Source organism: Paenibacillus sp. B46(2026), assembly GCF_056786355.1.
Genome location: NZ_CM165907.1, coordinates 2,076,174 through 2,306,859 on the forward strand (window position 1 = coordinate 2,076,174; position 230,686 = coordinate 2,306,859).

Sequence of the window (230,686 nt, forward strand, 5' to 3'; positions counted from 1 at the left end):
AAAGGGATTGACGAAGAGAACAAAGTACAATAACGATAGGGAGGTAGAGCAAGATGGCTAAAAAAGCACCAGAAATGGAAGAGTACAAATATGGTTTTCGCGATGAGCACAAATCCATCTTTCAAACCGGTAAAGGTCTGACTGCAGAAGTGGTTACCGAGATTTCCAAGATTAAGAATGAACCGGAATGGATGTTGGAATTCCGTTTGAAATCCTTGAAACAATTCGAAAAGATGCCAATGCCGAAATGGGGCGGAGATCTCGACGGATTGGATTTCAATGAAATTCAATACTACGTTCGTGCTTCGGAGAAGCAAGGTAAAACATGGGAGGAAGTTCCTTCCGAAATCAAGGAAACCTTTGATAAACTGGGTATCCCTGAAGCAGAGCAGAAGTTCCTTGCAGGTGTATCGGCTCAGTATGAGTCCGAGGTTGTATACCACAACATGCAAAAGGAATTGGAAGACCAGGGTGTAATCTTCATGGATACGGATACGGCTCTCAGAGAGCATCCGGAAATCCTGCGTGAATATTTTGCAACGGTTATTCCGCCAGCAGATAACAAATTTGCTGCATTGAATAGTGCGGTATGGTCCGGAGGAAGCTTCATCTACGTGCCTAAGGGCGTTAAATGTGAAGTGCCTCTGCAAGCCTACTTCCGGATCAACTCCGAGAATATGGGACAATTCGAGCGTACACTCATCATTGCCGACGAAGACAGCTTCGTTCACTATGTAGAGGGATGTACAGCTCCAATCTACAGCACGAACTCACTGCACAGTGCGGTCGTTGAGATCATTTGTAAGAAAAATGCCCGTGTTCGTTACACAACGATCCAAAACTGGGCACCAAACATCTACAACCTCGTTACGAAACGTGCGGTTGCAGAAGAAAATGCAACGATGGAATGGGTCGATGGTAACATCGGTTCCAAACTGACGATGAAATATCCAGCGGTTGTACTGAAAGGCCGTGGAGCTAAAGGTTCCGTACTCTCCATCGCTGTAGCTGGTAAAAACCAGCATCAGGATGCAGGTGCGAAAATGATTCACTTGGCTCCGGATACAACATCTACGATTGTATCCAAGTCGATTAGTAAACATGGTGGTAAAGTAACGTACCGTGGTTTGGCTTCCTTTGGACGTCAAGCGGAGGGCGCGAAATCCAATATCAAGTGTGATACACTCATTCTCGATAATGAGTCCACATCGGATACGATTCCTTACAATGAAATCATGAATGATAACATCATGCTGGAGCATGAAGCTACAGTGTCCAAAGTGTCCGAGGATCAGCTCTTCTACCTGATGAGCCGTGGTCTGACTGATGCAGAAGCTACACAGATGATCATCATGGGCTTCATTGAGCCATTCACGAAGGAATTGCCAATGGAATACGCCGTTGAGATGAATAGATTGATCAAATTCGAAATGGAAGGCTCTATTGGTTAATCCTTTTAATACAAGGATTATCTAGTATTAGGGGACGCACGTGTCCTGAGTCCGACCTGAATTAATTCATGCAACGCTGATGAAGATCGAGGGGAGTTCCCTTCGGTCTTTTTCTTTTTTTTGTGTTAAACGGAGTTTCCTTTAAGATATGTAATTAGGGGATAACAGCAATAGTCCTATTTATACAAATGAAGCGAGCGCATTTATTCTTCTGATAACGAATGTTACATATATTTGAATAGATTCAAATATGAGGAGGGATATGATGCGAAGAAGTATAGTTAAAAAGGGAGCAGCCTTGGTATTGTCAGCTGTAGTTGCCTTTACGAGCTCTCCGTTATTTTCACCAACGGCTAGTGCAGCAGTAGGTGGGAGAGTAACCGGTACATTCAACGTACTTAGTTACAATGTTGGTGGCCTTCCGGATCTGGTATCCAGTTCCAACCCCAAGGAGTACACCGTTCAGATTTCCCCAAAATTAAATGACTATGACATCATTAATGTGCAAGAGGATTTTAATTATCATAATGAGCTGATATCCCAAGTCACTCTGCCGTATTTGACGACAACAAGTGGAGTAGCAGGTTTTGGCAGTGGGTTGAACAGTTTATCCAGATATCCATTCCGTGACTTGAAGCGCATTACCTGGGATAAGAGATCCGGTCTTTTTGACAATGGTAGTGATGAACTGACTCCAAAGGGATTTACAGCAGCTACTTATGAAATTGCACCCCAGGTGAAAGTGGACGTATACAATTTGCACGCAGATGCAGGTAGCGACGATAAATCGCTTGAGGCCAGGCGAGATAATATCCAACAACTCTCCAACTACATAAAGGAGCACTCGGACGGTAACGCGGTTATCGTATTGGGAGATACCAATACACGGTATACCCGTGCGGCTGACAATATAGAGTTGCTCATGTCTGAAAATGGTTTAAGAGATCCGTGGATCGATTTGATTCGAGGTGGGAATATTCCTGCTGATGGAGATGCCCTTATGGACGCAACCAACTTAAATGGACCGAACTATGAGATAGTGGATAAGATTTTGTATCGCGGAAGCAAGGCGTTATCCCTAAATGCACAGAGCTATCGTTTGGAAAATCAGACGTTTGTTGATCCGACTGGCAAACAACTTTCTGATCATTATCCAATTACAGCGGAATTCGTGTATAGTACATCTCCTCAGTACCAACTTAGTTCATCGATTGGTGGGTCCGGAGGGATCGGTTTTAATGATCTGAATCATATTCCGGAAGCCAGACCCAGCTCTTTTGTACTCAATTCGGGTAACCGTGTGGACAGCATTTCAACATTGTACATGGATGGAACGAACCTGACACATGGCGGCCAATCGAATAAAACCACACTGAACCTGGAAGACGGAGAGTACTTCACCCAGGCGACAATTGGTCAAGGGACAAGGAATGGAGATAAACGGATCTTTTACGTGGAGTTGTCTACCAATCTTGGAAATAAAATCGAAGGCGGACAAAAAACATCGGACCAACTCAATCTTGAGGCACCAGCAGGGTGGTATATAGCCGGATTTTATGGAAGAGCAGGACAGGAGTTGGATCAGCTAGGTGTCATATACAGACCTCTGAATTAAGTGTGTGTATTCCTTGAAATGAAATAATAATATGTACATCTCATAGAGTGTTTATAACGACATGGCTGCGCCGCTTGGAGTATATGTTGGAGAGACCGGAAGGTTTTTCCAATCATATTCTGAGCGGTATTTTTGTGGAATAAAATAAGACCAATAGCACAAGCCATTTCATAGATTTAAGCATTTAATGATAGAAAAGGATGTGAGTGTATGAGCGTTAACCCTTTCGAGGGATATCGAATTACAAGTTCATTCGGCTATCGAATTCATCCCATTCATGGTGGACAGACGTTTCATCGCGGAGTTGATCTCGTGACAGAGCCCTGGAATGGCCCCGTTTATGCCTTTATGGAGGGGAGGGTACGTTTTGCTTCCGAGGGAGTTACAGGCTCCGGATTCGGCGGTTACGGGCTTACAGTAGCACTTCAGGATCATCGAGGTTATTTGCATTGTTATGCGCACCTTTCACATATTGCTGTAAGCGTTGGACAGCGGGTGAAGCGAGGCCAGCTTATTGGTAATCAGGGGAGCACAGGTCAGAGTACTGGTCCGCATGTACATTATGAGATCCGTAAAACAAGCGCGCCATCTTACGGATATACTGCCAGCGAAGATGGTGTGACAGAACCGGGAGCATACCTGCAGTCTGAATACGGAACTGCTTCCCAGGAAGAGGAGGCCCAGCCGATGACCACGGAGCAGAAGAGAGTGTTTGAAGCCATGCAGAAAACGCTGGAAATTCAGGGAGAATGGATTCAGCAACAGAAGCATTTTTCCGATATGGATTGTCCTGCATGGGCGCAGCAAGCGTTAGACTATTATCGACCGTTTATTATGAACGATACAGGCAGTTATGAATTTTGGCGATTACTTGTCATCATGTACCGCAAGGAAAACGGTATCCAGGTTCATTCCGATCCTGATATATAAAACATTACAGTGAAGAGCGATTAGGAAGAGATCGAATCTTCAGGCAGGATGCGGGACCAGACAGACAACTATTTATCGAATGTTGCTCTTTCGCCCGGTTCATCTGGCGTGGAGTGTCATATGTTAGGGTATACCTGATGAAGAGGAGGCAATCACATGAGCGAAGTAGGATATGGCTGTGGAGGCAACGTAGGCGGCGTAGGTGGATACAATCCATTCACATCGACTGGTGCAATCTTGGTACTGTTTATTCTGTTGGTTATCATCACCAAAGCATTCTGCGTATAATCCAACATAAACGAATCGAAATAGACAAAAGGGAAGCCGATTACGGCTTCCCTTTTGATACTTATGCTTACTGTACATAGATTTCAACGATAGCAATATCTCTTTCCTTTGCTAAATCAATAAAGGCCGTAGAGGTCTGAACGAGCGGCCGGAAATAATCTGCAGGATTATTCATGACAATGAGTCCCGTTTGACCCGTCGTGAGCAGCACTCGTTTACCGATAAAATTCGGCAGCATGTGCTTGATCAGTTCTTGCGTTGCTTCACCATTTAGCTGACCGAAGCTTAGGCTGTACAGTTCGCACAGAACAGAGATAAGCTCCTGTTTGGTCTGGTACACCCGATTCGTCGTCATCGCGCTGTAGACGTCAGCTACAGCCGTTATACGGGAATATGGATGGATCTCGTCACCTCGAAGTCCATGAGGATAACCACTTCCATCCTCGCGCTCATGATGCTGAAGGGCAACGGTTGCCAGAATTTCATCTTGCGTTGATTCTTTAATAATATCGTACCCATAGAACGTGTGTTTCTTCATTTCATCGAACTCTTCCGTGGTCAGTTTACCAGGTTTATGTAACATTTCAGAAGGAATCTTGGACTTGCCGATATCATGGAGATATCCTGCTTTCGCTACCGTTAGACATTCCTCGGGGTTGTAGCCCATCCAGCCGGCGATATAAAAAGCGAGCATTCCGACTTGCAATGAATGGTTGTAGGTATAGTCACTATCCCCGTCAAGCATGAGCAACAAGGAGACTACATCTTTCTGTTTTTCCAGCTGTCCCGTTAGGGTAATCAAAATCTCATCGACCTGTGTCTCATCAATAAAACCCTTCTCCATCGCTTGTTGAAACAGAGATTCAGTACCTTTGATCGTATCGTTAAACAGATTAGTTAACAGACGGGTTTGATCGGAAGGTATGGTTTGTGCATCAGAGTGTAGGTCGGATGTTGTATGTTCTACATCTGCGTAATCGATTCCATGTTGCAGCAGCTTGGACAGGTCATCTTCACTGAGGGTGGAACCTTTCATCAGCATGTGGAGACCCGAACTGTTGTATACATCATTTTTTAACAGGTCGCCAGGTTTAAGATCAGTAACATGCACTCTCACGTATAAACCACCTTTTCCTCGACTAATATCGACACATATCATTATAATAACAAGAAAAAAATGGGTTGACAACGACTTATTTACTATTAACCCACTCCATCAAAAAGGTGTAATGACTCATGGTTAGTTCTCCATGGGGTTCCAGGGTCCTAGTTGATGTCCCTTCCATTCAGAGCCATCTTCCCAGATTTCCTTTTTCCAGATCGGGACCGTCTGTTTGAGTCTTTCAATGGCGTAGCGGCTTGCATCATAACAGTCATTGCGGTGAGGCGAGGAAACGGCAATGACTACACTAATCTCTGCCACATCCACTTTGCCGATGCGGTGACTGATCGCACACAGTACACCAGGCCAGCGATCGGAGATTTCCGTTCCAATGGCTGCCATCTGAGAAAGGGCCATCGGTACATAGGCCTCGTATTCCAGATGCACGGTACGCTGTTCACCGGTCATTTCACGAGTCGTACCTACAAAAGTAAGCGCTGCGCCGTGATTTGCGGTAATGACTAGCGCCGTTGTAGCTTCCACAGACAAGACGGACTCGGTAATCAGAAATAAGCCATCTTCCGTGCGATGTTCAGGAGAGGTGGAGGCAGCATGCTTTTCATCAGGCAGATCCGTACCATCACCTCCGGAGACAGGAGGGATTAAGGCAAGTTCGTCTTCTGACTTAAGTATAGTATCGGCAGGAGCGTACTGCTGGTTAACTGCGAGAAAGGATGTTCGTATCTGAGAAGCTGCCTCTGGGTAGGCCAGACTCAGTTTTTCTTTTACATCGGCAGCAGTCGGAGCGTCTCCAATGTACTCAAACTCCAGAAGGGATGTATTTAAACGTTCTGCAATGCCTGCAAATAGTTGAATTGTCAATTTCATAGATATGACTCACCTCTTTTTGATCTCTAAACCCTTTAAATATATCATAACGACGCGGAAAATGTTATGCTTATCTATTAGAAGAATGAACGTTTATTGAAGAGTGGGGGAGGCGGTGTGATGAGCACCAGAGAGAAGCAAATGTTAACGATTCTGCACACCAATGACATCCACAGTCACTTCGGCTCCATGAGCACCATCGCCGCTATGATCAATGAGGAACGTGAACAAGATGGGAACCTCCTTGTACTGGATATCGGCGATCATATGGACCGTATGGCCGTTGAGACAGAAGGTACGCTGGGCACGGCTAACGTTGATGTGATCAATCTGACTGGATATGATGCCATCACCATAGGAAACAACGAAGGACTGACCTTTACGCCTGATCAGCTCGCACAGTCCTACGCTGGACTTCTGTGTCCTGTGGTATGTGGCAATGTCGTTGAACAAGCCACCGGTCTCCCGCCTGTGTGGATGAAACCTTCCCTCGTCGTGGAGAAAGGTCCATTTTGCATTGGTCTGCTGGGGGCTACTGCGCCATTCACCACGTTCTACGAACTGCTGGGTTGGGATGTTCTGGACCCGTTGGAGACACTAAGAGTTCAGGTTGAAGCAGTACGCTCTGAAGTGGATGTGGTGATTATTCTCTCGCATCTGGGACTTTCCACAGATCGGAGACTGGCGGAACAGATTGCTGGAATTGATGTTATTCTCGGTGGGCATACCCATCATGTTCTGGAAGAACCAGTAGTCATTGGTCAGACCGTGCTGGGCGCAGCTGGTAAATTTGGCCAGTGGCTTGGGAAAGTGGTTCTGGAACGAACCAGTTTGGGAGAACCTCTCCAACTGGTAAGTAGCGGATGTGTTAGTACCGAGAGTATACTACTGGATGATCAGGTCACGCTGGCAATCGCCACGAATCGTACGGAAGCCGAAAGGGCACTGGATCAGACAGCAGTGATCACGGACCGGTTGTTGCCCGTCCAATATGACCAGGAATCTCCTTTTGCATCACTGCTTGCACAAGCTGTCCGTCAATTCACAGGAGCTCAGCTGTCTCTGGTGAATGCGGGTCAGCTTCTTGGAGACCTTCCACAAGGCAAAATTACGAAAGGAATGTTGCATTCCCTATGTCCATCTCCTATAAATGCTTGTACAATATGCTTGAGTGGAAGTCATATTCGTGAAGCGCTTGAGCAGTCCTTGTTGGATGAGTTCTCAGGTAAACCCATTGTAGGATTTGGTTTTCGTGGTCAAATTCTCGGTACGTTATGTATGGATGGAATGGAAGTTCAATACAATCCAACTGCGCCAGCTTATCAGAAAATCCAATCTATTTCCATCAATGGGGAGCCTATGGACGATCAAGGTGAGTATGTCGTTGGAACGCTGGACATGTTTACATTTAACGTAGGGTATCCTTCTTTGGCTCATGGAACCAACACGCTCTATCATCTTCCGGAATTCATACGCGATTTGCTGGAACTGGAATTAAAACGACCAGGGGCGCTGGACGACAGCCTGCGAGCCCGTTGGCGTGAAACTGAATAAAGGACTTGCCTTCTGCTGAAGCGGCGGCTAGTGGTAATTACATCTACGGAGCGGGAGAGGATAGGCTGTGCGTTTAGTACATATAAACTTATTGCAGCCTGGCATGAAGCTGGGGAAACGTATTTATAGTGAAGAGGGCCTGGTATTGCTTAGTGAGGATGTAGAGCTAACAAACCGACTGATTGGGCGTCTCAAAGATCTCGGGGTTGGTTATGTTTATATCAGAGATGCCGCGACCGAAGATATCATTGTTCCGGATATGTTGCGGGAAGAGACCAGGAGGAAAGCGCTGGTAGAAATCAAACAGCAATTCCAGAGTATGTCAGGACTGAAAACGAAGAACCGGATTCCTCATTTCGGTAAAGCGCTTAGTGGTGTGATGAATACCATTCTGGAAGACATCGGAAGTCAAAAGGAAGCCATGATTATGCTGATGGACATGAACTCCAGTGATTTTGACCTGTATAATCATTCTCTGAATGTATGTGTGTACTCACTGGTTCTTGGCGTCGCTGCGGGTTACACACGCCAGCAATTAATGGAGATTGGTCTGGGTGCCTTGTTGCATGACATTGGCAAGACTCAGATTGCATCGGAAATACTTCATAAGCCCTCCAGATTGAGTGACGAGGAATTTAAAATCATTCAGCAGCACACTACATATGGACATCGTATTCTCAAAGACGAACCAGGTATACCGCTTCTATCTGCACATTGTGCATTGCAGCATCATGAACGAATTGATGGCAGTGGATATCCACTTGGCCTGAAGGACAAAGAGATTCATGAATATGCCAAATGGATTGCGCTTGCTGATTCATATGATGCCATGACAACGAATCGGGTGTACAAGCAAGCCTTGCTGCCGCATCAGGCAGTAGAGGTGTTATATACGGGTTCAGGCACGCTTTACGAACAGCGGATGCTGGAGAGATTCAGGGATTGTGTAGCGATCTACCCCGTGGGTCTTTCCGTCACGCTTAGTACAGGAGAAGTTGGGGTGGTCGCAGGAATCCATCCACGTGTTCCCCAGCGTCCCCTCATCCGAGTCCTTAAGGATGCGGATGGTCAGACGTTATCTTCGCCTTACGAAATTAACCTGTCGACAGCATTGTCTGTCATGATTACAGGTGTGGAAGGTGTGGAGGATGCACCTTCATCCGCCCAAAGTGAACGGTTGGAAAGCTGAACAAGCTTGGAAGATGATTAGCGCTCATGTCGTAATATCGGGGCCGTTTCGTGATTCGGCCCGGAGTTGCTTGAGCGTTTTTTGTCATGTAATGGACAGGGTCCACGTATGCCGGAGCATTCAAAATTGTGCTATGATAAAAGATAACTCCAAAAAGAGAAACACAAGGTATGATGTAAATAAAACTTTTTAGGTTAATAAAAGGAATAAGGTGAAGAACAATGACCATGCTAAACTCAGGATCGGTACAACCGATGCCTTTATCGCCGACGAATGATCCGTGGGATCCGATCGGCTCTCTGCATACATATGGACGCCATGTGCTGACCAGTGTAGAAATGACGGTTACACATCTGTGCAACATGAGGTGTGAGCACTGCGCTGTGGGAGATATGCTTACGATGCGTGAAGCGCCAGCTCTTCCGTTACCGCTGATGCTGAAACGATTGGATGAAGTCGAGCATCTGCAGACGATTAGTCTGACGGGTGGCGAGCCAAGCTTTAGCCAGAAAACAGTGGATGAGATGATTATCCCACTGCTTAAATATGCCAAGGAACGTGGCATACGTTCCCAGATCAATTCGAACTTAACACTGGATATTAGCCGGTATGAGCAACTTTTACCGTATCTGGACGTTATGCATATCTCATTCAATTATCTGAATGCAGATGATTTCCATCACGTTGGATTTGCGAACAGTGGCAGACCTGTGAAACGTGAAGTAGCGGTGAAGATGTATGAGAAAATGATTGAAAATTCGCGCAAATTGAGTGAAGCAGGCATGTTTATCTCTGCCGAGTCTATGATTAACTTCCGTACGCACGACAAACTGGATGGTATTCACCAATTGATTCGTGAGATGGGCTGTGTCCGTCATGAAGTGCATCCGATGTATAACTCGAACTTTGCTTCGTCGTTGCCCGTGTTATCACTGGACCATATGAGAGCAGCGATTCATCGTTTGCTTGATGTGCGTGACAAGGATATGTGGATGCTTTTCGGTACACTGCCATTCTTCGCGTGTAGTGCAGCAGAGCAGGATCGGGAACTGATCAACCGACTATACAGCGAGCCCAATGTGACGGTACGCAATGATCCGGATGGACGCAACCGCGTTAACGTGAACATGTTCACGGGTAATGTGTATGTGACGGATTTTGCGGACATCCCGGCATTTGGCAATATTCGAGATCGTAAGCTGGATGATGTATTCCATGAGTGGTCAGCAGAACATCCGTTGAATCAGACGGTTAACTGCCATTGCGATATCGCTTCCTGTTGCGGGCCAAACCTGCTGGTGGCAGATATGTACTACAAAGGTGTGGATTTCAAATCGAGAAAGGCAATCACACGTTGATATTCCAGATGTATTCCTGAAATAGATAGAAAAGGGGAGTTTCAACTTGGATATTCATACCGAATTTCATCTTGGACAGCTGGTATTTAATCTGGTCTGTGTCTTTTTGCTCGTATTTTTGAATGGCGTATTTGTTGCAGCGGAATTTTCCCTTGTGAAAGTAAGGCAAACACGCTTAACTCAATTGCAGAGTGAAGGAAACCGTATGGCTGGTTACGCACTGAAGGTGAATAGTAAACTGGATTCCTATCTATCGGCAACTCAGTTCGGGATTACGCTGACATCACTTGGACTTGGGTGGCTGGGAGAACCGGCAATCTCCGAATTGCTCGTTGAGCCACTCATGTTTAAGCTCGGTGTAGGAGATACAGGCCTTATATCAACCGTGTCCGTCATTATCGGTTTCTGTATCATTACGTTTCTGCATATTGTGCTGGGTGAACTTGCGCCTAAGTCTTTGGCTATTCAAAAAACAGACGGAGTTGCATTGTTCTTATCTGCACCTTTGCTGTTGTTCTATAAAATCTTCTTCCCGTTCATCTGGGTACTGAATGTATCGGCTAATGCATTGCTGCGATTGGCGGGTATCGAACCTGCCAGTGAAGGAGAAGCTCACTCGGAAGATGAACTTCGTATTCTGATGAAGCAGAGTGCCAAGAGTGGTGTCATCGATAAGGATGAGATCAAACTGATGGACAACATCTTTGATTTCTCCGATATGCTGGCACGTGAAGTGATGCTGCCACGTACAGACATGAATTGTCTTTACACCCATATGTCTTTGGAAGAGAACCTGGAGATTATTAATGCAACCAAACATTCCCGGTATCCTGTCGCAGTAGAAGACAAGGATGAGATTATCGGATTTATCCACATTACTGATCTGTTGTTGGCTGAACCCGAGCAACAACATGATCTGGCTTCACTTGTCCGTCCAATCTTGAACGTGCCTGAATCGATGGAAATCAGCCATGTGCTGCGTTTGATGCAGAAGAAACATTCCCAGATGACGCTGGTAGTGGATGAATATGGTGGTACAGCTGGGCTACTGACTGCCGAAGAGATTCTGGAAGAGATCGTTGGGGACTTGTATGACGAGTTTGAGGATGAGCGTCCGCATATGGAACGCATGGGTGATTCGTTTTCCATTGACGGTCGATCTCTTATTGAAGAAGTTCATAAGTGGACTGGAGCCATCATTGAGGATGAAGAAGTGGATACCATTGGTGGATGGCTGTTTAAAGAGCTTGGAGGTAGTCCCGCCAAGGGCAAAACTCAGGAACTGAACGGATACGTCTTTGAAGTGGAAGAATCCACCCGTTTGCGAATTACTCGGGTTCGAGTGTACAAGCAATCGGTTTCTCAAGACATGAATTCGGAAGAAAAGCCTGCAGAATAGATTTGTTGTAGACCTTTGGAAGTGCCGTAAGAGGTGCTTCCTAGGGTCTTTTTTTGGTTGAGAGTGAAGTAGGCATGAGAAATTCCTTTACGAAGTTTTGGATAAATGGGGATTAACCTGTAGAACTGAAACATATGCATATAGAGACGGGAAGCAATGGTTTGAATTGTATGGGGGATGTTTGTAAATATCGTTAAAGGAGGCGTTTCGAGTGAAGGATCCACAGCTTCGGGCCTATGCTCCTTTTGTAGGGCCGTTTGATCCTTGTAAACCGATGGAAATCCGCACGTATCTTGTTCCGCCGCAGTTGTTTATACCTTTCCAGCCTATGGGTTGGCCGCAATACAGTCCGGCAGAAGCGCTTAGACTGGGAACATTATGGCCTGCATTATATAGCCCTTACACATCTAAGAAATCAAAGGAGAGGAAGGTGGAAGCAGATGGAACCTGAAGCACCGAAAGCCTGTGATGCAAAATACTACGAGTTGCTGGAAGAACTTCAGGCGCTGGACTTCGTGTTAGTGGAACTGAATCTGTATCTGGATACCCATCCGGGTGACTTCCAAAGCATTGAGCAGTACAACAAGTTCAGCCAGGAGCGAATGCGGGTAGCTCATGAGTTTCAACAGCTGTATGGACCGCTGATGAATTTTGGTCATGCCTTCTCGAAATATCCCTGGGAGTGGTCCCAGACACCTTGGCCTTGGCAGGTATAAAAGTTAAAGGAGGAGTCGTGGAATGTGGGTCTACGAGAAAAAACTGCAATATCCCGTTCGCGTGAGCAAATGTGACCCTTATATGGCCAAATTACTGATGGAACAGTATGGCGGAGCAGATGGTGAATTGGCGGCAGCCTTGCGGTATCTGAATCAACGTTATACTATTCCAGACAAGATTATTGGTCTGTTGAATGATATCGGCACAGAAGAATTTGCTCATTTAGAGATGATTGCAACCATGATCTATAAGCTCACCAAAGATGCTACAGTGGAACAGCTGGAGCAAGCCGGGCTGGCTGCTCACTACGTTAATCATGATAAGGCCCTTTTTTACAGTAATGCAGCAGGCGTACCGTTTACCGCTACGTATATTCAAGCCAAGGGTGATCCGATTGCGGATCTGTACGAGGACATTGCAGCGGAAGAAAAGGCCCGGGCTACATACCAATGGTTGATCGACATGACGGATGACGTGGATCTGCAGGACAGCCTGAAATTTCTGAGGGAACGGGAGATTGTACATTCTTTGCGTTTTCGTGAGGCTGTAGAGATTCTGAAGGACGATCGGGAGACAAAGAAGATTTTCTGACAAGGTAGAAAAGGCGAGTGTTTGGCAGTCCGGTGAGGACTGCTTTTTGCTTTGAGTTCATACGTGGTGAAATGAGAATTGCATTCAAATAAAAAGACGATCCTTTTGAATTGAAATAAAAGGGATCGTCCTGGTTATTATTATGGTGAATAAAGGTTAGCCTAGTATTCAACCACCATGGCAACATTTTGCCACCCGGCTCCAACCGTCCAGAACAACACTTTGTCACCACGCTGAATCTGACCACTTGTAACCGCCCGATGCAATGCGATGAATGGACTGCTGGTTGAGGTATATCCGAATTCGTCTCCGATGTAGACGGCAATATCATGACCGATGCCGATATTCTCGGATACAGCGCGAATGTTACCAATGGAAAGTTGAGAGAAGCAGGCGGCTTTGATCTCGCCTGGTGCAATCTCGTTGCGTGTTAACAGAGTGCGAATGGACTCCGAAGCGGCATCCACGCAGATGGAATCATCGAATGGTATGAATTTCACATGAAAAGCACCTGAATCTACACCCGTTTTGCCCAGTTTCGCTAGGCCTTCTGCCGGGAAGAGCGAATTACCATACACACAGGTATCCGTCTGATAGATAGAATCAATGAAACCGACAGCATGTTCATCTCGCTCCACAATAACCGCCGCTGCTGCATCACCGAAATTGGCGAAGTATACGGGATCATCGGGACTGGCGTGAGGAGCCACGTAATCGGAGCCGATGATTAATGCCCTGCGAATTCGAGGATTGCCCAGCATCTGCCGGCTAACCTGTTCGAAAGCAGCGGTCATGCCTGCACAGTTCGCGTTACTGTCAATGCAGATCGTGTGAGAAGCCCCGTTAATCAGGCGATGAATCATCAGGGAATTCGTAGGAAAGATGTATTCTGGCGTTTGGCTTGCATAAGCAATCAGATCAATATCTGCACCGGTGAGTCCGGTTTTCTCCAGTAGGTTACTGGCTGCCTCAAAGGCCATGCTTAGTGAATTTTCGTCATCGTTGTCAATTTTATAACGTGTATCACGACCAAGTGCCTGTAACAATCCACGAATATCTACACCTCTTGCATCAAAATGTTCAATATAAAAATCATTGTGCACCTTGGTTGCTGGATGATAGATATCGATATCTACAATACGAATTCCGGTCATCTTCATTCTCCTCTTGAGCGGAAGGGGGAATTCACAGCTTGTCCGCCTGGTTTATTAAGTGGTAACGGTAGATATGATTTCGAGATTGTTCAGGCCGACAGACCGGCCGAGCCGGGACAGTTGCATTTTTAGAATCGCATTGTTTTCGAGGGTCAACACGACTTTTTTGAATTCGTCTTTTTTGAACATTTGAAGGCAGCCCTCCAGAAGAGGAACAATTTCGGGAGCAGTAACATTCAACTTTTTGCAATCGATGTTCAGGTGATACTCCTTGGTATTGATAGAAGCGATCGTATCCTGATAGGCCGAGATGGAACGCAAACCGTCTTCTTGAGAGAAAGAACCCTCCAGTTCAATGTTTAACACCTTGTTTGGAACGTCAGTCTTAAGAATGAAATTTCCCATGTTTGATCTCTCTCCTTATAAATGAGTTAAGGCTATCCTGCTAATGGATACACAGCCCCATAGGGCCTCTGCTGAAAGCTTCTAAGATGAGAGCTGGTTCGAAGGATAATTTAACCATATTATAAAGGTAGGAATGTAAAAAGATCAATAAAAAAGTCGAATCATGTATAAAAATGTAGAAAAGTGAATTACTGTATTTCATCCAGAGTGGCAAGCAATATATTAAAGGCACTTATAATGCGTGGAGCACCCACACACGGCGCAAGGTGTAGTAATATTCCCTTGAGCTGATCCACTGTCACCCCGACACTCAGAGCCATCGTGTAATGTACCCCCAATTGTTCATACTGTCCTTGGGTGATCAACGAAGAGATGATAGCAACTTCCTTCCATTGATCCGTAATCGTGGTACGCTGAAAAATATCCCCATATGCCGTCCCCATAATAAATTCGGATAATTCGGGAAAATGCTCTTTAATGGGTGCGAGGGCTTTGGCGCCGTACTCACCAGAAAGTTTCGTAAAACGGTCCAGTCCCTGAGCTACATGTTCACTCATGATATGCTCCTCCTAATTCAAAGTTACGGTGCGGTGAGCCGTAGGCGGAATCTCGTCGCGATCCGTCAGAAGTTCAATAACAGTCACCTGATTCAATGTCTGTGCTGTGTTCAGTGCAGATGAGAATTCGGTAAGGGTTTCTGCTCGAAACGCAACCGCACCCAGAGATTCGGCAAATTTGGCTGCATCCATAGGAACTTCATATAATGTGCCATCGATTCTGCCTGTTGTTTTTTCCATTCCTTTGAGTGCCATATCCAGTTGTTTGTTGTTGACGACAATGAAAATGACATTCAGATTGTTGCAGACTGCGGTATTAATCTCCGTCCCAAGCATCATGAAACATCCATCTCCGGTGATGCATACGACGGTCTCTTCAGGTGAAGCGGCCTTTGCGCCTATCGCCATACCGATGGCATTACCCATGCAGGCAAAGTACGCATCAAATACAAAGCTGCCTGGTTTCTTGACTTTATATCGCTGAACCGCATGGAATCCATGGCTGCCATCATCGACAAACAGCTTATGATCGTACGGAAGCAGCTCACTCATCTCGTTCAGCACAGAAGCCAGAGACAGGTGGGGCAGATCCGGTAAAGGGACAGTGTAATCTATAGGTGGCGTGATTCTCTTTGGAGCAGAATGGTCTACGAGTGTGCCTAGCAAATATTGCATGTTGTCCTTCAAATCACCCGTGATATGTAAGGTTTGAGCGCTCAGAATCTTACCTACAAACGTAGGATCAGCATCAAATTGAATGAGGTGTGCCGGGTGGTTCTCAGGCTTCAGGTTGCAGATGGTCATATCACTCAGACGTGAACCGAGTACGATATAGACATCACTTTGATTCAGCATGTCGTCTGCATGCGGGAAACCTCCAACACCACAAGGGCCATGATACAGGGGGTGGTCCCATGCAATCGCTCCTTTTCCACCAGGAGTGGTAATGACGGGAATGTTGAATGTTTCAGCCAAATGAAGCAATTCATCATGAGCTCTGGCGCGACTAACACCTTTACCAGCAATAATTAAGGGACGGTTGGATTGTTGAATGAGAGGAAGAATGCGATTCAGGTTAGATACGCTAAGAAGAGGTTCCGGTTCGGGAATGACAATGCGGCATTGAGATAACAGTTCAGTCTGTACGTCAAAAGGAAGACAGAGGTGAACAGGGCCTTTATTGGGGCCGAGTGCAATGGATAGGGCATGATTCAGCAGGGTGCCAAAATGATCTCCACGCTCAACCAGTTTGCTAAAAAGTGTGGCGGGCCTGAACATCTCGGCCAGATCAGCCAGATAGGAAGAGGAATCCTGGCACTGAGGTAACCCCAGTTCCTGGATGGATTGGTGACCCGTAATAAATAGAACGGGCAGATTGTTGGCCTTTGCATGAGCTGCAGCAGTCAGTAGATTGGTTCCGCCGGGCCCAGATGTGGCAAAGGCAACGCCGAGCTTTCCCGTCTGTAGTGCATAACCGGATGCGGCAAAGCCTGAGCTGGATTCATGACGGCCTGGAATGAATTCTAATCCGTAATCTACCATCTTCAGGACAGCAGGACATATCGATTTGCCAATAATTCCAAAGACATGAGTAACGCCTAGATTACGTAGAGTTTCTGCCAAATAGTCCGCAACTGTTCTCATGCTGGACACCTCGCTTCATGAAATAGGTTATTTGAACCATACGCATATTCCATTTGTTGAATGCAAGTCGTTGTCTAAGGTTGTAGAGGAAATATTCATTGTTATTAGGAAGAGTATCTTTTTTTGTGGTTTTTTGTCAACCTATTCAATAAGTCGAATTTCCTGATTCTTAAGTTGGTAACGCTTAAAGTGTTGCTGGGTAAAGCAAAAATAAATGGTTATATATTCCTGAAACAAATTACCCATCCGAGAACAAGATACAAATATTGTAAAATAATGACTGAAAATGGTGAATTCCAGCTTGCAAGATGACATGGCACTTGAGTTACCTCTTTCTTTCGCATTAGTGTATGCCTTTGGCAACACTTTGCTTTCTGCTATACTGGAAATGGATTGGGGTGAATGGAATGGCAGTGATAAAAATGGCTCTGATTGGGCTGGGTAAAATGGGATTACATATGGTTCATCAAATCGAGAATACAAAGATGGACACGAAGATTGAGATTGTTGCAGTGTGTGATGCGAATGAGGAAAATTTGGCGGCTTTTGCAGCTTCCCATGCGGGGATTAGGACGTATACGGATTACAAGCAACTCATGGACGAACATCAGATTGATCTGCTGTATATTGCAGTTCCGCCGAAATTTCATTATCCGGTTGTCATGGAAGCGCTGGAGCGCAAAATTCATGTATTCTGTGAGAAACCACTTGCCAATAGTGTAGTAGAAGCTAAAGAGATGCTGGATGCAGCAGAGCAGGCGGGCGTCGTTCATGCCATCCATTTCTCTATGCCGCATGAACCTTCAGTGCTGAAGTTGCAAGAGATGATCGAGCAGGGTACTGTGGGTGCGATTCGCAAAATAGACCTGATTCTGCAATTTCCGCAGTGGCCACGATCATGGCAACAGAATGCATGGATTACAAGCCGGGAACAGGGTGGATTTATTCTTGAAGTGGGGATTCACTGGATTCATATGATTCAAAAGGTGTTTGGTGCAATCCGGGTAGTGAGCACTCAGGTTCAATATCCCGAGAATGGAGACTGTGAACTTGAAGTACAGGCTGCTCTGAAGTTGGAAGACGGAACCCGAATTCAGCTAAACGGCATCTCTCAATTTGCGGGGGAAGAACGTGTATCCATGGTGGTGTACGGCACGAAAGGCACGATTGCCCTGGAAAATTGGGAAGAATTGAAGACTGGCCTGGTGGGGCAGCCACTATCTCCAGTGGAAGTGCTTGAATCCGCCAGTGAACTGCCGGTTCTTAAACATGTCATTGCCCGTATACAAGGCAACCCAGCTAAAATATATGACTTTAACGATGGGTATCAGGCACAATTGGTACTGGAAGCGTTGCGAAGTACGGAACAATCAGGATAAAAAAAAGGAGTGTCAGGTTTTTTCATTTCGAAGTGCCTGCTGTAGCTCTTCTTGGATCAGCTCTTCTTAACACCAAGAAGCATCGCAGAGGCTCATGTGAGCCCGCCTGCGATGCTTCTTTCCTTTGATATATGGACAGGATATATAGACATTTTATCAGTATGTTGATTCAGGTCACGCCAGCTTGAATCGCTTAACCAGCTGATCAAGTGCATCGGACATTTCATTCAACTGCTTGGACGTGTCAGACATTTCCTGTAGAGAAGCAAGTTGTTCCTCCGTCATCGCAGATACTTCTTCCGTGGCTGAAGCAGTATCCTCCACAACAGCCGATACTTCGCTGATGGATTTCATCACGGTTTCGCTGCCGGAAGTTAGCTCTTCTACAACAGCGGATACCTCCAGAACTTCACCACTGAGGTTATGAATATGCTGAGTAATGGTAGAAAAAGCATTACCAGCATCCTCGATGGTTCGCAATCCCTCATTCACATGAAGGGTGCTCTCATCAACCACCTGAACCGTACTTTGAACACCTGTTACCACGGTTTCCAATATACTTGTGATCTCTTTGGCTGATGTTGCACTCTGGTCTGCGAGATTACGTATTTCCGAGGCAACGACGGCAAATCCGCGTCCATTTTCCCCAGCACGAGCAGCTTCGATACCGGCGTTAAGTGCGAGCAAATTGGTTTGTCTCGCGATACCTGACATTGAATCTGCAATGTTGATCACTTGATCAGACATCTTCGAAATTTCATTAATGGCTCCCTGTACAGAGAGGAAAGATTGCTCAATGGAACTCATTTTGCCCACAGCATTATCGATGCGCTGTTGCCCATCCACGGCAATGGATTCGGTACGGACGGCACGTTCAGCCACGTCAGCAGCAGAGGAGGCGACACGATTAAGTCCAGTGAGAGATTGCTGCATTGCAGCTACCATCGTTTGAGTTAGAGATACCTGTTCATCAGCGCCTTCAGCGACGCGTTCCATGGCAGTGGCAACCTCTTTTCCAGCAAGATGGCTATCGGAGACCCCTTTATCCAATCGATCCGAAGCAGTGCTTAGAATCATGGCATTGCTCTGAACGTCCAGCATCATTTGCTGCAAACCAGCGAGCATCGTATTGGCTGACTCCGCGAGTTCACGGGTTTCGTCTTTCATTGGCGTAGCAATTCTCAGCGTCAGGTCACCATTGGAAGAAGCGATGTCATTCAGGGCCTGCTTCACGGTACGGATGTTTCTAACAATGGCACGGGACAGGACTAACGCAGTGATGAACGAGATGATGGCGACCACGATAAGTGCCCCATAGAGTTCCAAGTTCAGTATTGTGTTTTTCCGCTTAAGCGCTTCTGTACGGGTATCGGTCAACGTAAGTTCGTTGGTACGAAACGTATCCAGGGAGGCGCGAATCTGGTCCATGTCTCGTTTACCAGGATCATCGGCAAAGAAATCTCGAATGGCTTGCGTATTATTCGCTTGACGAAGGGCGACCACAGGTTCACCAGCGATCTGTATCCAGTTCTCCATGTTACTATGTATGTCTTCCAAAAGTGCAGTTTGGGCCGGGTTGTTCAAAATTAATACAGCAAGTTCATCTTTGAGAGTAATCAGTTGTTCTTTTCCTTTGATGTAGGGATCGAGGTAATTGTCCTCACCAGTGATGATGTAACCACGTTGTCCCGTCTCCATATCTACCATGTTTCTTTCGAGTTCATAGGTTAGCGCGTGTACTCTCATATCGTGATCAACCAGAAAATCAAGCTCTCGTTGAAGCTGACTTGTGCTGTTCTGAATTAGCAGGATGCAACCAGCCAGTACAGCCAGTACGAGTAAATATCCTAATCCGATCTTATAAAAAATCTTGAAGGTCCTACGCTTATTCATGTTTGTTATTCCTCTCTATGGGGTATATGTAGTTGTCGAAAAAAACCGAAAATGTGATAAATGTAGGTCTTTAGATTAGGTGTCTAAAGCACTATTTTTTAGTATTATACGTAAAGAAACTTCTTTTGTATATAGTTTGTTTAATCACAATATAATGTTTGGTTGATTCTGTATAAGGTTGGGGTTGATGATGTTTTACAATCGTTGGTTTACACGTTCAAACGTTATGTTTATCATGGGAAGGGAACGATTCCAATTACATATACAATATCCCAATCCGAAAGGAACATTGGACATGAATAAAGAGAAGCTATTGCTCAAACCGGAAGCGATGATTTTTGACATGGATGGTACGCTGTTCCAGACAGAGACCCTGTTGTTGCCAGCTTACCAGCAACTATTTGATACATTGCGTGCCGAAGGGCATTTTGAAGGAGAAACTCCACCCGAGGAACGGATGCTGGGAAGTTTGGGCATGTTGCTCGAAGATATATGGAAAGTGGTTATGCCTGAGGCTTCGGAAGCGGCACATCGCCGTGCAGACGAACTGCTGCTTCAGCTGGAGATTGAGGGGCTTGATCAAGGCAGCTCCCAATTGTATCCTGGGGTGAAAGAAACGCTGCAGGCATTAAAACAACAAGGAGTGCGTCTTTTTGTCGCAAGTAATGGGCTGGAGGACTATGTGAAGGGTGTGGCGTTTGCACACGAGATTATGCCTTTCTTTGAAGGGGTATACAGTGCAGGTCAGTACAAGACTCCCTCCAAGATTAATCTGGTGCAGATCCTGCTTGAGAAACATCGTATTCAGGATGCCTGGATGGTAGGAGATCGCTCTTCCGATGTGGAAGCTGGTAAAATGAACGGTCAGGCGGTCATCGGCTGTGCCTATGCCGGGTTCGGCCGTGATGAGGAGCTTGCGGGCTCAGATGTGCTCATCTCTGATTTTACAGAACTGCTTCGTCTGTATGATGAAGCGGAGTAGCCTATACGCTGCATACGTATATTGAGATTTATGATTACGAACCGCATGATATGAACCTGTAGACTCAACGGAAATTTGTTGAATACAGGTTTTTTTTGTTTGGTCATGCAGTCACATTCTCCCCTGTAGAAAGTTGATTTCCCTATCCCGCTTTCCTTCCTATTCCCTCTATACTTCATTCAAAAGCTATAGGGGGTCCGATTCTGGTGAAGCCATCCAAAATGCATGCCTATATGTTCATCTTTCCAAGTCTTTTTCTAACTCTTGTATTCGGGATCTATCCTCTGTTATGGGCGCTGCGTTACATGTTCTATGATTATCAAGGTATCGGGACGCCTGTCTTCATCGGGCTTGAAAATTTTGCACGCATTTTGCGCGACGGGCAATTCTGGGACTCTGTAGGCAACACGGGTGTGTATGCCCTGGGTAAACTCGTCGTTACGATTCCACTGTCGTTAACTTTGGCGATTATTCTGAATCGCAAATGGAGAGGGCGATCCCTGTTTAGGGCGATCTATTATCTTCCCACTATTTTTAGCGCTTCGGTCATGGCGATTGTATTCTTTATTATTTTCAACTCCTATAACGGAATATTGAACCAATTGCTGCTCAAGTATCATGTGATCTCCGAATCCATTAGCTGGCTGGGGGCTGAACATGCCATGCTAACAACCATCATCATCGCCATCTGGGGGGCCGTGGGCAACTATATGTTGTTGTTCATTGCGGGTCTTCAGAGCATCCCTGAAGAGCTTTATGAGGCGGCATCGCTGGATGGAGCGAGTGAGTTTCAGAAACTGCGTAATGTAACGATTCCGTTGCTGGGTCCTGTCTTGCAGATGATCATCATGCTGGCGATTACCACGGCACTGAAAGGTTACGAGAGTATTATGGTGCTGACCGAAGGGGGGCCGTATGGCAAAACAGAGGTGATGTATCTGTACTTGTTCAAACTGTTGTTTCCCGTCTCGGCTGACACACAATCACTCCAGCAACTCGGTTATGGCAGTGCAGTCGGTTTCACAACGGCTCTCATCGTAGGGGTTGTGACGCTCATTTATTTCCGTATATCCAAAAAGCTCAATGATGTCTATTAAACTGAAAAACAGACTTTTTGAACACGTACTTAAAATTAATCAGGAGGAAACGATGATGACTCAAAACGTGCTTGCGCCCTCAGGGTCTCCCCAACTCATTCGCTGGACCAAACGAACGGTACTTTGGCTGTTTTTGATCGCAATCGCTCTGCTGTCGCTGTTCCCCATCATACTTGTATTGCTCGGTTCCTTCAAAACGAACCAGGAATTGACAGGAGGAGCTACCATCTGGCCGAAGATTTGGCAGTTCTCCAACTACGCTCAGGCTTGGAAAACCGCCAATTTTTCGGGTTTTACGATTAACAGCGTGTTTGTTAGCATCAGTACAACAGTTGGCACGTTGCTGGTAGCTTCGATGTCAGCCTACGCTGTGGATCGAGTGAATTTCAAAGGGAAAAAGGGGTACACCCTGCTCATGGCATCCACTCTGTTTATTTCCATAGGCGCGGTTGTGCTGCGTCCGCAATTTGACCTCATGGTCAAGCTGGGGCTGAATACCACGTTGTGGGGCGTTATTATTATACTGATCAGCGCACACGCTGCCACATACTTTATTCTGATTGGTTTCTTCAAGAGCATCCCGCGCGAACTGGATGAAGCGGCGATGATTGATGGCTGTAATTTCTTCACCACATACTGGCGAATTATTCTTCCGCTCCTGCGCCCTGGACTTGCCGTTGCAGGTCTGGGTGTATTCCAGAGTTCATGGAATGAATATATTCTTCCTTTTGTGTTCACTATGAGCAATCCGGACTTGCAGACTTTGCCGGTTGGGCTGGCTAATCTGCGATATGGCATCGGAGCTGCGGCTGAGGTCCAACTGATGATGGCCGGAGCCTGTCTGTCCATTTTGCCGCTGCTCATCGTTTATATTTTTGCCAACAAATCATTCATGCAGGTGACCTTGGGAGCTGTGAAAGGGTAGGCGTGAGCACAATCATGGAAACGGTTTTACGGGTAATTCCACTGTGCTATACTCATTTTAATTCACAGCGGACGGGCCAAGCCGTGTTCAAGGAGCGAGCGCCGATGATATTCGACTTTTATAAAATGTCCCTGAAAAAAAGAATACAGCTACTGTACATTTTTCTCGTTGTCCTGTGTATCAGTGTGACCGGGATATGCTCTTATCTCTTTGCTGCACGAAGCATTGAGCAGAATGCACTTGAACTGAAACAAAGCATTCTGAACAAATCCGTGCAGGTTATGGATGAACATCTAAGGCACATTGTTGTATCCTCTTTTTCTTTTATGCTCAATGAAACGTTCACCCAGGTCATGAAGGACGTGGGAAAAAATAACACATCTCATTATTATCAGAATCTCTCGCTGCTGCAAACATCGTTTGCTCAATTGAAGCTCGTAGAGCCACTGATTGATACGGCATATCTGACAACACCCATCGGTGATTTTTTCTCGACCAAAGATTTTCCGAATCGCAATAACTCGTTCGACAGGGAATACGGACGCTACGTCAAGCTGCAAGGCTGGAATACGATGTGGTTTGGTTCACATCAGAGTCAATTATTCCAATCCCAAGGAAATGTGTTATCTCTGTTGCTCAAACCCATTGTGATCGATAATCATACCTATTCGAATGTATATATGGTCGTCAATATGAAGGAAGAGGCGATGCGAGACATTCTCACACAGGATCTCATGAATAACCAGATTCAACTGTTTTTGCTGCATAAAAACGGAAATGAAGTCATTCGGCCCAGGTCCCGAAATTACGATTTCATTAAGGAGCCTGACTTTACCCAACAGTTTAGCCGTGGCGATGCTGGGGATTTTACCTACAGGAACGATCAGGGGGAGGACATGCTTGTTAACTATTCGGCATTGTCGATGAACGAGGATTGGGTCATGGTAAGTGTACAGTCCAAGGCTGACTTGTTGTCCCCTCTCCAAAAGATACGCTGGCTGATCATCCTGATCATGTTGTTTTGCATTTTGCTCGCACTCGGGTTGTCCAGCCTGCTGGCCTCCGCTCTGCTGAAGCCACTGAACAAACTGCGACGCCTGATGGTTGAGGTGGAGTCCAATGATCTGGATGTACGGTTTCGCAGCAAATATGACGATGAAGTCAGCGCTGTAGGGCATCGTTTCAATCGGATGTTGGACCAGATTCAGATTCTGTTTGAAGAAGTACGGACAACGGAGCAAGACAAACGGCGGTTTGAGGTCAAGGCGCTTCAGGCGCAGGTTGATCCCCATTTCCTGTACAATACGCTCAATACAATGTTCTGGAAAAGTGAGAGCGGAGAGAAGAAGGATGTAAGTGAGATGATCGTCTCCTTATCCTTGTTATTCCGTCTGGGACTGAATGATGGGAAAGACATCACCAGTGTGGAGCAGGAGATCAAACATGTCGAACAATACATGCAGCTTCAGCAAAAATGTTATGAGGATCTGTTCGTTTATCGGATTGAGGTGGGGGACCCCTCCTGTTACGCTGTTGAAATTTTGAAAATATTGCTTCAGCCCTTGGTCGAGAATTCCATCCTGCATGGATTCAATGACAAAGAAGATTTGGGTGTTATCCTGATCCGCATTGATCGTCAGGGTGACACACTACGGCTGGAGGTGGCTGACAATGGATGTGGGATGGATGTAGCCAGCATCGATGCCGAGGATGCTCTTGACGGGGGACGCAAAGGTTATGCCCTATCCAATCTCCATGGCAGATTAAGCCTGCACTACGGGGATGTGGCCTCGATTGTGTTTCATAGCAGTACAGATATGGGAACAACGGTTGTTATCACAATTCCGATCACCTGAGGAGGGGCAGTATGGGCCAATTGACGATGTGTGTTATGGATGATATCCAGGCGGTTGTAAAGGGCATATCTTCAACTATTCCGTGGGAAGATCATCAGGTTCGGATTGTAGGCACGGCGAGCAATGGAGAGCGCGGTTGGTCCTTGTTGCTGGAGCAGCAACCAGACATCGTGATTAGTGATATCAGGATGCCCAAGTTGAGCGGGCTGGAGCTAATGAAGCGGGCATTAGATGCCGGACTGCGAGCCAAATTTATTTTCATCAGTGGTTATTCGGATTTTCAATATGCACAGGAGGCCATCAAGCTGGGGGCATCCGATTATTTGCTCAAGCCGTTTACCCCTGAAGAAATACTCGGTGCGGTGTTGAAGGTAAGACAGGTGATTAAGGAAGAACAGGCACAGTGCAAACAGTTGGAACAGTTGGAGCAGAAGGTGGAGAGCAGCAGTCAGTATGAGCGTCACAGCTATCTACTGGGCTTGTTGCGTCATGAAATCGGGGGATTCCTGAATGAAAGTCGCTGGAACGAGCTGCATATTGATCTCGATTCCTCCAATCTTCTCGTCATGGTCATCGAGGTGGATGGTTATACGCGATATGGATACACGATGCATCTGGATGCCGAAATCGTTCCTTTTGTGGTCCAAAATATTGTGGGAGAAACCTTAAACCGCTATACCAAGGGCGTTGTTTTACGGGAAAACCGATACCGGCTTGCAGCCATATTTAACACACCAAGCCAGATCGACGTCTCCGAACTGCTGGAGCAATGCCGCCAAAATGTGGAGCGATTCAGTAAAAAAACAGTCTCGATTGGTGTCGGTACGATTGCCCGCAGACCGCAGGAAATCTGGACGTCCTACGCACATGCAGATCAGGCGATATCCTATCGTTTTTACAGTGAAGGAAATTGCATCCTCCAGTATGCTGAACTGGCGAATCAGGCATGTGTGGCTCCCGTATATCCGTTGGAGAAGGAGAAAGAGCTTTTTTATGCACTGAAATGTGGTAATGAGAGCACCTGTCACCGCATCATTGATGAAATTCTCGAAGAATGGCAGGTTTCCGAAGGTTTTCCCGAGCCGCTCACGATGATTCGTTTGCTGTCTGGACTGGCTTTTGCCATCTACCGTGCCTTTTGTGATGAGATTACAGAAGAGGAACGCTTGCGTCTGGAGGCAGACCTGACAGTGCTTGAGGCGATGCGCTCCTTGACGTTTGATGGCTGGAGGGGATATATCAAACATTTTAGCAGTATGGGTTGCGAGATCATGGACAAAAAACGACTCACCGATGTCAAGCAGGCGATTAGCAAGGCGCAGGAATATATCAGTCTGAATCTGGCAGAAAATCTGACGCTGCATGCCTGTGCCCAATCCGTGCATTTAAGTCCGAGTTACTTTGCCAATGCCTTCAAAAAGGAAACGGGCATAACGCCGATTCAATATATTACTAAGATGAGGATGGAAAAGGCGAAAGAGTTGCTGGTTGCAGGTGTACAGGTGCAAGAGATCTGCCAGAGGCTAGGTTATGAGGACAGGCCTTATTTCAGCGGCTTGTTCAAGAAATACTGCGGCATGACGCCAACCCGCTTCCGGCAAATGTATGAGAATTGAAAAAGATACGGATCGTCATTTTTCCCACCATGCAAAGTCAGAATGTCCCTCACCTCCACGAAAGCGGAGCGATTATCATTACCTTAACGGATAACCCAATCGGTTGTCCAACAAGCATAAGGGGGCATATCAATGGTTAAAAAGTGGATGGTGACTACGCTAAGTGCATTGCTGGCGCTAAGTTTGGCAGGTTGTTCTGCTGACAGTGGTACTTCGGCAAATAGCGAATCGGGGACCAGCGTGGAGAATGCCGGAGGGAAAACCAAAATCATATATTGGACACCGGACCGCCATGATGCTGATTTTATGAAATCCAAGATTGATGAGTTCAACCAGACGAACAAGGACAACATTGAAGTGGAAATGACCGTGATGGGGGACAATTATCCACAGGCGGTCGATATTGCCTTTGCCAGTAAGCAGGCACCCGATGTGCTGCAAGTTAATGATTTTCAGACGTATTATCAGAAGGGGTATCTCGCCCCGATCGATGGATACATGAGTGATGAGATGAAGGCCATGTTTAAAGACAGCATGATTGAAAATAAAAACACGATTGATGGAAAAATATATTCCCTCCCCAATACAGGGCAGGTCTGGCGGCTTGTGTATAATAAGGATATTTTCAAAAAGGCAGGGATCGAAAGTCCGCCAAAAACGTTGGCTGAGATGGTTGCGGATGCCAAAAAAATTACCGAAGTTGGTAAAAGTGAAGGCATCTATGGCTTTGCCAGCCCGTTCAAGAGCAGCAGCGGCTTCTGGAGAGCAGCCAATACGATTGCAGGTGCAAGCAATAATGTTGGCATTGATGGTTACAACTACAAGACAGGCCAATTTGATTTTGGGATGTACAAGGATATCGCAGTGGCACTTCGTCAAATGAATCAGGATGGCAGCATGCTGCCAGGGGTAGAAAGTTTGGACATCGATCCGCTCAGAGCCCAGTTTGCTCAAGGCAAAATTGGAATGTACATTAACCACTCCGGTGAACCAGGTGTATATAAAGATCAGTTTCCTACAAAAGAAAATTGGGCAGCGGCTCCTGTGCCAACAAATGATGGAACGATCAAGGGCGCTTCGCAAGTCATCGGGGGCTCCTACATCGGCATCAATGCAGATTCTGCCAACAAGGAAGCGGCATGGAAGTTTATGGAGTATGTGTACAGCACAGATCTTCAGAGTGAGTATTACGAAAAAGGATACGGAATCTCACTGATTCCTGCTGTACTAAGCTCTGACAAAAAACCAAGCATTCCGGGCATTGAAGGTTTCCTGCCCAAACGATATGATGCCATTTTCCCGGCAAATCCAAGTGTGGTAACCGAGAGTTCACTGGAAGGTACCAAATGGAGTGAGGCTTTTTCGATCTTTGTATTCACGGGTGGCGATCTCGATGCTGTGATCAAGGATCTGGATACGCGATACAATGCAGCTCTGGAGAAAACCAAAGCGGCAGGGCTGACCAACATAACTGCTGATCCATCGTTTGATTCTTCCAAGCTTCAGGGTAAATTGTCCACAGAAGACTAATAAACGTTCAAAGCGGCCGTGGTTTAACCACTTCGGTCGCTTATTCACAAGGAAAGGGGAAAAGCAAAATGATCATTAATCATGCGTCGAGTGATGCATATATCATAAACGAAACGAGTTCCCGCAAGATTTTGGGCATGGGCGGTACATTGATGATGGTGGAGGTTACTTTCGCCAAAGGTGGGATCGGGGAGGTTCACTCGCATGATGCTCATGAACAGGTCAGTTATATCGTCAAAGGCAGCTTTGAGGTTCAGGTCGGTGAAGAAACTCGCATCTTAAAAGCAGGGGACAGCTTCTATGCCGGGTTTAACGTCCCGCATGGCGTCAAGGCACTGGAGGACTCCGTCATTCTGGATGTCTTTACCCCTTTCCGTCAGGATTTTCTTGAGGCGTCCCAATGAGTGATTTTTACCTTTCAGCAACGGATCTGCAACGGGCTGCCCAATATTATGAAAAACATTTTCCGGAGGAAGCCCGAAATTCGCTCACGATTGCCAACCGTGCCATCCTGAATGAATTTATCGTTCCTTATACCAACGATCTGAATCGCTGGATTCCGATGGGGACACCCGTCGACTGGCTTCACAATCCGACCAATGATCTGGAGTTCACATGGGGCATCAATCGTCACTGGCATATGCTCGATCTGGGCAAGGCGTATCTGATGAAGGGCAATCCGCTTTATGTAACAGCATTCATTGACCACTTCCGTAGCTGGAGACAGCAGAACCCGGTACCTGTAAATGTGGTTTACGACGAGGCCGTATTCTTTCAAAAACCCGGTCCGTGGCGTCTGCTGGAGACGGGACTACGTGTGCAGTCCTGGATATCGGCATATAAATATATGGAAGCGAGTCCGCTGCTGAACGAAGGCTTTCAGGCGGAGTTTCGACAAGGTCTGGACGAGCACGCCGAGTTTTTGACCCGTTACCTCGGCAGCACGGAAATCAATCATGCCATTATGCATATGCAAGGTTTGTTCATGATCGCTACGTTCTACCACCAGCACCCGCGAAGTCCATACTGGCGTCAAGTGGCGATGGAACGTCTTGAGCTGTGTTTGTTGCATCAGTTGGGTGAAGAAGGGATACAGGTTGAACTGACAACCCATTACCACAATGCCAGCATCGAAATGTTTGGCACGCCTTATCGGTTGGGTGAGATTTCAGGACATCCTTTCTCGGCATGGTATGCCCGCTGTCTACGCCAAATGGCTGCATTTACTGAGGCGCTGATCCGACCAGATCATCAGTCTACCGGTATTGGTGATTCGGATTGGGTTGGCGATGGACGGCAACGACTGACCCTGCTTGGAGCGATCCTGGACGATGATGATTTGATAGCTCGCGGAACGGATAGCTCGGAGTGTCTCTGGTTGCTGGGTGTGGAGAAATATGAGCGATGCCTCAGACTACAGGCTTCTTCTTCTCCGGCTTTGTCGAGTCGGGCTTTTCCGCAGACAGGATATTATGTCATGAGGGACAAGTGTCAATATCTTTTTTTTGATGCGGCTGCCATGGGCGGAGCGCACGGACATGCGGACGCGCTGAATGTGGAGTGGATGTGGAAGAACCAGCTATTCTTCACGGACACCGGACGTTACACGTATGAAGAAGGGGAATGGCGGCGGTATTTCAAAAGTACGCGGGCGCACAATACCGTCACGGTGGATGGTCTGGATCAGACACCTTATCTCTCCACACAGCAATGGGGTGAACCGGAGGCTCAGGCCACAACGCTTCGTTGGGAGAGCAATGACAGCTATCACTTCATTGATGCTTCGCAGGATGGATATATGCATTTGCCTGATCCAGTTATACATCGTCGGTGGATGCTGGCAGGGGTGGAAATCCCTATACTACTAATTGTGGATTGGCTGGAGGCCGAAGCAGAGCATACTCTGGAGCAACGTTTTCACCTGCTTCCGCAAGCGGATATTGCGTTGAGAATAAATGAAGCTGGAGAAATGACGGCGGATATGAGCTATGAGGCATCTTCCATAACGCTGACGATGCAATGGGTTACGGCAGGCATCGGGAAGGGAACCTTCAAGTTGACGGAGCAGCCCGGGTGGGTATCTGAGGTATATGGTTCCAAATCGGAAACATCGGTCATCCAGGGCAAGACTGATTTCTCGGGTAAAGTGGGTATTCTGACGTTGTGCCTGCCCGCGGATCACACAGACCAGGTTACACGTGTTACCACATGCCAACTAGAACCTGACCTGATGAGATTGGCATTATCTTATGTGCAAGGTGAGGAACAAGGGTATATTGTGATTGACAACGACACGCTGCAATGGACGAAAGAACAGAAATAAAAAACAGTGAAGCAGGAGCAGATGCTCGCACTTGGCGAACATACACTCCTGCTTTTCTAATCCACTCACTTGACTTTCCTTTTTCTTTTTACTCTGGCGGATTTTTGCGAAACGGGCCCGGGAATGGCTGGCTTTCTGGACATTCCGGAAGGTCTGTTGCGATATACCCATAAGGCGTACTCCAGCGGTTGAGTGATGGCCTTATAATAGATATCCCGCTCACCGATGCGAGCGAATACTTCACGTGCAGGCTTGGGATTAACTTCAAGCAGGTAGATCCGTCCGCTCTTGTCAATCGCCAAATCCAGTGCCAACTCGCATAAGTCCCCATACGTATCTTCCAGAAACGAAGCAACATCAATGCCAAATTTCTCTGCAGTCGTGATAATTTCTGCTCGGAGCTCTTCGTCAGCAATCCATTGCTTCATGAGTCGATTCATCGCTACAGCCTGACCGCCACCATGCAGATTGGAAGTTACACTTTTCTCTGCACCCATGCGTCCTGCACATCCGGTAAGTTCCCATTGTCCTTCACCGTTCTTCTGAACGAGCATGCGGTAATCATGCACCCGTCCATTCGGAAGCTGAAGTTGTATGCCCTTCTGCACAAGATATTTGTCTTTCATATTCCAGTGCTGGAGCAGTGCCCCGAGACGTGATAAATGGACTTTGCGTGGCGTGATAATACGACGTTTCTGATCCCGCCCCTGAACAAGCACCGTATTAGCCTCGCTACTGCTGCGTTCAATGCGCAGAATACCACGTCCGCCTGTTCCATTAATGGGTTTAAGATAGACCAGAGAAGAAACTTTGAGCATCCGGTTTACATCGGACATATCCTGAAATAGAGCGGTTTCCGGCAGGTGTTCACGAAAATTGGCTTTTTGCAAAAGGGTCTGATGGATGGTCCATTTATTACGCAGGGGTCTATTCAGAAAGAGCAGATGCCCATATTTCTCCCGAAAAGCAAGCAGCTGCTGGAATCTGCGGTTACGCTGAATCCGGCAGCGATCAAAAATCAGGTCCGGGAATGATCGCCACTCCCTGGACCAGCCTTTTCCCTCATGAAAAACCATGGCTTCAATCTGTTTGCCGCCGGGGTGTACGTCGGCTGGTGTGAACACATAGATATCGAGTCCCCGCTTGCGCCCTTCAAGAATCATTCTGCGATAGATGGTGCGTTCTTCAAGAGCGCGATGTTCATTTAAGTACAACGTCATAATGCCCAGAACAGGTGAGGACACAAACAATCACCTTCTTTTTGCAGTATTCCTGTCTATCATCGTTTGGACTGACGGGCAAGATAAGCGCTGTAGTGAAATATACGTTCCAATGACCGCCGTCTGATCTGTGGTTCATCGAACTTCATGGGCTTTGCATTGGCTTCGAAGAACCAGAGTTCCCCCAGGTCATCAATGCCCAGATCCATGGACATTTCTCCGAGCGTGTAACCCGATCCCCGTTCTACCTGTCTTGCGATCATTAATGAAGTGGATTTCACACGTTTCATCAGGGTCGTTGTCATTTCTTCGCCAAAAAGCTCGGTCAGCAGCTTCTCGGGATCTTCTACACTCCCGCCGCGCGGCACATGAGTTGTAATGCTGCGGGAGCCAGCGAGTCTGGCACCTACACCGGTTACGCTCCATTGTCCCTTGCTGTTCTTTTGTACAAGAACACGCAAATCGAAGGGACGTTTACGAGAGGAAGCCAGTTCGATGCCTTGTTGCATGATATAGGGCGTATGTCCGGTTTCTTTGCGAATCCGTGCCCATAACTTGGCAAGTGTAGCCGTCTTATAAGTCGTGCTTTTACGTGTGGTCTGTATTTTAAGTCGGTAAGGAAGCCTCTCTTTTTCCTGGAACTTAAGCATCATGATTCCTTTGCCAGCTTTGCCACTCTCGGGCTTGAGGTACAGATAGGGATGCGTGCGCAGAACGGCACCCAGAGAAGAAGCACTGCGCATCCGCCGGGTATGGGGAATTAATTGCTGAGTCGATTTGGATTTCTTGAGCCATTCGAACAGATTCCATTTATTGAAGAAGAATGGATTATACAGTTCGATTCCCGATTGCATGCATTCGTCAATTTTGCGCTGAACGGAAGGTTTTCTTTCGTCTTCCCGGTTGGGAATACGATTGTAGAGAACATGGGGAAGGGGGAAAGGCTGTGAAACCCACTTTCCACTCCCCTTGTTGTACGTATATCCTTTCACAGTGGGACCACTCACGTTCAGATCCCGAACAGTTACAATGTACACCACATATCCCATGCTCTCGCCTGTCTGCAGTATATCCTGAAAATTTTGATGATTCCCCCTAAACATCCGCTGATTATCATGCATGGTCAAAACAGCAATGACAGGTTTGAAATCATCATGAAGGCTCATCAAATGCCTTCCTTCTTCCGGAACTTGCTCAAATACAGGCAGTGTTCCAAAATGTGCTCCACTGACGATTTTCCCTCCACCCGGAGTGAAGGGTGACGGAAAATGGAGCGCCCGGGTTTGGCGTTCGCTTCGAACATCCATACATGTTCCTCCTGATCAATGCCCAGATCAAAGCCAATCTCACCAATCAGATGCTGGTGCTGGGTTTCAATCGCCTGGGCCAGTGTAATAGCGACGGATTTGGCCTGCTGAAGAACTTCTCCCGCACGGTCGCCGAAGTTGCGACTGAGCGCCTGCTCAGGGGTCATTAGGGAACCGCCATTTTTGATGTGTGTTGTGACGCTGCCACGCCCTGCTTTTTTGGCACCAATCCCGACAACAACCCATTGATTATTGCCATTTTTGTGCATATGAAAGCGAAAATCAATTGGACATTCATCAATCTCAATCAGACGTATTCCCTGTTGAACGACATATCCGCGAAGTTGTTTGCCATGTCTTCCCTGGAGCATGCGCATCAGACTGTTGAAAGATCCAAAGCGCAGGAGTGCATTCCCACCTTTTTTGCGATAACGTGCGAAATATCCACGTTTGGGCGAGTAGGTCAGGCGATAGATCCCGTTCCCCAGACTTCCGGCAGTAGGCTTATAGTAGACAAACTGATGGCGCTCCAGCATTTCCTTCATCCGTTCCACCGACGGATTGGTAATGGATTCAGGGATATACCGTCCTGCTGTCGGTTCATTCTCCAGCAACGTATAGATATCCGATTTGTTGAAGAAGCTCCAGTTGAAGAACGGGATTTTCCGGCGAATGAATCGTTCCCGCAGTTGATTGATTGCTGGTGAGAAGTCTGAACGGCGGCTTGGTAACCGGTTATAGACGACATCAGGCAGAGGTACCGTTTTACGGGTGAAGCTTCCGTTATCATTCAGAAAAAATCCGGATACCGTCTCATTTTGCCAATTAATATCCCGAGGAGTAAAGGCATAAATATAGGATTTACGGCTGCCTTCACGGAGTAACTGTTTGATGAAACCTGTACGGGAACCGAAAGGGTTCGTGCTCGTCGAAGGCCCATCTGAGAGTACGCCGATCAGTGGCCCTAACTGGACTTCATCATTTTGCAAGTTCCTGAGATAAATGCTGCCCCGTTTGGGAACGTTCATCAGATTACGGATACCTGAGGCGAGATAGAGATGTTTGCCTGCTTTTTTGATGGGTTTGATCGTTGCGGGTACCCGGTCACGCCCGAAGCGAAGGTGCACCGTTTTTTTGCCGGACAGGTTGAGGCTCTTCATTAAAGCGTTGGATACATAAACCACTTTATCCGGTTGCTTGGTAAAATGCAGGTTGCAAAAGGTCAAACTCATGATTTATCCTCCTATCCTGAAAAGATCCTTGTGCTCCATGGCAAGCGGGCGCTGCGGGCCTCAGCCGCCGTGAATCGGGATGGGTTTCAGGCCAGCTTTGCTGGATGTATTCGGCAATTTCATTGGACGAATGACGTCCGTGAGAACATGTTGTTGCAACAGATAACGGGCATAGGCAAGCGGCCGGGTATAAGTCAGGGCATGCATGCGTCGGTCGCCTGCTTCTGCGAATGAGGTGCGGCCTGGTTTGGAGTTGACTTCGATCAGCCAGAGTTTGCCCTCTGCATCTGCTCCGAAATCAAGCCCCAATTCGGCTAGCCTGCCGAAACGGCGCTCCAGCAGGGTGGGGATAAGAGCGGCAGTCTGCCGGAGGCGCTCCAGCAGTGCTTCTGTGCGGACCGTTCCATATCGCTGGAGTAGATATGCATGGGCAGGATAGGCACTACCCCCTCCGTGAAGATTGGACGTAAGCGAACCCTCGGGTCCTTCTCGCACCATGCATCCGGTAAGTGTCCAGCGACCTTGCCCATTCTTTTGCATTAGAGCCCGTATATCGAACGCTCTTCCGTGATGGCTGAGCTCCAGGTAGGGCTGCACGATCATTCTGCGCTCGGCCTGGTGTAATGCCAGCCAGGAAGAGATGGCCTGGGTGTGATTAAATGTAAGACAAAAGTGTTCATTGTCCGCGTTACGACCCTCCACGATCCATGTTGATGGAGTCTCTCCCCGAGACAGGCGAAAGGTATTCTTTCCATGAGTCCCTGATACAGGTTTGAAGAAGAGTCCCTTAGGCCAACGTTCCAGCCATGTTTCCCAGGGGATATGCAATCCTAACCGGGTTGTGGGCGCAAGCTGTGCCCGCAATTCAGCATTCCGGGACAACACACGATGTACCTCCCACTTACCTGGCAGGGAAGCAGACCAATAACGGTACTGATCTGTGCCATTGGTGGATAACTGTTTCTCAATCTGCTGTCTGACGTTCCTGGGGAGAGGGCGAAGACAACGGTCCATTATAAGGTCGAGTGCAGGAATAGGGACCGCCTTCCACTTCCCTTGATGATAGACATATCCCGATTGAAGAGGGGAACGAGCTGCTTCAACCGATATCGGGATTACAATAACCTGAAGGGCATATCGCATACTCCCCACACTGAGACGGCGGCAGAAAAGTTCATCGGTGAAGGGAGGTGAGCCTTCGGTTGCACGTACCAGAATGGCCAGTGTCTTGGTCTGAGATGATGAAAACATTACGATGCACCTCTCCTCCATGGAATGACTTTTCAAAATCCGGCCAAGTACGTAGAATATTCGAGCATGGCTTTGACGGAAGGACGGATTTTGCTCTCACTCAGTGGTGTATTGTCGTTCTTGGATGGTTTGGAATTGACTTCGAGCAGCCATACGCGTCCAGAGGAGTCCAGGGCCAGATCAATACCAAGTTCTCCAAAATGAGCAGGGATGGCACTCTCGATCCCTTTTGCAATATCCAGTGCTGCGGTGTGCAATCCTGCATATGCGGAAGCTTTGGCTGATCCGGACAGCTGCGTTTTGGCAACAGCTTCCTTGACGGTGCTGAGACTTCCACCCCGTGCCAGATTGGATACATAGTGACTCCCGCCCGCAATCCGGGCTACGATGGAGGTTACACTCCATTTTCCTGTACGGTTTTTTTGCACGAGCGCACGGAAATCCACGGGTCTGCCACTGTGATCAATGAGAGTCAGCCCTTGCTGGATCTGGTATCGCGTTGTTTTCATTTTCCCAGACATACTGGCATACAGTTTATCCAGAGAGGCATACGTTTGTTTCCGGGTACCTCCGACGCCAGTCGCCAGAGTGAGGAAACTTCCGTCCGTTTGACGTGAGACCCGGATGATGCCTTTGCCCAAAGAACCGCGTACGGGCTTCAGAAATACAACCGGATGTCGGTTGCACATCGTCTTTAGCATGGTGGATGTCTTGAGCAAATGGGACTCGGGAAGAACTCGTTTAAGCGTTGAAATGGACTTGAGTGCATCAAATACTTCATTTTTGTCCAGAAACTTTTCATTGAAGGTTTGCGTGCCGTAGAGCGATTTTACTTCTTTCATAAAATGCTGTACGCTAGGTTTGTTCTCAAGCTTGCGGGACGTTAGCCGGTTATTGACGACGTCTGCTACAGGCAGAACAGTCTTTTTCCAGCCGTCATCATATACCCAGCCTTTCATATAACCTGTTACCGCTCCAATATCCTCCGGTGTGAAAAAGGATACATAGGCGCCTTGCTTACGGCAGGCGTTCACCAGTTCTTGACAGAACATCGTGATGGAGCCAAAGGGCCGATCGGGCTGATCGGGATAATCCTGGCTAATCAGTACACTGATGTAGGGGCCAAGACGAAGCGTACGGCTGGCTGAACGATAGGATACTCTCAGGACCGAACGTGGAACTAGACCGGTCTTGCTGGCAACCGTCTGATTGATGCGCAGCCCGTCATACCTTGGTACCGGAATGACAGTGACTTCTCGACGGAAAGAGCCAAATTGCAGCTGAAGCGGCCTTCCTGAAGGGATTTTAAGTGCCTTGAGCACCCCTTCGCCCAGCATGATGACGTCGTCCTGCAGGATGCCCGAGCCGGTAACCTGAATCGTTACTTTTTTAGTGGACATCACAGATCTCCTTCCGGGCGGCAACTTGATGTCTGATCTCGAAGTTGAACGGCATCTGAACATGGCATGTGCTTCATCATATGAGGACATATAACCCTTGGTGATTGACCCATATGGATTAAATGCATTTGATTTGGGGCAGGTTAGCGATGGCCTGTTTCAGACGCCCTTGTTTGACAGCGGAGAAAAGCGTGTATTAACACGGATGAACAAACCAATCTGAGGAGGAATAATAGTGAACATTTATGACAAAGCCAATGATTTGGCCAAAGCACTGAGAGAAAGCAGCGAGGTGGAAGAGATTACTTCCGCGATGAAGCTGATTGAAGCTGATCCGGATGCAAAAGCAATGCTGGATAACTTCCGTGATCAACAAATGGAATTGCAACAACGCATGATGAGCGGGGATATGCCAGCTCCGGATGAGATGGAGAAAATGGAGAAATTGTTTGAAGTGCTGAGCTTGAATCTGAACATCCGTCGTTTGTTTGATGCGGAGCGTCGTCTCAGTGTCATCATTGAAGACGTGAACAAAATTATTGCTGATAGCCTGGGTCATCTGTACGGTGGCGCTGAAGCGTAAAAAGGTAGTTCAAAAAGTCCACTTTTGATTACGAAGGATGCCTAGCGGCATCATCAGCATCGAATATGAAATTCAGCCGAAATGTCCGTTGCTCACGTAGTTGTCCTACGCTCCGCTACTCCATTTCTAGCTTCATTCCATCTTCTCGGTACTGAAAACTGATCTTTTTGAACACGTACTAAAAGGTTGTCTTGTTTTTTTACCTGAACCTTTCATATTGGCTCCTTATCGTTCATAGACTAGACATATAGAGTCGATCAAGAACGAAGGAGCTGTGGATGGTGAAGAGGTTGAAAAAAGCAAAACATGTGATCTATCTGCTTATCGCGTTGTCGATGCTGGTTATTGCACTGCCGAGGATTTCTTTTGCCGGAGGAATGGACTGGGTTAATATTTTTGGCATCGTATGGGTGCTGTTCTCTTTATTAATCGTTGGTGCACATCTACATTTTATTCTCGGTGTGGATGAAGAGAAGAAACGTGCACTGGAAGCCGTTCGCCGGGCGAAGCTGCGTCAGTGGGAGATGAAACTGTTGGATAAGCAGGAGCGGAGCGAGTCTGTATAAAGGATAGAATTACATTCAGTATGCCAGGGCAGGGCCAACAGAGTTGGTTCTGCCTCTGGAATAAGACCGGATTTCCCTTCACATAAGGGGGTCCGGTCTTTTTTGGTACATATAGGATTAGAGGTTCATCGGATGATTAAATTCAGATGGCGAACCTTCCTATGGGAATGGGATAGGGGTGGGGTTATTTTCCTAAAGCCGTGTTATAATAGATACAGTATAGTACAGATGCATCTTCGGGGGTGGTACAGTTGGACGGACAGGAAGAGAACGTAACGAAGCATGAACAGTTACTTCAACATATTGAACAACTGAAGGTTGGCAGTAAAATATCAGTACGTGGACTTGCGCGGGAGCTGGGTGTAAGTGAAGGGACAGCGTATCGTGCGGTGAAAGAGGCGGAGAACTTCGGGCTGGTCGTGACCAAGGAACGAATTGGAACGGTGCGGATCGAGAAGAGACCTCGGGGCATGTCGGAACAGTTAACCTTTGCTGATGTCGTTACCATTGTGGAGGGCCATGTGCTGGGTGGTAACGAAGGCCTCGCCAAACCGCTGCACAAGTATGTGATCGGTGCGATGAAAGAGCAGGCGATGGCCCGTTATATTGATGCTGGAAGTTTGCTGATTGTGGGTAACCGGGAAGATGCTCACTCGCTTGCCCTCGAACAGGGAGCTGGCGTGTTGATTACAGGTGGCTTTGGGACAAGCCGTGAAGTAAGAATCATGGCTGACGAGCTTGGGCTACCGATTATTTCATCCAGACATGATACATTCACGGTGGCATCAATGATTAACCGTGCGATCTTCGACCGGCTGATTAAGAAAAAAATTATGCTTGTTGAGGATATCATTGGTCAGAAACCTCGCCTGCAGGTGCTAAAGGTCACCAGTTCAGCCGCAGATTTTCACATGCTGGTGTCGGAGACGGGGGAACACCGCTTCCCGGTCGTGGATGAATGGAACCGGGTCATCGGGATTGTGAGTCTGAAGGATGTCAGTGAGCTTACGGCAGATCAGAGTATTGAGAAATGCGTGATACGCCGCCCGATTACGGCCTCACTGCAGACCTCTCTCGCTTCTGCTGCCCAGATCATGACGTGGGAAGGCATCGACTTTCTGCCCATCGTGGATCGGAACCGCAAACTGATTGCGTCCGTCACACGCAAGGAAGTGCTTCAGGCCATGCGGGATGCACAGAAGCAGCCACAACTGGGAGAGACGTTTGATCATCTGATTTGGAATGGGTTTGCCGAGGAGCGCGGTGATCAGAACGAACTGTTATTTCACGGATTCATCATTCCTCAGATGGCGACGGATCTGGGTACGATCTCCGAAGGTGTTCTGTTGAATGTGATGACACAGGCTGGCCGGCGGGCAGCCTGGGATGTTACAGGGAACGACCATGTGGTGGATAATGTAACGACTTATTTTGTTCGACCGGTACAGATCGAGGATCAGATTCTGGTTCGACCGGTTATTCTGGAAACCAGCCGTCGCACGTGCAAGATGGACATTGTGGTTACCCGCGAAGGCAGTGTTGTATGTAAAGCGGTCATGACATTGCAATCCATTGACCATGCCTAACAGGGGGAATTACCCCGGGCATAGACCAAGAGAGTACCCCCTAACCCGAGAAGATATGCTGAATTCCGCATAAGTGCGTGTCAGTCTTCGTCTGGTGTAGGGAAGTACTCTCTTTTTTTACACAACGATAGGGTTCTAGTGAATCATGCAGACTGTCCTGAGGTTTTGCTCGTTCCATTCTGCGAACGTTGTTGAAGCCGGGCATAATAACTGCGGTTGCGTATTCCAGCGAATACATTGTATGCCCCCATAATTAGAAATAGCGCTTCCACAATGACAGATACGGTAGAACCCGTGAAGACAAACATCAGGATCAGGGCAAGGACAACAAGCATGCCTCCCATCCAGATATTCGTCCAAGAGCGGTAAAGACCAGCGCTGGCAGCATCCGAGGTTCTGCGCGAACGAATGCTGTTCAGTGCGGCAAAGACCATGGCAACAGCAAAGATGGCGATTAGAGCATATTTGAGTACATCAATGAACACCAAGACGCAGCTCCTTTTCTGGAAAGCATTTAATGCCCTTATTGTACCATGCAGTGATGATGACAAGGGCAGTTATTTTTTGCTGTGAGTGCGTTGTTACGCAGGAACGTGCATGCGAATCTCTACCCAAACTTGCAGTACGCCTTCCATAACCAGCATCGTTTTGACCTGAACGGTGTACTCCTTTTCCCTGACCGAATACACTTTCTGATTCAGCATGATTCGCGTCATTTTGCTATACTCGTCGATGTTGAATACATCTCTGCCCCGAAGGACCTCAAGCTCGTCTCCGAGCTTCTGTAACATCACTTTCAGAGAAGCCTCGTCCGGCCCCTTATCCGATTCTTCTGCACGGACCTTGATTTCCTTGATAACGGTTTGGCGTTTACTGTATTTTTTCAGCGTTTTGATATCCTCCTCATTCTGATGCAGCTGAAGCTGCAGCTCCTGATTGTTCAGCCACAACGCATTGTAACTTAGATGAAATACACCATTGTAGACGACACATCCAGCGATCATTCCCAGAACAAATACAGCGGTCATTCGCATCAGCGGGCGGTAACGGGAGAATGGCGGAATCCTCATGAACGCTGTTCCTGTCTCATATTAACTCCGGCCTCCGCCGCACACCCATTTCACGAGCTCGGTTCCCATATGCGCGCCCATAAAAGCAGAGATCAGATACAGGATTTGTTTGACCGCGGGAGACAGGTTGCCATCCAGGAAATTGCTCTCGATGACACGCATGGGATCGATGGTGCCGCCGACAGCAGCTGCGAGTGCCCATATCTTTATTTTCCCGGAAATATCGAGCATCGTCTGTGTCGGAGGCTGAAGAGAGATCACTGCTCCAATACCTCCGATCATCGCGCCGCCCAGCACGATTCCAAACGCAATAAAGAAATCAAGAATGGCTTTGGACAAAAATGTGCTCACTGGCAACACCCCTTTCAGACCTAGCAGCACACCTCCTGTCTTCGGTCTGTAACAGGGGGAGCAGCTTGTACTTCTATTGTATGGGCGTGCCCCCGAACGTTATGATAAAATGTCGATAAAAATGTATAGCGCGATGCAGCAGTTACTCACAGTGTGGTAGGGGAGATGAAGATATGAACTTGGAGACGAAACACGGGTTGTTATTCAGAGACTGGACCATGGTGCTGAAGGATGCCGTGCAGGTCAGCTTGCTGGCAGATGAGAGGTATGACTTCGGCACAGGTGTATCTGTGAGGTCTGCTGCCGTGTCTGGCGTGCAGTTTGTCCTTGGAGTTAGTGGTGAGGGAGAGGTTGGACTGGAACAGGGTATCTGCTCAATTCGTCCACATGACCTGCTTCTAATCGAAGAAGGGCAGTTCCCATTTCTGGTCAACCGGGGTTCAACTCCATTGGTCTGTTATATCATTCAATGTCATAGGGTCCGTTTGACGCAGGAGCTGGCGCCCGAGGAAGATCAACGGGACAAGCAAAATGATGGGGACGAGCACGGGCTTGAGCAGAGTAGCTTCGTTACCCTTCAACATGCTGCTGTGGAGGATGTTAAGCAGATCGTGGAGGCATTTCAACATACTGACTCGCATGATCCAATGTGGCGTCATCTTCTTTTTCAACAATGGATATGTACAGTGGTCGAGCAATTGAAAAGAAAAATCGAACCACAACAGCCCGATCAGGCTGTACAAAGAACGATTGACTACCTCGATGAACATTATGACGACCCTGTTTCGGTCCAGCAACTGGCGCAGATGGCCAATGTCAGTCGCAAATGGTACACCGTAAGGTTCAGGGAAATAACGAATCAAAATCCAAGTGATTATATCACCGAATTACGTATCAAACGGGCCAAGGAGCTATTGAACCTTACTGGAGACAGTGTCTATGAGATTGCCCGTAAAGTCGGTTATGAAGATGAGCATTATTTTAGCCGGAGATTTAAGCAAAAAGTAGGTTATTCCCCTCGTCTGTATCTGCATAATCGCCGATATTTGGGAACGACGATGACTGCGCCAGAACTGCTCTATACACTTGGAATGACTCCAATTGCTGCTCAGGCTCCGTTTTTCGAATTTCCGCACTACCTGAAAGAATCGTTCAAACAAGTTCGCAAGTGGGAGGGAAGTCATTCACTCAACCTGGAAGAGATTCGGAGGATGAAGCCCGATCTGATCCTTGCGTCTGCTTGGCAGGACAGTATGAATTATGAGCAACTTAACCGCATTGCAACAACCGTGCTTCTGCCTGAGCGCAGCAACTGGAAAGAGGAACTAAGGGATATGGGAGAATTATTAGGCAGAAGCAGGCAGGCTCAGCAAGTGATCAGCAATTTTGACGCGGGTCTGGACCAGGCAAGAGAACAGTTACACACGCTTATTCCTGAGGAGACTATCGTATACATTCGTCTGACCAGTGAGGGAATGACGTTATATGGGGCAAAGTCTTCAAGGGGGAGTATGCTGTACCGGGAGCTAGCGTTGAAAATGCCCAAGGCATCTCTTTTTTCTGAAGAGGGAACGCTGGTTTCCGTTGAGCATCTAGCTGAAATTCAGCCTGATCATATCCTGCTTCAGATGGAGGGGGATGCAGATGCCCGGCTTCATCTGTATAACCACCCGGTGTGGAATCGGCTTCTAGCAGTGCAGAAACAACAGGTGTATGTTCTAAGCAATACGGAGTGGTATAATTTCTCGTTCTCCCCACTTGCAACGCAATATGCTATTCATGAGATGTTAGATCTGCTGAAGAAGAAGCGATTGATGAGGCGTATGAATTGAACTACCGACTTCGCAAAAATCCAAATGGGGAATCCCAAATATCCATTCATTAATATCCGGGTGTGTATATAATGAGAATGAGAATCGTTATTACTTAAACGCCGAAGGGGATAAACAGATGAAACATTTGAACAAATGGTTTGGATTAGGAATGATCCTGACTTTGATACTGGCTACAGCTTGCGCGGGGACGAGTGGAGAGAAAGCGGAGCCAATTGCGGAAGCCGAACCTCAGACACAAGAACAGCGTGTGGTTGCCACTTCGGTGACTTACCCTGATTTTTTGTATGTTCTTGGTGTGACTCCTGTGGCTGCAGAGAATTATCATTCGGATTATCCGGATTATTTTGAAGGAAAATTCGACAGCGTGCCCAAGCTGGGTGATGGTTCCAACTTTGAGGGCATTCTTGCAACCGATCCGGATATTATTATTGCGCCAAAATGGCGCGATGAGAAAATATATGACCAGTACGCCAAGATTGCCAAAACAGTTCTTCTTCCCGACAGGGATAACTGGCGGGATGAATTGAAGGATATGGGCGAGGCACTGGGCAAGCAGAAGGAAGCAGAGCAGGCTATTCAGGATTATGATAAGAGAATTGCGACTGCTCGCGATGAGCTAAAAGCTCTTGTCGGAGACGAGACGTTTATTTATTTAAGAGTCATGCCCAAAGAAAGCTATGTTATGGGTGAACTGTCCAGTAGAGGTATGGTCATTCATAAAGAGCTTGGATTGAAAACAGTAGCGGCCTACCCTGAAAATGAAGGGAGTGTGCCGGTCTCGCTTGAATTGCTTACTGAATACCAGGCTGATCACATCATTCTCCAAATTGATGGTGGCGATGACAACACAAATGCCCAGAAACTATTTGATGAAATGAAAGAAAGCAACATCTGGAAAGGAATGAAGGCAGTCAAGGAAGATCAAGTATATCTGGTAGGTGACAAGGAGTGGATGAACTTCGGGTTCTCTTCCGTTGCTACTTTGAATGCAGTGGATGACATTGTATCTGTAATCAGGGAGAGAAATCACTAAGATGAAGAATATGCATTCGGGTCCAGTGGAGCGCGTTATTCGTGAAAGAAGGACAGTCAGGTCATTCAGCACCAGGTCCGTTTCTGAGGATAAGCTGCTTGAATTGCTTGAGGCTGCGGTGTGGGCTCCGTATCATTCCAAACAAGAGCCATGGCGCTTTATCGTTTTCATGAATGAGGGTCGCAAAATGTTCAGTAATGCTGTGCTCTCGACGTATACATCCCAAGAACTCGAACAGTTTGGCCAGAGGGCAACGAAGGACTATTGTGAAGACACACCGGTGCATGTGTGCGTTGTGGTTCGACAGGGCACAGATCGTTGGAGAAATGAAGAGGCTTTGCTTGCAGCAGCTGGGCTGATTCAGAATTTGCAATTGCTCGCCTGGGAAGAAGGCATCGGACTGGTGTGGAAAACGAACGAATACAACCGGGAAGATACGTTTGCCGCGAGAATAGGGGTTAATCCCGGCGAACGGTTGGTGGGAACACTTCATCTTGGTTATCTTCGAGATGATGCTGTTTCACGACCTGTAAGCAGAAAACCGGCAGAGCAACTCATAACCTGGATTCGTCATGAACAGGGATAGGAAGGTTACACAGACTTGTAAAAAGAGATGTACAGATATTATGATATATCTGTTACCTCTCTTTTTTTTGTTCCCAGTCACACGTTTTGCAATGTTTAGCATACGTCTTTTATTTATAGATTTTTAATGGAATGTCTTTAGCGGGGAAAGGAAGAAAAAACATGAGTTCTTTTGTGCATTTGCACGTTCACAGCGAATACAGTTTGCTGGACGGCGCTGCGCGTATTCCGGATCTCGTGGACAAAGCCGCAGATCTTGGAATGACGACACTTGCGCTGACCGACCATGGCGTGATGTATGGTGCAATTCCTTTTTATAAAGCATGTATGGAGCGAGGCATCAAGCCGATTATAGGTTGCGAGGCATACATGACAGCAGGGTCCCGCAAAGAGCGGGGAAGCCGCAAGGATCAGCCGATTCATCATTTGATTTTGCTGGCCAAAAACATGACAGGTTACCGTAATCTGATGAAATTGTGCTCGATTGGACATCTCGAAGGTTTTCATTACAAACCACGTATCGATATGGAAAGTCTGGCCGCTCATCACGAAGGCATTATCTGTCTAAGTGCTTGTCTGGGTGGAGAAGTACCACAGCATCTGCTGCATGGGCGGGAAGAAGAGGCGAGGCGTGCGGCGTTACGCTACAAAAATATCTTTGGTGCCGACTTCTATCTGGAACTTCAGGATCATGGGCTTTCGGAGCAAAAAAGGGTAAATCCTCAGCTTATTCGGCTGGCTGCCGAGCTTGAAATTCCGCTTGTAGCCACCAATGATGCGCATTACCTGTCGGAAGAGGATGCGGAGCTTCAGGATGTATTAATCTGTATCGGAACAGGCAAGACTGTTGATGACGAGACTCGGCTTCGGATTGGAACCAATCAGCTCTATCTGAAAAGTGAAGAAGAGATGGCTCGTTTGTTTCCTCATGTACCCGAAGCTCTGGCCAACACCGTCCGCATTGCGGAGTCTTGTGAATTGGAGCTGGAATTCGGCAAATCGATTTTGCCTGAGTATAGACCTCTTCCCGATGGACTCAGTCCTTCGGCGTATCTGCGTCAGCTGTGCGAAGAAGGAATGGAGGAGCGTTACGCGCAGTCCACACGTTGGACAGACGTGGAGCTTCGATCTGAACTCGAACAGCGACTGGCGTATGAACTCGGTGTGATCGACAGCATGGGATTTTCGGATTATTTCCTGATTGTCTGGGATTTTATTGCCTATGCGCATAAGCAAGGGATTGTTACTGGACCAGGCCGGGGCTCCTCGGCAGGAAGTCTGGTAGCGTACACGTTGCACATCACCGATGTTGATCCGATGAAATACAACCTGCTCTTCGAGCGGTTCCTGAATCCCGAGCGGATCTCCATGCCGGATATTGATATTGACTTCAGTGATGAGCGGCGGGATGAGGTCATTGATTATGTCGCGCATAAATATGGCAAAGCCCATGTCGCCCAGATCATCACGTTTGGAACGATGGCTGCAAGGGCAGCCGTGCGTGATGTCGGGCGGGCACTGAATGTGCCTTATGGTGAAGTGGACAAGGCTGCGAAGCTGATTCCAGCGCAGCTAGGCATTAATATCGAGCGGGCCATGGAGGCTACACCTGAACTGAAGGCGCTATATGAAACCAAGTCAAAGACTCGTGAGCTGCTGGATATGGCCATGAAGGTCGAGGGCATGCCACGTCATGCTTCGACGCATGCAGCGGGAGTGGTCATCTCACGTGATCCACTGACCGATGCGGTGCCGCTTCAGGAGGGCAGTGAAGGAACGGCGTTAACCCAGTATTCCATGGAAAACCTGGAGTCGATTGGGTTGCTTAAGATGGATTTTCTTGGTCTGCGTACCCTCTCGATCATTGAGCGTTGTGTACGCTGGATTGGGGAACATGGAGAAATTCCGGACTTCCGTCTCATCCCGGATGATGATGCGTTAACGTATGAGATGCTTGGGCGAGGTGATACGATGGGCATATTCCAACTGGAATCTGCCGGGGTGCGCCGTGTGCTGAAAGAATTGAAGCCCAGCGTATTTGAAGATGTGATCTCCGTGTTGGCCTTGTACCGTCCGGGTCCGATGGAGTTCATATCCAAATACATTCAGGGCAAGCATGGACAGATCGAAATCGATTACCCTCATGTGGATCTGGAGCCTATCCTGAAAGATACGTATGGCATCATTGTATATCAGGAACAGATCATGCAGATTGCTTCACGGATGGCTGGTTTCTCGCTGGGTGAAGCGGATTTGCTTCGCAGAGCGGTCTCCAAGAAGAAACGGGAAGTACTGGATCTGGAGCGAGGACACTTTGTACAGGGCAGTCTGAAACAAGGGTATAGCGAAGAAGAGGCAGACCTGGTCTATGATATGATCGTCAAGTTTGCCAACTATGGCTTCCCGCGTGCCCATGCTGCGGCGTATGGCGTACTCGCGTTCCAGACGGCTTATCTGAAGGCGCACTATCCTGTTCATTTTATGGCATCCATGCTGACAGCTGTAATGGGCAGTCATCGTAAAGTGGCAGAGTACGTGGTGGAATGTCGTCGTATGGATATGGAGGTACTTCCACCAGATGTGAATGAGAGCGGTATTCTGTTTACGCCTGTCTTTGTGCCGACCTGCAACACAGGAGCCGGGAATCAGACTGCATCGACGCGAATGACGGGAGCGGATGCAGAGAGTGATACCGGAAGCTCTGCCGAAGAATATACCGGGAACGACAACGGGAGTTCTTTCGGGGAGCATTCCGACCATGAGGAAGATGCTTATTCGGGACAGGCCGAATATGGTGAAGCACCTCTGCCGGATGATCCGGGTCCTGGGCCGGAAGAGGACAGTGGCGGATATGAGTGGCAGGCAGCGACATCCATGCCTGAGGCATCCGACAACCGGAAGGAACCGGGCTTGGTGATGGCTGCTTCAACGGAAAATGGTAATGACCAAGGACAAGAGGCGTCTTCTTCGCACACGGAGCAAGGTGAACTGTCCTCTGCGGAGAAGAACGATGCAGTGTTTAATGAGAATTCAGATAAGGAAAAATTAACGGGTGCAATACGATTCGGGTTGGCTGCTGTGAAAAATGTCGGTACCCAGGCAATGGAAAGCATCATGATCGTAAGGCAGGAGAGACCGTTCGACAGTCTGCTCGATTTTTGTCGTCGTGTGGATCTGCGTGTATGCAACAAACGTGTGATTGAATCGCTGATCCAGGCAGGAGCCTTTGACACGTTGCCTGGACACCGGGCCCAATTGCTGGCGATGCTGGATGAGACTGTTGAGGCGGCGTTGAAATGGCGCAAGGAACGGGAGGATCTGCAGATTCAATTGTTCGACTTTGTTGAGACGCCAAACTGGGAGATTGAATACCCGGAAATTCCTCCTTATTCCTCAGGACAGCAACTGGAGCTAGAGCGTGAGTTGTTAGGCTTGTATCTCTCCGGGCATCCGCTGGATGACTATGAAGATGTGCTGGAATCGAGTGGGGCTGACCGGATCATGGAGCTGACCGAGGCGGCTGACGACACGATGACCGTCGCCGCGGGAATGGTTGTGTCTGTGAAGTCGATTACGACGAAACAGGGCAAGGCTATGGCGTTCATGGAGCTGGAAGACCAGATTGAACGCTGTGAAGTGGTTCTCTTTCCCGAGGTATGGCGGCGTAGCCAGCAGTATGTCGGGAAAGGTGAACTGCTCGTCGTGCGTGCCAAAGTGCAGCAGCAGGACGAAGGGTTTAAGCTGCTGGCTGAGGAGGTGGCGCCGCTATCACCGGCGGCACTGGAGCAGCAGCTGCGCAGCCGTGACCGGCGCGGCAAGCCCGGCAGCGGCAGCTCTTCGCGCCCGGCGCAGGCGGCTTCGCAGCGGCGGCCAGCGGGCGTGGGCACTTCGGCTCCTGCGCATGGCAGCGGAAGCCAAGGCCCGGCAGCGACGCGCAGCGATGCTGCGGGTAAGGGCGCGGCCACGGCGGCAGCGTCCCGGTCCGATAGTGCCGCAGAGACGGCTGGCAGCCCGGAGCAGGGCCGCGGACCGCGGGCGGTGGAGCAGCGGGTGTTCGTGAAGATTGCCCCGCATGCAGAGAAGCCTGAGCTTCTGGCACGTCTGAAGCAGCTGCTTCAGCAGCATCCCGGACCTGTGGCGACGGTTCTCTTCTATGAGCAGCAACAGAAGCTGCTTGCCTTGAGTGATGCCTATCGGATTAAGCCATCACCAACTTTGTTCTCTGATATGGAGAAGATGCTAGGTGAAGGTACGGTCAAAATTAAATAAAGCTGGAGTGTCCCTTGAGACTCCAAAGAACCTGTTCGGCGAACTGCTGAACAGGTTTTTTGGTACGAATTGCAGAACAGTTACAGGCCAGAGATGAGTGTACAACCCTATACGTTGTCCAGTGGTTTACTGGTTTCAACCATCCGCACATTTTTATGAACATTTTAGCAGTTTGCTGCATACACTTGAGAACACCGAAGGACCTCGCGGTCCTCGGGGGATTGATGCGGGAGGTCGAGATATGTCATATGAAATCGTAGAAGCCATGCTGGCCCGGCGGGGTGTACGAATTGATGCCATCGCAGCAATAGTATACCGTCTGCAAAAAGGGTACCACCCTGAACTGACCATGGACGACTGTGTAACCAGCGTGAAATCCGTTCTGCAGAAACGAGAGGTGCAATATACGCTCTATACAGGTATTGCGCTCGACGAACTTGCGGAGAAAAACCTCTTGCCCCAACCGTTACAGGCTATTATGGAAGCGGATGAATCTTTGTATGGAGTGGACGAGACTCTGGCCCTCGGCATTACTCATGTGTATGGTATGATCGGTTTAACCAGCTTTGGTTATCTGGATAAAGAAAAAATAGGTATTATTCATGATTTGAACGAACATGCATCCGCCATTCATGTCTTTTTGGATGATCTGGTCGCAGGGGTGGCGGCTGCAGCTTCTGCCCGGATTGCACACAAAAATATTAAAGCCAAAAAGTACCCCTCTGACCTGTAACCCCCTGCATTTCCATGCTTACATGCTAGTGTCACTCCAATGGCTCATATGAAGTCATCAAGGGCGGCTGAGGCTGCCCTGGCAGGCTTGATGCTGCTTGTTGTTGAGGTATGAACAAGAAGATTTCGTCAACCATATGAGTTGTCCGTGGGGGACAAATGTCCCTCATGATCCCAAATTCTCCCCAAAGGTCCCGAACCCTTTCTTGCAGAAAAAAAGTGAGGTATGTTATCATTAGTCCAATATACGGGCTCTGAACATTAGCTTAGGGGGCGGACGAGGCATGTGGACGGTGATTTACATTGCACCGACAGCAAAGGTTGCGGACAAGATCAAGACCAAGCTTTCGGAAGAAGGTTTTCTGGTACAGACCCGTCCCATCAGTTTATCCAAGCAGCAATTTGAGATTCGCGTCCCTTCTGGGGAATTGGAAGAGGTCCAGGAAGTGCTGAATTCCATTCTGCATTCCTGATTTGTTCGACATCGACGTGCCTTGGCAGATGAAGAAGTACCATCGGTACATAAGGGACTAATCGCGTAAGCGGAGAGAGGAATCGACTTGCATGTATTGTATGCTGCTGTCCTTCCTTCTTTTTTTGTTAGGACAAGGACCGACCTGGTTGCTCCCGGAGACCCTACCAAGATAGATTCAAACATCGGCGCAACAATCTTTCGGTTTATTGCAGGTAACATCAATCGTGCTGACAGAAGCCGCTGATCCTTGCCCTGTACCGGCGGATTTTTTTGTTGTGAATGCTGGACAAGGCCCATGGCAGCGTGTGGGTCGTAAGCGGTTTACCGTAGCGCGCGGGTGAAGCTGCCTCAAGCAGCGCACTGCAGGTTGCGGCCATCAAATCAACGGCTGGAGAGGTGTAGTTGTGTTCAAAGATATATTCCAGAAGAAACGGAAGTACGCTACCATACCTTCCGAGCGTGCACTTCCCGGCGAAGGCCAGGAAGTCCTAGAACGCCCAAAACGTGAAATACCTGAAGGGCTTATGAACAAGTGCAGCAAATGCGGCACCATTCAATATAGCAAGGAATTGGAGAAAAATCTGAAAGTATGTCCTGCTTGCGGTTACCATATGCGTCTTAACGCTATGGAGCGCATTGCTATGGTACTTGATGATCAAGGGTTTGTTGAGTTTGACGCTGATATGGTATCAGTTGACCCGCTTGGCTTTCCTGGATATAGCAACAAACTGGAACAACAGCGCCTGAAATCGGGCCTGAAAGAAGCGGTAATTACGGGTGAAGGAACCATTGATGGCCTACCTGTAGTTGTAGCCGTCATGAGCTTTGATTTCTTCACAGGCAGCATGGGTTCAGTGGTAGGGGAGAAAATCACCCGTGCCATTGAGCATGCAACAGAGAAACAGTTGCCATTGATTATTTTCTCCACCTCAGGTGGTGCCCGGATGCAGGAGAGTATTCTCAGCCTCATGCAAATGGCCAAAACAAGCGCAGCTTTATCCCGTTTGGATGAACAGGGCGGGCTGTATATTTCGGTCATTACCGATCCGACGACAGGTGGAGTCTCGGCGAGTTTTGCGAGCTTGGGCGATATTAATATTGCCGAACCTGGCGCAGTATTTGGTTTTGCCGGTAGAATCGTGATCGAACAGACCATCCGTCAGAAATTGCCTGATGATTTCCAGACGGCTGAATTTAATATGCAACATGGTCAGTTGGACATGGTTGTCCACCGGAAAGAACTAAGGGCCACTCTTGGCAAGCTTCTGGATATGCATAGTGAAAAAGGAGGGGTCTAAATGGCGGGTGAGTTGCCATATGAAGCGCCTCTGGTTGAGATGCGCAAAAAGATTGATGAACTCGTACAGTTTGGACAGGAGAAAGGCATCGACTTCACAGACGAGATTGCCCGCCTGGAAGAACGTTATCATAGACTTGAAGAAGAGATCTACACAGGCATAACGGCAGCTCAGAAGATGCATCTGGCGCGTCATCAGCAGCGCCCAACTGCACTGGATTTGATCCAGTTGATATTTACGGACTTTATTGAGCTGCACGGCGACCGCATGTTTGGAGACGATCTTGCGGTTGTTGGCGGGCTTGCCAAGTTAAATGGAAAAACGGTAACGGTCATCGGACAACAGCGGGGGAAAGATACGAAGGACAATATCGCCCGCTTTTTCGGGAGCGCTCACCCGGAAGGTTTCCGAAAAGGGCTACGTCTGATGAAACAAGCGAACAAATTTGGCCGTCCTATTATTACGTTTATTGATACTAAAGGGGCGTATCCGGGTAATACTGCAGAAGAGAGAGGTCAATCGGAAGCGATTGCCCGCAACCTGATGGAAATGGCGAAACTTTCGGTTCCTGTTATTGTTGTGGTCATCGGCGAAGGTGGAAGCGGCGGTGCCCTCGCTATGGCTGTGGGTAATCGTGTGTTGATGCTGGAACATGCGATCTATTCTGCAATCTCTCCGAACGGCGCTGCTTCGATTCTCTGGAAGGATGCATCCAAGGCAGATCAGGCGGCTGAAGCAATGAAAATAACAGCCAAAGACCTGCTGGAGATGGAAGTCATTGAAGAGATTGTCCCTGAGCCACGCGGCGGTGCTCATCGGGATTATGAAGCGTCTGCTGCTTTCATCAGTGAAGCTTTGGTCCGTCATCTCGACGAGATGACGGGTTGGAGCGGGGATCAGCTGAAACAGGATCGTTATGAGAAATTCCGTAAAATTGGATCGGTTACGTTTGAACCTCAAGCATCCATTGAGGCCCCTCAAGAGCTTGTAGAAGTCGATGTGGCGAGTAATTTGTCGGGAAATGCTGAATAATGTGACGAATCTCCTATACAAATGAGCAAAAGTATAGTAAATTTAATAGTTGGAAAAAGAAAAATAGATAAAGAGATATACCTTTAAAATCGGAGGAAACCCAAAATGCGCAAAACGAAAATTGTATGTACCATTGGTCCATCCAGTGAATCTCTGGAGAACACCAAAAAATTGATTATGGCCGGTATGAATGTGGCCCGTCTGAACTTCTCCCACGGTGATTTCGATGAGCACGGCGGACGGATCATTGCGATTCGCCAAGCATGCGAAGAGTTGAACAAAACAGTAGCGATCCTGCTGGACACCAAAGGACCGGAAATTCGGACAGGTAAACTCGAAGTTGAGCCGATTGAATTGGTTCAAGACGAGTACATCACTTTGACAACAGAAGAAATTCTGGGCACCAAAGAACGTCTTTCCATTACGTATACAGATCTTCCGAATGATGTTGAACCGGGATCTACAATTCTGATCGACGACGGTCTGATCGGACTGACTGTGGTGGAAGTGCAAGGCACCGAGATCAAATGCCGTATCGTTAACGGCGGATCGATCAAAAGTAAAAAAGGTGTTAACGTTCCGGGCGTTGCCATTTCTCTGCCGGGTATCACTGAAAAAGACGCTAACGATATCGTATTCGGTATTGAGCAAGGTGTCGATTTCATCGCGGCTTCTTTTGTACGTAAAGCAAGTGACGTACTTGAGATTCGAGAATTGCTTGAAAAACACAATGCTGGACATATCCAAATCATCTCCAAAATCGAAAACCAACAAGGTGTCGATAACCTCGATGAAATCCTTGAAGTGTCTGACGGCCTGATGGTTGCTCGTGGAGACCTGGGTGTTGAGATTCCTGCGGAAGAAGTACCATTGGTACAAAAACGCATGATCGAAAAATGTAACGTTGCAGGTAAACCGGTTATCACAGCTACACAAATGTTGGATTCCATGCAACGTAACCCGCGTCCAACACGTGCGGAAGCAAGTGACGTGGCGAATGCAATCTTCGATGGTACGGACGCAATCATGTTGTCCGGTGAGACAGCTGCGGGTAAATACCCGGTTGAATCCGTTCTGACAATGTCCCGTATTGCTGAAAAAGCAGAATCTGCTCTGCCTTACCAAGAACTGTACCTGAAACAACGTGTTGCTCAACAAACAACAGTTACAGAAGCAATCAGCCAATCGGTTGCCCTCTCAGCTCAAGATTTGAACGCAAAAGCGATCATCACTTCAACTGAATCAGGACACACTGCACGCATGATTTCCAAGTATCGTCCAGAATCTCCAATCATCGCTGTGACTACGGAAGACAGAACTTCCCGTCGTTTGGCTCTGGCTTGGGGTGTCACTCCTGTCAAAGGAAGACTGGTTGATTCCACGGATGCTTTGTTCGAAAATGCAATTGAAGGCGGCGTAAAATCCGGACTTGTTAAAGAAGGAGACCTGGTTGTGATCACAGCAGGTGTACCTCTGGGTCGTTCCGGTTCTACCAACCTGATTAAAGTAAGCCAAATTCCAAACAACGCTTAATTGCGTTTTTGGATGGAGAAGCAACAGGAAAGAAGCAATGGGGCGTTATTGCCCCGTTGCTTTTTTTCCATCTTATTGACACTTTACAACGATGTAACACGTATGAATGGTAGAGCGAAGGAGGCCTATAACGTGCGAGAACAGAGCAACGGTAGCTGGTATGCGGCCCGTCTTCGTGTACGCTATCAAGAAAGTGACCAGATGGGCGTGGTCTATCACGCAAACTATTTAAATTGGTTTGAAATCGGTCGAACTGAGATGATTCGCCAAATGGGGTATACATATCGTAAAATGGAGGAACAGGGGTTACTGCTTCCGGTAACCGGACTGGATGTGAAGTATCACAAACCTGCCCGATATGATGATGAGATTATCATTTTCACCCGTATTGCTGCATTTAGTGGTCTGCGACTGAACTATGAGTATGACGTAAGGCGCATGTCTGAAGACCTTGATGAATATACGGCGATTGGAGAGCGGGTATGGACAGATGATGAATCACTCCCCGGTGAACGGTTGGTTACAGGTTCTACCCAGCATGTATGGGTGAATGGGGACTGGAAGCCAATCCGGCTGGATAAGGCAGCTTCTGAGCTATACAGCGCGCTTGAAAAGGTGTGGCTTTCGGGAAAGGGGTAATTCTTCAATGCGAAAATGGATGTGGGCTCTACTATTAATCATTCCGGTGATTGAATTATTAGGTTTCATTCTGATGAGTGACTGGATTGGAGCCGGAAAGACATTGCTTCTCATGATTCTCACGTCCTTGATTGGTATAGCCATGTTGCAGTTTGAAGGGCGAAAAGTACTTGTGGACGCCAAATCCGAGATGGAGCGCGGCAAGGTACCAGGACGAAAAATGGTCGATGGTCTTTTTATTTTTGTCGGTGGTTTTTTGCTCTTGATTCCAGGCTTTGTAACCGACCTGTTTGGATTCACACTGGTGTTTCCATTAACACGATCGGTCTACCGTCTGTTCTTCCTGGGATGGCTGGAGAAAAAAATGAAAAATGGTAACATCACGTTTTATCGTCGTCCGAAATGAGACACCTGTACTATGCAAAAAGGCTCCGCTCAGCAGATAGTTCTGTTGAACGGAGTCTTTTCTATTATACCTGTATGCTCATGCAGTTAAGCCTCATCGGACACGTCCGTTAATGATATATGTTCTGAGATCGCGCAATACGTTAGCGCGATTGAACGCATCAAGGATCACCAGACTGACAGGACCAATAATCAAGCCGAGCACGCCAAACAGCTTCAAACCCACGAACATGCCAACGAGCGTGGCGAGCGGGTCGAGTCCTACGCTACTGGCAAGTACCTTCGGTTCAATAATCTGACGGGCAATCAGTAAGATCAGATAGATAACACTAATGCCAATGCCCAGATAGAGATCTCCATTCATAAACAGGTATGCTGCCCAAGGCACCATGACAAGGCCAACACCCAGATAAGGAAGCAGATCGACCAGACCAATAAACAGAGCGATCGTGAAGGCTGAGTTGACTTGCAGTATAAGTAGTCCAATCATGACAAATAGGGCAGTAATCGAGATCATGATTAATTGTGCTCTTGCATACCCGAAAAGCGCCTTCTTGAGGTCAGTCCATATGTCGGATATCGGCTTACGGATGGAAGAGGGGACCCAGCCCGATACGGTGATGCTATGCCGGGTCCAACTCTTGCTAATGAAGAACGTAGACAGCAGAACAACGATTAATACCGCGCCCATGTTAGGCAGGGAAGTCAGCAAACTCAGGATCATATTGAAAAATCCGGTGACCAGATCGGTCACGGCTGTCCCTACCGTTTCGGTCGTTTTGCTAATATTGCTGTTGATGGTTTCCTGATAATTGGGATTTTCCTTGTAAAACTCATTGATCTGCGCAATCAAACTCTGAATGGTGTCATTCTGGGTCCAGCGAACAAAGGTGTCCTTGATCTCATCAACATGAAGATCGAAGCTCGTCGTGAGTGAAATAACTTCTTTCACCATACGGGTAATTGCCGCAGACAGTACTACTGCCATGGCTCCAAAATAAAGGATCAATGAGAGAGTCACAGCCAGCCACCGGGGGAATCGTGCTCTATGCTGAAGCAATGTCACCAATGGATTCATGGCATAGGCGATAATCCAGGCGATCACAAAAGGGTATAAGAGCGGGAACAGCAAGTATATGGAAACGGCGATTAGAAAGGTCGCAATAATAACCCATAAGCCGCGAAGCAGGCGTTTCATTATGATTCTATCCAAGCATCAACTCTCCTTATTTCAATTAAGCCGACCTATGTATTATCTATAACACAGGATTAGAAATAGATGGCTATCTTAATTAATATAGAGCATTTATAGCGTTTTGAAACGCCGGGATGTTACCAGAGCAGGTTCAAAAGCGGACTTTTGAACAATCTCTACCCGGAATCTTTCTTTTGCCTAGAGTATGCCTCAGTACTACAGAATATAGCAATAGAAAGTTCCTCAGAAGACAAGAATGGTTAAAAAACATTAAATGTCAACCTTGTTTTTGTAAAGGCTTTCAAAAATGCTTTATCAGTCTGATAAAGAAGTTTGATGTCCGAATGAACTCTCATCATGTTCACATAAACGACAAAATCCAGTATGATGTTATAAGTAAATACCGATTGACAGATAGGAAAATCGTATTTTGAAATATTTGTTAATTTCAAAATGAAAATGTTTACAAAAAGAGAATAGGTGCATTTTGGCACTTATATGACACTCTGGAATGGTTCTTGATTTCGCTTATTAAAGGAGAGATGTATATGACAGCTACCAAAGGTCTGGAAGGCATCGTTGCAACAACCTCTTCGATCAGTTCTATTGTAGACGGTGTGCTCACATACCGTGGTTACGATATCGACGATTTGGCTGAACATGCCAGCTTTGAAGAAGTTGCCTATTTGTTGTGGTTTGGTAAATTGCCAACAACGGATGAACTGAAATCCCTTCGTAAAAGCCTGAGCGATTACGCGCCGATTCCGAGCGAGTTGATTGCACAAATCCAATTGTATCCGAAAAACGTCAGTACCATGGCAGCACTTCGTTCCGCTGTCTCTGCACTTGCACTGTACGACGAGCAAGCGGATGAGATGACAACGGAAGCGAATGAGAACAAAGCGGTTAAGTTGCAAGCACAGTTGCCAACGATTGTGGCAGCCATCGCCCGTATCCGTCAGGGCAAAGAACCTGTGGCTCCAAAAGAAGGCGCTTCCATCGCAGAGAACTTTTTATATATGATGACTGGTGAAGAACCATCCGAGACTGCAGTGAAAGCACTGGATCAAGCCCTTGTCCTGCATGCGGATCACGAGTTGAACGCTTCGACATTTGCAGCCCGTGTAACGGTTGCTACGCTGTCGGATATCTATTCCGGTGTAACTTCCGCCATTGGCGCACTGAAGGGACCACTGCATGGCGGTGCTAATGAAGCCGTTATGAAAATGTTGAATGAGATTGGTACGCCTGATCGTCTTGAAGCGGCAATTCAGGAAAAATTGAATAATCGTGAAAAGATTATGGGCTTTGGACATCGGGTGTACAAAAACGGTGATCCACGCGCCAAACATTTACAGAAGATGTCCAAGGAACTTGGCGAGATGAACAATGATACGCGCTTGTATGATATGTCTGTGAAGATCGAGGAACTGGTAACAGGACAAAAAGGACTGAAGCCTAACGTAGACTTCTATTCTGCTTCTGTATATACCCAACTGGAGATCGAACAGGAATTGTTCACGCCGATCTTTGCCATCAGCCGGGTGTCTGGATGGACTGCGCATATTTTGGAACAGCTTGCGGACAATCGCATCATTCGTCCACGTGCGGAGTACACTGGCCCTACAGAACAGAAATACGTTTCTATTGAACTTCGCTAATAGCCGCAAAACCAGTATAATAATGTGGACGAGGTGAAGGGTTGGAAAGCAAAGGCGTTACTGGCTTAGGCTCTCAGGACCCTTCTCTCAACAAGACTAGTGGTATGATGAATACTGCATATACAAAACCTAGGAGGAATTTTAACTATGAAATTAGAAAAATTTGCTCACCCAACTGAAGGCGAAAAAATTCAAATTGATAACGGTACACTTCAAGTACCTAGTAATCCAATCATTCCATTTATCGAAGGTGACGGTACAGGCCGTGATATCTGGAAAGCTTCCAAACGTGTATTGGATGCAGCAGTTGAAAAAGCCTATGATGGCAACAAAAAAATCGCATGGTATGAAGTGTTTGCTGGACAAAAAGCATTCGATACATACGGTGAGTGGTTGCCGAATGATACACTGGAAGCCATTCGTGAGTATATCGTAGCGATCAAAGGACCATTGACTACGCCAATCGGTGGCGGTATTCGTTCCCTGAACGTAGCCCTGCGTCAAGAGCTTGACCTGTACACTTGCTTGCGTCCTGTTCGTTATTTCGACGGTGTACCTTCTCCGGTTAAACGTCCTGAGCTGGTAGACATGGTCATTTTCCGTGAAAATACGGAAGATATCTATGCAGGAATCGAGTATGCTGAAGGTTCTGAAGAAGTGAAAAAAGTGATCCAGTTCCTGCAACAGGAGATGGGTGCTAACAAAATCCGTTTCCCTGAGACTTCCGGTATTGGTATCAAACCCGTTTCTTCCGAAGGTTCGAAACGTTTGGTACGTGCAGCAATTCAATACGCAATTGATCATAACCGTAAGAGTGTTACATTGGTACACAAAGGTAATATCATGAAATTTACCGAAGGTGCCTTCAAAAACTGGGGATACGAAGTGGCTGAAGACGAGTTCGCTGACAAAGTATTCACTTGGGCACAATATGATATCATCAAAGATAACGAGGGTACAGATGCAGCGAATGCAGCACAAAAAGCTGCTGAAGATGCTGGTAAAATCATCGTAAAAGATGCGATTGCTGATATCGCTCTGCAACAAGTATTGACTCGTCCAGGCGAATTTGATGTTATCGCAACCCTGAACCTGAATGGTGACTATCTGTCCGATGCACTTGCAGCGCAAGTGGGCGGTATTGGTATCGCTCCTGGAGCGAACATCAACTACGTAACAGGACATGCTATCTTCGAAGCAACTCACGGTACTGCACCTAAATACGCGGACAAAGATGTCGTGAACCCTGGTTCCGTTATTCTGTCCGGAGTAATGTTGCTTGAGCACTTGGGATGGCAAGAAGCAGCTAACCTGATCTACAAAGGTATGGAAACATCCATTAATAATAAAACAGTAACGTATGACTTTGCACGTCTGATGGACGGCGCTACTGAAGTGAAATGTTCTGAATTCGCGGATCAAATCATTAAAAACCTGTAAGGGGAGATGTGAATCTTGACTATTCAGCGCAAAAAAATCACAGTAGTCGGCGCCGGTTTTACCGGTGCTACGACCGCATTAATGCTTGCCCAAAAAGAACTCGGGGATGTTGTGCTGGTTGATATTCCTCAACTGGAGAACCCGACAAAGGGGAAAGCACTCGATATGATGGAAGCAAGTCCTGTTCAAGGATTTGACAGTCATATCGTCGGTACTTCCAACTACGAAGATACTGCAGGTTCTGAGATTGTAATTATCACGGCTGGTATCGCCCGTAAACCGGGTATGAGCCGCGACGATCTGGTCAATACGAATGCGGGTATTGTGAAGTCCGTTTGTGAAAATGTGAAAAAATATTGCCCTGATTCCATCGTCATTATTCTAAGCAACCCGGTGGATGCGATGACGTATGCAGCTTATCAGACCCTTGGTTTTCCTAAAAACCGTGTTATTGGTCAGTCAGGGGTTCTTGATACAGCACGTTATTGTACCTTCATTGCGCAAGAGCTGAATGTATCTGTTGAGGATGTTCGTGGATTCGTTCTTGGCGGCCACGGAGACGACATGGTGCCACTCGTTCGTTATTCGAGCGTAGGTGGTATTCCGATTGACACGCTGATTCCGGCAGACCGCATCGAGTCGATCGTTCAACGTACACGTGTTGGCGGTGGCGAGATTGTGAACCTGCTGGGTAACGGCAGTGCCTATTATGCACCAGCGGCTTCACTCGTTCAGATGACCGAAGCGATTCTGAAGGACAAGAAACGTATCATTCCAGTGATCGCTTATCTTGAAGGTGAATATGGCTACAATGATCTGTTCCTCGGTGTACCCACCATTCTGGGTGGTAACGGCATTGAGAAAATATTCGAACTTGAACTGACAGCGGAAGAAAAAGCAGGATTGGATAAATCTGCTGATTCGGTTCGCAACGTCATTTCGGTAGTGAATTTATAAGTTTGATCACTTTTTGAACAGAAATAGAGAGAAAACCTCCGGAGAGCCGGAGGTTTTCTTTTCTTTGGATAAGTTCCCCAGTATAATGGGATGTGATGTATAGCACACCGAAAATGTTGAGGAGGATGAAAATTTTGACAATGATTATGTATCTGCTCCATATTGTTGGAGCACTGGCGATGGGATTCTATCTGATTCTGCCATTCGTGGTCGGTAAGATTCGTACCTTGAATGCTGCAGCGCAGGAGGGGGCATTTACGTCGCTTCGTTCTTTGAACAAAATCGCGCAGTACGGACTTGTAATCCAACTTCTTACGGGTGGTTACCTGATGACGAAAGGTGAGTATTCTCATCTGTGGATGGCTGTTGTTGTCGTCCTGTTGCTGGCTATTGCCGCTATTGGAGGAATTATGGGTAAACCGCTGAGACTCGCTGCAGAAGGTGTGAAAAACAAGCGTGATGTGGGGCCGGAACAAAGCAAGATCCGTATGTTCAGTACACTTCTGGCTGTGTTCTTGCTGATCATGGTGTATCTGATGGTGAATAATCAGGTGATCTAAGTGCGCTGTGGACGGTTAGACCAACTCTACGATGATGTATTCTAAACCGTAGATGAAGCGTTTGCATGTCATATGGACAAGCTGAATCAGTATACGTAAGAGGGTATTACGTTATAACGAATGAAAAATAGACAGCCTCTTGCTCTTGAGCTGTCTATTTTTTTATTGCGATGAGAAGCTCGCAATGCTCAGATGAAGTGATTTAGAAACGATAAGGAACACTATGAAGATTATCTTCTTACATCGCATTAGATAAGGCCAGCTTTGGTTAGACTGTACTCACAGCATGTGCACGAACTGCATTGCGCTTGGATTCGTACAAGGCAGTATCAGCGTCGCGTAACAAGGACTCCAGCGAATCCAAGCGTCCATTGTACTGGGCAATACCAAAGCTTGAGGTTAGCGTAACAGGGAGACCCTGAACATCCAGCGGTTCATTCAATAAGGCAACTCTCAATTGCTCTGCCAGTACAGATCGGTTTGTAATCCTTCCCTGCCGTATTCGACGGGAAAAGTCTCTCCGGCAAGATGAAGCCATATGTCATCCAAGGGTTGGCAGATCATCGCCAGATTAAGCTTTGGGCAACATGTCACGCAGAGATCTGTTGTAATCGACCAGGCGATTGGAACTATCCAATACAATAGCACCTTCACGCATGCTCTCGAAGATACTGTCTTTGGCGATCGGTACGATGGTCAGTAGAAGGGCATGCCTATATACTCCACGGTGGTCCAAAACTTCATTTGCTCCAGCGTGTTGCTGGCCAGCGCATATCTGTATACTGTACATTGTACATCAGCCCAAGCAGCATAGGAATACACTTTGTATCATGAAACAGTCTAATTTCGAATGGATTTCGAATTTTCTGCAAAACAATCAATAAGTTAAATCGGTTGTTTGATATCCTAAGATCGTGGTAAATAACGATTAGAGACAGCACGCTGAGGCTTGAATTGCTGTTGATCGCAGAAGAATAATCTGGACTGTTACTGCCATCCTACAGAATGAGACTTTTTTCAGAGAACGAAAGACAAGGAAGTCTGCAGTTATGTCCATGTCTTCTGTAATCCAAATATGTTCACATTTTGAAAGGAGAATGTTAGATGTCCACTACACAACAAAATCAAAAAACAATGCCGGCACAACACCAGGATCAACGCCCAGGGATCGAATCGGAGATGCATCCCAGACCGGAATTTGAGAAGCCTGAGTACAAGGCAGCAGGCAAACTGACGGATAAGGTGGCGCTCATTACAGGGGGGGACAGCGGAATCGGACGTGCTGTTGCTGTTACGTACGCAAAAGAAGGCGCAGATGTCGCGATTGTATACCTGAGCGAGCACGAAGATGCCAAAGAGACGAAGCGTCAGGTCGAACAAGAAGGACGCAAGTGCATCTTGATTGCAGGGGACATTGGTGACGATACCTTTGCCAAGAAGTCGGTTCAGCAGACGGTAGATGAACTGGGCAAACTGGACATAGTCGTGAATAATGCGGCAGAACAGCACCCACAGCAGAATCTGGAGGATATTACACCAGAACAGCTGGAACGTACATTCCGTACCAATATATTTGGCATGTTCTATGTGACGCAGGCTGCACTGCCACATCTGAAGAGTGGTAGTACGATTATTAACACGACATCCATCACGGCCTATCGCGGTAGCCCGACCTTGCTTGACTATTCATCTACCAAAGGAGCAATCACTTCGTTCACACGTTCTCTTTCGATGAATGTGATTGAGAAGGGCATTCGTGTCAATGCCGTTGCCCCAGGACCGATCTGGACACCGCTCATTCCATCCACATTTGATGAGAAGAAAGTAAGCGAGTTCGGCGCAACGCAACCGATGAAGCGCCCTGGACAACCGGATGAACTGGCTCCTGCTTATGTATATCTTGCTTCGGATGATTCCTCGTATGTGAGCGGACAGGTGATGCATGTGAATGGTGGCGAAGTAGTAAACGGGTAATTCGTTAAGAAGGTTTGGGTTCAGAATAGGATTAATAATAGAGAGGCGTATCGCTTTTCAGCATTGCTGAGTGGTACGTCTTTTTTATGTGAGGGAGTATGTGAGCAAAGGATACAGTTTAGCACCTGTTTACAAAAGTCTGCATCTCCGTTGATACAACTATGATATTTTACCATTAGCCCTGTCTGTCTGAAGTCGAAGTATCACCATTTGTTGCAAAGCTCGATTGAAAAGAATGGAAGACTAATGATCTGTGATATGATAGATCGAGCAAGTCTACTTCAGGGGGTTCATGCATATGAAAATGAACAAACAGAATGCAGCACATTATATATGGGGTGCACAGTGTGATGGATGGCATCTCGTACAAAATGAAACACTGAGCATTATTCATGAGCGGATGCCGGCAGGAACGGCCGAAATACGACATTATCATTCGATAAGCCGTCAGTTCTTTTTTATCCTCAGCGGTGAAGCCTGCATGGAACTACATGGAGAAGAGTTCGTGCTGGAAACCCATGAAGGTATAGAAATTCCTCCGGGAGAGCCTCATCAGATGATGAATCGGAGCGATTCAGATACCGAATTCCTGGTTATTTCACAGCCTGGCACCCGCGGGGACCGCATTGAACTGGATTCATTGTAGAGCAAGTGGATATTAATATGATCATAAAGGAAGAGATAGATGAGACCGTTCCGAATTCGCCTTGCCATCATTATGATGGTGCTGATCGGTGTATCCGTCATTGTGGCTGGATATACGATGGGCAGAGTGTTTAAAACTACACATACTACCGCACTGGAGCAAACCATGGTGCGCGAGATTAATTTGCTCAAAGCAACATTTCCATTTCATGATGCAAGTGATCCAACCTCGCAAGAAACACGAAAGTATTATTCAGATCGGGCTCTGGAATTGGATCGTCTGACGGATTCCCGGGTAACCTTCATCAATAAAGATGGCACGGTCATTGGAGATTCCGAGAGTGATCCGGCATCCATGAATAATCACTTGAACCGGGAGGAGATTAAGGGTGCCGTTGGAGATGGATACGGGCAGTCCATACGTTACAGTGAAACATTGGGCCAAGACATGCTCTATGTGGCATTACCTGTGAATTCGGATCAAAGTGACATGATTGAAATACCGAGCGGCAAATTTGATGGCTACATCCGTCTTTCCATGAGTCTGCAGGCTGTGGATCAGGGTCTTCAGCGTGGCTGGATAATCATGTTTGCTGCACTGGGACTGTTGTTCCTGATTGTCGCGTTTGTCAGTTATCGGGTTGCACGGGGATTAACCTCTCCGATTGAGCATATTACGAAAGTAGCCCATCGAATTACCAAGCTGGAATACGATGCGAGAGTTGATGTAACCCGCAGGGATGAGATCGGACAGCTTGGGCTCGCGATAAACGGAATGGCAGACAGTTTGCAGTCTCAACTGAAGACGATTCGTGACAATGAGGCGCTGCTACAGAGTGTCTTGGCGAATATGACCGGAGGCATTGTGATGATCGATGCAGCGCAATCCATTGCACTGGTCAATCGGGAAGCGGAGCGTATGCTGGGCATTCAGGCGGGAAAGGTTACGGGTAAGCCTTATATTGAACTGAAGAGACACTACGAGTTGACCCGTACCATTGAAGAGAGTGTTGCACTTCGTGATCGGATGCATGAAGAAGTGAGCGTGTTCAACCCGGAAGAAAAATTGATCCGTATTGACGGCGTACCGATGTCCGAAGATGATGGCGGGTATCGAGGCATGTTGTTCCTTTTGCAGGACGTGACAGCAATCCGGCGACTGGAATCAATGCGCAGTGAGTTCGTTGCGAATGTCTCTCATGAGCTCAAAACACCTGTTGCTGCAGTCAAAGGCTTTGCCGAAACGTTGCTCAGTGGCGGGGTTCAGGATAAAGAGACAGAGCGCTCATTCTTGCAAATCATCTATGATGAAGGCGATCGACTTAATCGCCTAATTGGGGATATTCTGGAGTTATCCAAAATTGAATCCAAACGCGCACCGTTGCAATGCTCACCTGTTCATGTGCACTCTTTCTTCGAAATGGTGCTGGGCACCCTATCCAAAGTGGCGGAGAAAAAGCAGATTCGTCTGGAAATGAATGTTCCCGAGGAACTGTACATTGAAGCAGATGAGGATAAAATGAAGCAGATCTTTATCAATCTGTTATCTAACGGAATCAACTACACCCCTGAGGGTGGACGTGTGAAGTTGCAGGTGAATATGGATCAGAACGATGATGAAGTCGTGTTTGCTGTGTCGGATACGGGGATTGGTATACCGAAAAAAGATTTGCCACGAATCTTCGAACGTTTCTATCGCGTGGATAAAGGCAGATCCCGTAATTCCGGGGGCACTGGGCTTGGACTTTCCATCGTTAAGCATTTGGTGGAATTGCATCATGGCAAATTGTCTGTAGAAAGTGAGCTGGGTATGGGGACAACGTTCCGTGTTATCCTTCCATTCATTCAGGACGAAGAGATCTAGGCGAAAATGTAAAAAGGTTGTATTGTTTTACACCGCGTTAACAAATTAGTGCTATGATAGAAAAAGTGTTGTGGCAACAGACAACCTTATGAAGAGAGAAGGGGTATCATGGCACAGCGTTTGCTAGTTATTGAAGATGAACCTACATTATCTAGATTACTCACGTATAACCTGACACAGGAAGGTTATGACGTTACAGCCGAGGATCACGGATCTGCAGGATATGACCGTGCCTTGTCTCAGGAATTTGATCTCATTTTGCTGGATCTGATGCTTCCGGGCATGAATGGTCTGGACATTCTGAACAAGCTAAGAATTCAAGGTGTCAGTACACCCGTTATCATTCTGACGGCCAAGAACGGTGAAGCCGAGGTTGTGCAGGGGCTGAAATCGGGCGCCGATGATTATATTACCAAACCATTTGGCGTATCGGAGTTATTAGCCAGAGTGGATGCGGTATTAAGACGTTATTCCAATGGTGAAGATTTACCACAGCCAGAGGACAAGGATGGCTCACGAATTATTCTGGGAGAGCTTGAGATCTATCCTCTGAAGTATGAAGTAACTTTGGGTGGACAATCCATCAGCCTGCGTCCGAAAGAGTTCGAAGTACTTCTATACTTGGCCAAAAAGCCGGGTGTGGTGCTGACAAGGGATGATCTGATGAATGCTGTGTGGGGCTTCGATTATATCGGAGGCCAACGAACCGTGGACGTTCACGTCAGCTCATTACGTAAAAAGCTGGAGCTGGATCCGGAATCGGTTCACATTGATTCGATTCGTGGTGTAGGTTATAAATTGGTTGTCAAAAGAAAAACTCCCCATCATTCAAGTTAGCAATGATCGGGGAGTTTTATTTTACGTTCATTTAACATAAAGGAAGATTTTTCTTTACGTAGAGGGAGTAGCATGGATTTATCTGAGTGATACTTTGTACCTATATATCCTGCCTCAAGACGGAGCTAATACGTAAAGGAGATTGCGCATTTATGCCCATGTTGCTCGAAGTGAAACCCGATCAGCCTCATGTTGTTTTACATAATGAAGAATTAACGACACCCAAAATGGAGCAAACTGAAGTAACGCTAGTTGCTGAAGAACCTGTAATCCATTTGCATAACTATTATCGTCAAGTTCCTGTTGCCGGGGTCCATACGACCTGTGGAGAAGCTGCGACGATGATGAATCAGGAGCAGGAGCACCCTTGTATTGTATTGTGTGATGAGCAGATGAAACCAACCGGATTATTAATGCGAGAGACGTTATACCGGATGTTAAATGGTCGTTTTGCCGCAGATCTATTTTACCGTAAGCCGGTTATCCAAGTAGCCAATGCTTCTCCGGTTATTGCGGATATTCATATGGAAGCCACAACCATTATTGATATTGCCCTTGGACGGAATGAACAGCATTTCTACGACTGTCTGCTGGTTACGGAACAAGACAGACTGCTTGGTGTGTTAACGATGCGTGATGTGATGTCTCTCTCCCGCAGGCTGCAACAGGCTTCTTCGGCAGAGCGCGTTCGTACGGTATCCGAGAGCAGACAGGAGATATCCAGAATCAACGATGCAGTCACCAAGCTGGTGCACGCAGCTAATCAGACGGTACATGAAGCCCGTGAAATCATGGCAATGTCCAAACATGGAGAAGAGAGTCTGAAGCACGTTGATGCTTCCTATAACCGGGTACATCAGCACATGGAGAGTCAAGGTCAACATGCGGATCACATGCTGAATTCGATTAAAACAGGATCGGGCATGGCACAATCCATCCGGTCGCTGGCAGATCAGAGTGGTCTCCTTGCCCTGAATGCATCCATAGAAGCCGCCCATGCGGGTGAATATGGACGAGGCTTTCAGATTGTTGCAGGCGAGATCCGAGCGCTCGCGAAACAGACCCGCGAAGTTGCAGGGAACATGTCTTCTTTGCTTGAGAATATTGGTGGACTGACCCTTCAAACCGTAGAACTGGTTAAGGCAAGCGGAGCGGAGATTGACGACAGCTCGGTGCATGTCACCGCCGGAGGAGCAACGTTCCGGCAACTGAATAGTGCGGTGAGAGACCTCTCCCGTATAGCAGAGGAGATTGCCATGGAAGGCGGCAAAGCTGGAGAAGTCGCAGAGCATATTCGAATGAAGCTGGATGGGATGGTTTTGGATAGCGAGTGAATGATAAGCAAATCAATAAGGTGGACATCAGGAATCAGATTGATCGATGAAGCCGATCATGAAGGTTAAGGATGTCTTTTTACATTCCGTTAACATGAAAGTGATACTGTTTTTACAATGAAAGGGTAGGATAATAAAGATGGCCGAGCAGCGAGGAAAGAATATCAGCATCGGTCTCAACGTAAAGGGAGTTTCAGTGTCCCTGCAGCGAAGGAGAAGTGAACATCCATGAAGGACCTCATTCACATTGAAAATCTTAATTTATACTACGATACGCATCACGCGCTTAAAAATATATCCATGGATCTGCCGGAAAAAACCGTTACTGCGTTCATCGGGCCGTCAGGTTGTGGTAAGTCGACATTGCTTCGCACATTAAACCGGATGAATGACATGATTCCGGGTGTTCGTGTGGAAGGACAGGTTATGCTGAATGGCTCTGATATTTACAGTAACGAGATTGAAGTGGAGACACTGCGCAAACGGGTCGGCATGGTGTTTCAGCAACCGAATCCTTTTCCGAAATCCATCTATGAAAACGTGGCTTATGGACCGCGCTTGCACGGGGTAACCCAAAAGGCTGAACTGGATCAGTTGGTGGAGCAGAGTCTGGTCCATGCTGCACTGTGGGATGAAGTGAAGGATGTATTGAAGAAGTCGGCACTTAGTCTGTCTGGTGGGCAACAACAACGTCTCTGTATTGCACGGGCGCTGGCTGTACAGCCTGACGTTCTGCTGATGGATGAAGCGACGTCAGCACTCGACCCGATCTCCACATTGAAGATTGAGGAATTGGTCAAGGAATTGCATCATAAGTACACCATCGTTATGGTTACCCACAATATGCACCAGGCGGCACGGGTATCCGGACGCACGGTATTTTTCCTGAATGGTGAAGTGGTGGAGGCAGCTGATACGGAGACGTTATTCTCCACACCGCAAGATTCCCGAACCGAGGATTATATCTCTGGAAGGTTCGGTTAAGCGAGCTGAATTGGAACGATCCCGGCATACCCGGAAATGATGGATAAGGAGGACATGAAATCTATGATTCGCAGAAAAGAATTTGATCAGGAGCTTGAAGAGCTGCGTACCTTGCTCAAACAAATGGGTGAACATGTAGGAGCAGCATTGGATGGTGCTATTGAAAGTTTACAAACGATGAACGCGGAGAAAGCTCAGGTCATCATCAAGAATGATGCGAATCTGAATGCCCTTGAAGACAAAATTATGGAACTTGGCTCCAAACTGATCATCACACAACAGCCGGTGGCGAAGGACCTCAGACGTATTATCGTGGCATTCAAAATCTCCAGTGATCTGGAGCGTATGGGAGATCTTGCTCTCGACGTGGCGAAGGTGACACTGCGGATGGATGGGCAGGAGTTGATTAAACCTCTTGTGGATATTCCGCAAATGGCAGAAATCGTGAAATCCATGATCGATGAATCCATCGAATCTTTCCTGAAAGAAAACACAGACCTGGCCTATAAAATGGCTCAAACAGACGATCAGGTCGATCAATTGTACAGTCACATGATCAGTGATCTCTACACGTTGATGACAGAGCACCCGAATCAGGCTTCTCAGGCCATGCTGCTGATGATGGTTGGACGTTACATTGAACGTATTGGCGATCATGCGACCAATATTGGTGAGAGCACGGTATACCTGGTAACAGGTAAACGTCCGGATCTGAATCAATAGGAAGAGCAATGCTTTATACCAAATGAAGAACTTTCTCTTGAGTAGCCTGTTCACAGACTACCTACGGAGAAGGTTCTTTTTTACGGGTAAAACTAAAGTGAAAAGATGGCTATTCTTTTTGATGTGACAGGTGGGTATGGTATCATGGGAGTAGATGTAATTTGAAGATGTTGACCATATGATACGCGAGGTGCTGGAATGGACAAGTTTATTCTCATAGATGGAAATAGCATTATTTACAGGGCGTTTTTTGCAATGCCGCCTCTGACCAACTCGAAAGGTTTGCATACCAATGCGGTATACGGCTTCACCACGATGCTGCTGAGACTGCTTGAAGAACATAAACCTACACATGTTATGGTCGCATTCGATGCAGGCAAGATCACGTTCCGCCACGAAGGGTATCAGGAATACAAAGGCGGTCGGGAGAAAACACCACCAGAGTTGTCGGAGCAATTCCCTTTGCTCAAAGAACTGCTGAAAGGACTTGGCATCGCTCAGTTTGAGCTGGCTGGTTTCGAAGCGGATGATATCATCGGGACGTTAACCAAACGCGCAGATGAAGCGGGCAGACAGGTGCTCGTTGTATCAGGTGACAAAGATATGCTGCAGCTCGCTTCTGAACATGTACATATCGGACTGACGCGTAAAGGGGTAACTGATATTGAGCTGTATGATCCTGCTCAGATTAAGGAGCGCTATGGTCTGACACCGCTGCAAATTATTGATCTTAAGGGTCTGATGGGGGATGCTTCCGATAATATTCCGGGTATTCCCGGGGTCGGAGAGAAAACAGCGCTGAAGCTTCTGCACCAGTTCGGGTCAGTAGAGGATGTGCTGAACGGCACAAGTGAACTGAAGGGCAAGATGAAAGAAAAGATTGAGGCCCATGCCGAAGATGCCCGGATGAGCAAACAACTGGCGACGATTCACCGGGAAGTTCCGCTGGAACAGACGTGGGAGGATATGCAATTCGGCGGATTAAAAGAAGAAAATGCTGGCCCTGCACTAGCTAAGCTGGAATTCAAATCCTTGCTCGAACGTCTGTCGTTCAGTGGCAGCATCGGTTCTGAACAGGAAGCTATTCCTGCTGCCGAGGTGGAATCCTCCATTGCAACAGAAGAGACGATCAGTGAGCTGTTCAGTTCTCTTGATTCCATTGATGTACTCCATGTGGAGACACATGGGGATAACCCGCACCAAGCGAAACTGATTGGACTAGCAGTAGGTTCCGCTGGAACATATACGTTCATATCTCCCGAATTGCTTCAGTCCGAGGCTGCGGCCCAAGTGCGGGCATGGCTTGGTAATTCAGACCAGCCAAAGCGCGGGTATGATCTTCATCGTGTAGACCTGGCCCTTCATGCGCATGGCATTGAATTTGCTGGCGCATCATTCGATGTACAGCTGGCAGCGTATTTGCTTGATCCAACAGAATCCAACCAGACGATTAGTGGACTTACGACCAAGTATGGTCTGCCATCGCTTGTGGAGGATGACACGGTTATGGGGAAAGGCGCCAAGTACAAGGTGCCGGAAGTGGAGATCTTGGGCGATTTCCTGTGCCGCAAAGCTGCTGCAGTAGCAGCCATCATTCCACTTCAGGAGCAGGTACTGGAAACCGATGAGATGAATTCATTGTTCCATGAACTGGAGATGCCGTTGTCACGCATACTGGCAGACATGGAGAAACAGGGCATCAAGGCCAATACAGCCGATCTGCAGACTTTGGGCAGTGAGTTTGAAGAGCAGATCAGCAGGTTGATGGCAGAGATCTACAAGCTGTCAGGAACGGAATTTAATCTGAATTCACCGAAGCAACTGGGTGAGATTTTATTTGATAGACTGGGCTTGCCGGTGGTGAAGAAAACAAAAACGGGCTATTCAACAGATGCCGAAGTATTGGAGAAATTGGCCCCTTATAATGACGTGGTCAAGCATATTCTGCAATATCGTCAGCTTGCCAAGCTGCAATCCACTTATGTGGAAGGGTTACTCAAAGAGATTTCTGATCGGGATGGAAAGGTGCATACGTATTATCGTCAGACCATTGCGGCTACGGGACGACTTAGCAGTCAGTTCCCGAACTTGCAGAACATTCCGATCCGGATGGAGGAAGGTCGCAAAATCCGGAAGGTATTTGTTCCTTCCGAGCCTGGATGGTCCATTTTGGCGGCAGACTATTCCCAGATCGAACTGCGTGTTCTGGCACACATTTCGGACGATGAGCGCCTGAAGGAAGCGTTTGTCAATGATATGGATATTCATACAAAGACCGCTTCGGATGTATTTGGCGTGAAACCTGAGGATGTGGATGGGGATATGCGCCGTTCCGCCAAGGCGGTTAACTTTGGTATCGTGTATGGAATAAGTGATTACGGCCTATCACAGAACCTGCACATCACCCGTAAAGAGGCCGCACAGTTTATCGATCAGTATTTTGAAGTATTTCAGGGTGTGCGCCGATATATGGATGACATTGTGAAGGAAGCTCGCCAGGATGGTTACGTCAAAACGTTGTTGGAGCGCCGACGCTATCTGCCTGAGATTAATGCCAGTAACTTCAATCTGCGTTCCTTCGCAGAGCGTACGGCGATGAATACACCTATTCAGGGAACAGCGGCAGATATCATCAAACTGGCCATGGTACAGATGGATGAAGCATTACGGGAACGCAAGTTGAAGAGTCGCATGTTGCTTCAGGTGCACGATGAACTTGTATTCGAAGTACCTGCCGATGAATTGGAACTGATGAAAGAATTAGTCCCTTCTGTCATGGAAAAAGCATTGGAACTGTCGGTTCCGCTGAAAGCCGAAGTCAGCTTTGGGGATAACTGGTACGAAGCGAAATAAATCAAGAGCCGCACGGTTTTTCCGGTATTTCAAAATAGACCTTTCCATGTTAGCGATATAAGAAAAGGGTCCCGCTGAGCGCCATCTTCCGTTATAATATAGGGGAGGTGAGAACATCATGCCGGAATTACCGGAAGTTGAAACAGTCAGAAGAACATTGAATCAGCTTATTGTAGGCAAGACCATTGATCATGTTACCGTTAGCTTGCCGCGGATTATTCAGCGGCCGGACGACATAGATGCATTTGCACTGGAACTCGCGGGACATACCGTCATTGGGGTGGAGCGTCGAGGCAAGTTTTTGCGTATTTTGCTGGACGGGTTGGTGCTTGTCTCCCATCTGCGGATGGAAGGAAGGTACGGTGTGTACGAGCAGCATGAAGATGTGGAGAAACATACACATGTGATCTTCCATTTTAATGATGGTACGGAATTGCGTTATAAGGATGTGCGTCAGTTCGGTACGATGCATCTGTTTAATGCAGGTGAGGAACTGGTGTCCAAACCTTTGCTGAAGCTGGGACTGGAGCCGCTTGACCCGGCCTTTACGTTAGCTGCGTTCCGAGAAGCGGTGGGCAAACGAACAACCAAAATCAAGGCTGTACTGTTAAATCAGGCATATGTGGTTGGCATCGGGAATATTTATGTGGACGAGGCTCTATTTCGCGCAGGCATCCATCCCGAGACCATCGCCAAGACACTGACCGAAGCTCAGTTAACGGTGCTCCATGAAGCGATTGTGGCTACGTTGCAAGATGCAGTGAATGCAGGGGGATCTTCCATCAAATCCTATGTAAACGGACAGGGTGAGATGGGGATGTTCCAGCATCAATTGAAAATCTATGGACGCAAATCGGAACCTTGTGCAACATGTGGTACGTTAATTGAAAAAACGGTGGTTGGTGGCCGTGGGACGCATTTTTGTCCAAACTGTCAGCCGCTGAACATGAACTGAATGAACGAAATGATGAAATCATAGCACCCTTGGATTCCTCCCTCCATATACTGATATGGCAGAAATAAGCGGGCGTATACCCATACTGGCATCTTCAGTTGGCACGAGTACCGCACAGAGGAGGAGTCCGGGGTGCTGCATCATTTTATTTCATTGCTGGCGCTTGCTTTGGCGCTTAGTTTAGATGGTTTTGGAGTCGGGATTACATATGGGTTACGGAGGACTAAGATTCCCCTGTTATCTATCGCTGTTATTTCGATCTGTTCGGGATTGGTTATTGCTTTGTCGATGCAAGTAGGTGTGCTGTTGTCCCATGTGGTGTCACCGGATATCGCTTCGATTGTGGGAGCCGTTATATTGATAGGTATTGGTGCATGGTCACTGTTGCAACTTATTCGAAAGCAAGGCAAGGAACAGCTGGAAACAGACACTAGATCGGGTGAGGGAACAGAAACAACGTTAACTGGTATTAGAGAAGTACAAAAGACGCTGACGGATTCAAAAGGCAGGAATCAGGTGCTTGCGCTGGATCTGGAGCAGTCGGCTTCAGGTGGATCGCTGGAACGCATGGTATTTACACTGGAGCTGCGTAAGCTGGGGGTCGTCATTCAGATCCTTCGCAGTCCCTCCAAGGCGGATATGGATAACTCGGGGAGTATATCTGCCCAGGAAGCGATGTGGCTTGGTATTGCCCTGTCTCTGGATGCGTTTGGGGCAGGATTGGGAGCGGCACTTCTCGGATTCCCTACACTATGGACGGCACTCATTATTGCGCTGTTTAGTGGGGCGTTTCTGTCCCTTGGCATGAAGGTTGGGCTGCGATTCTCAGCTCTGCGCTGGATGCGAAGACTGTCTGTATTGCCAGCACTTTTGTTAATGATTATGGGAATAATGAAGCTGTTATGAGGTGAAACGATGAATATAGGCTTAACCGGCGGGATAGCGACAGGCAAAAGCAGTGTTTCCGCCTATCTCGCCAGTAAGGGAGCGTTGCTCATCGATGCAGACGTTATTGCCCGGGAAGTTATGATGCCCGGGCACCCCGTGTTGGCCGCCGCTGTTAAGCGGTTTGGACAAGCCATACTGAACGAAGATGGAACACTGGATCGGAAAAAGCTTGGAAGCATTGTTTTTCAACAACCAGAGGAACGAAAGGCATTGGAGGCCATCACACACCCGGCGATTCGTAGAGAGATGCGTGAACGGGCTGCCGCATACGCATTGCAACATCCGGATAAACTTGTGGTATCTGATATTCCGTTGTTGTACGAATCGGGTCTGGAAGATGGTTTCGAGGAAGTCATGGTTGTATATGTTCCAAGATTAGTCCAACGAGATCGCTTGATGAGTCGGGATGGAATGACTGCAGAACAGGCTGAGGCTCGAATGGATGTACAGATGGATATTGAGCGCAAAAAGCAGCTGGCAGACATTGTCATTGATAACAGCGGCTTATGGCCTGCGACGCAGCAGCAAATTGACTCATATCTACAGCGTAAGGGTTTGTTATGAAGATATTGCGCAAGAAACGTGTACTGCTGTTGATGTTTGTGTCCTTTGTATTGATATTATTCCTGAATACAAACTGGATGGCATGGTTCTATCCAATTCATTATAAGGAAGAGATTCGTGCCCAATCCCAGAGCTATGAGGTTGATCCATTTCTGATTGCTTCCATAATCAAGGTGGAGACCAATTTCAAGACAAGCAAGGAATCCAAACGAGGAGCCATTGGACTCATGCAACTGATGCCGGACACAGCCAACTGGATACTGGAACAAGCCAAAATTCCTGACACTTCGCTGGAGGAATTGAAGCACGAGCCTGAACGAAATATTCAGTTAGGGACCTGGTATCTGCGGAATCTGTCCGATCAATTCGATGGCAATGAAGCGGTGATGATCGCCGCTTATAACGCGGGTCCGGGCAAAGTGAACAGTTGGCTTAGAGATGGTGTATGGGATGGCTCGTTCGATACGGTGAAGGATATTCCGTTTGGTGAGACGCGTCACTATGTACAAAGGGTCATTTACTATTATAATCAGTATGTAAAGATTTATAATACGTTCTGAGTATATAAGTAGAAGCACAGAGCAGGCCGGTTGTTCACCGGCCGCTCCATGCTCCTCTGTGTAGCGTATTACGATGCAGATATTAATGGTATTGACCTGCCAATTGCTGTTCTGCAATTGTTACCAGACGCTTCGTGATGTATCCACCGATCGAACCGTTCTCGTAAGAAGTCATGTTACCTTGGTATCCGTCTTGTGGGATGCTGATTCCGAGTTCTTGGGCAACTTCAAATTTCATTTGCTCGAGTGCTGCGGAAGCTCTAGGTGCCACCAGGTTGTTGGAGTTACCGTTGCTTTGTGCCATTGCTGTTCACCTCCTCGCGGGTTGGTAAAAGTATTATGTGTCGGCAATGCGATTTTCATTACAAGGTCAGTACAGGGAATATGTGGTAAAAAGTAAAACATGGGAAGTGATCTGATTTGAAATGTCCTTATTGCGGTTACATGGGTACCAAAGTGCTTGATTCGCGTCCGGCAAACGAAGCGAAATCCATTCGTCGTCGCCGTGAATGTGAGCAGTGCGCCAGAAGATTTACAACGTTTGAGATGATTGAGGAAACACCCCTGATCGTCATTAAGAAAGATGGCAGCCGGGAAGAGTTCAGCCGGGACAAGATTCTCCGCGGGCTTATTCGTGCCTGTGAGAAACGTCCAGTCTCTGTTGAGACGCTGGAGATGATGGTATCTGAAGTAGAGAAGTCGCTGCGTAATACAGCAGATGCTGAGGTCGAGAGTCGCCAGATTGGTGAGCTATTGATGGAACAGCTGTTTCCAGTCGATGAAGTGGCGTATGTGCGCTTCGCTTCCGTGTATCGTCAGTTCAAAGACATCAATATGTTCATGAAAGAACTGAAATCCCTGTTGTCCAAAGACAATCTGGAGGATTAGTGAAGTGGGTAAAGGGAGAAGAGCAGTCTGGGGTTCCAGTCCGTATGTGCCAGTAAAATCGGTTGTTCTTCTCCAATCACTTTGGATCATGAAAAAGTGATTGACAGCGAAAGCTGGATTTTATATGATATAGGAGTCGCCTGTGGAACGTTGCAGTGCTGGACAAGTTATCTATTTCATATCCTGGGGCCTTAGCTCAGCTGGGAGAGCGCATCGCTGGCAGCGATGAGGTCAGGGGTTCGATCCCCCTAGGCTCCATACAGGTAATGAAGACGGGAAAGCCTTTGTGTATCAGGGGTTTTCCCGTTTTATTTTTACTGTTTATATTAAGTGGTGTTCCTGCTCACATCGTCCAACCCACCCACGGCTTTCACAGTTTCAGGCTCATGCTTCGCTAAGAAAATAAACTACATTGTAGTCTTTATGGCGTCTACATCGGACTCAACTTGAAACATTCACATAATTGAAATCGGCGGTCTGCCGTTTTTCATTGAGGATCTGGAGGTTAGCGGCGATCCGGTAGCAGTCGCATTGTTCAAGGAAGCCATTTGCGAAGTGGACGGGATCATGATTGTGAGTCCGGAATACAACACGGGAATCCCGGGGGGTGCTCAAGAACTCGCTTGACTGGGCTTCAAGACCGGCAAGGGATTCAGTTTTCATCAAAACAAGTCGGGATCATCGGTGCTACACCGGGAGGGATGGGAACCGCATACGCACAGATGCAATTGAGGCAAGTGCTGGATGCCATGAAGGCGTACGTGCTGCCGTTTCAGAAAGTGCCTATTTCACAAGTTCATGAAAAGGTTGATGTTAAGCAGCTCGCACTCACCTATGAGAAGACGAGGCAATATCTTCAGCGGTACATCCAGCACCTCTTATTCAAGCGAATACATACAATTGCTTGAATTTACTCGTTCTTTCGATGATTGTGTGCCGACTTGACATGGAGCCTCTGCAGGCATGACTTTTTGCGAAAGGGCGAAACCACAAGGGTTTCGCAAGGCGGGCTAGCCTATTATGCCTGCCCTCCATGTAAAGTCTTTGGCGTAATTTTTGCGCGCTACACTTTAAGTTTTTTCGGCTTCACGGTCCCTTGCTTGATCGCATCCCGATATTCATAAGGTGATAAATCATAGATGCTGCCGTGGATACGGTTGTGGTTGTAGTTGTGAATAAATTCGGTTACGACTTCATACGCCTGCCCATAACTCTCAAATTCATGCCCGCTGATAACACTCCAACTCCAGAATGGCGTGGGCTCTTCGACAAAAAACCTTATAGGATATCATCGTAGAAACAAAGTATCAGATTCTATCTGAAATTTTAAAACTTTCAGCGAAGTGGATTCCGATTCAAAACGAAATAGGCTACCCCCTCCCCGGCCTCCTCTTTTTTGCTCCCCTGTAAAGAAGTGCCGAAGCCGCTGCAAGAACTACCGTAAAAACAATGTCATCAAAAGCTTCCTTAAAACCGATCGAGAAAATCATGCTCAATAGGAATACCAAAAGCAGGGCAAGACTAGCTAAAGCAGCCTCTTTTAAGCGAATACCACTCACCAATAAAACACCAAGCCCAACTTCTAAGAAGGTTACAAAATAACCTAGGATATCAGACACTACTCTTGGGAACCAAGGGTTCAAAGTAGCTGTATGCTCCAAAAAGCTATCAAAGTTTCCCCAGGCCACACCTAGATTTCCAACTGGACCCAAGATGCCTAAACGGTCAGCAACTACCCATAAATATATCAACCCCAAAAAAACTCTTATAAAGATAAAGCTTCCTGTTTTAATAGTCATAATGCCCTCCGTCCAATTAAGTATACTTTATTTTTTTATTGAACCTCTCATGACTAAAAGTCACGAGATTCCTGCGCTGAACGCTCCAACGAGCGAAGATAAGCAGGCTTATCCCCGCAGTTCCTGCGGTTCTTGCGAAGCTTGTACGTTGGACTTTGCTCTCTAGCTTACTGCTTGGTTTTTGCTTTTCAGCTAGAGAGGGCGGTTGTGCTTGAACGTGCATAGTACGTGGAGCGCTCCACTTCAAGGATGCGCAGCACAAGTCGAACAGGATGTCCTTGGGCAATGTATGTTTGGGCAATCTCTATTTTACCCGCAAGTTTGGGTTCATTTTTTTTACAGGTCACGGAGGATTTCCCGTTCCAATGCCTGTTCAGCATACAGCTTTTTCAATTTTTCATGTTCCTTTGCTAGCGCTGCATAATCAGAGGCTGTAGGAACTAAGGGCGCTTGCTTATAGCGCGTTCCATCTAACTGATCGAGATCTGTACGCTCCAATTCTCTGGCCCATCGAAGCACCATCTTGGGATCCAGTTCATATTGTTTCCTTGTCATGGCGTTCCCCTCCGTCTTGGTTTGTCGGAATAAGGGGTGTATTGTCCAAGTTCATTTGGGGGCTAAATAGCATACATGAAAATCAGGAGAGTTTGGTACCAAGCTCTCGAACGTGAGCAATCCATTTATCTCGCTGGCCAGATGTAGATGGTCTGATAGGACCAATCTCGGTTATGCGTACTGGTTTGATACCACAGAAATGAAGTACGTTTCGCTTCATGACATTCAGCCCGGCCCGATGGTACACGAGTCGATTGTACCAGGCAGGGGTGTCGGACGTAACGATCAGGTGCGCAGATTTACCCAATAGAAGCTTATCCCATAACTGTGAATCCTGCCTGTGTTTGTATGCGAACCCAGGCAAGAATATCCGATCGATAAAGCCCTTCAGAACAGCCGGCGTGCTCCCCCACCATATCGGATAAACGAATATCAGGTGATCCGCCCATCGGATCATCTCCTGTGCTTTAAGAAGTTCATTTTCCAGTTCCGTCCGCTTACGGTATCCATATTGCAGATTCATCTCAAAGGAGATTGAGCTTAAGTCGATATTTCGGACTTGGGCTTTGCTGTTCTTTTGAACTCCTTCCGTATATGCTTTGGCCAAGGATGCACAGTAGCTCTGTGCATCCGGATGGCCGTTAATGACAAGCATTTTCGATTTCATTGCTTTTACCTCCCCGGTAATTTCATTGTGATATAATATTAAAAAAGCAACTTTAGTATATACCGGCAACTGGTGGGATGAAATGATCAACAACGTACTATTACTTGATAAATCACGCAAAGGGGAGAATTCGGTGATCGATTCGGGTGTTTCTGTTACCATGCTGTATCCAATCATGAAGTCACTTGTCCATAAGGGCGTGGACACAGATTCGTTTTTCCGGTATATATCGGTTGACAGCACTGTTCTGACGCAACAGGAAGCGCGTATCCCAACAATGGAGTTAGAGAGAGTAACAAACGCGGCGGCGGTCTATACACAGGATGATTATTTCGGATTGCAGATGGGGGCGTTTACGGAATTTGCCGATTTGGGCGTGCTCGGATACGTCATGATGCATTGCAATAACATAGAAGCTGCACTTAAGTCGTTTCAGACTTACAATGAAGTGTTATGCAGCGGATTCAATCTGGATTGGGAGATCGTAGATGAAGATGTGAGAATACGCATGTTTACCCAATCTAACTGGAGTTTTCCCCGCCATTGTGCAGAGGGTATGGCTACTTCGCTCTACCGTCTGATCGAAATTCTGTGTAATCGAACGGTTCCGTTGCATGAAGTCAGTTTTATGCATGAGTCACCGGGGGGAATACATCCATATGAAACTGTGTTCGGAGTGATTCCCACATTTGAAGACAATTCCACAATGCTGTGTATGAGTAAGGACTTGTTGGAGAAGCCGGTTCTGTATTCCGATACAAGATTGTTATCCGTATTCGAAACGCTTGCCAAAGAAGCCATTGAGAAGTTACAAGTGACAGGATCGTTCTCGGATGAAGTATTGCAATGGTTGGAATACTGTCTTCCGACCCATTATCCGACCTTACGGCAAACTGCGGAACACTTTCAAATGAGTGTGCGGACGTTACAACTTCGATTAAAAGAGGAGAAAACTTCTTATAACGAATTGTCTATTCGTGTGCGAAAGCAATTGTCCATCGGCTATTTGGAACAATTGCATATATCTATAGGTGAAATTGCATACGCTCTTCATTTCTCGGAACCGAGCGCATTCAGCAACGCCTTCAAGAAATGGACGGGGGTAACGCCGTTACAATATAGGGATAACCTGAAATGCGAAACTGTAGATGCAGGGTCATTTCTTGAGAATACATGATTAAATCGTTGAAACCCTTGTGTAGCAAGGTTTTTTTTGTTGTCATATAAATCAGAACATGCATTAATTAAGTAGAATTTTTGGACTTGGGGACGAGCTTGGGGACGAATATTCTAGATGTCAAAAAAAGTGCAGTTTGAAAACAAGGAGACCCTTCTAGCCAGAAGGGTCTCCTTGTTTTCTGTATACGCTTTCACTTAGCCAGATATTCGACGAACCTTGCAAAGATCGTGGCTACTTCGGCGCGGATGGCGGTGGCTTTGGGAGCAAAAAAGTTGTCCGGCTTGCCTAATACAATGCCGATGCCCCTCAGTGCCTGAACGGCCTCCAACGCCCAGGAGCTGATCTCACTCTCGTCCGTGAAGGATTTAGAGTGGCTTTCAGGTAGCTCATAGCCCTTGTACTTCATGTAGTTGTACAGTATCACCAGCATCTGCTCGCGCGTCATTGGTGAATTGGGGTCAAACAGTTCTGCGTTTGTACCGTTGACTATGCCTTTTTCGGCCGCCCACTCGGCTGCCGCCGTGTACCACTGTCCGTCCGTCACGTCCCTAAAGCGGGAACTCGTGTAGCTGGAGAGGTTTACGTTCTCAAGATTGGCCAGTACCTCCACGAACATTGCACGCGTCATTGCGGTATTTGGTGAGAACGTCGTGGACGTCGTACCGTTGAAAAGGTCATATGTGTAGGCTGAATTTACATAGCTGTAGAACCAGTCGTCCATAGTGGTATCCCTAAAAGGATTGCCTGATACCACGAGGAAGCCGAGTGGGGGGCTGTCATCGAATGCAAGCTCTGTAGCCTCACGGATGTTCAGTGACATGCCGTTGTCTAAGCCGACTCTTGCGCCGCTGGGTCCTACCACAACCGCTCCGCCGCTCCGTATCTTCGATCCGCCGTGGATATGCACCTGGTTGCCATTTGGCAGGTTCACATACGCGTCTTTTCCGCCTACTGTGACCGTACCGTCGCTCGCTATCGTCGAACCGCCCGAAATGGTCACTGTGCTGTTGCCGCCGGGTAGTGTCACTTCGGCGCTCTTGTCTGCCGGAATGGTTACCTTACCGTTTGAGTCTATCGTTGTGCCTTCGGGCACCTTAATCTTCGTCCCGCCTTTGGTCGCAATCTCGCAGCCGGGGAGGGTGGTGTTGCCGTTTTTGTCTGTGACCGCGGGTTTATCCTTCGGTGTATTCACTGTGTAGGTCGACTTCGACGTTCCAGCGTCTGTCCCGGTGCCCGTATTGTCGGTGTTGTGCGTATTATCGATGTTGCCGGTATTTCCGGTGTTGCCCGTATTGCCGCCAGAATCAGGCACAGTGGGAGTCGTCTTCATCGGCGTCGTTGTCGCACTGATCTCCGCGCCGTCGCCCTTTGCGTTCACCGCGATGATCGTGAAGCTGTAGCCTTGGCCGTTTGTCAGGTCCTTGAAGGTATATTTGGTCTCCGCCGCATCCAGTGTGACCGGCGTCACGTTGCCATACCATACCTTGTAGCTCAATATAGCACTGCCACCGTCGTCAGCAGGAGCAGTCCAGCTCAATGTGACCTGTCCGTCACCCGCTGTCGCCTTGAAGCCGCTCGGAGCACCAGGGACGACCGGTTTTCTCTGCGCGAACATCCAATCAAAGACGTCTGTGTAGTCATTGTTCCAAGCCGGCAAGTTAGAGGACTGCGCCGTGGGAGCTATGCTCCAATTCCCCATAGTTATCTGGTTGTAAAGAACCGCCGCTTCAACTTCGTGCGCTATGTAATCAGCCAGAACAGGTGTGTTGGCCGGATTCGGCCGCAGATTTGGCTGATCAAATTGATTGTAGGGCCACGTAAGAGCCTCATTACTCTCAAAGCGCGAAGCCCTCGCGTTGATCATTTTCGGCATATTGGTATTTATGAAGTTATTGAGGTTAGTCTGGTAGCCTGCAACGTTATGAGCATTTACAAACATCCAATAGGCCAGGTTGTTATGAGCATCGTTGTCCTTAGCATTCGGTGAACCGCTTACCGGGGCCATAGGTGCGGCGGCGGCGAAGAAGCCAGGGTGGCTGTTAACTAAGTTGTTTGTATACTGGCCGCCCCATGAGAAGCCTGCTGCGTAAACACGGTTAGGGTCTACTTCGCTGCTGGCAATCAGGGCGTCTATGACCTTCTTAACATTCTCTGTTGAGGGAACAGATACGCCATTATAGGAAATATTCAGTACATGGCTGGCGTACTTTTCAGGATTGTTCTCCATTTTTTTCATTAGAGCGACCGAGCCGTTGGCGGATTTCATGGCCGCTTTTTGGTCTGTCGCAGCGTTTGTACCGCCGCGTGACATGCCGTGGGTATAGACATACAGCGGCAATCCTTTCATCACTTTACCGTCTTCATCCTTGTGAAGGTAGAGCGAGCGATTGACCGAATTGTCCGTGAATGTTGTAAACTTGTCAAGGATCGGATTCACAACTTTTTCCTGTTCAAAAACCACGTTGCGAAGTGGACTCCCTTCTGTCAGTACGATCTCTCCGTTTTGGACAATGTTGTAAACCTGCTTTGTCGAGTTACTGCTGCCATCCAGCGTTGTATTGCCGCCGCTCGCTGAATAAAACTCAGACTCAACTACGATGTAACGGCCGCTTGCCAGTCCGTCCTGATAATCCGGTGAATTGCTTACCGGCCCCAGATAGCCGCGTACCTTCGGTTCGTCATTAGCGTATACCCTTGTGATCTTGCGCGTCCCTTCAAAGGTCACCGCTTCGCCGTTCAGGGTCGTGTTCCTGGCTGACAAGGTAAACAAGCCCGGATTTAGCTCGGAGCCTAACGCTGCCTTCCCCTCGCCTAAGTCAATGATGACAGCCGTCGTGTACTCGCCACTGGCGAAGTTGTCGTTCCATACGATAAAGGGAATTATCTCCGCGTCCGGATCGTTTTTGAATGTCACATGAATTGAATGGTCAGCTTCAATATTCGTAAAGGTATAAGTGCCAGCAGATAGAGTTACAATCTCGCCGTCTACTGTTACGGTATCCACAACTTTGCCGTAATCGGGGGTAAACGTAATTTCTTTGTTAGAGCCTCGATCTATTCTCAGAACATCGCCAGGTGGGTTCAACGTTATTCGGCCACCCGGACCAGCAGTTGCGGTGATTGATAATCTGGTGTCCACTTCATTGGCTAAGGTGAGCTGCAGGCTGTCTGTAAATGAAACAGAGCTTGTATAAGCCGCGTCCGGATCTCCGAAACTGGAAACGACTTCATAGCGGTCACCGCCCTTTTCCGTTGAGTTATTAATATAAACCTCAAAGGTAAGCTTGCCCTCCTCCAAGGTCAAGGTTCTTTTGGGTATTCTCATCTCCACGATATATCCTGTTTCCATGATCTGGGTCCATGCAGCTCTGCCCGGAGCGGCCTGCCCTGAGAACACACCCGTCGCGCTTACGCGCCATTGGTTTGAGCCCCCGGTTCCGGTACCAACATAAAACTCAAGGCTGTCATACTGGTGATCTGCGCCAGCTCCCTGATATAGATTACTGTCATTCACAACTACGCGGGCATACAGGTAGTCATGATCCCAAAGGATTCTGGCTGTACCCATGGCATGGGGTCTGGGGTCGGCGGGCACAGTACTTTTGTTGATGTGATGCTCCATTGTCTGGCCCCAGAGTGGGTCGTTTGACCCGAGTTCGGGAGTTCCAAAAATGGCGGTGGGTGTTTCATTCGCTTCTGCGTTCTCGATGTTGTCAATGGCGGTGGCATAACTGGTAGGCATTAGCGACGCCACCATTACCAAGCAACAGAGGAACGCGAGCATTCTGCTAAATCGTTTTGGCATAAATGAAAATCCTCCTTATTTTTCGATCCGGTGCGCCCATGGCTTACCCGCATCGTCTTCGGACACGTTGCCATATGACAAGCGCCCAACTATATATATTATGTTTATCAGGCGTTCAATCCTTTAATTTAAACATAGAGTATATTTAGAATGAAAACGATTACTTCGAAGTATAGGGATAGTGTTGAAGTTTGCGTGAATTGCAATAAAAAAATCCACCTTATGAACAAGATACTACATTGAATTGGAAGTGTTGAAGACGTAATATGAGAAGAAATGTAAGCGCATTCTTTTTAAATCGTTTCTCTATTTCCTTGAGCGAGGTGGTCTAGTTTTAAAGGTGAGATATGGGTTGTATGCTTCTGAAAATTAATCGAAGGGAAGAATGCTATGCGGAAGCAAATTACAATCATAATGTTAGTTTTACTTATGACCTTCAGTAGCTGGTTTAGTCTTGTTCTACCATTTAGCAATCAAGCTTCAGCGGACACAATAACACCAACGATGTTGGCGCATTATCCATTGCTTGAGGATGTACAGGATATATCAGGTAATGAAAAGCATGGAACGGCCGTAGGAAACATTACGTACACCGATGGTCTCACTCTACCTGGGGGAACGGATAGTAATACGAACTACGTTCAGCTTCCTACTGTTTTGTTTGATAATCAAGAAAATACAACGATTTCTGTATGGATCAAGAGCAACACTGGAAGTGGGAACTACTCAGCATTATTCTACGGTACTCCAGCAGCTGGCAATAACTTGCCAACGAATTACTGGATGTTTAATCCATCGAATCCAAGTGGTGATTTTAAGTCAGTATTTACGAATAGCAATAATGTTGACCAGCCTTGGACGACTGAGGTAGGGGTATCAGGCACTTCTACGACACCGTACGGAGGTCAATGGGTTCACTATACAACGGTTATTACAGAACGCTCTATTACAGGTTATATTAACGGTGTTAGTATAGGCACGACCACCAAAGAGAAAACAACGGCAAGCTTTGGTACTGATCTGCATGCTTACATCGGTCGCTCCAATTATTTAGGGGATGCTACTTTTGCGGGCAGCTTTCAAGACTTAAGAATTTACGGAGAGGCACTAAATAATGAAGATATCGCTGAAGTATATGAACAATCGTTTAATGACAAGCAAGTACAACAAGGCAAAATAGAGCTAACGTTAGGTGATATATCGGCAGTTACAGAATCTCTTGAACTGCCTACTCAAGATAAGAATGGCTTAATGATCTCATGGACTTCTAGTGATGAGAGTGCGATTAGTCCAACTGGTGAAGTGTTCTTACGAGAAATGGAGCAACAAGTGACGTTAACTGCAACCATTTCTTTAGGTGGAAGCCAGGCAATGAAGGAGTTCATGGTTACCTTACTACCTAAGGATGACTCTATTGAGCAGATTGCCGTTAAGAATGTCTTGCTTAATGAACCTACATTTATTTTATCAGTGGGGGACAGCGAGACATTAGTGGCTACTATTTCACCTTCAAATGCAACGAATAAAAGAGTTATCTGGACATCTAGTGACTCCAGTATAGCGATTGTCAATTCAACGGGTAAAGTTACAGCTGTTAGTGGAGGTACAGCCACAATTACGGTACAGACTGAAGATGGAGAGTTTACAGCTACATCAGCCGTTACCGTTAAGGGAAAATCGCTAAAAGATGATCTTATTCTTCATTACAACATGAAGACGACTGAAGAAGTAGACGGTCAACTCGTACTGAAGGATGTTGCCAATAAGGCAGTTACATTTGACGGAATATTTAGAAATCCAAACAATGGACAATTCATTTCAAACAGTGAGGTTGGCTTTGTTTCCTTCAATGGTGGAAGCTCTACATCGAATAGTGGGCATGTTGAGATTCCTAAGGGCTCAAATGGACTAGATCTACTACACGGTCTGAATGAGATTACAGTATCTTCAATCGTGAACTGGACGAATGATGGTACGAATCGCTGGATCTTCGGTTTGGGTACTGTATTAACACCGGAAACGAACAAATATTTCTTCGTAACACCACGTCACGGTAGTGGATCAGGTAATATGATTGCTACAGGTATCTCTAAAAATGGCTGGCCGAACGAAGCATTAGTTACAGGTAGCGCAAACTCAAACCTTATCGGTGGGCAGTGGAAGCATGTAACGGTGTCCTTGTCCGAAGCTAGCAATAGGATAACGTTATTCGTGGATGGAGTTAAGGTTGCTTCGGGTAATGCAAAGGGACTAAAGCTGTCAGAAATTATTAATCCGGATGCTACTTTCTCTGGCTTTATCGGTAAATCAATCTTCTCAAACGATCCATACCTTCAAGGTAGCGTGGCTGATTTTCAAGTATATGATCGCGCGTTGACGGAGCAAGAAGTAGGCGAGTTATATCAACAAGAAGGAGCAACTCACATCTCAAAAATACGTCAGCTCACTGTTGATGATGCAGCGAATCAACTTAACATCAGTCGTTACTTAGGTGAAGGCGATAAGAGTACCGATAAGATAACGAGAAACGTTGCATTACCAACAAGCGGTAAAAACGGCGTGAGCATTACTTGGAGTTCTAGTCATCCTACTGTCATTTCTAATCATGGCACGGTACAACGTCCAGCTGCTCAATCAGGTAATGTTCAGGCAGAGCTTACGGCCACTTTAACGTATCAAGGAGTATCAACTACAGCTGTATTCCCTGTTACGATCTTGAAGCAATTCGATGATCAGCAGAAGGTTGATCTGGACGCTGAACAAATAGAGATCTACAATGCTGACAACGTTAAAGGTAACTTACGTCTTGTTGCTACAGGTGAACAAGGCTCCGCAATTACATGGTTATCTAGCAGACCGGCAGTTGTTAAAGGAACGGCTGAAGCGGCTGGTAACGCTACACAGCTAGGCTGGGTAAGCCGTCAAGCTACGGATACGCCCGTTACGCTAATAGCTACAATTACGAATGGTGCAGCTTCTAAACAGCTTACGTTTAACGTTACGATTAAACAAGCAACTGCGCCAGTACAGCTTGATGCTTACTTCTTTGCGTATTTTACAGGTGAATATGAGGGTGGTGAAGAGATATCCTTCGCTACAGCTGAAGATCCATTGTTCTGGAAAGGGCTGAATAATGGTAAGTCGATCCTTCAATCTGATATGGGTGAAAAAGGACTTCGTGATCCATTCGTTATTCGGTCACCAGAGGGTGATAAATTCTATATGCTGGCAACCGATTTGAAAATGGGCGAAAGTACAAATTTCGACCAAGCTCAAATTACGGGTAGTCATTACATGATGATTTGGGAGTCGGAGGATCTCGTTCATTGGAGCGAGCAGCGTATGATCGAGGTTGCTCCTAAGACTGGAGGAAATACGTGGGCACCAGAAGCTATCTATGATTCAGTAACTGGAGAGTATATCGTATTTTGGGCATCATCGATGAAAAACACAGAGACATATGGTGATTATAACGGAAGACCTGCAGGTCAATACAATGTGATGTACTACGCAACAACAAGAGACTTCTACAACTTCTCTGAGCCAAAGGCCATGATTGATGAGTCACTTCCGACAATTGATACGACGTTTATTGAGCATAATAATATGTTGTACCGATTCACCAAATCAGAAGTGAATACTAAAGTGTATGTGGAGAAAGCACCAACTTTCTACGATGACAAGGACGGTATTGCAGCAAACGGTCTTCAATACGACGCTGTTCCTGGTACACGTGATAATAAACTTGGCTTGATCGGAAATAATGGAAACAACGAAGGGCAAACGATTTTTAAGGATAATAATAAAGACAAATGGTATCTGTTCCTTGATTCATGGCCATATCATGTACGATATACAACAGATCTGGATAGTAGCACGCAATATATTAACAATGTATTAAGTAGTGATAAATATGCACTTCCGCCAGGACCACGACACGGAACGGTAATTCCAATCTCACGTGCAGAGTATGATGCCTTGCAAGAGAAGTATGCATGGAAAGGTCCAGCACCATCAACAGACCCGGTTGTACATTACTCATTCGATGCAAATACAGTGAATGGTACAACGTTGAATGACATTTCTGGTAATGGTCATCACGCAACACTAGTAGGTGGAGCAACGATTAATGAAGAGGATCGTATCGGTAAAACGGGTGGTGCACTAGAGCTTAATGGATCAACAGGATATGTGAAGCTGCCAGATAACTTGATTCAATCCTTGAATCTTGAGAAGGCTACGTTCTCTACATGGGTTCAAATGGACAGAAATCAAGCAAATCAAAGAATATTTGATTTTGCTTCCGAAACAGGCAGACAGGTTAACCGCAACACCATGTACTTGAGCACACAAGGTGATACAGGTAGTCTGGAGTTCGCTGTCGTAACACCTTTTACAGAGAAATTTAGCAATGACAGCACGCGACTAGGATCAGAATATAAATATGCGGTGAGAAATTCTGGACTATTACCAACGAAGACTTGGCAGCATGTTGCAATTACAATGGATGAATTTGATGCAGTATTGTATGTGAATGGTCAAGAGGTTAAACGTAGCTCGACATTTAACGTTGAGCCGAGAATGTTACTGGAAACAACGATGAATTATATTGGTAAATCGAGAAACGGCTCCCATAGTCTATTTGATGGTAAATTTGATGATTTCCGTATTTATAATCGTGCATTATCCGTTGAAGAGATTGCAACATTAGCTGATGAAGACGTTACTCCTCCAGTAGAGCAGCCATCCGGGGCAGAGCTCATTCTTCACTACGATATGAATGATATCGATGGTGCGACGGTTATTGACCAAACAGGAAAATTCAACGGAAAATGGATGAATCCGTCTAAATCAGAATGGATTAGTACACAAGATGCTGGTGTACTAAGCTTTACTGGTGGCACAACTAACTCTTATGTAGAGCTACCACAAGGAGTTCTTGATGGATTAACGGATATGACCGTTTCATCCATTGTGAACTGGAGCGGTAAAAACGCTGCGGAGTGGTTATATGCATTAGGAAGACCAAACAGTAATACGCACTATACGTATTTCACACCACGTTATAACGCTAACGGTCTTGCTCGCCTAGGTATCGCGACGAATGCATGGAATAATGAGTCTTCAACTTCTACCACGGGCTTAAAGAATAATGAATGGAAAGTCGTTACGACTGTTGTTTCAGGCACGGATGGTACACTAACGCTTTATATTGATGGTGTTGCTGTTGCATCAGGCTCAACGAATGGAATGACACTAGAACAAATTAAAAATACTTCAGGCAGTAGTGGAACCATCGGTAAGTCATTCTATACAGCTGATCCATACTTCGGCGGTATGATTGCAGACTTCCAAATCTATGATGGTGCTATGACTGCGGCAGATATTACATCACTTAAGGCCCATGCAGATCAGAAGATTGCTTTAATGGAGGGAATGCTTGTATCGGCTGCGACAGAGAAATTAACGATTCATGATCTTCTTGCTTCTAATGCATCAAAAGATGCGATTATAAGCAATGTAACATTGCCAACATCAGGTGCTTATGGCACAACAATAAGCTGGACTTCAGATAAGGGGAATGTCATCTCAACTACAGGTGCCGTAACCAGACCAGCTAACGTAACTGGCGATCAAGTTGTAACGTTAACAGCAGTATTTACAGATGGTACAGAGACAGTTAACAAAACTTTTCAGTTGACGGTTAAGGCATTGCCGAACGATGGCACTTCTGTAGATGAAGCAAAAGCAGCACTAGTCGTTCATAACATTAATGATGTAAGAGGCCATATCGAATTACCAACATCCGGACTATATGGAACAACAATTACTTGGGCTTCTGTACAACCAAACGTCGTTTCAGTTACTGGAGAAGTAAAACGTCCGGCACACGGTAGTGGAAATGTAGACGTGAAGCTTACAGCTACGATTACATTAAATTCAGCATCCACTACGAAGGAATTCATTGCGAGGGTGAAGGAACTGCCTGCTGATGAAAATTATGTGGGATACTTTTTCACATATTTCACTGGAGAAGGTACTGCAACAGGCGAGCAAGTTTACTTTGCACTAAGTAACGGTAATGATCCGTTGGACTGGCGAGAATTGAATAATGGTAAACCTGTATTGACCTCTACCTTAGGGGAAAAGGGTATACGTGATCCGTTCATTATTCGTTCGCCTGAAGGTGATAAGTTCTACATGATCGCTACCGATCTGAAAATTAACGGCAATGGTAACTGGGGTAGAGCACACACATGGGGCAGTCGTTCCATTATGGTTTGGGAATCGAATGATCTAGTCAACTGGACAGATCAACGCATGGTAGAGGTTGCACCGGAAGAAGCGGGTAATACATGGGCACCAGAAATTCTGTACGATAACACAACAGGTGAATATATCGTATTTTGGGCATCAAGAATGTTTGATGATGCATCCCATACAGGCAATGCTTATCAAAAAATGATGTATAGCAAGACAAGAGATTTCTATACGTTTACTGAACCGCAAGTATATTTGGATTATGGATATTCAATCATTGACACAACGATGATTGAGCATGAAGGAAAAGTGTATCGCTTTACGAAGGATGAGCAAAACAACGAAGCTTCTGCTCCATTTGGCAAGATGATCTTCCAAGAGGTGGGTGACTCGATCTTAGATCCAACCTTCAAGATGATTAATCAAGGCGTTGGTAACATTAAATGGGTTGAGGGTCCAACGATCTTCAAATCGAATACCGATGAAAAATGGTATTTATTCGTAGATGAGTTTGGTGGAAGAGGTTATGTTCCATTCGAGACAACAAATCTTGCATCAGGTGTCTGGACATTATCTTCTAACTACAACTTACCGGCTAGTCCGCGTCACGGAACGGTAATTCCAATTACACAAAGTGAGTATGATGCACTCAATGGGAAGAACGTACCCGTTAGCGGAATTAGCTTGGACAAAACGACGTTGTCCATCGTAGAAGGTCAATCAGGGCAATTGACAGCTACGGTAGCACCAGCTAATGCAACGAAAAAAGCAGTAACATGGAGCTCAAGCAATACAGCTGTAGCCACTGTAAGTGCGACAGGTCAAGTAACAGCGGTGGCACCAGGAACAGCAAGGATTACAGTAACTACAGTGGATGGTGGTTTATCATCTAGCGCTACGGTAACGGTAACACCATCGGTTGAACCGACTGCACCAGGAGAAGTGACAAGAACAAGTGTAACAGCAGGTAATCAGAAGCTGACTTTGAAATGGAGTAATCCTACAGACAGCGATCTAGTCGCTATTAAGATTACAGGTCTTGGAAATACAGAGTTTAAGACGGTGACGGTGAATCATGCGGCTAGCAGTTATGAAGTCACAGGACTTGCGAATGGTACGCGTTATGAATTCCGTATTACTACGGTAAACGCAGCAGGGAATGAATCCGCAGGGGTTGTGGTGTCAGGAACACCACAAGCACCAAGCAGTGTTGATGGAAGTGGTGGGGGTAATATCCCTGCACCTACAGCACCACCAGCTCCAGGTGGAAGTGATCCAGTGGTAATGGACAATGGTCAAATAAACATTAAGCCGGTCGTAAATGAGAGCGGTGCTTCTAAAGTGAAGTTAAGTGCGGATACGGTGAAGCGTGCGCTTGATCAAACGACAGGCGGTAAGCTACACATGAGAGTTGAAGCTGATGCAAGCTTGAACGGGCTAACGATTGAGCTAGCAGTAGATGCGCGCTTAACAAGTGGATCTTCTGCGGTAGATCGCATCGAGATCAACACAGGCTCTGCAGTCGTAACAGTGGCAACCGAACTGCTCGGAACAGGAACAAGTGCGGGGAAAACGTTAGGATTGTCGATTAAGAAAATAGCAGCTAATCAATTGCCAGCTGGCGCACAAGCTCAGCTGAACGGTGAGGTCGTATACGATATCGAGCTAACGATTGATGGTAAGAAACTTACAGAGTTTGATGGCAGAGATGATCTCGTGATTGAATTGCCATATACACTAAAGGCTGCCGAAAATCCAAACAACGTCGTCGTATACGATGTGAAGGACAACGGAGAGCTAGGAGTGGTGACAAATGGTAAATACAATGCAGCGACAGGAAAAGTAGAGTTCAAGCCAACGTATCTGAGCAAGTATACGGTAGCGTATGTTGCAACGAGCTTTAAGGATGTGACCCAAGACTGGGCGAAGGATGCGATCTCAGCATTGGGGGCAAGAGGCATTGTGAAGGGTATAGGCGACGGCGAGTTTAATCCGAATGGTCAAGTGACAAGAGCAGAATTCATCACCATGCTGATGAATATGTTTGAGCTATCGGATGAGAGTGCAATGACAAGTTTTAGTGATGTGAAGCAAGGAGAATGGTACCGTGGAAATATCGCAACCGCGCAGAAGCTGGGGATTGTGAACGGGAAACCAAATGGAAGATTCGGAGTTCATGAGAACATTACGCGAGAAGATATGGCGGTTATGGTATACAAGGCGATCCAAATTAAGCAACTAGCGTTAGCAAGTGGTGAAGCTACAGCCTTCAAGGATGAAGCAAGCATCGCAAGTTATGCGAAGCAAGCGGTAGAGGCAATACAAGGAGCAGGCATAATAAACGGTGTAGGTAACGATGAGTTTGCACCGAAGAAGAATGCTAGCCGTGCAGAAGCAGCAGTGATGATCTATAATTTGTTGGGTTTGATGTAGACACGTTAAGTATAGGGCAGTTGCTATTGATTCACACAGATCATAAAGTTGGGCGGAAGAACTTTTTCCGTCCACTTTATGATCTGTTTAATCAGTGAGTAGGATGAAAGATGATATCCACTTATGTCGTAGGTCTGTTCACGGGATCAATTCTGCCTCTAAGATTATCGGTATAGGCCAGATTTCCATCCGTCGTGATTACGGCAGCTTCGATATTCTTCATATTATTAACTTTATGAATAATGGAGACCGCATCTAACCCAAATAATTCTGTTGTATAGATATCGCAGTCGAGCGATCGATCCGCAATAATCGTTAAAGAAGCGATATTACTTTCGATTGGATAGCCTGTTCTGCTGTTAAATATATGATGGTAATGACTCCCTTCCTTTTCTAAAACTCTCTCGTATATTCCTGATGTAACAACGGATTGCTCGCGTATACTAACGAGTGCTGCTGCATTTCCTCTTGGTAAAAAGGGATTTTGTATTCCGACTTTCCAGTGACTAGCTCCAGAGGGTGAATCTCCATAAACAAGAACATTACCTCCCATATCTACCATAGCGGACGTAGCTCCATTTTTCTTGAAAAATGACATAACTTGATCAGCAAAATAACCTTTAGCAATCGCTCCAAGGTCGATCTCCATGCCCTTTTTGAATAAATGAACCGTTTGCAGCTCATCGTCAAGCTGTATATGCTCCGGATTCAAGAGCTCCAGCACCGCTTTAATCTCTGTATCCTCCGGCACATGTGCCTCACGGAAACCAATTCTCCATAATTTGATCAAAGGCCCTATCGCAATATTTAAAAATGAATCTTTATTCAGGCTGTGTTCTTTGCCTATCTTAATAAGATCATACAGTTCCTTGTCTACTCTAAGCGGATGTGATGTGGCTACTTTTTTTAGCATGGCAAGCTGCGAGTGCTCACTGTTGGCACTAAACACTTGTTCATAACGGATGAGCATATTCACTGCTTCTTCGGCAAGCTCTTCAGCATCTGTCCCCTCGATATAGAGGGATATGTTAGTTCCCATGAGCGGTATCGTTCTCGTAAAAGGTTTCATGATAGCCTCCTATATCGCACATTGTTGTCCGTGATTGAGAAAAGTATGGATGAGGTCATGATCCACGCTACAGATAGCCCGGTCAAACAACTGATCATCGAAGATTAACTCGCGTATTGGATGAAAACGGTCAGCCGATTGCACATCTGTATGCCGCTGGGGAAGTTGCAGGAGGTATACATGCAGGCAACCGTTTAGGCGGTAATGCCTTGACTGACATATTTACTTTTGGACGAATCGCTGGTAAGACGGTTGTGGAAGAAATGAAGCCTCCACTAAACACAAGGATTCTCGAGTGTTTAGTGGTTTTTTTATGATTCATAGCAGTTATTTATTTGAAAACGCTTTAAAATTGCTGTAGACAACAGCCATGTCGGATGATATATTGTTTCTGTAAGAAACAATATTATTTTTAAGTGAAATAATAATAAGCGTGTCCATGGTAGGGCGGAGGAAATGATCTCTCGGAGCTTAAGCTTGGACACCACAAAAAGGACGGGGAAACGATGACTAAAATCGAGACAAGGATTCAATCCTTTGACGGTACACAGCTTTATTTCAGCAAGGATACAGTGGAAAATGCAAAAGCCGCTGTCGTTATTGTTCACGGACTAGCTGAGCATGCAGGGCGCTACGATTATTTGACAGAGAAGCTGAATCAGCGCGGGTTTAGCGTGTATCGCTTCGATCATCGGGGTCATGCCAGATCCGAGGGACAGCGTACGTTCTATAAAGTATTTGATCATCTTATTGAAGATGTTCATGTCATTGTTGAGGCGGCATTGCAAGAGAGTGGCAATACTCCGCTGTTTGTCATCGGACATAGTATGGGCGGTTTTGCAACCTCGTCCTTTGGAACGAAATATCCAGGCAAGGTTAAAGGTATCGTGCTATCCGGAGCGCTCACTCGTTACAATACAAAAGTTGCCGGAGAACTGCCGATGGATCTTCCTACAGGCACGTATTTCCCAAATGAGCTGGGCAGCGGCGTATGCAGTGATCCCGCAGTTGTAACCGCTTACGCGAATGACCCGCTGGTTGAAAAGCAGATCTCTGTAGATTTATTTAACAGTCTGGGAAATGGCATAACATGGCTGAAGGAGAACGCCAAGCTGTTTATAGATCCCGTACTTGTTCTGCATGGGGCCAATGACGGGCTGGTCAGTGAACAGGATTCTCGTGACTTTTACGGGGATATCGCTTCAACAGATAAAACACTCAAAATTTATGCTCATCTGATGCATGAGATATTTAATGAACCGACTCGTGATGATGTTATTGAAGAAGCAATCACATGGATTGAAAAACGGATCTGATTTCAGTAGAGTAAGAGAGAGAATCTGAATATGAAAGGGATTACTCATGAAATTAGATTGGATGGGCAACCATCGGGAACTGATTGAGAAAATTATCAAATACGGCAATGCGTACTCAAACACTTATAAGCTGCAGCGAAGTTATGGTACGGACATGTTTTTCTCGGCTTCACAGATTCAGACGCTGGAATACATTCTGGAAGCTGAGGACAAGGAAGAGAAGATGTCGGAAATGGCCGCACGTCTGGGCGTAAGCCGCAGTACATTTTCCAAGAACGTGAAGAATCTGACGGAAAAAGGTCTGCTCGAAAAATTCCATCTTAGCGGCAACCGCAAAGACATATACGTCAAACCTTCGACGAAAGGTCGCGAGGTATATGCGAAGTATACCGAATTTGTGCGGGAGCTTTGCTTTGATGAGATTTTCAAGTATGCAGATCAGATTTCAGAAGCGGATAAGCAGAACTTTGTTCGCATCATGGATTTGTTTGCCGACGTGCTCGTCTGGTATGGTGAAAAAGAACAGGAAGCGCGCAAGTTAATCAGAATTGATTCCGACTCGGGCAGCGACTAGTTTCGAGATAAAAGGAATTTTCCTCAAGGCTGTTCTGTGGCCTGAAAGGGAAATTCCTTTTTGATTCCTCTGAAACATGAACCTTGAAATTAAGGCGCCAGCCCATTCCCTCCGCGAATGTCCGTCATACAGTATAAAGTGCTTCATGTAGCAGAGGCTGTAGGACAATTATTCAGCAGGGAGTGGGACGTGTGAAATCATCAACAAAGCTTACCGGACGGGTTATTTACAAAGGTGATCCAGGATATGAAGCGGCGCGTAAGAACTGGGACCCACATACGGACAGATTTCCCAAAGTTTTTGTGTTTGCCCAACGGACGAAGGATGTATCCAACGCTATCCGATGGGCCCGTGAAAACAATGTACCGATCAGGCCGCGGAGTGGCAGACATGCACTTGAAGTGAACCTTTCACAGGTTAACGGCGGAATTGTGATTGATGTGAGTGATCTGAATTCCATCAAGCTTGATAAGAAAAATGGAACGGTTGTTGTTGGAACAGGAAACCGAGTGGGAAGAATTGCAAATACCCTTGCCAAGCAAGGATTTATAGCTCCTTTTGGTGACAGCCCTACTGTAGGGATCGGTGGAATTACATTAGGTGGGGGAATTGGGCCTCTCCAGCGTACCATTGGTCTCATCAGTGATAACCTGCTTGAGGTAGAGATGGTGGACGCCAAAGGAAAAGTCATTCGGGCCAATAAAAATCATAATGCAGATCTCTTTTGGGCCTCGCGGGGAGGGGGCGGTGGTAACTTCGGAGTATATACCCGCTACAAATTCAAAGTGCGCCGGGCTCCAGCGAAGGCGACTGTATTTAAGATCACCTGGCCATGGGCTCAATTCGAAAAGGTGCTCAAAGTATGGCAGAAGTGGGCTCCCTCTGTTGATACAAGATTGGGCAGCGAGTTGTCCATCGGACCGAAAAAGGGTGGCAATGTCGTCATGGAGGGGCTTTTCCTGGGGTCAAAAACAGAGGCTCTCCGTCTATTACAGCCGATTACGAGTGTTGGCACACCGACGAGTTCCATTGTTCGTTTGTTACCTTACACAGAAGTTGTGAAGTTCTTATTGCTTCCTGATCCGATCGAAACCCAAAGGTTCAGTAACCAGTTCTCATCCGGTTTTGGGCGAAAACCCTTCCCTGACAAAGCCATCAAATCGATGCGTGTATTTTTGGAGAACTTGGAGGAGGGACCAGGCGGATTCTATTTCCTCAACTGGGGCGGGGCGGTAAGTCGCAAATTGCCTAGATCAACCGCCTTCTTCTGGCGTAAAGAGAAGTTCTACGTGGAATGGAACAGTACGTGGACGAAGAAGTCCCAGGCGGCTAAAAATATCGCAATCGTTCGTCAGACCCGCAAGAAACTGCAACCATACATTGTTGGTTCCTATATCAACGTTCCAGACCAAGGAATCAAAAATTCAGGTCCAGTGTACTATGGAGCCAACTATGCCAGACTGCGGAGAGTCAAAGCCAAGTATGACCCGAAAAATGTGTTCAACAATCCGCAAAGTATCACTCCGGCCAGCAGAGCATAATCCATTTTCAACTGTTCAATGAGTGAAGAAACACGCCTTAATTGGCGTGTTTTTCGCTATGTATGTTCGTATAAATGCCAAGGAAAAGAACAACATATCCACAATGCATTAAATGTCCATTTCAAAATGGATCAGGTATGGTATCCTCTTCCTCACACAATGATCTGTTCACTCAGAAAAACTGCGAGTTAATGAAAGATTTGTACACCAAGTAATCGTGGATCTGAAGTGAACGTATTTTTAAAAGAAAACGAAAAAGCCGCCCTCGGTCAGATGACCAAAAGCGGCTTCTTCACATGCCAACTACGCATGCAAGTTAATGAGCTATTAAGCTTTAACTTGTTCTCCAGCAAATACTTCAACATTCATTGGAGCGGCCATGAAGGCTGCGGCTTGTTGTACAAAAGCTTGGAAATGCGCGCTTGTGTTGTGGGAAGCTGTAGCAGCTTCATCTTTCCACAGCTCAATCATCGTATATTGTTGTTCGCGTTCTGTGCTTTTTGCCAGGTCGTAGCTGATGTTACCTTCTTCTTGACGTGTTGCAGCAATCAGTTCTTTCGCAGCTGCCAGGAAAGCTTGCTCCTGATCCGGTTTAACCTGCAGATGTGCGTGAATGATAATCAATATAATCAGCCTCCATAGTTTGGTTAGAATGTGTTCGGAATATATGCTTGTTTTACAATGTATTCGTGGCTTACAGGGAGAAGGACCCTGATATTATGCCCAAGTTGTGATTGTATCTACGGGCAGACGGTAGGATGGGTGACCTTCTTTAGCCGATTTACCGATCGAGATCAACATAACTGGTTGATAACGCTCTTTGTCCATGCCGAATGCTTCTGCAATTTGATCTTTCTCATAACCACCGATCGGGTTCGTGTCATAACCGTGAGCACGTGCAGCAAGCATCAATTGCATGGAAGCCAGACCTGCATCAATCAGGTTAATGTCTCGAAGGGCAGCAGCAGGCATATTGTCATAGTAAGGTTTAACAAATTGAACTTGTTGATCCTTAACTTCTTGTGGCATGTAACCATGCTCTACCGCTTTGCTGAAGATCTCTTCCAGATATTCAGCATTATTCATGTCGATAAATACGCCAACGACAGCTGCCGAAGTCATCACTTGATTTTGATTGAATTTAGCAAGGGGAGCGAGTTTTTCTTTGCCTTCAGCTGTATCTACAACGAGAAAACGCCAAGGTTGCATATTAACAGAAGAAGGTGCACGTGAAGCTTCTGCCAAAATTTCTGTCATTTCTTCACGGCTGATTTTTACCTCAGGATCGTAAAGCTTAACAGAACGGCGACCGTAAGTAATTTCGTTAAAATCATTGGTTTTTTGGAATTTGCTTTCAATTGTACTCATGGATAAATCTCTCCTCTATATATGGGTTTAGAAATTGTTCTGCATACGTTCCAGGAAATCGGCGAGTGCCTGAACTTCGTCTTCACTGAAATCCTGCAAAATCTGGTTGATGAAATTGGTCTTCTCTGCTTTGTAACCTTCAATCTGCTTCCGACCGTGGTCCGTCAGACGAACAAAAGTTACCCGATTATCTTCGGGGTTCTTGCGTCTGGTAACCATCAGGTCCGCCTCAAGCTGTTTCAAGTGGCGTGTAATCGCAGCACTATCAATGTTAATGATTTTCTGCAGCATGGATTGGTTAATCTCATCGACCTGATCCAGCTCATGCAGAATTTCAAAGCGAGAGGAACTGATACCCGTGCAGCGTTCGAACTTGGGACTGATTTTGTTGCCCAGCACGTTCAGCAGGTTGATGATCTGTTCTTCTTTGGAAACAATACGAGTCATGACTAGACCTCCCGGGTGAATCTGAATCATGAACAACGGCGTATGTTAACCAATAAATTATGTTGCAGTATACAATGCCATTGCCTAATGATTATTTGGATGCTCTCGATCATTGATGTATCAATATTTGATGCCTCAATCATTGATGGCTCAATTAATATATCATGCCTTTTAACATTTTGCAACAGCTGAGAAGAAGAGGAGAATTAAGCCTTTATTTTCCCGGTAGATAACCATTGTGGTGTATACAGGATGTCCATTTGGATGAGTTTCTATCGATTTTTCATGTTATTGAGAATTATTATCAATTTAATTATAATAAAAAGGAATTATGCTGAAAAAGTTACTATTGGGAGCTAAAAAATAGAGTGTAATCAGTTCATCAGAGAATCGGATCAGAACAAGGAAGGGACGTCAGCATGGAAGAAAATGATTGGATCAAACGACTGGAGCAACTTTATTTCACTGCTGTCCACGTATGCAATTACTCCAGCAATCCAGGGGATGTCCAGCGCAGAATCTGGAAGAGATTCGCCATTTTCAGGGTTATCGCTGGCAAGGGATCTTTGTCTATGGATAACGTTGTACATACGGTGTCTCAAGACGAGTGGTTTTTGTTGAAGCCAGGAATGCATCTGGAGTTTCAGACGGATATGGAAGCACCTGTCCGATATCAGATCATTTTATTTTCCTGTGTGGCTCTTACTCGGAGTCGGAATGCTTGGCATACCGAGGCGTTTGATTTCCCTGTTACGGGCAAGCTTAATATTCCTTCCAATGCACGTGATACGCAAGAGATGATGGATACCCTGGTGGGTGGAAAACACTCTTTCACGAGTCTGGAAAAGACACGCAGGAAACATCTTGTACATCAGTTGTTGATTCAGTTGATGATTCACGTGAAAGAAGCAACTCCACCTGTAGCAGGGATGGATCTGGCGCTTGAATATATGACACGTCAGTATATGAAAGACATTCGAATCGATCAGATGGCACGCATGGCAGGGCTTAGTGTGAATCATTTTATAAGAACGTTCAAACGGCAATTAAAGTTGACCCCGATAGAATATATACTGAAACTACGTATGGCGAAGGCCAAGCAGCTGTTATTTTCTTCAGATAAAATCAAGGAAATTGCGGAGCAAGTGGGTTATAGGGACGAGCACTATTTCAGCAGAGTCTTCAAGAAAAACGAAGGAATCGCCCCAACGTTGTATATTAAAAATAAAGTGAATCGCATTGCCACCTTGTATTACGGGTTGGACGATTATGTGATAACGCTCGGTTTGAGGCCAGTGTCCGCATTATCCTATGGTCAGAGAGTGGCTCATCATGTTGCCATACCTGCGCTTCAAGCGCATAGTCATCAGGGACTTATCCTGGATAGCTTCAATCAGAATTATGATGGTTTGAGGCGAGTCCAACCGGACCTGATCATTACAAGTGATCGTTTGGAGCCGAATGACTCTCTGCATCGTATCGCGCCTACCACCATGCTGGAGCATACCAACCATTTTGGCGAGAGGCTTCTGTATATGGCGGACATTATGGGCCGTACCGAACAGGCTGTACAGTGGATTGAACAGCATGCTGAACTGAGCCGGGTTCTTCGAGGGCGCATTCAATCGAGGTGGGGGAAGCAGAGTGCCATGTTCATCCGGGTGACTTCTCATTTCTATCGAATGTATGGATTGAATAACCAGACAGGGGCCCTGTTGTATGATGATCTGGGTTTTCATTTGCCTCGTCATTTTCCGGAACAACAGTGGGCTGTGAAGAGTAAAGTTCGCGATTTGCAGTTATACGACGCGGATCATGTGTTTGTAATGGTCGATCCCACAGAAGAGGCACACGCTCAACTGAGGCAATTGCAGCAATCCAGTGAATGGTTGGCATTAAAGGCTGTTCAAGAAGGCCATGTATATAATGCAGGAGATATTTTCTTCAAAACGCTGGGTCCAACCGGACGCATGTGGGCCATGCGATATGTGGCAGGGCAACTTGGGGTTACCTTACGGTGATATTGTGCAAGAGAAGAGAGTGGAATAATCCATGGTAAGCCTGTTCGCTTTTCCCTACTATAGTGATAATGATTATTATTATTAAATAGTAGAGGGGATTTACTACAAATGGTAAGACAGAGAGCAGCAACGATGATACTGTTAGCCCTGCTTGTGCTCGTTCTGGCGGCATGTGGCAAGGCATCAGAAGTAACGGAAGCAACGCCTCCGCAACAGGATTCACCTGTGGAAGAGAGTGGTACCCAAACGATTGAGCATCTTAAAGGAACAGCGGTTGTACCGCAAAAGATAGAGCGTATGGTTGTATTGTCTGCTGCTTACATCGATCACATGCTGACGATTGGTGAGAAACCAGCAGGCGTTAATGTAGAAGTTCGTTACGGAGGAGATTATCTGCCTTACCTTGCAGATCAGCTTGCCGGTATTCCAACGGTAGGGTCGGCAGATAGTCCTAACCTGGAGGCTATCCTTCAGATTGATCCGGATGTCATCGTTATTGAGAGTCGAACTGCCGAGAGTACGTATGATCAGTTGGAGAAAATCGCTCCTACGATTGTACTTGGTACCGAATGGCTGGATTATGCTGATGATACAACGTATTGGACACAGGATCTGTTGACCATTGCCGGGATGTACAACAAAGTGGATCTGGCAAAAGAAAAGATAGCCGAGGTAGAGCAGCAGGCGGCGCAACTAAAAGCGAAGATCGAACAACTGGATCAAAAAAAGCTGGCTTATTTGCGTGTAAGAGAGAAGACCTTGCAAATTTATGCGGCAAAAGGACATCCAACCAACACACTTTTGTATCATGATCTTGGATTTGTACCGACGGCTGTGACGCCTGCCGAACAACGTGAGGACCTGTCTATGGAGAAAATTGCAGATGTGGATGCTAATTTCGTAGTTCTGGAGATTGACCCGAATGCCGATGAGTATTTAAACAGCATCAATGCAAGCTCACTCTGGAAGGGAGTACCGGCTGTTGGTGCAGACCAGGTTTATACGACAGACTCGTTCTGGTTGTTTAAGGGCTGGGGAGCGATTGGGCGAAGCGAGATTATCAACGAAGTGGAAGACATGATTCAATAGATGAGACGTTATCCAAGACATGACTATTCAGAGATGTCGGCAGCATTACAGCAATTTTTTGTGACGACGATTCGAGCGAACTGCGATGATTCCAAGTATCCTTTCCGTGTGAAGGATCTGCTGGATGAAGAGAAACGAAACTCCATATTACGTGAACAGGCTATGCAGCAAGGACTTCAACTGGACGGAAAAAGGAGTGCGGCCGTCGGTACACTTTTTGCCAAGCGCTATTCGGTGTTGGTGATGGCCGTGATCTCCGCATTCAGTCTATACGATATTCCACTTAGCATTGCAGACGATGATGTGCGGTTTGAAATGAATGGAACAGGTGGCATGCGATATGAGACTCGGCTGGAGAGAACCTCTCTCGAGGGTGAAGATCCTGTTCAGCGCAGGTCAGAGAGCAGCTTGCTCAATAAGAGAGTGTTGCTACATCTGGAACCTGTGCTTCGAGCAGTAGCCGTCGGTACAGGAGCAAGCGAAAAGGTCATGTGGTCTCTGGTTGCGCATAATGTACAACAATTGTATGCACGTATGGTCAATGAGCAGAGCATATGGAAGACAGATGAACGGCTTGCAAAGATTCAAGCAGATCAAAGCCTATGGCTGGATCGGCAAAACGATAATGCATGTACATGTACATTTGCCAATGAGCTACAGCACTTCGAACATTCCGGGTGGCAGGGACCGCCGTTCCTGATACGCCGATATTGTTGTTTGGCATATCAGGTTGGGAGCGGCAGTCACGCACATGCATATTGTAACAGTTGTCCAAAGCTGGATTCGGAATCCCGATTGCGCAAACTTCTCCAGCAGTGAACAGACACTCTTGTACCGCATGATACGGATCTGTTTCAGACAATCCATGTTCTCTTCGGTTTCCAGTGGATAGAATCTATGATCTACAAGCTACACAACCTGCAGCGGCTTGGGCCAGCGTCTGCGGGTTTGTTGGCTTTGTACAGGGTCACGATACCTTTGCATTGAGGGATAGTATTCGTTATACTTCAAGCTATTGATCAATTAATCACTAACTATTGGAGGACGGATTATCATGGCTAAGGATACAGCAGCGTCAGTTAACCGGCGAAATGATATTATCTCTGCAGCGATTGAGGTCTTCGCGGAAATTGGCTATTATCGTGCAACGACAGCCCAAGTGGCTGAGAAGGCACAGATCTCACAACCGTATATATTTCGTTTTTTCAAGACCAAAGAAGCGCTATTATTAACTGCACTTGAGGTCTCGTGGACTCGGGTGATTGAATCGTTTCGAAGTGTAGTGGAGAAGGCGACACCAGATCAGTTGGAGAATGATCTCATTGAAGCCTACGATAAAATTCTGGAATCTCACAAGAACGAAATCTTGCTTCAGATGCAGGCGCAAACAATCCGGGAAGAAGTTATTCGTCAGGCCATGCAAAAGGGCATTAGTGATGTAAGAGCCATGGTACTGGAAGCTTTCACAGTTGCAGGAATTGCCGAACCGTTGAAAAGAACAATGATTTTCCTGGCGATCGGGATGTTGTGTAATATATCTACTGCACTGGATATGCCGGAGCTGAAGGATCGATAGAGAGGGAGGGAATTCCCTTTTTGAATTTAGTTATTGATCAATCACTAAATATGGTTTATATTGTTTTCAGGTAAGTAATTGATCAATAACTAAATGGATGGAAGAGGTCGATATACGATGAAAAAAGCTATTGTGATTGGAGCCACAGGAGGAACAGGTGCAGCGATTACGGAGGAATTGATTAGAAGAGGGATTTCTACGATCGCATTTGGGCGCTCCCGTCAAAAACTGGAGCAACTTGCGGTAAAATTGGGATCTCCGGATCACCTGCAAATCGCAGTTGGAGATGCATTTCGGTCGGATGATATTATTGCTGCTTCCCAGGGTACCGATGTCATATTTCATTGTGCGAATGTGCCTTATAACGAGATGGAGAGCAGGCTGATTCCGCTCGGCGAATCCGTGATGGCGGCGGCAGAACACTTGGGTCTGAACGTGGTTGTAATAGACGGAATCTACCCCTATGGCAGAAGACAAATGAAGGAAGTAACGGAAGAACATCCGAAACAGCCACATACCCGCAAAGGCAAGACACGGCTTGCCTATGAACAGATGTTATTCAGCACAAGATGGAGCAGAGCTCAGGTGATGATTGTTCGCTTGCCAGACTATTATGGCCCAACGGCCAATCAGGCATCCTATCTGGGTTCAACACTGGAGGCGATAGCGAAAGGAAATATGGCTTTTTTTATCGGGAATATGAAGGTGCCGAGAGAGTATATTTATTTGCCGGATGCTGCGGTCATGGTGGTGGAGCTGGCAAGCAGAGAAACAACGTATGGACAGAACTGGAACATTCCTGGATCGGGGATCATCTCGGGTCATGACATCGTGCGTATGGCACAGAAGGCTGCGGGGAGAAGCAAACCTGTGATGGCGTTAGGAAAAGTGGGATTGTCGTTGATCGGACTAGGTGTACCCGTTATGAAAGAAATTGTAGAAATGTTATATCTGACCGAGGAACCGCTGCTTTTGAGCAGACTGAAGTATGAGGAACGAATTGGCCCGGTTGTGGCAACCTCTTTTGAAGAAGGAATTGCTTTGACGATTAAAGAGCTGCAAGGAGAGTAGAAGGGAATATATTTTTTAGATCTTGTATACCACGTCAATTCTCCGCATTTTACAATAGTACACTCTATGCCCGGGACTAGCTTTGTGGGACCTTTATTATTAAGCCTATGAATGTCACTTGGTTAGTGATCAATCAATTACTTTGAGAGCGACTGGACTAACTGGTACTACGGGGGAGACGGGAGCCACTGGTTTCACCGGGGCTATGAGTCCAACGGGTGCTACTGGGCCAACCGGGCCCAACTTTGCATTACAAGGGTTCTCGGCCTTCCTGGCTACACTTTCTACAACAACAAGCACACAGTTAACCAACTGGACGACCGCGGCTCCCTATTACGGTAATGCCAACTTCAATGCAACAACAGGAAATTATACCGTCCCGGTAACAGGAAGATATTCGATTGTGGCCACGATCAATTATGCAACGACTTCAGCGATTGCTCTATCCCTGGGTGCTGGAGTTAACCCAGCCTTTCTTGTACAGAGAACATCACCTACGGTAACGACGCTTGTCAGTGGTTTGTTGCCCGTCCTAAACGTCGCGATTACGCTACTTACACTGCGGGCAGTGCTGGGAAGCGGTTCAGTCACTTTGGCAGTGGAAGTCGCACTGAATGCGGGAGATGTGATTGGACTGTTCTATGCTGCAAACGGGCTGATGATTACGTTGAATCTGGGCAGTGGTGCTACGAATGGCATTGTGTGGTCTGTGCATGAGATTACCTAAAAATACTTCTTAACGGATTGTGCCTATGGACAAATTCGTAAAGTTGTAATAAGTTAGTTTGAAGATATTCGAAATATCTTTCAGAAATTGGACTAACAAGTGAGGTGGATTTCATGATTCCTATTTTGGGACGCATTAACGAATTAAGTCGAAAACAACGCAGCAGCGTCGGTTTGACGAAAGCAGAACAGAGCGAGCAGCATGAGCTTAGAAAACAATATTTGCAGGCTATTCGAGGTCAGGTACTGACAACCATGCTGGCAGTATCCGTTGTGGACCCGCTGGGTCATGATGTGACCCCTGAGAAATTAACCAATGAAAAATTGCAGCGCCGTGAACAGGCCGGCCAATAGCATTCCATTAAAAAGACAGACCAAGGTTACATCGTGGTCTGTCTTTTTATATTTTTCTGTAAAGCATCCATTTAGAAGGAAGCACATCAAAAGAAGAGGGTACTATCCAGTTAGGATTTCGTGTGAATTAACAAGCATGTTAGATATTTTTAGTTTTGATGACAATAAAGCTACCGCGAACTTCAAATCATCCCCGATAACTCATATAATAACGCTAATATATTTCATGATTACAAGTGAGAAACCGATTTTTCTTCATATAACTAACAAAAAACTAACATCGAATAATCTAAAAAAAGTTCATATGTGTCCTTGAAAGGGTTGATGAATCATGAGCCTGCAAGATTTGAATGAACGTGTGAAGAAAGATCTAGCTTATTTGTCATTTGGTGGCTCGAACTGGGTACGCCCAAGAGAACATGCGGATGGTCATGTCTATGATGTTGTCATTGTGGGTGGAGGTCAGAGTGGATTAGGGGCGGCATTTGGACTTCTTCGTGAACGAATCTCCAATATTCTCGTTATTGACGAGAATACCTCAGGCCTTGAAGGGCCTTGGGAGACTTATGCGCGTATGGTAACTTTGCGTACCCCCAAGCATCTGACTTCTATCGATCTGGGTGTTCCTTCGTTAACCTTTCGCTCATGGTGGGAAGCACAGGTGGGGCCCGAAGGTTGGGAAGAGGTAGACAAGATCCCGCGTGGAGACTGGATGAATTATTTGCGCTGGTATCGGGAGGTGTTGAATCTACCTGTGCTTAATGAGATAGAATTGACGCTTATTGAGCCAATGGAGAACGGAATATATCGACTTCATGTGAACAAGGCAGGAACTCAGAAGGATGCCCTACTTGCTCGTAAAGTCGTCCTTGCTACGGGAATACAAGGTGGCGGCGAGTGGCATGTACCTTCCATGATTGCTGACAGATTACCTCGGGAGTTGTATGCCCATACGTCTGAAGCGATTGATTTTGATCGGTTAAAAGGTAAAAGAATTGCTGTGCTTGGTGGTGGTGCTTCTGCTTTTGACAATGCGAGCTATGCCCTTGCCACAGGTGTGGCGGAAGCTCATGTTTTTGTACGGCGGGAACAGCTGCCTAGTGTTAATCCCATTCGTCAGATGGAACAATCCGGTATGATCGAGCGTTACCACGCTCTTCCGGTTGCTGATAAATATGAAGTGATCTCTCATTTCTTCAAATTCAATCAACCACCAACCAATGATACGTTTAATCGTGCGGCAGCCTGGCCTGGTTTCGAGCTGCATTTGAACTCTCCATGGCTGAGTGTAGAAGCATCCGATCAGGGAGCGATTGTGCATACCGCACAGGGAACATTTACGTTTGATTTTCTGATTATTAGCACGGGTCTGCTCAGTGATCCGGCTCTCCGTCCTGAACTGAAGCTTGTGGAGCCATTCATCGCCCGTTGGGAGGACTGTTATCAGGCTCCGCCAGAGCATCGCAATGCATTGCTGGATGCACATCCATTCCTGAGTTCCGGGTTTGCAATGACTAGCAGGAGTGAACAGGGTGAGAAGCAGTTGCATGGACTGTTTGTATTTAATTACTCTGCGCTTGCCAGCTGTGGTCTGTCGGCATCGGCAATATCCGGGACCAAGAGCGCGGTGCCCAAACTGGTCTCTGCCATAGCGGATCAGTTGTTCCTCGATGATCGTGAGGTTATTCTGCAACAATTCTATGCGTATGAAGAAGAGGAATTTACGGCTACATGGGTGAAAAGTGGTGCCCTTGGCTGAGTATATGCACTCCATAAAATAGTGAGCGTGTGGCATCTGATGCTGCACGTTTTTGTGTTTTTCACAGGATGAAGGTTACACTTGCCTTTAATTTGTTGTAAAATGTCGGTTGGAACATGTTAAAGGCAGGGATAATAGATGAATGAAATGAACTATGAACAATTTAGAGCCCATTTGAAGAAAGCGTCGCGTAAACGAAATGTACCTTTGATTAAGATCGTTGCATTTCAAGAGAAATACATGAAGATTGAAGAAGTTCAATTTTACGATGTGGAACAAAATCATATGAGTGTTCAGGCCTGCAATACGTTGTGGATGCATCTGGAGAATAAATCTTTCCGTAATATGGTGTCCCAACATTTGCAGTTTTATAGAGACATGGAGAACCTGGGTCGGCATTCCTTTGAGAATCTGATCAAAGAACTATATGATACGTCTGTTCCTGTGCTGCTCGATTACAATCCCGCTGATTATTACACCTCGGGACAATTGGCTGAGATTCTGGTCATGGATGAGGAGCGGTTGATAGAACAATTGGAGATGGGCCGCTTCAAGGGTGCTTTTATTAATGAAGAGGGCAAATGGCTTAAACCCAAACCGGATGCAATGGTTGTAGAGTCATAAACGCGCATGAAAATCCTATGAATAGTAAAATCCTGCAACGCCGCGCTTGAAGAACCGGATGCTGCAGGATTTTTAATGGTTACGAAGCGCGCGGGAGGACATCTCAATGAACATTGGTGAGCGGAAGAATATGAGTTACGTAAGTCGAAAGATGCGGTTTTTGAAGGTTTTTAGATTATTTTGAATGAAAATGGTTGTTTTTTGAGGGATTTATGATACTATAGAAGCAGTTGGAGGAATGAAGATGCTGACTGAAGAACGATATGCCGCAATTATAGAGCGCTTACATTTACAGGGAATTGTGAAATTACAAGAGCTTGTTGATGTGCTAGGTGCCTCTGAATCAACAATTAGACGCGATTTGATTGATCTGGAGAGTCGTCAGATGCTCAAACGCATTCACGGCGGTGCTGCGCTGGTGAATGAAAAAACGCTGGAACCGGGCATGGAAGAAAAAACGTTCAAAAACATTCAACAAAAAACGACGATTGCTCGTTTGGCTGCGCAGGAGATCGAAAATGGCGAATGCATCTATCTGGATGCGGGTACAACAACGTTAGCCATGATTCCCTTTATTGAAGCCAAGGACGTAACGGTTGTTACCAACGGACTCTCACATGTTGAAGCATTGGTAAGCAAGCGTATTCGCAGTTATTTGCTAGGAGGTATGATGAAAATTCATACTAAAGCAGTCATTGGCAGTATCGCATTACAGAACATGGATAATTTCCGTTTTGATAAATGTTTTCTTGGAAGCAACGGAGTTGATCCCGAAATGGGGTATACAACACCGGATCCGGAGGAAGCCTTGATTAAAAGGCGTGCACATCAATTGTCGGGAAAATCTTATGTGCTGGCTGATTCCAGCAAAATAGGGGAAATTACTTTTGCCAAATTGTTTGATTTGGAGGAGGCCGATTTGATTACCGAGCAGATGCCAGAACACTGGCGGCCTGGAATCGCCCAGAAAACTAAAATAATTGAGGGATAACGATGATATATACGATAACACTAAACCCGTCCATTGATTACATCGTGGAAGTGGATGAGCTGAAGCTTGGCGGATTGAATCGAATGAATCGGGATTTGAAGCTCCCGGGCGGCAAAGGCATTAATGTCTCTCGCATACTGAATCAACTTGGAGCAGACAATACAGCCATTGGTTTCCTTGGCGGATTCACAGGACGGTTCATTAATGACAAGTTACAAGAAGATAACATCCGGACAGACTTTGTTACGATTGCAGACGATACTCGCATTAACATCAAGCTGAAGCATGGAGAAGAGACAGAGATTAATGGTCTTGGACCTGCAATAAGTGCAGAAGAGGCAGAACAGTTGCTTCACAAATTGTCTTCATTGCAAAAAGGAGATATTGTCATCCTGTCCGGAAGCGTGCCACCTTCACTCGGATCGGATTTCTATGATCGTCTCATTAAAGTATGCAAGCAAACGGGTGCCGAATTCGTAATTGATACAACTGGACCTGCGCTAATGGAAGCACTTGTACATGAACCATTGCTGGTGAAGCCGAATCATCATGAACTGGCTGAACTGTTCGGTGTAACCATTGAGACTCGCGAGGAACTGGTGTTATACGGGCGTAAGTTGCTTGAAGCCGGTGCCAAACATGTGTTGATCTCCATGGCAGGCGAGGGAGCACTATTCATTACCAAAGCGGAAGTTCATCATGCGAGTGTGCCAAAAGGTACTGTGAGAAACTCGGTTGGTGCCGGAGACTCCATGATTGGCGGATTCGTAGGTACCTATGTACTTAACGGGGATTTGTTGGAAGCCTTCCGGACAGGGGTTGCATCTGGAAGCGCGACTGCGTTCTCCGATGACATTGCAACACGCGAACGGATTGATGAACTACGCAATCAAGTAACCATTACGACGATTTAGTCTAACGGGCACATAGCCAAATTGCAGCTGTATTGAAGTGTAATGTAGTGAGGCCTGCATAGGCAGGCCGACTAACTTAAGGGAGTGTACCAAGATGAGAATAACAGACCTGATGATCCAGGAAACGATGATCATGGACCTGCAAGCTACAACCAAAGATGAGGCTATTGATGAATTGATTGCAAGCCTGAACCGAAGCGGACGTATTAATGATCCTGCTCTGTTCAAGGAAATGATCTATAAAAGAGAAGCTGAATCCAGCACGGGTATCGGTGGCGGAATTGCGATGCCACATGCCAAAACCAAAGCGGTGAATGAACCAACGGTTGTATTTGCGAAGAGTAGAAAAGGGCTTGATTTTAAAGCGCTGGATGATCAGCCAGCTCATGTGTTCTTCATGATTGCGGCTCCAGAAGGCGGAGGTAATACCCATCTGCGTACGCTTGCAGCTCTTTCCAGGTTGTTGATTGATAGCGATTTCATCTCACAATTGATGAGTACAGATACACCTGCAGAAGTTAGTGCATTGTTTGATGCCAAACAGGCAGAAGTAGCTGAGAAGGAAGCAGCCAAAGAAAAAGCAAAAGCTGAAAAAGCAGCGAATGTCACATCAGGCTCCACTAGCAATCAGCAACAAAATACCTCTGGTGTGATTGTAGGTAATGCGAATTCGGAGGATTTTGTTGTTGCCGTTACAGCCTGTCCAACAGGGATAGCGCATACGTTCATGGCTGAAGATGCACTTAAAAAGAAAGCTCAGGAAATGGGCATTAATATTCGCGTAGAGACGAATGGCTCTGAAGGAGCACAGAATGTTCTCACTGCTGACGAGATTGCCCGCGCCAAAGGGGTTATCGTTGCCGCAGATAAAAATGTGGAGATGGCACGTTTCGATGGTAAACCGGTATTGCAAAGACCGGTGAGCGATGGAATCCGAAAATCCGAAGAGCTGATTCGCAAGGCCGTTAACGGTGAAGCACCCATCTATCGCAGTCAGGGCGGAAATGCCAAGGAAGAGGGAGCGAGCGATGGCAAGATCAGCGTAGGTAGCAAAATCTATAAAGATCTGATGAACGGAATCTCGCATATGTTGCCATTCGTTGTTGGTGGTGGTATCCTGCTTGCAATTTCCTTCCTGTTCGAGCAGATTGCCAGCCCTGATAATCCGATTGTGCAGCTGCTTCAAACCATCGGTGGCGGAACAGGTGCTTTCCACTTCCTGATTCCGGTACTTGCCGGATTTATCGCGATGAGTATTGGTGATCGCCCGGCCCTGATGCCTGGTATGGTCGGTGGATTGATGGCAGTTAACTCGAACGCTGGTTTCCTTGGCGGTTTGGCTGCCGGTTTCCTGGCGGGTTATGTGGTCATTGGACTCCGTAAGTTGTTCAAAGGTTTGCCAAAAGCGATTGATGGCTTGAAACCAATCTTGCTGTACCCAGTATTCGGCTTGCTGATCGTGGGTACAATCAGTTTCTATGTCTTTGATCCAATCTTTGGTTCCCTGAACACTTGGCTTGTAGACGCACTTGGTAATCTGGGTACAGGTAATGCAGTATTGCTGGGCTTGCTGCTTGGTGGCATGATGTCCATCGATATGGGGGGACCCTTCAACAAAGCGGCTTACACGTTCGCCATTGGCGTATTCACATCCAGTGGTAACACAGACGGTGCATGGATGGCGGCGGTTATGGCAGGCGGTATGGTACCTCCTCTGGCCATTGCACTTGCAACCACGTTCTTCAAATCCAAATTCACGGAGCAAGAACGCAAGTCTGGCCTGACGAACTATGTACTTGGATTCTCTTTCATCACAGAAGGTGCAATTCCATTTGCTGCGGCTGATCCATTACGTGTATTGACTTCTTGTATTCTGGGTTCCGCTGTTGCCGGCGGACTGACACAACTGTGGAGCATTAATGTACCTGCTCCGCATGGCGGGATCTTCGTTGCAGCACTGGCGAACCACGCACTGTTATTCCTGCTCGCTGTTGCAATTGGTTCTGTAATCTCCGGTCTGATCCTGGGACTGTGGAAGAAGTCACCAACGCTCGTGAAGTAACGACAAGGATTAGCGCTAGAGGTTAACAAATCATCTGTTATGATGATTAAAATATAAGAAGCATCCCCTGAGTGGAATTCACTTGGGGGATGCTTTTATTTCGACTTTTTTTTGTCGGGTGATGGGGGAGGTACCTCTGAATTTGGGTAAAATGCTTATTTAGCTTTTATATTCACCAGAAGCAGTTTGCAAAAAAAATGCGGAGAAATACGTGACGAGTGCTGGACATGCCAAAGGTGAGGATCTCGCGCTGCTCGTAGCTTCATCTCAAGCCACTCCGGATATGAAGGTGCTGGATATCGCCACTGGGGGAGGGCATGTAGCTAATGCTCCAGGTAGCGGAACGGTTTATTCGGGGAAATAGGTATCGTAATGTAGATTTTGTAACCGGGGATGCAGAGAAGCTGCCTTTCGACGATGATTTCTTTGACCTTGTCACCTGCCGAATCGCTGCACACCATTTTCCAAACGTTTCTTCCTTTGTCTCTGAGGCACTACGCGTCTTGAAGCCTGGTGGAAGGTTGTTATTGATTGACAACGTGGCTCCTGAACGCGATGAGAATGACCAGTTTTACAATGAAGTGGAGAAGTACAGAGATGCAAGCCATGTTCGGGCATGGCGCAAGACGGAATGGATTCACATGCTGGAGTATGCCGGATTCCGAATGGAAACAATGGTTTCCTTCCAGAAACGCTTTAAGTTTGAAGAATGGTGTAACCGTGCAGCACTGCCGAGTCAAGAGAGAAGGGAACTTGAAGCGAGTATGTTGAGTGCACCATCCATCATCAGAACTTTTTTTAACTTTGAAGAGACGGGGCAAGGTAACCTCATCAGCTTCCAAGGAGAAAGTGTGTATATTCAAGCCATTAAGCCGACTTTTGGATGAAAATAAAACAGGCAGACGTACCTTGGATAGGTATATCTGCTTGTTTTATTTTGCATATTTATAACCGAGATGTCGGCTCAGGGTTTGAGTATAACTTTGGTGCATTCGTCTTCATGATCGTTGAAAATGCGGTACGCATCGCTTGCATTCTCCAGCGAAATTCGATGGGAGATGATCTCGGTTGGATCAAATTCACCAGCAGTGATCTTGCGGAACAACTCAGGCATGTAATGTATAACAGGAGCTTGTCCCATTTTGAGATTAATGTTGCGTTCAAACAGATTCCCTAACGGAAACATATTGTAGGCTGAACCATACACACCGGTCAATTGAAGGGTACCGAATTTGCGGATAGCTTTCATGCCAATTTCGATCGCGCTTAGGGAGCCGCCATGAAGTTTTAGCTTCTGCCCGATTTCTTCCAGCATGTTCTTTTTGCCATCCATACCCACACAGTCGATCACAACGTCGGTCCCGCCTTGTGTATTCTCACGAATGTGCTCGCCCATATCGTCGTAATCTTCAAAATTATAGATCTCTGCATCATTCAAGCGTTTGGCTTTCTCCAGTCGATAGGGTAGTCGATCCACAGCAATAACCCGTTTGGCACCTTTCATCCAGGCGAACTTCTGCGTCATCAGCCCAATGGGTCCACTACCGAGTACAGTAACTGTATCTCCCGATTTGACTCCTGCATTCTCGACACTCCAGTAAGCGGTTGGGAGAACATCGGACAGGAACAATAAAGCTTCATCTTCCAATTCGCAGGATTCCGGAATCACAAACGGGGTGAAGTTCCCGTAGGGGACACGTAATAATTCTGCCTGACCTCCGGGGTGGCTTCCGTAGCGTTCGGTGAATCCAAAATAACCACCTGTATGAATATCCGGGTTGCCATTGGAATTATCGCATTGGCTCTCCATGTCATGATTGCAATAGAAGCATTCGCCACAAGCGATATTAAAAGGCAGGACCACACGGTCCCCCTTCTTCACACGTGTCACTTCCGGACCAACTTCTTCTACAATGCCCATCGGTTCATGGCCGATAACGTAATCTTTGGCAGCAGGCAAGGCTCCCTGATAAATGTGCAAATCAGATCCGCATATGGCTGTGGAAGTAATACGAACGATAATGTCATCCTTCTGTTGCAGTTTGGGATCCTCAACCTCTTTGACTTGAATATCCTTGATTCCCTGGAACGTAACGGCTCTCATCTTCATATTCCTCCTTGTATAGTGGGATTATATTACAATTACCCCATTTCAGTGCATATGATATAGGTGCATACTAAATTAAACGACAGGCCATTTTACTTTACGCAAGGCATCTAACAGCTCAGGGGGTGCATTCAGATTATCACGGACTAGATCCCGAGGCGTTAAAGCCATCCACTGATTCAATGACACATCCTCAAAGCGATCACTCCGGAATATCTCCAGGAACCATAATGTATCCGTACCGGTATTCTGTATATAGTGTCCCAATGCCACGGGTACATATCCCACATCTCCAGCCCGATAATCAAATGTGCGAGCAATGCCATTGCCTCCGAAGACGGTCATTCTTCCTTGTCCTGTCAGATAGTATTGCCATTCATCTGCATTGGGATGCCAGTGCAGTTCACGCATAGCACCAGGTCGGATCTCAACAAGTGCGGCTGCAACAGTAGTCGAGATGGGGAAGTTGGTGGAGTCTACAATCCGGACGCTTCCGCCGGGTGTAATTAGCGGTTCCTGGGCCAGCAATCGGTGTTTGAATGTAAGAGGAACGGTGCCGTATGGCGACTGAACTTCCTGGCTTTCGATGGAACCCGGAACGGTATCTTGGAAAATGTAAACTTGTTCCTTCGGCATTGATAGAAATGCAGATTCGGGCACACCGAAATTGACAGACAATACCTCTGGTGGTGTATGGGCAAACCAATCGGATATGGATAACGTATTCAGATCGGAGAAGGAGCCATCATCAAACACGAGCAGAAATTCACAACCATCCTCCAGTCCCTGAATGGAATGGGGCAGACCCTTGGGAAAAAACCAGAGATCTCCCGGTCCGACATCCGCAATGAAATTACGTCCGTTCTGATCTACCGAAGTGATTCTTGCGGTTCCCCAGATCATATAGGCCCATTCGGATTGCTGGTGCCAGTGCAGTTCCCGTATACCTCCGGGTGTCAGACTCATGTTCACACCAGCCAATGTAGTGGCAACAGGGAGATCACGTACGGTGATTTCACGAGACCACCCGCCGTGGTTCAATTGCATATGGGTATCGGAAAAAGACATTCTCAGATTAGGCAATAAGCCGTTATCGGTTGCGGGAGGTACCAGCATATCGGGGTTCTGTCTATCTCTCATAACGTCTCTGGGTCCCAGATCAGGTCCTCCGGCGCCATCACTGCGAATGGGTTGCGGGATGATAAATGGCTTTTCGTTTGGTTGCTGTCCTTTGGTCATTAAGTGATCCCTCCAGATTCAGTAGCATGTCACACACGATATTGTTTCGTTATGTTTACACCTATGAATCAGGGCCTGGATAATATGAAGGACAAACGACAAAAAGACGTGACTGAATGTGGTCACGCCTCCATGTTAAAGAAACATCAGAACAGGCCGGGTTATCGGAAGATACAATTCGTTATTATGAGAAAATTGGACTTCTTCCCCGAGCTGAACGCAAGGTCAATCGTCATCGGGTATACCGCCGGGAGGATATTCACACGATGAAGTTGATCACTTGCCTGAAAAAAACAGGGATGTCTCTGGGGGAAATGAAGCCTTATCTACAGATGTCCATGGATTCGGATCTGGCAGATTTCCCGGAGGAGCGGGAGATGCTGGTGAATTATCGGAAGAAAGTTGAAGCGCAGATTGCTTCGTTACAGCAGGTGGTTGATTTTATCGACGAGAAGTTGCATAAACGAAGTATGTTTCCTGATGGATACCCTATTACCGGTGAGAACCAAATGTCTGTATTTGAAAAAAAGAATATATTCTCCTGATGGTCATGCTCTCCATTTGGAATTCGAAAACCCACGTCATAATGGCGTGGGTCTTTATTTTTTAGTGTTCAATTTCGAGTGTATGGCGAAGGCGTTTGATATCGCTTTTTGGGGGGAGACCGTACATCCGGGCATACTCCCGACTGAATTGGGAAGGGCTCTCATAGCCAACTTGAAACGCGGCATCGGCGGCATCGGTTGAACCTGAAAGCAGCATTCGCCGGGCTTCCTGCAGCCGGATCTGTTTCTGGAATTGCAATGGACTCATGGCAGTGATGGCTTTGAAATGATGATGCAAGGAGGAGGAACTCATGTTGATCATTGCGGCAAGTTGTTCAATTCGAAGTGGTTTAGCGTATTCGGATTGAATGACTTCGATGACTTCAGCGATGTGCTGTGCATGACTATTTTGAACCGCAAACTGCATAACAGAATGTCCATGTTCATCCTGAATAATGCGATATAGAATCTCGCGGATGAATAGTGGAGCAAGGACAGGAATGTCCTTGGGTGTGTCCAGCAATCCAACCAATCGAAATACGACTTCAAGTAGTGGGAGCTTGGTTGAACTAACAAACAATCCACGGCTTGTTGAATTGTCAGGTTTGGGTGGTGCACAAGGTGTATCACGAATCAGATCGAAGATCTGCCCCGGATCAAAATCCAGTCGCATGCATAGATAGGGATTTTCATTTGTTGCTTGCACAACCTGCCCTGAGATGGGCAAGTTTACAGAAGCTACTAAATATTGAGATAGGTCGTAGGTATAGCTCTCCCGTCCCAGTATAACCAATTTGGACCCTTGGGCGACAATACAGAGGGCAGGCTGATGAACAGAAAATATGGGTTGTGAGATCTCTGAGGCGCGGATTAAGGCAAGCGAAGGAATTGCCGTCGCATGGATTCCATCAATAGGGGTGAATCGTCGGATTAGAGAAGCCAACTTTTGCTGTTGCTCTATAATTTCATGATCCATTTTCGTTGTTTTTAAAAGCATGAAGTGCAGCCCTCCTGTGAAAAGCTATTGCTATTATTTTAGAATTTCCTGGAGATATAGGCAAGAATGCTGTTGGATTTTTCTATCGGGCAGTCACTAATCCCCTTCATAATGAAGATGAACAAGAGGAACTTTTGAATAATAGAAGGGAGGCTGGAGCGATGGGACTTGATCACATGGGAAGTAAAGAAGAACAAAAACAACCATATGTAGGAATGTGGGTCACGAAGGATGGGTACATCCGGCATGAACTTCTCCCTAATGGTCGATATGACGAATCGAGGGGCAATCGACAAAGTGCGTATAAGGGATGCTACGTCATACAGGGAGAACATATTGAATACGTGGATGATACGGGTTTTACAGCAGACGGAGACTTTAGAGAAGATATTTTGTATCATGCTGGCATGGTTTTATATCGAGAGAATGCCAATAACCAATGAGAAGGAGTGGATTAATATGTCCAATGTAAAAGGGAAAGTTGTTGTGATTACCGGGGCAAGCAGCGGAATTGGGAAGGCAACGGCACGTTTGCTCGCACAGAACGGTGCGCATGTTGTCATTGGGGCAAGACGTGTGGAACGTTTGGAGGCACTGGCCTCCTCTATCCGCTCGGAAGGCGGATCGGTCGAGTATCATACACTTGATGTTACACAGCTGGAAGAGATGCAAACCATAGTGGATTTGGCGCTTACCCGCTTTGGTCGCCTGGATGTCGTTTTAAATAACGCAGGGGTCATGCCCCTATCCCCTCTCGGAGCACTAAAGATTGACGAATGGAACTGCATGATTGATGTCAATATTCGTGGTGTGCTTCACGGTATTGCTGCTGGTCTTCCCATCATGAAACAGCAGGGTTTCGGCCAATTTATCAATATCGCCTCGATCGGTGCCTATGTTGTATCACCAACAGCCGCGGTGTACTGTGCAACGAAATATGCAGTCCGTGCAATTTCGGAAGGTCTTCGTCAGGAAGTGGGTGGAGATATCCGGGTAACACTCGTTTCTCCTGGTGTGACCGAATCGGAACTGGCGGATACAATCTCCGATGAAGAAGCGAGGGATTTGATGAAAGAGTATCGCAGCATCTCCATTCCTGCCTCGGCAATTGCGCAAAGTATCCTATACGCCATCAACCAGCCGGCAGAGGTGGACGTGAATGAGATGGTAGTGAGACCTACTGCGAGTATGGCTTAAGGTCTGAGCCTCTTTTGGTATATAATAGGTACAATGATATCGAAAAGAGGAGTTCAACCTTGACCTTACAGCAATTAAAATATGTGATTGAAGTTGCCACACGTGGCTCGATGAATGAAGCGGCCAAGCGGCTGTTTATCTCTCAGCCCAGTCTGTCGAATGCTATTCGGGATCTGGAGCAGGAGCTGCGCATTACCATCTTTGAACGTACCAATAAGGGCATATCGCTGTCCAAAGAAGGCGTGGAGTTCCTGAGTTATGCACGGCAGGTGGTGGAGCAAGCCGAACTGCTGGAGAATCGGTATCTGAACGCCAAACCATCGCCGCAGCATTTCTCCGTATCGACGCAGCATTATGCGTTTGCAGTGAATGCCTTTGTTCGTCTGGTACAGCAGTATGGTCAGGATGAATACGAGTTGGCCCTCCGGGAGACGAAGACCTACGAGATTATTCAGGACGTGAAAAGCATGCGTAGTGAAATTGGCATCCTGTATTTGAACGAGTTCAATGCCAAAGTAATTAACAAATTATTAAAAGATGCGGGCTTGATTTTCACAAGTCTGTTCACAGCCAAGCCTCATATTTTTATCAGTGTGAAGAATCCGCTGGCGAAGCAGGAATCAGTTGCAATCGAGCAATTGCAGGATTATCCGTACCTGTCTTTTGACCAGGGAGAATACAATTCCTTTCATTTTTCCGAAGAAATCCTGAGTACGTTATCTCATCCGAAAAGCATCCAGGTCAATGACCGCGCAACGTTGTTTAATCTGTTGATTGGTTTGAATGGTTATACCATCTCTACGGGAGTGCTTAGCGCCGATCTGAACGGAAACGAGATTATCCCTGTTCCGCTCGAATGTGAGGAATCCATTAATGTAGGCTGGATAAGTCACAAGAGTACTTCTCTCTCCAATCTGGGTGTGGAATATGTTCAGGCTCTGCATGAGGCCATAGGTTCTTAACAATGTTGAAAGGTTCATAAGAAAGGCCGTTTCCGTATGATCGGAAACGGTTTTTTTGTTCTACTATGATCATTCAAGTATAGGGTGGTATGTTGTCATCCCGTGTAATAGAATGAAGATATATGTCGAATAGGTGTAAGCGTACGAAGGGAGAAGGGTTAGTGAGAGTTCTGTATCGAAATAAAAGTGAACAGCATGAGCTGACGGTATATGATACAAAAAGGCTTTATGGAGAAAAGGGACGGTTTCGTGTATTAGAATTCTCCAACGCAGCTGTGCAGGGAGCCATGGATCTGGATGAGCCTGCCCGGATGGTGTTGGAGTATCCCCGAGCGATCGTGCATCTAATGGAACGAAATGACCCTGCATTTGATAAAGTGTTTGTGGTGGGACATGGTATTGGCACGTTGCCAACCTGCTTGTCCGATCGTCAGGTAAAGGTGGCTGAGCTGGACGCAGAGGTCGCGGAGTTGAGCCGAACCTTTTTTGGATATGATGGGAGCCCTGTGCTCATTGGGGATGGTCGTGAATTATTAGGGCATGAACCCGCTGGGACATATGATTATATTATTATTGATGCGTTTACGGCAACGGGGACACCTGAGCAGTTTATATCCAGTGATTTTTTTGCCATAGTCAAGGACAAGCTGGACTCGGATGGAGCTGTGATCCTTAATGTGTTCGGACGTGCGGGCAATGATCGGCTTGTCAATGCGATCTATACCACACTTCAGGGACGGTTTGCCTATACACGTGCATTCGCATTGCCTGCAGAAACTGCAGATGAGGTCCAAAATCGTATTTTGATGGGCAGTCATCATCCGATTGATTTTCAGCTTCGTCACATGGCGGGGTTTGTTGAACAGGAGCCAGAAGAAGGATATATCATTGTCGATTCAGGTTGATCCTGAACAATAATTCTGCCAGGAAAAGTAAAATGTCATTAAATCGTCAATCTTACGATGTAATTGTTAAGATTTATCAAACTCTTTATTTGAACTTAACAACTTTCGTATAAGATGGAGGGAATATGTTTTTTCATGAAAATCCGGGGGAAGTAATAAAATGATTGCACCGAACAGGATATCCAGATTACGAAAAAAAGTAAAAAATATCAAGAAGATTAGCCTTACGGCCTTGCTTGGCGGGTTGGTCACCATTTCAGTTTTAATGACATTGACCATCATGGTCATCTCATCTTATACATCTCAGAAACAATCACTCATTGATAACACCCTGTCGCTAAACTATGCAAGCGCTGTGCAAATGAGTCAAACCCTGGATTTGCTTTTTTATTCCATGCAGGAGAGCTTGAAATATGCAGCCAAATATTTCCCGGATATGGATCACTCCAATATAAATGAATTGAACTCTACATTGGATTTGGTTCGCAATAGCAGTAATTTTTTTAACTCCGTTGCTTTGGTAGATACAGCGGGAGTAGTCAGGTCTACCTCACCTTACTCACAGGCTAGTGTAGGTCACCATGTTAGTTCCAATGCTGCAAAAGAAGCGGTTAAATTGAGGGCTTCGTATATCTCCGAAGCGTATCAGACAACGAGAACGAAGCGCAGAATTGTATTTATCAGTGAACCGATCTTTGATTCAGCAGGGACGTACCAAGGAACGATTGGTGGAAATATCTTTTTGCAGGAAAATAATATATTGAGTCTTTCTTTTGGCAGTCAGCTCAAGACAAGCAATGGTTCCTACTTTTTTATTGTGGATAAGAAGGGCACTTTGTTATTTCACCCAAACACCAACCGAATTGGTGAAAATGTCAGTGAAAATGAAGTGGTGCAAAAGCTGCTAGCAAACGAAAACGGTAAAGAACAATACAAAAACCTGGCAGGTGTGGATTCACTTGCGGGTTATTACAAAGTCCCATCAACAGACTGGGGGGTTGTAATCGTGTCTCCAACCCAAACGGTGTACGATCAGTTAAATCATCATATCCGTATGTTGTTGCTGTACACTTCAGTGCCTTTCCTGATTCTGACCCTTATTGTGGTTCGGGTTGCACGCAAGCTGGCAAGTCCCTTTGTTCTGTTGGCCGATTTAGTAAATCAGGTCGACAAGGGACAAGTGGAGCTACCCGTGATGAAGCCTCACTGGAACAGAGAGGCGGACCTTCTCACACGAACGGTTGTTGGCGCGATTGCGAACTTTAGGAAACAAAAGGACCAGCTTGCCTATGATGCCAGAACAGATGTATTAACCGGGATGAACAATCGCAGAACCTTCGAGGAAGTGATTCAGGAATGGATTCAGGAGCAAGCTCCATTCTCCATTATTGTACTGGATATTGACCGCTTCAAGTCCATCAATGATACATTCGGGCATCATGCAGGGGACGAAGTGCTGAAGCACATTGCCAATATTATTCAATTGTCGGTTCGGCCAGAAGATGTCTGCGCCCGGTTTGGTGGAGAGGAATTCGTTATTCTGTTACGAAATTCGAAGTCCAACGTGGCTTTTGAGACTGCTGAACGTATCCGAATCTCGGTTGAAGAAAGTGTACTGCCTATAGATCGTTCCATTACCATATCGGCAGGAATCGCTGAGTATCCATTGCATTCCACAACGGCAACGGAATTGTTTCACTTGGCGGATAATGCACTGTATCAAGCGAAGGAAGAGGGACGTAACCGTACAGTTACGATCCAGACGGTTATCAAATAAGCAAAGAAGCTGATCCCTAGGAACAAGGGACAGCTTCTTTTGTCTTTTAACCCTCAAGTGAGGATCTGGCCAGAACCTCATTCGTATACGTTTCTCCCCAATCTCGCATGCTGAAGATGATCGGCCGCAGCGTTTCGCCAAATGGGGTGAGGGAATACTCCACTTTAGGTGGGATCTGGGGGTATATTTCACGATGAACAATTCCGCTACCTTCCAACTCTCGAAGCTGCAGCGTGAGCATACGCTGGGTGATGTCAGGAAACAGTTTGCGGATCTCGTTAAATCTCAAAGGACCAGAGAATAAATGATACAAAATGGCGCCTTTCCATTTGCCTCCGATCACACTAAGTGTAACTTCCACGGAACAGCCGTATGGCGCGGGACACGCCCTGGTTGCGTCCTTTCTCATCTTAAGTGCACCTCCATTTTACGGTGATTGTCTATGGTATCCATTGGGGTGGTTATATCACAGGGAGTACGTATAGTTCATGAAAGAGCATATCACTTATTATTCAGATTATAAACCCTAATCCTATGGTAGGTAGATGCGGTGATGTCAAAAAAGAGCCCCGGTTTCGTTTTGCGAAACATCGAGGTTCGGAATGATCAAACTTTAACTTATAGCAGGGCATCGAGAGAATAAGCCCCGGCACCAAACCAGCCAAACAGTTTTTTGCATGCATGTCCGATCATAATGAAACCAATCACGAAACGAATGATGAGTAAGCCAGTGTCCAACATATGATTATTCCTCTTCTCTGGATGTATAATAGGATGATGAACGTATTTACGTTACTCCAGTGACGATAGAATCAAGTCGCATAGAGCCATCGTTCCAATATTATCTTTGGCGCTGGAATGTGGAACGGCCTGATTTTGGCAGCATTCGATGAAATGAGCCATTTCGCCAACGAAACCCCGCAGATAAAGGTCACGATAAGCTCCAGACATGGGAGATCCGGAAGGGGTATACACGCTATCTTGCTCCTCAAGAGATTTCCAGGGAAGGCTGGTTGAGCTTCGGGTTTGATGAACAGTGAGTGTATTGATTTCTTCAGCAGACGCAAATCCGTTATCGAAGGTCACGAGTACACTTTCGCTTTCTCGTGACCATGCATTCATACCGGTGAAATACGCACTGCCCACGACGTTATTCTCAAATACCAGGGAAATGCTCTGGTTAATATGTTCCCCATCCTTCACGGTTGTGCCTGTAACCTGTACAGCTTCTCCGAACAGGAAACGCATCAGATCAACCATATGAATGGCAGCTAGCTTCATGAACTGTTCCTCATCCTTGCAAAATGGGGTACTGTCTACAGCGAACTTCATCTGGAATGAACGCACTTTACCTAGCGAACCACCATCAATGAGTTCCTTGAGCTTCATATATACGGGGGCATAACGTTTCATGAAACCGACCATGACAACGACGCCAGCCTGTTCGCCAGCTTCTGCTACAGTGGCGGCTTCGGCTGCGTTCCATCCGAGCGGTTTATCCACGTATACATGCTTGCCGGCCCGAATACATTCAAGGACAAGAGTGGTCTGATCTACAGGCTGGGCGACGACAACGACTCCGTCACAGGTTTCCTGCTGTAACATAAGCTGAGCGTTGTTATACGCTTTTCCGTTACTGCCAAATCGCAGCAGAGCAGCTTCAGAGCGTTCGGTACTGTGAGTGGCAATGGCCTGAATCTGCGCTCCGGCTTCAACAACAGAAGGATATATATTCGTGGATGCATGAAACCCGGCACCGATAAAGCAAAGATTGGCAGTTTTCAAAGTGGATCGCTCCTTCATTTTTTTCAGTTGTATGGGTGGTTTATTTGCTTAATGCTACGATAGGATGTTTGAATTTGATAAAAAAGGACATATGTCCTTTTTGTGAATGCAATAAAAAAAGAAGTTGCATTTTAATTTTGAACCATGTATACTCTGAATTACGGTAAAACAAGGTATTGCTTCACCGGGACGCTTTTCATCGATGGATGAGGAGATACATATTATGCGGTCGTGGCGGAATTGGCAGACGCGCACGGTTCAGGTCCGTGTGGGCTAACCCCCCGTGGAGGTTCGAGTCCTCTCGACCGCATCTAACCAAAGAAAGGTTCGTGAGTTGCTCTAGGGCAATTCACGAACCTTTCTTTATTTTTTGGATAAATAGTGTGAATCCGGCATGTTGCTGCTGGCATTTTAATGCTGCCGCTGGCGCAGAATGACTGCCATGATGATCCCGGCAATTGCTCCTGCAATACCGAATAACGTAACACTGGCAACAACTTCAAACGACTGGAGACGAAACAGAAAAGCGATACCACTGCCAAAGGTGGTCCCGGCGAGAAATCCGAGCGAAATTCCTAATTCTTTGGTAAATTTCATCGATTCACCTACTTGGAAATGTGAGATATGGATTTGCAAATGTTGGGTACAGGCAGTAAAGTGTGATCAGGAAAATCATCACATTATATTTCCTTTTTTCATTTTGTGGTTTTAACCAGGTAATTATGCATGATATCTCATATGGGAGGGTAAGAGCGAATGAATATGAACGAACGAATTACAGCGTGGAATGAGGAAGCACAGCAGTGCGCTTGCGGTCATCAACACCGAGTTGTGGATATGCTGATTCATCTGGAAGCTGGGGCCATTCAGAAGTTACCGGGTTATTTGTCTGAGCGAGGATACCATCAGGTGACGGTTGTTTATGATCGACATACGTTTCGGGCCGCTGGATCTGATGTCCTGAGCAGTATACGGGAAGCGGGAATTCATGTGGATGAGATCGCTCTACCGGAGAATCGTACGGGTGATATTGTTGCTGACGAAGCCGCTATTGTACAGGTCATGTTGGGTGTGAACCTGGAAAGTCAGGCAATCGTCGCCGTGGGTTCTGGTACCATCCATGATCTGGTGCGATTTGTTTGTTCCAAAATGAACAAGCCATTTCTGTCCATACCGACAGCGGCTTCTGTAGATGGGTTTACCTCTGCAGGTGCACCCTTAATTGTAAGCGGAGTCAAACAAACATTTCAGGCTGTACCCCCTGAGGCTATCTTTGCCGATATGGATATTCTGGAGCAAGCCCCCCAAGTGATGACTGCTGCCGGATTCGGAGATATGCTTGGTAAATATACTTCCCTTGCAGACTGGATCGTTTCTCGTGAACTGGGCGGAGAACCGTTCTGTCCGGTCGCATATCGGATGACAGAAGAAGCGCTGAACACCTGTATAGATCATGTACAAGCTATTGCGGAGGGACGAGCTGAAGGGGTGGCTGTATTAATGGACGCGTTAATTGTATCCGGCATCTCCATGCTGATCATTGACCATTCCCGTCCGGCGTCTGGAGGAGAACACCACCTGTCTCATATCTGGGAGATGGACCTGATGCAAGCGGGAGAGAGACCGGTTCTGCATGGTGCCAAAGTTGGCGTAGCTTGTGCATTGCTTACTGTAAAATATAAAGAACTCGCACAGTCATCGGTTGAACCGGTGTTTGGCATATATGACCATTTGCCAGAGTCTACTCAGCTCACCACATGGTTGGAGCAAGTAGGCGGACCTATATCTACTGAACAACTGGGTGTAACCCCTGAGATGGTGGAGCATGCATTCACCACAGCGCATACGCTTCGTCCTCGATATACCGGATTGAAATATATCAATGAAGTGTTAAATACGAGGTAAGGGTGGTCTTTTAGAGAGATCGGTCATGACGAAATGCATAAACTTAGCTTGTAGAGGGCTGTGATGGCTCTCTTTGGAAGCAAAAGGCGAAGAAGGGGGATCTACCTGACATTACTGACGGAAGAGCCAGGAGACTGCTTCAAGGTCGGGAGAGAAGGGGATATGGTTTCGTTTTAAAAAGGCTCTGGCCTCCTAAGAGGAGATCAGAGCCCTTTGGCTGTTCGCTCATTTAGCTGTTGCGACGATCTTTCAAGATGACATCTGCGAACAAAATAGTTTTCGGGATGCGGAAAAATTGCTCCGCTTGTTCCTGAAACGCAGCAGAAGGCAGCGTTCCCTGATGCAGCCATTTGCGGAAAGTGCCGGGATGAACCCCGATCCAGTGGCTGACATCTGTCACCGACAAATCATGGACCATACACAAGCCTGTCAGAATACGGTTACTAACCGGAGAACGGGTCACCGTACGCTTCATGAAGCGAGATGACTCGGGTTGACATATGACAGGGCTATTGCGGACAACTTCCTCATTAAAGAGAATGTGGCGCGGGTAGCCGAGTAATTGGCATGTCTTGTCCAAATTGGTACTGCCGGGTATCCGTCCTTCATACACCCACGCACTGACACTGCGTGAAGAGATGGAGAGGTCTTCAGCGAGCTGGGACAACTTGATATCATTGGCCATCAGTACGGCAAGAAGAACACGGTTGCGGATTTGACAGCGTGTCGGTTTTCGGAATCGTTTAACACGGACGCCTTTTCCCAAGTATTTACGGTTGATCAGAGACCACGCCTGGATGGAATGTTGTTCTGGTTGATTAGGCATATTTCCTCCGATTTTTTTTAACCAAATACTACAATAAACAACGGGGTACTTTCAAGTGCCGGGTTTACTGGTTACAAATGCGTCAATGCGTCAATTCACGATAAAGAGGGAACTACGAACTAGACCACGCGCAATTGACATCCTAGTATATTCCTAGATTACAATGTTTCACTAAAAATGAGAGGACAAATTGAACAGTAATAAAAATAATATAGTTCTAATTACTCATTTATAGGTCCAAAGGACTTTTATCTAATTTTTGTTGATATGATGCGGTTTATTTCCCTGATTTCCCCAAAAACATCCTCTTTTCTTCATCGGCTTGAAAAAAGGATGTGCACAAATCTGAAATGATAAATCCGCAAGTTCAGCATGACATGTGACCTGTCAAATCTCTTACTCTTACATATATTGTAGGGTACTCAAGTGTAAGGGAGAGGTGAGGAACATGAATCTATCTGTGAATACCTTTGCTGCCATCTCGGGAGCGTTTGTTACGTTTGCTTTTGGTGGATGGGATCAGTTGCTGAGCCTGCTCGCGGTCGCGATGGCTGTGGATTATATCACAGGTTTGGCAGCGGCGGTAAGAACGGGTACCGGGTTGAATAGCAACATTGGATTCTGGGGGATTGCTCGCAAAGGGCTCATGCTGACCGTTGTCTTGCTTGCCCACCGAATTGACCTGCTCATGGGAACCGATATTATCAAGGGTGGAGCTATTTATTTCTACCTGGTGAATGAACTGATCTCGATTACTGAAAATTATGCCAAAATCGGTCTTCCATTGCCTGCAAAGCTCAGACAGGCCATTGCAGTGTTGAAGAAACAGGAAGATCAGGAGTATCTGATGAATCGTGAATGGTCCAAACCGCAGCCAACCCCGGACAACATCAAGCAGCAGGGTGAAACAGGACAAACTCTGCAGGATGGCTCCCCCAAACAGACGGAGGATGGATCTCAAAAGAAATCCGAATCGAAAGAAAACGGTTCGGATTAGTTTTTCTTATCCAGAGAACGTTTCCAAGTGTCCTTTCGTAATAGAGAACGTTATGATATATTTTGGATACATGAAAATTCATTCATTTCTACTATTATACCAAACGAGGTGCTTGCCCAGATGATAAAACATATTGTCCTGTTCAAAATGAAAGATCGCTCAGCAGAAAGTATTGAAGCCGCTGCCCAGGTGCTTCGCAATCTGGAGGGCAAAATTGATGTCCTAGTTTCACTTGAAATCGGGATTGATGTGCTTCGCTCGGACAGATCATTCGACATTTCACTCACCGCAGAATTTGCTTCACTGGAGGACCTTCAGGCGTATCAGGTTCACCCGCTTCATCAGGAAGTAATCAAGTACATGAACGAAGTCAGAGAACAGTCGATCGCAGTGGACTATGAAATCTGATCTGTCATTCACACGACTTTGAAATAAAGGGGACTCTGCATGAGCGATTTAAGAGACGTTATGGAATTTCTATATATTTTTGTTGTGTTTCTAATCGCTTGTCCTGTGATGATATTCTGGCTTAAGCGAAGAGGGAAACGGAACCGATAACTCACTGAACGGAAGTGAACGAATGTATTATGTGAACAGAGAACAGATTGCCCGCCGGCTAGCTGCTGTACCGGAGGTAGCCGAAGGACTTCTCCGGGCAGCCCAGGCCTGGGATGGCAGTCTCATGCTGGGGATGGTACAGGAACGTTGTCTTCACCTGGCGATCGAGATTGTTACCGATGTGGGAAGTTATCTGATAGATGGCTTCATCATGAGAGATGCGAGCAGCTATGATGATATTATTCAGATTAATTATGAAGAAAAGGTTTTTGACAAGGATACCTATGAGATATTGCGTCAGCTTGTTACGTTACGTAAGCCGTTGGTGCAGGATTATTATAGTTGGGAGCGGTCTGAGCTCCATCCGCTTAGCGTAGAGTTGCCAGGCGTACTTGAACATTTTGCCATTCAGGTTAGCGACTACGTGGAAAAAGAACTTGGTCCTTTCAATGCGGCACAAGTCGAGGGACAGCGTAAGGAATGAGGGAAATCGCATGACGAATGAATCAAAAGAATTCAATGAAGTAAATACTGAAAGCAAAGATACAAATGAAATACCTTCTGGATTCCATCCGGTATATATGGTTGAACTCTTGTTCCGGGAACGTCCGGAGGTGGATCGCCTGCGATTGCAGGAAGCTCTGATTCGTCACACAGGACAAGTCCGGCTGGATGTGAAACAAGGGGATGGAGAGCAAGCGCATGAGATGCTGGTCTTCTATCATCTGGACCACAAGGTATCCTTTCAGGAAGGGGATATCCCTGCCCAGACCTGCATGCTTCCTGTCAATGAGATTGTGGATCGTGCACGTTTTGGCGGAGCTTTGCAGCAAGCATGGCATTGGCCTGAAGCAGGACAAGTTGTAGAAGCTGTGCGGCACTCCATCCGATTACATGACATGTTCACCGCAGCCATGCCTCGCAAACAGCGTCTGAAGCTGTTCCAGAAGACTGTACTGGCAATCATGGAAAGCTTGACCTGTGATGCGCTGTATTGGTACGGCAGTGATAAGCTGGTTGAACCGGAAGCATATACGCAAGCTCAGGAACGTGAGGAACATCTGTATGCGGCCATGAACGTTCGGATGTATCAGGCTGGAGGTACGGAAGAACAGCGCGAGTTGGTCATGGATACGGTAGGATTGTCGGCACTGGGGGTGCCTGATGTACAGTGTCACTTCGTCGGTCTTGATCCGGATACGGTCGCCCAAACCTTACTGGGTGCGGCGTATTACATATTTGATCAGGGGGATGTTCTGCAGGATGGACAGACGTTGGGTTCTTCCGGCGGACGTCGCTGGCGTTGTGAGCATCAGGCGGCACTGATCGCACCAGGGCGATATGTCATTGATTTGGACCCGGGGGATGAGCATGCGGCGGCTGATCTGGAGCCCGCTCGTCAGACCTGATTAAGCGAAGATAACGGTGAAAAGAGGACGTTTAGATTATTTTTTGAAATCTGGAGTGTCAAGTCAAGCCTGTGCTGCTTATAATGCATCAACAGAGTGGGCATTCGCCCGGATGGGTGAGCGACAGGCCGTTGCTTCTGATCCGGTACTTAAACGAAAGTAAAGGGAGAGATGTGACGTGAAGGATTCTAACAAAAGTTTGTTGTGGGGAGCTCTAATCGGCTCCGTAGTAGGTTCTGTAACAGCATTGTTGCTGGCGCCGAAATCAGGACGCGAACTTCGTCAGGACATTACGGAAGGTGCTCGTCAGGTATCGGAGAAAGGCCAGGAACTCGCTGGCAAGGTTGGAGAACAAAGTTCACAGATCGTATCCAAGGTCAAAGAGACTGCAGATGTAGTGATTCAGGATATTCAATCCTGGCGTAACTGCGCTGAAGGCAAGGAAATTCGCATATCGGCAGTCATCACAGAACCCGATACGGACAAAGCAGCAGATGAGTCCGGAATCGACATTGCAGCGACGCTTCCTGCGGATGAGTCCAAGGACGACAACTAAGCAAAGCTTGGGATAAGCAGGCTTTCCTCGGGTATAGAGGAGAGCCTGCTTTGTTGTGTGTCCACACGGTGATGACACAGCACGGGGGATTTTATTTGAACCCTGTTATAAAATCGGGTAAGATGTAGGTACCTTTTTGCCGTAACGTTCATACGGTAGGAAGAAAGCTTTGGGAAACAATCATTATTAGAACCAATTCAATGAAGAAGGAAGCGGTGTGTTCGTGCAGCAAGCAATCGCTATATTAGACTCCGGTGTGGGGGGATTGACCGTCGCCAAGGAAGTGATGCGTCAGCTCCCGCGGGAAAAGATCATTTATTTTGGGGATACTGCCCGGACACCGTACGGACCCCGTTCGTCCGAACAAGTGAAACAATTTACGGAACAAATCGTTGATTTCTTGATCCAATTCGATCCGAAGGTTATCGTTATCGCCTGTAACACAGCGACAGCAGCTGCGCTGGAGTATATCCGTGCCAAGGTGAATGTGCCTGTCATTGGTGTTATACATCCGGGAGCGCGGGCGGCAATCACAGCGACACGTACAGGACGCATTGGTGTGATTGGTACTGTGGGTACCATTGGAAGCGGGGCTTATACATCGGCGCTCAAGCAGTTGTCCCCCTATATCGATGTGGTCAGTCAGGCTTGTCCGGCGCTCGTGCCGTTGGTGGAGCAAGGTGAATTTCGTTCCGAGCACACGACACATACGGTGAAGCAATCATTGGGTGAGATCAAACAACAGCCAATCGATTGTCTTATTCTGGGTTGTACGCACTATCCTTTCCTTATGGACACCATTCAGGAGGTTATGGGACGGGAAGTGAAGCTAATCAGTTCGGCAGATGAAACGGCACGGGAAATCAGTACGATTTTATATGATAAACGAAAACTGGCCAGTGGGGATGAGACCCCGGTGCATCAATTTTTCTGCACTGGCGACCCGCGCATGTTCCAGAATATCACCCGTCGATGGTTGGGGGAGCAGATCTCCAAGACCCCTGTGGTCTGGCAGGTTACGCAATTATCATAGTTATACGCAAAATCTGCATGAATCAGACTTTTAATTAATGATTTTGGTTGTGAGTTATCCCGGAACTGTGAAGTTTCGGGATTTTTTTGTCGTGAATATGCATCAACAGGTGATGAACATGATTCATGTCACATGACGGACAACCCGACCTGCATACATATGTTACAGACACAAAATTGGTGAGAACCGGACAGGAGACCTGCCTTTTCCTGTGGAAAGGAGAGCAACATGGAACTGCAGTGGATTATCGTTCAGCGGGGAGATACGCTGCCGCGAATTGCGTCAGCACACCATATGACCAGGGAGTTACTTGCTGCACTGAACCCGGAAGCGGCCTCCCAACCTTACTTGCTGGCAGGTCAGATGCTGCGTATTGTCCCCGGGACAGGTCGCAGATACGCTGTACCGCCTGGAGAAAGTGTAGGGGAAATTGCAGGGAGATTTGGTCTGGATGAAGAGGACTTACGTCGGGTCAATCCTGAAATTTCCAATATAGCTGACTGGGTTGGTCGCTGTATTCATATTCCCGCTTCCAATGGAAAAACTATTGTCAAGATTCAGGGAGAGTATGGGTATCGAGAATTAATCAAGGATATAGACAAGCTGGAGAATCAATACCCGTTTATCGAGACGGGGTCCATTGGAACGAGTGTGATGGGGAAGTCACTACCTTATTTGCGTATCGGGCAAGGGCCGAGACATATCCATGTTAACGCTTCTGTTCATGCTAATGAGTGGCTGACATCAGCGGTTCTGATGAAGTTTATCGAAGAGTATGCCGAGGCGTATCGTGCACATAGGACATGGCATCAATACCACACAGAACGCTGGATGCAAGAGACGACCCTCTGGGCAGTGCCGATGGTTAATCCAGACGGGGTTGAACTGGTTCAGGAAGGTGTGGTCAATCAACACCCGCATGCACAGCAATTGTTAGCCTGGAATGCCGGCAGATCACATTTCACCCACTGGAAGGCCAACATCAGAGGGGTGGATCTGAATGATCAATTTCCCGCCCATTGGGATGAAGAAGCAGCGAGAAGGGGCGTGACTTCGCCTGGTCCCCGGGATTATGCAGGAACAGCACCTTTGACAGAACCGGAGGCACAGGCGTTAGCACAATGGACGCAGCAACACGCATTCGCTGCGGTCGTGTCTCTGCATAGTCAGGGTCAGGAAATCTATTGGAACTACCGTGATCTGGAACCCAGAGAGAGTGCACCGTTGTCGCGCAGACTCGCCAAAGCTTCGGGCTACAAGGCGGTGAAGCTCGGTGGCAGTGATGCCGGATACAAAGACTGGTTTATTCAAGCTTTTGGTAAGCCAGGCTTCACGGTGGAAGTCGGATTGGGGGTTAATCCGCTTCCCGTAGAACAGTTTGACGATATCTGTATTGAAGTCGGCATGTTGCTGGCTGAACTGTTAACCAATGGGTAATGCGGTTAGGCCTGGTTATGAAGGTGTGAAACTTAAGGGTAGATCATTCGTATAACAGGAACGGACGCTGTGAGCGGCGTTCCTTTTTATTTTTTTGATTCGTATGTTGCGTCATTCGTTCTGAATGGTTTTCGAACGGGTAATGATGGATGTGCCGTTTCGGCGACATATATGATTATACGGAGGGATTCAAATGAAGTGGAGAAGACTGCTGTCGTTCAAACGATGGACACAAGTTTTCAAAAGGCTCCCCCGGTTGCTCCGGGCTCCGCAGATTCCTTTGGGAGAAAAGCTGTTGTTTATTATTCCAGCGCTGTTGTACTGGGTGCTTCCTGACGTCATGCCGTTTATGCCCATAGATGATATCGGGGTCACTTTGATTCTGATGAACTGGTTTGTAAGCCGTGCAGAACGCAAATATCCCGTGCTTCAGGATGGGGCACCTTCTTAATTGGTGCTCAAATGGATAGGTTTAACATTGAATTCGCATCAATGTTATTGCGAAGAGCGGTAACTTTCTTTACAATAGATGCTGTAGTTTAAGACTGCTGAAATTGTTGAAACCAGCAATTACAATATAGGAGATGAAGAGAATGAACTGCAAAATTACGCGTAATGCTGCTAAAGTATTGAAGCTTGAATTGGACAAGCCGGAGAACGAAGGAAAAAAACTGCGTGTTGTCATCACACATGCACATGGTGACCATGCTCACTACGGGCTTGATCTCGACACACCAAAAGAAAATGATACGGTTGTATCTACTGATAAAGAGATTGATGTCATTCTCGCGAATGACCAGCCTCTGTTGAACGGTGTTAAAATTGACTATCTCTACTTCCCGGAAGAGGGATTTGTTATTACGAATCCGTCCCAAGGCAATCACGGCGACCACTAAGAAGGGGAACTCATGGCTAACGATATCCGCGTATGCGAAAAGTGTAATCATGTCCGACTGAAATCGATTGTGCCCAAGCTACAGAAAATGGCTCCAGACACGGAGATCAAGATTGGGTGCAAATCCTATTGCGGTCCTTGCGCGAAACGTGCATTTGTCTTTATCAACGGTCGGTACATCAGTGCTCCGACAGAAGAAGAAGTACTCGCCAAAGTCGCAAAGTTCGTCAAGTAAAGGATATAACAAGGTGAGTGAACGAAAAGGTTCAAACATCTGCAAGGAGGGGCAATGTGCCTCTCCTTTTTTTGCGCTTGGGTAGCAGTGAAAGGATGTGTTACTCTATAGCATCTTTGATCATTTCAGTAATTTGGAAGGTATCTTCTCGAATTTCAATGGCAATGACGGTATTACCCTTTTTCAGGAAATGTACATGTCCCAGTCGTTCTTCCTCTAATTCCACCCATCCGGTATCCGCTAACTTCTGAAAATAATCCGTTGGCGGGTAGAGTCCCTGCTCACCCCCAATATGTTTCAATTCATACTTAGCGCCTTTTTTAAGGTTGGGATCATCGGAATAAGCCATGCCTTCAATAAGCTTGGCATTGCTTGGAACTGGAATGTCTGGGTTAATGTATGATCCCGTATAACCTGTTATCTCGTATGTTGCAGGAGCGCAGCCTTGTATCCAAATGAGCAAGGGCAACATACAGAGAGTGAGTAAAAATTTTTTCAAATAAATTCCTCCTGATTGGGGATAAGTACTTCATAAACGCAGCAAGACAGGTTAAAGTTACAATAAAACACAAAAGAGGAATAAGGAAGGCTTGTGTTATCCATCCTAAAGGGGTAACAGGAACATGATAATCCCAAGGAGGAATACTCATGCCGAAGCGTTATGATTCCAGTTTGCAAGCCGATACCACCGTATCTCAGGCGCAAAATGCGGTGAACAAGCTTCATTATGCTGTATCTCAGGCCATGTCTCATCCGACGGCACAGACCATTGTACAGGCGGAACGTCGTCTGGCACACACGGAGCAGGCGATGCGACAAGCAGAGCTTTCACTCGGAGGGCAAGGTGTTGAGTTGGCAGAGGAAATGTTCATCGAGGAGAAGAGAAGATTGAATTCAATCCAGAGTCAGCACGGTCAAGGGAATTTATAACGTTCCTGTCACATCAGAACCCGCAGGGCAGCAAATGCTTTGCGGGTTCTTCATGTCTTTTAAACCACGACTCTCGATCCATGGGTCTACTCCGACAGTATGTCGAATGGTCGCTTAAAATTCTGTGAGAAGGTTAATAGAACAAGAGCAGGCAAAATTCCATACGGGAGGTACAGAATGACAAAACATATTACAGATTGTACGATTCTGAACAACGGAGTAACGATGCCATGGCTAGGATTTGGAACATATAAAGCAAAAGGTAAGGAAGTACAACAGGCGGTCGAGACGGCTTTGGAGGTCGGATATCGCAGTATTGATACCGCGTCCATCTATGGCAATGAGGAAGAAGTGGGACAAGCTATTGCAAGCAGTGGTGTTGCCCGTAACGAACTGTTTGTGACGACCAAGCTCTGGAACGAGGATCAGGGATTTGATTCAACGTTGAGAGCATTTGAAGCCAGTCAGAAGGCACTTGGACTGAATGTGATTGATCTTTATTTAATTCACTGGCCCGGCAGAGACCAGTACAAGGAGACGTGGAGAGCATTCGAACGTCTATATAGCGAAGGAAGCATTCGTGCGATTGGTGTGAGTAACTTTCAAGTACATCATTTGCAAGATATCATAGATGAAGGTGGAACGGTGCCTGCGGTGAATCAGGTAGAGTTGCATCCGGGTTTGATCCAGCAGGAACTTCAGGATTTCTGCGGGGCGCAGGGAATTCAACTGGAGGCTTGGAGCCCGATCATGAAAGGCAAGCTGAACCAAGAGTCCACCCTCAAAGCGCTGGCCCAGAAATATGGGAAAACACCGGCACAGATTATTCTGCGTTGGGACATTCAAAACCAGATTGTGACGATTCCCAAGTCGGTTACCCCGGAGCGTATTCGTGAGAATGCGAACATCTTTGACTTTGAATTGACACCGGGTGAGTTGAAGCTGATTGATGCACTGGATTCAGATAAGCGGACGGGTCCACACCCGGATCAACTGTTTTGGGATTGAGTGGGTAGGCGCTAATTGAACATAAGCGTTTGATGAACTGCTTGTGGTTGTTCCGGTTACGGAATCGTTCTTTCGATCGCTGTTGTCTCCAAATTTTTTTTGATTCCTCGTTTCAGAGGATAAAATTTGGAGACAAAGGCGAACGCTCCGCTTCTTCAGAATCGATTCCGTCCCCTCCACAGTAACTGTTCATCAAACGCAAATATATACAATGAGCTAGAGTGGTGTGTAGTATATAAAAAAAAGCAGCAGGATCGGGAATTTTCCTTGATCCTGCTGCTTTTGTGTTATTTATTCGAATCGGATGGTGGCACTGCGCAGCCGTCATCTGTGCAGACACCGCTGCCATCTGTTTCTGTTGTGTTGGATTCAACCATTGTGAACGGGGAACGCTCGTCCCATGCTTTTTGAATGGCATCCAGGAACACCTCGTCAGGCTGAGCGCCCGATACGGCGAACTTGCGGTCGAATACGAAGAACGGTACACCACGGATGCCCAGTTGCTCGCCTTCCGCTTGGTCAGCGCGGACATTGTCGGTGAATTGATCACTGGACAGCACTGACACAGCTGCATCACGATCCAGGCCGACTTCTTCTGCCAGCTGAACTAAAACTTCAGGGTCACCGGAGTGTTTACCTTCAATGAAAACAGCTTGGAATATCCGTTCACTCAGTTCAAGCGCTTTGCCTTGTGTATCCGCCCAGTGTGTCAATCGGTGAGCGGAGAAAGAATTGGTAGGGATCATGGCATCAATATTGTATTCCAGTCCTGCCGTGCGAGCATTGGCATTCATTTGGGCATTCATGCCTTGGGCCTGCTCCACGCTAATGTTATATTTGGAAGCCAAATATTCCGTATTGGTTTTGCCTGTGTTCAATGCAGCGTTCGGATCAAGCTCGAAGCTTTTGAATTGCAGCTTCACTTCGTCACGGTGAGGGAACTGTGCCAGTACATTCTCCAGGCGGCGTTTGCCGATATAACAGAAAGGACACAGAAAATCAGACCATATCTCAATATTCATTATGTTAAACCTCCATCATCCATATAGTTGAAACTAATATAGTTACAATTATAAAGCCACTTTCTATAATTCGCAAGGAGGCTGTTATTTATCCTGATATGCCTTGGACCAATGGTAAGGTTGAATCTCGTCCAGTCTTTTGAAGACCAACTGACCCGCAGGATCGTATACGGCAGCTTTAACTTCTTCACCCCAGTAAAACAATCTTTCCTGGCATACGCCGCAGGGTGTAAGGACCTTGAATTCTGAATGCTCGTCATCACGAGCGATACAGAGAGAGTGGGTGACGCGTTCATTCAATTTGTGGGCTTCCAGATAAGCTCCTGTTTCCATACACAGATGCGTCGCATCGTTGATGACCTCTGGAGCTACGCTAATCAGCAGGGAACCAGCTTCGGTATAAACAGCACCCGCACCGCCCCATCCCTGAGGATAACGTTGCTTCACAAAGCTTGCGGCTGCATCGAACAATTTCTGTTCAATATTGAGCGGTTCAGTGTGTGATGTCATGTAATGAGAGTTCCCCTTTTTAAATCCAATTCTATTCATTTCATTTCGTGTATTTGTTTCGCTTGTCATTACGATATTGCTCATTGTGATGTTGCTGCTGAACTGTCTTCCTCTCGAAAGCGCTGAATTAGATCGTAGGTAATTACGGTGTCTGAGACGTGTAAACGCTTGGTTGCTTCATCATGAGCGGGACGGCAAGCATTGATATCTGTGTTGTCACGTGTTGACAGGTCATAACAAGCGCCATTCTCGTAGATATAATCATCCGATGGAATATAGAATACAGAACTATCCGAGAATGCGCCATTACGCAGCGCAACCGTACGGGCAGACCCGTCGTATACGTCGTTACCCATATGATAATAGGGCTGGTCGGATATGCCGAGCAGATGCAGCACGGATGGCGTAATGTCCAGTTGTCCGGAAGGTTCGTTAATGATTCCGGCGGCTGCTCCGTCCGGTAAATGCACGAGCAGGGGCACCTCGTTCATGATCTGCGCCATATCCAGTTCGTTCAGTGAACGTCCCAGGAACTGTTCGTATTGTGATTGTTCCTTAATCGAATTGTCGTGGTCCCCGAAGAACATAAAGATGGTATTTTCCCATAATCCCCGATTTTTCAGATCCTCCACCATCTTGCCTAGTGCCGAATCCACGTAATGAACGGATTGCAGATAGTTACCGAACATTGTTCCCTGGAACTCGCCTACATCCAGCTGCTGTTTCTCTTTAGGCAGGGCATATGGGTGGTGACTGGTGAGTGTGATGAGGAAGGAATAGAACGGCTCGGTAACCTCACTGCTCATTTTCTCAACAGATTGCCGGAAAAAGGATTCATCAGACAGGGACCAGCCGAGCGGGTCATCCTGTGCAAAATCATTTTTACTATAAAACTTGTCATACTTCATGTTCTGATACATCGTGTACCGATTCCAGAAGCCACTCTCATAAGCGTGAAATACGTTGGTGCTGTACCCGTTATCCTTCAGAATGGAAGGAAGGGAATCATACGTATGGTCTGCATAACGTACAAACGCCGATCCGACCGGAAGTGGATGCAATGAAATATTTGCTCCAAAATCGGCATCCGATGTTCTGCCTTGACCTGTCTGGTGGTAAAAGTGACTATAATACTGACTTTCCTTCATCAGTTCATTAAAATGGGGTGTGATCTCCTGACCGCCAATGCTTTGGCCAATCATGAAGTTCATAAAAGCCTCACCCTGCACAATGATGACATTGCAGTCCTTATATTTGCCAAACAAGGCATCATTCTGCGGGGGATCTTGCTGCCTTTCAGCGAAAAACGCCTTGGCCTGTTCAACATCAGTCGGTTCAGCTTGCGGCCCGGAGCCAATGTGGTCTTTGGCATAGTTGTACAGATCATAACCGTGAAAAGCGAGGAGTCCGGTCACATTGTACATGGATACATTCCACCAGTTGTTATCGAACAGGCCCTTGGCCCATGTTTTGCTGTAAAAGTAAATCGGGCCGACGGCGAGTCCCAGCCCCAGCACAAGGGCGATGCTGCCAGCAGTGAGACGGCGGCGCATCCGCGCTTTGCGATCGTTGTACGTATAACTTCCATAACCTTGAACAGACGTACTGGAGCGCTTCGAACGATAACGTCTGCTGAACAGTACGATCGCTGCGAACGGAATGACGACAAGCCAATCGGCAAAGAACAAGAGATCACTTGTGTAGATCAGTGTAGCGATGCTGTCACCCAAAGCGTCAACTTGTCTGGCCTGCAACAATACCGGGATGGTCAAGAAATCCTGGAAATAGCGATAATACACCATATCGGCGTAGATTAGTGCTGTAAGCAGCAGGTTCAGCAGAGCGAGAGATACAATCATGCCTCTGCGAGGCAACCACCAGGTCCAGAAGGAGAGGAGCAGTAAAGATCCAATGGCGATGACTTTATCCAGCAGTCCCATCGTAATGTTATAGGCGTGAAGATTGTGATGGAGCCACATGAGTTTGAGCAGCATGAGCACAAGAAAAATAAGATATAACGTTAGTGGATGATTTAGAAGCCCGCGTGGCATGGAACTGCGCGTAGGCCGAGTGACAACCATATGTATGTCCCCCTTGCTTTCGTTGTTTTGTAATCGGAATGTAAAAATAGGGCTCCATCCATTATAGCGTGGCCTCATGTGTTTTCAACTATGCCTCAGGCAGGATCAATTCCTGCGGAAGCGAACGCCGACGATAGTGAATTCATATGATCAGAATAGCGCACAAAAAAAGTGCCCAAGCCATGGATGGCAGGAGCACTCTGTATTTGCAATACTTAAGAAGATTGTGGTGCTTTATTGCGTGGGGGCAGTGGGCCCAAATACTGATAGTACTGGGTTTCAATTCGTCCGTTGAACAATTTGCGACGTTTGTCTGCCTTATGGCCGAAGTATTCTTCAAAAGCTTTGGTCGATGTGATTGCGAAAAAGGACCATGTTGGCATTTCGAGATAACTGCGTCCTAATGAGCGAAGCAGCTTCTGAACTTCTTTTTCCTCACTTAAACGTTCACCATATGGGGGATTGGTGATGATGACACCATAATCACCCTGTGGTCTTGCGCGATGAGCGGGCAGGACACTGACTTCAATGTCTTTGGCGAAGCCGGCACTCTTGATTGCAGCCTGAGCTACTTCAATCGCTTCCGGATCGATGTCGCTGCCTGAAATCTGTAACGGGACATCGTCGCGCACAGCATCAAATGCTTCTTCGCGCGCTTGTTCCCATAATTCTTCTGGAATGACAGCCCAGTCCTCGGAGTTAAAGGTCCGACGAAGTCCTGGTGCAATGTTCCAGCCGATCATAGCGGCTTCGATCAGCATTGTGCCTGATCCACAGCATGGATCATAAAAGGGGCGGGATACATTCCAGCGACTGAGCTGAATAAGAGCTGCAGCAAGCGTTTCTTTGAGTGGCGCTTCGGTGACGAGTTTACGATAACCCCGTTTGTGCAGACCTGGTCCCGTCGTATCTAAAGTAAGCAGGGCGCGATCGTTCAGCAGAATGACCTCGATCACATAACGAGACCCATCCTCTGGGAACCACTCTGTGTCATAAGTCAGCTTCAGTTTCTCTACGATTGCTTTTTTCACGATCCCTTGGGATGCAGGCACACTGCTTAACTGAGATTTTTGGGAGCGACCCTCTACAGGGAATTCGCCGTCGGCTGGAATCCACTCTTCCCAAGGCAGTGCTTTGGTGCCTTCAAATAATTCGTCGAATGTCGTAGCGGGGAATTCACCCATTTTCACTAATACACGATCCGAACTTCTCAGCCACAGATTACACCGGCAAATATCAATATAATCTCCGGTGAAGAAAACCCGGCCGTTGTCGATCGTAACATCTTCATACCCCAGTTGTTTCAGTTCCCGGGCAACAACAGCCTCGAGTCCCATCGCCGAGGTTGCAATCAATTGCAATTGAGCCATGTGATTCATTTCAACTCCATTTCAAGCCGGAGAAGGAATATCCTTCTCTCCGCTGTATAGTGACGGCGCGGCCTTGCCGCTTTCCGTGAAAAAACTTACAATGAGAAATGCGGTGAACGTATGCATTCCTCTTTCGAGGTGATGCACCAGTCAACCGCCTGTGTTGATAACAAACATTTATTATAGAACATTGGCATCCATATGGAAAGCAGTCCAAGTGTCCAAGGAGGATTTTAGTGGTGAATCTGACCCCTGATGAATATGTGAATCAATTATTTCAAGAGGATGAGCTTTTGCTGAAAGTGAAAGAGGCCATCCGTTCGAACGGCATGCCTGAGGTTTCGGTTGCGGCGGCGTATGGGCGTTTGCTCACGTTTCTAGCCAAGACATCCAAAGCGGAAGCTGCGCTCGAAATCGGCGTGCTGGGCGGTTACAGTGGGATCTGCATTGCACGTGGTTTGCGTGAGAGTGGAACCCTGACTTCGCTGGAACTAAAAGAAGAATATGCGGCAATGGCGCGTGGTCATCTGGATGAAGGTGGTTTTGGCGATAAGGTGGAATATCGCATTGGACCGGCGGCAGACAGCCTGGAGCAATTGGAGCAGGAAGGTCGCACATTCGATTTCTTCTTTATTGACGCTGACAAGGAAAATTATCCGGTATATCTCGACTATGCCATTAAGCTGGCTCGGCCAGGTGCGGTCATTGTGGGTGACAACTGTTTCCTGCGTGGTCGTACGCTGAATCCGGACAAGCAGGGTCCGGCCGTGCTTGCTGTTCGTCGCTTTAATGAACAGATGGCAAGTGACCCGCGTCTGGTAACGACCATGTTGCCAGACTACGATGGGCTCGTACTTGCTTGGGTGAAGTAAAAGTGGGAATTTCCTAAAGATAAAACTCCGATGGAACACGATCACACGCTTTTATGCTTGTGAGGGGGCGTGTTCCATCGGAGTTTTTTAGTGGTAGTATTATGAGGAAAAAGAAGGTATGAATTTCTATATATGGAGGTGTTGATGGTTTTCTTGATTTTTCTGAGCATACAAAGAAAGAGATGACAACATTTTGAATGACCGAAAATGTGTCGTCTCTTTCTTTGTGTTTACAGATATCGTTGTAGTGGTTCTTTCTTATACTTCAGGTGTTCCATACGTTTCGAACCATTTTTTGATGGTGTCAAAATCATCACTGAAGGATAATCCCAGCATCAATAATACACGAGCTTGTTGTGGACTCAGGTTGTCGCCTGCAATGATACCTTTGCCGCCGCCATACACACTTCCTGAACCCGTCCGAGTGGTGGTCACGAAGATTACACCTTCCTCAATGGCTTTGGTACGAGCTTGTCCCATAGCTCTGGAGATGCCACCAGCTCCGGTACCGGAAGTCACGATTCCTTTGGCACCGCTGTTCACGAATCCTTCAATGGCTCCGCCTCCAGCTTCTTGATACGAGATCGCAATTTCTACTTTGGCCAGATCTGCCTTTGTGATTTTACTTAGATCAAATACGGGCTTCGCTGTGCCTTCAGGTTTCAAGGCACGTGCAGGAGCACGGTAGATTCGAATGTTTTCTTCATCAATATATCCTACTGCGCCGAGCATCGGGGTTTCAAACGTATCTGTCCGATAATCATTCGTCTTGGTTACACCGCGAGCAAGCTGGATTGTGTCATTCAACATGAGCACTGTGCCGAATGAAGTGGTACGACCACTGCCTGCAAGCTTGATTGCGTTGTACAGATTGGCTTGAGCGTCAGAGCCGATGACAGTCCATGGACGCATGGAGCCTGTGATCACGACAGGTTTGTCACTCTGAACAGTCATATCGAGGAAATAAGCGATTTCTTCCATTGTATCTGTACCCGTGGTAACGACAACACTGTCATACATTGCAAGAGCTTTGTCTACCGTCTGCGACAAGTCATAGAGGTCAGCCATGCTATAGGAACCTGAACCTGAGTTTCCGAATTGGAGCGTGCTAACATCAGCAATCTTCTGTTTATCCGGTAAGGCATCTACCATCTCTCCAATAGGAAGCGTACCTGCCTTGTAATTCTGGAAGCTGGTGGCATCCTCGGATTGACCGGCAATCGTTCCGCCAGTTCCGATCACCAATACATTAGGAAGTGCAGATTTTTTGGAAGAGTCTGGTATTGCAGGGATGGAAGTATTGCGAGCCGGAGTAGTGGTTGCTGTCTGAACAGCACCTGTTGTGCCTTTCACTTCTACCGTAGCTGCGTGCGCAGCGTAGGTTCCGATGGGGGACAACGAGATGGTTAGTGCAGTTAAAGCTGCGGTACTCCATACGGCCCAGGGACGAAGATTGGATGTTTTTCTCATGAATAGCACTCTCCTTCAAGTAAGTGTGATGTTAAGTTTGTTAAGAAGAATAGGTATACCATTTCAAATTGATTGTATTTCATGTTAAATAATATAACAAACGTAGATAACGATAGAGTAATCGGTTACATTCATAGATAATGGAAGTAAAATGATTGTTTATAAGGAATTATGAAAGAATATTCATTTTGATAGAGATAGAAAAGAACCGGTTTTAGTAGTTTTGAAGGAAAATGAGCCCTTTTAATGTTAGCTAATATTACATAATGAGTCTTTTGTCCTGATAAAACGATGTATTTTAATAAAAGAATGTCGAATTGGGACTCATATCAGAAGTAGGTAACAGAATGAGAGGATATAGTAACGCATATTAGGTAATGGGGCTCAATTACGGTCTAAAGAGTGGTTTCGTTATAGAGTTATGTTTATAATAGGGGTGATCAACATATGTAAATAAATATATAATATTGATTGGAGGAGAAACGATGAAACAGGCACCGAGAAAGTATGCAAATTATATTCCGATTCGGGAACTGGAGACTTTGGAAGAGAGGTTATCTCCCTTCAAGGTGTATGCAGAACTTCGTGATAACACTCCAGTCCGCTATGATGAGCATCGAGAATGTTGGGATGTTTTTGGTTATGAAGATGTGAAGTACGTTCTGAAAAATCCGAAACTGTTCTCTTCTGCACGTGATCGTGCCAATACGAGCATGTTGACGACAGACCCTCCCAAACACAAACAGCTACGTGATCTGGTGAACCAGGCGTTTACACCCAAGGCAATTGAAGCATTGGCTCCGCGTATTCAGGAAATCACAGATGAGTTAATTGCTCCACACCTGTCAGAAGGACATATGGAACTTATTGATGACCTTGCAACACCATTGCCCGTCATTGTCATTGCGGAATTGATCGGAGTCCCTGCGGCGGATCGTCAAAAGTTCAAAGACTGGTCTGATGTGTTGGTGAAAGGCGCACGTGACGATAGTGAGCAGGCTTTCCAGGAGTTATTGGAGGAGAAAAAAAGAAATATGCAGGAGTTGCATATCTATTTCACTGGCATTATGGAAGAACGTCGGTTGCAGCCAAAGGATGATCTGATCTCATTACTGCTTGCTGCGGAGATTGATGGTCAGCAATTGACTTCAGATGAAGTGGTAGGCTTCTGTATTCTCTTACTTGCTGCCGGTAATGAAACAACAACCAACCTGATTACCAATGCGGTTCGTATTCTGTCTGAACAACCCGAGCTGCAACAGGAGTTGCGCGAACATCCTGAACGGATTACTTCTGCGATTGAAGAGACGCTGAGATATTATCCGCCAATTGTTGCGATTGGGCGGGTCGCCAAGGAAACTGTAGAGTTGAATGGTCAGACGATTCAAGCTGGAGAGCAGGTGATTTCCTGGGTTGGAGCAGCTAATCGGGACAGTGCCCAATTTGAAAACCCGGAAGATTTCATCTCTGATCGCAAGCCGAACAGGCATATGGGCTTTGGTTTTGGCATTCATTTTTGTTTGGGTGCACCACTCGCTCGATTGGAGGCAAGGGTAGTTCTTCATACATTGCTTCAGCACATGGAACACATTCAGCTTGTGCCGGGAACGGTTCTGCAACCGATACAAAGTGCCTTTGTGTTTGGTGTGAAACATTATCCGATACAATACAATTTAATAAATAAATAAATAAATAAATGGCACGAATGACAAAAGCCGCTTTCAGGCCAATTAGGCGCTGGAAGCGGCTTTTTCAAATGAAACAGTAAGATGGACTCATTAAGAAATGGATAGGGAATCAGGATTCCCGAATCGAAGCAGGTTTGTTATACAATTTGAATCTGACCCAAACCATATTAAGCAGCAGCAGTCCGCCAGAGACGATAAACAGACCTTCGATCCCGATGAATCCAGCCATAAAACCTCCAATGATCGCTCCAAGCATGTTGCCCAGCGCCAGAGTACTCGTATTAAAACTGAATGCACGGCTGATCATGCTATCGGATGTATAGGAACGGATCAGGGCATTAACACTCGGAAGCAGGCCACCCATGAACACACCCATCATGAATCGGACAAGAATGAGCTGCCACACCGTCTGAACAAATGCCTGCGGAATAAGCATGAGTCCTGTTCCTATGAGGGAGAACGTAAGCACCTTGTGAGGGCCGATCCGGTCACTGAGCTTCCCAAGAATCGGAGACATGGCCATATTGGATAGTCCCGTGACTGCACCGACAAGTCCTGCCCAGAAGGCCACATTTACATCCGAAGCATGTAGTTTTCGCACATACAGCGGCAAGAGTGACATAGGGCTAATCATGGCAAACTGCAACAGAAACGTCACAGCAAACAGTGCGGGAAGTTGAGGTGACTTGTTCAATTCCTTCAGACCGGACAATACGGATTGTGCCGGCAGTTTGGCTGCTTCTTGACGGTCGAATTTCTCTCTCACCAGGAACATGGCGAGCATGGACGCGACGAAGATCAGACCACCTGTAATGTAGAAAATGGGGCGGAAGCCTACCGCATCGGCTAGCAATCCACCAATGAGCGGACCCAGGATCGTGCCGGCAACCTGCCCGGACTGACTGATTCCCATGGCGAAACCCATCCGGTCCTTCGGTGTGGTACCTGATATCAGCGCAACAGCTGCAGGATTGAAACCGGAGATTGTACCGTTAAGCAAACGCAATAAGAGAAGCTGCCAGGGATTTTGTGCCAGACCCATAAGGGCAATCACGATGGCCATCCCGAATCCCGAGCGTAGCAGCATAACTTTTCGGCCATACTTGTCCGATAACTTGCCCCAGAGCGGTTGGAACAAAAATGAGGTGAGGAAATTGGCTGCAAAAATAAATCCGGCCCAAATGCCAATTTCATGTTCGCCAACAACGCCCAGATCTCTTGCGAGATAAAGAGACAAAAATGGGGTAATCATGGTCATGCCCGAATTGACCAAAAATTGTCCGAACCAAAGCACAATGAGGTTAACTTTCCACGTTTTCAAAGTGCTTTCACTTCCTTTCAAAGATATTTCTGTAATTCTCTAAAAAACACCATTCTTTCATTATAACATAATTGGCATATGGGGGAGCCGTGTAAGGAATGTCATAGTATTGTCACGTAGAACGCATCTGCATGTGGTTGTTACGGCAGTTTAAAAAGGGCATAATGGTAATTATGAGTCCAAAAACTATTGGAGGCTTCTTACATGAGCTATAATGATCGACTGATTCGGGCAAGTTTCAAACAACAGGTCGACCGTGTTCCGGTATGGTACATGCGTCAGGCTGGACGTTACGATCCTGAATATCGCAAGATTAAAGAAAAGTACTCCTTGCTAGAAATCTGCCAACAACCCGAGCTGGCGGCTGAAGTTACACTCATGCCCGTACGCAAACTTGGTGTAGATGCGGCTATTTTGTATTCCGATATTATGAATCCGGTTGCCTCACTGGGCATTGATTTTGACATTGTAAAAAATATTGGTCCAGTTATTGATAATCCTATTCGATCTGCTGCAGATGTGGATCGGCTGCGTCCCATTGACGTAGAAGGAGATCTGTCACATATTCTGGAAACCATTCGAATCCTGGATAAGGAGCTTAACGTGCCTCTGATTACGTTTGCGGGCGCACCTTTCACGATTGCGAGCTATCTGATTGAAGGACAGCCTTCGAAAGGTTACATCCGCACGAAAACGATGATGTACAGCGAGCCTGAAATGTGGCACAAGCTGATGCAGAAGCTTGGTGATATGGTAATTACATATATCCGTGCGCATATTGCGAATGGTGGTAAGGCATTCCAGTTGTTTGACAGCTGGGTTGGAGCACTCTCTCCCAAAGACTTCAGAACATATGTGTTGCCTACGATTACCCGTATCTTTACCGAATTATCGGATTTGAATGTACCGAAAATCTATTTCCCTGGTGTCGCCTCGGGTGAATTGTTGCCTGTGCTGCATAATCTGCAAGCCGATGTAATTGGATTGGACTGGAGAGTATCGATTGCGGAAGGGCGTCAACGACTTGGCGGCAAATTTGCCGTGCAGGGTAACCTGGACCCCTATGTGCTGACTGCACCAATGGAACTGATCAAGGAACAAGCTAAAGTGATTATCGACGAAGGAATCAAGGAGCCGGGGTATATTTTCAACCTGGGGCACGGACTATTTCCTGAAGCTTCTCTTGATAAGCTCAGAGAACTAACGGCATATATTCATGAATATTCTGCCGAAGCAATGAAGACTGGGGTGGCGATAACGAATGACTAATACTGTAGGTGTACTGGTGATGTCATACGGCACACCGGAAAATATGGAAAGTGTTGAAGCGTATTATACACATATCCGCAGAGGGCGTCCGCCTGAACCGGAGCAATTGAAGGAACTGACGGATCGATATGAAGCCATTGTTGGCGGTGTATTCCCGCTTCGGGAGAACACGGACAATCAGGTCAAGGCTCTTCAGGAGACGTTAAACCGCGATGAGCGTGGGAGTGGCGTGGAATTCCGTTGTTATCAAGGACTGAAGCATGCCTATCCGTTTATTGAGGATGGCGTGGAACAGATGGCGAAGGATGGAATTCAGACAGCCATTGGTATTGTACTGGCTCCGCATTTCTCAACGATGAGTGTAGGCAGTTATATCAAACGAGCGCGGGAAAAAGCAGAAGAACTGGGCGTTCATATGTCCTTTATCGAGAGCTATCATCTGCATCCGAAGTTAATTCAGGCCTTGTCCACGCGTGTCAGTGCCAAGTTGGATGCGTTCGAGGAAGCCGGAGCAAAACGCGGAGATGTGAAAGTGTTGTTTAGTGCTCACAGCTTGCCAGCACGTATTGTGGAGATGGGTGATCCATACCCGCAACAATTACTGGAGACTTCGGAAGTGATTGCCTCACGTGTAGGTATTACCAATTGGCAATTTACTTGGCAAAGTGCCGGACGAACAGCTGAACCGTGGCTTGGACCAGATATCCTCGATACGTTACAGGAACTTTCCCGTGAACAGGTAGAGGATGTACTTGTGGCACCAATCGGGTTCGTTTCGGATCATCTCGAAGTGCTCTATGATCTCGATATTGAGGCCAAATCGATTGCCAAAGAGATCGATATGCGCCTGATGCGTATTGATTCTCTCAATAGCGATCCTCTGTATATGGAGACGTTAAGCGATGTTATTATAAGCCAATGGCAGCAAGGGTCGGATGAGTAATGGATGACAAGAAACGCCGCGTTGTTGTTGTCGGCGGTGGCCTCACCGGCCTCAGCGCGGCATTTTATATCCGCAAGCATTACCGGGAAGCAGGAGTTGAACCCGTGATTACTTTGGTCGAGAAAAGCTCGTCTATGGGGGGCATGATTGAGACACTGCACCGGGATGGATTTGTGATTGAAAAAGGGCCGGATTCTTTCCTGGCTCGCAAAACAGCAATGATTGACCTGGCCAAAGAATTGGAGATTGATCATGAGCTGGTAAGTCAGAATCCGGAGTCGAAGAAAACGTATATCATGCAGCGTGGCAAGCTTCATCCTATGCCAGCAGGACTCGTTCTTGGTATTCCGACAGAACTAAGACCTTTCCTGAGAAGTGGTCTGGTCTCTCCTGCCGGCAAACTGCGGGCGTTGATGGACTTTGTCATCCCGCCGCGTCGTACAACAGAGGATGAATCGCTCGGTTATATGATTGAGCGACGTCTTGGAGCAGAAGTGCTGGAGAACTTGACCGAACCGTTGCTCGCAGGAATCTATGCAGGTGATATGCGGCGATTGAGCCTCCAGGCTACCTTCCCGCAGTTCGGAGAAGTAGAGCGCGATTACGGCAGCTTGATCCGGGGCATGATGACAGGTCGCAAACCGACTGAGACGCATACCGGAACAAAACGGAGCGCTTTTCTGAACTTTCGCCAGGGACTGCAGAGCCTTGTTCATGCACTCGTCCATGAGTTGCAGGATGTGGATCAACGTCTGAACACCGCGGTGAAGTCGCTGCAACGTCTTGATGGAGCGCAGACCAGATATAGTGTTGAACTGAGTAATGGCGAAATGCTTGAAGCCGATGATGTAGTGGTTACCGTGCCAACGTATGTCGCGTCGGAGCTGTTGAAGCCTCACGTGGACACAGCGGCTCTGGACGCAATTAATTATGTGTCCGTAGCCAATGTGGTGCTCGCTTTTGAGAAAAAAGAGGTGGAGCATGTATTCGACGGATCAGGTTTCCTCGTTCCGCGGAAAGAGGGCCGGAATATTACGGCTTGCACGTGGACATCAACGAAATGGCTGCATACCAGCCCGGACGATAAAGTCTTGCTCCGCTGTTATGTTGGTCGCTCTGGTGACGAACAGAACGTAGAGCTTCCGGATGAAGTGCTTACCGATCTGGTTCTCAAGGATCTGAGAGAAACCATGGGTATCGAAGCGGTGCCGATCTTCTCCGAGATTACACGGCTTCGTAAATCAATGCCACAGTATCCGGTGGGACACCTCCAACATATTGCCGCCCTTCGTGAAGAGCTTGGCAGTAAGTTACCGGGTGTGTATATTGCAGGTGCGGGTTATGAGGGCGTAGGCTTGCCTGATTGCATCAGACAAGCGAAGGAAATGTCTGTTCAGGCTACACAAGAGCTTGGGGCAGATTAAGCACAGCAGGGAGCTGTCTCGAACGTAGATTTATCTACTGGAGAGATGGCTTTTTTTACATGAAGATCTGGAAGCTAACCGAGTTAATACCCTTTCAATCGATACAGTTCCAAGGAATGATGGAAATCCAGAATATGCCTGATATAATGGTATATATGGATGTGAAGAAGAAGAGGAGTTGCTTATGTATCCCCCAAGATCAGAGCGAAGTGTAAAGAAGAAAAAAGGCAAACGCACCCGCAATACAATCACAATCATCTGGACAGTTAATATTGTATTGATCATTGCAATTGGTCTGGTGGGCATTTTTTATGTCATTAATACACGTCAGCAACAGGCAGACCAGCCGGTGAAGCAAGAAATAGTCGATCAGGATCAGCCTTCCATTGGAGACGATACCAAAGGCGGCGATCAAGTAAGTTCTCCAGACTCGGAATCCAATGAGATTTCGGAAGAAGAACCCGAAGCTACGGATGAAGAGACAACAGAGGATGCAGATAAGACATCCGGCGTAGCGACACCTGACACTTCAGGCAACACCAATGGCGGGAAGACGGAATCCGGAACGAAAAAACCTGCGGCTGCTCCGACACCATCTAGCACCAAGGGAAATGCAGGTGTGGATCAGGAGGCAGGGGTGTCGAAACCTACCGATTCAGCGAAGGATATCACGATTAACTTTGTTGGCGATATTCAATTCTCGGGCAAAGTTGCTGAACTGCTGGATAAGAACGGTTATGACTATCCCTTTGCCAAGCTCGGCAGATTATTCAAGGATGATGATCTTACCATCGGTAACCTGGAGACACCCATAACTCTGGGTGGTACTGGTGCAGCTGACAAAACATATGTATATAAATCTTCGCCCAAAGCATTGGCGGCAATGGCCTCTGCGGGTTTTGATGCTGTGAATTTGGCTAACAATCATATTCTGGATCAGGGTGTAGAGGGCTTGGTGGATACGTTAACCTATCTCAAGGAATATGGCATAGCTCACACCGGGGCAGGTATGAACAGGGATGAGGCCTATGCACCTGCGTATCTGGAACGCAAAGGCATGAAGATTGCATTGCTTGGGTTCTCCCGAGTGGTACCGGAAACGAGTTGGAAGGCTGAAGGCAATCGGGCAGGCGTGGCTGAAGCCTATGATTCCACAGGAGCAGTCAAAGCGATTCAGGAGGCTCGTAAGAAGGCAGATCTGGTGATTGTGGTTGCACACTGGGGAGAGGAACGGGTAAGTATTCCGAATAGTGATCAGACCCGATTGGCTCATGAGTTTGTAGATGCTGGCGCGGATCTGGTCATAGGTGGTCATCCTCATGTGTTGCAAGGGTTGGAGTACTATAAGGGGAAGTGGATTGCATACAGTACGGGAAATTTTATTTTCTCCAGATCAACAACCGAAGAGACGTGGAAAACGGCAGTATTTCAGGTTCGCTGTAGTCAGGATGCAGCTTGCAGCATGAAAGTAATCCCTTATGAGGCCGGTCTTGGTCAGACCATTCCGATGATCGATGAGGCGAACAAACTGCTGTTGGAACAGATGGCAAAGCTCTCCCCGGGCATTCGATATGATGGGAATGGAGTCGCTTCGCCAAATTGAGAACCTTTTGAGGAGGGAATCGAATGAACAACCTTTGTGTAGCGCACCGTGGATTTTCTTCCATTGCACCAGAGAATACGATGGCTGCATTTCTAATGGCCATGGAACGGCCTGAAGTTCAGTGGATGGAGCTGGATGTGCAGTTGTCGCGTGATGGTGTGCCCGTGATCATTCATGATTTTACAGTGGATCGTACGACAAATGGCAAGGGTCTGGTTCGGGAAACCGATTGGGCTGATCTGCAACGTCTGGATGCCGGAGCATGGAAAAACAAGTCTTACAAAGGCGAACGGATTCCTGCGCTAAGTGAACTGCTTGATCGTTCGTGCGGCAGAGTACGTTTGAACATTGAACTGAAAACGCAGGGAGACATGTACCCGGGTTTGCCTGCGGCTGTTATACATGAAGTGAGAAAAAGACATATGCAAAATGATGTTGTGATCACCTCATTTGAACCAGCCGCTCTGATCGAAGTGAAGAAACTTGCACCGGAGATCCAGACGGGGCTGATTATCGATGCACGACCAGGTGATCTGTTAACCGCCCTGCGGCAGATGAATTGTACATTCCTCTCGATTGGATACACCAATGTAGACAAATCCTTAATGAACGAGATGCGGAGTGCAGGCATTCGGGTGATGGCTTGGACAGTGGATGACAAGACCATTATGAAGAAACTGGCGGCAGTTGATCCAGAACTCATGTTATGTACGAACCGTCCTGACGTATGGGAGCTGGCATTTCAGGAGACGAGCAGCCGATTCTTCAGACCGTAATATACTCTATATACACTAATGATTCCAATAAAGGTGGTAATATACCCATGTTGACTAACATTCGCAATGTATACTGTGTAGGACGCAATTATAGACTTCACGCGGAAGAATTGGGCAACGCGGTTCCGGATGAGCCAATGATCTTTATGAAACCTTCTCACGCAGTCGTGCCCCTGAATGGTGAAACGCTTGAATTGCCTGCTACCAAGGGTGAAGTTCACTATGAAGCTGAATTGGTCGTGCAAATCAGCCGGAGTTATGAGCCAGGTATGGCGGTAGATGAGCTGGTGGATGCCTATGCGTTTGGTATTGATTTTACGTTACGTGACGTACAGACCGTCATTAAGAAAAAGGGCCACCCGTGGACAGCGGCCAAAGGGTTCAAAAATTCCGCTCCGGTTACTGCATTTCAGGCATTCCCAGGTGCGGCAGCATTGCTGGAGAAAGACTTTACATTGACCAAAAATGGTGAGATAGTCCAGCGTGGTAACATTCGTAACATGATCTTCAGTTTACAGGATATTGTGGATTATGTAGGTCACCATTACGGCCTGGGGCCGGGAGATGTCATTTTTACAGGAACACCCGAAGGTGTTGGACCAATACAAGCAGGCGATGTGCTCGAACTGGCCTGGGACGGCGAATCCTTGGGTGTATGCACGATTGGGGCAGCACAATAAGGATTACACATCATACCTGCTTGAGGTGAACAGGGTACAAGAAAGGGGCGTGCATACGCTCCTTTTTGCCATGTTATTCGTGGCAACTTCAACTTCATATTTTCATCGTACGGATAGGTCGTGAATTACGTCAGGCTGTAAGCTGTATTTGCGCTCTGCGTGACCAACTCTTCCAGTTCGGCTATTTGTGCAGCATGTTGCTTCGAGCTGATCCTTCCACTTGCGAGTCGCTCATCCAACTGCTCTCTGAGCTGTCTTACTTGTATAGCAATGACCTCATTCAAGTTTCCGTTGTTTTCTTCCGTAATCGTCCTCAGCGATTTGCCACTGTACAGTTCCTGATACAGATCTGCTTCTGAAGGCTGATTCAGAGCGCTGAGCAGCTCGTCGCTACTTCCCTCACGAGTATCCAAGTCAATGATGGACCATTTAGCAGTAGGTATAGGGGAGATGGCGGATTGGCCCCATGCTGTTCCGGCAAAGGACATAGTGACAATCATTGTGCCTATAATAATGACTCTTTTCATGTTCATATGGATAATCCTCATTTCTGTAGTTGAGTACGAACTGAATCGTAGCTTGTCGTTGATGTTACGATCTGAGAATAGTGTAAACGGGAAACCTGAAGTGAAACTTAAAACAGGATAAGTAATTTCAACCTAGCGAAGAATGACCGTAAAAAGAAAGATCACTAATATAATTCACACTTGACAGGTTGGGTTAGTTGGTTATATGATGATCTCAATTATTTTAATACTCATTAAATGAACAGTGAAATAATTTGACGATATGGGGTCATTGGCGGAGCGAAGCGGGTCTGAATGAGAAGATAGGCACACTGAATAACAGACGTTACACAAAAGACAAAAGGGAGTTTATCTTGTTTTAACATTTGATCAATAACCTGTTTTGGCACTTCTACACGAGGCCGAAACAGGTTTTTTGTGTGCTGGCGTAAGGAGTTTCGGCATTGGCATCAAACCGTGGTATAATTGAATTTCAAAAATACAATAAACGTCATGCGGGCTGTACATACGCTGCATGCAGGAGACATTATGGATTGGATTATTGGCGCCGTATGCGCTTCTATGGTGGCAGGTGCTGCCTATGCGAAAAAGTCGCTAACCCTGTCTGGCTGCCTGGCAGCAATTATGATGGGAACGATATATTACGGAGCGGGTAACCTGTTCTGGTTTGGCACGTTATTGTTGTTTTTCATTACTTCAACGTTGCTCTCCAGGTTTCGTAAAGATCGGAAGCGGGAGCTGGAGAAATCCTATGCCAAGTCAGGAAATCGGGATGCCGGACAAGTGATGGCTAATGGTGGGATGGGCATGTTCCTGTGTCTGGGATACTGGATATTTCCACATCCGGCCTGGATATATGCTTTCATTGGTGTAATGGCTACCGTTACATCGGATACATGGGCAACCGAACTCGGGAGTCTCAGTCGCAAGCCGCCGCGCTCTGTTCTCACGTGGAAGGTACTTATTCCAGGTGCCTCAGGAGGAGTTTCACTTCTGGGTACCCTGGCTGCAGCTGTAGGTGGGGCCCTGATTGGTGCGGGAGCATTTTTCTTTTCCTGGATCGCCGGGGTAGAAGGGCTTGGGCTGCTTAGTTGGACTTTTGTCGGCCTTGTAGGTGGAGTGGCAGGTGCTTTTGCCGATTCCTATCTCGGCGCAACGGTGCAGAAGATGTATCGTTGTACCGTGTGTGGTCGTGAAGTTGAGGTACATGAACATTGCGGGCATCCAACGGTTCGGGCTCGTGGCTGGTCATGGATGAGTAACGACCTGGTGAACGTGCTTAGCTCGGTCATTGGGGGATGCGTGGCGATTGGATTGGGTAACATTTTGGCGTTGTAGGAGGGAGTACATTTGAACACTGTACATGGAGACAAATCGGAGGCTATTTTGGATGCGGCCTATGGTATTTTTGGCTCGAAGGGTTTTTATGAGACGAAGATGTCTGATATTGCAGACGAGGCCGGCATCGCAAAAGGCACCATTTATTTATATTTCAAAAGCAAGGAACAATTATTTGTAGCAGTATCCAAGCGGGACTGTAACAGTTTTATCAGTCGTCTTGAATATGCTTTGAACTCGCATGAGAACACAGGTAATAAACTTGGCGCAATAGCCAAGACCCACCTTACGTATTATTATGAGCGTCGCAATCATACCAAGCTCTTTTTTATGGCACCCAATAATGATCCGGATCTGATGCAATTTATGAAAGAATTTATGAATCAATATATGAGCATGGTGTGCGAGGTGCTGGAGAGTGCAAGTGTACCTGAGCCGGTCTTATTAGCCAAATCGTACATTGGGATTCTGGATCGTCTGAAGATGGATATTATGCTTAATCCAGAGTTCAACGAAGAGGATCTGAACAAGCGAATTACCTTCTCAGCCGCGTTGTTTCTGGACGGGTGTCGTTCCTTTTTGAAAACGTAAGTGCTTGTGTGGGTACGAGTAATATTGAATTCTATTTTACAGAGAAGTGGGTACACGCAATGAACATAATGACGGTAGAACAAATTGCAAAAAGTTATGGCGAGAAAATATTGTTCAAAGACGCTTCATTTGGTATGGCGGATCAGGACAAGATTGGCGTCGTTGGGGTAAATGGAACCGGAAAATCCACGTTTTTGCGTGTGATTGCTGGTATGGAACCTGCAGACGCGGGACAGATCTCCATCGGCAACGACGTACGTATCCAGTTCCTGGCGCAAAACCCGGACATTAATCCGGATAACACGGTGCTGCAACAAGTATTTGAAGGTGACAGCATGGAAATGAGAACCGTGCGTGAATATACGGAAACCATGGAGTTATTGGAACTCCAGTCATCCGATCCAGCCTTGCAAGAACGGTTGTTACGTCTGAATCAGCAGATGGAGCAACTCCAGCTTTGGCAGATGGAGAGTGAAGCGAAGAGCATTTTATCCAAACTGGGTATTCGTCAATTCGATGCACTCATGGGTACATTATCCGGTGGACAGCGTAAAAGGGTAGCTCTAGCTTCTGCACTGATTCACCCTTGCGAACTGCTCATTCTGGATGAACCGACGAACCATATTGATAATGATTCGGTAGTCTGGCTCGAGCAGTACTTGCAGAAGCGCCGCGGCGCACTGCTTATGATTACGCATGATCGGTATTTCCTGGATCGTGTGGCGAATGTCATGCTGGAATTGGATCATGGTCGTTTGTTCCGATATGAAGCCAACTATACACGTTTCCTGGAACTGAAGGCGGAGCGGGAAGAACGTGAAGCTTCTTCCGAACAGAAGCGCAAGAACCTGCTTCGGACGGAGCTTGCGTGGATTCGTCGTGGTGCCAAGGCACGGACGACGAAACAAAAAGCGAGAATTGATCGCTTCGAACAACTCAAAGACCAACAAGGAGTCCAGCGTTCGGGCTCATTGGAAGTATCGGTCGGCTCCACTCGTCTGGGTAAAAAGATTCTGGAGATCGAGCATCTTTCCAAATCCGTCGGTGGTCGCATACTGATCGAAGATCTGAGTTATATTGCCGTACCTGGAGATCGGGTAGGGATTGTCGGACCCAATGGTAGTGGTAAGTCCACGCTGTTACAGATGATATCTGGCAAGTTGGAACCCGATGCTGGTGTAGTTGACGTCGGTCCTACGGTCAATTTGGGTTATTTCACACAGGAACATCAAGAGATGGATGAATCACTTCGTGTGATTGAGTACATCAAGGAAGTGGCCGAGAATGTGAAAACAGCCGATGGCTCTCTGATTACGGCATCCCAGATGCTGGAGCGGTTCCTGTTTACCCCGGCATCCCAGTGGACGCCAATCTCCCGTCTATCTGGTGGAGAGAAGCGTCGTCTGTATCTGCTGCGTGTTCTGATGGCTGCTCCGAATGTATTGCTGCTGGATGAGCCGACGAATGATCTGGACATCCAGACACTCGCTGTGCTTGAAGACTATCTGGATGATTTCCCGGGTGTTGTTTTTGTTGTATCCCATGATCGTTATTTCCTTGATCGTACTGTGGATAAAGTGCTTTCTTTTGAGGGCAACGGTGCTGTACGTGTACACGTCGGCGACTACAGTGAATATGCGGAATGGATGCTGAAAAATGCACCTGGATCTACTCAAGAAAGTGACACAGGAGCAGCGAAGGTGAAGCAGTCATCGGAGAAAACGACTCCCGCTGTTTCAACGGCTAAACCGAAGTTGAAATTCAGCTTCAAAGAGCAACGCGAATACGACCAGATTGATGAAAATATTGAGAAGGCTGAAGCCGATCTCGTCCTGATTAACAAAGAAATGGAAGAGTCATTTAGTGATTCTGCCCGTCTGCAGGAGTTGATGGCAGAGCAAGTTGAGGCTGAGCGCCACCTGGACGAATTGATGGAACGCTGGACCGTTCTGAATGAACTTGCGGAACAAATTGAACAGAGCAAATCTTGATTTAGGATTAATCATCGCCCTTTCTTCCTCAGTGACCTTATGTCGCATAGGAGGAGAGGGCGATTTTTTGTCTGAATACTTGTGCTCACAAATGTGAAACGTTCTGCACGTTCATTACGTTGTATAAGTAAAGAATTCCATAGAAGGGAGAGAACACCACTCTTATGTATAAAAAAATCAATGAACAGTTGGCAGTGCTCAAGGAAAAGGGGAGAATTTACGAGAAATGGACCAAACGCTTGGAGAAGCTTCAAACGGAGGAAACCGAATGGGAAGCAAAGGTAAAACGTCGTCTGGAGCATCTCCAGAAGGAGCAGAAGGATGTTGATCGACTGAACAGTATGACATTGTCAGCATTTTTCTATCAAGTGATTGGCAAGAAGACTGAACGTCTGGAGAAGGAAGAACTCGAACTGATGGAAAGCAAGGCTGCGTACGACACCGCTTGTCGCATGTTACAAGACGTACAGGAGCAACGAATTCATGTGGAGCAGGAGTTGGAGGGCCAACGGCAGTATCAGTACTGGCAGAGTGACTACAACGCTCTGTGGGGGAAGAAGGAAGGTCGTCTGCTGGACCAGGATGCAGAATTACAGCATATGGCGGAGAATCGGGAGCATCTTGTGAGCGAACTTCAGGAACTGGATGAGGCATTCCGGGAGGGAGAATATCTGGTTTATGCTCTTGAACGTGCGGAGAAGGCTTTGGCTTCGGCAGGTAATTGGGGTGTGTATGACATGATGGGCGGTGGGGTCATCTCCACACATATCAAGCGAGGACGAATGGATGACGCTCAGGTCGCCATTATGGATGCAGGTAAGCGCCTACGACGTTTCCAAAAGGAGTTGGAGGATGTAGAGATGGCAGTACACGCGGATCTGCATCTCGGAGGTCTGCTTTCATTCGCAGACTATTTCTTCGATAACCTCTTTGTGGACTGGATGGTTCAGGACAAAATTCGCAAAGCCGAACGTCAGGTGAAGGATGGACTGAGCGCGGTTCGAAAGACCATGCATGTGTTGAGAAATGAAATGCGTGACCACAAGGCAGAGTTAGAGATATTGGATCGTAAATATCATGCCTATGTGGAACAGGCAGATTAAGAAACATGACAACAAAGGACACTTCCGATCGCACACCGAATTGCTGTGCTTGGAAGTGTCCTTTTGTTAAGGAAGATATGGATGTCCCATGATATTTTCGTCGAAATAATTCTGTTTTACTTGGTTGTAATGTAGGCAGTGAGCAATCGTGCCGTATTCAGGACAGCGTCTTTATGCGTACGCTCCATGGAATGAGATGCATGAACCCCTGGGCCAATCAGTGCTGCTCGGATATTGTTACCTCCGCGTAATGCTGCACTGCCATCGGAGCCATACTGGGGATAAATGTCGACGACGTAATCCAACCCATCTTGTTTAGCCAACTCAATGAGACGGCTTGTCATATCATAGTCATACGGGCCAGAAGAGTCTTTGGCACATATGGATATGTCGGTTTCTTTGCAACTGAGATCGTCACCCATGGCTCCCATGTCTACAGCGATCATTTCACTGATTTCCGCAGGGATATACGATGCGCCATGTCCAACTTCTTCATAATTCGAGATGAGCAGAGAGACGTTATGTAATGGTTTCCAGCCTTCGCGATGTGCAGACTCAAGGATACCGAAGAGGGCAGCCACGCTGGCTTTGTCGTCCAGATGACGTGATTTGATATAACCACTCGGCGTGATGACTGCGCGAGCATCGAAGGAGATAAAATCGCCGACAGAGATCCCAAGTTTCAACACATCTTCCTTGGAGGAGACGACCTCATCAATTCGAACTTCCATATGGCTCTCGGTCCGTTCAAAGGTGCGTGCATCCGGATAAACGTGTACAGATGGATGAAGGGAGAGAATAGTGCCTGTGTATGTGTTTCCATCCCGAGTATGGATGCTGCAATATTCGTTTTCGATACTTTGCATGGAAAATCCACCGACAGAAGTAAGCTTCAATGTGCCATAGGATGTGATGGAGCGTACCATGGCCCCTAGCGTATCCACGTGAGCGCTTAAAGCAATTGTCTTGGACGAATCCTGTCCTGGCAACGTAAGTACTGCACCGCCCTTGTTATTCAGCTCACAAGTGATGCCCAGTTTTTCAGCTTCTTTGCGAATCATCTCGATAATATGATGTGTGTAACCACTTGGGCTTGGTGTATCCAGCAATTTTTTCAGAAAAGACAGAACGTATGATTCATCAATTGTAAAACTCATGTGTAATTTCCTCCTTGGATCGTGGGTATGGTGTGAAACAAAATACAGCCTGTCTGGGGGAGAGAATGTGATACTACCATTCCTGACTCGCCAGCAGGCTGTCTCTGATTGGTTACATTGTTCCCGTAGGGTTTCCTTTGCGCTGACTCTGGATCGAATCATTCTCCAATAGGCTGTCCGGTTCATTTGAGTCAAGCGAATCCATCGTTTTGAAAGAATCCAACGTAGATTTGCTTGTCGCGGAACTTTCCAATTCAGATACACGCAATTTCAATTGCTTGTTCTCGCGTTGCAGTCTGTATTGGCGAAAGATGCCATATGAACCTACAATAATTCCACCGATCAGGGTACAACCGAGAATCAGCAAGATCAGCGGGATTTGTACCGTGTTAAATAACAGGTTGACTTGTACGGAATCCACATTAATAACCGCAAAGATTCCCGTGAGCAGTGCAAAAACAAGACCTGCTATGAGTGCCCATTGCATTTTCATGGTGTTGCCTCCTTGTTGAACAATTGAGAACTAGATATGCATTACCCATATTCGGGTATGTTGCATCTTGCAATGATGATAAAATCCCCTGCCCAAACGGGCAAGGGATGCAGGTCACATGGAAAGACAACCTTATTTGGTTAGTTGCTCCATCTGTTCAATCAATTCCTTGAACACACTCATAGCTTCACGAATTGGCTGTGGTGTAGACATATCCACACCGGCTTTTTTCAGAATGTTGATGGAGTAATCACTGCCACCGCTCTTCAGGAAACCAAGATAACGGTCAACAGCCGGTTGGCCCTCTTCCAGGATTTGCTTGGAGAAGCTGGTCGCTGCGGAGAAGCCGGTTGCATATTTGTAAACATAGAAGCTGTTATAGAAGTGGGGAATACGAGCCCATTCCATCTCAATCTCCTTGTCGACAACCATGCCTTTACCGTGATATTTAACGTTCAGATCATAATAGATCTCGGATAACAATTGTGGTGTTAATGCGTCACCTTGTTCCGCACGTTCATGAATGATTTTCTCGAATTCAGCAAACATGGTCTGACGGAATACCGTTGTACGGAATTGATCGGCATAATAGGTCAGCAGATACAATTTTTCCTTTGGATCTGTTGATTTGTTAAGCAGATAATCCATCAGCAACGCTTCGTTGGTTGTAGATGCAACCTCAGCCAGGAAGATGGTGTACTGAGCATCACGATACGGAAGTGTTGTATCCGAGTAATGTGAATGCAGGGCGTGACCCATTTCATGTGCCAGTGTGAACATGCTGTTCAGGTTATCTTTGTGATTCAACAAGACATATGGGTGAGTGCCGTAAGCGCCCCAGGCATATGCACCTGAACGTTTATTTTCATTCTCATATACATCAATCCAGCGGTTATCATAACCAGTCTGCAATGCGTCTGCGTAGTCCTTGCCGAGTGGTGTCAGGCCATCTTTGACTGTTTGTTTCGCTTCCTCATAGGTAATATCCATTTTGTACTCATCTACGAGTGGAGCGAACAGGTCGTACATATGCAATTGATCCACACCAAGCAACTTTTTGCGGAGGTCCATATAACGATGCAACAACGGAAGGCTCTCGTGAATGGTATCAACCAGATTCGTATACACGTCCGTTGGGATGTTATCTCCATAGAGCGACATTTCAATCACGGAAGGATATTTACGAACATTAGCATAGAACATATTTTTGGTTACATTTGCATTCAGTGCAGCCGCAATTGTGTTCTTCTGTTTGGCATAGGTTTCGTATACGGCTTTGAAGGCACGTTCGCGAACTTCACGATTAGGGTTCTCCAAGAACTGAATGTAGCTACCATGTGTCAGCTCGACTTCGTTCCCGTGTTCATCCTTGATTCGAGGGAACTTGAGATCAGCGTTATTCAGCATGCTAAAGATCGTCTGTGGTGCTTGTGAAAGGTTGCCTACCTGTGCAAGCAAAGCCTCTTCGGTTTGACTAAGCACATGGGCTTTTTCCCGTTTCATCTCTTCCAAGGTGAATTTATAAGCAGAGAGTTTTTCGTCTGCAATGAATGCATCCAACTCATCATCCGGAAGGGATAGAATCTCAGGTGTGACAAAAGAAAGTGCTTCACCAACTCGTACGCCCAATTTTTGGGCTTTTTGGGACAGGTTTTGATATGTAGGATTCGCTGTGTCTTCATCTTGATGCATACGTGCATATACAAAGAGGCGTTCTATTTTGAGGCTGATCTCATCTTCGAATTCGAAGCAAGATTTGAGTACATCAGGTTGATTCAGTTTGCCTTGAAATTCGGAGGCCTTCTTGGTCAAAGACGATACTTCTTCATATTCCTGATCCCATGCTTTCTGATCGGCAAATAAATCTTCCAGTTTCCAGCTATGCTCGGCTGGCACCTCGGAACGTTTCAATAATTGACTCATGGAAATCCTCCTTTGATGATCTGATGAATGTATGGACGAAGCTGCCTTCGTCGCGCTCGCCTGTGCGGAGAGAGACGAAGGAATCAGACTAAGTACCAGGATAACAGATAGCGATTTCTGGTATTTCAACGGCCTTCCTCCTTACGATACGAATAATCTCGTATAGTATGACCTTAGGCACGTTGAAATATTTGAGTACCAGAGTTCCTTGGGATTAGGTTCCCATGTTATACAGAAAATAAACGATCAGGAAAAAGGCGAAACAAATGAGCAGGGTGGCAATAAGAGCCATTCCCCGTCTCAGTCGATCCGGGATGGAATTACGTCCCAAAATAAGCACTATACCAAGGGAGAAGGCTAGGATGATAAAGATGACGACATTGCTTGAGTCAAGCTGCATGGGTTAGACCCCTTTGAAGGCAGCCATCAATTGACGCCATTCATCCTCACGGTTCTCAAAATCTGCTTTTGGGAAACGGCGTTCAGCCCAGTGCATTAACGCAGGACGGCTAAGGAAAGTATGGCATTCTTCGCCCCACTCTTCCGAAATTTCTCGCAGTACGAGATATTTGCCCTGAACTTCTACGGTCATCATATTCCACTTGTCTGTTTTGTATATTTCATGTTTTTTTATCATAGGTAGTCTCCAAACTAACGGTTTTGGTAAAATGATACCGTACCCTACGATTCAAAGCAAATTTTTTCGACATTTATGGAAAGATAAATTGCAAAATGGAAGCCCACACGGTATAATAAGGGTATTCGCCATAGATGGCGATATTTTTAGGAGGTTTTTCATTTGAAAGGTACAGTTAAATGGTTTAACGCAGAAAAAGGCTATGGCTTTATTTCAGTTGAAGGCGGCGAGGACGTATTCGTACATTTCTCCGCAATCCAAGGAGATGGCTTCAAAACATTGGAAGAAGGTCAAGCGGTAGAATTCGAAATCACTGATGGAAACCGTGGTCCTCAAGCAGCTAACGTAAACAAACTGTAAGAATTTTTCCGGTCAACGGACTTCTTATATATGATAAATTTATAGCTGAATATTAAAAACCTAAGCACAGTCCCCCATGGGAGGCTGTGCTTTTTTTGATTCTATTTTTTCCGATGTGGTTCGGGGTGTATGGGTGTGTAGTGTAGTGTAGTGCTCTGTATATTCAAGACACACGATTGGTCATGCTGGACCATAACTTCAATCCGAAACCGATCAGAGCAGCCAAGGAGAAAGCCATCGCGGTGAGATAGAAGGTTTGTCTGCCTGCATATTCGAGTAGCAGTCCGCCCAACGTTCCACTAAGCAGTCCTGAAGCACTGGACCACACGATGGTGAACAAAGCCATACCCGTGGCTCTGTAACCGTCCGGAACAAGGCGAATGATATAACGGACCGCCGTAACGTAGAAAATACCGAAGGTAACGCTGTGCATCGTCTGAATGGCAACGACAGCTGCAGGTGTATCGGATATGGACATGAGAAGCAAACGAACCGTATACATCAGTGCAGCAAAAGCAATGAGCGGCAGTTCTTTATAACGGTTTCCATACTTGCTAAGCAGCAAGAATATGGGGATTTCACTTACAGAAGAAATCAGCAGAGACCAGCCGATCAGCCCCTCACTGGCACCCAGCTCTTTCAGGGTGATGGTAAGAAACGCTTCGTTCATCCGATGTCCCATGGCAAGCAAAAATACACAACCAAAAAAGGTGAGTACATCTCTGCGTTTCAAAATAGCCCATAGCCCCGACAGATCCATTTTGCTACTACTCCCCGAAGGCTGATCTTTTAATTGAAAACTGATCAATAACGTAGTGGCAGCGAGACCGACGCAAAGCCAGATCGTCCATCCTGGACCAAAAGATCCAAGGAAATACCCGATACTTAATGCGAAGAAGGCATACCCGATCGATCCGAAGACTCGAATGGAAGTGAAATTTCGGCCGTACTTGCTGGCCGTTGTAATGGCCATCGTATCAGAGAGCGGATAGACCGGATAATAGAAAAAGTAAAACAGGGTCACGAGTACAAATACCTGACCGAAAGTGGTTGCGTTGGCGAGCATGATACCTGTGATCAATTGACCACCAAGCAGGATGATCATCACTTTGCGTACCGTCTGGTAGCGGTCGCTGGCCATGCTCCAGAACATATTGGAGAACACGGAGATGAGGGGGCCGATCCCATACAGATAACCGATCTCCGCCCGGCTAAAGCCCAGATGACTAAAGTATAGTTGGAAATAGGATACTACCAGAACGGTTGAGCCGAAGATGGTGAACATGAGAGCCCGCAGCCAGTTCTGATCCGGGCGGGCGTTGTGACTTAATTTCATGATGAGAGACTCCAATCTTGATAACAGTTCAGTGATGTTATTACCCTTTCAGGGATGATGATTTACCGGTAGGTGGCACGGACATCGTAGGTTCTTGCTGTGTGCGCCGGATGACAAGCCAGACAATGATGAGTTCGGCGAGCAGACCAAGGGATTGGGCAACAGCTCCAATCATGCCGTTCCACGCAGGGAAAATACTAACGAGTATAAGCAGCACGATTACCGTGCAGATTGCATTCGCGGTTTGCGAACGAAACATCGTTTTCGTCTGACCGCGAAGCAGAATGAGGCCATTGCTGAAATCCAGAAAAGGGAAGATCAATGGAAATAAGACGAACGCACGCAGTGTCCACAGACTTTGTTTCAACAGTTCCCCCTGAACGCTCATGACATTTTCGAGTACCCATGGTCCCAAGGGGGTATAGGCAATCGAGACCATCATTGCAAATGGAATAAATCCGGTGACAAGCGCGAATTTTCGTACCAGTTTGGCGTCCACAAGGTAGAAGTTCAGCACGATCTGATGGATGTATGTAAAGAAGCTTAGCATTAGCTGCATCAGACTGCTTGCTATGGCAAAGGAAGAAATGGCTAGTGCGATTCCGGTCGTTTTGCCAAGAACGATGTTAATAACCGGTCCTATGAACAGCGCTACAAAGCTGGAGAGCAGCAGCGGCTTATAAAAGCGAAATACGTCTCCCCTGCTCTCGACGGGATGAGCCTCAAGCTTGGCTGGCATCTTGCGCTTGATGCTGTTTCCCTCCAAAAAGCTGACCAGCGCTTCAATCATCATGCCAGCAGCAAAAATGATAGCGCCTACACGTCCACTGTCGATGCTGTCTGTATATATGAAATACAGGGATAGTCCATACATGCCGGCTAAACGGAATACCATACCGATGGTTAACCACTTGGTTCGGTTATTCGTAATGATGATTCCCTGATAGATGTTGCGGATCACTGAAAAGATACTCACATACATGAGAATTTCATATACATCGATGACTTTGTTCAGCAGATCTGGACTTACACCAAACAGGTATTTGAATACCCCGGTACCCACGGGAGAATAAACGATGAGAAAACCAATGAGAAGCACACAGGCAAGAAATATTTTGGTCACAAACGTGAGGGCCTGAAAGGAAAGGCGATCGCGAACCAGTGCGGAACAGGTTTGCCGCAGCAGGGTGGAGGGGCGTTCCGTGAGGGTTAACAAGCTACCGGCGATGGCATAGCTGGCAATAACCGTCTCGGGATGAGCGGAACGTGCTAACGTGCTGTTTATAATGACGTGAGAAATGGTGACGAGAGAGGCGGAAATGCCAAGTGGCACAAAAAAAGAAAATAACCGTCTCCACGAAAGTGATTCACTTGACGACATGTCAACGACTCCTTTGATGGATGAAATATGCCTAGTATATCACAAAGCTTTGGCCGCGGATGCGATTTTTTGTGCGGAATATGCGGCAGATCATTTGTACAATTAAGGGGATCATATTATAATGGGAATGGTTAAAAATCGCTCTAATACGTATTCAACCAAGTGGAGGCACATTTATTTTGAGCCAATCAAATCGAAAACGTCATCAATATCCGCGTGGACCGCTGGCATTGATGAGAGGGGTGTACAAGTACACCATTCCGGAAACACGGAAGGCACTGAGTGGATGGCGTGCACAAGCTGAGGTGATTCCGAATGAGGAATTGCGTACGCAGGCACTTGCCAGTCTGAGGGATAAGCAGTTTCACTGTGAAGGTGGAACCGTCTACGCTTTAGCGGATTTGCCCAACAGGCACATTCTGATTCCTCTGATCGTTTCATATCAAACTATTAGTGATTATTTGGACAATCTGTGTGACCGCAGCACCTCGATGGACCCGAATGACTTTCGTCTTCTCCATCAATCCATGCTTGATGCGGTAGATCCCGAAGCAACTCCCGTCAATTATTATGCCCTCCGTGAGGAGCAGAATGACGGTGGATATCTGCGGAATCTGGTGACCACATGTCAGGAACTGACCCGTCAGTTACCAGGCTATGCGTCCGCCAAGCCCCAAATTCAGGATCTGGCAGGCCTATACACGGACCTGCAGGTATATAAGCATATCAAGCCGGAACTGAGAGAAACGGCACTGCTCGAATGGTGGTCGGAGCATCGTCATCGCACACCTCAGTTTCGTTGGAACGAATTTGCTGCTGCAACTGGCTCTACACTGGGCGTTTTCATGCTGTTTCTGGCTGCGAGTGACGATCAGTTGACTGAAGAGCAAGCGGCCTCGATCCACACGGCCTATTTCCCACATGTATGCGCATTGCACATTATGCTCGATTATTTAATTGATCAGGATGAGGACCGCATCGGGGGAGATCTCAACTTCTGCAACTATTATGAGAATGTAGAGACAATGCTGGACCGAATTGCTTTTATTGTGGAGATGGCACGCAGTGATGTGCAGAAGATCCCGGGAAGCTCCTTTCACCGGATGATCATCGAAGGACTGATTGCCATTTACCTGTCTGATCCCAAAGTCAGCGAACAGCAGGAAGTTCGCGTAGTGTCCAAACGTCTGATGAAGAATAGTCCGATGACAAGAATATTTTTCTTCATTTTTAGTCGCTGGATACGGAAGAATATGTAAGTCAGGTGTATTGTTGCGGAGCCTGAAGTGAAACTAGAGGAGGAAGAAACATCATGACAGCAGTAAAGAAAATCGCAGTATTAACGAGCGGTGGTGATTCACAAGGGATGAACGCCGCTGTTCGTGCGGTTGTTCGCAGCGGACTGTTTCACGGTCTCGAAGTATACGGAGTCCAACGTGGATACCAGGGTCTTTTGAATAATGACATTTTCCCAATGGATTTGCGGAGTGTAGGGGATATCATTCAACGTGGGGGAACGGTTCTTCAATCGGCACGTTGCAAGGAGTTCTACACTGCTGAAGGTCAGCAAAAAGGTGCAGACATTCTGCGTGCACGTGGCATTGACGGTCTGGTTGTTATCGGTGGGGATGGTTCCTACAACGGAGCGAACAAACTGAGTAAGCTGGGCATTAACACCATGGGTCTGCCAGGAACGATTGATAACGATATTTCATTCACCGACTATACCATCGGATTCGATACGGCTGTAAGCGTAGTGGTTGATGCAGTGAACAAATTGCGTGACACGATGTCTTCACACGAACGTTCTTCCATCGTTGAAGTTATGGGTCGTCATTGTGGGGATATCGCCCTGCATGCCGGACTTGCTTCGGGTGCTGAAACAATTCTTGTGCCGGAAGTTCCGTTTGACATGGACGAAGTGGCAGATCGCATGAAAGCCAACTTTGCACACGGCAAACGTCACAGTATCATCATCGTTGCTGAAGGTGTAGGTAAGGGCGAAGATGTGGCGAAAGAACTGATGGAGCGCTGTCCAACGTATGAGCCGCGTGTAACCGTTCTGGGTCACATTCAGCGTGGGGGTACGCCGACGCCGTTCGACCGTAACCTGGCAAGCCGTCTGGGCGACTTTGCGGTTCGTAGTCTGATTGCAGGCGAGACAGATAAAGGCTGCGGTTTTATCAAGGGTGAACTTACCCTGACGGATATCGATAAAGTGGTTAACACCAAAAAGGATTTCGATCTGGAGACTTACGAACTTGCACAACGTTTGTCCCAATAATTCGATTCAAAAACAAAGAGCACAATCCACCATGAACGAGGATTGTGCTCTTTTTGTGTTTCACGGAGTGAGTATGTCGATGTTACGCCTTGCGGAGTGCGGCTTGTTTTTGTACCAGGAAGAGTCTCCAGAGAAGCGCTGTTGCTCCTACAGCAAGGCCGGCAATGAGTCCGATCCAGTATCCGAAGGCACCGAGTGAAGTATACGTAGCAGTTAGATAACCTACAGGCAAGCCAATAATCCAATAGGCTACGAACGTAATGATTAGTGCCGGATTAACATCTTTGTAGCCACGCAATGCTCCCTGGGTCGGTGTAGCAATCGCATCCGAGATCTGAAAGAAAATGGCGTAGATAAGGAAATGCTGCGTAAGTGCAATGACCTCTCGATCGTTTGAATACACGCCTGCAATCTGTTCGCCGAACACAATCAACACGATGGCTGTCAGCAGTGAGAGCCCGATGGCTCCACCAATTCCGAGCAGACTGTATTGTTTGGCATCTCTCAGACGCCCCGCACCTGCCTCAAAGCCCACAAGGATCGTAAGAGCCATACATATGCTCACAGGCAGCATGTAGAGCGTAGAAGCAAAGTTCAGTGCCGCCTGATGGGCAGCAATTGTTGTGGTATCAAAACGGCTCATCATTAATGTCACAGCAGCGAAGATGGACGTTTCGAAAAAAGTCGCGAATCCGATGGGCACCCCGATCTTGAGTAACTCTTTCCATTTGGATAATGATACACGGGTCCATTGACGGAAAATGCCATATTGGGCGAAAGGTTCGACCCGATGGACAAAAAAGAGACTCATAAGAAAGATCAGCCAGTATGTACATGCTGTAGCAACACCAGCACCGACACCGCCTAATTGGGGGAAACCCCAGCGGCCGAATATCAGCAAATAATTCAGCAAGATATTAACGGGCAGGGAGACCAACGTAATGAACATTGTAGTTCGCGTCTGGCCTAGTGCATCCATGAAGCTGCGCAGCACGGTATATCCGAAGAGCGGGATAATGCCAAAAGCGAGTGCACACAAAAAATAGAAGGCAACTTGGGCGACTCGGGGTTCCAGAGGCATACCGTTCAGTATAGGGCCAAGTAACAACGCCCCGGCTCCGATAACGACGAGACTGACAGCTATTCCAAGATACAACGCCTGTATGACGTTATACCCGATCTGATCATTACGTTTGGAACCTAACAGATGGGATACGACGGGTGTTATGCCAATTAGAATCCCGCTTAGTCCAGTTTGAACTGGCATCCACAGACTTGTGCCAATCGCAACTCCTGCAAGGTCGGCAGGGGAAAACTTGCCTGACATATTTGTGTCGAAGAACGACATGGCAGAGAGGGCGATTTGTGTGGTGAAGATGGGCAAAAATATAATCAGGAATTGCTTCACTTTTTGTGAAAAGCTTGTTGTGTTCATGTTCACTGGCAGTGCCTCGCTATTCTAAGAGATGTCATCCAAGTGTCATATATGGACAGCTATACATTGTAGTGGATTTTGTCCGTTTTGAATAGGGACAGAAACAGAGGAGAGGCACACCGAGAATAATGAACGCCAAAAAACCTCGCTCCGCTTCAGGCGGAACGAGGTTGGATGAATACAAAAAATATGCAAGAGTGCAGATTATCTATATTGTACACCTGACGTATATCGGTTTGAGGCATTCCAGAGCAGATATTCATGCACATCCATGTCCTTCATCGCTCTGATCTGGTCTTCCACTTGTTTCTTGCCATACTTGACATAATGTCCACTTCCCAGCCAGCTTGCTGTGAAGTCCTGAATCCACGGACGAATGACAGGTTTAAGCTCCTTAGTGGGGTCCAGTTTCTTATGCGTGTCTTCCATCGAGCCCTTGATGGTTGTGTAAGGATCTTTGTCAGGGTCCTTCACCCCATACCATCCAGTTGAATAGTGACTGGGGTATACCATCGGCGAGATCACGTCCACATTTTCGGATATTTTAACAAAATCCTGTCCAATGCCTTCAGCCGCAGGTACGGAAGCGGCATAACCGAAAATATCAACTGAGACACGCACACCTAACGGTGCCAGCTCCTTGCGTGCATATTGCACGAATTCAGCTACAACATCGACGCGGGACTTGTCAGATTTGGTGTATTTGAGTACATCAGCACGAGTTTCGAAACCTTCCGGGAAACGAACGTAGTCAAATTGAATCTCCTCGAATCCAAGCTTGGCAGCTTCCTTGGCAATCTCAATATTATAGTCCCATACTTCCTTGCTGTATGGGTTCACGAAGCTGTCGCCTTTGCCATTCGCCCAAACCGATCCATCCTTGTTGCGGAAGGAAAGCTCCGGATTCTTCTTCGCAAGAATCGTGTCTTTGAATACAACGACACGTGCGATCGGGTAGACCTCATGGTTTTGTAATCGTTTCATCAAGGCATCGATATCCCGAATAAAAGGTTGGGACTTGCCCATTTTCTGCAGTGCTTTGTTTTCTGTGGGATAAGTTATGTATCCGAGATCGTCTTTGATATCAATGACCATGGCATTCAATTCCGTATTGTCTGTCAGATCAAGTAATTCTTTCATTCGTGCGCCGCCGGCACTGTAGGCCGTTACATAGATACCTTTGACCACGGGGGCATCAGGTTGTGGGTCCATTTTAGCAGGTGGATTATCGGCATCAATAACAACCTGATCTTTTTGAGATTGGATGATTGCGGTGTTAAAGCTGTTGGTTAACGATTGGAATTGAGGATTTCCCTGATCTGCCACTGGCTGGGTACCACCAAAGCTTCCAAAGGCCATAGCCAGTAAAGCCCAAAACATGTTCATTCATTTCCACTCCCTTATGTGCATTCCATGTATGAATTATACAATAAAGCCTCCGGGCTTTTAACCATATTAATCAAGTAATGAAACACATGAAAAAAATGAAAACCGCTTCCTGCGGAGGAAATCCCCTGCAAGAAGCGGCGTAATCAATCTGAAAAAAATTATTGAATGTAAATCTCATTTTGGTGCTCACAAATACTGTACTGAATGATTTCCATTGCATCTCCCTGTTCCAGGATGCCCAGCCCATCCCGGAGGACAATCAGCGAGTCGAGTTCATTCGGTTTCAAGAAAGGGAGCATTTCCGGGCACCATCTGTTGACAATCTCAAACAGTTTTACCGTTTCCATATCCACATTAATCACCCTTTCCTACTCGAATTCCAAAATGGTAAGTCATTCGGCGTGATTCGGGAAAGCATATGGCCTGTGAAATTGAAGGGTTGAACCTGCTATACAACATACTTAGGAGCCGTACACCGTTATTATACCACAATGTTGTGAATTGTTAACCGTACAGGTGTCTTAACTTCTGCGAAATGAACCCATAACACCAACCGTTTCCACAATGTTAACAAAAGCGTTTGGATCTGTATCCTTGATAATACGTTTAATTTCAACCAACTCGTATCGGGTGGTAACGGTCATGAGCATGTCCTTTTCAATATCCGTGTATGCTCCCTGAGTCTTAATTTTGGTAACTCCACGAGGCCGAACAAGTAATTTTCCTAACATGGCTTCGGTTTCGTTTGTAATAATGTACAGTGTTACTTTGACGTGACTGATATGGATCAGATCAAGCACTTTGCCTGTAATGTAGATGGATACCATGGAGGCCAAGGCTGTATTCCAATTGTCACTCAGGTATCCTGCAAGCATAATGATCGTACCGTTCATGCCGGCCATCACTGTACCAATCGGAAAGTCTCGTTTACGCGTGAAAATGGACCCAACAATGTCGAGTCCTCCTGTGGAGCCGCCGACTCGGAAGGAAACGCCAGTGCCCATTCCAATAAGCACACCGCCAAATACAGAACTAAGTAAAGGGTCTGTAGCCACAGCAAAAACAGGCAGAAGCGCAATAAACCAGGAAGTGGCTGCTACCGAAAGAATACTTAATGTAATGAAGCGTCGTCCAAGAATAAACCAACCTGCAATGAGCAGGGGAATGTTAAGAACAAAATACATTATACTAAGATTCAACGTTGTAAAATAACCCAGAAGCATTGAAATACCGGACACCCCGCCGCTCAAAAGCTGATGGGGGACCAAAAACCAGTTAAAGCCGCAGGCAATAGCTGCAGCACCCAAAATGATCACTAAAGAGTGCCAAATTATTTTGGGCAATTTAATCACCTCATTTATATTTAAAACCAGATTGCTGGTAATCTTGAATTGTTTTGTGATATAATAATTTGTGGATATTCTTGAGTAGGAAACTTTTCCTAAATGGAGCAATAAAATTTTGAAATGTTTCGAACACATGTATGTAGTTTTAGTCTTATGTTGGGGACCCATTCATGGAATTATAATCGTTCGTGAAAATAATTCGCCCAGTTGGGATACCCTATAAATATTAACGCTACTTAAGAATACAGACAACAAAGTGGATTGTCCACCATGTCCACCATATAAAAGGAGCATGAATAATTTTGACAAATTTAAATTTCACAGATTTCAATCTTGAACCACTGGTGCTGCAAGCCATCACTGAGCTCGGGTTTGAAGAAGCAACACCGATCCAATCCAAAGCGATTCCTTTGGCACTCGAAGGCAGAGACTTGATTGGTCAAGCTCAAACAGGTACGGGTAAAACAGCTGCATTCGGTATTCCGTTGATCAGCAAAATCACAAAAAGTGATGAGAAAATCCGCGCCCTCATTATGGCACCTACACGTGAACTTGCAATTCAAGTTGCTGAAGAGATCGAAAAACTTACTCGCTTCAAAGGTCTGCGCTCCCTGCCAATCTACGGCGGACAAGATATCGTTCGTCAGATTCGTGCACTGAAAAGAAAACCACAAATTATCATTGGTACACCTGGACGTCTCCTTGACCACATCAACCGCAAAACAATCAAACTTGATGATGTACAAACTGTTGTATTGGATGAAGCAGATGAAATGCTCGACATGGGTTTCATGGAGGATATTCAATCCATCCTGAAACAAGTACCAGACGAGCGTCAAACGATGCTGTTCTCAGCAACAATGCCTCCTAACATTCAAAAATTGGCTCAACAATTCTTGAACAATCCTGAGCACATTTCTGTCATTCCGAAACATGTTAGTGCACCATTGATTGACCAATCCTATATCGAAGTACCTGAGCGTCAAAAATTCGAAGCATTGAGCCGTTTGTTGGATATGGAATCTCCTGAACTGGCGATCGTATTCGGACGTACAAAGCGTCGTGTTGACGAATTGGCTGAAGCTTTGCAAAAACGTGGATATTCTGCAGACGGTCTTCATGGTGACTTGTCCCAGAATCAACGTGATGCGGTAATGCGTAAGTTCCGTGACGGCAGCATTGACGTACTCGTTGCAACAGACGTGGCTGCCCGTGGTCTCGACGTATCTGGCGTAACTCATGTTGTTAACTTTGACCTTCCGCAAGATCCGGAGAGTTATGTTCACCGTATCGGTCGTACAGGCCGTGCAGGTAAAGAGGGTGCTGCTTGGTCTTTCGTTACACCGCGTGAGATCGATCACTTGCACTTCATTGAGCGTGTAACACGTCACCGTATTCCACGTAAACCACTGCCAACAATGGCAGAAGCGGTTGAAGGCAAACAACGTTTGACAGCAGAGCGTTTGCTGGAAATCGTACAATCAGGCGAACTGAACGAATACAAAGGTATCGCGATTCAAATGCTTGAGCAATATGATTCTGTTCAACTGTTGTCGGCTGCTCTGAAGCTCCTGACAGGTGACAAAAAAGACGCTCAAGTTGACCTGACTCCTGAAGATCCGATCCGTGCGAAGCGTCGTAAACCGGATGTTCGCTCTGGCGGACGTAAACCATCTGGCTATAGTGGTAACCGCAGCAGTGGTAGTGGCGGCAGTGGTGGTGGTTACAACCGCGATCGCAACAGCAGTGGCGGCGGACGTGGCGGTTATAACCGTGATCGTAACAGCGGCAGCAGCACTGGTAGTGGAAGCAGAGAAGGTGGTTACAACCGTGACCGCAAACCGCGTCCAAGCAACAACGAAGGACGTCGTCCAGCGAAAGATTCTTCTTTCGAGTAATATAGATGTTTGAACTGGAGAATGGAGCAGGCGACTGCTCCATTTTTTTATTTTCAAATTACTGTGCCATTTTTTTGTTCGTTGCCAAACGTGCTAGTAAGGACAATGCTGATCTCTTTTCGGGAAGTACTGGCTTTTCCTATCTATAATAAGGTATATTAATATTAGACTTCAGGTAATACGCAAGGCTGCGGAGGAGGAGAAATGTTTGGAATTTAAAGGAGCTATGGGTGGGATCTACCGGCTTACAGAGTGGATTACGAGACTGGCCGCAACCAATCTGTTGTGGGCTATTTGTTCGTCTCCGTTCTTGTTTTTCTTGATTATGAAACTGCTCGTGATGCAGCAGAACCTCGCAAACGAATCATTGCAAATGAACTGGGCTATAGCCATTGTGGCACCGCTTACACTGTTCCCGGCGACTTCGGCGCTGTTTACGGTTGTTCGTAAATGGAATATGGGCGATACGGATGTACCAATCTTCCGTACTTTCTTTGTAGGTTACAAGGAAAACTACAAGCAAAGTTTAATTGGGGGTATTTTTTACACACTGCTGTTCGCGATTATGTATCTGGATTATACGGTGTACATGACACAGTTCCGCAACATGCAGCTCGTGGGAATCATCATGCTAGTACTGCTTCTCTTGTTATTTGTATCACTCTTTAACTTTTTCTCGATGGTTGTACACTATCATATGTCCATCGGACTCATTATCAAAAATGCGGTATTGCTTACGCTGATTAGACCTTTCCGTGTATTCTCCACATTGCTGGGAAGCGGATTGTTGTTCTACATTGGTTTCCGTTATCCGGTCTTGTTTATCTTCTTCATCATCAGTATCATCGCCTGGTTTGCTTTCTTTAACTTCTACGCAACTTTCAACAAGATGCAGGAGCAGATGGAGAAGATGCAGCTGAAGAAGGAAGAAGAGGAAGCCGCTGCGCTGGCTGAGAAATCAGCAGAGAACGGTGAAACATCTGAACCATCAGACGACAAAAACATTACACTGCAAAAATAAAACATGCTGGATCGCCATTTACTTTTTACACAGTTAGGGATATAATAATTGTACATCCTGCGATGTACGTTTCGGTTATTCGTTGTTTTGAACCAATGATGACGTCTTCGGGAGATCAACACAGAATGTTGCTGAAAAGCCCTGTCTATACGACATGGGGACTTCAAAAAACATTTTTGCGGTCACCCACCTGCCAAGCAGGTTCATAAGACAATGTAGCCGGACGGCATAGGCGGGTTCCTAAATTTTCATGTACAGCACCCTGACTTTTCCTCTTTTGAAGGAATTTCAGGGTGTTTTTATGTTGTAGTGAATGTATTTTATTGGTTTTGCGATAAATATGATGCTTACCCTTTTGTTACTACTTGAACAATGTTACACTAAGATACATAAATGGAACGGTTACATTCAAAGGAGGAAGGGTCTTGACCTTAAAGAGAACGCTCGTCGGTATCATCCGCAGCATGGAGGGGACCAGCGATCGAGCCAAGGATCCCAAATTAAAAACACGGTATTATAACTTATCCAAAGACAGAGCCTGGGAAGAGGTTTCTTCAACACTTAAAAAGATTCCAGGTTATAAAGTGCTGCATGAAGTGCCTTCTGTTGGAGAAGTTATACTGGAGAAGCGGACTACCTTTGGACGGACAATGGATATTACAGTTTCCATTATCTCGGTAAGTCCTGTTCGTAGTGCAGTGGATATGTATTCAGCTTCCCGTGGTTCACTTGGAGACTTGGGCTCTAACTATCGGACGATTATGAACTTATTCTCTGTATTGGATAAGAAGCTAAGCAAGTATAAAGCAAATGATTGAAATAGATGATGAAATAACAAAAAGCGAGTGAAGGTTAACCTTCCTCGCTTTTGTTCTGAACGTGTGATGACTTCTACAGCAATGCTTTTACAGCAGCAATCGCTTGTTCGAAGTTAGGGGAGTCTGTCATTTCAGGCAGATACTCCACATATGTAATCCGGTCTTCGGCATCCAGAACAAAAATGGAGCGCATATCCAACTGGAATTCTTTGATCAGAACGCCGTAGTCTTCACCGAAAGAACGTGTTTTGTAATCTGACAATGTTACTACGCGGTCAACACCAGTTGCTCCGCACCAACGTGCTTGAGCGAATGGGAGGTCAACGCTTACTGTCAAGACAACAACATTGTCTCCGAGCTCTCCAGCTTCAACATTGAAACGACGAGTTTGCGCATCGCATACGCCAGTATCCAGGGAAGGAACAACGCTGATTAACTTGATTTTGCCTGCGAAGTCTTTCAGGGATGCATCTTCAACCAGGTTTTTGCTTAGTGTGAAATCGGGTGCTTGATCGCCCACTTTCAGTTCGGGTCCGATCAATGTAATAGGGTTGCCTTTGAATGTGGCTGCGCCTGTACGTTCTTGTGCCATAATAATGTTCCTCCTTATAAATTGGTGATCCGTGCCAAAATCCATTATAATCTTTTATGAAAGGCATTGTCCAATTCGGACGTGCACCATTACGATGGATCAGAGATGTAAGTCCGATCTGAACAGGGTGGAGTGAAAGAAGAAATTTATGATATTTATTCGCTATGAGAACTGGAAAGGTTATTTGAAGTATTTCCCTTTGACGTCGATTTTTTTAATTGCCAATGTAGTCATGTTTATTGTGTTAACTGTGAACGGTGGATCAACGAACAATATGGTGCTGCTGAAATTTGGGGCGCTTACGAATTATGAACTGTTCGCACAGGAGTGGTGGCGTTACATCACATCCATCTTCCTGCATGCGGGCTTCAGTCATTTATTGTTTAACAGCTTTGCGTTAATCGTATTTGCACCACCAATGGAGCGACTGCTTGGGTCGGTAAGGTATGGTGTCTTGTACCTGGGTGGAGGCGTACTGGGCAATATTCTTGCTGTTGCTTGGTACAACTCGGTTGGGAGCATTACCATCTCGGTAGGTGCTTCGGGAGCGATCTATGCCGTCTATGGTGCATTCCTGTATGTAGCGCTGTTCCAGCGCACCATGATGGATGAGGCTTCGCGCAAAACGATGTACACCCTGCTTGCGTTCGGGATTATATTCTCCTTCGCGATGTCGGGCATCAACTGGATGGCTCATCTCGGCGGACTGCTGGGTGGATTCTTTATTTATGGACTGTTGATCAGATTGTGGAAACCCCGCAGCTTAAAGCGGTAGTCAGAACGTTCTCAAGATGGAATGCAATAAAGGATAAGTAGGGTATAACAGATTGGAGCGATCAGGCGAGTGGAATTAAGACAGTTGCATTACTTTTTGAAAGTGGCACAGAAGGAACATGTAACACAGGCTGCTGAAGAGTTGCATGTGGCACAGTCGGCGGTGAGTCGTCAGATTCATCAGCTGGAAGAAGAACTGGGCGTGGACCTTTTTATGCAAAAGGGGCGAAACCTGCAGTTGACTGCAGTGGGACAGCTTTTTTGCAAACGAATTGAAGGCATATTGAAAGATTTGGACAAGGCGGTCGGGGAAGTTCATGAGTTTCTTGACCCGGAACATGGGGAGATTCGAATTGGATTTCCGCATAGCCTGGGAATTCATCTCATTCCTTCCGTTGTGGCTGCTTTCCGTCAGCGCTACCCCAACGTGAAATTCAGATTCAAGCAGGGGATGTTCCCTACACTGATACGTGATGTGTTATCGGGAGAGGTAGACTTGGCATTCATTTCTCCTTTTCCAGAGAAGCATGATCAAGTAGATGGCGATATTGTACTCACGGAAGAATTACATGCCATCCTTCCTCCCAATCACCCGTTAGCTGGTGAGGAGACGATTGCGCTCGAACAACTCAAGGATGATAAGTTCGTATTATTCAGCAAAGGTTATTCTCTTCGTCCTATTGTGTGGCATGCCTGTCTGGAAGCTGGCTTTACACCCAAGATCGCTTTTGAAGGTGAAGAGACCGACACGATCCGTGGATTGGTCGCTGCGGGCATGGGGGTCAGTCTGTTGCCTGAGATGGCGTTATTCCAGACGAACCCGTTGCAGCCGGCACATGTGGCCATCTCCCATCCGAAAGTAACACGGACCATCGGGTTAATTCACCGTGCGGATGACAAACTGCCGCTGGTTGCCCAGTCCTTTCGTTCATTTTTGCTTCATTATTTCGGTTTACAACAAAACAATACCCCATCCGATTAACGGTGGGGTATTGTTTTTGTGTTATTTGAGTTTGAAATTAATCACGGCTGTTGAAGATTCCGATGTAACGAATCAACTCTAGCAGTGAGATCAGCGCTGCAGCGACGTAAGTCAAAGCTGCGGCATTCAGAACTTTAGCAACACCTTTTTCTTCTTCATTGCGGATGTAACCTTCGGATACCATAATCTCTCTTGCGCGATTGCTGGCGTTGAACTCAACCGGTAATGTGATGAGTTGGAACGCAACAGTTACGGAGAAGAAGATGATACCGATACCTACAAGGTTCATGGCATTGAAGATGAATCCTGCAATCAACAGGAACGGAGCTAATCCGGATGCAAAGTTCACAATTGGGAAGATCCGGTGACGCAGTGCCAGCATGGGATAACTTTCTTTATGCTGAATGGCGTGACCAACTTCGTGACACGCTACCGAAACAGCTGAGATTGAGTTTTCATAATATACTGGTTCCGATAAGCGTACAACCCGATTGATCGGATCATAGTGATCAGAGAGTGTGCCGCGTACAGGCTCAATTGGAACATCATGCAGGCCGTTAGCGTCGAGCATCTGGCGAGCGGCATCGTAGCCGGTGATTCCATTCTGGTTCGGTACGTCCGACCAACGTCTGAAAGTACCTTTAACGCGAAATTGCGCCCATAAAGAGAGCAAAAAGGCGATAATGATCAATACGAACATCCCGTTATTAAAACTCATATTCATTCCTCCGCTTTCTAATAATAAGCTACATCATGGTGTTCTCAAGCAAGATTTTCAGTGCCTCCATTGTGCCGGCACTTTTGGTAAGTAGTCCTGCCATCATCTTGCGTGCTTGTACAGGTTTCATCTCCCCGAGTAGCGGTTTGAGTTCGTTAACCTCTCGCTCAAGTTGTTGCACATGAAGCTCCAATGTTGTCAATTTGCTGGCAACTTGTTCTTCCGTGCTAACCAGACGCCACTTCTCAAGAGATTGTTTAATCTCGTCGAGACTATACTTCTCTTGTTTCATCTGTACAATACGTTCAAGCCTGGTTAAAGTTTCATTACTATAGAGACGATAATTTTTTTGTGTACGTTCTTCGGGATAGATCAGTCCAAGCTTCGTGTAATAATCAATCGTCCGTTCACTAACACCAGCGGTCTTGGCAAGTTCGCCAATCCGAAAAAGTTTCATATCCCCAATGATATTCACCTCGCTTGCAAGTTCAAATGTAGGGAATTGTAGTTTCCGCTTGCGAATTTTCTATACTACGCCCAATTTTTCTTACTAATAAGTATGATACATGATCTTTAACCGTACAGTCAAACGTTATGCTTTGGTAATCAGCATACTGCATTTCTATATCTATGTACTCATAGAATGTGATTATGTACTTAAGTGCAAGAAAAAGACGCATGACTTTATTCCCAGAAATAATTTTCAGTTTTGATGAAAATACTCTTGTCAACTTTCCTCTCTTCTGCTTATAATGACATTAAGAGTTTCACGTTATGTGAAGAAACTTAACATAAGAGGGAGTGGGGTATATGAGAAAGAAATGGTTGGTTTCCGTGTTAGTAATGCTTACTTTGTTCGCTTTTCCGGTCAGCGCATTTGCGGCTGCGGAGGGTCCGACTAACATTGAACTTCAAAGTGGTTTGAACTCAGCCTTTACGTTTTTGGCTGTTGTACTCGTGTTCTTGATGCAAGGGGGATTTGCTTTACTCGAAGCGGGTTCAACACGAATGAAGAATGCAGGACACATTGCGGGTAAGACCATCCTGACATTGGGAATTTCAGTAATTGCCTTCTGGGCTTTGGGCTTCGGTCTTGGTTTCGGTAATGGTAACAGCTTCTTTGGAACAACAGGATTCTTCCTGAGTGGTGACAAAATGGCTGCTTCCTTTGAGTCACTGGCTTTCTCCGATGTTCCACTGACTATTAAATTCGTATTCCACCTCGCTTTTGCGGCGGTATCTCTGGCCATTGCCTGCGGTGGTATGGCTGAACGTGCAAAGATGAGCGTATATATTGTTTTCGGTACTCTTTATACCATTATCATGTATCCGGTTGTTGCTCACTGGGTATGGGGCGGCGGCTGGTTGGCTGAGCTGGGTATGCAAGACTTTGCAGGATCGACGGTTGTTCACTTGACTGGTGCGACTGCAGCATTGGTAGCGACCATCTTGTTGAAACCACGTATTGGTAAATATAACAAAGACGGCAAACCTAACATCATTCCAGGTCACAACCAAGTGTATTCCGTACTCGGGGTTATTATCCTCTGGATCGGTTGGTTCGGTTTCAACCCAGGTAGTACATTGTCTGCAATGGGGGATGGATTCTTCGGTTATGTTGCATTGACTACAAACGTAGCTGCAGCAGCTGGTGGTGTTGCTGCACTGTTGATTTCTTGGGCAGTTCTTGGTAAGTCCGATATTCCTAGCATGTTAAACGGTGTTCTTGCGGCACTCGTTGCGATTACAGGAGCATGTGCATTCGTTGAACCTTGGGCAGCTCTGGTTATCGGTGCTTTGGCGGGGATTATCACATTCTTCACAGCACAGTACTTCGATCGTAAAGGAATTGACGATCCAATCTACGCTTTCTCCGTGCATGGTATTGCTGGTATGTGGGGGGCGATCTCCACAGGTTTGTTCGCTACTCCTGAACTTGCCGAGAATGCGGGTGTAGGTCAAGCGGGTCTGTTCTATGGCGGTGGATTCCACCAATTGGGCGTACAACTTTTAGGTCTGGCAGGTGCTTTTGCCTTCGTACTGGTAATGTCCTTCATTATTCTGGGCGGAATGAAAGCAATCATGGGCATCCGTGTTACTGAAGAAGAAGAAACAATGGGTCTGGATATCAGTGAGCATGGTACTTACGGATACCCTGAACAAATGAAAAATGCAGATTCTAAATCCAATGGTGGTACGTTCAGCTCCTGAGGTGAATGATGCTGAATCATGCTTCAAGGAGGCTGGACATGATGGAACCCATCTCGTATACAAACTATTCCTGGTCTTATCAGGGAATCGATGGTGCGGTGTCTTCTCAAGAACTGCGCCAGGCACGTGTGATATTACAGAACGAGCTCCAGGAATTGTTGTCCGCTTCCTTGTCGCCGATCGAGTGGTACCAAACGGTAAATGAACTGCATGACCGGATTGCACGGAAAGCAGTAGAGTTATGCATTCAGGGGATGGTTGAGGAAGGCTTCGGCCAACCTCCCGTCCCCTATGCCTTTATCGTATTTGGCAGTTCCGGCAGGGAAGAAGCAACGTTATGGAGTGATCAGGATAATGGCATGATCATTAGCGATACTCCGCATGAAGGTAAAGAGGAGTATTTTGCTCAGCTCGGACAGCGTATGACGGATATGTTGGAAGAGCTTGGTTACGCCAAGTGCGAAGGCAAAGTCATGTGCTCTGAGCCTCTCTGGAGAAAAACGTTGGCGTCATGGAAGCAACAATTAGCAGAATGGAGCTCGGATCTGAATTGGGAGCCCGTTCGTAATCTGATTATTGCTTCAGACATGCGTTTTGTTGCAGGCGAGCAAAGTTTGGCGCAGGAATGGATCACGATTTTTTATGAACAGTTCAGACTGGTTCCAGAACTTTCGGATGCAGTTCTTCGCAATACGGTTAAACATAAAGCTACATTAAATGTACTTGGACGTGTGGTCACAGAACGATTTGGTGAGCATGCAGGCGGATTTGATGTCAAGTATGGTTTGTACATTCCGCTGGTGAACAGTGCCCGTTATTTGGCTTTGCAACATGGGATCAAGGAGTCATCTACGTTAAAAAGAATGGAGAGATTAACTTCACTTGAAGCTGTTCCATTTACATTACTGGATGCATGCCAGCGGGCCTTCTTAGCCGCTTTGAAATTTCGCAGAAGTACACCGGTTGTCATCCAAGGGGAATTGCAACATAGCAGTGGGTTCCTGGATGAGAAACAGATGAAACAAAAACAGATTCATTATGAGCTCAGAGATACGCTCGGATTGGTACGACGAGTGCATCGTGCTTTGCAAAGACAGTTGCGTTTTGCAGAAAGGAGGCGTCCATGAGAGAGCCGGCAAGGGGCAATACAGGATTCTGGAATTCGCTGCGTCAGGGAGGGGTTCCTTCCGCCATCGCTTCCATTATGGGAGCCCCTACGGCGCAACACATGGCGTTTATCCGTTCGATGATGAGAGAACAGCGCAGACCTGAGGTTCTGCATACACCTCTAAATGAGCTGGACGCAGTTGTATTTGATCTGGAAACGACGGGTTTTTCACCCCAGCATGGGGATGAGATTATCTCATTTGGTGCAGTCCGTATACATGGTGGTGTAGTGCTGGAAGGAGAACAGTTCTATACGGTGGTGCAGTCCAAGACTGCGGTTCCGGAACATATTACTGAACTTACAGGTATTACACAGGAGATGACGCTGGACGCACCAACTTTGCTGGAAGGGCTGCATGATTTCATGGCTTTTGTAGGTGGAAATGTTCTGATTGCACACGCAAGTGCGCATGACCGAGCCTTTCTGAATGCTGCTCTGTGGCGGACTTCAAAGGTAAGGCTGACACATCGTTTAATTGATACGATGATGTTGGCCCGCTGGCTTGAACCAAGCAGGCCGGGGTATGGTCTGGATGAATTGCTGGAATCCAGAGGGATTCCGATCTATGGGCGTCACCATGCACTGGAAGATTCAAAAATGACTGCACAGTTATGGTCCTGTTATCTGGAGGACATGACTCGTAAAAATGTGGAAACCTTGGGTGATCTGTATACCCAGCTAAGTCACGCATAACGGAACGGGAAGCAGATTGTATGAAGGTACAACGCGGTGTGCCGGATCCTGCGATTCCTTCGAGGATTCAATCTTATAACCGTTCAGCTGCATATGAGATCGCAACCCGCTTGTAAGGTCAGGGGAGCCGATGAGGTACATTTGGAGCAAACCGGCGAAGGCCGGAAGAGCTTGCATGTCCTCTAAGGAAGGAACAGGCCTTGTCTGCGGATGAGAATGGAAGATGCCAATGAGCTTAGGCTCGGAGAATACGCACCGAATCCATTCGGCATCGTCCAGAGTAAAATGGTGCAGCGGGTCAGGTGCTACGTTACGAATGGGCTGAAACCGACTGATTCGTATACCGCCCGCTGCGGTTTCACCCAGCATAACCCCGCAGGCTTCTTGCGGCAGCGAAAGGAACATGTGCTTTGACATCTCTTGTTCTACGGAAGAAGGGATGTAGAAGGCGTTTTGCTGCCCGTGAAGTGCTGCCATTTGTATTCACCCCTCTCTCTTTGGCTCCTGCTATGGCAGGAGTCCTTTTTCATTTTATTTTCTGTGATGCGGATTGTAAAATTTTAAAGGAAAAGGGTACAATAATAAAGAGAACATTTGGGAATCATGTTCTGATGAACTGTCATAGAGCGTGATAAACACTTAGCATGTGCAAAAATTACGGTTTCAGTTTCAATATGCTAATTATATAAAAGGGTGGCGGGTTATGAAACGAAACATATACATACTCCTTGGTGTTGTCTTGCTGGTTGGTATTGCACTGGCCCAGAATGCGGGTGACGGCATTGCAGCCGTCTTTAAGCAGGAAGAACCCATGCCTACTGAGACGGGCCCACGTGCGGGTCTTCTGGCGCCTGCTTTTTCTCTGACAGCAATGGATGGGAAGACGTACAGTGTGGGCGGTGCCAAAGATAAGGCCACGTTCGTCAGTTTCTGGGCATCCTGGTGTGAGCCGTGTAAGCAGGAAGCTCCAGAGCTGAATAGAATGGCCGCGAAATACAAGGATAAGCTTGACCTCTACGGTGTTAATGTAACATCATACGATAAACTCAAGGATGCCAAAGCTTTTGTGGATGAGTACCAACTGGCATTCCCTATTCCTTTGGATGAGAAGGGGACTGTGTATGCTCAATACAATGGGGTGGCTTTTCCCACGAATGTTCTGATTGACTCCAGAGGAGTTATACAGGAGATTATCTTGGGCATATTGCCCGAGAAAGAGTTGGAGCGTAAGATTAAAAAGTTAATTGCGAATTAATTTTCTGCAAAGAAAGAAGCCTTTGTATCCATGAATCATGGGTACAGAGACTTCTTTTTATTTTCCGGGAAATATGGGGTATTAGTGGTTGCTTATCCCATGAGCAGGAATAGGGAGTGTGCCCGGCTCATCCTGCAATTTTTCTTGAAGCAAAGCATAGCGGAAACTGTGCACAAGCGCTTCCCAACTTGCTTCAATTACGTTCTCGGATACACCAACAGTGTTCCAGGTGTTCTCCGTATTTTTGGATTCGATCAATACACGAACTTTGGCGGCGGTTGCATCTTTCTCATCCAGTACACGCACTTTGTAGTCTGACAGATGCATGTTGGCAAGTGAAGGGAAGTATTGCACCAGTGCTTTCCGAAGCGCATTATCGAGTGCGTTCACCGGACCGTTACCTTCAGCAGCGGTATAGACACTTGTTCCGGCTACATTAAGTTTGACAAAAGCTTCAGAAACAACGGATTTGCCCGCCGTTTTCTCCACAAGCATTTTGAATGATTCAAACGTGAATAATTCTTTCATGTCGCCGTTTGCTTCACGAATCAACAATTCGAGCGAAGCATCTGCGCCTTCGAACTGGTAACCCTGATGCTCCAGATCTTTGATCTTCTCAATAATCTGACGTGAATTGGCACTGCTTGGATCGAACTCAAGCCCCAGTTCTTGGGCTTTGGATACAATATTACTCTGTCCGGCAAGTTCCGAGACCAGCACACGTTGCTTGTTACCGACCAGTTCAGGCACGATGTGTTCATAGGTACGTGAATCCCGCAGGATGGCAGAGACGTGAATCCCACCTTTGTGAGCAAAAGCAGCATTGCCGACATAAGGCTGATTAATCGGCATATTCACATTGGCAATCTCGCTAACATAACGAGCCGCGTTTGTAAGTTGTCTCATTGAATCTTCAGTAACACATTCATAGCCAAGCTTCAGTTGCAGGTTCGGGATGATGGACGCGAGATTGGCGTTACCGCAACGCTCTCCATAACCGTTCATCGTTCCTTGAACCTGACGGGCTCCGGCTTGTACAGCGCTGAGTGTGTTGGCTACAGCCAGTTCACAATCATTATGTGTATGGATGCCGAGATGGGCATGAGGCAGGCTTCCGTGCAGTTTTGATACGATCTCGTGTACCTCGTTCGGCATGGTTCCTCCGTTCGTATCACACATGACGAGCCAGTCCGCTCCGGCCTCGTGAGCCTTGGTCAAGACGGCTTGAGCATACTCCGGGTTATGTTTGAATCCGTCAAAGAAGTGTTCTGCATCAAAGATCACTTCCATACCATTCTGTTTCAGATAGGCGATGGAATCATAGATCATGGATAAGTTTTCTTCCAATGTAGTCTGCAAAGCGGTATGCACATGGAAGTCCCATGATTTACCGACCAGGGTTGCAGCCTGAGCACCAGATTCGATCATGCGCTTCAGGTTGGCGTCTTCACTAGCAACGCTGCCTTTACGGCGGGTACTGCCAAAAGCAACAACCTTTGCGTTCAGGTTTAATTCCTTGACTCTTTTGAAAAACTCAATGTCCTTGGTATTGCTGCCGGGAATTCCGCCTTCAATATAATGGACACCTAGGTCATCAAGCTTCTTGGCAATTTTGAGTTTGTCGTCTGCCGATAAGCTGACACCCTCCCCTTGTGTGCCGTCACGTAAAGTCGTATCGAAGATGGAAATGGCCTTTGACATGAAGATCCTCCTTTGAGATAAAGCGCTCTTTTAAAAGTTTGGATTGTAAGTTGGGAAAAGCTGTTAAGTACATTAGTGGACGAATCCTTCGATTCGGCAACGCTACACTGTGTTAAACTGGGTGCGCTGATTTGTCCTAAAGTCGTCAATTTGTATAATTAATTATTATAGCACCATTATAGCCAAATGCTACATAGAAATCGCAGTTTCATGTAACAATTAACGGATTTTAAAGCATTAAAGAGGATATTATTCATAATCCGAATGTATGTTATAATCTATTATTGAGTTTTAATTGGAATATATGGAAGAAAAGGAGGGTTGATTTTGAGTTTTGTATGGGAAAATACAGTTATTGCCCTGATCACTTTGATACTTTTTGTGAGTGTAGGCTGGTTAATTATTCGGTCTCTGATCAGATCTCGCAGAAAATAAATGCTCGTGACTGAATTAACATAACGGGTTTGATATACTATAGAAGAAAGTAATTTAGTTTTCATTAATTAGTGTGCATGAAAGGGCGGGGGTTCATGATGTCTTCAGACGGCAATCCTCCAGCAAATGTGGATCAATACTACCCTGCAGCCGGACGGGTGATTCTGCATGTGGATATGAATGCTTTCTACTGCTCTGTACATGAAGCCGAGGAACCAGATTTATATAGAGGAAAAGCAACGGCTGTTGCGGGCAGCAGTGAACTGCGAAAGGGTGTAATTGTAACCTGCTCATATACCGCTCGTAATCGAGGCATCTCAACAGGTATGGTTGTCCACCAAGCCATGAAAAAGTGCCCTGATCTCATTGTGATTCGTCCCGATTTTCATTTATATCGTCAATATTCAAGAGCGTTCATGCAGATTGCGTATAGTTATACCCCTCAACTTGAGGCGACATCCATTGATGAGTGTTATCTTGATATTACAGGTTCAAGGCAATTCGGGAATCCAATGGAGATTGCGGAGAGCATTCAGCGTAGAATCAAGGATGAATTGGGGCTGCCTTGTTCCATTGGCATTGCACCCAACAAATTATTGGCGAAAATGGCTTCGGATCTGAAAAAACCAAACGGTATTTCCATTTTACGCATGAGGGATGTACCCCGGATTCTTTGGCACAGACCATGCAACGAGATGTTTGGCATTGGCAAAAAAACGGCTGAAAAGCTGAAAAAACTGGGCATTGAAACGATTGGTCAATTGGCCAAGTCGGATGAGAACATGCTGACCGAACTATTCGGAGTTAATGGAGCATGGCTCAAAAATTCTGCGAATGGCATTAACCATTCCGCGGTTCACGCTGAACGTGAAGCCAATAAATCCATTGGGCATACGACCACTCTACCGGCGGATGTATCGGATATGAATGATATTCATCGGGTATTCCTCAATATAAGTGACCAGGTAGCCAGAAGGTTGCGCAAGCACGAAATGTTCAGCCAGGGCATTCAGATTACGATCCGGACACCGGATATGAAGACGATCACCCGATCACGTCTAATGGAAGTTCCTACGGAGGATGCAGCAGTCATCTACCGTGAGGCCTGTCAATTATTTGCAAAGCATTGGGGAAGTGGCAAGCCTGTACGTATGCTGGGTGTGACACTTCAAAACCTGATTCCAAGAGAAGAATCCGCTGTACAGATGGACTTGTTCGAATATGAACAGAAGCCCAAGAAAGACAATCTGATTCGGATTATGGATCAGTTACGTGATAAATTTGGTGAGAATGCTGTTGTGACCGCAGGCATGCTTGGGGACGATCCTTCCGTGCTGCTTCGCAATCATAAAGTGCGCGGTACTTCCCTGCAAAAAGATAACTTGCAAAGTCTTGATTAAATAAGGGATAATAGAGACTTGCGGTTGCAAAATGATTTGTAATTATTCATACTTTGGTTTAATATGTTTTTAGATAAAAACACTGTACGTTTCGAATTTTAGGAGGAGAGAATGTAAATGAGTAAATATACTTGGGTTGAAAAAGACACATGTATCGCATGTGGCGCTTGTGGAGCAACGGCTCCAGATATCTATGATTATGATGATGAAGGTCTGGCAGAAGTAATCTTCGACGGAGATTCCAACAAAGGGATCAAAGCGATTCCAGACGATTTGTTTGACGATATGCAGGATGCATGCGACGGCTGCCCTACAGATTCCATCAAAGTAGCGGACGAGCCTTTCAATAAAGAAGGTTAAGTATTTCTCCTTATGAACACAGAGCACTTTCTTTTGTCTTAACGACAAGGGAAGGTGCTTTTTTTTCTCCATTCAGCTGTGATTGTCTGATCTGTGGATCAAGGACGATATTTGTCGAACCCCCCTTTCCCACCGGGTACTGAAGTCCTATGGATTCAACGCCTGCTTATGCCGATATATAATGATAAAAGGCGAAATAGTGGAGGATCGGATGCAAAATACTCATCTAAGAACATATGTCAAGAAACATCCCGACAATAAAATGGCCTGGTATCTGCTTGGAAAGGAATACTTGGGCGAAGGACAAGAGGCCAAAGCCAATTATTGTTTTCAGCAAGCGGGCGAGGTTTACGAGGCATTTGAACGTAGTAAAGCTCCTGCTGACATCTGGGTAGACTATCAGGAGAAATTGGTGGAGATGTCTGAGCAAAAGGAGAAAAAACAGCGTATACGCAAAATGTGGCTTACGTTGTTCATGCTGCTTGTGCTGGCAGGTCTGCCACCTGCGGACGCTCCGGGTTTCAGTCGTGAAGCGGCCGACGCACTGTCATCTGCACTGGAATCCACGGATGAGATCCCTGACCCTGTAGCAGCGGATCAGCAGGATGGGACTGTAGCCATTCCGCCAAGTAATGTGTTCACTGCTGCAGCGTTTGGTGGAGGCAACCATGGCGAGGCTGCGCTCGCAGCTGCCTGGTCGGGGTCTGGTCCGAAAGTAGAGACTTCGGCTGTACTCGGGATGCAAACCTCGGATGACTGGTCTTTATGGAAGCGAAATATGCCTGTGAAATACATCGTGCAGACCAATACAAGCGGCAAATTAACTGCACAGAGTTATGATGCCGAGCAGTGTAACTGTGAACCTCCTGAAGTCACACCGAAAATCAAAAAGATGGCTATGGCGTGGACCGCCAAGCAGGAAGCCGCTGCATCATTATCAAGTGCGATCGTTGCCTATCGTAAAAAAAATGACGCTTGGCCCAAGAGTGTAACGCAAATGGCCCAGCCATTTCCGAATAATATTCTGGGAGAGACTGCGCCAGGGATGACCGAGATGTTTCCGAAGCTGCTAGCCTTACATCAAGGAAAGGCACGGGAAGGAAAGGGCGAAGCGAGTGGTACAGAGAACGGTTCGACGACTTCAAATTCTTCTCAAGGCCACAATGCCGCTTTTGCAGATACGCTGGGAGGTCAGCCTTTTTTGCAGGAACCGCTTGAGATTGTCATTGATAAGGATAAGCATAAACTTGCATTAATCAGTGGAGATACCATTGTTCGTATGTATGATGTGGGACTTGGCGGTGATCGAACACCGGAAGGCTTATTTGTCATTACAGATAAAGTGGTTAATCCGAATGGTCGCTCGAATGGTGAGTTTGGAAGCAGGGGTATGCAGCTCTCCAACACGAATTATGCCATCCATGGGACCAACGAGCCAGACAGTATCGGACTGGATGAGTCCCTTGGATGTGTGAGAATGCGTACAGGAGATGTAGAAGAGTTATTCGCTCTCGCTCCGCAAGGCACTCCGGTACGCATTGGAGAAAATGTGCTGCCAGATCTAACGCTTGTTCCAGAAGCAAAGCAGCGTTATCAGCATACGCTTGTTCCAAAGCAGAATAATCCGAACAAAACGTATCACTGGCTGAATTGATCTGCTGGATATGTAGAATCAGATGGATTCAGCCTGAATCATCTACATGTTGGCAATAATGATAAGAGCACCAATGATGATGATCAAGCCGCCCACACTGGCTGCAGTCCATGCAATGGCTTTGCGATTCACTTCTTCTTTCTTTTGCTGTAATGCAGGTGGTTTACGTTTGGGAGCCATGAGTTATTCCTCCTTATTGGAATAGAACTGGTGTAGAGTAACCATGCTCTCATTGTAAAGAATTCAACTCGTCATTTCCAGTAGGCGGGTGGATTTCTTGTGAGCATTTTGCATCATTCGATTTGTGCTGTCTATACGCAAACTACTTTCCTTTTTAATAAGAAACAGATAAACTTGTGTGTAGAGTGTTTTTACATATGAAAAGACGGAAAACGGCTTTTTGGCGTACCGGACCAGAACGGAGTGAGTGATTTGTTATACAGAAGTCTTGCTAAACCTTTGTTGTTCAAAATGGACCCTGAACAGGCCCATCATCTGATTATTGGCGGCCTTAGTGGCGTGGGCAGCATCCGTCCGGTTCCTTCCGGACTGCGTGTGATGTACGGCGTTCGTGAAACGTCTGATCTGGCTGTTGACATGTTTGGTTGTCATTTCCCTACACCTGTCGGTCTGGCTGCGGGTTTGGACAAAAACGGCCAGGCCGTAACGGGCTTTTCTTCCATCGGGTTTGGATTCATGGAAGTGGGAACCGTGACGCCACTTGCACAACCAGGTAACGATCAACCACGGCTGTTCCGTTTGCCTCCAGATGAGGCTTTGGTGAACCGGATGGGCTTCAACAATCTGGGTGCGGAAGCAATGGCAGGTGAATTGGCACGTCTACAGGATCGGCGTATTCCAGTGGCTGTTAACATCGGCAAGAATAAGGCAACGTCTAATGAGGAAGCTTACCTGGACTATTCGAAGTGCATTCAGGCACTATACGATGTTGCTGATCTGTTCGTGGTCAATATCAGTTCACCAAATACACCGGATTTGCGTAATCTGCAACATGGGAATGAATTGAAGGAACTGCTCGCTGCGGTTATGAGCGAGATGAACGTGCAGCATACACGAGCGGGCGGAGCCACCAAATCCGTTCTGGTGAAGATCGCACCGGATGTGAACGATCAGGAGCTTGAATATATGGTTCGCACGATTGCGGATAGTGGCGTTGCGGGCATTATTGCAACGAACACAACCATTAGTCGTACAGGACTTTCTCACCAACATGCAAATGAGACTGGCGGCCTGAGCGGCAGACCTCTGCGTGACCGTTCAACGGAGATTATTCGCCAGATCTATCGTCAGACCGAAGGGAAACTTCCGATTATCGGTTCAGGTGGCATTTTCACAAGTGAGGATGCATATGAGAAAATTAAAGCAGGAGCAAGCCTGGTCGAAATTTATACAGCATTGATCTACGAAGGGCCTGAGGTGAATCGGCGTATTCATGCAGGACTACGTGAGTTGCTGCGCAAGGACGGTTATCATCATATCTCCGAAGCTGTAGGTGCGGAACATCGTTAAGAAGCAATAAGAATCCCCGGAATAAAATAGGAAGCCTGGAAGTGTAAAATGGTTCGGGACTCTTCCCCCCATCAAACATCATGTATAATGGAATAGAACAGGGGACGCTATAGAGACAGGAGGCATAAGCATGGACGGTAGAGACTGGGGTACATTTTTACTTCCTTATGAACAAGCGGTAGAGGAATTAAAAGTTAAGTTTAAGACAATGCGGGCGGAGCTGAAAAAACGGGAAGAGTATGCCCCGATTGAATTCGTTACCGGTCGTGTCAAAAAAATATCCAGTATTCTGGAGAAATCCAGACGACTGAATGTGTCGCTTGATGACGTGGAGACAGGAATTGAGGATATTGCAGGTATCCGCATTATGTGCCAGTTCGTGGATGATATTCGTCGGGTTGCCGAGTATATTCGGGGCCGCAAGGATCTCACGGTACTCATTGAGAAAGATTATATTACGAATTTCAAAGAGAGCGGCTATCGCAGCTTCCATATGATTATTGAGTATCCCGTTCAGACGGCTCTTGGACAAAAGAAAGTATTGGCGGAGATACAGATCCGGACGCTTGCCATGAACTTCTGGGCTACCATTGAACATTCGCTGAGTTACAAGTTTCGGGAAGGGTTACCTGATGAGATGAGAACCAGGCTGAAAAAAACGGCTGAGGCCGCGTTTATACTGGACAATGAGATGTCTGCGATTCGTCTGCAGATTCTGGAGGCACAGAAAGCATTTGAGGATGATTCCAATATCGTGTCAAGAACATTGAATATCATTCATCAATTATACTTCTACCACCTTGTCAGTGAAGCGATCGAAGCACAGAAGCGTTTTAACGATTACTGGGAACGACATGACATGGAAGGACTCAAAGACTTGCTGGATGATGTGAAAGAACTTCTGAACAACGCCAGAAAGGGCGAAAATCCGGATGAGCACCTATGAGCCACTGTACATTGACTACTTAATCTACTTCAATCGGGATCAGGATTATTTCGAGTGCCATGAGGTGCTGGAAGAATTGTGGCTTGAACGGAATAGGGATTCACTCTATAAAGGATTGTTGCAAATTGCGGTTGGTTTATACCACTTCAGGAATGGCAATCTCCGCGGAGGCATAATGATGTTACAGAGTTCAGTTGATCTTCTGGAACCTTATCCTGATACAACTCTGGGCATTGACCTTGGGGCGTTGGTACAGGAAGTAAAGGAAATTGTGAAGGAACTGTCTGAACCCGACGCTCAGTCTGTGACTTACAGGGATTTGTCCATACGGATTGTTGATGAGGTACTGGAACAGGAGATACTTAGGAGATCGCTTGAACTGAAGCCTAATATTCCGCAACGCCGGAGTCCCACCAGAGGACGAATTTACGAAGAGAAGATGAAGGCGATGGATCAGGGTAAAAGTTGAACCGTAATCAGCGTTAGCATTCAAATGAGCATCCCATGGATATGAAGTTCCATGTATATAAAACACCCCGATGATTCCTGTAAAGGGAAAGATCGGGGTGTTTTTGAATGTTGCGTCATATTCAGATGATTGCAGGTGGCACAGCCTGTCCTTCAACAGAACAGTTTCTGGTGATACAAGTGCCTGATTGTAGATACTTGTGGAAACGGATCTATCAGTTAGCTTGCCGAAGGAGCGGCACTGCCTTTATATTTTTGGAAAAATTGTTTGTAATCATCCAGCGTGTAGCCCTGGTCACTGCCATTCTCTTGCAGTCCGCCAACCATACGGTCTTTCTCGACACCAGCCTCATAATAGACGAGTGTAGGTGTGAACTCGATATTGTAATCGGTCCATCCTGCTTCGAATTCACGCAGATTGAACTGTGGAAGCTCAATACCTTCACTGTCAACCAGTGGCATCAACTGAGGTGTTGTTGCACGGCAGTGCGAGCAATCGGAAGCAAAGAAATAAACAAAAAAGCTGTCTTTGTTATCGATTTTGGCTTTGAGATCAGTGGGTACAATAATTTGTTGATAGTTGGGATCACTAAGTAGCTCCCGTGTAGCTGGATTAAGCTTGGAAGCAGCGATGCCATAAGCATTTTCTACTGAATCCATCTGTTTCTTGGATTGCTGGTCTACGACAACCAGTGCTGCAATCATAATGATTAAAATACCCAGGAAAATAAGGATCGCAGCACTTTTCTTTTTCTTCTTGGATTTCATTGGACATCCCCCATCGATCATATCGAAATATAGTTTGGGCAAAAATAAAGGTTGGGATAATATGCATAAACACCCGAATTTTTGCTCAGGAATCAATCTACTTGCCATTATACTACATTACACGCTGTAGTGGAATAGATACGATATGATAGGAAAGCAAAGCTTGGATATGATAAAATAAAACGATATTGCAATCTTACCAAGACAGGATGAGTGGGAATATGGGTGTAAAGTTACCTTTGATATTTGCTGAGCGAATGAAAAGTTTGCTGGGTGATGAGTTTGAACAATTTATGAAATCTTATGAACAGTCTCCCCATGCGGGACTGAGAGTGAATACGCTAAAAATATCGATGGAACAATTCGATGAGACTGCTCCGTTTGATCTAAGACCTATTCCGTGGTGTGAGACAGGATTCTATGTACCTCATGGTGTTAAACCGGGGCTGCACCCTTATTATCATGCAGGCTTGTATTATATACAGGAACCAAGTGCAATGGCTCCAGTTGAATTATTGCAGGTGGAGCCTGGAGATCGCGTGCTTGATCTGTGTGCTGCTCCGGGAGGGAAAACGACACAGATTGCTGCAAAGCTGCAAGGCAAGGGTGTACTTGTCACGAACGATATCCATGCGGAACGCACAAAAGCGCTGGCCAAAAACGTGGAATTGTACGGGGTGCGTAACGCCGTTGTTTTGAATGAGTCGCCAGAGCGGATCGCAAATGCATTTCCTCATTATTTTGACAAAGTATTAATTGATGCGCCTTGTTCAGGTGAAGGCATGTTCCGCAAAGATGAAGACATGGTGAAATCGTGGGAACATCATTCTGTGGATAAATGTGTGCTCATGCAGCGGGATATTCTCGAGACTGCGGCACGATTGCTGGCTCCGGGAGGCACGATTGTATACTCGACCTGTACTTTTGCACCGGAGGAAAATGAAGCGATGATTGCGGAGTTTCTGAATGTAAACCGTGATTTCGTTGTAATGGACATTCCAGAAGAGACAGGATTTGCTCCAGGACGTCCGGAATGGGTGCGTCAGATGCTGCCGGAGAAGGCAGAAGAGACGGAAGCTGTGTTGGATCAAACGCGTGGTACCGCAAGATTGTGGCCTCACCTTTTGGAAGGAGAGGGGCATTATGTCGCTGTATTACAGCATCGTGCAGGACAAGGATTAGAAACAGATCAACCAGGAGTAGTTAAAGAAGGAGCAATGGAGTATGGACAGGTCGTGGATGTGTCCAGGATTGAAGCAGAGGGGAACCAGGATCACTCTATTGCTGCTTCTTCAATTGCTATGACCAAGGCTGATCGTAAAAAGGAACGTTTGTTGCGAATCGAATCCAGAGAGTCCCATGACAGACAAGCTGGTGGCGGCAAGAATCCGGGTAGACAGAGCAAAAAAGGTAAGGATCACGGTGGACGAAAATCAGAACGGGGTCAGGGACGCGGAGCTGATCCGGCAAGTATTGATCCGGTTGCGATCTACACTCAGTTTATGAAAGAACAACTGGAGGTTGAGCTCGTCGGAGAAACGGTATGTTACGGAGATCGTGTATACCAGTCATCAGTAGGTGCATCCCGGTTGGAGGGACTGAAAGTTATACGTCCAGGCTGGTTCATGGGTACAGTCAAGAATGGTCGATTTGTTCCGTCCCACCCGCTTGCGTGTGCTCTGAATGCATCTGAAGCACGGCGAAGCGTAAATCTGTCATCTGCAGATGGAGAAGCCGTGAGATACCTCAAGGGTGAAACACTAAATATTGAAGAAGAACGAGTGGTGCTCAAGGCGGATACGGTTGCCAAAGGGTACGTTCTTGTATGTGTAGATGGTTATGCTGCTGGCTGGGGAAAATGGCTGGATGGTGTACTGAAGAATGAATATCCGGCAGGCTGGAGGTGGACATCGGTATGAGTGGAAAAGGCAAACAAACGCTGCGTCTGGACAAAATATTAAGTCATATGGGCGTGGGAACACGAAGTGAACTCAAAAAGATGGTGAAACAAGGCAGAATCCATGTGGACGGCAAAGCGGTGAAAGACAGTGGTGTACAGGTGAATCCCGAGGTCAACGTCATTGAAGCTGATGGGGAGCGAATTGTATATCGGGAGATGATCTATCTGATGTTGCATAAACCTCCGGGTGTCGTGTCTGCTACCGAGGATAACAGAGATAAGACGGTACTGGATTTGCTGCGCAAAGAGGATCGGGTGTTCAATCCTTTTCCTGTAGGGCGACTGGATAAGGATACGGAGGGACTACTCATTCTTACCAATGATGGTCCACTTGCACATGATCTGTTATCTCCACGCAAGCATGTGCCCAAAACCTATGAAGCCCGTGTACTGGGGAACGTGGATGAAGAGGATGTGCAACGTTTCAAAGCCGGGGTACAGCTGGATGACGGGTACGAGACACTGCCAGCCGAGCTGACTATACTTGGTCGGGAAGAGTCGGAAGAAGGTACGATCTCGTCGATCTCGCTCATTATTCATGAAGGGAAATTTCATCAGGTGAAACGTATGTTTCAGGCGGTAGGCAAGCATGTGATTTATCTGAAACGCGTAGCCATGGGTGATCTGGAACTTGCTTCCGATCTTGCTATCGGAAGTTATCGTGAACTAACCGCAGACGAGTTGAACCTTCTGCGGAAGTAAAGCTCCCGTCCTTCGCGAAGCGGAGCAGGGAGTCGTGGAGGGGAGCGAAGCCCCGAAACTAGCCGCCGCAGGCGAGAAAGCTCCCGTCCTTCACGAAGTGAAGCAGGGAGCAGGGCAGGAAGCGAAGCCCTGCCCATAATGGTCCCGGTTAAGCTTGGGCGGGACCGCCGCTGACCAGCGGTGTGGCCGGCAACAAGCGTTCCTACGCCAACCGTCACATAGCAAGACCCGACTTCCCGCCGGTGAGCAAGACGGGAGTCCAGAGGGCAGAGCCCTCTGGGGCCCTCCCTCGGAAGGGAGGGTTTGGGTGGGTGCGACTACTAACAGATGAGGATGAAACCAAAATGACCATTAAATTAATTGCACTTGATGTAGATGGAACACTGCTCAATGATCATCATGAACTTACTGAATGGACTCAGGAGACTTTGATCCAAGCTTCCCGTCAGGGAGCGGAGATCGTTCTGTGTTCGGGTAGAGGTCCGGCCAACACGATTCCTTTTATGGAGCAGATGGGACTGGATGGATATGTAATTACACATAATGGCGCCGTAACAGCACAGGTGGATACACGTGAAGTGGTTCATCATTTTGCATTAGATGGACAGGGGCTTGAGCGCATCATCACCTATTGCCGGACCAATGGAGTGCATTTTGACATCAATACGGCTTTTGGACTGTATGTCGATCAACCGGAAGGTTTGGGGCTGCAAGTGCGTGAGATGTACTACAACTTCATGGCAGAGCCGATGAAGCTGCCCAAGTGGGTTGATATGACAGAGCCGCTGGCCAAATTCACTGCATTTGGTCCTATTGAACAGATGGATGCTGTACTGCAGGAGTGGTCTACCTGGAATCTGCCTTATTATATGACACGGAGTGGTGACTTTTTTATTGATTTGATGCATCCCGAAGCATCCAAAGGCGCTGCGCTCAAAAGGCTTGCCGAATCGAAGGGAATCTTGCCTTTGGAGATCATGGCAATCGGTAACTACTTCAATGATATTACGATGCTGACCTTTGCGGGCAAAGGCATTGCCATGGATAACTCACCGGATGAGGTGAAAGCTGCCGCAGACGAGGTGACACTCTCCAATAACGAGCAGGGAGTGGCACACGCAATCCAAAAATATGTGTTATCCGTCTAACCGTTCTGTCTAGTTCTGATATTAGTTCTGAAACGAATGTCGGCCTCATAATCTACCGTCCTCAGGGGCATCCTAAGAGAATAACGTTAGGAATGGAGGACAGGTATATGAAACATGAGGTGGAATTGGTTGCTGACCTGCGGACATCAGGTGGGGAAGTACAGGACGTGATGGTCAATGGTCAATATGCAGGCTCACTTTTTGTGGTATACAGAGAAGGGGATCGCTTATCCGGTAGTCTTCAGATCGATGAGGAGTCTCTTCCAGATGATACAGAAGAACATATCGTGGAAAAAGTACATGCTTATGTCCGATCTCTTGCGGACGCGTTGGAAGCTGCATATTATGAAGTGCTGGTCAGTTGTGGCTCACTACATTCGGTTTTGCACATGCCTGAGTCAGAGTTGGTATGGTCGTCAGAGGATATGATTTATGATGAAGAGAGCGATGACGATATATCCAGTATTGAAACGAAGGTCATTCCTGATTCACAAGCCGAATCGTTTACATATGAAGATCGGGATCATGTCCTGGAGATGGAAATGGTGAGCGCAGGACGCAGCATATCGACGTATCTATTTAATGATGTTGATGGACAGGAACTTGCGGAAGCTTCCTTAAAACAATATGGGGCTGATGCACTAGGTGAAATACACTGGTACGACGAGCCTGATGAGAATCAATTGGAAGCCGCGGCAGAGTTGCTGGTCAGGGAGCTGGATGAGGACATCATCGATACGATTACGATCCGGATGTGGCATCAGGGCAACGAACTCGAGACCCTAGAGTGGATACATCGCGATTTCTCCGAGGATTTTGAGGATACCGATGAATTGGATCTGGATGAGTTGGAAGCTGCTGAAGAAGCATGTTATGTCATGCTGAAGCGTAAGGATCGGGAGTTCCGGGTATATGAGCTGTTTCTTCAGGAGCGAGGTGGATTGCCTGTGGGAACAGCAACAATAGACACTTCTCAATCCGATCTGACGGGATACATTGATTACGAGGTTCCTGGAACCAGCGTGCAGCGAAAGAGTCTGGTTGAAGTGCTGATGCAGGAGTTGGACAAGGAAATGGAGTTTGATACCCTGCATCTTACGATGTTGTATCGAAATCAGATTATTGATGAAGCCAGAATAGACGGGTAAAAGGCAGCTGCCTTTTACCTTTTTTTTTTTTCTCATTTTGACGAAAAATTCATTTCCCGGTATAGTACCATTAGTTTAATAGAGATCAGGAAGCGGAGGATACCAATGATGCACTCATTCAGAATCAGTAGCGAATTAATTAACGATGGTTTTCAAGCGATTCAGGCGAAGCCGGAAGATACGGAGGATGTGATGTCACTGCTGGTGGAGACAGCCGAATGGTTACAGAGCCAAGGTTCTTCCCAATGGAACGCTTTGCTTAAAGGTGAAGATTCACATGATACGGCAGGGGCAATTCGGCGTGGGGATGTTTTTGTTTTCAAAAAAGGTGCGGACATAGCGGGAATGGTTATCCTTATGGTTCAGCCAAGCCCGTGGGATATTCATCTCTGGGGTACCAAAGCTCACGCCGAGGATGGCGCAATCTATCTGCATCGTTTGGCGATTCGAAGAAAATATGCTCAGAGCGGTCTGGGGCGGTCGATTTTGCAATGGTCCAGCAGAGGCATTCAGTTTGAAGGCAAACATATGGTTCGGTTGGACTGCGGAGCGAGCAATGTGACGTTGAATGCTTTTTATGCGCGGAATGGGTATACCTTTTTGGGAGAGACCGAAGGTTACAGTACATATGAGAAGCCCGTGGAGCTGCTCAGCTGAAAATTGGGCTATCTAACGAACACGTTGCGGACAACCATCAGAGATTGAAGGATCGTGGCTTTTACTTCTGAGGGGCAAAGTTCGTGAATATGTTGTATATACGACTTGGTGAACAAACAGCTGGGTCAGTCTAACCTGAATGAGCAGAGCAGTGCAAACAAGCGATCTTCACTGGAGGCTTGCGGCGTCTAATGTAATATAGATGTTCTCGCTTCCCTATGTCATAATGGGCAGTAGAGCAATACGCAGACAACAAAAAAAGATATTCATCCATTCATGAATGAATAAGTGAGAGGGATTCTCATTTTGTATCTTTACTGAACATATGTTCTGATATATCATGAATGTAGATGCATTGAAAGAACGTAAGTTAGAAAGGGGGAAACTAACGGTGAAATTGCTGCAGGCGCTTTTCTTTCCTCCGGAGCAGCCCGGAGGTGTATCCTCTATGATTCCGTATATGCAAGAGAGGTTTACAACCCCGAGGTGGGAAATGGATCTGTTCTCGTTGCCGAAGCGTATTCGCAACAAGGGCAGAGAGGAAGTTCAGTTCGAAACATTTGATTGGACCGAATATCAGGACAGTCCTGTTGTCCAAAAATATATTCAAACCTATCGTGATTACCTATGGTGGACCAAACTGCGTATTCAGATGCCCTATGATCTGATTCATGCTCACCACCCGATTGCGGGACTTGCAATGAAAACGGTTTTCCCGGAAACACCCCTCATTCAGACGATTCACTCCAGTTATGAACGAGAATTAATTTTGAATGGACGTATTGAAACGGATGGACCGGAACATCGATTCCTGCTTGCGATATATGGTGAGCTGGAACACCAGGCAGAACGTCTCTTGACGGTGTCGGATTCGTTCCGTCGTTATCTGGCTCCCTACGTGAAGGAACCTGAAGTCATTGGAGTGATCCCCAATGGATTCGATGAGAAGCGGTTTAAGCCAATTCCCCATGATAATGCCATACCACAACTGGTCACGGTATGTCGGCTTGTTCCAGCGAAAGGGTTGGATATTCTTTTCAAGGCTTGTGCAGAACTGAAGGGCCGAGGTCATGATTATGTGTTACACATTATTGGAGACGGACCGATTCGTCCTGATCTGGAAGAATTGGCGCAGCGGTTGGGTATTTATAATGAGACGATTTTCTATGGTTATACACTTCACCCTGAGGAATTCATGCCATTCTTTGATATTTTTGTATTGCCTTCACGGGCAGAAGCATTTGGCTCTGTCTTTGCAGAAGCGGCTCTGAGTTGCCTGGCTCTTGTCGGCACGGATGTAGGTGGTATACCCGAACAAATCGAAAATGGTAGCAATGGGTTGCTCGTCCCTGCAGAAGATCCTTCTGCGCTGGCTGAAGCGCTCGAAAAGGTAATGCTGGACCCGGCTTACCGTTATGAGCTTGCCCGTTCGGCGTGTGAAAAAGCCAAAACACATTACTCTCTCGGCAGGTCGGTGAATGAGCTGAAAAAGATGTACTTGCAGTTTCCCAGTCAAGCCTAGAAAAAGAGAGTAAAAAGTGCAAGCCGCTGGCGAAGCAGCGGCTTTTTGTCATCTTCAAGGAAAGAGTACGCGGGATGAGCTATGGCCATGAACCAATTGATGTTCATCAACATCGTGATATACATAACCGTGAAGCTTTAAGTATTGTTGCGTCCACGAAAAGCGCCCCTGCGGTTTAACACCAATTTGGCAGCCCAGATCAGAGCCATGCTCCCGAAGATCGGGTAAAGGATGGACAGCAGAGAACTGAATCCAAACTGACTGAGTGAGTAACACAACAGCATAATGGTTAATGTAATGAAACGGGGATGCACCCGTAAATGTTGTCTGAGTTGCAGAGTCATTCCATAGATGTCCGCTACAAATGTACTGAAAATTTCCATAAATATAAGGGATACATATACAGATTGCACTGCCCACCCGAGTTGAAAGGCTATGCTGCCCATCGGGATCTCGAATTGGATGATGCCAGGCATCTGTGCTGACATGGCAAAGTGAGCTGCCATCAGCATGAAGCCCACACCAATTCCTCCCACCACGCCGCCCCATTTCAGTACATTTCGACTGCGAATCTGGTTACCCAAGGGTACTAGAACGGCCTGGGCCAACACCAGATTAAACGAAGTATACAGCAGGGGAGACAGCCACACCTTAATGGGGCTTGAGTCTGTAGTCAGCGTTATGAATCGGGATGCACCTGGATGATGCAGGGTGCTGGTTATCATGAGCAGAGATAACAGGAGCATCATGGGCACGACGATGCTATTCATCTGAAGGATGGCCTGAATGCCACGACCAAGAAGCAGATATGAACCTACAAGTGTGACGATTAGACCCGTCTGATAATGCAAACCCAGATGTTCGACAAAAACGGAACCTGCTCCGGCAAGCATGACACTGTTCACGCCGATGAGAATGAGAAGGGTCACCCATGTGATCCATTTGCCCGCTTTGTGGCCAAATAAATGTTTGTTCAAATCCTCATAAGAGCGGGAACCGGTATCGTGAGCAATGAGCATCATTTTGGTACCTAACCAGACAAAGAGCATGGTGGATAAGCCTATGGTGATGGTGGCCCATTTGCCATACTGGGTAAAAAACTGCAATATTTCCTGCCCTGTTGCAAAGCCGGCTCCGACAACCGTTCCAATGTATGTAAATGCGATCTGCAGCACCCGAAATGCCTGTTTCATGTGTTTCCCCTCTCAGGCCCCTGAATAGTTTGGACATGCGGGTGCCATGGTACAAGGTATGCTTGACCCACGAAAGTCATGACAATGGATAGCAAGCTCTGGCTTGAATTGCATCTTAAGGACGGCACCCTGGCAATTTCGCTTGAACTTATAGATAGATATATGATACTTTTACCTCATAGGATAGGCTTGGGAGGTCAAATGATGGAAGTATTGAAACAACGAATTTTACAAGAAGGTGTCGTCATCTCGGATCAGGTGTTGAAATTGGATGGTCTGTTGAACCACCAGATTGATCCTGCACTAACGATGGAGATGGGACGGGAGTTTGCTGCCCGGTTTCGTGAAAGTGGAGTGACTCGGGTAATCACGGTAGAATCCTCGGGGATTCCGGTTGCTTTTGCCGCAGCCTATGAACTTGGGGTACCGCTCGTATTCGCTCGTCGCAAAAAAACGCTTCTGGCTGATCCTGATGCTTACTGTGAACGCGTACCGTCCTTTACTAAAGGAATTGTAACTGACATTATGGTGTCCCGCGAGTTCATTCATGAGAATGACCGTATTTTGTTCATTGATGATATCATTGCCAATGGCGATGCCGCTCGTGGAGTGATCAAAATTATTGAACGTTCCGGTGCGGAACTCGTCGGATTCGGCGTTGTGGTCGAGAAATGTTTTCAGGCGGGGGCACACACGATTCGTGAACAGGGTATTCCGGTGGAAGCCTTGGTGCGCATTCGTTCCTTGAACGATGGAACGGTACAATTTGACGATAACGAAATGTGATATTTTAAAGGAATAGGGCCTATTTTTTGAACTATGCCTTTGCATGACCGCGGATTTCATTTATAATGGGGTTATGTTAGGGAGAGGAGGCAACACCATGGGGAACCAACCGGCAACAGAACAATTCTTTAATGATAAGCTGGCGGAATCGAAAGTTCATTTTGAACGTGCTCTGGATTGTAAACATACGGAATTCGATGACCTTTATCCCTATATGATTGAACATCCTCAATTTTTCTGGTACAAACGCTATGTTGCCTGGTCAGAATTACTGACGATTGTAGGCTTGTGCGAAGAGTTGTCCTTCTCTTGGAAAGAACAATTTACACCGCATCAAGTGGAGTACCTTGAAGAACGTGTGATGTCCGCCAAAGTGCTTGATTTTTGGTTTGAGAAGAACGACAGCAAAGAGCACGCGCAGCGGTAACTTTCAGTCGGGACATAATTTCGAATGACATGACAGTCCAATACAGTCACGTGAGACCTAAATGACATTTCATTTAGGTCTCTTTTTGTAAATAAATTTGGAATATAGGAGCCATGAACATGATCAGTGATACAGAACTGGACGCTCTGCGTCTGTCAGGTGAGAAAGTAAGAGTAGTGAGGGACGAGCTGGAATCAAACGATGTCACAGGAATTGTGGTTGCCTGGGATGGCGAGCAGGTACTTATCCGTCGTCAGAATCGACGTGTCGTTAAGTTGGATCGCAATTACCGATATCAGTTGTTCAGCGAGCCGCGCCAGAGTCCACTTAGTGAGTAGCAGCTTATAATTATGGCAGAGCCATGAGCGTTAAATGTTTGGAATTACCATGATTTCTTGGCATAATTGACTCACTCGGGAGAGAAGATAGGTACAGTGAGGAAGATCTGTAACTATAGCCGAGAGGGTGTGCTGCAAGCCATGACATTGATGAATGATAAAGTTCATGCCTACAAGGATCAGATTGGGGCATTAAGCGATGTGCTGCCAGGTGTGGTGAAGTCATATCATGAGTTTACCGGAGAATGTTTTCAGCCTGGTGTGATTGATGCGAAGACGAAACAGCTCATTGCGCTCGGGATTGGACTATTTGCTAACAATGAGGTATGTACCTTCTACCATGTAGAAGAAGCCCGTGCCAAGGGTGCAACAGATCAGGAGATTATGGAGACCGTAGCCGTGGCCGGAGCTGTAGGAGGCGGACATGCCCTGTCTCAGGGCGCGATGCGAGTGCAGAAAGGGTTACAATAATTTAAAAAACTTTGTGAAAAAGAAACAGGGTTATACTTCCTTTCAATATGGGAGTATAACCCTGTTTCTTTAAAGGTCGTTTTTACTTTCTTTACTGTTTGCTTTTTTATTATACTTGTCCACATCAGCAAATTTCTCCATAACGGAGTAGTTTGCTGTATAGTTTATTGTGGAGTACCGTTCAGGATGAAATTCAATCTTAGAGCGATCCGTATCCCAAAAATATGTAATGGAGTTATCGAAGGTCTTGCTTCCTGGCTGACCATATTTATTCGTAAGCTCTCCCAGAATTTCATCAGAATCCTGACTATTTAACATGCCAAAGTAATATGTGGCCTCGTACAACAAGAAGTCATCTAATGGATATTCATCTGCTGCATTTTCCATTTCCTCAAGGCGCTGGTCCATTATTTTGTATATCTCTTCTTTCCTTGTTTCTGTTGTGTTGGGGTTATTTAATTCCTCTGATAATTCCCTTCCTTCTTCCATCATTACCAGAATGCTATCATTGTCTAATAAATCAGTGAAAACGTATTTAGCATCTGCTTTCTTACCCAAGACTACAAGATTAGAATATTCGATACTTTTCTCATGTTCATTATGTACGTCCTCTTCATAGCCTGAGTTACCGTTCTTTTCTTCTGCTGAAATGACTTTGTCGATCTTGGTACCCCATGAAACATCTCTAAAATCTTTTTCGTTCTCACTACTGCATCCTAAACTACCTATTACTAAAATAGCAAAACTTAAAACAAACATTAACTTTTTCAATTGTTCTCCTCATCTCCTTTTATTTCCTAAAACATTTTACATTGTTTAAGAAAGCAGTTGAAGACAAAAAATGGTTAAACAAAAAAGGCATCCGGTTTATAACCGATGCCTTTTTGTATGTGAATTACATTTTACCCAACATTTTATCGTACATAAACTGTCCAGTTACCCGACGTGCTGTCACGTAACGATCATTGAAATAAGGATTGGACATCTTGGTGATGCTTACACCTTTACTGCTGGAAGCATGAGCGAATTGTCCGCCGCCGATATACACACCTGTATGTGAAATGCCTTTGCCCATCGTATTGAAGAACACCAGATCACCTGTGCGAATGTTACTTTTGGATACCGGAGTACCTGCTTTGGCTTGTTGCTGCGAAGTACGTGGCAATTCAATGCTGTATTTGTTGAAAAGATATCTCATAAACCCGGAACAGTCGAAGCCAGCCATAGTCGTGCCACCCCACTTGTAAGGTATACCAGTCATGTTGTTCACTAGAGAGTTAATACTGCTTGCCTCTGTGCTTGTTGCCCCGGATGTAAATAGTACAGCTGCTCCAAAAATGGAGATAATCAGTTTTTTCAAAATCAATGTTCTCCCTTCGATGCCTACGGAGTTAGCTAAGGGTTCGGTAGAAGGTTCCCTATATTTCCTATGTATAAGAATAATTCACCCAAAATGGTTCCCCCGTTTTCAAACATGAAACTCGGCAATGAATAATTAAGTTTTTGTAACTATTTGAAACTATATTGCATAAATGCGTAATTGTCAAACCCATTTAAAACCCTTCGTAATACCTCAATGTTAGCGGAATTACGGTTTTTATATGAAAGAAGGGATCAAGTTTGGGTATCATTCATGACAAAAACGTCATTATTGGTTCGTTAAAGGTGATTTTGGATAAATAAACAGGTTTGTCATGAGGTAAAAGGACTATTCCGTTATGTAGAATTTCAGAAATTATATTCATTAAGTTGCATATATTGACAAATATCGTTTTTTTGCATATTATCGTTGTATCCAATCCACATATTGGATGGAAATAGATTTTATTGTGTCATAAGTTCAAATAAAGGAGGTTTAGGGATTTGTATCATATGTAATGTAGAAGTGGGAGATTTATTAAAAAAACGAACATAGGAGAGTGTAATCCATTGAAAGCAAAAAAAATAGTTACTTTTGTACTGGCATGTACCATGGTGTTCTCAACAGTTGGGATGGCGGTTCTCCCTGTAGCAACGGTATCTGCTGCTGATGCATCAGGTACGACAGCAAGTATTTCCGATATTCTGAAGAACCAACTGCCAGATGGAGGTTGGAGAAAAGACTATAAACAATCGAGTGGGGAATGGGCGAAGTCTACGATCGATAACAAAGCTACATATTCAGAAATTAGAAGATTGGCGAAGGAATTCAAAAAGACTAATGATCCGCGATACTCCGCTGCTGCAATCAAAGGAATCAACTTTTTGATCAATATGCAGTATTCGAACGGCGGATGGCCTCAAGTCTACAAAAGCTCGGGATATCACAAGCACATTACTTACAATGATGATGCCATGATTAATGTAATGATCATGCTCGATGAAGTAGCGACGCGCAAAGGTGACTTCTCGTTTATCGACAGTACACTTGCTAACCGCAGTAAAAATTCAGTTGATAAAGGTGTGGAGGCGATTCTGAATACACAGGTCGTTTCAGGCGGTAAGCTGACAGCGTGGGGACAACAACATGATTCCAGTACCCTTAAACCGGCAAGCGCAAGAATCTATGAAGTACCATCGTTGACGGCTGGAGAGAGTGTAACGATTGTTAAATTCCTGAAAACCAGACCTGCTAACGCTAAAATTACGGCATCCATTAAAGGAGCCGAGGCGTGGTTTAACAAAGTGAAGATTACAGGTTACAAGTATGAAAGAGCAAACGGAGACAGCAAAATTATCGCTGATTCCAAAGCTGCACCGATCTGGGCTCGCTTCTACGAAGTGGGAACGGATAAACCGATCTTTATTGGTCGTGACGGGGTAGTTAAGTACAAATTAAGTGATATTGATAAAGAAAGAAGAGGCGGTTATGCGTGGTATGGCAACTGGCCTTCCAAGCTGTAATTTGTAATATGGCGCAGGTTGGATGAAGGAAAATTATCCACAGCTATAAGTAAAGCCCGAATCAGACACGGACGTCTGGCTCGGGCTTTATTGTTATTATTTTCACTGTTGACACGATAGATTCCGCATGATATATTATTTCTTGTCGCCGAGATTGCTTACGGAGATATAATATGCGGTCGTGGCGGAATTGGCAGACGCGCACGGTTCAGGTCCGTGTGGGCTAACCCCCCGTGGAGGTTCGAGTCCTCTCGACCGCATCAAATAAAATAAAAGGTTCCTCGTTAGGCTAACGCCTTTGAGGAACCTTTTTGTATTGTCCCAAACAAGTTGTCTCGTCCGATAGTTTACTGAGCCGACACTTGAATACGATCAATATTCGGTCCTTCCGTCCCGGTCGTGACCAGTCTCAACGTGTTCGTGCCTTCATTCATCGGAACCTGAATTGTTTTTTCGCTCCAGGTTGACCAAGCACCTGTCGACGCGAAGGAAGCATTGCTAGTTACCTTGGTTCCGTTCACGTACACGTCGAGGTTCCGTGCCCCGCTCTCCAGGGCATAACGGATTTTCACGTTTTTGGTGCCCGTGGTGGCGCAATAGATACTGTTCCATTGAATCGCTGCATCGGCATTGGCATTGAAATTAACGTAACCAGAGCCGGTGTACCCCGGATAGATCGTCTCAACCGTAGAACTCGTCAAGGCTGTATTCGTTTCGGCTTCGTAAGTCATGCCGGTGTTCGGATTGCTGGAACCGCCAGTCAGATCAGCCACAAAGGTTGTAACGCTCTGTGCAGGCAGTTGGGCCGTGAAGGCGCCATTGGATACATTGATCGGTGAGCCTGATTGCAGATTTCGAATGGCATCCGTCATCCAGGAGGAGACGGTAGAGGCGTTGCCGTTTTGCAGCACAAACTTCTGACTTGCTGACGAAGTGCCACGGTTGATTGCCACGATGACAACCTTGTTGTTACCTTAATATGCTGAAACTGATCTGGGTCCCGTACGTATGTGCTCCCAGGATGTCCATATTGGCGAGAGCCTGCGGATCATTCAGGATGGGGTCAGATATATTTTTTAAATACTGGAAGGACTCCGGTGCCATCACTTTTGTATTTTGAATGGAGCCTGCATTCTCTTTCATGAAAAGAAGGATTTCCTGTGGTGTCCACCAGGTCCAGTCATGAGCGTAGTCCGGCTCGTTTTGTACTGAAATGGCATAGAGATTCACGCCGTTATCCTTCATGTAGGTAACAAAATCGTTAAGATGCTGGGCATATGCAGCATACTTGTCGTATTTCAGCCGTTTGGCGTTGGTGTCTCCGTTGCGGTTGAAGGTCTCAATCATGTCGTTCGGAGGATTCCATGGTGATGCAAATACGATAGCCCCTTTTTCAATAGCACGCTTGGCTGTGGCGACTTCACGAGACCAGTTATTTCGGTCCGGATCGACGTAAACCCTGAGCACAGAGAAGCCTAATTGGTTCTGATCGTTGCCAAAGGCTGTTTCACGCTGAGTTGCCGTCAAGTCACCGATCCAGGCTGGATGGTTGATACCGCCAAAACCGCGAATGAGCTGTTTTTCGGAGGACAAATTAATGTTGGCATCACTGGCTGCTGACACGTGTGTCGAGGTTAACATCAGAGGCAGAGCCGTTAAACAGGCCAATAAAACATTGACTGATTTTTTCAATCTCAATTTCAATTTCAATTTCAAAATTTTCACCCTCCTCGAAATGATCATACACATGAAAGCGTGTTCAAAAAAACTTGCTAAGCGGCGATGAGAATCTTCTTATCACGTCCTCTCAGATTGTAATGAATGAAAAATAAAGTTTTAAATAGTAAATTTTACTATATTATTTTGAAAAAAAACCTGACATATTACAGTTTATTTGTTGATTGTTATCTCTTTTTGAGAGATTCATGATGTTTTTGGCAAAAAAAAATCGGAAAACAATATCCATATCCTCTGAATCTACGAGATTGAACCGACAACAGTCAGAGATTTGGCAGATATGTTGAAGCAGAAGCTGTAAATGGATGTGCTGCAAGTGGTGGCCAGCCTGATATGAGATGCTCTCGCATAGGTATTCTTGTTGGGGGTGGAAGTTTCGGGTTGGGGAAAGAGCCTTTCCTTTATCTGTAAAGTAACCGATATACAACAAAATTTAGAGGGATTCGCGAGTAAAGCCTGCATACATGCAGACTTTTTTTGCGGTGCGCCTGTTTTAGATTGAGATGGGAAAACCTTTGCTTACATATAACTCACAACTAAATCAAACAATGAGAACAATAAACTCCCGAAGGAGGCACTCATCAGTCGAGAAAGGACAATTAGTCAGTCGTATTCAAGTTGAGGTTCTTCTTCAACAAGCGTTTGATTCTTCGCTGATTGTTCTGCGGCCTGTATGATTAGTTCTGAAGCGATAGAGATAGGGGCTTGTGTCTTTTCTTGAATCGTGTTCTCTTGGAGTGCCGCTGTAAAAACGAGTTCGTTGTATAGGAAGCACTTTCTAAACTTTTTGATCACCTGAAAATCATACTGCTGACGTTTGAATAGCTGCAGATATTCATCCTCACTGCGAATAAACTCACCGTTGTCATACTTATTCATAAACCAGTTGTTGATTTTATGTTTCGGACATAAATATGGCTCGATGACAATCATTGTTCCTTCGGGCTTCATTACTCTTCTGAACTCGTTCAAATACCCGGAAATTTGTTCGTTTGAAATATGGTGCAGAACCGCGATGATGAAAATGAAATCTACGGTATGATCCGGTATCGGGATATGGTTTTTGTCAAAAACCATAAAGGAATAGCTCGGATGCAACTGTTTGGCAAATTGTACTCTTTTGGCATCCGGATCAATGCCATAATAATGATCCGCATCACATATGGAACAGTTTGCTCCCGTTCCGCAGCCAAAATCCAGAACGCTTTTATTTTCTATGGAGAAACTGCTTTTGATATGCTCGTGGATATATTTATTGGTGAACCATTGTGGGCGTACAAACCGATGATACAGGCGCGGGGACAAATGCATGAGATTTAACTCACCACCATTTCATTCATATTGAAGCATAGTTTACTACTAACGTTTCAGAATAATACTTGGAAAATCGACCTAACGCTTTCTCTCCCAGCTCCGATCGTCATTTTGGCAAAAAAAACCTCGGATAACCCCAAGATTTTCAAGAGACAATGTACATAAATGGGGTGAACAGTTATGAGGAAAAAAGGAATTTGGATATTGCCTGCGATCTTTATAATGATCATGCTTATCGGATGTGGTAAATAAACTGCTTGATTAGTTCGTTCAAGGTACCTGCAGCTTTTGTTGGGATCTGATGTTTGGCATTTTTGATAAAAACCAGCTCGCTCCTAGGCAATCGTTCTTTCAGCAGATTGGCGTAGGGATGGAACAGCGTATCCTTCTCACCGTATACCAACAAAACGGGTTGAAGAATATTTCCCAATTGTGCCGTACAGTTATAGTGCAGACTGTATTGATAATATTGCTCGGCGTTTTTTGGGGTTGTTTTTTTGGCATCGTTAAACAGTGACCGGAACAAAGACAGTTTGAGCTTCGCTTGGCCCCAGGCGGTAGAAAGCGCAATTGGACCGACCGCACCGATGCGAGACAAGAGGAGCCCGCTCGATATTTTGTTTTTTAACTTTGGATCGCTGACTTCCGACATTCCGCCAATTACAATGCCGCCGAGTGCCCGTTCAGGACACGTCAGCAAAAAATCGAGCACTACCGCGCCGCCGGTTGAGTATCCGCACAAAAATGCTTTCTCAATCTTCAAATGGTCCATCAGCTGGCAGATATCCCGGGCGATTAACGGATATGTAATCTCTTTTTTGGAAGGTTCGCTTTGTCCATGGCCGCGGATGTCAAAAGTGATGATTCGAAAATCCCCCGACAGGGGCATCTGATACTGAAAATTCCGGCTTGTCAATACCGGAGGATGGATGAATAGGATCGCTGTTCCTTTTCCGCAATCCGTATATTGCATTTGATATCCATTTATAAAGCTGTGGGACATTTGAACTCACCATCCTTAATTGTAGCGTTTATGTTTTGATCATGAGACCACCGGTATACTTTTATACCGGTGGTTTGTTTTGTGCTTATAAATGCTGTACTTTAGAACATTTTTCGAACAGGAGACATCATCTGCCGCCAGTCAATGTTGCTTAATTTGCGGCGTCGTGTAATCCCGAGGGTAGCCAATCCAACCCCTAAAGCCAATACAGATATTACGATTCCTCGATTATTTAGGAGTCTCATCCATTGCATGCCAATTCACCGCCTTTTAAAGGGTTATTTTTATCGGATTAACAATCTTTATTGTGCGTATGACCGGATCCCTTCATTCATGGAAATAATGTTTGTTATCCCCAAGAGATTTAACGGAGCACAAACGACATTACTTTTGAAATGAAGACTTAATTTACCTTTGCATTATCATCCGTATATAAAAAAAGCATATTTTCCAAATTAACTATTTTTATTTCACATGCTGCATTTCCGCAGCATGGACATCCCGTGCAAGCAATTATTTACCGTTAGCGGCAGGGAGTCCAGCGTACATATTCAGCCCTCTAATATGAAACAATGAGCAGACGGACATAAGGAGGGGACACCATGAAAAAGGAAGAAGCAGACAGACAGGAGCGAAAAAGAAAAAATATGGCCGTAAAAGCGATGGCGGCTGGCATGATACTGCTTATGATGCTGCAGGGCTCAGCCGGAGCATATGGAACTGCTGCAAGCCATTCCGACTTGTTTGCAAATACCAAAGCTGTGCAGATCGTGCAGAAGCCTGCTGGTAAGGAGGGTTCAGTCTCAGAGTTATCTGCACCGCGCAAGCGCATGGCCATTATTATTGATGACGTCGGCAATGACATGAAGGGGACTGCCGAAATTCTGGCCGCGCCGGGGAAGCTCACGGTTGCGGTCATGCCTTTTTTGCCCACAACGAAGAAAGATGCATTGGCGGCCCACAAGAAGGGAATGGATGTCATCGTGCACATGCCGATGGAACCTCAAAAGGGAAAACCCGAATGGCTCGGTCCGGGAGCCATCACCTCGGATCTGTCCGATGAGGAAGTTCGTAAATGCGTCGAAAAGGCCATAGAGGATGTGCCTTTTGCCATTGGCATGAACAATCATATGGGCTCCAAAATCACATCCGACAGGCGCATTATGTCGATCGTGCTGGATGTGTGCCGGGAGCGGGGGCTGTTTTTTGTGGACAGCCGAACCAGCTTCCGGTCGGTCGTGGGTGAGCTGGCCGCTCAGAAAGAGCTGCCGCCTGTCGGGAACGACATATTCCTGGATGACCGCAACACCCAGCAGCATATCCGCAAGCAGATGAATTTGGCGGTGCAGCATGCACTGGACAAAAGCAATTGCGTTGTCATCGGGCATGTAGGCCATACCGGACATAATACGTCCGTTGTCGTTCGCGAAGCCATGACACGTCTTCAGGGACAAATTGAATTCGTTGGCATTGGTGATCTTGTTCGTGAAGTGTGGCACTGGCATTCTGCCCCTACACTGCCGACAAATAATAAATAATGCCATTCACAATGGATTGGGCAATGCGTTTCTGCTCTGCCGAATTACTCATCATGGCGCGGTCTCCTGCATTGCTCAGAAATCCGGTTTCAACAATGACTGCTGGGTGTTGCACCTTGTTTAGCAGGTAAAAGGGCTTGCCCCATACAACTCCGCGCTGTGTGCCATACAGGTTGTTAAGTTCGGTCTGGATGGACTCAGCGAGCAAATAACTCCGTCCTTCCTTTTGATGCAGTACAATCGGTCCGCGGGTAGACGATTTGGGGCTCCAGTTAGCATGGATGCTGACAACGATGTCGGTGCTCACTTCTTCACTAAGACTCTTGCGCTGGGCCAGATCCCTGCGATGACGGGAATGACTGTTCAGCCAGCGGTTGTCGTCACTAAGGGCATAGTCGCCAAGCCGGTTGATGATGACAGAATATCCTTTGCTGCGAAGCAGGAGATACACCTTTTGACTGATGGCCAGATTGATGTCTTTTTCCATCACCCCATGGTCTATCGTTCCGCCGTCAATGCCGCCATGTCCCACATCCAACAGAATGACAGGCGTGGCAAATGCATGATGGGTGGAGCGATAGGCGTCTCCATCGGTAACAGGCAGAAGGGATGGGTTGATGGGCGGCTGCATGGAATGTTGGGGTGAAAGAGCCGCAAAGGTCGCTTGAGCATGGATGACATCAGATGTTAAAGGGATACAACTGAGGGTAATCATAAAAGCCACCGATGCGGCTAGCAGCTTATACATGAGAGTACACGCTCCTTTCTTGAAATAGGCATCTCATGAATTAAAGTGCCTGGATGGATTCCTTTGGCATTAGACTGTGCAATCTTTGGTTTTTCATACGTTTTGCCACAAAAAAAGTGGTTTATCCCTTGGTGGTTCTGCACACAATAGGAGTAACACAAGCTCCGCAAATTGCAGGAGCGAAGGAGGCAGAGATCATGGCCAAAAGTGATGAATTGGTAAAATACATTACGCAGCGTGTAGTTCATTATATCGATACGCCGAAGGATGAGCGGAAAGGCCGCGCCAAAAGGAAAGAGCCGTGGGCAATGAAATGGTTCGGTATGATTCCATTCGCTGTATCCCTGTGGGTGGGGAAAAAGGAAAAAGCATTGGATTCAAAGGCTCATAAACGAGATTCTTCGAAAAAGGTTAACTAACGCTAACCATTCAACTACAGTAAACCAAAAGACGCAATCCCTTGGCAATACGGGGATGCGTCTTATTTGAGGTGGACTTTTCCGCAATAGATGTTATGTTATCGGTTAGTTTGCTTATAATGAAGGCTTCACGATGTAAAATTGCCCATCTTGCTGCAACGTACTCAAAGGGACAAACCGTTGAATGGATGTATTGCCGCCAATCGCTATATAAGGAATGGACTCTGCTTCCTGATCTGTATGCCATAGCTGATAACCGCTAACGGGTAGAGGACCGCCGTATATGACGTTACGATCATCCGCTGAGAAGACAATCTCTTGATTCTCCCCGTGTTGTATCACATTTTGTGCCTGGTTGGCAGCAACAGGCTTGGATGTAATCCACAACAGATTGTCCGCCGGATTGAAGACTGGTCGCAGATGCAGTGGATCGACTGATAAAGGTGAAGTTGTGGATAAATCAGTTATGCTGCCTGAGACCTGGTTGGAGTTAGCCTCCAGTCGACTCAAGAACTCTGATGGTAGTACATCTCCGTTCGTAGCATTAATATAAAGTGCGGGTTGATTCGGTTGATCCACTTTCCAGTAGGCAAGCAGAGGGAGAGCATAATGAGAATGAAGCTCTCCGCCGCCAGCGAGTAACGTATCAAGGTTCATATGTTGTCGATTCAGGGCTTGTCCAAGAAGTTCACTCTCATACGGTGACTGTTCTCCTTGACCATATTCACTAAGCTTCATCTGTCCCTGTTCTGTAGCTGTAATAATCATATATCCGATGGGTTTTCCTTCAAATGAAGCTTGCACAAGCCAGCTATGTGTACCGGGGCCAAGAGGGTAGAAGTCCAGGTCGGCGTTCTTCCACTTTGCTTCGGCGTTAGCTGTACCAAGTGCAACAGCTTGTTGCTCTGCAAACCGTTGCACAGCAGCGGGAGCTGCCTTGTCATTCTGTAAGGCATGATGTTCGGGACTATATTCTGTTGATGATGCGAGGGATAGTGAAGACGTTTTTTGTTCCTCTGCATCTGCTATTGACCAGAAAGAGAACAGGGCAAGACAACTGAGCAAGCCCAAGGTCATACAGGTTGTTTTCCGAGTGTTGTTCCAACACGTATGAAAGAATCGTTTCAAATTTACACCTACTTTTCATTTATCCGTTGCCTGAGCGGGTCCTAGTTTCATTCTAGGGGACAGGCTATGCAAAGGTTGCCGCAACCTGTCGGGCAGCTGATCATGAATAAACACTACTTTTGCCAGCATTTGCAGGAAAAGTAGTGTCTTCGTCTATCTTAAGTGAAACATGCCGCTACTAATGGCAGTCACTTTCACTTTGGGTTCATATTGCCAGATCATCTCGGTCCGGCGTGTCTCATACTGCAGTTTCATAGCTTCACGATCCATTACAGCCTGTTTTGCTTTCTCTTCTTCGGTTTCTGTCTCAGTGTCGAACGGTACTATGGCCTCTGCGGCCAGTTCTACATCGGCTCCAATGGGTTTAACCGTGCGATTAGATTGGACATTCTCAGCGCCAGATGCCAAGTTGTCCGTTGATTCTACCTCAGGCGTATCTTCTCGGAGTACCGCTTCATAATAGGTGTCCAACACGTCCAGCTCCAGATCAAGTCGCTCTTGGGCTTTCTCTGCCCAGCTATAATCAAGTTCCAGCAAGCGGTTCGTCAAATGAGATTCCAAAGCAGCTCCGGCATCGAATAACGAAACTTTAGCTGTCTGCACATGCATGTTCTCCGCGAGCCTCGGACTGAGATCACGTCGGTTCAGCTTGGTGCCGAATTTTTCTATAATTTCACCCGAGCGAAGGGAGATGCCGAGAAAATGCAATTCCTCCCGTTTCAAGTCACAGGCGAATTCCACCTTGAAACAGACACCGAGCCAAGGCTCATATACGGCTGGTGCTGTAGCGCGCAATTGCCGTTTGGCAGCCTGTTCGAACAGGTTCACGAAGGCACCGCCTTCACGGGCTGCGCCGAAAATCTGCTGGAGTCTGCGACTGCCGTACACCACTTCTTCACGCAATATTCGTCCTGGTCCCAGCTGTGGCAGCGATGGAGTGATACCGAAGTAACGGCCTAGAATGGTTTCTTTCGGTGGCTCGCCTTGAGGACTGCCGTTGGTTATACCATTCGCTCCATCAGGGTTAGGTACAACAGGAGGTGATGCTTGCGCAACTTTGGCTTCTGCTGCTTCAATGGCCTGCTGATAACTGTCAGGATCAAATATAAATGTAAAGGACATCGTCTCAGCGGGTGCTCCGGTTCGTTCCACGAACCCCCAATAATAGGGACGATTGGTCAACGCTTTGTCCGCCTCAGGCGAGAGTTTGACTGTAACATGGGCAGGTGAACGCTCCATAATCTGACAATCAAGTGCTTCCAGATAGGAGAGAACATAAGCCTGCACTTCATGGGGAGACATGGTCATGAGTTAGCTACCTCCTTTGCGAAGATCTAACAACCCGGATACGGCAGGTCCTTCAACGGCAACCTCACGTTGAATAGAGTTCAGCGATTGTCCAAGTGAATCCATTTTGCGGCGAATATCTTCATCGGTTTGTGATTCCAACATGATTTTGTACAAACTTTTCTCAATTGACTCCTTCTTCTCCAGCCGTTCCAAAATGACATCCAGCCCGCCGATCACCATCTCAAACATATTGATCTTCTCATGCAGCAGATTCAGAATATGTTCCTCAATGGTTCCAGTCGTGGATAGGTTGAAGATGTTCACGTCATTTTGCTGTCCAAGCCGGTGTACCCGACCGATCCGCTGCTCTACCCGCATAGGGTTCCAAGGCAGATCGAAGTTGATCATATGATGGCAAAATTGCAGATTGATGCCCTCACCACCCGCTTCGGTTGCAATCATGGCCTGCACACGCCCGCGGAAGAGATCCATCATCCAGTCTTTTTTGCCTCGATTCATGCCACCCCGATAGGGTACAGCCGTAAGCCCGTTGTTGCGAAAATAGTTCAGCAGATACTCCTGCGTGGCTCGGTATTCGGTGAAGATGATTACTTTTTCATTCATGTCCCGAATGAGCTCCATCGTTTTCTCAGCTTTGGTATTCTCCTTGATCGCTTTGATATGGGCAACCAGTTCCCAGATTTTGTCCCGGAGAGGAGAGTCCAATGGAAGTTTCTTCGACAGATTAACCAATGTTACGAATACAGCATCCCGACTGCTGCACACTTCTCGCTGCAATGTGACAAGGGAGAGCATACTGCTCAGGTTGCCGCCAGCTTCCTGGTACTGGTCTTTAACAAATGAAGTCACGCCATCGTACAACGCCTGTTCTTCAGGCGATAGTTGCAGATTCACATTGGAGACGTTCCGTTTGGTAAATTGAACGGGGCCTTCGCCACGACGATTACGGATCATGACTTTGGATAACTCGTTCTTAAGCTGTTCCTGATTTTTCGGAACTCGTTTGTCTACAACAAAGTTGGCCGCAAAGTCACCCTGACGACCCAGTTGACCGGGCTTCAGCAGGTTGATCAGATTGAACAACTCGCTCATATCGTTCTGCACAGGTGTAGCTGTGAGCAGCAGACAATACTTTTTGCGCAATTTCAGCATGAACTGATAGTTGGTTGTTTTCTTGTTTTTGAGTTTATGAGCCTCGTCAATAATAATCATGTCGTAATCGGTATTCAGCAGCATATCTTTATGCGGGTCACGTTTGGCTGTATCCATGGAAGCAACAACCACTTCATTCTGCCAGGAATAGGCCTTTTTCTGGGCAATGGCAGGGATGCCAAATTTCGAATTCAACTCCCGTACCCATTGCAGCACAAGAGATGCTGGCACGAGAATGAGTACTTTGGATACGAGACCCCGAACCATATATTCTTTCAGAATGAGACCGGCTTCAATGGTTTTGCCAAGACCCACCTCATCGGCGAGAATGGCCCGGCCTGACATTTCAAATAATACTCTGCGTGCAGTGTCCATCTGGTGAGGGAGTGGGGTAAGGCCTTGTAGATGCTTCAAACATTGGATCTCGTCAAAATTGGGAATCAGGTTGGTCTCTTCGGCCTGAATGCCAAGTTGAAAGAGTCGGTAATCCCCCCAAGGACCTCCTTTATCCAGTCGTGATTCCAATTGATTAATCCAGCTCCGATCGAATTCCAACGGAACGGGCAGTTCGGCTACAGGTTGATTCGTGTGGTGCGGGTTTTTCCGGTTCATGGTGCTTCCTCCCCTGCCATACGTGATGACGTTTTATTCGTAGGTAATAGTATGGACGAATGAGAGTCAGTTCATAACTATGTGGGTTCAAATAAGGAATATTTACACTTGTCACTCCGATGACAGAATAACCTTCCGATCGCTGTTATCCCCAGATTTTTTTGATTCCCTTCTCCAAAGGGGGAAAACCCGGGGAGTTTATGAAGGTGGACTATGATAAAAGTCGCATGGAAAATCAATATATGGTGTAATATACTGAACTTATATCACTATATGTGGTGTTTCGTCATAATTTACTCTTATAGTGAAAATGGAGATTTATTCCGGGGAGGTTGAACGTAGCGATGAAATCGAACCAACGATCGTACCAATTAGAAGGACTCAGCGAAAAAATATTTCTGGACCGATACGCCTGGAAGGACGCTGATTCGAATCATGCCAAGGTCGGAGATGTTGTATTGGTATTAACGAAGGATGATCCCAAGTTCCCAACCAAGGAAGTGGGCGAAATCATAGAACGAAAAGGGCAGCTTGTACAGGTAAGAACTCGAAGCGGAGAGATGATCGAGACAAACGTGGAGAAATTGACACTCAACATAGAAAAAACACCGGAAGAGATGTGGGACCGTCTTGCCAAAGCGATGGCTTCTGTCGAATCCACAGCTGATCAGCGGGCAACGTGGGAGTCCAAGTTCCGCTCTGTGTTGGAAGATTGGAAGTTAGTGCCCGGTGGCCGCATTGCTGCGGGTGCGGGTGCAAGCGATGAGCTGACACTCTTCAATTGTTATGTCATTCCGTCTCCGCAGGATAGTCGAGGTGGCATCATGAGAACCCTGACCGAGATGACCGAGATTATGGCACGCGGGGGAGGCGTAGGCATTAATCTGTCTTCTTTGCGTCCTCGGCGGTCGGTTGTGAAAGGTGTTAATGGATCATCCAGCGGTTCCGTATCCTGGGGTGGCTTGTTCAGTTATACGACTGGACTTATTGAACAGGGCGGAAGTCGCAGGGGTGCACTCATGCTGATGATGAATGACTGGCATCCGGATGTGCTTGATTTTATTACCGTAAAACAAACAATGGGGCAGGTGACCAATGCCAATCTCTCTGTATGTGTGAGCAACGCATTTATGGAGGCTGTCAAGCAGGACGGAGACTGGGATTTGGTTTTCCCCGATACGAACGATCCGGACTATGATACCGAGTGGAACGGGGATATGCAGCAGTGGAAAGCCGCAGGTCATTCGGTGGTGCACTATCGGACGCTGAAGGCTCGCGAAATCTGGCATACCATTATTGAATCAGCCTGGAAGTCGGCAGAGCCTGGTGTGGTATTCATGGAGTACTACAACCAGATGTCCAACAGCTGGTACTTCAATCCGATCATCTGTACTAATCCTTGCGCGGAACAGGGCCTGCCTGGCTGGGGTGTATGTAATCTGTCAGCAATCAATCTGTCCAAATTCTACGATGAAACAAATCATGATGTGGCATGGAATGAGTTGGCGGAAACCACCCGCATCTCGGCTAGATTTTTGGACAATGTCATCGATGCAACACCATATCATTTTGAGGAAAATAGACTGAATCAGCAACGTGAACGCCGGGTTGGGCTTGGCACAATGGGACTGGCAGAGCTGATGATTAAGCTGCGTATTCGATACGGCAGCCCTGAATCTCTTGCATTTCTGGATAAACTGTATGGATTCATGGCGAAGGAGGCCTATCTGGCATCGGCAGAGATTGCAGCAGAGAAGGGAGCTTTCCCGGCTTTCGAAGCGGAACCGTATTTACAGAGTGGATTCATGAAAAACATGGTTGCGACGTACCCTGAAGTGGGAGAGGCCATCCGTAAACAGGGCATTCGAAATGTCACACTGATCACACAAGCGCCAACGGGAAGTACAGGTACGATGGTGGGCACATCAACAGGTATTGAGCCGTATTTCGCCTTCAAGTATTTCCGTCAAAGCCGTCTAGGTTATGATGAACAGTTCGTACCGATTGCACAAGACTGGCTGGATGAACATCCGGGTGAAGCTTTACCAGACTATTATGTGACGGCGATGGATCTGTCGGCTGAGAATCATATCCGGGTACAGGCTGCGATTCAGCAATGGGTGGATAGTTCGATCTCGAAGACGGCCAACTGTCCGGCTGATTTTACAGTGGAGAATACGGCTGAGCTGTACGAACTGGCCTTCGACCTAGGCTGCAAGGGAGTAACGATATATCGCGACGGCAGCAGGGATGTGCAGGTGTTGTCCACGTTGAAGAAGGAAGAGACCAAGACCGAAGATGTAGATTCGACATTAATTACTAACTTGGAGACACTTCCTGATGTGTCAGTTAGTGAATTGACGAATAATGCGGAAGTGCAGGCAAGTGATGGAACTTTCAATAGCCAGGTTGGTGTTAGAACGCATTCTTCCGAGCAACCCTCTTCGTCTGCTAAAGTGCTCGATAAACAATATAGAAGCCGTCCTCAAGTACTGCGCGGTGCGACATACAAAATCAATACGCCATTCGGTATGGCTTACATTACAATTAATGATCTGGAGGGAACGCCGGGTGAGATCTTCCTGAACGTGGGCAAAGCGGGATCGGACGTGTTTGCCATGGCTGAGGCACTCGGTCGAGTATGCTCTCTGTTCCTTCGATACGGAGATCATGGGCACAAGGTTGAACTGTTGATCAAACATCTCAAGGGAATCGGTGGTTCGGGAGCGATTGGATTCGGAGCCAACCGGGTGGAATCGATTGCCGATGCAGTCGCTAAAGCATTGGAAAGTCATGTACAGAGCAGTGCTCAGGAGAAAGAAACTGGAGCATTACAAGAACAGAATCCAGTGGAGAGCGCGTATCCAAAAGTGGAGGATCAGAAAACCTTTACCGAATCGAGGGATTTATGTCCTTCATGCGGCTCGGCATCCCTGATGAATGTGGAAGGATGCAAAACATGCAGCAACTGTGGGTACAGTAAGTGCAATTAAATCTCAACTAGAACGACAATTAACGACATATATTTTGTTTTGGTTATGGTACTGTAGTTTGGTAATTAATCGAAATACAGTACCATAACTTGATATTTTACATAATGGTCTAATATTTTATTGGGTTATAAATAAAGGTTAGCTAATCTCAAATACTTAATGGGATAAATACAACTTACTTAGTTATTCTCGTGTATCAACTCTGTAAATCACGTTGATACAAATATTCTATACAAATATTCTATATGAACCATTTAAATATGAAGCTCGTTTGATATTGAAGTTTTAGGAGGATTTTATGTTTGAAGTAAACTGGAACAAATTTAATATTAAAAATGCTGATAAAGAAGAGGCGTTTGAAAGAATGTGTAGGCACTTATTTATGCGTAAATTTAAAATAAGCGGGTATGAATTTTCTGTAAATTATAATCAGACAGGTCTTGAAACAGAACCTATAAAATCAGGTGGAAAATTCTATGGGTTTCAATGTAAATATTCTACAAGTCATAATTCGACTTTATTTTATGACCAAGTATATAATTCATTGAAAAAAGCTTTCACTCTCTATAAGGGAAAACTAGATGAGATCTATATCTATTCGAATCTAAATATTAAACCAGAATGTACAAGCGAAGAACTGTTAAATGATAAATTAACAACATCAAGAGTTATGATTCAAAAAGAAGCTAGAAGAATGAATATAACTATACATTGGATAAAGGAAGAAAACTTTACCCATATACTTAATGAAGTTGAGAATCATGATATATATCGTATGTATTTTTCTTCGCAAAATGAAATTGCATTTATTGATTCTTCCGTAACAGTTGAAGAAAAAACTTTTTTGAAATCAAACTCTTTTTTAGAAATATCTATTAATGGCTTTGAGTATACACAGATTGAGAAGGAAATTCTAAAAAACAATTTCAGTGTTATTCTGGGATATGCCGGTACTGGAAAGACAGAAATATTAAAGAAAATTTATGTGTGTAGTTCGGAAAAATTTTTAGAAAACTACTCCCAAAATAATAAAGTTTCAATTGAATCTATTCCTATACCTATATATATCAGATTAAGAGAATGTGTAATGGGTGATTTAGAATCACTTATTAGAAACAGATTGAAAGATTATTCAATTCCTTTTGGTGATAATGGACAAAAATGCTTATATATTTTTGACGGGCTAGATGAAATTAGTATTTCAGATGTTGATAAAACTATTTCTTTTATGAAAATGTTAAAAAGAAGAAAAAATACTGAAAATATCATTGTGTCTTCAAGACTAAATTCTCCTAACTTGACGTTCTTATATAGGGAAATGGATCCGAAAATTTACCAAATTGATGCTTTAAATCATGAATTTATTGATAAATACTTTGTTGCTAAAGCAGTACAGTCTAAAAGCGAAAAATATGAAAGTGTCAAAAGTAAGATCAAGAGTTTGCTAATAGAGATTGATGACATATTTTCAGTGAATTTATTATGGGAGTATATTGAAAATGTTGATGACTCTACAACTAAAATTGATTTGATTTCTCATACTTTTTATAGCTTATTGAATAGTTCTAAAAAAATAAAAAATTTGAAATTGCCTGAAGTGAAGATTACTAGTATAGAGGAAATACTTCAAGAAGTCTCCTATTTTTTACAGTTAAATAACACCCTCAATTTAACCGTAAATGATTTTCAGAATATTATTAGTACGTTGTATAGCAAGCTCACATACTATGAAATAGATTCGATAATTAATTCTCTAACTGAATTGTTTTTTGATGTAGCCCATGGAGAGAAAATTCAAATTAGATATTCATTTAAGCATAAACGTTTTCATGAGTACTTTCTGTATAAGAAAATAAAACATAATTTTTATAATGATCCATTTTTATTGAGAGATTTGGGCTTGTTTCCAGACAAAGACTTTGTACTCAATATTTTTCTTTTCCAAGAATTGAAAGAAAGCATTCGAAATAGAGATATTCTCAAGAACTTGTCTCTACGTTTCTTTGAAGCTTACTTAGGGAGAGATTACTGGTACCATTTTAAAAATGGATTAATTGGTCAGAGGAGTGATTATGGTGTTGGTGATGAAAGCTATCTACAATCAGACAAATTAGTAGATGTCATTTGCACTAAAGAATACAAAGATCTAAAATCGTTTATCAATAACCAAGGAATCGGGATTAAATCATTTCTTTCTCAAAATAATTATTGGGATTTCATTAAAAAATATATTCTTCGTCAGAATGTAGATATTCGTTTATTCCTAAAAGCGGAATACAATTTAAGTGATGGTTTTGAAGAAGAGGCTTATAAATTGAATCCTTGTGCATTTTGGTTTTACAAATGTAAACAAGATAAAGCTTCATTCAAAAAAATATATACTAATGTGATTAGTAAATTTAATCTTGAAAATGTTGACTCTGAGCTAAATTATCTATATAGACAAAATAGTGCGATGAAAACTTCTGGTTATTTCGAAATAGGTCTCGAATTTTACGTGGATCAATTGGAGAAAATTATACCTGAACTGGGTAACGATCTTCTAGAGGTATTATGCTTTACACTTCTAAGAACCCAAAATATATACTATTTATTTGGAGAAACGCTTCAAAAACTAAGGAACATTTTGAAAGAGAGACTCAATAGTTCTACAAAACCAATCTATAAGCTCAATTCAATTATTGTTCATAATTTGTTAGCTGGAAGTAGAACTGAAGATAATAAATTTTTGATGGAAAGATTCAATGAAGTAAATAAAAATCATTACGGAACATGGGAACGTAATCTTGAGGCTAATAGCTATATTACGATTTTGTTAGAGAATGAGGAGAGACTATGTTCTCGTGAATATGCTCTCGGTGTTGAGATCAGAAAAACTATTATTGATTTTCATACAACCAAATCGGGTGCTCTGGAATTAATCATAGATTGTGTGAAAAAATATAATTTCATTTATGATAATTGGTTTTCTTATAACAATTCTCAACTGATAGGAGAGATAATATCTAGATTTGAGTTTGATGAGAATCAGCTTAAAAAATTCATAAAAAATTTGCTGGACTATAAAAGTGTGATTTCTATAACAACAGTTCTATACAATGTATTTCTAAGGAATAAAACCTTGTTTAAAAGTATAACCAACATCAAAATGTTAGTTAATATCAATGAAGAAGAACTAAAGAACCTATCCTATTATGATACTAACACCGATAGTAATTATCTTTTTGCAGCAATGATGTCCTGCTTCGATATGTCAAAAGCTGACGAGTTTTTGCTAAAAGCAATCAATAACAGTATCTACAGACCCGCTTTCAGAAAAGACGATATCATATCATATTTACTACCAAGGTGTATTTTTTTAGGACATCAAAGTAATTGGTTTGATGAGTATGAATTAAAAGTTTTGCTAAATGACACGTATTCAATGTTAACGATTATGAAATCAACAACTGATCAAGGAGGAAATCTTGAATATTTTAAATACGTTTTAGAACTGTGTATTCCCGATTCGCCTATATTAAATGATATTTATGACGTAATATCAGTTGATATATTTAGTCATTTTGAAACAGATTCACCTACAGTAGATTTGAAAAACATCTCGCTTACTGAGTTGAATGAGTACTATAGTTGTAAAATTCATGGGATAAATTATTCTAAAATTAACACATGGAAAACTCTTGTGGAGATTGAAAAATCTGTGGATAGTGAATTGACACAGATCTTTGAAGTATTGAAAAAAGCGTCTTTCCCTGAACAACATGGTGGTAAAATTAATAACTATTTTCACATAGTCACATCTACACTATTAGATGATGATAGTACAAAAGAGCAAATTATTACTTTTATATTAAAACAAGGTGGAAGATATGGACTAATCAATATGATTTCTGCATTTTCCATCCTTGGAAAAGATGATCTGGCTCGAAAATATATCCATCAATTATTTTTATTATGTAAGGCGCTAGTATATCCTAACAAGGACTATTATTTAGTTAATCAGCTTCAAGAAAACGAAATATCTGAAATAAACAATTTAGTTGTCAATAGTAAGAAACTTGAATGGATATCACATGATGAGAAACAAGAAATGATTTATCTGAAAAATCCAAATATCAAAATTATTTGGTTCGAAATTGATAAAGATTACCCATTTGATGAGCCGTGGGCAACAAAGCACCCTGATTCTAATGCATTTAAAGTTGATTATACAATAGTGAACAATGGAATAAATATAGACAGTTTTTCATTAGTTTATGTGGATGGATATCGTGCGTTATTACCTCTGCCACAAAACGATACTAATGTAATCCGGAGAAAAAATTATCGACTTAGCCTTTTGTTTAACGATGAGAAAATCCTGCATAATTATATTAAAAGAAGTGGGTTAATTGTCGAATAATGAATATTTCAATTAATTTTTTATACCAAGAGATGAAAATAACTATATTTTATTATCCTGTTATTTTTCTCATCCAAATTAAAAAGGAGGGGATTAGATGCGTCAGCCGATAGAAGAACCCATATTTTATTCTTATCCTGGAATGGTAGCGATGGTGACTTCACGTCATGAGGGAGTTCAGAATGTGATGGCGTCCGGATGGCATACATACATCGGATCATCACCAGGTGTATATGGCATCTCCCTTCGTAAGGAAACATACTCCTATGAACTCATTGAGAAGAGTGGCGTATTCGGTGTTCATTTCCTGCCAGGTCATCGATCGGAGTGGATTCAAGCTGCAGGAACGTTTAGCGGAAGAGATACGGATAAATTCACAAGATTCGGCATTCCGTATGAGGAAGGAATCAAGGTAAGTGTACCGATTTTGACAGACGCTTATTTTGCTTATGAATGCAAGGTTATGGAGATTACGACATATGGTGACCATGAATGGATTGCAGGGGAAGTGTTGCAGCGATATCAGGATCAGAAGTACTTTCTAGAGAATGGAATGGTTGATCTGGAGAAGTTGCAAATCCCAATGTACACAGGACGTTCAGCATACCGGATCATGGATGCGAGGACAGAAGAAAAGATTCACCCGTTCCACCTCTAGGGTCCTAGGCAAGAAGAAGCAATTATGAGCAAAACTTTCAATCCGGTCTGACATAGGTTTATAATGGATATTGGCTGCTGAGCAAGTCGGCAGCCTTTTGTTATGAATTCAATTGTTTCAATGAACGAATTCGTGGGTATGCTGGTTTGCGCAAGCGGGACAGGTAATTTTAGCCACTCGATGAAAAGTACTATATTTAACGACAAAATTAGAGTATGATTTTACAGCTATATGGGCTGGCAGGAAAGGTTACATCGGTTTAATCGTTTGTAACTATTAATGTAAAGTATGAGGCTTAATACGGGCGTATAATGCTAAACGTGAACTCACGAATGAATATAAAGAATTTCTTAATAATCAAACTTAATGGACAGGCAACACGTCTTCTTTAAGATTATAGAATCCACACAGAATGTAGCATCATCGGATCGTGCTTCGAACAGGAGCTTTTCTTATGTTGTAAATGAAAGATGGAAGGTGCAATACGTATGTTAATGACAACCAGAACGATCAGGAGTTCCTTTATGCCCCCAACACCGATGTTGTTGACTCACAGTAACAAGGAGGGGCATGCATGTCACAATCGTTAAATCGTAAGAGACATATGAATGGACTTGACGGCTTGCGAGCCATCGCTGTACTTGCGGTAATCGCGTATCATCTGAATTTGGATTTTATTCCGGGCGGCCTGCTCGGTGTAGGGATATTCTTTGTTCTCTCGGGATATTTAATTACAGATATTCTCGTGTCACTGTGGCAGGAACATGGACGCATTTCACTCGGTGATTTCTGGGTAAGACGGGTAAGGCGTTTACTTCCAGGCATGCTGACCATGACAGCTGTGGTGATGATCTGGTTGGCCTGTACAGACCCATCCCGGCTTGCTGCGCTTCGTGGTGATATCGTTTCGGGTGTATTATACATAAGCAATTGGTGGTATATCTTTCACAACGTTTCCTATTTCGAAAGTTTTGGCCCTCCATCACCGTTTGGACATTTCTGGTCACTGGCTGTGGAAGAGCAATTTTATCTTATATGGCCTCTTCTACTGATCGCAGCAATCGTAGTGTTCAAAAGAAAGGGATGGCTGGTCGTCTTCATTGTTGTCGCAGCTGAATTATCTGCTGGCGCAATGGCCATCATGTATAATCCGGATCTGGACCCGAGCCGTGTATATTATGGAACAGACACGCGGGCATTCGCACTGCTTGCTGGTGCTGCTCTTGCCGTGGTGTGGCCTAGTCGCAATCTATCGAACTCTCTGCCTGGCATGAACCGGCTTGTGCTCGATGTGTCGGGACTTGCTGCGCTTGCTTTATTAATCTACATGATGCTGAATAGCAGTGAATACGATCCGTTTCTGTATCAAGGGGGCATGGTGCTTCAGGCTATTGCAACAACGTTGCTGGTAGCGGTGTTGGCTCACCCATCGTCTTTCCTGGCACGTATCATTGGCGCGAAGCCATTACGCTGGATCGGAGAGCGATCCTACGGATTATATCTGTGGCATTATCCTGTCATTATTTTAACCAATCCCGCGGTGGATACGGGAGGAGCACATCCTGTACGAATCATTTTACAGGTTGCTGCAACGGTTGTACTGGCCTCATTGTCCCTTAAATATATTGAAAATCCGATTCGGTACAATGGATTCCGTGATTCTTGGTCCCGATTATGGGGAAGAGGGCGGTCATCGATCGGTATACGTAATGTATGGTGGAAGCGGGCAGGTCTGTTGATGACGATTCTACTGTTGTCCTATACGGTATCGCAGATGATGGTCTCACATGCAGCGAACTCCGACTCCCATTCGGTATCGATGTCCAACACATTGAATGGAGAGAATTCCGTAGCGGAGGAACAGGGACAGGATGTGTTGCCAGCTATTACAGCGACGTCAGGCTCAGGCCAAAAGAGCGATGCTCATACCCATAAACCGGAAGCAGGAACGAAAGATGATCCAGGGAAAAATGAGAAGCCGACAGGAGAGCCTGCTCCAGATTCAAAACCTGACGACCAAGACAATTCAGTGAATCCTGGCAAGGACGGTCAGTCTGAAGATAAGCCGGCTGATGACTCCGTGACGAACGAGAATGATACACCAGATGACGCAGGAGCGAATCAATCCGATGATACGGATGACACACCTGATTTATCTCAGGACAATGAAGAAACGGCTCCTCCTGCCGAGGATGGCAAGGTTCATTATACCGTCATTGGAGATTCGGTGATTTTGGATGCAAAACCGTATCTGGAGCAAAGTATATCGGGAGTGTACGTGGACGGACATGTCGGTCGTCAGATGTGGCAGGCAGGCGATGTATTGGAAGGTCTGAAGCAAAACAATCAAATGGGCAGCAAAGTGGTGCTGGAGCTCGGGACGAATGGTTCATTTAACTCCAAAAACTTGAATGCTGTGCTTGATTATCTGAAGGATGAGGATCGGGTATATCTGGTTACCGTGCGCGTACCTCGTCCGTGGGAACGAACGGTGAACAGGGCGTTGAATGAGGCAGCATCCAAATACAGCAATGTCTCGTTGATTGACTGGAACAGTGCAAGTGAGGGACATGACGAATATTTTGAAAAAGATGGCGTACATCTCACTACGCAAGGGTCCGAAGCTTTTGCAGAACTGGTGAAGAACAGTATCCAATAATACGCAATCCATATTTAATACGATTTAGCACTTATTCATTATATATAGCCTGGGGTGAAGCTACCGACGGCTGCAACAAGAAAGAGCTCTCATTGTGAGGGCTCTTTTTATATGTTATGAACAATACGTCAGCAAAGTAAGTTCCAAACAGGGGAACCGATATTTTTCACCCCTGCATCCGTGGATCGTCACCTTACGGTATGATAGCGTTACCATTTACAATAAGTGTATTCAAATCGCAAGGGGGAATATAGAGATGTTGAAAAAATGGCTTTCGGGTTTCCTGGCAATAACGTTGTTCTCCATTATTCTTGCTGGCTGTGCTGGCGGGGACACTTCAGAAGGAGGCAGCGGCAATGACAAAGTAACCGTCACACTCTGGCACAACTGGACCGGACAGGATGCAAAGTCGGTTGCGATGCGCCAAATTATTGAAGATTTCCGCGCGGCGCATCCAGATATTGAAGTTGTGGATGAAGGCTTGCCAACAGATGGTCTCAAAACCCGGCTTCGCACGGTGGCAGCTGCCAACGAGATGCCAGACCTGTTCGTGATGTGGCCGGATGCCATGACCAAGGAATTTGTGAAAGGTGACCTGTTACAGCCCATTAATGCAGAGCTGGACGCGAAGCCGGAGTGGAAAGATAATTTTATCCCCAATGCACTGGACGGATACACCGTGGACGGGAATATCTACTCCGTGCCCATGAATCTGGCGCCGAGTTCCTTCATTTATTACAATGAGGCTCTTTTCAAACAGTACAATGTGAAAGTGCCTGAGACGTGGGCGGAATTGGAACAAGCGATTGCTACTTTTAATCAAAATAAAGTCATTCCCATGGCACTTGGCAACAAGGCAAACTGGGTAGCACAGTCGACGATATTCAGTACACTGGCTGACCGGATCACCGGCACGGACTGGTTCCTGAAAGCGACAGCACAAGATGGTGCAAGTTTTACCGATCCGCCATTTATTGAAGCCTTGAACAAGATGCAGGAGCTTGGCAACACCAAGGCATTCCAGGATGGATTCAACAGTATCGATGAGACACAGATGATGCAGCTTTATTTCCAAGGTAAGGCAGCGATGGTCATGAACGGCGGATGGGCCTTGGCAAATCTGGTGAACAATGCACCTGAAGAGGTGTTGAACAACACACATATTACGATTCTTCCTCCAGTGGACGGAGGTAAGGGTGAACCAAGAACAACATCCGGTGTTGTAGGAACCGGGTTGGGTGTAAGTAAAAAGCTGAGCGGTGCACAAAAAGAGGCAGCGATGGAGCTGTTCTACGCGCTGGCAGGACCTGATGGTCAGAAGGCCACATTGGATAGCAGCACATTGGTGAGTTACAAGATTGATCTGGACAAAACCAAAGCGCATCCATTGTTCGTAGAATTATATGATCTGATGCAGGAAGTGAAGATTACGCCAGTATACGATTCCAAGCTGGGATCGGCAACGGTTGAGGTTATCAATAATGCATTGCAAGAGCTGCTAATGGGCGGCAAGGCCGAAGACATTGCAGCTAAAATTCAGGCGGCTCAAGCCAATGCTGTTAGTCAGTAACGATTCATCGAACTAGACAGCGATTGCGATCGTACAACTTGACGATGAAGAACCAATGAACTCATCACATATTAGCTGGTTATCCGTTAGAACCCCTTCCCGGCAGGGGAGGGGTTTTAAGTATTGATGAGATAGTCAGTTGCAAGTTGGGAAAGGCATTCAAGGAGGGGAAGTGAACAGATGAACGCACTGCGAAGTCGGCGTTTTATTATGCTGGGGCTGGCCCCGGCAGTCATCATTTATGCATTGTTTGTATTTGTACCGGTCGTGTGGTCAGCGTACTACGGGTTCTTCAATTGGTCCGGCATTGGGGCATCCAAATATATTGGTGTGGATAATTACATTGAGATCTGGCATGATCCTGTATTTTGGCGGGCACTGAAAAATAACGTTATCTTTGTGCTCGCATCTGTATTTGGGCAAATTCCGTTAGCACTGATGTTGGCGGTCATATTACACAAAAGCAATCCATTGCAGCGGTTTCTGCGTTCAGCGGTATTTCTGCCGATGGTGTTATCCACTGTCGTTATCGGAATGATCTGGCAGTATATCTATCATCCACAGATCGGGATATTGAACTTTCTATTGGATGCACTTGGGCTGGAGAGTTGGAAGCTGCAATGGCTGTCCGATGATAAGATTGCAATTTTCTCATTGGTACCGCCGCTGCTGTGGAGCTTTGTTGGGTTGTATCTGATCATCTTTATCTCAGCGCTGCAAAATATTCCAGGCGAGATTCATGATGCTGCCAAAATAGACGGTGCTTCAGGAATCCGGAAGCTGGTATCGGTCTCTTTACCCATGATCTGGGGAACAGTTCAGGTTGCCATCATTCTATGTATTTCGGGTAGCCTCAAATCATTCGATCTGGTCTACATCATGACCAAGGGTGGTCCGGCGCATGCCACAGAACTACTCGCTACGTATATGTACAATTCCACTTTTACCACATACCGTTATGGCTTCGGAAGTGCCATCTCGACGACCATCGTACTGATCTCGTTACTGCTGATCGGAACAAGCCAGTGGGTAACCAGTCGCAAACGAAAAGAGAACCATTAGAGAGGGGGAGCTATAATGCGCGTGACACCTGTATCCATGCCATCACCACGAAGCGGCTCGGGTCATCCGATTCGACGTCTTCGCAGCGGAATTGTTTGGACGCTGCTGACGGTCTATGGTATTTTAACATTGTATCCGTTC

At 46.3% G+C, this 230,686-nt stretch carries 215 protein-coding genes, 3 tRNA genes, 1 other RNA gene, 3 pseudogenes and 1 riboswitch (2 of these 223 only partly in view); of the genes and pseudogenes, 149 read left to right on the top strand and 73 right to left on the bottom strand.

What is annotated here, in order from left to right; all coding sequences use genetic code 11:
• The 5 genes from sufU to AC1S8V_RS09530 all read left to right on the top strand — a co-directional run.
• Nucleotides 1-33, top strand: partial view of a Fe-S cluster assembly sulfur transfer protein SufU gene (sufU, locus tag AC1S8V_RS09510; RefSeq protein WP_017689537.1) — the final stretch only. Its footprint begins 399 nt before the window's first position; 33 of the gene's 432 nt are visible here — the last part of the coding sequence; its start codon lies off the left edge, out of view; its stop codon occupies nucleotides 31-33.
• 20 nt (nucleotides 34-53) lie between these two features.
• The gene (gene sufB, locus AC1S8V_RS09515; RefSeq protein WP_036669904.1) at nucleotides 54-1,451 is read left to right on the top strand and encodes a Fe-S cluster assembly protein SufB; all 1,398 of its coding nucleotides are present in this window, start codon (nucleotides 54-56) and stop codon (nucleotides 1,449-1,451) included.
• Nucleotides 1,452-1,713: 262 nt separating this feature from the next.
• Entirely contained in the window at nucleotides 1,714-3,066 is a 1,353-nt protein-coding gene (locus tag AC1S8V_RS09520) for a jacalin-like lectin (RefSeq protein WP_482073410.1), read from the top strand.
• Nucleotides 3,067-3,276: 210 nt separating this feature from the next.
• Entirely contained in the window at nucleotides 3,277-3,996 is a 720-nt protein-coding gene (locus AC1S8V_RS09525; protein ID WP_482073411.1) for a M23 family metallopeptidase, read from the top strand.
• 156 nt (nucleotides 3,997-4,152) lie between these two features.
• On the top strand, nucleotides 4,153-4,284 hold the full coding sequence (locus AC1S8V_RS09530) for a YjcZ family sporulation protein (RefSeq protein WP_482073412.1): 132 nt from the start codon (nucleotides 4,153-4,155) through the stop codon (nucleotides 4,282-4,284).
• Between the two features lie 67 nt (nucleotides 4,285-4,351).
• On the opposite strand, the gene AC1S8V_RS09535 is transcribed toward AC1S8V_RS09530, so the two are convergent.
• Nucleotides 4,352-5,401, bottom strand: coding sequence for an HD-GYP domain-containing protein (locus AC1S8V_RS09535; protein WP_482073413.1), 1,050 nt, complete (start codon nucleotides 5,399-5,401; stop codon nucleotides 4,352-4,354).
• Nucleotides 5,402-5,524: 123 nt separating this feature from the next.
• Nucleotides 5,525-6,274, bottom strand: a complete 750-nt coding sequence (locus AC1S8V_RS09540; RefSeq protein WP_482073414.1) for a molybdenum cofactor biosynthesis protein — start codon at nucleotides 6,272-6,274, stop codon at nucleotides 5,525-5,527.
• A 120-nt stretch (nucleotides 6,275-6,394) separates the two neighbouring features.
• Between AC1S8V_RS09540 and AC1S8V_RS09545 the strand changes: the two genes are divergently transcribed.
• From AC1S8V_RS09545 to AC1S8V_RS09575, 7 genes are all read left to right on the top strand, one after another.
• Nucleotides 6,395-7,828: a bifunctional metallophosphatase/5'-nucleotidase gene (locus AC1S8V_RS09545; protein WP_482073415.1), complete on the top strand. Its 1,434-nt coding sequence runs from the start codon at nucleotides 6,395-6,397 to the stop codon at nucleotides 7,826-7,828.
• Between the two features lie 67 nt (nucleotides 7,829-7,895).
• Nucleotides 7,896-9,017: an HD-GYP domain-containing protein gene (locus AC1S8V_RS09550; protein WP_482073416.1), complete on the top strand. Its 1,122-nt coding sequence runs from the start codon at nucleotides 7,896-7,898 to the stop codon at nucleotides 9,015-9,017.
• A gap of 221 nt (nucleotides 9,018-9,238) precedes the next feature.
• Nucleotides 9,239-10,375, top strand: a complete 1,137-nt coding sequence (gene yfkAB, locus AC1S8V_RS09555; RefSeq protein WP_482073417.1) for a radical SAM/CxCxxxxC motif protein YfkAB — start codon at nucleotides 9,239-9,241, stop codon at nucleotides 10,373-10,375.
• A 46-nt stretch (nucleotides 10,376-10,421) separates the two neighbouring features.
• Complete coding sequence (locus tag AC1S8V_RS09560; RefSeq protein WP_482073418.1) at nucleotides 10,422-11,774, top strand: hemolysin family protein; 1,353 nt, start codon at nucleotides 10,422-10,424, stop codon at nucleotides 11,772-11,774.
• Nucleotides 11,775-11,985: 211 nt separating this feature from the next.
• Complete coding sequence (locus tag AC1S8V_RS09565) at nucleotides 11,986-12,225, top strand: spore coat associated protein CotJA (RefSeq protein ID WP_179088483.1); 240 nt, start codon at nucleotides 11,986-11,988, stop codon at nucleotides 12,223-12,225.
• A complete protein-coding gene (locus AC1S8V_RS09570) occupies nucleotides 12,215-12,490 on the top strand; it encodes a spore coat protein CotJB (RefSeq protein ID WP_076209123.1) in 276 nt (91 codons plus the stop codon). Before AC1S8V_RS09565 ends, AC1S8V_RS09570 begins: the two co-directional genes overlap by 11 nt.
• Nucleotides 12,491-12,512: 22 nt before the next feature.
• Complete coding sequence (locus tag AC1S8V_RS09575) at nucleotides 12,513-13,082, top strand: manganese catalase family protein (RefSeq protein WP_145319609.1); 570 nt, start codon at nucleotides 12,513-12,515, stop codon at nucleotides 13,080-13,082.
• Between the two features lie 161 nt (nucleotides 13,083-13,243).
• Here AC1S8V_RS09575 and AC1S8V_RS09580 read toward each other — a convergent pair whose 3' ends face one another.
• The 4 genes from AC1S8V_RS09580 to AC1S8V_RS09595 form a co-directional block, all read right to left on the bottom strand.
• On the bottom strand, nucleotides 13,244-14,236 hold the full coding sequence (locus tag AC1S8V_RS09580; protein WP_482073419.1) for a 3-oxoacyl-[acyl-carrier-protein] synthase III C-terminal domain-containing protein: 993 nt from the start codon (nucleotides 14,234-14,236) through the stop codon (nucleotides 13,244-13,246).
• A 54-nt stretch (nucleotides 14,237-14,290) separates the two neighbouring features.
• Entirely contained in the window at nucleotides 14,291-14,641 is a 351-nt protein-coding gene (locus AC1S8V_RS09585; RefSeq protein WP_482073420.1) for a hypothetical protein, read from the bottom strand.
• 188 nt (nucleotides 14,642-14,829) lie between these two features.
• Nucleotides 14,830-15,198, bottom strand: a complete 369-nt coding sequence (locus tag AC1S8V_RS09590) for a carboxymuconolactone decarboxylase family protein (RefSeq protein WP_482073421.1) — start codon at nucleotides 15,196-15,198, stop codon at nucleotides 14,830-14,832.
• Between the two features lie 12 nt (nucleotides 15,199-15,210).
• A complete protein-coding gene (locus tag AC1S8V_RS09595; RefSeq protein WP_482073422.1) occupies nucleotides 15,211-16,842 on the bottom strand; it encodes a thiamine pyrophosphate-binding protein in 1,632 nt (543 codons plus the stop codon).
• A 313-nt stretch (nucleotides 16,843-17,155) separates the two neighbouring features.
• Here AC1S8V_RS09595 and AC1S8V_RS09600 point away from each other — a divergent pair, with 313 nt between their 5' ends.
• Nucleotides 17,156-17,287, top strand: coding sequence for a hypothetical protein (locus tag AC1S8V_RS09600; RefSeq protein WP_482073423.1), 132 nt, complete (start codon nucleotides 17,156-17,158; stop codon nucleotides 17,285-17,287).
• On the top strand, nucleotides 17,265-18,221 hold the full coding sequence (locus AC1S8V_RS09605) for a Gfo/Idh/MocA family protein (RefSeq protein WP_482073424.1): 957 nt from the start codon (nucleotides 17,265-17,267) through the stop codon (nucleotides 18,219-18,221). Before AC1S8V_RS09600 ends, AC1S8V_RS09605 begins: the two co-directional genes overlap by 23 nt.
• A 174-nt stretch (nucleotides 18,222-18,395) precedes the next feature.
• On the opposite strand, the gene AC1S8V_RS09610 is transcribed toward AC1S8V_RS09605, so the two are convergent.
• The gene (locus AC1S8V_RS09610; RefSeq protein WP_482073425.1) at nucleotides 18,396-20,114 is read right to left on the bottom strand and encodes a methyl-accepting chemotaxis protein; all 1,719 of its coding nucleotides are present in this window, start codon (nucleotides 20,112-20,114) and stop codon (nucleotides 18,396-18,398) included.
• 295 nt (nucleotides 20,115-20,409) lie between these two features.
• Here AC1S8V_RS09610 and AC1S8V_RS09615 point away from each other — a divergent pair, with 295 nt between their 5' ends.
• The 8 genes from AC1S8V_RS09615 (at nucleotide 20,410) to AC1S8V_RS09650 (ending at nucleotide 30,443) form a co-directional block, all read left to right on the top strand.
• Complete coding sequence (locus AC1S8V_RS09615; protein ID WP_482073426.1) at nucleotides 20,410-21,096, top strand: HAD family hydrolase; 687 nt, start codon at nucleotides 20,410-20,412, stop codon at nucleotides 21,094-21,096.
• Between the two features lie 206 nt (nucleotides 21,097-21,302).
• Entirely contained in the window at nucleotides 21,303-22,193 is an 891-nt protein-coding gene (locus AC1S8V_RS09620) for a carbohydrate ABC transporter permease (protein WP_482073427.1), read from the top strand.
• Nucleotides 22,194-22,248: 55 nt separating this feature from the next.
• Complete coding sequence (locus AC1S8V_RS09625) at nucleotides 22,249-23,118, top strand: carbohydrate ABC transporter permease (RefSeq protein WP_051447142.1); 870 nt, start codon at nucleotides 22,249-22,251, stop codon at nucleotides 23,116-23,118.
• A gap of 14 nt (nucleotides 23,119-23,132) precedes the next feature.
• Nucleotides 23,133-24,974: a sensor histidine kinase gene (locus AC1S8V_RS09630; RefSeq protein ID WP_482073428.1), complete on the top strand. Its 1,842-nt coding sequence runs from the start codon at nucleotides 23,133-23,135 to the stop codon at nucleotides 24,972-24,974.
• Nucleotides 24,975-24,985: 11 nt separating this feature from the next.
• Nucleotides 24,986-26,590: a helix-turn-helix domain-containing protein gene (locus AC1S8V_RS09635; RefSeq protein ID WP_482073429.1), complete on the top strand. Its 1,605-nt coding sequence runs from the start codon at nucleotides 24,986-24,988 to the stop codon at nucleotides 26,588-26,590.
• Between the two features lie 132 nt (nucleotides 26,591-26,722).
• Complete coding sequence (locus AC1S8V_RS09640; protein WP_482073430.1) at nucleotides 26,723-28,120, top strand: ABC transporter substrate-binding protein; 1,398 nt, start codon at nucleotides 26,723-26,725, stop codon at nucleotides 28,118-28,120.
• Nucleotides 28,121-28,188: 68 nt separating this feature from the next.
• On the top strand, nucleotides 28,189-28,524 hold the full coding sequence (locus tag AC1S8V_RS09645; RefSeq protein WP_482073431.1) for a cupin domain-containing protein: 336 nt from the start codon (nucleotides 28,189-28,191) through the stop codon (nucleotides 28,522-28,524).
• Nucleotides 28,521-30,443, top strand: a complete 1,923-nt coding sequence (locus AC1S8V_RS09650) for an alginate lyase family protein (protein WP_482073432.1) — start codon at nucleotides 28,521-28,523, stop codon at nucleotides 30,441-30,443. The genes AC1S8V_RS09645 and AC1S8V_RS09650 overlap by 4 nt, the downstream gene beginning before the upstream one ends.
• A 65-nt stretch (nucleotides 30,444-30,508) precedes the next feature.
• Here the strand turns inward: AC1S8V_RS09650 and AC1S8V_RS09655 are convergent, their stop codons facing one another.
• Genes AC1S8V_RS09655 through AC1S8V_RS09675 form a run of 5 tightly spaced genes read right to left on the bottom strand, consistent with a single transcriptional unit; the run spans nucleotide 30,509 to nucleotide 36,853 of the window.
• Nucleotides 30,509-31,687: a YheC/YheD family endospore coat-associated protein gene (locus AC1S8V_RS09655; protein ID WP_482073433.1), complete on the bottom strand. Its 1,179-nt coding sequence runs from the start codon at nucleotides 31,685-31,687 to the stop codon at nucleotides 30,509-30,511.
• A 35-nt stretch (nucleotides 31,688-31,722) separates the two neighbouring features.
• Nucleotides 31,723-32,829, bottom strand: a complete 1,107-nt coding sequence (locus AC1S8V_RS09660; RefSeq protein ID WP_482073434.1) for a YheC/YheD family endospore coat-associated protein — start codon at nucleotides 32,827-32,829, stop codon at nucleotides 31,723-31,725.
• Nucleotides 32,829-34,202, bottom strand: coding sequence for a YheC/YheD family endospore coat-associated protein (locus tag AC1S8V_RS09665; RefSeq protein WP_482073435.1), 1,374 nt, complete (start codon nucleotides 34,200-34,202; stop codon nucleotides 32,829-32,831). Before AC1S8V_RS09665 ends, AC1S8V_RS09660 begins: the two co-directional genes overlap by 1 nt.
• Nucleotides 34,203-34,262: 60 nt before the next feature.
• Nucleotides 34,263-35,453 (bottom strand): YheC/YheD family endospore coat-associated protein, encoded by a 1,191-nt coding sequence (locus AC1S8V_RS09670; protein WP_482073436.1) that lies wholly within the window; start codon nucleotides 35,451-35,453, stop codon nucleotides 34,263-34,265.
• 32 nt (nucleotides 35,454-35,485) lie between these two features.
• Entirely contained in the window at nucleotides 35,486-36,853 is a 1,368-nt protein-coding gene (locus AC1S8V_RS09675; protein ID WP_482073437.1) for a YheC/YheD family endospore coat-associated protein, read from the bottom strand.
• Nucleotides 36,854-37,088: 235 nt separating this feature from the next.
• On the opposite strand from AC1S8V_RS09675, the gene AC1S8V_RS09680 reads away from it, so the two are divergent.
• The 3 genes from AC1S8V_RS09680 (at nucleotide 37,089) to AC1S8V_RS09690 (ending at nucleotide 39,588) form a co-directional block, all read left to right on the top strand.
• A complete protein-coding gene (locus tag AC1S8V_RS09680) occupies nucleotides 37,089-37,436 on the top strand; it encodes a YlbF/YmcA family competence regulator (RefSeq protein WP_036609862.1) in 348 nt (115 codons plus the stop codon).
• Between the two features lie 281 nt (nucleotides 37,437-37,717).
• Nucleotides 37,718-38,002, top strand: a complete 285-nt coding sequence (locus AC1S8V_RS09685) for a hypothetical protein (protein WP_085981456.1) — start codon at nucleotides 37,718-37,720, stop codon at nucleotides 38,000-38,002.
• A gap of 251 nt (nucleotides 38,003-38,253) precedes the next feature.
• Nucleotides 38,254-39,588, top strand: a complete 1,335-nt coding sequence (locus AC1S8V_RS09690; RefSeq protein WP_482073438.1) for a DRTGG domain-containing protein — start codon at nucleotides 38,254-38,256, stop codon at nucleotides 39,586-39,588.
• A 143-nt stretch (nucleotides 39,589-39,731) separates the two neighbouring features.
• Here AC1S8V_RS09690 and AC1S8V_RS09695 read toward each other — a convergent pair whose 3' ends face one another.
• The 3 genes from AC1S8V_RS09695 to AC1S8V_RS09705 form a co-directional block, all read right to left on the bottom strand.
• On the bottom strand, nucleotides 39,732-40,073 hold the full coding sequence (locus AC1S8V_RS09695) for a YtpI family protein (RefSeq protein WP_482073439.1): 342 nt from the start codon (nucleotides 40,071-40,073) through the stop codon (nucleotides 39,732-39,734).
• Between the two features lie 96 nt (nucleotides 40,074-40,169).
• Nucleotides 40,170-40,658: a sporulation membrane protein YtrI gene (locus AC1S8V_RS09700; protein ID WP_482073440.1), complete on the bottom strand. Its 489-nt coding sequence runs from the start codon at nucleotides 40,656-40,658 to the stop codon at nucleotides 40,170-40,172.
• Nucleotides 40,659-40,679: 21 nt separating this feature from the next.
• A complete protein-coding gene (locus AC1S8V_RS09705; protein WP_026081169.1) occupies nucleotides 40,680-41,009 on the bottom strand; it encodes a YtrH family sporulation protein in 330 nt (109 codons plus the stop codon).
• A gap of 173 nt (nucleotides 41,010-41,182) precedes the next feature.
• Between AC1S8V_RS09705 and AC1S8V_RS09710 the strand changes: the two genes are divergently transcribed.
• The 12 genes from AC1S8V_RS09710 (at nucleotide 41,183) to AC1S8V_RS09765 (ending at nucleotide 54,846) form a co-directional block, all read left to right on the top strand.
• Nucleotides 41,183-42,841: an AraC family transcriptional regulator gene (locus tag AC1S8V_RS09710; protein WP_482073441.1), complete on the top strand. Its 1,659-nt coding sequence runs from the start codon at nucleotides 41,183-41,185 to the stop codon at nucleotides 42,839-42,841.
• A gap of 118 nt (nucleotides 42,842-42,959) precedes the next feature.
• Nucleotides 42,960-43,877 carry an ABC transporter substrate-binding protein gene (locus AC1S8V_RS09715; protein WP_482073442.1) on the top strand — a complete coding sequence of 306 codons (918 nt, stop codon included), beginning with the start codon at nucleotides 42,960-42,962 and terminating at the stop codon, nucleotides 43,875-43,877.
• A gap of 1 nt (nucleotide 43,878) precedes the next feature.
• Nucleotides 43,879-44,463 (top strand): nitroreductase family protein, encoded by a 585-nt coding sequence (locus AC1S8V_RS09720; RefSeq protein ID WP_482073443.1) that lies wholly within the window; start codon nucleotides 43,879-43,881, stop codon nucleotides 44,461-44,463.
• Nucleotides 44,464-44,624: 161 nt separating this feature from the next.
• On the top strand, nucleotides 44,625-48,731 hold the full coding sequence (locus AC1S8V_RS09725) for a DNA polymerase III subunit alpha (RefSeq protein ID WP_482073444.1): 4,107 nt from the start codon (nucleotides 44,625-44,627) through the stop codon (nucleotides 48,729-48,731).
• Nucleotides 48,732-48,972: 241 nt separating this feature from the next.
• Entirely contained in the window at nucleotides 48,973-49,464 is a 492-nt protein-coding gene (locus tag AC1S8V_RS09730; RefSeq protein WP_482073445.1) for a phosphatidylglycerophosphatase A family protein, read from the top strand.
• 283 nt (nucleotides 49,465-49,747) lie between these two features.
• A complete protein-coding gene (locus AC1S8V_RS09735; RefSeq protein WP_017689496.1) occupies nucleotides 49,748-49,936 on the top strand; it encodes a hypothetical protein in 189 nt (62 codons plus the stop codon).
• A 208-nt stretch (nucleotides 49,937-50,144) separates the two neighbouring features.
• A complete protein-coding gene (locus AC1S8V_RS09740) occupies nucleotides 50,145-50,279 on the top strand; it encodes a hypothetical protein (protein WP_268801799.1) in 135 nt (44 codons plus the stop codon).
• A gap of 63 nt (nucleotides 50,280-50,342) precedes the next feature.
• On the top strand, nucleotides 50,343-51,236 hold the full coding sequence (gene accD, locus AC1S8V_RS09745) for an acetyl-CoA carboxylase, carboxyltransferase subunit beta (protein WP_482073446.1): 894 nt from the start codon (nucleotides 50,343-50,345) through the stop codon (nucleotides 51,234-51,236).
• On the top strand, nucleotides 51,237-52,268 hold the full coding sequence (locus AC1S8V_RS09750; protein ID WP_433752395.1) for an acetyl-CoA carboxylase carboxyltransferase subunit alpha: 1,032 nt from the start codon (nucleotides 51,237-51,239) through the stop codon (nucleotides 52,266-52,268).
• A 105-nt stretch (nucleotides 52,269-52,373) separates the two neighbouring features.
• Nucleotides 52,374-53,801 carry a pyruvate kinase gene (pyk, locus tag AC1S8V_RS09755; protein WP_062833547.1) on the top strand — a complete coding sequence of 476 codons (1,428 nt, stop codon included), beginning with the start codon at nucleotides 52,374-52,376 and terminating at the stop codon, nucleotides 53,799-53,801.
• Nucleotides 53,802-53,903: 102 nt separating this feature from the next.
• Nucleotides 53,904-54,440, top strand: coding sequence for an acyl-CoA thioesterase (locus AC1S8V_RS09760; protein ID WP_482074438.1), 537 nt, complete (start codon nucleotides 53,904-53,906; stop codon nucleotides 54,438-54,440).
• A gap of 7 nt (nucleotides 54,441-54,447) precedes the next feature.
• Nucleotides 54,448-54,846, top strand: coding sequence for an FxsA family protein (locus AC1S8V_RS09765; RefSeq protein ID WP_482073447.1), 399 nt, complete (start codon nucleotides 54,448-54,450; stop codon nucleotides 54,844-54,846).
• 93 nt (nucleotides 54,847-54,939) lie between these two features.
• On the opposite strand, the gene ytvI is transcribed toward AC1S8V_RS09765, so the two are convergent.
• Nucleotides 54,940-56,058: a sporulation integral membrane protein YtvI gene (ytvI, locus tag AC1S8V_RS09770; protein WP_482073448.1), complete on the bottom strand. Its 1,119-nt coding sequence runs from the start codon at nucleotides 56,056-56,058 to the stop codon at nucleotides 54,940-54,942.
• A gap of 530 nt (nucleotides 56,059-56,588) precedes the next feature.
• Between ytvI and citZ the strand changes: the two genes are divergently transcribed.
• From citZ to AC1S8V_RS09790, 4 genes are all read left to right on the top strand, one after another.
• Nucleotides 56,589-57,701, top strand: a complete 1,113-nt coding sequence (gene citZ / locus AC1S8V_RS09775) for a citrate synthase (RefSeq protein WP_017689488.1) — start codon at nucleotides 56,589-56,591, stop codon at nucleotides 57,699-57,701.
• Nucleotides 57,702-57,848: 147 nt separating this feature from the next.
• A complete protein-coding gene (gene icd, locus AC1S8V_RS09780) occupies nucleotides 57,849-59,141 on the top strand; it encodes an NADP-dependent isocitrate dehydrogenase (protein WP_307414023.1) in 1,293 nt (430 codons plus the stop codon).
• A 15-nt stretch (nucleotides 59,142-59,156) separates the two neighbouring features.
• Nucleotides 59,157-60,098 carry a malate dehydrogenase gene (gene mdh, locus AC1S8V_RS09785; RefSeq protein WP_076330336.1) on the top strand — a complete coding sequence of 314 codons (942 nt, stop codon included), beginning with the start codon at nucleotides 59,157-59,159 and terminating at the stop codon, nucleotides 60,096-60,098.
• 134 nt (nucleotides 60,099-60,232) lie between these two features.
• Nucleotides 60,233-60,658 carry a hypothetical protein gene (locus AC1S8V_RS09790; protein WP_482073449.1) on the top strand — a complete coding sequence of 142 codons (426 nt, stop codon included), beginning with the start codon at nucleotides 60,233-60,235 and terminating at the stop codon, nucleotides 60,656-60,658.
• Nucleotides 60,659-60,926: 268 nt separating this feature from the next.
• Here AC1S8V_RS09790 and AC1S8V_RS09795 read toward each other — a convergent pair whose 3' ends face one another.
• Nucleotides 60,927-61,196 carry a GGDEF domain-containing protein gene (locus AC1S8V_RS09795; protein ID WP_482073450.1) on the bottom strand — a complete coding sequence of 90 codons (270 nt, stop codon included), beginning with the start codon at nucleotides 61,194-61,196 and terminating at the stop codon, nucleotides 60,927-60,929.
• Nucleotides 61,197-61,229: 33 nt separating this feature from the next.
• Nucleotides 61,230-61,394, bottom strand: a complete 165-nt coding sequence (locus tag AC1S8V_RS09800; RefSeq protein WP_482073451.1) for a hypothetical protein — start codon at nucleotides 61,392-61,394, stop codon at nucleotides 61,230-61,232.
• A 368-nt stretch (nucleotides 61,395-61,762) separates the two neighbouring features.
• Here AC1S8V_RS09800 and AC1S8V_RS09805 point away from each other — a divergent pair, with 368 nt between their 5' ends.
• The 12 genes from AC1S8V_RS09805 (at nucleotide 61,763) to AC1S8V_RS09860 (ending at nucleotide 74,899) form a co-directional block, all read left to right on the top strand.
• Nucleotides 61,763-62,632, top strand: a complete 870-nt coding sequence (locus tag AC1S8V_RS09805) for an SDR family oxidoreductase (RefSeq protein WP_482073452.1) — start codon at nucleotides 61,763-61,765, stop codon at nucleotides 62,630-62,632.
• 298 nt (nucleotides 62,633-62,930) lie between these two features.
• Nucleotides 62,931-63,278: a cupin domain-containing protein gene (locus AC1S8V_RS09810; protein ID WP_482073453.1), complete on the top strand. Its 348-nt coding sequence runs from the start codon at nucleotides 62,931-62,933 to the stop codon at nucleotides 63,276-63,278.
• A gap of 39 nt (nucleotides 63,279-63,317) precedes the next feature.
• On the top strand, nucleotides 63,318-65,141 hold the full coding sequence (gene pnpS / locus AC1S8V_RS09815; RefSeq protein ID WP_482073454.1) for a two-component system histidine kinase PnpS: 1,824 nt from the start codon (nucleotides 63,318-63,320) through the stop codon (nucleotides 65,139-65,141).
• A gap of 108 nt (nucleotides 65,142-65,249) precedes the next feature.
• The gene (locus AC1S8V_RS09820) at nucleotides 65,250-65,978 is read left to right on the top strand and encodes a response regulator transcription factor (RefSeq protein ID WP_253433078.1); all 729 of its coding nucleotides are present in this window, start codon (nucleotides 65,250-65,252) and stop codon (nucleotides 65,976-65,978) included.
• 152 nt (nucleotides 65,979-66,130) lie between these two features.
• Nucleotides 66,131-67,312 carry a methyl-accepting chemotaxis protein gene (locus tag AC1S8V_RS09825; protein ID WP_482073455.1) on the top strand — a complete coding sequence of 394 codons (1,182 nt, stop codon included), beginning with the start codon at nucleotides 66,131-66,133 and terminating at the stop codon, nucleotides 67,310-67,312.
• Nucleotides 67,313-67,540: 228 nt separating this feature from the next.
• The gene (pstB, locus tag AC1S8V_RS09830; RefSeq protein WP_482073456.1) at nucleotides 67,541-68,296 is read left to right on the top strand and encodes a phosphate ABC transporter ATP-binding protein PstB; all 756 of its coding nucleotides are present in this window, start codon (nucleotides 67,541-67,543) and stop codon (nucleotides 68,294-68,296) included.
• Between the two features lie 63 nt (nucleotides 68,297-68,359).
• Nucleotides 68,360-69,019, top strand: a complete 660-nt coding sequence (gene phoU / locus AC1S8V_RS09835) for a phosphate signaling complex protein PhoU (RefSeq protein ID WP_145319518.1) — start codon at nucleotides 68,360-68,362, stop codon at nucleotides 69,017-69,019.
• A gap of 198 nt (nucleotides 69,020-69,217) precedes the next feature.
• Nucleotides 69,218-71,872: a DNA polymerase I gene (polA, locus tag AC1S8V_RS09840; protein ID WP_482073457.1), complete on the top strand. Its 2,655-nt coding sequence runs from the start codon at nucleotides 69,218-69,220 to the stop codon at nucleotides 71,870-71,872.
• A 118-nt stretch (nucleotides 71,873-71,990) separates the two neighbouring features.
• On the top strand, nucleotides 71,991-72,827 hold the full coding sequence (gene mutM / locus AC1S8V_RS09845) for a DNA-formamidopyrimidine glycosylase (RefSeq protein WP_145319512.1): 837 nt from the start codon (nucleotides 71,991-71,993) through the stop codon (nucleotides 72,825-72,827).
• A gap of 132 nt (nucleotides 72,828-72,959) precedes the next feature.
• Nucleotides 72,960-73,733 carry a manganese efflux pump gene (locus AC1S8V_RS09850; RefSeq protein ID WP_482073458.1) on the top strand — a complete coding sequence of 258 codons (774 nt, stop codon included), beginning with the start codon at nucleotides 72,960-72,962 and terminating at the stop codon, nucleotides 73,731-73,733.
• Nucleotides 73,734-73,742: 9 nt separating this feature from the next.
• Nucleotides 73,743-74,339: a dephospho-CoA kinase gene (coaE, locus tag AC1S8V_RS09855; protein WP_482073459.1), complete on the top strand. Its 597-nt coding sequence runs from the start codon at nucleotides 73,743-73,745 to the stop codon at nucleotides 74,337-74,339.
• The gene (locus AC1S8V_RS09860) at nucleotides 74,336-74,899 is read left to right on the top strand and encodes a lytic transglycosylase domain-containing protein (RefSeq protein ID WP_482073460.1); all 564 of its coding nucleotides are present in this window, start codon (nucleotides 74,336-74,338) and stop codon (nucleotides 74,897-74,899) included. The genes coaE and AC1S8V_RS09860 overlap by 4 nt, the downstream gene beginning before the upstream one ends.
• An 82-nt stretch (nucleotides 74,900-74,981) precedes the next feature.
• Here AC1S8V_RS09860 and AC1S8V_RS09865 read toward each other — a convergent pair whose 3' ends face one another.
• A complete protein-coding gene (locus AC1S8V_RS09865) occupies nucleotides 74,982-75,203 on the bottom strand; it encodes an alpha/beta-type small acid-soluble spore protein (protein ID WP_482073461.1) in 222 nt (73 codons plus the stop codon).
• Between the two features lie 116 nt (nucleotides 75,204-75,319).
• Here AC1S8V_RS09865 and nrdR point away from each other — a divergent pair, with 116 nt between their 5' ends.
• From nrdR to AC1S8V_RS09885, 4 genes are all read left to right on the top strand, one after another.
• Nucleotides 75,320-75,787, top strand: a complete 468-nt coding sequence (nrdR, locus tag AC1S8V_RS09870) for a transcriptional regulator NrdR (protein WP_026081166.1) — start codon at nucleotides 75,320-75,322, stop codon at nucleotides 75,785-75,787.
• A gap of 185 nt (nucleotides 75,788-75,972) precedes the next feature.
• A tRNA-Ala gene (locus AC1S8V_RS09875) sits at nucleotides 75,973-76,045 on the top strand.
• Between the two features lie 240 nt (nucleotides 76,046-76,285).
• Complete coding sequence (locus AC1S8V_RS09880; RefSeq protein WP_482074439.1) at nucleotides 76,286-76,414, top strand: NAD(P)H-dependent oxidoreductase; 129 nt, start codon at nucleotides 76,286-76,288, stop codon at nucleotides 76,412-76,414.
• A complete protein-coding gene (locus AC1S8V_RS09885; RefSeq protein ID WP_482073462.1) occupies nucleotides 76,411-76,695 on the top strand; it encodes an NADPH-dependent FMN reductase in 285 nt (94 codons plus the stop codon). Before AC1S8V_RS09880 ends, AC1S8V_RS09885 begins: the two co-directional genes overlap by 4 nt.
• A 155-nt stretch (nucleotides 76,696-76,850) precedes the next feature.
• On the opposite strand, the gene AC1S8V_RS09890 is transcribed toward AC1S8V_RS09885, so the two are convergent.
• The 5 genes from AC1S8V_RS09890 to AC1S8V_RS09910 all read right to left on the bottom strand — a co-directional run bounded on the left by AC1S8V_RS09890 (nucleotide 76,851) and on the right by AC1S8V_RS09910 (nucleotide 78,808).
• Complete coding sequence (locus AC1S8V_RS09890) at nucleotides 76,851-77,069, bottom strand: IS3 family transposase (protein ID WP_482074440.1); 219 nt, start codon at nucleotides 77,067-77,069, stop codon at nucleotides 76,851-76,853.
• 88 nt (nucleotides 77,070-77,157) lie between these two features.
• Nucleotides 77,158-77,586 carry a MauE/DoxX family redox-associated membrane protein gene (locus AC1S8V_RS09895; RefSeq protein WP_482073463.1) on the bottom strand — a complete coding sequence of 143 codons (429 nt, stop codon included), beginning with the start codon at nucleotides 77,584-77,586 and terminating at the stop codon, nucleotides 77,158-77,160.
• 188 nt (nucleotides 77,587-77,774) lie between these two features.
• A complete protein-coding gene (locus tag AC1S8V_RS09900; RefSeq protein ID WP_482073464.1) occupies nucleotides 77,775-77,933 on the bottom strand; it encodes a hypothetical protein in 159 nt (52 codons plus the stop codon).
• On the bottom strand, nucleotides 77,923-78,141 hold the full coding sequence (locus tag AC1S8V_RS09905) for a hypothetical protein (protein WP_482073465.1): 219 nt from the start codon (nucleotides 78,139-78,141) through the stop codon (nucleotides 77,923-77,925). The genes AC1S8V_RS09900 and AC1S8V_RS09905 overlap by 11 nt, the downstream gene beginning before the upstream one ends.
• A gap of 82 nt (nucleotides 78,142-78,223) precedes the next feature.
• The gene (locus tag AC1S8V_RS09910; RefSeq protein ID WP_482073466.1) at nucleotides 78,224-78,808 is read right to left on the bottom strand and encodes an NAD(P)H-dependent oxidoreductase; all 585 of its coding nucleotides are present in this window, start codon (nucleotides 78,806-78,808) and stop codon (nucleotides 78,224-78,226) included.
• An 82-nt stretch (nucleotides 78,809-78,890) separates the two neighbouring features.
• Here AC1S8V_RS09910 and AC1S8V_RS09915 point away from each other — a divergent pair, with 82 nt between their 5' ends.
• Nucleotides 78,891-79,985, top strand: coding sequence for an AraC family transcriptional regulator (locus AC1S8V_RS09915; protein ID WP_482073467.1), 1,095 nt, complete (start codon nucleotides 78,891-78,893; stop codon nucleotides 79,983-79,985).
• A gap of 193 nt (nucleotides 79,986-80,178) precedes the next feature.
• Here AC1S8V_RS09915 and AC1S8V_RS09920 read toward each other — a convergent pair whose 3' ends face one another.
• Complete coding sequence (locus AC1S8V_RS09920) at nucleotides 80,179-83,793, bottom strand: S-layer homology domain-containing protein (RefSeq protein WP_482073468.1); 3,615 nt, start codon at nucleotides 83,791-83,793, stop codon at nucleotides 80,179-80,181.
• Between the two features lie 414 nt (nucleotides 83,794-84,207).
• Between AC1S8V_RS09920 and AC1S8V_RS09925 the strand changes: the two genes are divergently transcribed.
• Complete coding sequence (locus AC1S8V_RS09925) at nucleotides 84,208-92,487, top strand: immunoglobulin-like domain-containing protein (protein WP_482073469.1); 8,280 nt, start codon at nucleotides 84,208-84,210, stop codon at nucleotides 92,485-92,487.
• A 121-nt stretch (nucleotides 92,488-92,608) separates the two neighbouring features.
• Here AC1S8V_RS09925 and AC1S8V_RS09930 read toward each other — a convergent pair whose 3' ends face one another.
• Nucleotides 92,609-93,556 (bottom strand): FAD:protein FMN transferase, encoded by a 948-nt coding sequence (locus AC1S8V_RS09930; protein WP_482073470.1) that lies wholly within the window; start codon nucleotides 93,554-93,556, stop codon nucleotides 92,609-92,611.
• A 110-nt stretch (nucleotides 93,557-93,666) separates the two neighbouring features.
• Between AC1S8V_RS09930 and AC1S8V_RS09935 the strand changes: the two are divergent.
• The 4 genes and pseudogenes from AC1S8V_RS09935 to AC1S8V_RS09950 form a co-directional block, all read left to right on the top strand.
• Nucleotides 93,667-93,873, top strand: a pseudogene (locus AC1S8V_RS09935) (FAD-binding protein); the annotation flags it as partial.
• A gap of 189 nt (nucleotides 93,874-94,062) precedes the next feature.
• On the top strand, nucleotides 94,063-94,872 hold the full coding sequence (locus AC1S8V_RS09940; RefSeq protein ID WP_482073471.1) for an alpha/beta hydrolase: 810 nt from the start codon (nucleotides 94,063-94,065) through the stop codon (nucleotides 94,870-94,872).
• Nucleotides 94,873-94,918: 46 nt separating this feature from the next.
• Entirely contained in the window at nucleotides 94,919-95,446 is a 528-nt protein-coding gene (locus AC1S8V_RS09945) for a MarR family winged helix-turn-helix transcriptional regulator (protein ID WP_482073472.1), read from the top strand.
• A gap of 191 nt (nucleotides 95,447-95,637) precedes the next feature.
• Complete coding sequence (locus tag AC1S8V_RS09950; protein ID WP_482073473.1) at nucleotides 95,638-96,987, top strand: FAD-binding oxidoreductase; 1,350 nt, start codon at nucleotides 95,638-95,640, stop codon at nucleotides 96,985-96,987.
• 327 nt (nucleotides 96,988-97,314) lie between these two features.
• On the opposite strand, the gene AC1S8V_RS09955 is transcribed toward AC1S8V_RS09950, so the two are convergent.
• The 3 genes from AC1S8V_RS09955 to AC1S8V_RS09965 all read right to left on the bottom strand — a co-directional run bounded on the left by AC1S8V_RS09955 (nucleotide 97,315) and on the right by AC1S8V_RS09965 (nucleotide 98,802).
• Nucleotides 97,315-97,611 (bottom strand): putative quinol monooxygenase, encoded by a 297-nt coding sequence (locus AC1S8V_RS09955; RefSeq protein WP_017689458.1) that lies wholly within the window; start codon nucleotides 97,609-97,611, stop codon nucleotides 97,315-97,317.
• A gap of 93 nt (nucleotides 97,612-97,704) precedes the next feature.
• On the bottom strand, nucleotides 97,705-98,355 hold the full coding sequence (locus tag AC1S8V_RS09960) for a nitroreductase family protein (RefSeq protein WP_482073474.1): 651 nt from the start codon (nucleotides 98,353-98,355) through the stop codon (nucleotides 97,705-97,707).
• Nucleotides 98,356-98,382: 27 nt separating this feature from the next.
• Nucleotides 98,383-98,802 (bottom strand): MarR family winged helix-turn-helix transcriptional regulator, encoded by a 420-nt coding sequence (locus tag AC1S8V_RS09965; protein ID WP_253433129.1) that lies wholly within the window; start codon nucleotides 98,800-98,802, stop codon nucleotides 98,383-98,385.
• Nucleotides 98,803-99,221: 419 nt separating this feature from the next.
• Between AC1S8V_RS09965 and AC1S8V_RS09970 the strand changes: the two genes are divergently transcribed.
• From AC1S8V_RS09970 to AC1S8V_RS10035, 14 genes are all read left to right on the top strand, one after another.
• Nucleotides 99,222-100,823, top strand: a complete 1,602-nt coding sequence (locus AC1S8V_RS09970) for a helix-turn-helix domain-containing protein (RefSeq protein ID WP_482073475.1) — start codon at nucleotides 99,222-99,224, stop codon at nucleotides 100,821-100,823.
• Between the two features lie 108 nt (nucleotides 100,824-100,931).
• A complete protein-coding gene (locus AC1S8V_RS09975) occupies nucleotides 100,932-101,912 on the top strand; it encodes an ABC transporter substrate-binding protein (protein ID WP_482073476.1) in 981 nt (326 codons plus the stop codon).
• Nucleotides 101,913-102,731, top strand: coding sequence for a hypothetical protein (locus tag AC1S8V_RS09980; protein WP_482073477.1), 819 nt, complete (start codon nucleotides 101,913-101,915; stop codon nucleotides 102,729-102,731).
• A 235-nt stretch (nucleotides 102,732-102,966) separates the two neighbouring features.
• Nucleotides 102,967-103,488, top strand: a complete 522-nt coding sequence (locus AC1S8V_RS09985) for a TetR/AcrR family transcriptional regulator (protein ID WP_482073478.1) — start codon at nucleotides 102,967-102,969, stop codon at nucleotides 103,486-103,488.
• Nucleotides 103,489-103,605: 117 nt separating this feature from the next.
• A complete protein-coding gene (locus tag AC1S8V_RS09990) occupies nucleotides 103,606-104,559 on the top strand; it encodes an NAD-dependent epimerase/dehydratase family protein (protein WP_482073479.1) in 954 nt (317 codons plus the stop codon).
• Nucleotides 104,560-104,764: 205 nt separating this feature from the next.
• On the top strand, nucleotides 104,765-105,286 hold the full coding sequence (locus AC1S8V_RS09995) for a hypothetical protein (protein WP_482073480.1): 522 nt from the start codon (nucleotides 104,765-104,767) through the stop codon (nucleotides 105,284-105,286).
• 113 nt (nucleotides 105,287-105,399) lie between these two features.
• Nucleotides 105,400-105,639, top strand: a complete 240-nt coding sequence (locus tag AC1S8V_RS10000; protein ID WP_036670038.1) for a DUF896 domain-containing protein — start codon at nucleotides 105,400-105,402, stop codon at nucleotides 105,637-105,639.
• Between the two features lie 331 nt (nucleotides 105,640-105,970).
• On the top strand, nucleotides 105,971-107,398 hold the full coding sequence (locus AC1S8V_RS10005) for an NAD(P)-binding domain-containing protein (RefSeq protein ID WP_482073481.1): 1,428 nt from the start codon (nucleotides 105,971-105,973) through the stop codon (nucleotides 107,396-107,398).
• A gap of 138 nt (nucleotides 107,399-107,536) precedes the next feature.
• Nucleotides 107,537-108,022, top strand: coding sequence for a hypothetical protein (locus AC1S8V_RS10010; protein WP_449003928.1), 486 nt, complete (start codon nucleotides 107,537-107,539; stop codon nucleotides 108,020-108,022).
• Between the two features lie 244 nt (nucleotides 108,023-108,266).
• Complete coding sequence (locus AC1S8V_RS10015) at nucleotides 108,267-109,013, top strand: DeoR/GlpR family DNA-binding transcription regulator (protein ID WP_017689448.1); 747 nt, start codon at nucleotides 108,267-108,269, stop codon at nucleotides 109,011-109,013.
• A gap of 2 nt (nucleotides 109,014-109,015) precedes the next feature.
• Nucleotides 109,016-109,927 (top strand): 1-phosphofructokinase, encoded by a 912-nt coding sequence (pfkB, locus tag AC1S8V_RS10020; protein ID WP_482073482.1) that lies wholly within the window; start codon nucleotides 109,016-109,018, stop codon nucleotides 109,925-109,927.
• A gap of 94 nt (nucleotides 109,928-110,021) precedes the next feature.
• Nucleotides 110,022-111,989, top strand: a complete 1,968-nt coding sequence (locus AC1S8V_RS10025; RefSeq protein ID WP_482073483.1) for a PTS fructose transporter subunit IIABC — start codon at nucleotides 110,022-110,024, stop codon at nucleotides 111,987-111,989.
• A gap of 211 nt (nucleotides 111,990-112,200) precedes the next feature.
• Nucleotides 112,201-112,353 carry a hypothetical protein gene (locus tag AC1S8V_RS10030; protein ID WP_482073484.1) on the top strand — a complete coding sequence of 51 codons (153 nt, stop codon included), beginning with the start codon at nucleotides 112,201-112,203 and terminating at the stop codon, nucleotides 112,351-112,353.
• A complete protein-coding gene (locus tag AC1S8V_RS10035; RefSeq protein ID WP_482073485.1) occupies nucleotides 112,316-112,876 on the top strand; it encodes a class I SAM-dependent methyltransferase in 561 nt (186 codons plus the stop codon). The genes AC1S8V_RS10030 and AC1S8V_RS10035 overlap by 38 nt, the downstream gene beginning before the upstream one ends.
• A gap of 77 nt (nucleotides 112,877-112,953) precedes the next feature.
• Here AC1S8V_RS10035 and AC1S8V_RS10040 read toward each other — a convergent pair whose 3' ends face one another.
• Nucleotides 112,954-114,093 carry a zinc-dependent alcohol dehydrogenase gene (locus AC1S8V_RS10040; protein WP_482073486.1) on the bottom strand — a complete coding sequence of 380 codons (1,140 nt, stop codon included), beginning with the start codon at nucleotides 114,091-114,093 and terminating at the stop codon, nucleotides 112,954-112,956.
• A gap of 78 nt (nucleotides 114,094-114,171) precedes the next feature.
• Nucleotides 114,172-115,335 carry an oxalate decarboxylase family bicupin gene (locus AC1S8V_RS10045; protein WP_482073487.1) on the bottom strand — a complete coding sequence of 388 codons (1,164 nt, stop codon included), beginning with the start codon at nucleotides 115,333-115,335 and terminating at the stop codon, nucleotides 114,172-114,174.
• Nucleotides 115,336-115,451: 116 nt separating this feature from the next.
• On the opposite strand from AC1S8V_RS10045, the gene AC1S8V_RS10050 reads away from it, so the two are divergent.
• Nucleotides 115,452-115,880, top strand: a complete 429-nt coding sequence (locus AC1S8V_RS10050) for a MerR family transcriptional regulator (RefSeq protein WP_482073488.1) — start codon at nucleotides 115,452-115,454, stop codon at nucleotides 115,878-115,880.
• A 61-nt stretch (nucleotides 115,881-115,941) separates the two neighbouring features.
• Here the strand turns inward: AC1S8V_RS10050 and AC1S8V_RS10055 are convergent, their stop codons facing one another.
• Nucleotides 115,942-116,877, bottom strand: a complete 936-nt coding sequence (locus tag AC1S8V_RS10055) for an AraC family transcriptional regulator (RefSeq protein WP_482073489.1) — start codon at nucleotides 116,875-116,877, stop codon at nucleotides 115,942-115,944.
• 161 nt (nucleotides 116,878-117,038) lie between these two features.
• On the opposite strand from AC1S8V_RS10055, the gene AC1S8V_RS10060 reads away from it, so the two are divergent.
• The 5 genes from AC1S8V_RS10060 (at nucleotide 117,039) to AC1S8V_RS10080 (ending at nucleotide 121,718) form a co-directional block, all read left to right on the top strand.
• Nucleotides 117,039-117,320 carry an Atu4866 domain-containing protein gene (locus AC1S8V_RS10060; RefSeq protein WP_482073490.1) on the top strand — a complete coding sequence of 94 codons (282 nt, stop codon included), beginning with the start codon at nucleotides 117,039-117,041 and terminating at the stop codon, nucleotides 117,318-117,320.
• Between the two features lie 16 nt (nucleotides 117,321-117,336).
• Nucleotides 117,337-118,074: an SDR family oxidoreductase gene (locus AC1S8V_RS10065; RefSeq protein ID WP_482073491.1), complete on the top strand. Its 738-nt coding sequence runs from the start codon at nucleotides 117,337-117,339 to the stop codon at nucleotides 118,072-118,074.
• A gap of 59 nt (nucleotides 118,075-118,133) precedes the next feature.
• The gene (locus tag AC1S8V_RS10070) at nucleotides 118,134-119,036 is read left to right on the top strand and encodes a LysR family transcriptional regulator (RefSeq protein WP_482073492.1); all 903 of its coding nucleotides are present in this window, start codon (nucleotides 118,134-118,136) and stop codon (nucleotides 119,034-119,036) included.
• Nucleotides 119,037-119,197: 161 nt separating this feature from the next.
• A complete protein-coding gene (locus AC1S8V_RS10075) occupies nucleotides 119,198-119,941 on the top strand; it encodes a spermidine synthase (protein WP_482073493.1) in 744 nt (247 codons plus the stop codon).
• 160 nt (nucleotides 119,942-120,101) lie between these two features.
• The gene (locus AC1S8V_RS10080; protein WP_482073494.1) at nucleotides 120,102-121,718 is read left to right on the top strand and encodes a sensor domain-containing diguanylate cyclase; all 1,617 of its coding nucleotides are present in this window, start codon (nucleotides 120,102-120,104) and stop codon (nucleotides 121,716-121,718) included.
• A 46-nt stretch (nucleotides 121,719-121,764) separates the two neighbouring features.
• Here AC1S8V_RS10080 and AC1S8V_RS10085 read toward each other — a convergent pair whose 3' ends face one another.
• The 3 genes from AC1S8V_RS10085 to AC1S8V_RS10095 all read right to left on the bottom strand — a co-directional run bounded on the left by AC1S8V_RS10085 (nucleotide 121,765) and on the right by AC1S8V_RS10095 (nucleotide 123,503).
• A complete protein-coding gene (locus AC1S8V_RS10085; protein ID WP_482073495.1) occupies nucleotides 121,765-122,127 on the bottom strand; it encodes a winged helix-turn-helix transcriptional regulator in 363 nt (120 codons plus the stop codon).
• Nucleotides 122,128-122,336: 209 nt separating this feature from the next.
• On the bottom strand, nucleotides 122,337-122,459 hold the full coding sequence (locus AC1S8V_RS10090; RefSeq protein WP_482073496.1) for a hypothetical protein: 123 nt from the start codon (nucleotides 122,457-122,459) through the stop codon (nucleotides 122,337-122,339).
• 51 nt (nucleotides 122,460-122,510) lie between these two features.
• Nucleotides 122,511-123,503, bottom strand: a complete 993-nt coding sequence (locus AC1S8V_RS10095) for a Gfo/Idh/MocA family protein (RefSeq protein ID WP_482073497.1) — start codon at nucleotides 123,501-123,503, stop codon at nucleotides 122,511-122,513.
• 225 nt (nucleotides 123,504-123,728) lie between these two features.
• Between AC1S8V_RS10095 and AC1S8V_RS10100 the strand changes: the two genes are divergently transcribed.
• Nucleotides 123,729-123,813, top strand: a tRNA-Leu gene (locus AC1S8V_RS10100).
• 101 nt (nucleotides 123,814-123,914) lie between these two features.
• Here AC1S8V_RS10100 and AC1S8V_RS10105 read toward each other — a convergent pair.
• Nucleotides 123,915-124,100 (bottom strand): hypothetical protein, encoded by a 186-nt coding sequence (locus AC1S8V_RS10105; protein WP_482073498.1) that lies wholly within the window; start codon nucleotides 124,098-124,100, stop codon nucleotides 123,915-123,917.
• 159 nt (nucleotides 124,101-124,259) lie between these two features.
• Between AC1S8V_RS10105 and AC1S8V_RS10110 the strand changes: the two genes are divergently transcribed.
• Nucleotides 124,260-125,408 (top strand): sn-glycerol-1-phosphate dehydrogenase, encoded by a 1,149-nt coding sequence (locus tag AC1S8V_RS10110; RefSeq protein ID WP_482073499.1) that lies wholly within the window; start codon nucleotides 124,260-124,262, stop codon nucleotides 125,406-125,408.
• A 229-nt stretch (nucleotides 125,409-125,637) separates the two neighbouring features.
• On the opposite strand, the gene AC1S8V_RS10115 is transcribed toward AC1S8V_RS10110, so the two are convergent.
• Complete coding sequence (locus AC1S8V_RS10115) at nucleotides 125,638-126,234, bottom strand: XRE family transcriptional regulator (RefSeq protein WP_482073500.1); 597 nt, start codon at nucleotides 126,232-126,234, stop codon at nucleotides 125,638-125,640.
• Nucleotides 126,235-126,682: 448 nt separating this feature from the next.
• Between AC1S8V_RS10115 and AC1S8V_RS10120 the strand changes: the two are divergent.
• The 10 genes and pseudogenes from AC1S8V_RS10120 to AC1S8V_RS10165 form a co-directional block, all read left to right on the top strand.
• Nucleotides 126,683-127,066 (top strand): annotated as a pseudogene (locus AC1S8V_RS10120) (phage holin family protein); the annotation flags it as partial.
• A 285-nt stretch (nucleotides 127,067-127,351) separates the two neighbouring features.
• Nucleotides 127,352-127,639: a Dabb family protein gene (locus AC1S8V_RS10125; protein WP_282322020.1), complete on the top strand. Its 288-nt coding sequence runs from the start codon at nucleotides 127,352-127,354 to the stop codon at nucleotides 127,637-127,639.
• 172 nt (nucleotides 127,640-127,811) lie between these two features.
• On the top strand, nucleotides 127,812-128,273 hold the full coding sequence (locus AC1S8V_RS10130) for a DUF86 domain-containing protein (protein ID WP_482073501.1): 462 nt from the start codon (nucleotides 127,812-127,814) through the stop codon (nucleotides 128,271-128,273).
• A gap of 10 nt (nucleotides 128,274-128,283) precedes the next feature.
• Nucleotides 128,284-129,198 (top strand): DUF4261 domain-containing protein, encoded by a 915-nt coding sequence (locus AC1S8V_RS10135; protein ID WP_482073502.1) that lies wholly within the window; start codon nucleotides 128,284-128,286, stop codon nucleotides 129,196-129,198.
• Between the two features lie 178 nt (nucleotides 129,199-129,376).
• The gene (locus AC1S8V_RS10140; protein ID WP_482073503.1) at nucleotides 129,377-129,754 is read left to right on the top strand and encodes a YtxH domain-containing protein; all 378 of its coding nucleotides are present in this window, start codon (nucleotides 129,377-129,379) and stop codon (nucleotides 129,752-129,754) included.
• 223 nt (nucleotides 129,755-129,977) lie between these two features.
• Nucleotides 129,978-130,787 (top strand): glutamate racemase, encoded by an 810-nt coding sequence (gene racE / locus AC1S8V_RS10145; protein WP_482073504.1) that lies wholly within the window; start codon nucleotides 129,978-129,980, stop codon nucleotides 130,785-130,787.
• 228 nt (nucleotides 130,788-131,015) lie between these two features.
• The gene (locus AC1S8V_RS10150; protein ID WP_482073505.1) at nucleotides 131,016-132,224 is read left to right on the top strand and encodes a M14 family metallopeptidase; all 1,209 of its coding nucleotides are present in this window, start codon (nucleotides 131,016-131,018) and stop codon (nucleotides 132,222-132,224) included.
• Between the two features lie 193 nt (nucleotides 132,225-132,417).
• The gene (locus AC1S8V_RS10155; RefSeq protein ID WP_440388047.1) at nucleotides 132,418-132,675 is read left to right on the top strand and encodes a hypothetical protein; all 258 of its coding nucleotides are present in this window, start codon (nucleotides 132,418-132,420) and stop codon (nucleotides 132,673-132,675) included.
• Nucleotides 132,676-132,817: 142 nt separating this feature from the next.
• On the top strand, nucleotides 132,818-133,120 hold the full coding sequence (locus AC1S8V_RS10160; protein ID WP_036670085.1) for a heme biosynthesis protein HemY: 303 nt from the start codon (nucleotides 132,818-132,820) through the stop codon (nucleotides 133,118-133,120).
• Between the two features lie 12 nt (nucleotides 133,121-133,132).
• Nucleotides 133,133-133,354, top strand: coding sequence for a YuzB family protein (locus AC1S8V_RS10165; protein ID WP_017689421.1), 222 nt, complete (start codon nucleotides 133,133-133,135; stop codon nucleotides 133,352-133,354).
• A 100-nt stretch (nucleotides 133,355-133,454) separates the two neighbouring features.
• Here AC1S8V_RS10165 and AC1S8V_RS10170 read toward each other — a convergent pair whose 3' ends face one another.
• Entirely contained in the window at nucleotides 133,455-133,853 is a 399-nt protein-coding gene (locus AC1S8V_RS10170) for a hypothetical protein (protein ID WP_482073506.1), read from the bottom strand.
• A 149-nt stretch (nucleotides 133,854-134,002) separates the two neighbouring features.
• Between AC1S8V_RS10170 and AC1S8V_RS10175 the strand changes: the two genes are divergently transcribed.
• Nucleotides 134,003-134,284: a hypothetical protein gene (locus AC1S8V_RS10175; protein WP_076209046.1), complete on the top strand. Its 282-nt coding sequence runs from the start codon at nucleotides 134,003-134,005 to the stop codon at nucleotides 134,282-134,284.
• Nucleotides 134,285-134,461: 177 nt separating this feature from the next.
• Nucleotides 134,462-135,292, top strand: a complete 831-nt coding sequence (locus AC1S8V_RS10180; protein ID WP_482073507.1) for an aldo/keto reductase — start codon at nucleotides 134,462-134,464, stop codon at nucleotides 135,290-135,292.
• A gap of 287 nt (nucleotides 135,293-135,579) precedes the next feature.
• On the opposite strand, the gene AC1S8V_RS10185 is transcribed toward AC1S8V_RS10180, so the two are convergent.
• From AC1S8V_RS10185 to AC1S8V_RS10200, 4 genes are all read right to left on the bottom strand, one after another.
• Entirely contained in the window at nucleotides 135,580-136,314 is a 735-nt protein-coding gene (locus AC1S8V_RS10185; protein WP_482073508.1) for a DsbA family oxidoreductase, read from the bottom strand.
• Nucleotides 136,315-136,398: 84 nt separating this feature from the next.
• Nucleotides 136,399-136,824 (bottom strand): cytidine deaminase, encoded by a 426-nt coding sequence (locus AC1S8V_RS10190; protein ID WP_482073509.1) that lies wholly within the window; start codon nucleotides 136,822-136,824, stop codon nucleotides 136,399-136,401.
• Between the two features lie 80 nt (nucleotides 136,825-136,904).
• Complete coding sequence (locus AC1S8V_RS10195; protein ID WP_482073510.1) at nucleotides 136,905-138,905, bottom strand: LTA synthase family protein; 2,001 nt, start codon at nucleotides 138,903-138,905, stop codon at nucleotides 136,905-136,907.
• A 215-nt stretch (nucleotides 138,906-139,120) separates the two neighbouring features.
• Nucleotides 139,121-140,275, bottom strand: coding sequence for a THUMP domain-containing class I SAM-dependent RNA methyltransferase (locus AC1S8V_RS10200; protein WP_482074441.1), 1,155 nt, complete (start codon nucleotides 140,273-140,275; stop codon nucleotides 139,121-139,123).
• A gap of 239 nt (nucleotides 140,276-140,514) precedes the next feature.
• On the opposite strand from AC1S8V_RS10200, the gene AC1S8V_RS10205 reads away from it, so the two are divergent.
• A complete protein-coding gene (locus AC1S8V_RS10205) occupies nucleotides 140,515-141,147 on the top strand; it encodes an O-methyltransferase (RefSeq protein WP_482073511.1) in 633 nt (210 codons plus the stop codon).
• Between the two features lie 258 nt (nucleotides 141,148-141,405).
• Here AC1S8V_RS10205 and AC1S8V_RS10210 read toward each other — a convergent pair whose 3' ends face one another.
• The gene (locus AC1S8V_RS10210; RefSeq protein WP_482073512.1) at nucleotides 141,406-142,617 is read right to left on the bottom strand and encodes an asparaginase; all 1,212 of its coding nucleotides are present in this window, start codon (nucleotides 142,615-142,617) and stop codon (nucleotides 141,406-141,408) included.
• Nucleotides 142,618-143,102: 485 nt separating this feature from the next.
• Between AC1S8V_RS10210 and AC1S8V_RS10215 the strand changes: the two genes are divergently transcribed.
• Nucleotides 143,103-144,305, top strand: coding sequence for a cytochrome P450 (locus tag AC1S8V_RS10215; RefSeq protein WP_482073513.1), 1,203 nt, complete (start codon nucleotides 143,103-143,105; stop codon nucleotides 144,303-144,305).
• Between the two features lie 109 nt (nucleotides 144,306-144,414).
• On the opposite strand, the gene AC1S8V_RS10220 is transcribed toward AC1S8V_RS10215, so the two are convergent.
• Nucleotides 144,415-145,626 carry an MFS transporter gene (locus AC1S8V_RS10220; protein WP_482073514.1) on the bottom strand — a complete coding sequence of 404 codons (1,212 nt, stop codon included), beginning with the start codon at nucleotides 145,624-145,626 and terminating at the stop codon, nucleotides 144,415-144,417.
• A gap of 204 nt (nucleotides 145,627-145,830) precedes the next feature.
• On the opposite strand from AC1S8V_RS10220, the gene hemE reads away from it, so the two are divergent.
• The 6 genes from hemE to AC1S8V_RS10250 all read left to right on the top strand — a co-directional run bounded on the left by hemE (nucleotide 145,831) and on the right by AC1S8V_RS10250 (nucleotide 152,321).
• A complete protein-coding gene (gene hemE / locus AC1S8V_RS10225) occupies nucleotides 145,831-146,895 on the top strand; it encodes a uroporphyrinogen decarboxylase (RefSeq protein ID WP_482073515.1) in 1,065 nt (354 codons plus the stop codon).
• A complete protein-coding gene (gene hemH, locus AC1S8V_RS10230) occupies nucleotides 146,888-147,838 on the top strand; it encodes a ferrochelatase (protein ID WP_482073516.1) in 951 nt (316 codons plus the stop codon). The genes hemE and hemH overlap by 8 nt, the downstream gene beginning before the upstream one ends.
• Nucleotides 147,838-149,262 carry a protoporphyrinogen oxidase gene (gene hemY, locus AC1S8V_RS10235; RefSeq protein ID WP_482073517.1) on the top strand — a complete coding sequence of 475 codons (1,425 nt, stop codon included), beginning with the start codon at nucleotides 147,838-147,840 and terminating at the stop codon, nucleotides 149,260-149,262. The genes hemH and hemY overlap by 1 nt, the downstream gene beginning before the upstream one ends.
• 184 nt (nucleotides 149,263-149,446) lie before the next feature.
• Nucleotides 149,447-150,865 carry a CapA family protein gene (locus AC1S8V_RS10240; protein WP_482073518.1) on the top strand — a complete coding sequence of 473 codons (1,419 nt, stop codon included), beginning with the start codon at nucleotides 149,447-149,449 and terminating at the stop codon, nucleotides 150,863-150,865.
• 23 nt (nucleotides 150,866-150,888) lie between these two features.
• On the top strand, nucleotides 150,889-151,641 hold the full coding sequence (locus AC1S8V_RS10245) for a glycerophosphodiester phosphodiesterase (protein ID WP_482073519.1): 753 nt from the start codon (nucleotides 150,889-150,891) through the stop codon (nucleotides 151,639-151,641).
• A 47-nt stretch (nucleotides 151,642-151,688) separates the two neighbouring features.
• Nucleotides 151,689-152,321 carry a fumarylacetoacetate hydrolase family protein gene (locus AC1S8V_RS10250; protein ID WP_482073520.1) on the top strand — a complete coding sequence of 211 codons (633 nt, stop codon included), beginning with the start codon at nucleotides 151,689-151,691 and terminating at the stop codon, nucleotides 152,319-152,321.
• 125 nt (nucleotides 152,322-152,446) lie between these two features.
• Here the strand turns inward: AC1S8V_RS10250 and AC1S8V_RS10255 are convergent, their stop codons facing one another.
• A complete protein-coding gene (locus AC1S8V_RS10255; RefSeq protein ID WP_482073521.1) occupies nucleotides 152,447-152,854 on the bottom strand; it encodes a hypothetical protein in 408 nt (135 codons plus the stop codon).
• 522 nt (nucleotides 152,855-153,376) lie between these two features.
• On the opposite strand from AC1S8V_RS10255, the gene AC1S8V_RS10260 reads away from it, so the two are divergent.
• The 4 genes from AC1S8V_RS10260 to AC1S8V_RS10275 all read left to right on the top strand — a co-directional run bounded on the left by AC1S8V_RS10260 (nucleotide 153,377) and on the right by AC1S8V_RS10275 (nucleotide 157,871).
• Nucleotides 153,377-154,186: a DUF92 domain-containing protein gene (locus AC1S8V_RS10260; RefSeq protein WP_482074442.1), complete on the top strand. Its 810-nt coding sequence runs from the start codon at nucleotides 153,377-153,379 to the stop codon at nucleotides 154,184-154,186.
• A 12-nt stretch (nucleotides 154,187-154,198) separates the two neighbouring features.
• Nucleotides 154,199-154,777: a TetR/AcrR family transcriptional regulator gene (locus AC1S8V_RS10265; protein ID WP_482073522.1), complete on the top strand. Its 579-nt coding sequence runs from the start codon at nucleotides 154,199-154,201 to the stop codon at nucleotides 154,775-154,777.
• A 59-nt stretch (nucleotides 154,778-154,836) separates the two neighbouring features.
• Nucleotides 154,837-156,768, top strand: a complete 1,932-nt coding sequence (locus AC1S8V_RS10270) for an ABC-F family ATP-binding cassette domain-containing protein (protein WP_482074443.1) — start codon at nucleotides 154,837-154,839, stop codon at nucleotides 156,766-156,768.
• A 164-nt stretch (nucleotides 156,769-156,932) separates the two neighbouring features.
• Nucleotides 156,933-157,871 (top strand): hypothetical protein, encoded by a 939-nt coding sequence (locus tag AC1S8V_RS10275; protein ID WP_482073523.1) that lies wholly within the window; start codon nucleotides 156,933-156,935, stop codon nucleotides 157,869-157,871.
• Between the two features lie 116 nt (nucleotides 157,872-157,987).
• On the opposite strand, the gene AC1S8V_RS10280 is transcribed toward AC1S8V_RS10275, so the two are convergent.
• The 5 genes from AC1S8V_RS10280 to AC1S8V_RS10300 all read right to left on the bottom strand — a co-directional run bounded on the left by AC1S8V_RS10280 (nucleotide 157,988) and on the right by AC1S8V_RS10300 (nucleotide 162,081).
• Nucleotides 157,988-159,028, bottom strand: a complete 1,041-nt coding sequence (locus tag AC1S8V_RS10280) for a M42 family metallopeptidase (protein ID WP_482073524.1) — start codon at nucleotides 159,026-159,028, stop codon at nucleotides 157,988-157,990.
• A gap of 112 nt (nucleotides 159,029-159,140) precedes the next feature.
• Nucleotides 159,141-159,521, bottom strand: coding sequence for a LapA family protein (locus AC1S8V_RS10285; RefSeq protein ID WP_482073525.1), 381 nt, complete (start codon nucleotides 159,519-159,521; stop codon nucleotides 159,141-159,143).
• A gap of 132 nt (nucleotides 159,522-159,653) precedes the next feature.
• Nucleotides 159,654-161,444, bottom strand: a complete 1,791-nt coding sequence (gene pepF, locus AC1S8V_RS10290) for an oligoendopeptidase F (protein WP_482073526.1) — start codon at nucleotides 161,442-161,444, stop codon at nucleotides 159,654-159,656.
• A gap of 214 nt (nucleotides 161,445-161,658) precedes the next feature.
• On the bottom strand, nucleotides 161,659-161,844 hold the full coding sequence (locus tag AC1S8V_RS10295; protein ID WP_047842378.1) for a hypothetical protein: 186 nt from the start codon (nucleotides 161,842-161,844) through the stop codon (nucleotides 161,659-161,661).
• Nucleotides 161,845-161,847: 3 nt separating this feature from the next.
• Nucleotides 161,848-162,081, bottom strand: coding sequence for a hypothetical protein (locus AC1S8V_RS10300; RefSeq protein WP_017689395.1), 234 nt, complete (start codon nucleotides 162,079-162,081; stop codon nucleotides 161,848-161,850).
• Between the two features lie 162 nt (nucleotides 162,082-162,243).
• On the opposite strand from AC1S8V_RS10300, the gene AC1S8V_RS10305 reads away from it, so the two are divergent.
• Nucleotides 162,244-162,441, top strand: a complete 198-nt coding sequence (locus AC1S8V_RS10305; protein ID WP_017689394.1) for a cold shock domain-containing protein — start codon at nucleotides 162,244-162,246, stop codon at nucleotides 162,439-162,441.
• A gap of 163 nt (nucleotides 162,442-162,604) precedes the next feature.
• Here the strand turns inward: AC1S8V_RS10305 and AC1S8V_RS10310 are convergent, their stop codons facing one another.
• A complete protein-coding gene (locus AC1S8V_RS10310; RefSeq protein WP_482073527.1) occupies nucleotides 162,605-163,777 on the bottom strand; it encodes an MFS transporter in 1,173 nt (390 codons plus the stop codon).
• Between the two features lie 40 nt (nucleotides 163,778-163,817).
• Nucleotides 163,818-165,158: a polysaccharide biosynthesis protein gene (locus AC1S8V_RS10315; RefSeq protein ID WP_482073528.1), complete on the bottom strand. Its 1,341-nt coding sequence runs from the start codon at nucleotides 165,156-165,158 to the stop codon at nucleotides 163,818-163,820.
• A gap of 179 nt (nucleotides 165,159-165,337) precedes the next feature.
• Here AC1S8V_RS10315 and AC1S8V_RS10320 point away from each other — a divergent pair, with 179 nt between their 5' ends.
• Nucleotides 165,338-166,417, top strand: a complete 1,080-nt coding sequence (locus AC1S8V_RS10320) for a tetraprenyl-beta-curcumene synthase family protein (RefSeq protein WP_482073529.1) — start codon at nucleotides 165,338-165,340, stop codon at nucleotides 166,415-166,417.
• A 53-nt stretch (nucleotides 166,418-166,470) separates the two neighbouring features.
• The gene (pfkA, locus tag AC1S8V_RS10325) at nucleotides 166,471-167,442 is read left to right on the top strand and encodes a 6-phosphofructokinase (protein ID WP_482073530.1); all 972 of its coding nucleotides are present in this window, start codon (nucleotides 166,471-166,473) and stop codon (nucleotides 167,440-167,442) included.
• 82 nt (nucleotides 167,443-167,524) lie between these two features.
• Here the strand turns inward: pfkA and AC1S8V_RS10330 are convergent, their stop codons facing one another.
• The 4 genes from AC1S8V_RS10330 to AC1S8V_RS10345 form a co-directional block, all read right to left on the bottom strand.
• Complete coding sequence (locus AC1S8V_RS10330; RefSeq protein ID WP_482073531.1) at nucleotides 167,525-168,877, bottom strand: MATE family efflux transporter; 1,353 nt, start codon at nucleotides 168,875-168,877, stop codon at nucleotides 167,525-167,527.
• Nucleotides 168,878-169,081: 204 nt separating this feature from the next.
• A complete protein-coding gene (locus AC1S8V_RS10335; RefSeq protein WP_482073532.1) occupies nucleotides 169,082-170,263 on the bottom strand; it encodes a putative glycoside hydrolase in 1,182 nt (393 codons plus the stop codon).
• Between the two features lie 161 nt (nucleotides 170,264-170,424).
• Nucleotides 170,425-170,613: a hypothetical protein gene (locus AC1S8V_RS10340; protein ID WP_029880762.1), complete on the bottom strand. Its 189-nt coding sequence runs from the start codon at nucleotides 170,611-170,613 to the stop codon at nucleotides 170,425-170,427.
• A gap of 174 nt (nucleotides 170,614-170,787) precedes the next feature.
• Nucleotides 170,788-171,609, bottom strand: a complete 822-nt coding sequence (locus tag AC1S8V_RS10345; protein ID WP_482073533.1) for a YitT family protein — start codon at nucleotides 171,607-171,609, stop codon at nucleotides 170,788-170,790.
• Nucleotides 171,610-171,914: 305 nt separating this feature from the next.
• Between AC1S8V_RS10345 and cshA the strand changes: the two genes are divergently transcribed.
• From cshA to AC1S8V_RS10365, 4 genes are all read left to right on the top strand, one after another.
• Nucleotides 171,915-173,510 carry a degradosome RNA helicase CshA gene (gene cshA / locus AC1S8V_RS10350; RefSeq protein WP_482073534.1) on the top strand — a complete coding sequence of 532 codons (1,596 nt, stop codon included), beginning with the start codon at nucleotides 171,915-171,917 and terminating at the stop codon, nucleotides 173,508-173,510.
• A 208-nt stretch (nucleotides 173,511-173,718) separates the two neighbouring features.
• Entirely contained in the window at nucleotides 173,719-174,531 is an 813-nt protein-coding gene (locus AC1S8V_RS10355) for a YesL family protein (RefSeq protein WP_482073535.1), read from the top strand.
• Nucleotides 174,532-174,582: 51 nt separating this feature from the next.
• A non-coding RNA gene (gene ssrS, locus AC1S8V_RS10360) (6S RNA) lies at nucleotides 174,583-174,774 on the top strand.
• 182 nt (nucleotides 174,775-174,956) lie between these two features.
• Nucleotides 174,957-175,349, top strand: coding sequence for a DUF1499 domain-containing protein (locus tag AC1S8V_RS10365; protein ID WP_017689382.1), 393 nt, complete (start codon nucleotides 174,957-174,959; stop codon nucleotides 175,347-175,349).
• 73 nt (nucleotides 175,350-175,422) lie between these two features.
• Here AC1S8V_RS10365 and tpx read toward each other — a convergent pair whose 3' ends face one another.
• Entirely contained in the window at nucleotides 175,423-175,941 is a 519-nt protein-coding gene (gene tpx / locus AC1S8V_RS10370; protein WP_482073536.1) for a thiol peroxidase, read from the bottom strand.
• Nucleotides 175,942-176,089: 148 nt separating this feature from the next.
• On the opposite strand from tpx, the gene AC1S8V_RS10375 reads away from it, so the two are divergent.
• Together AC1S8V_RS10375 and gltC are read left to right on the top strand one after the other, a co-directional pair.
• Nucleotides 176,090-176,716 (top strand): rhomboid family intramembrane serine protease, encoded by a 627-nt coding sequence (locus AC1S8V_RS10375; RefSeq protein WP_482073537.1) that lies wholly within the window; start codon nucleotides 176,090-176,092, stop codon nucleotides 176,714-176,716.
• Between the two features lie 69 nt (nucleotides 176,717-176,785).
• The gene (gene gltC, locus AC1S8V_RS10380) at nucleotides 176,786-177,697 is read left to right on the top strand and encodes a glutamate biosynthesis transcriptional regulator GltC (RefSeq protein WP_062833647.1); all 912 of its coding nucleotides are present in this window, start codon (nucleotides 176,786-176,788) and stop codon (nucleotides 177,695-177,697) included.
• 37 nt (nucleotides 177,698-177,734) lie between these two features.
• Here gltC and AC1S8V_RS10385 read toward each other — a convergent pair whose 3' ends face one another.
• Entirely contained in the window at nucleotides 177,735-178,415 is a 681-nt protein-coding gene (locus AC1S8V_RS10385; protein ID WP_482073538.1) for a zinc metallopeptidase, read from the bottom strand.
• A 28-nt stretch (nucleotides 178,416-178,443) separates the two neighbouring features.
• Complete coding sequence (locus AC1S8V_RS10390; RefSeq protein WP_482073539.1) at nucleotides 178,444-178,872, bottom strand: MerR family transcriptional regulator; 429 nt, start codon at nucleotides 178,870-178,872, stop codon at nucleotides 178,444-178,446.
• Between the two features lie 353 nt (nucleotides 178,873-179,225).
• Here AC1S8V_RS10390 and AC1S8V_RS10395 point away from each other — a divergent pair, with 353 nt between their 5' ends.
• From AC1S8V_RS10395 to AC1S8V_RS10405, 3 genes are read left to right on the top strand one after another with little or no spacing between them, the layout of a single operon-like run.
• Complete coding sequence (locus AC1S8V_RS10395) at nucleotides 179,226-180,626, top strand: ammonium transporter (RefSeq protein WP_221823363.1); 1,401 nt, start codon at nucleotides 179,226-179,228, stop codon at nucleotides 180,624-180,626.
• A 41-nt stretch (nucleotides 180,627-180,667) separates the two neighbouring features.
• Nucleotides 180,668-181,753, top strand: a complete 1,086-nt coding sequence (locus AC1S8V_RS10400; RefSeq protein WP_482074444.1) for a DUF294 nucleotidyltransferase-like domain-containing protein — start codon at nucleotides 180,668-180,670, stop codon at nucleotides 181,751-181,753.
• A complete protein-coding gene (locus AC1S8V_RS10405) occupies nucleotides 181,750-182,487 on the top strand; it encodes an exonuclease domain-containing protein (RefSeq protein WP_482073540.1) in 738 nt (245 codons plus the stop codon). Before AC1S8V_RS10400 ends, AC1S8V_RS10405 begins: the two co-directional genes overlap by 4 nt.
• Here the strand turns inward: AC1S8V_RS10405 and AC1S8V_RS10410 are convergent.
• Nucleotides 182,473-182,964: a Mov34/MPN/PAD-1 family protein gene (locus AC1S8V_RS10410; protein ID WP_482073541.1), complete on the bottom strand. Its 492-nt coding sequence runs from the start codon at nucleotides 182,962-182,964 to the stop codon at nucleotides 182,473-182,475. The two genes, AC1S8V_RS10405 and AC1S8V_RS10410, sit on opposite strands and share 15 nt — an antisense overlap.
• A gap of 226 nt (nucleotides 182,965-183,190) precedes the next feature.
• On the opposite strand from AC1S8V_RS10410, the gene AC1S8V_RS10415 reads away from it, so the two are divergent.
• On the top strand, nucleotides 183,191-183,742 hold the full coding sequence (locus AC1S8V_RS10415) for a TlpA family protein disulfide reductase (protein ID WP_482073542.1): 552 nt from the start codon (nucleotides 183,191-183,193) through the stop codon (nucleotides 183,740-183,742).
• An 81-nt stretch (nucleotides 183,743-183,823) separates the two neighbouring features.
• Here the strand turns inward: AC1S8V_RS10415 and cimA are convergent, their stop codons facing one another.
• On the bottom strand, nucleotides 183,824-185,443 hold the full coding sequence (cimA, locus tag AC1S8V_RS10420) for a citramalate synthase (RefSeq protein WP_482073543.1): 1,620 nt from the start codon (nucleotides 185,441-185,443) through the stop codon (nucleotides 183,824-183,826).
• A 533-nt stretch (nucleotides 185,444-185,976) separates the two neighbouring features.
• Here cimA and AC1S8V_RS10425 point away from each other — a divergent pair.
• From AC1S8V_RS10425 to AC1S8V_RS10435, 3 genes are all read left to right on the top strand, one after another.
• Nucleotides 185,977-187,278, top strand: coding sequence for a DNA polymerase IV (locus tag AC1S8V_RS10425; protein WP_482074445.1), 1,302 nt, complete (start codon nucleotides 185,977-185,979; stop codon nucleotides 187,276-187,278).
• A gap of 117 nt (nucleotides 187,279-187,395) precedes the next feature.
• The gene (locus tag AC1S8V_RS10430) at nucleotides 187,396-187,638 is read left to right on the top strand and encodes a ferredoxin (protein ID WP_482073544.1); all 243 of its coding nucleotides are present in this window, start codon (nucleotides 187,396-187,398) and stop codon (nucleotides 187,636-187,638) included.
• Between the two features lie 211 nt (nucleotides 187,639-187,849).
• On the top strand, nucleotides 187,850-189,292 hold the full coding sequence (locus tag AC1S8V_RS10435) for a L,D-transpeptidase family protein (protein ID WP_482073545.1): 1,443 nt from the start codon (nucleotides 187,850-187,852) through the stop codon (nucleotides 189,290-189,292).
• Between the two features lie 42 nt (nucleotides 189,293-189,334).
• Here the strand turns inward: AC1S8V_RS10435 and AC1S8V_RS10440 are convergent, their stop codons facing one another.
• Nucleotides 189,335-189,472 (bottom strand): hypothetical protein, encoded by a 138-nt coding sequence (locus tag AC1S8V_RS10440; protein WP_017689367.1) that lies wholly within the window; start codon nucleotides 189,470-189,472, stop codon nucleotides 189,335-189,337.
• Nucleotides 189,473-189,724: 252 nt separating this feature from the next.
• On the opposite strand from AC1S8V_RS10440, the gene AC1S8V_RS10445 reads away from it, so the two are divergent.
• From AC1S8V_RS10445 to AC1S8V_RS10455, 3 genes are all read left to right on the top strand, one after another.
• Nucleotides 189,725-190,822: a quinone-dependent dihydroorotate dehydrogenase gene (locus AC1S8V_RS10445; RefSeq protein WP_482074446.1), complete on the top strand. Its 1,098-nt coding sequence runs from the start codon at nucleotides 189,725-189,727 to the stop codon at nucleotides 190,820-190,822.
• A gap of 130 nt (nucleotides 190,823-190,952) precedes the next feature.
• Nucleotides 190,953-191,768 carry a GTP diphosphokinase gene (gene yjbM, locus AC1S8V_RS10450; protein ID WP_017689365.1) on the top strand — a complete coding sequence of 272 codons (816 nt, stop codon included), beginning with the start codon at nucleotides 190,953-190,955 and terminating at the stop codon, nucleotides 191,766-191,768.
• Nucleotides 191,755-192,237, top strand: a complete 483-nt coding sequence (locus AC1S8V_RS10455) for a DUF309 domain-containing protein (RefSeq protein ID WP_482073546.1) — start codon at nucleotides 191,755-191,757, stop codon at nucleotides 192,235-192,237. Before yjbM ends, AC1S8V_RS10455 begins: the two co-directional genes overlap by 14 nt.
• A 218-nt stretch (nucleotides 192,238-192,455) precedes the next feature.
• Here the strand turns inward: AC1S8V_RS10455 and AC1S8V_RS10460 are convergent, their stop codons facing one another.
• A complete protein-coding gene (locus AC1S8V_RS10460) occupies nucleotides 192,456-193,004 on the bottom strand; it encodes a thioredoxin family protein (protein ID WP_047842389.1) in 549 nt (182 codons plus the stop codon).
• Nucleotides 193,005-193,225: 221 nt separating this feature from the next.
• On the opposite strand from AC1S8V_RS10460, the gene AC1S8V_RS10465 reads away from it, so the two are divergent.
• From AC1S8V_RS10465 to AC1S8V_RS10490, 6 genes are all read left to right on the top strand, one after another.
• Entirely contained in the window at nucleotides 193,226-194,923 is a 1,698-nt protein-coding gene (locus AC1S8V_RS10465; protein WP_482073547.1) for an RsmB/NOP family class I SAM-dependent RNA methyltransferase, read from the top strand.
• On the top strand, nucleotides 194,920-195,666 hold the full coding sequence (locus AC1S8V_RS10470) for a pseudouridine synthase (protein ID WP_482073548.1): 747 nt from the start codon (nucleotides 194,920-194,922) through the stop codon (nucleotides 195,664-195,666). Before AC1S8V_RS10465 ends, AC1S8V_RS10470 begins: the two co-directional genes overlap by 4 nt.
• Nucleotides 195,667-196,010: 344 nt before the next feature.
• Nucleotides 196,011-196,814 carry a Cof-type HAD-IIB family hydrolase gene (locus AC1S8V_RS10475; RefSeq protein WP_482074447.1) on the top strand — a complete coding sequence of 268 codons (804 nt, stop codon included), beginning with the start codon at nucleotides 196,011-196,013 and terminating at the stop codon, nucleotides 196,812-196,814.
• Nucleotides 196,815-196,921: 107 nt separating this feature from the next.
• Nucleotides 196,922-197,962, top strand: a complete 1,041-nt coding sequence (locus AC1S8V_RS10480; RefSeq protein WP_482073549.1) for a hypothetical protein — start codon at nucleotides 196,922-196,924, stop codon at nucleotides 197,960-197,962.
• A 108-nt stretch (nucleotides 197,963-198,070) separates the two neighbouring features.
• A complete protein-coding gene (locus AC1S8V_RS10485; protein ID WP_482074448.1) occupies nucleotides 198,071-198,619 on the top strand; it encodes a GNAT family N-acetyltransferase in 549 nt (182 codons plus the stop codon).
• Nucleotides 198,620-199,010: 391 nt separating this feature from the next.
• Nucleotides 199,011-200,141 (top strand): glycosyltransferase family 4 protein, encoded by a 1,131-nt coding sequence (locus AC1S8V_RS10490; protein ID WP_482073550.1) that lies wholly within the window; start codon nucleotides 199,011-199,013, stop codon nucleotides 200,139-200,141.
• Nucleotides 200,142-200,278: 137 nt separating this feature from the next.
• On the opposite strand, the gene AC1S8V_RS10495 is transcribed toward AC1S8V_RS10490, so the two are convergent.
• On the bottom strand, nucleotides 200,279-201,334 hold the full coding sequence (locus tag AC1S8V_RS10495; protein ID WP_482073551.1) for a YkvI family membrane protein: 1,056 nt from the start codon (nucleotides 201,332-201,334) through the stop codon (nucleotides 200,279-200,281).
• 204 nt (nucleotides 201,335-201,538) lie between these two features.
• Here AC1S8V_RS10495 and AC1S8V_RS10500 point away from each other — a divergent pair, with 204 nt between their 5' ends.
• The 4 genes from AC1S8V_RS10500 (at nucleotide 201,539) to AC1S8V_RS10515 (ending at nucleotide 203,356) form a co-directional block, all read left to right on the top strand.
• The gene (locus AC1S8V_RS10500) at nucleotides 201,539-202,120 is read left to right on the top strand and encodes a xanthine phosphoribosyltransferase (RefSeq protein ID WP_482074449.1); all 582 of its coding nucleotides are present in this window, start codon (nucleotides 201,539-201,541) and stop codon (nucleotides 202,118-202,120) included.
• A 97-nt stretch (nucleotides 202,121-202,217) separates the two neighbouring features.
• The gene (locus tag AC1S8V_RS10505; protein ID WP_036609615.1) at nucleotides 202,218-202,547 is read left to right on the top strand and encodes a hypothetical protein; all 330 of its coding nucleotides are present in this window, start codon (nucleotides 202,218-202,220) and stop codon (nucleotides 202,545-202,547) included.
• A 119-nt stretch (nucleotides 202,548-202,666) separates the two neighbouring features.
• Nucleotides 202,667-202,885 (top strand): hypothetical protein, encoded by a 219-nt coding sequence (locus tag AC1S8V_RS10510; RefSeq protein ID WP_482073552.1) that lies wholly within the window; start codon nucleotides 202,667-202,669, stop codon nucleotides 202,883-202,885.
• A gap of 141 nt (nucleotides 202,886-203,026) precedes the next feature.
• A complete protein-coding gene (locus tag AC1S8V_RS10515; protein WP_482073553.1) occupies nucleotides 203,027-203,356 on the top strand; it encodes a carboxymuconolactone decarboxylase family protein in 330 nt (109 codons plus the stop codon).
• 69 nt (nucleotides 203,357-203,425) lie between these two features.
• Here the strand turns inward: AC1S8V_RS10515 and AC1S8V_RS10520 are convergent, their stop codons facing one another.
• Nucleotides 203,426-204,127 (bottom strand): hypothetical protein, encoded by a 702-nt coding sequence (locus AC1S8V_RS10520; protein ID WP_482073554.1) that lies wholly within the window; start codon nucleotides 204,125-204,127, stop codon nucleotides 203,426-203,428.
• A 124-nt stretch (nucleotides 204,128-204,251) separates the two neighbouring features.
• The gene (locus tag AC1S8V_RS10525; RefSeq protein WP_482073555.1) at nucleotides 204,252-204,716 is read right to left on the bottom strand and encodes a C40 family peptidase; all 465 of its coding nucleotides are present in this window, start codon (nucleotides 204,714-204,716) and stop codon (nucleotides 204,252-204,254) included.
• 5 nt (nucleotides 204,717-204,721) lie between these two features.
• Nucleotides 204,722-204,853, bottom strand: a riboswitch (cyclic di-AMP (ydaO/yuaA leader).
• Nucleotides 204,854-205,285: 432 nt separating this feature from the next.
• On the opposite strand from AC1S8V_RS10525, the gene pelA reads away from it, so the two are divergent.
• Together pelA and AC1S8V_RS10535 are read left to right on the top strand one after the other, a co-directional pair.
• The gene (gene pelA / locus AC1S8V_RS10530; RefSeq protein WP_482073556.1) at nucleotides 205,286-206,239 is read left to right on the top strand and encodes a pectate lyase; all 954 of its coding nucleotides are present in this window, start codon (nucleotides 205,286-205,288) and stop codon (nucleotides 206,237-206,239) included.
• 175 nt (nucleotides 206,240-206,414) lie between these two features.
• Nucleotides 206,415-206,499: transfer RNA gene (locus tag AC1S8V_RS10535), tRNA-Leu, on the top strand.
• An 87-nt stretch (nucleotides 206,500-206,586) separates the two neighbouring features.
• Here AC1S8V_RS10535 and AC1S8V_RS10540 read toward each other — a convergent pair.
• The 3 genes and pseudogenes from AC1S8V_RS10540 to AC1S8V_RS10550 form a co-directional block, all read right to left on the bottom strand.
• Nucleotides 206,587-207,982 (bottom strand): annotated as a pseudogene (locus AC1S8V_RS10540) (carbohydrate-binding protein).
• A 597-nt stretch (nucleotides 207,983-208,579) separates the two neighbouring features.
• Complete coding sequence (locus AC1S8V_RS10545; RefSeq protein ID WP_482073557.1) at nucleotides 208,580-209,287, bottom strand: class I SAM-dependent methyltransferase; 708 nt, start codon at nucleotides 209,285-209,287, stop codon at nucleotides 208,580-208,582.
• A gap of 235 nt (nucleotides 209,288-209,522) precedes the next feature.
• Nucleotides 209,523-210,293 carry an alpha/beta fold hydrolase gene (locus AC1S8V_RS10550; RefSeq protein WP_482073558.1) on the bottom strand — a complete coding sequence of 257 codons (771 nt, stop codon included), beginning with the start codon at nucleotides 210,291-210,293 and terminating at the stop codon, nucleotides 209,523-209,525.
• A 602-nt stretch (nucleotides 210,294-210,895) separates the two neighbouring features.
• On the opposite strand from AC1S8V_RS10550, the gene AC1S8V_RS10555 reads away from it, so the two are divergent.
• A complete protein-coding gene (locus AC1S8V_RS10555) occupies nucleotides 210,896-211,831 on the top strand; it encodes a divergent polysaccharide deacetylase family protein (protein ID WP_482073559.1) in 936 nt (311 codons plus the stop codon).
• On the opposite strand, the gene AC1S8V_RS10560 is transcribed toward AC1S8V_RS10555, so the two are convergent.
• Entirely contained in the window at nucleotides 211,806-212,462 is a 657-nt protein-coding gene (locus AC1S8V_RS10560) for an N-acetylmuramoyl-L-alanine amidase family protein (protein ID WP_482074450.1), read from the bottom strand. The genes AC1S8V_RS10555 and AC1S8V_RS10560 overlap by 26 nt on opposite strands.
• Nucleotides 212,463-212,776: 314 nt before the next feature.
• Between AC1S8V_RS10560 and AC1S8V_RS10565 the strand changes: the two genes are divergently transcribed.
• Nucleotides 212,777-212,998, top strand: coding sequence for a YqzE family protein (locus AC1S8V_RS10565; RefSeq protein WP_482073560.1), 222 nt, complete (start codon nucleotides 212,777-212,779; stop codon nucleotides 212,996-212,998).
• Between the two features lie 114 nt (nucleotides 212,999-213,112).
• Here the strand turns inward: AC1S8V_RS10565 and AC1S8V_RS10570 are convergent, their stop codons facing one another.
• The 3 genes from AC1S8V_RS10570 to AC1S8V_RS10580 form a co-directional block, all read right to left on the bottom strand.
• The gene (locus AC1S8V_RS10570; protein WP_482073561.1) at nucleotides 213,113-214,075 is read right to left on the bottom strand and encodes a hypothetical protein; all 963 of its coding nucleotides are present in this window, start codon (nucleotides 214,073-214,075) and stop codon (nucleotides 213,113-213,115) included.
• A 204-nt stretch (nucleotides 214,076-214,279) separates the two neighbouring features.
• A complete protein-coding gene (locus AC1S8V_RS10575; RefSeq protein ID WP_482073562.1) occupies nucleotides 214,280-215,434 on the bottom strand; it encodes a YqhG family protein in 1,155 nt (384 codons plus the stop codon).
• Nucleotides 215,435-215,437: 3 nt separating this feature from the next.
• A complete protein-coding gene (locus AC1S8V_RS10580; protein WP_482073563.1) occupies nucleotides 215,438-217,201 on the bottom strand; it encodes a DEAD/DEAH box helicase in 1,764 nt (587 codons plus the stop codon).
• 344 nt (nucleotides 217,202-217,545) lie between these two features.
• Between AC1S8V_RS10580 and AC1S8V_RS10585 the strand changes: the two genes are divergently transcribed.
• The 7 genes from AC1S8V_RS10585 to AC1S8V_RS10615 all read left to right on the top strand — a co-directional run.
• On the top strand, nucleotides 217,546-220,194 hold the full coding sequence (locus AC1S8V_RS10585; RefSeq protein ID WP_482073564.1) for an adenosylcobalamin-dependent ribonucleoside-diphosphate reductase: 2,649 nt from the start codon (nucleotides 217,546-217,548) through the stop codon (nucleotides 220,192-220,194).
• A 298-nt stretch (nucleotides 220,195-220,492) separates the two neighbouring features.
• Entirely contained in the window at nucleotides 220,493-224,596 is a 4,104-nt protein-coding gene (locus AC1S8V_RS10590; protein WP_482073565.1) for an NACHT domain-containing protein, read from the top strand.
• A gap of 97 nt (nucleotides 224,597-224,693) precedes the next feature.
• A complete protein-coding gene (locus AC1S8V_RS10595) occupies nucleotides 224,694-225,254 on the top strand; it encodes a flavin reductase family protein (RefSeq protein ID WP_482073566.1) in 561 nt (186 codons plus the stop codon).
• A 574-nt stretch (nucleotides 225,255-225,828) separates the two neighbouring features.
• Nucleotides 225,829-227,913, top strand: a complete 2,085-nt coding sequence (locus tag AC1S8V_RS10600) for an acyltransferase family protein (RefSeq protein ID WP_482073567.1) — start codon at nucleotides 225,829-225,831, stop codon at nucleotides 227,911-227,913.
• A 256-nt stretch (nucleotides 227,914-228,169) separates the two neighbouring features.
• Complete coding sequence (locus AC1S8V_RS10605; RefSeq protein ID WP_482073568.1) at nucleotides 228,170-229,483, top strand: extracellular solute-binding protein; 1,314 nt, start codon at nucleotides 228,170-228,172, stop codon at nucleotides 229,481-229,483.
• Nucleotides 229,484-229,663: 180 nt separating this feature from the next.
• Nucleotides 229,664-230,545 (top strand): carbohydrate ABC transporter permease, encoded by an 882-nt coding sequence (locus AC1S8V_RS10610; protein WP_062833683.1) that lies wholly within the window; start codon nucleotides 229,664-229,666, stop codon nucleotides 230,543-230,545.
• Between the two features lie 15 nt (nucleotides 230,546-230,560).
• On the top strand, nucleotides 230,561-230,686 hold the beginning of the coding sequence (locus tag AC1S8V_RS10615; protein WP_413775777.1) for a carbohydrate ABC transporter permease. It continues 750 nt past the right edge of the window; only the first 126 of its 876 coding nucleotides appear in the window; it begins with the start codon at nucleotides 230,561-230,563; its stop codon lies beyond the right edge, outside the window.

Bases quoted from the DNA above. Each gene is read 5' to 3' on its own strand.
- AC1S8V_RS10590 (WP_482073565.1), top strand. From the start codon at position 220,493: ATGTTTGAAGTAAACTGGAACAAATTTAATATTAAAAATGCTGATAAA.
- AC1S8V_RS10495 (WP_482073551.1), bottom strand. From the start codon at position 201,334: ATGAAACAGGCATTTCGGGTGCTGCAGATCGCATTTACATACATTGGA.
- AC1S8V_RS09930 (WP_482073470.1), bottom strand. From the start codon at position 93,556: ATGAAACCTTTTACGAGAACGATACCGCTCATGGGAACTAACATATCC.
- AC1S8V_RS09735 (WP_017689496.1), top strand. From the start codon at position 49,748: ATGTGGACGGTGATTTACATTGCACCGACAGCAAAGGTTGCGGACAAG.
- AC1S8V_RS10180 (WP_482073507.1), top strand. From the start codon at position 134,462: ATGACAAAACATATTACAGATTGTACGATTCTGAACAACGGAGTAACG.
- AC1S8V_RS09700 (WP_482073440.1), bottom strand. From the start codon at position 40,658: ATGAGGATTCCGCCATTCTCCCGTTACCGCCCGCTGATGCGAATGACC.
- AC1S8V_RS10340 (WP_029880762.1), bottom strand. From the start codon at position 170,613: ATGGAAACGGTAAAACTGTTTGAGATTGTCAACAGATGGTGCCCGGAA.
- AC1S8V_RS10550 (WP_482073558.1), bottom strand. From the start codon at position 210,293: ATGTCCCACAGCTTTATAAATGGATATCAAATGCAATATACGGATTGC.
- AC1S8V_RS10300 (WP_017689395.1), bottom strand. From the start codon at position 162,081: ATGATAAAAAAACATGAAATATACAAAACAGACAAGTGGAATATGATG.
- sufB (WP_036669904.1), top strand. From the start codon at position 54: ATGGCTAAAAAAGCACCAGAAATGGAAGAGTACAAATATGGTTTTCGC.
- AC1S8V_RS10110 (WP_482073499.1), top strand. From the start codon at position 124,260: ATGAATATGAACGAACGAATTACAGCGTGGAATGAGGAAGCACAGCAG.
- AC1S8V_RS09570 (WP_076209123.1), top strand. From the start codon at position 12,215: ATGGAACCTGAAGCACCGAAAGCCTGTGATGCAAAATACTACGAGTTG.
- AC1S8V_RS10500 (WP_482074449.1), top strand. From the start codon at position 201,539: ATGGAAGTATTGAAACAACGAATTTTACAAGAAGGTGTCGTCATCTCG.
- AC1S8V_RS09975 (WP_482073476.1), top strand. From the start codon at position 100,932: ATGGTAAGACAGAGAGCAGCAACGATGATACTGTTAGCCCTGCTTGTG.
- AC1S8V_RS10595 (WP_482073566.1), top strand. From the start codon at position 224,694: ATGCGTCAGCCGATAGAAGAACCCATATTTTATTCTTATCCTGGAATG.
- AC1S8V_RS10610 (WP_062833683.1), top strand. From the start codon at position 229,664: ATGAACGCACTGCGAAGTCGGCGTTTTATTATGCTGGGGCTGGCCCCG.
- AC1S8V_RS10015 (WP_017689448.1), top strand. From the start codon at position 108,267: ATGCTGACTGAAGAACGATATGCCGCAATTATAGAGCGCTTACATTTA.
- AC1S8V_RS10185 (WP_482073508.1), bottom strand. From the start codon at position 136,314: ATGAATATTGAGATATGGTCTGATTTTCTGTGTCCTTTCTGTTATATC.
- AC1S8V_RS10115 (WP_482073500.1), bottom strand. From the start codon at position 126,234: ATGCCTAATCAACCAGAACAACATTCCATCCAGGCGTGGTCTCTGATC.
- hemY (WP_482073517.1), top strand. From the start codon at position 147,838: ATGGATGACAAGAAACGCCGCGTTGTTGTTGTCGGCGGTGGCCTCACC.
- AC1S8V_RS09940 (WP_482073471.1), top strand. From the start codon at position 94,063: ATGACTAAAATCGAGACAAGGATTCAATCCTTTGACGGTACACAGCTT.
- AC1S8V_RS09860 (WP_482073460.1), top strand. From the start codon at position 74,336: ATGAAGATATTGCGCAAGAAACGTGTACTGCTGTTGATGTTTGTGTCC.
- coaE (WP_482073459.1), top strand. From the start codon at position 73,743: ATGAATATAGGCTTAACCGGCGGGATAGCGACAGGCAAAAGCAGTGTT.
- AC1S8V_RS10175 (WP_076209046.1), top strand. From the start codon at position 134,003: ATGCCGAAGCGTTATGATTCCAGTTTGCAAGCCGATACCACCGTATCT.
- AC1S8V_RS10375 (WP_482073537.1), top strand. From the start codon at position 176,090: ATGATATTTATTCGCTATGAGAACTGGAAAGGTTATTTGAAGTATTTC.
- AC1S8V_RS10390 (WP_482073539.1), bottom strand. From the start codon at position 178,872: ATGAAACTTTTTCGGATTGGCGAACTTGCCAAGACCGCTGGTGTTAGT.
- AC1S8V_RS10435 (WP_482073545.1), top strand. From the start codon at position 187,850: ATGCAAAATACTCATCTAAGAACATATGTCAAGAAACATCCCGACAAT.
- AC1S8V_RS10405 (WP_482073540.1), top strand. From the start codon at position 181,750: ATGAGAGAGCCGGCAAGGGGCAATACAGGATTCTGGAATTCGCTGCGT.
- AC1S8V_RS09805 (WP_482073452.1), top strand. From the start codon at position 61,763: ATGTCCACTACACAACAAAATCAAAAAACAATGCCGGCACAACACCAG.
- AC1S8V_RS10285 (WP_482073525.1), bottom strand. From the start codon at position 159,521: ATGAAAATGCAATGGGCACTCATAGCAGGTCTTGTTTTTGCACTGCTC.
- AC1S8V_RS10480 (WP_482073549.1), top strand. From the start codon at position 196,922: ATGAAACATGAGGTGGAATTGGTTGCTGACCTGCGGACATCAGGTGGG.
- AC1S8V_RS10055 (WP_482073489.1), bottom strand. From the start codon at position 116,877: ATGCTTTTAAAAACAACGAAAATGGATCATGAAATTATAGAGCAACAG.
- AC1S8V_RS09980 (WP_482073477.1), top strand. From the start codon at position 101,913: ATGAGACGTTATCCAAGACATGACTATTCAGAGATGTCGGCAGCATTA.
- AC1S8V_RS09645 (WP_482073431.1), top strand. From the start codon at position 28,189: ATGATCATTAATCATGCGTCGAGTGATGCATATATCATAAACGAAACG.
- hemE (WP_482073515.1), top strand. From the start codon at position 145,831: ATGAGCTATAATGATCGACTGATTCGGGCAAGTTTCAAACAACAGGTC.
- yfkAB (WP_482073417.1), top strand. From the start codon at position 9,239: ATGACCATGCTAAACTCAGGATCGGTACAACCGATGCCTTTATCGCCG.
- AC1S8V_RS09760 (WP_482074438.1), top strand. From the start codon at position 53,904: ATGAATGGTAGAGCGAAGGAGGCCTATAACGTGCGAGAACAGAGCAAC.
- AC1S8V_RS10150 (WP_482073505.1), top strand. From the start codon at position 131,016: ATGGAACTGCAGTGGATTATCGTTCAGCGGGGAGATACGCTGCCGCGA.
- AC1S8V_RS10510 (WP_482073552.1), top strand. From the start codon at position 202,667: ATGATCAGTGATACAGAACTGGACGCTCTGCGTCTGTCAGGTGAGAAA.
- AC1S8V_RS09575 (WP_145319609.1), top strand. From the start codon at position 12,513: ATGTGGGTCTACGAGAAAAAACTGCAATATCCCGTTCGCGTGAGCAAA.
- AC1S8V_RS10250 (WP_482073520.1), top strand. From the start codon at position 151,689: ATGTTGACTAACATTCGCAATGTATACTGTGTAGGACGCAATTATAGA.
- AC1S8V_RS10255 (WP_482073521.1), bottom strand. From the start codon at position 152,854: ATGAACATGAAAAGAGTCATTATTATAGGCACAATGATTGTCACTATG.
- AC1S8V_RS10060 (WP_482073490.1), top strand. From the start codon at position 117,039: ATGGGACTTGATCACATGGGAAGTAAAGAAGAACAAAAACAACCATAT.
- phoU (WP_145319518.1), top strand. From the start codon at position 68,360: ATGATTCGCAGAAAAGAATTTGATCAGGAGCTTGAAGAGCTGCGTACC.
- AC1S8V_RS10035 (WP_482073485.1), top strand. From the start codon at position 112,316: ATGCTCCAGGTAGCGGAACGGTTTATTCGGGGAAATAGGTATCGTAAT.
- hemH (WP_482073516.1), top strand. From the start codon at position 146,888: ATGACTAATACTGTAGGTGTACTGGTGATGTCATACGGCACACCGGAA.
- AC1S8V_RS09795 (WP_482073450.1), bottom strand. From the start codon at position 61,196: ATGGCTTCATCTTGCCGGAGAGACTTTTCCCGTCGAATACGGCAGGGA.
- AC1S8V_RS09920 (WP_482073468.1), bottom strand. From the start codon at position 83,793: ATGCCAAAACGATTTAGCAGAATGCTCGCGTTCCTCTGTTGCTTGGTA.
- AC1S8V_RS10280 (WP_482073524.1), bottom strand. From the start codon at position 159,028: ATGAGTTTTACAATTGATGAATCATACGTTCTGTCTTTTCTGAAAAAA.
- AC1S8V_RS10105 (WP_482073498.1), bottom strand. From the start codon at position 124,100: ATGAAATTTACCAAAGAATTAGGAATTTCGCTCGGATTTCTCGCCGGG.
- AC1S8V_RS09710 (WP_482073441.1), top strand. From the start codon at position 41,183: ATGAACTTGGAGACGAAACACGGGTTGTTATTCAGAGACTGGACCATG.
- AC1S8V_RS09670 (WP_482073436.1), bottom strand. From the start codon at position 35,453: ATGTTTTCATCATCTCAGACCAAGACACTGGCCATTCTGGTACGTGCA.
- AC1S8V_RS09910 (WP_482073466.1), bottom strand. From the start codon at position 78,808: ATGAAATCGAAAATGCTTGTCATTAACGGCCATCCGGATGCACAGAGC.
- AC1S8V_RS09630 (WP_482073428.1), top strand. From the start codon at position 23,133: ATGGAAACGGTTTTACGGGTAATTCCACTGTGCTATACTCATTTTAAT.
- AC1S8V_RS10440 (WP_017689367.1), bottom strand. From the start codon at position 189,472: ATGGCTCCCAAACGTAAACCACCTGCATTACAGCAAAAGAAAGAAGAA.
- AC1S8V_RS10470 (WP_482073548.1), top strand. From the start codon at position 194,920: ATGAGTGGAAAAGGCAAACAAACGCTGCGTCTGGACAAAATATTAAGT.
- yjbM (WP_017689365.1), top strand. From the start codon at position 190,953: ATGGACGGTAGAGACTGGGGTACATTTTTACTTCCTTATGAACAAGCG.
- AC1S8V_RS09540 (WP_482073414.1), bottom strand. From the start codon at position 6,274: ATGAAATTGACAATTCAACTATTTGCAGGCATTGCAGAACGTTTAAAT.
- AC1S8V_RS10155 (WP_440388047.1), top strand. From the start codon at position 132,418: ATGAAGTGGAGAAGACTGCTGTCGTTCAAACGATGGACACAAGTTTTC.
- AC1S8V_RS09665 (WP_482073435.1), bottom strand. From the start codon at position 34,202: ATGAGTTTGACCTTTTGCAACCTGCATTTTACCAAGCAACCGGATAAA.
- AC1S8V_RS10455 (WP_482073546.1), top strand. From the start codon at position 191,755: ATGAGCACCTATGAGCCACTGTACATTGACTACTTAATCTACTTCAAT.
- AC1S8V_RS10385 (WP_482073538.1), bottom strand. From the start codon at position 178,415: ATGAGTTTTAATAACGGGATGTTCGTATTGATCATTATCGCCTTTTTG.
- AC1S8V_RS10195 (WP_482073510.1), bottom strand. From the start codon at position 138,905: ATGGTTGTCACTCGGCCTACGCGCAGTTCCATGCCACGCGGGCTTCTA.
- AC1S8V_RS09595 (WP_482073422.1), bottom strand. From the start codon at position 16,842: ATGAGAACAGTTGCGGACTATTTGGCAGAAACTCTACGTAATCTAGGC.
- AC1S8V_RS09730 (WP_482073445.1), top strand. From the start codon at position 48,973: ATGTCATATGAAATCGTAGAAGCCATGCTGGCCCGGCGGGGTGTACGA.
- AC1S8V_RS10295 (WP_047842378.1), bottom strand. From the start codon at position 161,844: ATGCAGCTTGACTCAAGCAATGTCGTCATCTTTATCATCCTAGCCTTC.
- AC1S8V_RS10210 (WP_482073512.1), bottom strand. From the start codon at position 142,617: ATGAGAAAAACATCCAATCTTCGTCCCTGGGCCGTATGGAGTACCGCA.
- cimA (WP_482073543.1), bottom strand. From the start codon at position 185,443: ATGTCAAAGGCCATTTCCATCTTCGATACGACTTTACGTGACGGCACA.
- AC1S8V_RS10215 (WP_482073513.1), top strand. From the start codon at position 143,103: ATGAAACAGGCACCGAGAAAGTATGCAAATTATATTCCGATTCGGGAA.
- AC1S8V_RS10275 (WP_482073523.1), top strand. From the start codon at position 156,933: ATGTATAAAAAAATCAATGAACAGTTGGCAGTGCTCAAGGAAAAGGGG.
- AC1S8V_RS10395 (WP_221823363.1), top strand. From the start codon at position 179,226: ATGAGAAAGAAATGGTTGGTTTCCGTGTTAGTAATGCTTACTTTGTTC.
- AC1S8V_RS09895 (WP_482073463.1), bottom strand. From the start codon at position 77,586: ATGACTATTAAAACAGGAAGCTTTATCTTTATAAGAGTTTTTTTGGGG.
- AC1S8V_RS09750 (WP_433752395.1), top strand. From the start codon at position 51,237: ATGGCGGGTGAGTTGCCATATGAAGCGCCTCTGGTTGAGATGCGCAAA.
- AC1S8V_RS09970 (WP_482073475.1), top strand. From the start codon at position 99,222: ATGGAAGAAAATGATTGGATCAAACGACTGGAGCAACTTTATTTCACT.
- AC1S8V_RS09995 (WP_482073480.1), top strand. From the start codon at position 104,765: ATGAGTCCAACGGGTGCTACTGGGCCAACCGGGCCCAACTTTGCATTA.
- AC1S8V_RS09585 (WP_482073420.1), bottom strand. From the start codon at position 14,641: ATGGGAAATTTCATTCTTAAGACTGACGTTCCAAACAAGGTGTTAAAC.
- AC1S8V_RS10505 (WP_036609615.1), top strand. From the start codon at position 202,218: ATGGGGAACCAACCGGCAACAGAACAATTCTTTAATGATAAGCTGGCG.
- AC1S8V_RS10410 (WP_482073541.1), bottom strand. From the start codon at position 182,964: ATGGCAGCACTTCACGGGCAGCAAAACGCCTTCTACATCCCTTCTTCC.
- AC1S8V_RS09650 (WP_482073432.1), top strand. From the start codon at position 28,521: ATGAGTGATTTTTACCTTTCAGCAACGGATCTGCAACGGGCTGCCCAA.
- pstB (WP_482073456.1), top strand. From the start codon at position 67,541: ATGAAGGACCTCATTCACATTGAAAATCTTAATTTATACTACGATACG.
- AC1S8V_RS10160 (WP_036670085.1), top strand. From the start codon at position 132,818: ATGAACTGCAAAATTACGCGTAATGCTGCTAAAGTATTGAAGCTTGAA.
- AC1S8V_RS10065 (WP_482073491.1), top strand. From the start codon at position 117,337: ATGTCCAATGTAAAAGGGAAAGTTGTTGTGATTACCGGGGCAAGCAGC.
- AC1S8V_RS09960 (WP_482073474.1), bottom strand. From the start codon at position 98,355: ATGAGTACAATTGAAAGCAAATTCCAAAAAACCAATGATTTTAACGAA.
- AC1S8V_RS09965 (WP_253433129.1), bottom strand. From the start codon at position 98,802: ATGACTCGTATTGTTTCCAAAGAAGAACAGATCATCAACCTGCTGAAC.
- AC1S8V_RS09610 (WP_482073425.1), bottom strand. From the start codon at position 20,114: ATGAATAAGCGTAGGACCTTCAAGATTTTTTATAAGATCGGATTAGGA.
- AC1S8V_RS10090 (WP_482073496.1), bottom strand. From the start codon at position 122,459: ATGTTGGACACTGGCTTACTCATCATTCGTTTCGTGATTGGTTTCATT.
- pnpS (WP_482073454.1), top strand. From the start codon at position 63,318: ATGAGACCGTTCCGAATTCGCCTTGCCATCATTATGATGGTGCTGATC.
- AC1S8V_RS10315 (WP_482073528.1), bottom strand. From the start codon at position 165,158: ATGTCGTCAAGTGAATCACTTTCGTGGAGACGGTTATTTTCTTTTTTT.
- AC1S8V_RS10555 (WP_482073559.1), top strand. From the start codon at position 210,896: ATGAAAAAGGAAGAAGCAGACAGACAGGAGCGAAAAAGAAAAAATATG.
- AC1S8V_RS09915 (WP_482073467.1), top strand. From the start codon at position 78,891: ATGATCAACAACGTACTATTACTTGATAAATCACGCAAAGGGGAGAAT.
- tpx (WP_482073536.1), bottom strand. From the start codon at position 175,941: ATGGCACAAGAACGTACAGGCGCAGCCACATTCAAAGGCAACCCTATT.
- AC1S8V_RS09985 (WP_482073478.1), top strand. From the start codon at position 102,967: ATGGCTAAGGATACAGCAGCGTCAGTTAACCGGCGAAATGATATTATC.
- pepF (WP_482073526.1), bottom strand. From the start codon at position 161,444: ATGAGTCAATTATTGAAACGTTCCGAGGTGCCAGCCGAGCATAGCTGG.
- mutM (WP_145319512.1), top strand. From the start codon at position 71,991: ATGCCGGAATTACCGGAAGTTGAAACAGTCAGAAGAACATTGAATCAG.
- AC1S8V_RS09525 (WP_482073411.1), top strand. From the start codon at position 3,277: ATGAGCGTTAACCCTTTCGAGGGATATCGAATTACAAGTTCATTCGGC.
- AC1S8V_RS10335 (WP_482073532.1), bottom strand. From the start codon at position 170,263: ATGAACATGTTTTGGGCTTTACTGGCTATGGCCTTTGGAAGCTTTGGT.
- AC1S8V_RS09945 (WP_482073472.1), top strand. From the start codon at position 94,919: ATGAAATTAGATTGGATGGGCAACCATCGGGAACTGATTGAGAAAATT.
- AC1S8V_RS09530 (WP_482073412.1), top strand. From the start codon at position 4,153: ATGAGCGAAGTAGGATATGGCTGTGGAGGCAACGTAGGCGGCGTAGGT.
- AC1S8V_RS10050 (WP_482073488.1), top strand. From the start codon at position 115,452: ATGTGGTCACGCCTCCATGTTAAAGAAACATCAGAACAGGCCGGGTTA.
- AC1S8V_RS10460 (WP_047842389.1), bottom strand. From the start codon at position 193,004: ATGAAATCCAAGAAGAAAAAGAAAAGTGCTGCGATCCTTATTTTCCTG.
- AC1S8V_RS10270 (WP_482074443.1), top strand. From the start codon at position 154,837: ATGAACATAATGACGGTAGAACAAATTGCAAAAAGTTATGGCGAGAAA.
- AC1S8V_RS09990 (WP_482073479.1), top strand. From the start codon at position 103,606: ATGAAAAAAGCTATTGTGATTGGAGCCACAGGAGGAACAGGTGCAGCG.
- AC1S8V_RS10560 (WP_482074450.1), bottom strand. From the start codon at position 212,462: ATGCAGCCGCCCATCAACCCATCCCTTCTGCCTGTTACCGATGGAGAC.
- AC1S8V_RS10165 (WP_017689421.1), top strand. From the start codon at position 133,133: ATGGCTAACGATATCCGCGTATGCGAAAAGTGTAATCATGTCCGACTG.
- AC1S8V_RS09765 (WP_482073447.1), top strand. From the start codon at position 54,448: ATGCGAAAATGGATGTGGGCTCTACTATTAATCATTCCGGTGATTGAA.
- AC1S8V_RS10575 (WP_482073562.1), bottom strand. From the start codon at position 215,434: ATGACCATGTCTCCCCATGAAGTGCAGGCTTATGTTCTCTCCTATCTG.
- AC1S8V_RS10485 (WP_482074448.1), top strand. From the start codon at position 198,071: ATGCACTCATTCAGAATCAGTAGCGAATTAATTAACGATGGTTTTCAA.
- AC1S8V_RS10240 (WP_482073518.1), top strand. From the start codon at position 149,447: ATGTATCCCCCAAGATCAGAGCGAAGTGTAAAGAAGAAAAAAGGCAAA.
- AC1S8V_RS10600 (WP_482073567.1), top strand. From the start codon at position 225,829: ATGTCACAATCGTTAAATCGTAAGAGACATATGAATGGACTTGACGGC.
- AC1S8V_RS09640 (WP_482073430.1), top strand. From the start codon at position 26,723: ATGGTTAAAAAGTGGATGGTGACTACGCTAAGTGCATTGCTGGCGCTA.
- AC1S8V_RS10400 (WP_482074444.1), top strand. From the start codon at position 180,668: ATGGAACCCATCTCGTATACAAACTATTCCTGGTCTTATCAGGGAATC.
- pfkB (WP_482073482.1), top strand. From the start codon at position 109,016: ATGATATATACGATAACACTAAACCCGTCCATTGATTACATCGTGGAA.
- AC1S8V_RS10580 (WP_482073563.1), bottom strand. From the start codon at position 217,201: ATGAACCGGAAAAACCCGCACCACACGAATCAACCTGTAGCCGAACTG.
- pfkA (WP_482073530.1), top strand. From the start codon at position 166,471: ATGACAGCAGTAAAGAAAATCGCAGTATTAACGAGCGGTGGTGATTCA.
- AC1S8V_RS10025 (WP_482073483.1), top strand. From the start codon at position 110,022: ATGAGAATAACAGACCTGATGATCCAGGAAACGATGATCATGGACCTG.
- AC1S8V_RS09615 (WP_482073426.1), top strand. From the start codon at position 20,410: ATGAATAAAGAGAAGCTATTGCTCAAACCGGAAGCGATGATTTTTGAC.
- AC1S8V_RS09600 (WP_482073423.1), top strand. From the start codon at position 17,156: ATGGCACTTGAGTTACCTCTTTCTTTCGCATTAGTGTATGCCTTTGGC.
- AC1S8V_RS09635 (WP_482073429.1), top strand. From the start codon at position 24,986: ATGGGCCAATTGACGATGTGTGTTATGGATGATATCCAGGCGGTTGTA.
- AC1S8V_RS10605 (WP_482073568.1), top strand. From the start codon at position 228,170: ATGTTGAAAAAATGGCTTTCGGGTTTCCTGGCAATAACGTTGTTCTCC.
- AC1S8V_RS10245 (WP_482073519.1), top strand. From the start codon at position 150,889: ATGAACAACCTTTGTGTAGCGCACCGTGGATTTTCTTCCATTGCACCA.
- citZ (WP_017689488.1), top strand. From the start codon at position 56,589: ATGACAGCTACCAAAGGTCTGGAAGGCATCGTTGCAACAACCTCTTCG.
- AC1S8V_RS09625 (WP_051447142.1), top strand. From the start codon at position 22,249: ATGACTCAAAACGTGCTTGCGCCCTCAGGGTCTCCCCAACTCATTCGC.
- AC1S8V_RS09905 (WP_482073465.1), bottom strand. From the start codon at position 78,141: ATGACAAGGAAACAATATGAACTGGATCCCAAGATGGTGCTTCGATGG.
- AC1S8V_RS09545 (WP_482073415.1), top strand. From the start codon at position 6,395: ATGAGCACCAGAGAGAAGCAAATGTTAACGATTCTGCACACCAATGAC.
- AC1S8V_RS09590 (WP_482073421.1), bottom strand. From the start codon at position 15,198: ATGAGTGAACATGTAGCTCAGGGACTGGACCGTTTTACGAAACTTTCT.
- AC1S8V_RS10125 (WP_282322020.1), top strand. From the start codon at position 127,352: ATGATAAAACATATTGTCCTGTTCAAAATGAAAGATCGCTCAGCAGAA.
- AC1S8V_RS10585 (WP_482073564.1), top strand. From the start codon at position 217,546: ATGAAATCGAACCAACGATCGTACCAATTAGAAGGACTCAGCGAAAAA.
- AC1S8V_RS09825 (WP_482073455.1), top strand. From the start codon at position 66,131: ATGCCCATGTTGCTCGAAGTGAAACCCGATCAGCCTCATGTTGTTTTA.
- AC1S8V_RS10190 (WP_482073509.1), bottom strand. From the start codon at position 136,824: ATGACATCACACACTGAACCGCTCAATATTGAACAGAAATTGTTCGAT.
- AC1S8V_RS09605 (WP_482073424.1), top strand. From the start codon at position 17,265: ATGGCTCTGATTGGGCTGGGTAAAATGGGATTACATATGGTTCATCAA.
- AC1S8V_RS09925 (WP_482073469.1), top strand. From the start codon at position 84,208: ATGTTAGTTTTACTTATGACCTTCAGTAGCTGGTTTAGTCTTGTTCTA.
- AC1S8V_RS10130 (WP_482073501.1), top strand. From the start codon at position 127,812: ATGTATTATGTGAACAGAGAACAGATTGCCCGCCGGCTAGCTGCTGTA.
- AC1S8V_RS09580 (WP_482073419.1), bottom strand. From the start codon at position 14,236: ATGACCGGAATTCGTATTGTAGATATCGATATCTATCATCCAGCAACC.
- AC1S8V_RS10135 (WP_482073502.1), top strand. From the start codon at position 128,284: ATGACGAATGAATCAAAAGAATTCAATGAAGTAAATACTGAAAGCAAA.
- AC1S8V_RS09715 (WP_482073442.1), top strand. From the start codon at position 42,960: ATGAAACATTTGAACAAATGGTTTGGATTAGGAATGATCCTGACTTTG.
- AC1S8V_RS10425 (WP_482074445.1), top strand. From the start codon at position 185,977: ATGTCTTCAGACGGCAATCCTCCAGCAAATGTGGATCAATACTACCCT.
- AC1S8V_RS10260 (WP_482074442.1), top strand. From the start codon at position 153,377: ATGGATTGGATTATTGGCGCCGTATGCGCTTCTATGGTGGCAGGTGCT.
- AC1S8V_RS09725 (WP_482073444.1), top strand. From the start codon at position 44,625: ATGAGTTCTTTTGTGCATTTGCACGTTCACAGCGAATACAGTTTGCTG.
- AC1S8V_RS09520 (WP_482073410.1), top strand. From the start codon at position 1,714: ATGATGCGAAGAAGTATAGTTAAAAAGGGAGCAGCCTTGGTATTGTCA.
- AC1S8V_RS10005 (WP_482073481.1), top strand. From the start codon at position 105,971: ATGAGCCTGCAAGATTTGAATGAACGTGTGAAGAAAGATCTAGCTTAT.
- AC1S8V_RS10570 (WP_482073561.1), bottom strand. From the start codon at position 214,075: ATGACCTTGGGCTTGCTCAGTTGTCTTGCCCTGTTCTCTTTCTGGTCA.
- AC1S8V_RS10475 (WP_482074447.1), top strand. From the start codon at position 196,011: ATGACCATTAAATTAATTGCACTTGATGTAGATGGAACACTGCTCAAT.
- AC1S8V_RS10045 (WP_482073487.1), bottom strand. From the start codon at position 115,335: ATGACCAAAGGACAGCAACCAAACGAAAAGCCATTTATCATCCCGCAA.
- AC1S8V_RS10085 (WP_482073495.1), bottom strand. From the start codon at position 122,127: ATGAGAAAGGACGCAACCAGGGCGTGTCCCGCGCCATACGGCTGTTCC.
- AC1S8V_RS09865 (WP_482073461.1), bottom strand. From the start codon at position 75,203: ATGGCACAAAGCAACGGTAACTCCAACAACCTGGTGGCACCTAGAGCT.
- AC1S8V_RS10000 (WP_036670038.1), top strand. From the start codon at position 105,400: ATGATTCCTATTTTGGGACGCATTAACGAATTAAGTCGAAAACAACGC.
- icd (WP_307414023.1), top strand. From the start codon at position 57,849: ATGAAATTAGAAAAATTTGCTCACCCAACTGAAGGCGAAAAAATTCAA.
- AC1S8V_RS09675 (WP_482073437.1), bottom strand. From the start codon at position 36,853: ATGTCCACTAAAAAAGTAACGATTCAGGTTACCGGCTCGGGCATCCTG.
- AC1S8V_RS10200 (WP_482074441.1), bottom strand. From the start codon at position 140,275: ATGGCTCAATTGCAATTGATTGCAACCTCGGCGATGGGACTCGAGGCT.
- AC1S8V_RS09810 (WP_482073453.1), top strand. From the start codon at position 62,931: ATGAAAATGAACAAACAGAATGCAGCACATTATATATGGGGTGCACAG.
- AC1S8V_RS10430 (WP_482073544.1), top strand. From the start codon at position 187,396: ATGAGTAAATATACTTGGGTTGAAAAAGACACATGTATCGCATGTGGC.
- AC1S8V_RS10545 (WP_482073557.1), bottom strand. From the start codon at position 209,287: ATGCATTTGTCCCCGCGCCTGTATCATCGGTTTGTACGCCCACAATGG.
- AC1S8V_RS09720 (WP_482073443.1), top strand. From the start codon at position 43,879: ATGAAGAATATGCATTCGGGTCCAGTGGAGCGCGTTATTCGTGAAAGA.
- AC1S8V_RS10330 (WP_482073531.1), bottom strand. From the start codon at position 168,877: ATGAACACAACAAGCTTTTCACAAAAAGTGAAGCAATTCCTGATTATA.
- polA (WP_482073457.1), top strand. From the start codon at position 69,218: ATGGACAAGTTTATTCTCATAGATGGAAATAGCATTATTTACAGGGCG.
- AC1S8V_RS10040 (WP_482073486.1), bottom strand. From the start codon at position 114,093: ATGAGAGCCGTTACGTTCCAGGGAATCAAGGATATTCAAGTCAAAGAG.
- AC1S8V_RS10565 (WP_482073560.1), top strand. From the start codon at position 212,777: ATGGCCAAAAGTGATGAATTGGTAAAATACATTACGCAGCGTGTAGTT.
- AC1S8V_RS10080 (WP_482073494.1), top strand. From the start codon at position 120,102: ATGATTGCACCGAACAGGATATCCAGATTACGAAAAAAAGTAAAAAAT.
- AC1S8V_RS10465 (WP_482073547.1), top strand. From the start codon at position 193,226: ATGGGTGTAAAGTTACCTTTGATATTTGCTGAGCGAATGAAAAGTTTG.
- AC1S8V_RS10515 (WP_482073553.1), top strand. From the start codon at position 203,027: ATGACATTGATGAATGATAAAGTTCATGCCTACAAGGATCAGATTGGG.
- AC1S8V_RS09660 (WP_482073434.1), bottom strand. From the start codon at position 32,829: ATGAGCCTTCATGATGATTTCAAACCTGTCATTGCTGTTTTGACCATG.
- pyk (WP_062833547.1), top strand. From the start codon at position 52,374: ATGCGCAAAACGAAAATTGTATGTACCATTGGTCCATCCAGTGAATCT.
- AC1S8V_RS10010 (WP_449003928.1), top strand. From the start codon at position 107,537: ATGAATGAAATGAACTATGAACAATTTAGAGCCCATTTGAAGAAAGCG.
- AC1S8V_RS09820 (WP_253433078.1), top strand. From the start codon at position 65,250: ATGGCACAGCGTTTGCTAGTTATTGAAGATGAACCTACATTATCTAGA.
- AC1S8V_RS10415 (WP_482073542.1), top strand. From the start codon at position 183,191: ATGAAACGAAACATATACATACTCCTTGGTGTTGTCTTGCTGGTTGGT.
- AC1S8V_RS10310 (WP_482073527.1), bottom strand. From the start codon at position 163,777: ATGAAATTAAGTCACAACGCCCGCCCGGATCAGAACTGGCTGCGGGCT.